The organism is Gimesia fumaroli (genome assembly GCF_007754425.1).
In the GTDB taxonomy this organism is placed as follows: domain Bacteria; phylum Planctomycetota; class Planctomycetia; order Planctomycetales; family Planctomycetaceae; genus Gimesia; species Gimesia fumaroli.
The window spans coordinates 6631877-6862562 of sequence record NZ_CP037452.1 but is presented as its reverse complement, the minus strand read 5'-3'; the positions used below and the strand labels follow the sequence as shown (position 1 = coordinate 6862562).

Annotated in this window: 145 protein-coding genes and 1 tRNA gene (2 of these 146 cut by a window edge); 64 read left to right on the top strand and 82 right to left on the bottom strand. The window is 50.2% G+C overall.

Annotated features, from left to right (window positions below):
- Nucleotides 1-1316 carry the 5' portion of a DUF1501 domain-containing protein gene (locus tag Enr17x_RS25885; RefSeq protein WP_145312785.1) on the bottom strand. The gene continues 169 nt to the left of window position 1, outside the view, so the window shows 1316 of its 1485 coding nt (coding positions 1-1316); it begins with the start codon at nucleotides 1314-1316; the stop codon falls past the left edge of the window.
- A gap of 7 nt (nucleotides 1317-1323) precedes the next feature.
- Nucleotides 1324-4050, bottom strand: a complete 2727-nt coding sequence (locus Enr17x_RS25880) for a PSD1 and planctomycete cytochrome C domain-containing protein (RefSeq protein WP_198000810.1) — start codon at nucleotides 4048-4050, stop codon at nucleotides 1324-1326.
- Between the two features lie 410 nt (nucleotides 4051-4460).
- Here Enr17x_RS25880 and Enr17x_RS25875 point away from each other — a divergent pair, with 410 nt between their 5' ends.
- The 3 genes from Enr17x_RS25875 to Enr17x_RS25865 all read left to right on the top strand — a co-directional run bounded on the left by Enr17x_RS25875 (nucleotide 4461) and on the right by Enr17x_RS25865 (nucleotide 8471).
- Complete coding sequence (locus Enr17x_RS25875; RefSeq protein WP_145312781.1) at nucleotides 4461-5618, top strand: hypothetical protein; 1158 nt, start codon at nucleotides 4461-4463, stop codon at nucleotides 5616-5618.
- A gap of 179 nt (nucleotides 5619-5797) precedes the next feature.
- Nucleotides 5798-6997 (top strand): Ig-like domain-containing protein, encoded by a 1200-nt coding sequence (locus Enr17x_RS25870; protein WP_145312779.1) that lies wholly within the window; start codon nucleotides 5798-5800, stop codon nucleotides 6995-6997.
- A gap of 28 nt (nucleotides 6998-7025) precedes the next feature.
- Nucleotides 7026-8471 carry a sulfatase gene (locus Enr17x_RS25865; protein ID WP_145312777.1) on the top strand — a complete coding sequence of 482 codons (1446 nt, stop codon included), beginning with the start codon at nucleotides 7026-7028 and terminating at the stop codon, nucleotides 8469-8471.
- Here the strand turns inward: Enr17x_RS25865 and Enr17x_RS25860 are convergent.
- The 4 genes from Enr17x_RS25860 to mntR all read right to left on the bottom strand — a co-directional run bounded on the left by Enr17x_RS25860 (nucleotide 8468) and on the right by mntR (nucleotide 13179).
- A complete protein-coding gene (locus Enr17x_RS25860; RefSeq protein ID WP_145312775.1) occupies nucleotides 8468-9877 on the bottom strand; it encodes a DUF1501 domain-containing protein in 1410 nt (469 codons plus the stop codon). The two genes, Enr17x_RS25865 and Enr17x_RS25860, sit on opposite strands and share 4 nt — an antisense overlap.
- A 232-nt stretch (nucleotides 9878-10109) precedes the next feature.
- Nucleotides 10110-11069 carry an amidohydrolase family protein gene (locus Enr17x_RS25855; protein WP_145312773.1) on the bottom strand — a complete coding sequence of 320 codons (960 nt, stop codon included), beginning with the start codon at nucleotides 11067-11069 and terminating at the stop codon, nucleotides 10110-10112.
- A 98-nt stretch (nucleotides 11070-11167) separates the two neighbouring features.
- Nucleotides 11168-12643 (bottom strand): sulfatase, encoded by a 1476-nt coding sequence (locus Enr17x_RS25850; RefSeq protein WP_145312771.1) that lies wholly within the window; start codon nucleotides 12641-12643, stop codon nucleotides 11168-11170.
- 119 nt (nucleotides 12644-12762) lie between these two features.
- Nucleotides 12763-13179, bottom strand: coding sequence for a manganese-binding transcriptional regulator MntR (gene mntR / locus Enr17x_RS25845; RefSeq protein ID WP_145312769.1), 417 nt, complete (start codon nucleotides 13177-13179; stop codon nucleotides 12763-12765).
- Nucleotides 13180-13468: 289 nt separating this feature from the next.
- On the opposite strand from mntR, the gene Enr17x_RS25840 reads away from it, so the two are divergent.
- A complete protein-coding gene (locus Enr17x_RS25840; RefSeq protein ID WP_145312767.1) occupies nucleotides 13469-15403 on the top strand; it encodes a carboxypeptidase-like regulatory domain-containing protein in 1935 nt (644 codons plus the stop codon).
- 117 nt (nucleotides 15404-15520) lie between these two features.
- Here the strand turns inward: Enr17x_RS25840 and Enr17x_RS25835 are convergent, their stop codons facing one another.
- The 5 genes from Enr17x_RS25835 to Enr17x_RS25815 all read right to left on the bottom strand — a co-directional run bounded on the left by Enr17x_RS25835 (nucleotide 15521) and on the right by Enr17x_RS25815 (nucleotide 21536).
- Nucleotides 15521-16213, bottom strand: coding sequence for an ABC transporter ATP-binding protein (locus Enr17x_RS25835; RefSeq protein WP_145312765.1), 693 nt, complete (start codon nucleotides 16211-16213; stop codon nucleotides 15521-15523).
- A 4-nt stretch (nucleotides 16214-16217) separates the two neighbouring features.
- Nucleotides 16218-17438 carry an ABC transporter permease gene (locus Enr17x_RS25830; protein WP_145312763.1) on the bottom strand — a complete coding sequence of 407 codons (1221 nt, stop codon included), beginning with the start codon at nucleotides 17436-17438 and terminating at the stop codon, nucleotides 16218-16220.
- Between the two features lie 44 nt (nucleotides 17439-17482).
- Complete coding sequence (locus tag Enr17x_RS25825) at nucleotides 17483-18277, bottom strand: hypothetical protein (RefSeq protein WP_145312761.1); 795 nt, start codon at nucleotides 18275-18277, stop codon at nucleotides 17483-17485.
- Between the two features lie 268 nt (nucleotides 18278-18545).
- Nucleotides 18546-19241, bottom strand: coding sequence for a hypothetical protein (locus tag Enr17x_RS25820; RefSeq protein ID WP_145312759.1), 696 nt, complete (start codon nucleotides 19239-19241; stop codon nucleotides 18546-18548).
- Nucleotides 19242-19268: 27 nt separating this feature from the next.
- Complete coding sequence (locus tag Enr17x_RS25815) at nucleotides 19269-21536, bottom strand: RNA polymerase sigma factor (protein ID WP_145312757.1); 2268 nt, start codon at nucleotides 21534-21536, stop codon at nucleotides 19269-19271.
- A 281-nt stretch (nucleotides 21537-21817) separates the two neighbouring features.
- On the opposite strand from Enr17x_RS25815, the gene Enr17x_RS25810 reads away from it, so the two are divergent.
- Nucleotides 21818-22603, top strand: a complete 786-nt coding sequence (locus Enr17x_RS25810; RefSeq protein WP_145312755.1) for an SdiA-regulated domain-containing protein — start codon at nucleotides 21818-21820, stop codon at nucleotides 22601-22603.
- Between the two features lie 88 nt (nucleotides 22604-22691).
- The gene (locus tag Enr17x_RS25805; RefSeq protein WP_145312753.1) at nucleotides 22692-23369 is read left to right on the top strand and encodes an HAD family hydrolase; all 678 of its coding nucleotides are present in this window, start codon (nucleotides 22692-22694) and stop codon (nucleotides 23367-23369) included.
- 191 nt (nucleotides 23370-23560) lie between these two features.
- Here Enr17x_RS25805 and Enr17x_RS25800 read toward each other — a convergent pair whose 3' ends face one another.
- Nucleotides 23561-24676, bottom strand: coding sequence for an alpha/beta hydrolase family protein (locus tag Enr17x_RS25800; RefSeq protein ID WP_145312751.1), 1116 nt, complete (start codon nucleotides 24674-24676; stop codon nucleotides 23561-23563).
- Nucleotides 24677-24921: 245 nt separating this feature from the next.
- Between Enr17x_RS25800 and Enr17x_RS25795 the strand changes: the two genes are divergently transcribed.
- Complete coding sequence (locus Enr17x_RS25795; RefSeq protein ID WP_145312749.1) at nucleotides 24922-25728, top strand: hypothetical protein; 807 nt, start codon at nucleotides 24922-24924, stop codon at nucleotides 25726-25728.
- A gap of 61 nt (nucleotides 25729-25789) precedes the next feature.
- Here the strand turns inward: Enr17x_RS25795 and Enr17x_RS25790 are convergent, their stop codons facing one another.
- The 4 genes from Enr17x_RS25790 to Enr17x_RS25775 are packed head-to-tail and all read right to left on the bottom strand — an operon-like array spanning nucleotide 25790 to nucleotide 32014.
- Nucleotides 25790-27052, bottom strand: coding sequence for a DUF1501 domain-containing protein (locus tag Enr17x_RS25790; RefSeq protein WP_145312747.1), 1263 nt, complete (start codon nucleotides 27050-27052; stop codon nucleotides 25790-25792).
- A 9-nt stretch (nucleotides 27053-27061) separates the two neighbouring features.
- Nucleotides 27062-28453 carry a DUF1800 domain-containing protein gene (locus Enr17x_RS25785; protein ID WP_145312745.1) on the bottom strand — a complete coding sequence of 464 codons (1392 nt, stop codon included), beginning with the start codon at nucleotides 28451-28453 and terminating at the stop codon, nucleotides 27062-27064.
- Nucleotides 28454-28506: 53 nt separating this feature from the next.
- The gene (locus Enr17x_RS25780) at nucleotides 28507-31608 is read right to left on the bottom strand and encodes a M56 family metallopeptidase (RefSeq protein ID WP_145312743.1); all 3102 of its coding nucleotides are present in this window, start codon (nucleotides 31606-31608) and stop codon (nucleotides 28507-28509) included.
- A 10-nt stretch (nucleotides 31609-31618) separates the two neighbouring features.
- Complete coding sequence (locus tag Enr17x_RS25775; RefSeq protein ID WP_145314189.1) at nucleotides 31619-32014, bottom strand: BlaI/MecI/CopY family transcriptional regulator; 396 nt, start codon at nucleotides 32012-32014, stop codon at nucleotides 31619-31621.
- A gap of 368 nt (nucleotides 32015-32382) precedes the next feature.
- Between Enr17x_RS25775 and Enr17x_RS25770 the strand changes: the two genes are divergently transcribed.
- On the top strand, nucleotides 32383-33465 hold the full coding sequence (locus tag Enr17x_RS25770) for a DUF1559 domain-containing protein (RefSeq protein WP_145312741.1): 1083 nt from the start codon (nucleotides 32383-32385) through the stop codon (nucleotides 33463-33465).
- A 1-nt stretch (nucleotide 33466) separates the two neighbouring features.
- Complete coding sequence (locus Enr17x_RS25765) at nucleotides 33467-33772, top strand: hypothetical protein (RefSeq protein ID WP_145312739.1); 306 nt, start codon at nucleotides 33467-33469, stop codon at nucleotides 33770-33772.
- A 201-nt stretch (nucleotides 33773-33973) separates the two neighbouring features.
- Here the strand turns inward: Enr17x_RS25765 and Enr17x_RS29775 are convergent, their stop codons facing one another.
- The 4 genes from Enr17x_RS29775 to Enr17x_RS25750 form a co-directional block, all read right to left on the bottom strand.
- Entirely contained in the window at nucleotides 33974-34144 is a 171-nt protein-coding gene (locus Enr17x_RS29775; RefSeq protein ID WP_198000809.1) for a hypothetical protein, read from the bottom strand.
- Nucleotides 34145-34604: 460 nt separating this feature from the next.
- The gene (locus tag Enr17x_RS25760; protein WP_145312737.1) at nucleotides 34605-36191 is read right to left on the bottom strand and encodes a sulfatase family protein; all 1587 of its coding nucleotides are present in this window, start codon (nucleotides 36189-36191) and stop codon (nucleotides 34605-34607) included.
- 194 nt (nucleotides 36192-36385) lie between these two features.
- On the bottom strand, nucleotides 36386-38662 hold the full coding sequence (locus Enr17x_RS25755; protein WP_145312735.1) for a M56 family metallopeptidase: 2277 nt from the start codon (nucleotides 38660-38662) through the stop codon (nucleotides 36386-36388).
- Nucleotides 38663-38664: 2 nt separating this feature from the next.
- Nucleotides 38665-39036 (bottom strand): BlaI/MecI/CopY family transcriptional regulator, encoded by a 372-nt coding sequence (locus Enr17x_RS25750; RefSeq protein ID WP_145312733.1) that lies wholly within the window; start codon nucleotides 39034-39036, stop codon nucleotides 38665-38667.
- A 591-nt stretch (nucleotides 39037-39627) separates the two neighbouring features.
- On the opposite strand from Enr17x_RS25750, the gene Enr17x_RS25745 reads away from it, so the two are divergent.
- The 3 genes from Enr17x_RS25745 (at nucleotide 39628) to Enr17x_RS25735 (ending at nucleotide 43043) form a co-directional block, all read left to right on the top strand.
- Nucleotides 39628-41355, top strand: coding sequence for a SulP family inorganic anion transporter (locus Enr17x_RS25745; protein WP_145312731.1), 1728 nt, complete (start codon nucleotides 39628-39630; stop codon nucleotides 41353-41355).
- 235 nt (nucleotides 41356-41590) lie between these two features.
- Nucleotides 41591-42586: a DUF1559 domain-containing protein gene (locus Enr17x_RS25740; RefSeq protein WP_145312729.1), complete on the top strand. Its 996-nt coding sequence runs from the start codon at nucleotides 41591-41593 to the stop codon at nucleotides 42584-42586.
- Nucleotides 42587-42653: 67 nt separating this feature from the next.
- Nucleotides 42654-43043 carry a hypothetical protein gene (locus Enr17x_RS25735; RefSeq protein WP_145312727.1) on the top strand — a complete coding sequence of 130 codons (390 nt, stop codon included), beginning with the start codon at nucleotides 42654-42656 and terminating at the stop codon, nucleotides 43041-43043.
- Between the two features lie 32 nt (nucleotides 43044-43075).
- Here Enr17x_RS25735 and Enr17x_RS25730 read toward each other — a convergent pair whose 3' ends face one another.
- Nucleotides 43076-43525 (bottom strand): YaiI/YqxD family protein, encoded by a 450-nt coding sequence (locus tag Enr17x_RS25730; RefSeq protein ID WP_145312725.1) that lies wholly within the window; start codon nucleotides 43523-43525, stop codon nucleotides 43076-43078.
- Nucleotides 43526-43960: 435 nt separating this feature from the next.
- On the opposite strand from Enr17x_RS25730, the gene Enr17x_RS25725 reads away from it, so the two are divergent.
- Entirely contained in the window at nucleotides 43961-44359 is a 399-nt protein-coding gene (locus Enr17x_RS25725; RefSeq protein WP_145312723.1) for a BlaI/MecI/CopY family transcriptional regulator, read from the top strand.
- A complete protein-coding gene (locus Enr17x_RS25720; RefSeq protein WP_145312721.1) occupies nucleotides 44356-48612 on the top strand; it encodes a M56 family metallopeptidase in 4257 nt (1418 codons plus the stop codon). The genes Enr17x_RS25725 and Enr17x_RS25720 overlap by 4 nt, the downstream gene beginning before the upstream one ends.
- Nucleotides 48613-48624: 12 nt before the next feature.
- Here Enr17x_RS25720 and Enr17x_RS25715 read toward each other — a convergent pair whose 3' ends face one another.
- The 4 genes from Enr17x_RS25715 to Enr17x_RS25700 form a co-directional block, all read right to left on the bottom strand.
- Complete coding sequence (locus Enr17x_RS25715) at nucleotides 48625-50262, bottom strand: arylsulfatase (RefSeq protein WP_145314187.1); 1638 nt, start codon at nucleotides 50260-50262, stop codon at nucleotides 48625-48627.
- A 74-nt stretch (nucleotides 50263-50336) separates the two neighbouring features.
- A complete protein-coding gene (locus Enr17x_RS25710) occupies nucleotides 50337-51788 on the bottom strand; it encodes a sulfatase-like hydrolase/transferase (protein ID WP_145312719.1) in 1452 nt (483 codons plus the stop codon).
- Nucleotides 51789-52045: 257 nt separating this feature from the next.
- On the bottom strand, nucleotides 52046-52582 hold the full coding sequence (locus tag Enr17x_RS25705) for a hypothetical protein (protein WP_145312717.1): 537 nt from the start codon (nucleotides 52580-52582) through the stop codon (nucleotides 52046-52048).
- A 404-nt stretch (nucleotides 52583-52986) separates the two neighbouring features.
- On the bottom strand, nucleotides 52987-53805 hold the full coding sequence (locus Enr17x_RS25700; RefSeq protein ID WP_145312715.1) for a phosphatidylinositol-specific phospholipase C/glycerophosphodiester phosphodiesterase family protein: 819 nt from the start codon (nucleotides 53803-53805) through the stop codon (nucleotides 52987-52989).
- Nucleotides 53806-54661: 856 nt separating this feature from the next.
- Between Enr17x_RS25700 and Enr17x_RS25690 the strand changes: the two genes are divergently transcribed.
- From Enr17x_RS25690 to Enr17x_RS30305, 16 genes are all read left to right on the top strand, one after another.
- Nucleotides 54662-61492 (top strand): RHS repeat domain-containing protein, encoded by a 6831-nt coding sequence (locus Enr17x_RS25690; protein WP_198000808.1) that lies wholly within the window; start codon nucleotides 54662-54664, stop codon nucleotides 61490-61492.
- A gap of 8 nt (nucleotides 61493-61500) precedes the next feature.
- Nucleotides 61501-61920: a hypothetical protein gene (locus Enr17x_RS25685; RefSeq protein WP_145312710.1), complete on the top strand. Its 420-nt coding sequence runs from the start codon at nucleotides 61501-61503 to the stop codon at nucleotides 61918-61920.
- A 1200-nt stretch (nucleotides 61921-63120) separates the two neighbouring features.
- Complete coding sequence (locus tag Enr17x_RS25680; protein ID WP_145312708.1) at nucleotides 63121-63504, top strand: hypothetical protein; 384 nt, start codon at nucleotides 63121-63123, stop codon at nucleotides 63502-63504.
- 153 nt (nucleotides 63505-63657) lie between these two features.
- Nucleotides 63658-64881, top strand: a complete 1224-nt coding sequence (locus Enr17x_RS25675) for an IS4 family transposase (protein ID WP_145312353.1) — start codon at nucleotides 63658-63660, stop codon at nucleotides 64879-64881.
- A gap of 303 nt (nucleotides 64882-65184) precedes the next feature.
- Entirely contained in the window at nucleotides 65185-66204 is a 1020-nt protein-coding gene (locus Enr17x_RS25670) for a glycosyltransferase family 9 protein (protein WP_145312706.1), read from the top strand.
- Between the two features lie 88 nt (nucleotides 66205-66292).
- Nucleotides 66293-66478 carry a hypothetical protein gene (locus Enr17x_RS25665; protein ID WP_145312704.1) on the top strand — a complete coding sequence of 62 codons (186 nt, stop codon included), beginning with the start codon at nucleotides 66293-66295 and terminating at the stop codon, nucleotides 66476-66478.
- Between the two features lie 135 nt (nucleotides 66479-66613).
- Nucleotides 66614-68188: a glycosyltransferase family 9 protein gene (locus Enr17x_RS25660; RefSeq protein ID WP_145312702.1), complete on the top strand. Its 1575-nt coding sequence runs from the start codon at nucleotides 66614-66616 to the stop codon at nucleotides 68186-68188.
- 114 nt (nucleotides 68189-68302) lie between these two features.
- Nucleotides 68303-68962, top strand: coding sequence for a sulfotransferase family protein (locus Enr17x_RS25655; RefSeq protein WP_145312700.1), 660 nt, complete (start codon nucleotides 68303-68305; stop codon nucleotides 68960-68962).
- A gap of 136 nt (nucleotides 68963-69098) precedes the next feature.
- Nucleotides 69099-69842 carry a hypothetical protein gene (locus Enr17x_RS29770; RefSeq protein WP_198000807.1) on the top strand — a complete coding sequence of 248 codons (744 nt, stop codon included), beginning with the start codon at nucleotides 69099-69101 and terminating at the stop codon, nucleotides 69840-69842.
- Nucleotides 69832-70260: an iron-sulfur cluster assembly scaffold protein gene (locus Enr17x_RS25650; protein ID WP_198000806.1), complete on the top strand. Its 429-nt coding sequence runs from the start codon at nucleotides 69832-69834 to the stop codon at nucleotides 70258-70260. Before Enr17x_RS29770 ends, Enr17x_RS25650 begins: the two co-directional genes overlap by 11 nt.
- Nucleotides 70257-72398, top strand: coding sequence for a glycosyltransferase family 2 protein (locus Enr17x_RS25645; protein WP_198000805.1), 2142 nt, complete (start codon nucleotides 70257-70259; stop codon nucleotides 72396-72398). Before Enr17x_RS25650 ends, Enr17x_RS25645 begins: the two co-directional genes overlap by 4 nt.
- A complete protein-coding gene (locus tag Enr17x_RS25640) occupies nucleotides 72373-73590 on the top strand; it encodes a glycosyltransferase family 29 protein (RefSeq protein WP_145312696.1) in 1218 nt (405 codons plus the stop codon). Before Enr17x_RS25645 ends, Enr17x_RS25640 begins: the two co-directional genes overlap by 26 nt.
- Nucleotides 73590-74054 carry a heparin lyase I family protein gene (locus Enr17x_RS25635; RefSeq protein ID WP_145312694.1) on the top strand — a complete coding sequence of 155 codons (465 nt, stop codon included), beginning with the start codon at nucleotides 73590-73592 and terminating at the stop codon, nucleotides 74052-74054. Before Enr17x_RS25640 ends, Enr17x_RS25635 begins: the two co-directional genes overlap by 1 nt.
- A gap of 107 nt (nucleotides 74055-74161) precedes the next feature.
- Entirely contained in the window at nucleotides 74162-75052 is an 891-nt protein-coding gene (locus tag Enr17x_RS25630) for a radical SAM protein (RefSeq protein ID WP_145312692.1), read from the top strand.
- Between the two features lie 151 nt (nucleotides 75053-75203).
- Nucleotides 75204-76004 (top strand): helix-turn-helix domain-containing protein, encoded by an 801-nt coding sequence (locus Enr17x_RS25625; protein ID WP_145312690.1) that lies wholly within the window; start codon nucleotides 75204-75206, stop codon nucleotides 76002-76004.
- A 9-nt stretch (nucleotides 76005-76013) separates the two neighbouring features.
- Nucleotides 76014-76289, top strand: coding sequence for an integrase core domain-containing protein (locus tag Enr17x_RS30305; RefSeq protein WP_198000803.1), 276 nt, complete (start codon nucleotides 76014-76016; stop codon nucleotides 76287-76289).
- Between the two features lie 273 nt (nucleotides 76290-76562).
- Here Enr17x_RS30305 and Enr17x_RS25615 read toward each other — a convergent pair.
- From Enr17x_RS25615 to Enr17x_RS25590, 6 genes are all read right to left on the bottom strand, one after another.
- A tRNA-Arg gene (locus Enr17x_RS25615) sits at nucleotides 76563-76636 on the bottom strand.
- 309 nt (nucleotides 76637-76945) lie between these two features.
- On the bottom strand, nucleotides 76946-77341 hold the full coding sequence (locus tag Enr17x_RS25610; RefSeq protein WP_198000802.1) for a hypothetical protein: 396 nt from the start codon (nucleotides 77339-77341) through the stop codon (nucleotides 76946-76948).
- A 489-nt stretch (nucleotides 77342-77830) separates the two neighbouring features.
- Entirely contained in the window at nucleotides 77831-78097 is a 267-nt protein-coding gene (locus Enr17x_RS25605) for a hypothetical protein (RefSeq protein WP_145312686.1), read from the bottom strand.
- 320 nt (nucleotides 78098-78417) lie between these two features.
- On the bottom strand, nucleotides 78418-79350 hold the full coding sequence (locus tag Enr17x_RS25600) for a fumarylacetoacetate hydrolase family protein (protein ID WP_145312684.1): 933 nt from the start codon (nucleotides 79348-79350) through the stop codon (nucleotides 78418-78420).
- A gap of 152 nt (nucleotides 79351-79502) precedes the next feature.
- Nucleotides 79503-81722 (bottom strand): ABC transporter permease, encoded by a 2220-nt coding sequence (locus tag Enr17x_RS25595; RefSeq protein ID WP_145312682.1) that lies wholly within the window; start codon nucleotides 81720-81722, stop codon nucleotides 79503-79505.
- A complete protein-coding gene (locus Enr17x_RS25590) occupies nucleotides 81719-82852 on the bottom strand; it encodes an HlyD family secretion protein (RefSeq protein ID WP_145312680.1) in 1134 nt (377 codons plus the stop codon). Before Enr17x_RS25590 ends, Enr17x_RS25595 begins: the two co-directional genes overlap by 4 nt.
- Nucleotides 82853-83458: 606 nt before the next feature.
- Here Enr17x_RS25590 and Enr17x_RS30300 point away from each other — a divergent pair.
- Nucleotides 83459-84010 carry a type II secretion system protein gene (locus tag Enr17x_RS30300; RefSeq protein ID WP_198000801.1) on the top strand — a complete coding sequence of 184 codons (552 nt, stop codon included), beginning with the start codon at nucleotides 83459-83461 and terminating at the stop codon, nucleotides 84008-84010.
- Between the two features lie 499 nt (nucleotides 84011-84509).
- Nucleotides 84510-85346 carry an OmpA family protein gene (locus Enr17x_RS25580; protein ID WP_145312676.1) on the top strand — a complete coding sequence of 279 codons (837 nt, stop codon included), beginning with the start codon at nucleotides 84510-84512 and terminating at the stop codon, nucleotides 85344-85346.
- 88 nt (nucleotides 85347-85434) lie between these two features.
- Here the strand turns inward: Enr17x_RS25580 and Enr17x_RS25575 are convergent, their stop codons facing one another.
- The 3 genes from Enr17x_RS25575 to Enr17x_RS25565 are packed head-to-tail and all read right to left on the bottom strand — an operon-like array spanning nucleotide 85435 to nucleotide 89131.
- Nucleotides 85435-87012 (bottom strand): hypothetical protein, encoded by a 1578-nt coding sequence (locus Enr17x_RS25575; RefSeq protein ID WP_145312674.1) that lies wholly within the window; start codon nucleotides 87010-87012, stop codon nucleotides 85435-85437.
- 58 nt (nucleotides 87013-87070) lie between these two features.
- On the bottom strand, nucleotides 87071-87703 hold the full coding sequence (locus Enr17x_RS25570) for a MarC family protein (RefSeq protein ID WP_145314182.1): 633 nt from the start codon (nucleotides 87701-87703) through the stop codon (nucleotides 87071-87073).
- 24 nt (nucleotides 87704-87727) lie between these two features.
- Nucleotides 87728-89131, bottom strand: coding sequence for a sulfatase (locus tag Enr17x_RS25565; protein WP_145312672.1), 1404 nt, complete (start codon nucleotides 89129-89131; stop codon nucleotides 87728-87730).
- 115 nt (nucleotides 89132-89246) lie between these two features.
- On the opposite strand from Enr17x_RS25565, the gene Enr17x_RS25560 reads away from it, so the two are divergent.
- Both Enr17x_RS25560 and Enr17x_RS25555 read left to right on the top strand, forming a co-directional pair.
- Nucleotides 89247-90710, top strand: a complete 1464-nt coding sequence (locus Enr17x_RS25560; protein ID WP_145312670.1) for a neutral/alkaline non-lysosomal ceramidase N-terminal domain-containing protein — start codon at nucleotides 89247-89249, stop codon at nucleotides 90708-90710.
- Nucleotides 90711-90740: 30 nt separating this feature from the next.
- Nucleotides 90741-91724, top strand: coding sequence for a Gfo/Idh/MocA family protein (locus Enr17x_RS25555; protein WP_145312668.1), 984 nt, complete (start codon nucleotides 90741-90743; stop codon nucleotides 91722-91724).
- 24 nt (nucleotides 91725-91748) lie between these two features.
- Here Enr17x_RS25555 and Enr17x_RS25550 read toward each other — a convergent pair whose 3' ends face one another.
- Complete coding sequence (locus Enr17x_RS25550; RefSeq protein WP_198000799.1) at nucleotides 91749-92990, bottom strand: lactate racemase domain-containing protein; 1242 nt, start codon at nucleotides 92988-92990, stop codon at nucleotides 91749-91751.
- Nucleotides 92991-93111: 121 nt separating this feature from the next.
- Here Enr17x_RS25550 and Enr17x_RS25545 point away from each other — a divergent pair, with 121 nt between their 5' ends.
- The 5 genes from Enr17x_RS25545 to Enr17x_RS25525 all read left to right on the top strand — a co-directional run bounded on the left by Enr17x_RS25545 (nucleotide 93112) and on the right by Enr17x_RS25525 (nucleotide 98400).
- Nucleotides 93112-93849 (top strand): RNA polymerase sigma factor, encoded by a 738-nt coding sequence (locus Enr17x_RS25545; RefSeq protein ID WP_232100858.1) that lies wholly within the window; start codon nucleotides 93112-93114, stop codon nucleotides 93847-93849.
- Nucleotides 93850-93982: 133 nt separating this feature from the next.
- Nucleotides 93983-94537 carry a PspA/IM30 family protein gene (locus Enr17x_RS25540; RefSeq protein WP_145312664.1) on the top strand — a complete coding sequence of 185 codons (555 nt, stop codon included), beginning with the start codon at nucleotides 93983-93985 and terminating at the stop codon, nucleotides 94535-94537.
- A gap of 460 nt (nucleotides 94538-94997) precedes the next feature.
- Nucleotides 94998-96497, top strand: coding sequence for a helix-turn-helix domain-containing protein (locus tag Enr17x_RS25535; protein WP_145312662.1), 1500 nt, complete (start codon nucleotides 94998-95000; stop codon nucleotides 96495-96497).
- A 226-nt stretch (nucleotides 96498-96723) separates the two neighbouring features.
- Nucleotides 96724-97785 (top strand): BPSS1187 family protein, encoded by a 1062-nt coding sequence (locus tag Enr17x_RS25530; protein ID WP_145312660.1) that lies wholly within the window; start codon nucleotides 96724-96726, stop codon nucleotides 97783-97785.
- Between the two features lie 6 nt (nucleotides 97786-97791).
- On the top strand, nucleotides 97792-98400 hold the full coding sequence (locus Enr17x_RS25525; protein WP_145312658.1) for an HAD family hydrolase: 609 nt from the start codon (nucleotides 97792-97794) through the stop codon (nucleotides 98398-98400).
- A 47-nt stretch (nucleotides 98401-98447) separates the two neighbouring features.
- Here the strand turns inward: Enr17x_RS25525 and Enr17x_RS25520 are convergent, their stop codons facing one another.
- Complete coding sequence (locus Enr17x_RS25520; protein WP_198000798.1) at nucleotides 98448-99260, bottom strand: class I SAM-dependent methyltransferase; 813 nt, start codon at nucleotides 99258-99260, stop codon at nucleotides 98448-98450.
- Nucleotides 99261-99704: 444 nt separating this feature from the next.
- Between Enr17x_RS25520 and Enr17x_RS25515 the strand changes: the two genes are divergently transcribed.
- The 4 genes from Enr17x_RS25515 (at nucleotide 99705) to Enr17x_RS29765 (ending at nucleotide 102958) form a co-directional block, all read left to right on the top strand.
- Entirely contained in the window at nucleotides 99705-100232 is a 528-nt protein-coding gene (locus Enr17x_RS25515; protein WP_145312654.1) for a sigma-70 family RNA polymerase sigma factor, read from the top strand.
- Nucleotides 100232-101599 carry a FecR domain-containing protein gene (locus tag Enr17x_RS25510; protein WP_145312651.1) on the top strand — a complete coding sequence of 456 codons (1368 nt, stop codon included), beginning with the start codon at nucleotides 100232-100234 and terminating at the stop codon, nucleotides 101597-101599. Before Enr17x_RS25515 ends, Enr17x_RS25510 begins: the two co-directional genes overlap by 1 nt.
- Before the next feature lie 124 nt (nucleotides 101600-101723).
- Entirely contained in the window at nucleotides 101724-102761 is a 1038-nt protein-coding gene (locus tag Enr17x_RS25505; RefSeq protein ID WP_145312649.1) for a DUF1559 domain-containing protein, read from the top strand.
- A gap of 35 nt (nucleotides 102762-102796) precedes the next feature.
- On the top strand, nucleotides 102797-102958 hold the full coding sequence (locus Enr17x_RS29765; protein WP_198000797.1) for a hypothetical protein: 162 nt from the start codon (nucleotides 102797-102799) through the stop codon (nucleotides 102956-102958).
- 73 nt (nucleotides 102959-103031) lie between these two features.
- Here the strand turns inward: Enr17x_RS29765 and Enr17x_RS25500 are convergent, their stop codons facing one another.
- Together Enr17x_RS25500 and Enr17x_RS25495 are read right to left on the bottom strand one after the other, a co-directional pair.
- Nucleotides 103032-103979, bottom strand: coding sequence for a DUF1559 domain-containing protein (locus tag Enr17x_RS25500; RefSeq protein WP_145312647.1), 948 nt, complete (start codon nucleotides 103977-103979; stop codon nucleotides 103032-103034).
- A 515-nt stretch (nucleotides 103980-104494) separates the two neighbouring features.
- Nucleotides 104495-105862: a hypothetical protein gene (locus tag Enr17x_RS25495; RefSeq protein WP_145312645.1), complete on the bottom strand. Its 1368-nt coding sequence runs from the start codon at nucleotides 105860-105862 to the stop codon at nucleotides 104495-104497.
- 390 nt (nucleotides 105863-106252) lie between these two features.
- Between Enr17x_RS25495 and Enr17x_RS25490 the strand changes: the two genes are divergently transcribed.
- From Enr17x_RS25490 to Enr17x_RS25470, 5 genes are all read left to right on the top strand, one after another.
- Entirely contained in the window at nucleotides 106253-107074 is an 822-nt protein-coding gene (locus Enr17x_RS25490; RefSeq protein WP_145312644.1) for a sugar phosphate isomerase/epimerase family protein, read from the top strand.
- A gap of 555 nt (nucleotides 107075-107629) precedes the next feature.
- Nucleotides 107630-107890: a hypothetical protein gene (locus Enr17x_RS25485; RefSeq protein ID WP_198001205.1), complete on the top strand. Its 261-nt coding sequence runs from the start codon at nucleotides 107630-107632 to the stop codon at nucleotides 107888-107890.
- A 250-nt stretch (nucleotides 107891-108140) separates the two neighbouring features.
- The gene (locus Enr17x_RS25480; protein ID WP_145312642.1) at nucleotides 108141-110042 is read left to right on the top strand and encodes a DUF3857 domain-containing protein; all 1902 of its coding nucleotides are present in this window, start codon (nucleotides 108141-108143) and stop codon (nucleotides 110040-110042) included.
- 214 nt (nucleotides 110043-110256) lie between these two features.
- Nucleotides 110257-111609 carry a GTPase HflX gene (gene hflX / locus Enr17x_RS25475; RefSeq protein ID WP_145312641.1) on the top strand — a complete coding sequence of 451 codons (1353 nt, stop codon included), beginning with the start codon at nucleotides 110257-110259 and terminating at the stop codon, nucleotides 111607-111609.
- A gap of 226 nt (nucleotides 111610-111835) precedes the next feature.
- The gene (locus Enr17x_RS25470) at nucleotides 111836-114022 is read left to right on the top strand and encodes a tetratricopeptide repeat protein (protein ID WP_145312640.1); all 2187 of its coding nucleotides are present in this window, start codon (nucleotides 111836-111838) and stop codon (nucleotides 114020-114022) included.
- 47 nt (nucleotides 114023-114069) lie between these two features.
- Here Enr17x_RS25470 and Enr17x_RS25465 read toward each other — a convergent pair whose 3' ends face one another.
- Nucleotides 114070-115056 (bottom strand): ParB/RepB/Spo0J family partition protein, encoded by a 987-nt coding sequence (locus tag Enr17x_RS25465; RefSeq protein WP_145312639.1) that lies wholly within the window; start codon nucleotides 115054-115056, stop codon nucleotides 114070-114072.
- Nucleotides 115057-115464: 408 nt separating this feature from the next.
- The gene (locus Enr17x_RS25460) at nucleotides 115465-117294 is read right to left on the bottom strand and encodes a glycosyltransferase family 39 protein (protein WP_145312637.1); all 1830 of its coding nucleotides are present in this window, start codon (nucleotides 117292-117294) and stop codon (nucleotides 115465-115467) included.
- Nucleotides 117295-117582: 288 nt separating this feature from the next.
- Between Enr17x_RS25460 and Enr17x_RS25455 the strand changes: the two genes are divergently transcribed.
- Nucleotides 117583-117891 carry a hypothetical protein gene (locus Enr17x_RS25455; RefSeq protein WP_145312635.1) on the top strand — a complete coding sequence of 103 codons (309 nt, stop codon included), beginning with the start codon at nucleotides 117583-117585 and terminating at the stop codon, nucleotides 117889-117891.
- A 134-nt stretch (nucleotides 117892-118025) separates the two neighbouring features.
- Here the strand turns inward: Enr17x_RS25455 and Enr17x_RS25450 are convergent, their stop codons facing one another.
- The 22 genes from Enr17x_RS25450 to Enr17x_RS25345 all read right to left on the bottom strand — a co-directional run bounded on the left by Enr17x_RS25450 (nucleotide 118026) and on the right by Enr17x_RS25345 (nucleotide 149160).
- Entirely contained in the window at nucleotides 118026-118850 is an 825-nt protein-coding gene (locus Enr17x_RS25450; protein ID WP_145312632.1) for a hypothetical protein, read from the bottom strand.
- Between the two features lie 56 nt (nucleotides 118851-118906).
- Nucleotides 118907-119512, bottom strand: coding sequence for an ATP-dependent Clp endopeptidase proteolytic subunit ClpP (gene clpP, locus Enr17x_RS25445; protein WP_145312631.1), 606 nt, complete (start codon nucleotides 119510-119512; stop codon nucleotides 118907-118909).
- Between the two features lie 74 nt (nucleotides 119513-119586).
- On the bottom strand, nucleotides 119587-120222 hold the full coding sequence (locus Enr17x_RS25440; RefSeq protein WP_145312629.1) for a ClpP family protease: 636 nt from the start codon (nucleotides 120220-120222) through the stop codon (nucleotides 119587-119589).
- A gap of 438 nt (nucleotides 120223-120660) precedes the next feature.
- Nucleotides 120661-121722: a DUF1559 family PulG-like putative transporter gene (locus Enr17x_RS25435; protein ID WP_145312627.1), complete on the bottom strand. Its 1062-nt coding sequence runs from the start codon at nucleotides 121720-121722 to the stop codon at nucleotides 120661-120663.
- A gap of 111 nt (nucleotides 121723-121833) precedes the next feature.
- Nucleotides 121834-122922, bottom strand: coding sequence for a DUF1559 family PulG-like putative transporter (locus Enr17x_RS25430; RefSeq protein WP_145312625.1), 1089 nt, complete (start codon nucleotides 122920-122922; stop codon nucleotides 121834-121836).
- A 294-nt stretch (nucleotides 122923-123216) separates the two neighbouring features.
- Nucleotides 123217-127899, bottom strand: coding sequence for a hypothetical protein (locus Enr17x_RS25425; protein WP_145312623.1), 4683 nt, complete (start codon nucleotides 127897-127899; stop codon nucleotides 123217-123219).
- An 80-nt stretch (nucleotides 127900-127979) separates the two neighbouring features.
- Nucleotides 127980-129455: a PulJ/GspJ family protein gene (locus Enr17x_RS25420; RefSeq protein WP_145312620.1), complete on the bottom strand. Its 1476-nt coding sequence runs from the start codon at nucleotides 129453-129455 to the stop codon at nucleotides 127980-127982.
- Nucleotides 129456-129513: 58 nt separating this feature from the next.
- On the bottom strand, nucleotides 129514-130896 hold the full coding sequence (locus Enr17x_RS25415) for a type IV pilus modification PilV family protein (protein WP_145312618.1): 1383 nt from the start codon (nucleotides 130894-130896) through the stop codon (nucleotides 129514-129516).
- Nucleotides 130893-132242 carry a pilus assembly FimT family protein gene (locus Enr17x_RS25410; protein WP_198000795.1) on the bottom strand — a complete coding sequence of 450 codons (1350 nt, stop codon included), beginning with the start codon at nucleotides 132240-132242 and terminating at the stop codon, nucleotides 130893-130895. Before Enr17x_RS25410 ends, Enr17x_RS25415 begins: the two co-directional genes overlap by 4 nt.
- A 38-nt stretch (nucleotides 132243-132280) precedes the next feature.
- Complete coding sequence (locus Enr17x_RS25405) at nucleotides 132281-133336, bottom strand: type II secretion system protein (protein ID WP_145312614.1); 1056 nt, start codon at nucleotides 133334-133336, stop codon at nucleotides 132281-132283.
- A 37-nt stretch (nucleotides 133337-133373) separates the two neighbouring features.
- Complete coding sequence (locus Enr17x_RS25400) at nucleotides 133374-134249, bottom strand: prepilin-type N-terminal cleavage/methylation domain-containing protein (protein ID WP_145312612.1); 876 nt, start codon at nucleotides 134247-134249, stop codon at nucleotides 133374-133376.
- Between the two features lie 239 nt (nucleotides 134250-134488).
- On the bottom strand, nucleotides 134489-135754 hold the full coding sequence (locus tag Enr17x_RS25395) for a type II secretion system F family protein (protein ID WP_145312610.1): 1266 nt from the start codon (nucleotides 135752-135754) through the stop codon (nucleotides 134489-134491).
- Between the two features lie 67 nt (nucleotides 135755-135821).
- A complete protein-coding gene (locus tag Enr17x_RS25390) occupies nucleotides 135822-137528 on the bottom strand; it encodes a GspE/PulE family protein (protein ID WP_145312608.1) in 1707 nt (568 codons plus the stop codon).
- Between the two features lie 176 nt (nucleotides 137529-137704).
- Nucleotides 137705-138823, bottom strand: a complete 1119-nt coding sequence (locus tag Enr17x_RS25385; protein WP_145312606.1) for a type IV pilus twitching motility protein PilT — start codon at nucleotides 138821-138823, stop codon at nucleotides 137705-137707.
- Nucleotides 138824-139242: 419 nt separating this feature from the next.
- Nucleotides 139243-140946 (bottom strand): GspE/PulE family protein, encoded by a 1704-nt coding sequence (locus Enr17x_RS25380; RefSeq protein WP_145312604.1) that lies wholly within the window; start codon nucleotides 140944-140946, stop codon nucleotides 139243-139245.
- 402 nt (nucleotides 140947-141348) lie between these two features.
- A complete protein-coding gene (locus Enr17x_RS25375) occupies nucleotides 141349-142524 on the bottom strand; it encodes an aminotransferase class V-fold PLP-dependent enzyme (protein WP_145312603.1) in 1176 nt (391 codons plus the stop codon).
- Between the two features lie 36 nt (nucleotides 142525-142560).
- A complete protein-coding gene (gene moaA, locus Enr17x_RS25370) occupies nucleotides 142561-143562 on the bottom strand; it encodes a GTP 3',8-cyclase MoaA (protein WP_145312601.1) in 1002 nt (333 codons plus the stop codon).
- Between the two features lie 94 nt (nucleotides 143563-143656).
- Nucleotides 143657-144091, bottom strand: coding sequence for a molybdenum cofactor biosynthesis protein MoaE (locus Enr17x_RS25365; protein WP_145314176.1), 435 nt, complete (start codon nucleotides 144089-144091; stop codon nucleotides 143657-143659).
- A gap of 39 nt (nucleotides 144092-144130) precedes the next feature.
- Complete coding sequence (locus tag Enr17x_RS25360; protein WP_145312599.1) at nucleotides 144131-144385, bottom strand: MoaD/ThiS family protein; 255 nt, start codon at nucleotides 144383-144385, stop codon at nucleotides 144131-144133.
- The gene (locus Enr17x_RS25355; RefSeq protein ID WP_145312597.1) at nucleotides 144382-147363 is read right to left on the bottom strand and encodes an anaerobic glycerol-3-phosphate dehydrogenase subunit C; all 2982 of its coding nucleotides are present in this window, start codon (nucleotides 147361-147363) and stop codon (nucleotides 144382-144384) included. Before Enr17x_RS25355 ends, Enr17x_RS25360 begins: the two co-directional genes overlap by 4 nt.
- A 223-nt stretch (nucleotides 147364-147586) precedes the next feature.
- Entirely contained in the window at nucleotides 147587-148630 is a 1044-nt protein-coding gene (locus Enr17x_RS25350) for an alpha/beta hydrolase family protein (RefSeq protein WP_145312595.1), read from the bottom strand.
- Nucleotides 148631-148668: 38 nt separating this feature from the next.
- Nucleotides 148669-149160, bottom strand: a complete 492-nt coding sequence (locus Enr17x_RS25345; RefSeq protein WP_198000794.1) for a hypothetical protein — start codon at nucleotides 149158-149160, stop codon at nucleotides 148669-148671.
- Nucleotides 149161-149279: 119 nt separating this feature from the next.
- Here Enr17x_RS25345 and mazG point away from each other — a divergent pair, with 119 nt between their 5' ends.
- Nucleotides 149280-150218, top strand: coding sequence for a nucleoside triphosphate pyrophosphohydrolase (mazG, locus tag Enr17x_RS25340; protein ID WP_145312593.1), 939 nt, complete (start codon nucleotides 149280-149282; stop codon nucleotides 150216-150218).
- Between the two features lie 15 nt (nucleotides 150219-150233).
- Here the strand turns inward: mazG and Enr17x_RS25335 are convergent, their stop codons facing one another.
- The 4 genes from Enr17x_RS25335 to Enr17x_RS25320 form a co-directional block, all read right to left on the bottom strand.
- Nucleotides 150234-151190 (bottom strand): ornithine cyclodeaminase family protein, encoded by a 957-nt coding sequence (locus Enr17x_RS25335; protein WP_145312591.1) that lies wholly within the window; start codon nucleotides 151188-151190, stop codon nucleotides 150234-150236.
- 115 nt (nucleotides 151191-151305) lie between these two features.
- Nucleotides 151306-152262 carry a GNAT family N-acetyltransferase gene (locus tag Enr17x_RS25330; RefSeq protein WP_145312589.1) on the bottom strand — a complete coding sequence of 319 codons (957 nt, stop codon included), beginning with the start codon at nucleotides 152260-152262 and terminating at the stop codon, nucleotides 151306-151308.
- A 99-nt stretch (nucleotides 152263-152361) separates the two neighbouring features.
- Nucleotides 152362-153315, bottom strand: a complete 954-nt coding sequence (locus Enr17x_RS25325; protein ID WP_145312587.1) for a transketolase family protein — start codon at nucleotides 153313-153315, stop codon at nucleotides 152362-152364.
- Between the two features lie 115 nt (nucleotides 153316-153430).
- Nucleotides 153431-154273, bottom strand: coding sequence for a transketolase (locus Enr17x_RS25320; protein WP_198000793.1), 843 nt, complete (start codon nucleotides 154271-154273; stop codon nucleotides 153431-153433).
- Between the two features lie 464 nt (nucleotides 154274-154737).
- On the opposite strand from Enr17x_RS25320, the gene Enr17x_RS25315 reads away from it, so the two are divergent.
- Nucleotides 154738-155157 carry a hypothetical protein gene (locus Enr17x_RS25315; RefSeq protein ID WP_145312585.1) on the top strand — a complete coding sequence of 140 codons (420 nt, stop codon included), beginning with the start codon at nucleotides 154738-154740 and terminating at the stop codon, nucleotides 155155-155157.
- Nucleotides 155158-155175: 18 nt separating this feature from the next.
- Here Enr17x_RS25315 and Enr17x_RS25310 read toward each other — a convergent pair whose 3' ends face one another.
- On the bottom strand, nucleotides 155176-156771 hold the full coding sequence (locus Enr17x_RS25310; RefSeq protein ID WP_145312583.1) for a sulfatase family protein: 1596 nt from the start codon (nucleotides 156769-156771) through the stop codon (nucleotides 155176-155178).
- Nucleotides 156772-156935: 164 nt separating this feature from the next.
- Nucleotides 156936-157643 carry an LON peptidase substrate-binding domain-containing protein gene (locus tag Enr17x_RS25305; protein WP_145312581.1) on the bottom strand — a complete coding sequence of 236 codons (708 nt, stop codon included), beginning with the start codon at nucleotides 157641-157643 and terminating at the stop codon, nucleotides 156936-156938.
- A gap of 135 nt (nucleotides 157644-157778) precedes the next feature.
- Here Enr17x_RS25305 and nth point away from each other — a divergent pair, with 135 nt between their 5' ends.
- Nucleotides 157779-158480: an endonuclease III gene (nth, locus tag Enr17x_RS25300; protein ID WP_232100856.1), complete on the top strand. Its 702-nt coding sequence runs from the start codon at nucleotides 157779-157781 to the stop codon at nucleotides 158478-158480.
- A 141-nt stretch (nucleotides 158481-158621) separates the two neighbouring features.
- Nucleotides 158622-159203 carry a dCTP deaminase gene (dcd, locus tag Enr17x_RS25295; RefSeq protein WP_145312579.1) on the top strand — a complete coding sequence of 194 codons (582 nt, stop codon included), beginning with the start codon at nucleotides 158622-158624 and terminating at the stop codon, nucleotides 159201-159203.
- 99 nt (nucleotides 159204-159302) lie between these two features.
- Here the strand turns inward: dcd and Enr17x_RS25290 are convergent, their stop codons facing one another.
- From Enr17x_RS25290 to Enr17x_RS25280, 3 genes are all read right to left on the bottom strand, one after another.
- A complete protein-coding gene (locus Enr17x_RS25290; protein WP_145312577.1) occupies nucleotides 159303-160325 on the bottom strand; it encodes a 2-oxoacid:ferredoxin oxidoreductase subunit beta in 1023 nt (340 codons plus the stop codon).
- Between the two features lie 77 nt (nucleotides 160326-160402).
- The gene (locus Enr17x_RS25285; RefSeq protein WP_145312575.1) at nucleotides 160403-162271 is read right to left on the bottom strand and encodes a 2-oxoacid:acceptor oxidoreductase subunit alpha; all 1869 of its coding nucleotides are present in this window, start codon (nucleotides 162269-162271) and stop codon (nucleotides 160403-160405) included.
- A gap of 733 nt (nucleotides 162272-163004) precedes the next feature.
- Nucleotides 163005-164087, bottom strand: coding sequence for a class I SAM-dependent methyltransferase (locus tag Enr17x_RS25280; protein WP_145312573.1), 1083 nt, complete (start codon nucleotides 164085-164087; stop codon nucleotides 163005-163007).
- 328 nt (nucleotides 164088-164415) lie between these two features.
- Here Enr17x_RS25280 and Enr17x_RS25275 point away from each other — a divergent pair, with 328 nt between their 5' ends.
- From Enr17x_RS25275 to Enr17x_RS25265, 3 genes are all read left to right on the top strand, one after another.
- Nucleotides 164416-167724, top strand: coding sequence for a DUF4838 domain-containing protein (locus Enr17x_RS25275; RefSeq protein ID WP_198000791.1), 3309 nt, complete (start codon nucleotides 164416-164418; stop codon nucleotides 167722-167724).
- A 1067-nt stretch (nucleotides 167725-168791) separates the two neighbouring features.
- The gene (locus Enr17x_RS25270) at nucleotides 168792-169148 is read left to right on the top strand and encodes a BlaI/MecI/CopY family transcriptional regulator (protein WP_145312568.1); all 357 of its coding nucleotides are present in this window, start codon (nucleotides 168792-168794) and stop codon (nucleotides 169146-169148) included.
- Nucleotides 169149-169211: 63 nt separating this feature from the next.
- Nucleotides 169212-173432 (top strand): M56 family metallopeptidase, encoded by a 4221-nt coding sequence (locus Enr17x_RS25265; RefSeq protein WP_145312567.1) that lies wholly within the window; start codon nucleotides 169212-169214, stop codon nucleotides 173430-173432.
- Nucleotides 173433-173441: 9 nt separating this feature from the next.
- Here Enr17x_RS25265 and Enr17x_RS25260 read toward each other — a convergent pair whose 3' ends face one another.
- The 5 genes from Enr17x_RS25260 to Enr17x_RS25240 form a co-directional block, all read right to left on the bottom strand.
- A complete protein-coding gene (locus tag Enr17x_RS25260) occupies nucleotides 173442-174713 on the bottom strand; it encodes a sialidase family protein (protein WP_145312565.1) in 1272 nt (423 codons plus the stop codon).
- Nucleotides 174714-174737: 24 nt separating this feature from the next.
- Nucleotides 174738-175496 carry an HNH endonuclease gene (locus tag Enr17x_RS25255; protein ID WP_145312563.1) on the bottom strand — a complete coding sequence of 253 codons (759 nt, stop codon included), beginning with the start codon at nucleotides 175494-175496 and terminating at the stop codon, nucleotides 174738-174740.
- A 128-nt stretch (nucleotides 175497-175624) separates the two neighbouring features.
- On the bottom strand, nucleotides 175625-180055 hold the full coding sequence (locus tag Enr17x_RS25250; RefSeq protein WP_145312561.1) for a PVC-type heme-binding CxxCH protein: 4431 nt from the start codon (nucleotides 180053-180055) through the stop codon (nucleotides 175625-175627).
- A gap of 422 nt (nucleotides 180056-180477) precedes the next feature.
- A complete protein-coding gene (locus tag Enr17x_RS25245) occupies nucleotides 180478-183717 on the bottom strand; it encodes an efflux RND transporter permease subunit (RefSeq protein ID WP_232100855.1) in 3240 nt (1079 codons plus the stop codon).
- A complete protein-coding gene (locus Enr17x_RS25240) occupies nucleotides 183714-185159 on the bottom strand; it encodes an efflux RND transporter periplasmic adaptor subunit (protein ID WP_145314168.1) in 1446 nt (481 codons plus the stop codon). Before Enr17x_RS25240 ends, Enr17x_RS25245 begins: the two co-directional genes overlap by 4 nt.
- 376 nt (nucleotides 185160-185535) lie before the next feature.
- Here Enr17x_RS25240 and Enr17x_RS25235 point away from each other — a divergent pair, with 376 nt between their 5' ends.
- Nucleotides 185536-186906 (top strand): Gfo/Idh/MocA family protein, encoded by a 1371-nt coding sequence (locus Enr17x_RS25235; protein ID WP_145312559.1) that lies wholly within the window; start codon nucleotides 185536-185538, stop codon nucleotides 186904-186906.
- A gap of 950 nt (nucleotides 186907-187856) precedes the next feature.
- Here Enr17x_RS25235 and Enr17x_RS25230 read toward each other — a convergent pair.
- Nucleotides 187857-188522 (bottom strand): response regulator transcription factor, encoded by a 666-nt coding sequence (locus Enr17x_RS25230; protein ID WP_145312557.1) that lies wholly within the window; start codon nucleotides 188520-188522, stop codon nucleotides 187857-187859.
- An 81-nt stretch (nucleotides 188523-188603) separates the two neighbouring features.
- On the opposite strand from Enr17x_RS25230, the gene Enr17x_RS29760 reads away from it, so the two are divergent.
- The 7 genes from Enr17x_RS29760 to Enr17x_RS25200 all read left to right on the top strand — a co-directional run bounded on the left by Enr17x_RS29760 (nucleotide 188604) and on the right by Enr17x_RS25200 (nucleotide 194384).
- Nucleotides 188604-188753: a hypothetical protein gene (locus Enr17x_RS29760; protein WP_198000790.1), complete on the top strand. Its 150-nt coding sequence runs from the start codon at nucleotides 188604-188606 to the stop codon at nucleotides 188751-188753.
- 483 nt (nucleotides 188754-189236) lie between these two features.
- Nucleotides 189237-190136 (top strand): DUF7691 family protein, encoded by a 900-nt coding sequence (locus Enr17x_RS25225; RefSeq protein WP_145312555.1) that lies wholly within the window; start codon nucleotides 189237-189239, stop codon nucleotides 190134-190136.
- Nucleotides 190137-190528: 392 nt separating this feature from the next.
- Nucleotides 190529-190726, top strand: a complete 198-nt coding sequence (locus tag Enr17x_RS25220) for a cold-shock protein (protein ID WP_145312553.1) — start codon at nucleotides 190529-190531, stop codon at nucleotides 190724-190726.
- A 184-nt stretch (nucleotides 190727-190910) separates the two neighbouring features.
- Entirely contained in the window at nucleotides 190911-191606 is a 696-nt protein-coding gene (locus tag Enr17x_RS25215; RefSeq protein WP_145312551.1) for a polyamine aminopropyltransferase, read from the top strand.
- A gap of 92 nt (nucleotides 191607-191698) precedes the next feature.
- Complete coding sequence (locus Enr17x_RS25210; RefSeq protein ID WP_145312549.1) at nucleotides 191699-192343, top strand: class I SAM-dependent methyltransferase; 645 nt, start codon at nucleotides 191699-191701, stop codon at nucleotides 192341-192343.
- A 381-nt stretch (nucleotides 192344-192724) separates the two neighbouring features.
- Nucleotides 192725-193546 carry a class I SAM-dependent methyltransferase gene (locus tag Enr17x_RS25205; RefSeq protein WP_145312547.1) on the top strand — a complete coding sequence of 274 codons (822 nt, stop codon included), beginning with the start codon at nucleotides 192725-192727 and terminating at the stop codon, nucleotides 193544-193546.
- A gap of 445 nt (nucleotides 193547-193991) precedes the next feature.
- Nucleotides 193992-194384, top strand: a complete 393-nt coding sequence (locus tag Enr17x_RS25200; protein ID WP_145312545.1) for a VOC family protein — start codon at nucleotides 193992-193994, stop codon at nucleotides 194382-194384.
- Nucleotides 194385-194570: 186 nt separating this feature from the next.
- Here Enr17x_RS25200 and Enr17x_RS25195 read toward each other — a convergent pair whose 3' ends face one another.
- The 5 genes from Enr17x_RS25195 to Enr17x_RS25175 form a co-directional block, all read right to left on the bottom strand.
- Nucleotides 194571-195578: a TlpA family protein disulfide reductase gene (locus tag Enr17x_RS25195; protein WP_145312543.1), complete on the bottom strand. Its 1008-nt coding sequence runs from the start codon at nucleotides 195576-195578 to the stop codon at nucleotides 194571-194573.
- 117 nt (nucleotides 195579-195695) lie between these two features.
- Nucleotides 195696-196106 (bottom strand): hypothetical protein, encoded by a 411-nt coding sequence (locus tag Enr17x_RS25190; RefSeq protein ID WP_145312541.1) that lies wholly within the window; start codon nucleotides 196104-196106, stop codon nucleotides 195696-195698.
- Between the two features lie 297 nt (nucleotides 196107-196403).
- Complete coding sequence (locus Enr17x_RS25185; RefSeq protein ID WP_232100853.1) at nucleotides 196404-197882, bottom strand: IS4 family transposase; 1479 nt, start codon at nucleotides 197880-197882, stop codon at nucleotides 196404-196406.
- Between the two features lie 266 nt (nucleotides 197883-198148).
- Complete coding sequence (locus Enr17x_RS25180) at nucleotides 198149-198667, bottom strand: DUF7639 domain-containing protein (protein WP_145312539.1); 519 nt, start codon at nucleotides 198665-198667, stop codon at nucleotides 198149-198151.
- 93 nt (nucleotides 198668-198760) lie between these two features.
- Nucleotides 198761-230686: the 3' portion of a Calx-beta domain-containing protein gene (locus tag Enr17x_RS25175; RefSeq protein WP_145312537.1), read on the bottom strand. The gene runs 1536 nt beyond the window's last position; 31926 of the gene's 33462 nt are visible here — the last part of the coding sequence; the start codon falls outside the window, past its right edge; its stop codon occupies nucleotides 198761-198763.

The window sequence follows — 230686 nt, the reverse complement described above, 5'->3', positions numbered from 1 at the left end:
TCATCGGTGTTGCCGTAAACGAGGCCCCGTTTGACGCCGCCGCCTGCCATCCAGGCCGAGAATCCATACGGGCCATGATCGCGCCCCGCGACGTTCATCTTGGCTGCGGACGTGATCTGTGCGGTCGGCAGCCGACCGAATTCGCCGCCCCAGAGAACGAGTGTGTTATCCAGCAAGCCGCGCTGACGAAGATCTTTCAGCAGACCTGCGATCGGAAGATCGGTCTGACCGCAGGCGGTGCGGAGTGATTTATTGATGTTGGAATGATTGTCCCAGATCTGGCCGCGGGTGTAGAGCTGCACGAAGCGCACGCCGTTCTCGACCAGTCGGCGGGCCAACAGACAACGGCGGCCGAAGCTGTCAGTCTCTTTTTCATCAATGCCGTACATCGCCAGCGTTTCCGGTGTCTCCTGCGAGATATCGAGCGTCTCGGTGGCTTCGAGTTGCATGTTGGCGGCCATCTCGTAGTTTTGGATACGGGCTTCAAGTTCCATTTGGCCGGGTCGCTGTTTCTGATGCAGGCGGTCGAGCTGTTTGAGCAAGTCCTGTTTGGTGCGGGCGACCTGATCGACGCTTGCATAATCGGGGGCCAGGTTCAACAGCGGCGAGCCGGTCGCCTTCATGCGGGTTCCCTGATACAAGGGCGAAAGATAGCCGGACATCCAGTTATCCACGTTGTTCGTCGGCAGGCGGTTACTGGGGTCGGCCAGTACAACATATGCGGGCAGGTTCTGATTTTCATTGCCCAGTCCATAAGTAATCCAGGAACCGAACACCGGATGACCGGGGAACGTCTGACCGGACTGCATTTTATAAATGGCGGGCTCGTGATTAGGGTGCACATTATACATCGAACGGACGATGGTCATCTCGTCGACTTCCTGCGCGAGGTGCGGCAGTGCATCGGAAACCCAGGCCCCCGCTTTTCCATGCTGCTTGAATTCAAACGGACTCTGCATCAACTTGCCGGTGCGATCTTTTTCGAAAACCGCATTGCCGGTGAGTTCGCGGGGCGCTGTTTTTCCGTGAAACTTTTTCAGAGCCGGCTTGGGATCAAACAGATCGACCTGACTGGGACCACCCTGCATACAGAGATGAATCACCGATGTTGCACGCGGCGCGAAGTGCGGGCGTTTGGGCGCCAGGTTTTCGGGAATGGGCGCCGGGTGAAACGGTTGCTTTTCGGCGGCTCGTAAACTTTGCTGACCAATGAGCGACGTTAACGCCACGCCATACAGTCCGTCGGTCATGCGGTCGAAAAAACTACGACGCGAGATTTCAGACATCAGCGAATTGTGTGATGGTAAAACAGGCATGGTTGTTTCAATCGATGTAAAGAAATTCGGCGGAGTTCAATAAAACGTGGCAATATTCGGTGAGGCCGTCGGGGGCGGCTTTATCTTTCTGCTCGCCCTTCTCAGCAGGCTGCTCCAGCAGTTTGAGCGAGCTTAATGCCAGCTCCGTCTCGCCAGGGGAAGGGCTGCGTTGAAAAGTCAGCTGATAGGCGGTTTCAATCTGTTTTTCCGGATTGTTACCCGCCTGTTCCCGCACCTGTTTGGCAAACAGGTCGGCGAGGTCATGCACCAGTTTGTTATTCACCAGCAATAACGGTTGTGAGACAACGGTCGAATTTTGACGCACCGTGCAGTTCGGGTTCATCTGCGGCAGATCGAAGACTTCCAGGAACGTGGGCATTTCCTTGCGACGATGACGGACATACACGCTCCGTCGCCATCCCTGTTCGGTTCGCTTCGATGTAACGAGGCCATCAGGTCGGACTTCCACAGCGGCAGGTGTTCCGAATCGGGTTTCATCGAGCTGACCGGCGGTGAAGATCAACGAGTCGCGGAGTTCTTCTGCTTCCAGCCGACGCAGGGGCATTCGAGAGAGAAGCCGGTTTTCGGGATCCGACTTCTCGTGTTCCGGCGTGATCGCCGACGACTGCCGATAGGCTTGCGACGTCATGATCAGGCGGTGCAGCTTTTTAAAGTGCCAGCCCTGCTTCACAAAATCGACAGACAGCCAATCGAGCAGTTCCGGATGACTGGGCGGCGTTCCCAGCGCACCGAAGTTATCCAGGCTTTTGACAATGCCGGTGCCGAAATGTTTCTTCCAGATCCGATTGACGATCACGCGCGAGGTCAGTGGATGATCGGGCTGTGTCAGCCAGCGGGCAAAAGCCAGGCGGCGGCCCGTTTTTTCGGTTGTCTGTTTGATCGGTTCGACATGGTATGGTGAAATGCCGTCGGCAATCGCAGACGGCGGCCCCGGTTCAACGAGCCGCGTCGGCTGGTTTTCATCGCCCCGGCGATAGATGTAGGTCGGTGAAGGACGGCCGCGATCCCATAAGGCGCGGATCATCTCGGGAGTTTTTAACTTGCCTTTTAATGCTTTCAGTTGCTTGTCGAGTTTTTTCTTTTCTGCCTTCTCCAGTTTTTTGGCTTTGAGTTTCGATTCAACGTCGGCAATCTCTTTTTCGATTGGCGCGTTAAACTTGTCGATGGCCCGTTGTTCTTCTTCGGGAATGATCGTCAACAAGCGACTGCGGGCCCGCTTCCACTGATTGCTAAACGGTTGCGGCGTCATCCAGTCGTATTCGTCGTAGGCCCCTTTGAAGATGGCCATCACACGGTAATAATCGCGTTGCGGAATCGGATCGTATTTGTGACTGTGACAACGGGCACAGTTCATGGTTAAGCCGAACACACTGCGGAAGAGGACATCGATTTCGTCTGAGATAACTTCCATCCGATCGGAAACACGGTTCACCGGATTGGCCGAAGTCCCATCCGGGGCCATGCGAAGGAAGCCAGTCGCAACCAGTTTTTCGATCACTTCCGGTGTGGCACTGTTCGGAGCCGCATAATCGACGAGTTCATCGCCCGCCAGTTGTTCGGTCAGAAACTCATCGTAAGGTTTATCCTCGTCGAACGAGCGGATCACATAATCACGATAACGATAAGCGTATTTGCGGATCAGGTCCGCACTGCGTTTGCCTTCGGAGTCGGCATAGCCGGCCAGATCCAGCCAGAACCGACCCCACTTCTCGGCGTAACGGGGAGATTCGAGGAGTCGGTCAATCAATGTTTCATAGGCGTGGTCACTCTTATCGTCGAGAAACGCACTGACTTCTTCCGGTGTCGGGGGCAGTCCTGTTAACGCGAACGTGGCGCGGCGGATGAGCGTGCGTTTGTCTGCTTCGGGAGAATAGGAAAGATTCTGTGCTTCCAGTTTTCGGAGCAGAAAGGCATCGATCGGATTTTTGACTAACTCCGCATGCTGCACCGTGGGAGGCGTCACCTGTTGCGGCGGTTGGAAAGACCAGAACTGACGGTCTTCTTTGGAAACCAGCGGGTCCTGGGCCAGGTTGATTTCCGCGGATTCGTTGACTTCGTTGAGCCCCTCTGCAATCCAGCTTTTGAGAGTGGTCAGCTCTTCGGCTGTCATCGGTTCAATGCCGGCACGGCTGATTTCCGCTTTGGGAGGACAGGTTTTTTCGACAATGTATTTGATCAGCAGACTTTTGTCCGGTTTACCCTTAATGACGGCTGTTCCGGCTTCGCCCCCTTTGAGCATCTTGGCTTTCGAACGTATGTCAAGGCCCCCTTCCTGGTATTCGGGGCCGTGACACATGGCACAGCGACGATACAGAATCGGCAGCACATCATGTTGTGAAAGGGCAGCCGTAGTTGTCGGTTGTGGTTTCTCTTTGAAGTGTAAACCGGATTGAATCCACTGATGAATGGTTTTCAGTTCCTGTTTTGATAACGGCGGCGAACCTTCGGGAGGCATCGCACCATCGTGCAGGTATTCATACAGCAGACTTTCGTCCGGCTTGCCTGCGACCAGTCCTGCGCCCGACTCGCCCCCTTTCAGGAGACCTGCGGGAGAACTCAAATCGAACTCGGCTTTGCGATTTTTCTCGCTGTGACATTTCACACAGTGCTTTTGAAAAATTGGCAGGACTTCGTCTTCATAGATGATATGAGCAGAAGATTTCGCGGTTGCCTCGGCTGAGAACACGAGTGATGGTACATTGAGAAAGACCATCAGACAGTTCAGCAGCAAGCAAAATAATATACGCCGGGAAACGACCATTACTGAATGTTTCTCGTCATTTGAGGATGGAACAGGCGGGAATGGTAACCGGTCTGGATTACCAAGGGACTCTTGCTGGTATCGACTCCAAACAGGGGATGGTGTTCCTGTTTTCGGAAGAAAGCTTATTATAACCGAAAACGCATCAGTAAAGTCAAGCGCGTTGGGAGATCTTACCAGAATTGCAGCGTTTTGGTTGTCGCCCCTGTTTTGCCTTGTTTGCACAATATGCAGAATCGGCACAAAGGGATGATAAATTCACAATCTTGTTGACTCTCAAATTTGAGGAAATTAGGATTGAGTTCAGTTGGAGGGGAGCGGATTCCCGCTGTTTCAATTTTCATTTTTCAGGAACCAGTTTGATGATCAGATCGCAAATCATGAAAGCAGGCGTCGGTATCGTGACGCTCTTGCTGTTGCTCACCGGAGGCCAGACGATACAGGCTGGTGTGACCAAAGATGCGGCGAGTAAGTATCTCGATAACGTGCAAAAAGGAAATCCCGGTTTTAAATCGGTGGGCAAGATTACCTTTGGACCCGGCGGATTGCTGGTGGTGGCGGACCCTGCGAAAGCGACAATTACAGTCATTGATACTCACGATGTTGGACCTCTGAAGAAGCTGGAAAAAAAGATCCCGAAAATTGATGTTGCGGCTGCCGCCAGTATGGGTGTCGAACCCGAGCAGCTGGTGATCGCCGACATGGCCGTCAATTCAGAGAGCGGCAACGTGTATCTTTCGGTACGTCGCAAGACCGACGGACAGCCGGCGATTCTGGTGATTGATGCGCAAGGCAAAGTGAAGAACTTTGATCTCAACGAAGTCGATTATATTCAGGTCGCTTTGCCCGGTGGTAAAGATTCGAAGATCCGCAACATCACCGGTGTGGCACTTGCCAGTGATCGTCTGCTGGCGGCAGCACAATCGAACGAAGAGTTCGCCAACAAAATTTATTCCATTCCCCTGCCGTTGACACATGGTACGTCGGCTGATATCTACAGTGCCGAAACCTACCATGTGGCGCATCGCAAATGGGAAACGAGAGCGCCGATTCAATCCTTCGTGCCCTATTCCAATAAAGGCAAGAACTATATTGTCGGTGCATTTTCCTGCACGCCGATTGCCAAGTTCCCGCTGGATGAACTGCAGTCAGGCAGCAAAGTCAAAGGAACGAGCGTGGTCGAACTCGGTTCGGGCAATCGTCCGCTGGACATGCTGACCTATGAAAGTGACGGCAAGGAATGGCTGCTGACCAACACGTTCCGCTTCCACTGGGAAAAGAGCATGTACGGCCCGAGTAAGTGGTGGGGCGTGCGTGTGAATATGGACTACCTTGATGCGGAAGACGTCAACGAGGAAGCGGCCCGCCGCAATGTGAAGAAAAATGCGGGGCCGGACGGCATTGAAATTGTCGAGCAGCTTTCTGGTGCAGTCCACATTGACAAACTGCAGAAGAAAGAAATCATGGTCCTGCGTGATAACGAAGGGCACCTCGATCTGGAAATCACCGAACTGCCGTAAGTGATTTTTTCGCGTAAATTCCAGGCTCTTTTCTGTTCTGTCCAAGGAGCAGGAAAGAGCCTGTTTTGATAGTACTTTTTGAAAAGTGAGCGGCACGGCGCTAGCCGCCGGTAATGGGGAAACAAACCGATCGTTCGTACCGGTGGCTAGCGCCATTCCGCTTACAGGTAGTGAAACTCATGGCAAATCTGCACGCGTTTCTTGTGTCGAGACCGCTCTCATATGCGTTGCTGTTCCTGTTTGGAATGGTCATCTTGATAGAACAAACTCAGGCTGCCGGTGCACCGGATAATAAACTGTTTCAACTCTCCATTGAAGCAAATGAAAACGATCCGCGGCATTGTCTGTTCGTGGTGACCGCTGCGGAGGAACGACTCTGGACAACACTCAAAAATGCAGACGAGGAACAGTTCCAGCGGGTACTTTCACTGAAACGGGATTCACAATCCGCTGCGAAGCTGCCGGCGATGCTGGGGCGTTATCAAATCAAAGACCGACGTCTGGAATTCAGACCCGCGTTTCCCCTGGTGCGGGGCGGTCGTTATCAGATCACCTTTGATCCTGCTGCCTTGAAAGTGACAACGAATGACAAGCTGCAACGCTTAACAAAAACGGTTGCCATTCCCCTACCCGATTCCAAGCCGCCGCGTGTCACCGCCGTCTATCCTTCGAGCAAACGTCTGCCCGCGAATCATCTGAAATTCTATATTCAGTTTTCGGAACCGATGCAACAGGGAGAGATTTTCGAATATTTTTCGCTGTATAACAAAACGCAAAAAAAGTTTGTACCCCGCCCGTTTCGACATACGGAACTCTGGTCGCCCGATGGTAAGCGATTAACACTCTGGTTTCATCCCGGTCGGCAGAAAGTGGGTGTGAATCTAAATGTGGAGTTGGGCGCAATTTTGAACGAGGGGCAGGAATACGAATTGCGGATCAGCCCGAAATGGGCCGCGCTGTCGGGACATCCGCTGGGGACAGAGGTGAAAAAAACATTTACCGCGGTCGCCATGGATGAGCGTCAGCCAGATTTCTACAAATGGAAGTTGAATCAACCCACGATCGGAACGCGTGAGCCATTGGTTTATGAATTCGATGAGTCCCTCGATTACGCGCTACTCTTGAGCCAGTTGGCCGTAGCTGATTTCAACGGAAAGCCGGTTCCGGGAAAAATCGAAGTAGCGGAGAACGAAACCATCTGGCGCTTCATCCCCGATTTACCGTGGCAGGCAGGCCGTTATCAACTGGCGGTAGGCACGGTGATTGAAGATCTGGCGGGCAACAGCATTGTGCGGCCTTTTGCCATCGATCTTTCCCAACAACAGAAGCCATCGAAGTCGGTCGGCGAATTCGTGACACTTCCCTTTTCCATCAAATAAGAACTCTCTTTATCTAAAAGGTTCACAGATGTTGCGCTCTGTATTCGTATTATTTTTTCTCTGCTTGTGCTTACCTGCGAATTACGCTGCCGAAAAAACCAACATCGTGTTTATTCTGGCGGATGACCTCGGCTGGAAAGATCTGGCCTGTTATGGAGGCACTCTGGCCGAGACGCCGCACCTGGATCAGCTGGCGTCGGAAGGGATGAAATTTACCAACGCCTATTCCCCGGCCCCGATCTGCTCGGCTTCGCGGGCAGCGATTCTGACGGGAAAAACTCCCGCGCGACTGCATTTTGAATTTGTGACAAAACCCACTGGCGTTGATCCGCCGTTTCGCCAGTTGCAGCCGCCCGCATATACGCGGGATCTGCCTTTAAAAGAAGTGACTCTGGGCGAGATGCTGCAGCAGGCAGACTATGCGACCGGCTTTTTCGGTAAATGGCATGTCAGCGAACATTTTAAAGGTTATCTGGGGTGGAGCCCGACGCACGGCCCTAAACAACAGGGTTTTCAGACGGCCGTCGAAACATTCGGCAGCCATCCCTATGCGAAGAAGTTTGACTGGAAACCCGGTGATTTCAAACCAGACACATTTCCGCCGGACGCGGTGACCGACAGTGCGATTGCCTTTCTGAAACAAAAACGTGAGGAACCGTTTTTTCTGTATCTGTCTTACTTCCACGTGCATACGCCCGTTCGTTCGCCCACGGACTGGTTGGTTGAAAAATACAGAGACAAAGCAGCCGCTGGTCCGGGCGATGCGAAACGCCGCACACATTACGGCGCGTTCATTGAAACGCTGGATCATTACGTCGGTCAGGTTTTAGCGGCGCTGGACGAACGCGGCTTGCGCGATTCCACATTGATTGTTTTCACCTCTGATAACGGCGGCCATCCCGAATACGCAGACAACGGTCCTTTGCGCGGGAGCAAATGGAACTTATATGAAGCAGGCATTCGAGTGCCATTCGTGGTGCGTTGGCCGAAGCACGTTCAGGCTGGAAGCATCTGTACGAAACCGGTGAGTGGCATCGATCTGTTTCCCACGTTTTGCGAAGTGGCAGGCGGAAACTGTTCCCAGCTGAATCTGGACGGCAAAAGCCTGGTACCTTTGTGCGAAGGGAAATCAGCAAACTGGCCCACCCGCGCCCTGACCTGGCATTTCCCCTATTATCATCCCGAAAAGGGCTACAAAAAAGCGAAAGAGACCATCGGCGTGAATGACTTCGCGGTCAGCAAGACACGACCAGTGTCGGCGATTCGCGTGGGGGACTCGAAGCTGCTGCAGTTTTACGAGTCGAGAAAACGAGAGCTCTACGATTTGCGCAGTGATCCGGGGGAACAGCACGACTTGAGCAACAGCCAACCTGATCGCACGGCGCATCTGGGCGCACAACTGAAACAAATGCTGCAGGATATGGACGCGCGGTATCCAACGGACCCATTTACGGATCAGCCCAAAACGAATTAACCGAGTTCCGCAATCGGACCGGAAGGGCCTTCGACCAGTGGTGTGGGACGTCCGCCCGGTTTGATCCAGTGGCCGTAGGGATCAATGCCCAGTTTCTTGAACACGGTCGCACCAAGGTCTCCGGGGCCGAGCCGACGTTCGGCAATTTCACCGCCGCGCCGATCAGTGGCACCGATCACCTGACCGCCGGGTACGCCAGCACCTGCAGCCAGCATGGACATGACCGGAGTCCAGTGACCACGGCCGTTGGTTTTGGTAATCACGGGGCCACGACCGAATTCGCCGAGGACCAGGACCAATGTTGAATCGAGCAGACCCCGTTCTTCAAGATCGCTGATCAGGGTGGTGATGCCGTGATCAAGGACAGGCAGCATCGGTTTGAGCCCTTTGACTATGCCGCCCCATTTCACTTCATCGCCGTGATGATCCCAATGGCCCCAGGCATCGCTCATCGTAATGAAGGTCACGCCGGCTTCCACCAAGCGACGAGCCAGCAATGATTTTTGCCCGAACGAATGGCTGCCATATTTTTCGCGGACCTTTTCCGGTTCCTGCTTCACGTCGAAGGCGGTGGCGACATTGCCGGAAAGGACCATGTCGTAGGCTTCCTGCACATAACGATCCTGCAGGGAGAGTTCGGGCGAGAGCTCAGTATGTTTTCGCAGTTGATCGAATTGACGGCGTAGTGCGTCGCGGTCTGTCAGACGGGAGGAAGTCACTCCAGCGGGCATGCCAAACTTGCCTGCGGCTTTCACGCCGTCGAGTGGTTCGTAGCGATGGCCCAGATGACCGGCGCCATAAATATCTGCGCCCATGCTGTCAGCCAGTGCGACAAAGCCGGGCATACCAGGAACATTCGGTCCACGAAATTTGGCAGCGACCGAACCCATTGAGGGATAACCGCCGCCGTCTCGGTTGTCGTTGGTGCGGCGTGATTTGGGGTTGGCAGCCTGGAAGGTGGTTGGCGTATGATTGCTGGCGGTGGCATCCATCGAACGAATGATGGCGAACTTGTCCATCATCGCGGCCTGCTTCGGCATGTGTTCGCAGATATCGATACCGTTCACGGAGGTCGAAATCGGATTAAACGGGCCACGAATTTCTTTCGGTGCCTGTGGTTTCAAGTCCCACATATCCAGTTGGCTCGGTCCGCCTGAGAGCCAGATCATGATGACCGACTTCGCTTGAACTTTTTGATTGATTTGTGCCTGCGGTGCGGCCGTCGCCTGTTGCTTGAGTAATTCCGGCAACGTCAATCCTGCCATACCGGCCATGCCCATCTGCAGGAACCAGCGACGGCTGCCGCTGCGAATCAGATCGGAACCGGGGGCGAAGGCAGAGAAGGAACTTCCACTCTGGTGATGTCTTCCATGTGGATTATTGGGGAACGTTTTTGGTTGGGACATCCGAATTCTCCCATATCTCAAATCGAGGAATCGATTGTTAATTAGGATTAGATAGAAAGCAGTGATGCAAATAAAAAATCACGTCTCTCTCATTCCTGTGTGGTGAGCAGCTCAGGCAGGAACCTTCATATGCATCAGCATACACAAATATAATCGGATAGAACAACGTGAACCTGCCCTTAATTATTAAGAAAATTCACAAATCTGTCCATATGACCATTTCTCAGTCCGGTTATGCCGTCAATTTGAGGAGTTTAATGGCGTTTTCACGGTAAATCTTTGAGAGAACCGCATCAGGGAGTTCGAGTTTTTCGAAGAGTTCAAACTGGGGAACTGCCTGTCCGGGAGCAAGATAATCGGTGCCAAACAGAATACGATCCTGACGTCGAATCAGAAATTCGGTGCCGAATGCGAGGTCGCGGGAGATCGAATTGGCGCCGGAACCTGCGGAAAGATCGCCGTAGATGTTGGGGTAGCGGCTCATCAGATCGTCAATCGCGCCGCCCGGTTTGACTTTGGATTTGGGATAGCCGCCCAGTTCTTTGGGCGTGAGTCCACCGGAGATCGAAGCCCACCAGCCGGGGCCGTGGCCGATGAAATTTAGTTCGGGGAATGTCTTCAAGGCATTCTCTAATCGCTTGAGACCGGGCACATCTTTGCCGCGAATGTTATCGATATGAAACAGCAGCGGGATGCTAACTTCCTGGCAGGCTTCGTAAACGCGCATCATCAGCGGGTCGTCGAAATTGAGACCGACCTTGTGTTCGCCGAAACCTTTCGCCCCCTGATCGACCCAGGCCTGAATCATGCTGACAAGTGCTTTGACTGAGCCGGCGTGCGTGGTGCGTGGATCAACGGAGCAGAAGGGAATCAAACGGTCGGGATGCTGCTTCGCCGCCGCTAATACGGATTCGGTTGTCTGCAGATATTTAGTGGACTCGGGTGAAGTCAGTGGCAAGACGACCGATTTCTCGATCTGATGTTCGTCCATCCAACTGATTAATGCTTCGGGGGACAGATTCTTTTTCGGGTCAGTATACGTGCCGATGTGCGTGTGGACATCGATGATCCCGGTGCCCGCTTTGATGTTTGGTTTGGCGGCGTTGAGGCTACGGGCAGACCATTGACCGGCGGCACAACCAAGGCCGGCGAGGAGCATTGATTTCGAAAATTCGCGTCGTGATAGATTCATGATGCATTCCTGAGGAGAGCAGTTTGAAGGAAGGTTCACTTCTGGCGCACCTTCCATTCAAAACAACTGTTCCAGGAATTACAAGGCCGGTTTCCGATTTAGCGGGGAACGCGGCGGCGGTTTTCGAATTTGACCTGCTTGACCCCTTTGGGTTTCTGATTCGCCTGTTCAATGCGTTTGTGCAGATGATGGGCTAACCGTTTGCGGAGCTGTGCGGTTGCCGGATCATTGCCCAGATTCTTCATTTCTACCGTGTCAGTTTCATGATCATAGAGTTCAACCCCCTGCTCTCCTTTGTCGCCCCATTCTGTATAACGGTAGCGCGGCGTGCGTATGCTATAGCCGTTCGCATACTGTGTTAACGCGGATTCGCGGGACGCGGTGGCAGCGTCTTTCAGCGTGGGAACCTGACTGACGCCGGAAGTTGAAGCGGGGGCTTTCAACGCACAGAGCTCAGCCAATGTAGGATAAAAGTCGACCATTTCTGCAGGCGAGAGCGCCGTCTGCCCTTTGGCGGTGACACCGGGACCGGCGATAATCATCGGCACGCGGGCCGCGTTTTCAAAGAGCGTTGTCTTCTGCCAGTGACCGTGCTCGCCCATGTGATAGCCGTGATCAGAGGTGAAAACGATGATCGTATTGTCGTCGAGCCCAGTCTGTTTGAGCGTTTCCAGGATCTTTCCCAGTTGGGCATCGGCGAAGGTGATCGAAGCGTAATACGCCTGGATGGCCTGCCGAGACAGATTATCGGGAAGTTTGATCTGATTCTTTTTGCGGGTGACTGATTGACGGGCCGGCTTGGGAATCGTCTCCAGATAACCTTCCGGAATTTGGGGCACTTTGATCTGGTCGGTAGGATACATCTCGAAATAATTTTTGGGCGCCACATAGGGAGTGTGCGGTCGATAGAGGCCGACGGCGAGGAAGAACGGTTGTTTCTTCCTGGCGAATTGTTTGAGTTGTTCAACAGCAATGTCAGCGGCGATGCCGTCGGTCTGTTCTTCATCGGTTCCATCGGCGGCCAGCCAACTGAGTGTGCCGCCAAAGCTGCCGGGAGTCAGGCTGAAAATTTTGTCTTCATCATCGACATCACGACCGCGGGGATTGAAGGTTTGATTCCAGGAATAGGGATCATCGTGTCCGCCGGTGCCGATGTGTTTGGGTACATTGTAGTGATAAATTTTTCCAACGCGGGTCGCGAAGTAGCCGTTGTTACGAAACATCTGCGACATCGTCTGCACGTTGGGCACATGCTCGCGAATATAAATGGCGTTGCGATGCACGAGCGTCTGGTCGGGGTACATGCCGGTCATGAAGGAAGCCCGGCTCGGCCCACAGAGCGGAAACTGACAGTAAGCGTGTTCAAAGCGAACCCCCTGCTTTGCCAGTTGGTCAATATTAGGAGACTTGACCTGGGGGTGCCCGTAGCAGCCGAGATCGCAGTTTAAATCATCGCAGATCAGAAACAGGACGTTGGTTTTCGCTTCGGCGGCGGAAGCCATGGGCGATGCGCATAAAACGAGCAGTAACAAACAAAATACACGCGTGATAGATCGACCGAGGCTGTGGATCATGAATTCGCTCCGATGAGATTAAGAGACACTCGAATAAGGATGAGACCTATCGTAACAGAGCAATTCACCGATTTCAGCTAAGAATTCGAGGTTCTCAATGAAGTTTTTCAAGAAGCAGTCTAGCGGTGTGCTTTCGAGATGAAGGCTTCCATTACCTTCAGTGTTTCGGGGCTGACGTGATGTTCGATGCCTTCGGTATCAGTGGCAGCGATTTCTTCGCTAACGCCCAGAGCCACCAGAAAGCTGAGGACAATCTCATGGCGGTGACGCGAATGTTTTGCCAGTTTGGCCCCTTTACTGGTTAATTCAACGGGGCTATAAGGCTCGGTTGTCGCATAGCCGTCGCGCTGCAAACGGGCGACCGTGCGATTTACGGTGACATGACTGACGGCAAAATACTCCGCCAGATCTTTGACCCGGCAGACGTCTTGCTCTTCGATAATCTCGGCAATAGCTTCGACATAGTCTTCGGCAATTTCCGTCGCATGATCCACACGCGTGCGTTCATGCTGATTCTTCGGTTTTTTCTTAGCCATCCTGCAGCGCCTTCAGTCTCGATAAGTATTCGCGGGCTAATATCTTACCGAGGTTTCAGACGATTTGACAGTGAACGAAGAACGAAAAAGCGGTGGATACAAATTCAAAGGAGCGGGTCGGCGCCAGCCGCTCACGGTTGGTAGTAGATAATATCATTCTCGCAGAAACAAAAATCCTTCGAACATCTGAAACTCCTTGACTCTACGACAGATCGTAGGTATTACAACATAGATGGTGTAGTTGCTTTTTTAACAGCTTCGAATCATCAAATAGACGGGAACTAACGACATGACCTCGCTCGATCCTTCTCCACTTATCGCTACCCAACGCGAAGTCACCGTCACGGAAGTTCGAGAGATTCTGGAAGCGGATCGAAAACGGGAGCAGCGCGTGGCCGGACTGCTGGATGAACACCGCAGTCGAGTAACGCGTCTGAGTCAACCGGCTCTATTACGCATCGTTGCCGTGTCGATTGGTCTCGTTCTCACGACTGCCTTGGGCACAGTCTCACTGGCGGATACTGAGCTTGTAGGATCAGCTCAGCCAAATGCAACGACGCAGAAATCAGAACAGAATCAACCCAGAAAAACTGACGTATCTGCTAAGCAGGCTGACGGAAATGACAACACAGACGCAACTGCCGTTCCCTTGGATCAACATTTTGTCTATACCGGTCGGGTTGTCAACTCGCAGGGACAACCGGTCGCTGGTACTACCATCAATGTTGTTAATACGAGCAATGAACGTGCAAGCGTGGACTCTGATGGGATTGTTTCGTCTCACAAGTCACTCAATCAAGTTCGCACAAATGCAGATGGCACGTTTCGTGTCGAATTTGATGACTGGTGGACTCGATATCATCGCGAACGCAAGCAACGTCAGCCACAACGCCTTTCCGGTTCCAGCCCTGGTACCATCCTCGTGGTCACAGCACCAGGGCATGCGCCGGAATGGATCTCAACCGTTGATGATCCGCATGACAAACCACTGCAAATTAGACTCAGGAAAAACACGCCAGCGATTCGTGGTCAACTGGTCAATCAGGCTGGCGTGGGAATTGCGGGTCTCAGCGTATCGCTGGTATCACTCTGGTCTGCAGAAGACGGCGCCGTTGATCGCTGGCTGCAGGAGTTGCCCGACCTTCGCAAGCAGGGGCAGTTACCCTCTTACGAAAACAAGATTCTGCAAGACAGCCATCGATCCAGGCAGGGACAGTTTCCCCAAAAAACACACGTCACCGCCAACACTCCCGGCTTCCCCTCGACATTCAAAACAGATCGTGAAGGTCGCTTTGAGATTCCAGACATCGGAAAGGACCGCCTCGCCATTCTGAAAATTGAAGGCCCGGGCGTCACCACGCAGTTGATTGCGGTAGTGACAAGAAAGATGGAACCGGTTCAGGCAAGACCAATCGAAGTTCGCGGCCCCGTTGATGCCACTTACTATGGTGCCGATTTCAGGATGGTAATGGAACCGGATCTGGTCGTCGAAGGTGTTGTTTGTGACCGGGACACCGGTGCACCAATTGCGGCACGCCTCACGGTATTCCGGGTTGTATCCCGTGTTAAGCGACCCGGGTTTCAAATCAATCGTCTTCGCAATCTCGACCTCGACAGTATGACCGATGCCAATGGCAAATACCGTATTGAGGGCCTGCCCCGCAACAGTGAGTTAACTTTGAACGTGATGCCGGAGGGAGATCAGCCCTACTTTAGAACAGAATTTCGCCTTGCAGAGCCTGACGGAGGGCGGGAGCTGATAACACTCGATGTGAAACTTCGTCGCGGAGTGTTGTTTCGCGGCACGCTTACAGAAAAGCAGACGGGAAAACCCATTCCGAATGCCCGGTTTGACTATTTCCCGTTGCGCACAAATCCAAACGCCAGTCAATACCTGCGCTATCAAGGCAACACTTCTTCCAGTGTGCGTCCCATGCGTCAGCGCTTCAAGTCTGCTGAAGATGGATCATTTTCACTGATCGGAATTCCCGGAAAGGGAATTATCGCTGTGCAAATCAACAATCCCGTTTACCCGAGAGGAGCCGGGCTGGAACAATTAAAAGACCTGATCAACAAAAAACGCGGGACATTAAATACATTCGATCATTGTTCCATTACCAGTTATCAACTACTGAAACTGGTCACTGTTCCATCAGGGGCAAGTGAAATGAAAGTGGATTTACAGGCTGACCTGGGAACGGTGAAAGTACCAGCGAAGAAGTAGCACAACTCTGGTGACAGTAAAATGAGCGGGCAATCGCATTCTATGTACAAATAAAAACCTCGGGTTCTCTCAGCAGCTGAGAGAACCCGAGGTTCGTTTAAAACACGCAAATCTGGCTTACGCGGATTTCAGTAAGCTTTCTTCACCGTCGGCATGTATTGTGCCTTCGGTTAACGTCAGGGTTCGTTTGGCGCATTTGGCGGCGGATAAATCGTGGGTCACCATCACGATCGTTCGTCCTTCTGAATTGAATTGCGCCAGAAACTCCATGACCTGATCTTTGGTCGCCGGGTCGAGATTCCCCGTAGGTTCATCGGCCAGAATCATCGACGGATCGTTGGCCAGCATGCGTGCCAGTGCGACGCGCTGTTGCTGACCGACACTCAATTCGGCCGGTTTATGCTGCAGGCGATCTTGCAGCCCGACTTTGTGGAGCAGTTCTTCTGCCTTTTGCTGTTGATACGTCTGATCTTTTTTGGCGAGCAGCATCGGGACTTGCACATTTTCTATCGCCGTTAGATAGGGAATCAGATTGAATGTCTGAAACACAAACCCGATTTTATCTTGACGCAATGCGGCCCGTTTCTCGATCGGCAAATCGTAGACCGATTCACCATCGAGCAGAATGCGCCCTTCTGAAGGAGCCGACATGGCGCCCAGAATGGAGAGCAGCGTTGTTTTTCCACTTCCGCTGGGGCCGATGATGGCGACATAATCACCACTCGGTATTTCCAGGTTCGTGGAATTCAAAGCGACGACTTCGTCCTGCTTTTTGCGATAAATTTTTCTAACGGATTCTAACTGTAACATCGAATCAGACCTCCTTAAAGCAAATACAGGGATCGAGTTTCGCCGCCTGACGTGCCGGAAAATAACTGGCAAGCAGCGTCACCAGGACTGCAGTCCCTGCCGCCACCAGAGCCAGGCTGGGAATGGGCAGGACCGAGACATCGGCAAACGCAGGACCGAGGAACACGGCCAGCAGACTGCCCACGATAAAACCAGTCAAGCCGCCAGCCAGGCCGAGCAATACGGCTTTCGCCAGGAACAGACGCGTGACGAAACGGGGAGTCGCGCCCAATGCCATCAGCGTGCCGATTTCCCGGCGACGCTCGATCACATTCGCAAAGCTGGCACTCGCCATACTTGCTCCGCCGACTGCAATCAGAATTGCCAGAAACAGATACGACAGGTTGGTCATCATGCGATTGATCGAAACCTGTGTCTCAACCACATTCGCGATGGTGACGACCTTCGTACCCGGCAGCAGTGACTGCAGGTCCCCCACCAGTCCGTTAGCGACGTCTTCACAGCAGCCCATCACTTCGATGATGTTCACGACCTGTCCTGATTTAGAGAGTCGTTGGACTGTATGCAGATGTGCAAACACGCGGCTGTCATCGACAGTGCCGGTGGAAGGGAGTACGGTCAGCACGCTGAACTTGTCTCCCAGCAGTTCCAGCGAGTCGCCGGCTTTGAAATTATTGATGGCAGCGAAATCGGAACCGAGAATGACTTCGGACTGATTCAAATGCTGCAGAGCCCGCCGTTCGGCCAGTGCTTCGGGCGCGTCCTGATTTTCGTCAACAACATTGATCTTGGCTTTGCAGCCTTCATGTTTTTTGAAGAGCATACCGCCCCCCGACCAGGCCTTCATCTTCTGAATTTCCGACTGAGGCAAAATCCCGGTCAGAATTACATTCCGGCCATTCAGTTCCGTCGGCGTGCAAAGCTTGGGCGTAATCGCTTCAACGCCGGTCAGCCCCGCGAGTGCGAGTTCGGCGACATGTTCTTCCGGGATCGTTTCCTGGTGCATGTCGGCGGCGTAGTAGTCTTGCAGCGTGACTCCTTTCGGCAGAATGAGCACGTTCGCGCCGAGCTTATCCAGCTTGCCGGCGACTTCTTTTTCCGAAAAAATGGTCACGTTGCGGATGGCCACCAAAGCGGTCACACTCAACACGATCGCCAGCAGGCTGGCAATCATCGCGGTCGGACGCTCACGCAGTTCCTTCCATATGATTGATCTCATGGTCATGAGAGAATCCTCCTTGTATGATGTGCAATGTGATTGATGGCGGGTTATTCTTTACAGTGTTTACAGCCTTCAACGCCACAACCTTTGCCGGCCTTCTGCAACTCGGCGATCAATTGCTGGTGCGTCACATTGCCATTGAACATGCCGACCATCACTCCGGGAGGGGCCATGAAAACGACGGTCGTGTTTTTGTTCTGCTGTGGCACTTCCAGTTCCTGTAGAAACCCAGACTCATTCGACTCGGCTGCAGAGACGGAAACGACTTCGACGATATCCTTATAACAGGGAATCGCTTTGAAATTCTGTACTCCCTGAGGCATTGCCGATTTACTATCCGGGTTCACGCACAGCAGAACCATCTTGCGGCTCTGTAATGTCAGCATGCAACGTGCTTTGGCGGGCGAGACAAACGACTGCTGAATGTAGTCGGCGTTGATTTTTTTCACGAACGAACCGGTGACGGCCCCGTTCGGTGCAATTGCCAGCGTCAACGGCATCGGAGCACGGGAGACGCCGTACTCTTCGACGAGTTTCGCTTCAGCGGGATCATTAGTGTTGACGGCTGCGAAGGTGGTCGTCTCTTTTTTGTTCGCCAGGTTCTGTTGCAGACTGCTCCACATCGCCTTGGTCGCCTCATCCTGATCCTTCCAGAACATGATGAACGTGTATTTGTTCTGTTTTGCTGCAGCGGCCCGCGAGGATTGAACTTTGGTCAGCGAGGCGACGCGTTGGACTTCCTGTGCCGAGCCGATGGTTGTGCTTGTAACAACAATGGCACAGACGATTAAAAACGCGAAAACATTTCGTTGCGACGAATCTGTTTTTAAAAATAGTAACATGAAACAAGACTCCTTCATTTTTGTATGACTGATTTGTATTTATTTCAATTCGAGGTTCTGAGAACCGGCCATGTATGAGCACTGTTTACCTGAGTCGCAACAGCGTTAAAGTCAGGCTATCCCCCCATCGTTCGTGTTTGTTCGCTACGAAGTTCGTGGGACCTGTCTCTTAGTGCAATCTACATACCAACAGAGAAAACAGAAGAGAACGGGCATGCTGTTATGAGCCGATCAGGCAACGGGTAAACGTGCTCATCAAAAGAAAAATCTAAATGCGCAGCGGTACTGTTACAGGCAGACGGGAAGACTCCACGTCACTGTTTTTCGAGGCGGTGGTGAATGCCGAAAGACAGCAGGGATCAACGACGACGTTCAAAGGGACCGTGACGCCACGCAGATGAACGGCTGGCGTTGTCTGGGCAAACACGATCTCGGAAAGATGACAGAAACAGGGGCAATCATGATGTTCGTCATGAGTTTGTGTCAGATCATTTTCACAAGTCGGCTGTGAATGAGCACAGTGTGCGCAACAGGCAGGTGCGGAGACCGTCGCTTCCGATTCACCGTGTGCAGCATGCTCCCTGTCGGCGAATCCATGACCCCAGCAGACGGGGCACGGTTGCAGCAACAGGGCGATCAATAACAGGCGAATCAGCTTCATCTGAATCTCAAACTCAATTCGTGACGACGTGTGCTTTCGTTTTTTTTCCGTGAATCCTTCACCGGAAACTGTGATCAAAGTGACCACAAAACGAATCGGAGTGTATTTGCTTTTTATCGTCCCGCTGACTTCAACACCTTTACAGCAACTTGCTGTTTGAAGGGGGCAATTCCCCTTCGTACTGAAACAAATCGTTTGGATTTTGACCGACTCGCAACCGGCCAAGGCGCCCAGATTACCCAAGCTCAAAGCCAGGGGAGGCCATAAAGAAATCGTGGTCTCATTTCCGTCGGAGACAGCCATTCATGAGGGAAACGGTAAGCGTTCTGCTCAGGGAGATTGCTGAATCTGTTTCAGCAGCGAGGGAATGGGTACCTGATCGGTGGCACTGGGGGCCCGCAGTCCTTTGCGTCCGTAGACGAAGATCACCAAACGCCCCTTACACATGCCTCGATTTTCCCATGCACTGTTGAGTCGGCGTGCTTCTTCCACATTGCCGCAACAGAATGCATAAACAGCGCAGAAGCTGTCGAGGTCGCCCAGGACGAATGGATTCATATAGATTCGCATGAGAGTCGCGTCGACAAATTTTAGTTCTGGAACATCAGTTAATCCAAGCTGGATCACAATTTTCGCAGGCAATATTTCCTTAGGCATGGGCATCGGGAAGCCGTTGTCATACCGCATGAAGTACCAGCCGTCAGGCATTCGTGCGTCGGGCAGCGTGATGATGGCTGACTCGGCTGCGTATTTTCGGATGCGCGCCAGTTCCGAAGGACTCGGATTGAACACCGGCTTCTGATGGGGAAGGATTTCCGGTATGTCGACTGCTGTGTGGGCTTTCTGTTTGGTTTCCGTTGCCCAGATTGCGTTTGCCGTCAGACCTGCCCCCAGTGCGACTGCCAGACTACTGACCGCCAGGAGCGGCAGCCAGGCGGATCGTGGTAATACGAGCCGTACTTTGATAACTCGTCGCAGCAACAGGAGACTGAAGATGAATCCCATGCCGGCTGTCATCACAAGTTGCGAGGGCAGGCCTTTCGGCGGCACTGGTGGTTTGAAGGCAGCCGGCACCTTGACTCTGACACGCGTGCCGTCCTGCGTGTAACGATAAACAACTGGCTCACTCTGTACCGGTCGCTCGGGTAAAATCACTGACTGCAGCATGGCCAATGACAAAAATGCGACAACCCCCGACACCAGACCGCCAATCAAGATGAGGTGATAGCGCCGCGCGACCGGCTTGAAGTCGACACTATCCTCGCTGGAAACAACGTTACTGAATGAAACATCACGATTGTTCCGTTTTCGCCAGCGTTCAATGAGATCCCAGACAACCAGACCGGAGCTGGCGACGAACCAGGACCAGAACAGAACTGCTCCCTTCGAGAAACTGAATGGTTCTTCGCGCGGCACACTCGACAGCCAGCTTACGGCAATGACGATGAAAAAAGAGGCCCCGAGCAGAATCTCCCATAAGGCCCACGGAGGCCACTGTTCGGTCAACTGATCCGCGGCAGTCAGCGATTGGTTGCGCAGCGTCCAGATGCGCCAGGCAAGCCGCACCGCAAGCGTCAGAAACAGTGTGGCCATCAATCCAAATGCCACAACAAAACCGGGTCTTGTCGAGAATTTTGCGGGATCCTTTAAAGCCACAAGACCGAACGTAATCCCGACATAAGTCAACACAAACAGTCGCTGTTTCCAGTTGGCTGGAGGAATCGTCCAGGTCCAGCGTCGGAAGGGATACATTGGATGAGCGGCGTAATCGCGGCCGAAGGCCTGCGCTCGAAAGAGTTCACGGAGCCAGGCCGGCGGTCGCATTAACAGGGCGATCCCGATAACCACAAACAATAGCAGAACCCAGCCTTTCAGAAACAGAAACAACCATACGTTACCGGCAATCGCTCCGAGTGTGACAGCAAACGGAAGCAGCCCCCCTGGCGTGGACTTGGCAACCGTCACGCCCACCCCGCCAATTCCAATTTTCGCCAGGGATGCAGTGAGCGAAGCCGACGCAGCCTGGGCAGAATTTTCTCCGAAGAACGACGTCACAGCCGCGATGGTCGTCATCACACCAAAGCTCCGGAGTCGGTTACGAACCTGTTCTATACCACGTTGCAGCCGACGCGACATTGTCGCCTGAGTCACCCCCAGTTGTTCTGCCACCTGTTGCTGTGTCTTGCCTTGCAGATAGTGCAGGACAATGGGCAATCGCAGATCGTCGCCTAACCCATTCAAGGCCCGGTCTATGAGTGGCTGCATTTCGCTCCACTCGGACGATTCCGTCATGATGACCGAAGAATTTGCTGCGACTTGTTCCCGGTGTGTTCTCCGCTTGCGCGACCGAACAATGTTTAACGATCGACTTGTCGCCGATGCGTGCAGCCATCCGGCAATGTTCTCTCGCACCATGTACGCTTTGCGGGCGAGTTCCAGAAAACACTCCTGACACAGATCTTCCGCCGTGTGCTTGTCGCCCGTCACGCGCAGACCGATACGGTAGACCATTCCCGCATACCGGTCTATCAGTTCCCGGAATGCGGCTGGATCGCCGTCTTGACAGTATCGATGCAGCAAAATTTCGTCTGTCGTCATTTCGTGTTTCCTCAGGTAGTGCGTCTGTATTAAACCTCTCTTAACAGATGACACCACCGACTACGAAAATATGCGGTAAGATTGTTACAATGACAGAAAAAGAGACGAATTGCCACCTAAATGCCTCGAAGAGCGGCACTCCCAAAATGCACAGAATGACGGTATAATGTGTTGAACAGGGAGTCATTTTTCTGTTCCTACCAGAGCGAGCTGTTTTTATTTCGTCTGACAGCAATGCGAGTGCCTGTTTAACACTTCGCAATCACAGAAAGGTTTTCTGGATGACAAATACGCTGGCACTGGAATTTGAATCTGCGTTTTCTATCAGGCAGGAAGCCGAGGGGCTGTCTGAGCCGTCGGGGTTGGCGCTGGCGCCCGATGGTCGCCTCTGGACGGTTTGCGATGAGAGCCGCAAACTCTTTTGCATCGACAGACGGGGGCAGGTTGTATCGACACTGGATATCGACAATGCAGGACTGGAAGGCATCACCTTCGATGCGGAAGGACGCGTCTGGGTAGTCGATGAAGATGCCACCCGGATCATTGTTTATGCCCCGCAGACCGGAGAGAAAATTGCCGCGCGGAAACTGAAAAAACTGGCAGGGTATTGCGCCGTCGCCGCCGATTTTAAAGGGCACAAAAACAAAGGCCTCGAGGGGATGACCTTTGACCCGCTACGCTCTGAAATATTGCTGTTGAAGCAGGCGAGTCCGGGTTTACTGATTGCAATCACATCCCAGATGGACCGGATCACCGCCATTGATCGCCTGGACGAACGAAGTGGATTTACCGCAGAGAACGTGAAATCAAAAAAGCTCCATTTTTCAGGCATGTGCTATGATGCGGCCCGCGATCTGTTCTGGATCGTGAGTGACAAAGCAGAGCGTATTTTCACCTTTGATCGCCGCCGTGGAACGGTGGTTCAGAGCCTCGCATTGAAGAATACACAAACGGGCGACACCATTCATGATGCGGAAGGAATCGCCGTCGATGTGGAGGCGCAACGGCTCTTTGTGGTCAGCGATACCAGGGCCGAACTGTATGTGTTTCGAGTTGTGTCGATGTGATTGTCGGAATACAGGTTTTCTGTCATACTCAAACTATCTTTAAGTAACGACACCTTTCGTTCTCACGGCATCAGATCAGAACAAAGGCTTGCAACTGAATGATAATTCAGAAAACAAAACAATGGTGAAACTCGAATGTAAGACTCTTATTCTGGACTTAGATGGAACAATTAGTGACCCTAGTTTAGGGATCATAAATTGTATTAATCATGCATTGGAGACACACGGATTGCCTACCGTATCTGGCGATTTAATCAAACAGGAGATTGGTCCTCCATTAGATAAAACGTTCATCAATTTGTCGCCAGGGGCGACACCATCCGAAGTGAGCAAGCTTATCACTACCTTTCGAGAACGATATTCCGATATTGGATATTCTGAAAACATTTTATACGCTGGCATTCCTGCTGTAATTGACCAACTGAGTAATGCCCATGTCACTCTTGGTGTTTGTACCGGAAAGCGTAAAGATTTTGCCGAAAGAATATTATCTCTATTTGGGTTACTGGAATATTTTGCCTTTGTTGATGGAGGTGATATTGGTGTAACCAAGAGTTCCCAATTAGCAGGCCTACTGAAATCAAAAGCCATCGATAAACAGGCAGTGATGGTAGGTGACAGATCGATTGATATTACGTCAGCGCAAGAAAATGGACTTCGATCCATTGGCGTTTTATGGGGGTTTGGAGATTACGAGGAGTTATCCCAAGCCTCACCGGCTTGTATTCTGGAAAAAGTGGATGAACTTCCTGGAGTCGTGACCTAGAGCGCATCACATTTTACCATAGCGTGTCTCAATCTAATAGACTCGGTCCAAATGGTCTTGGAGACGCTACAGTAAAACTGGATACAGTCTCGCAATCGCAATTTTCATCTGGCACAGCATTCACCGTCACTTCTTAGAACATTGGTCATATGAAATTGACTATAAACCGACGGTCCCGTATGACTCTCTTCTCACAGATGTTTTTCTACAAATACCCAGGCGGCCGCGTCGTTGAATTCGTGTCCCCCTTCGAAGACAACGTGCTCGAAGCGATCCTTGAGATTGAGTTTTTCATAAAACGCCGCAGCACGCGGCGCCAGTTGTTTGCCGGTTTCTCTGTGCGACGCGTTATCGCGTGAGCCGGCCTGAATCTGATGCGCCCGCGGGCAGATCAAGGCGACGATGTCGGCGTCGTTGAACAGTGTGATCCGATCCTGAAACCGGAAATCGCTGGGAACCGAAAGCTCGTCTTTCGCGTAGCGGCCTTCCTGCACGCCGAAGTAACAACTGGAAACAGAGACCTTAATCCGAGGATCAACGGCGGGCGTGACTTGCGCATAGTAGCCGCCGTAAGAGAGCCCTACCATTCCGATTCGATTGGCGTCGACGTCGGGGCGTTGAATCAGTTCATCTATCGCATATGTGATCTTAGCGATTTCGACGGCTGTGATGCTGGTGCCGATGAGTCGCATCCGGTCGTCAATCTGCCGGCGGATATCTTTCGGAAATTCATCAGCCCGAAACAGGTGTTGTGGTGCATAAACTAGAAAGCCCCGTTTCACCGCACCGCGGACCATGTCATTGTAGTTGGCCCCGCCGTTGAACAAGGCGACTTCCGGAGAGCCGCCGCCCCCATGCATGGAAATAATCAAAGGTGTTTTTCCTTTGGCCGATTTGGGCACGATGAAAATCCCTTCGGAATGGACGCCAGGCAGTATCGGGAACATCGCCCGGTAATACACGCCGATTGAGTCTTCGCCGATCTTTGTGTAAGTCGCCGGTTTGTCCGGTTGCTTTCCAGGTGGCGGATAGCCGATGCTTGCACAGAACGCGGCTCGCAAAGGCTCTGCCGATTTTGCGAACGCGGCCGGGGAAGAATAATCGGGTTGAAACAACTTCTGAAACCGGCTGCGATCAGCGGCCATCAGTTTGATATAGTCATCCAACTCCCGCGCCTGTTCGTTGCGCAGCGGATTTGAATCGGCCACCTTTTGATTGAAGTACTCCGGTTTCGCAGAAGCCGATTGTGCCTCTGCGAATGTGGGAATCACGATCCAGATCAACGCGAATATAGAAGCCGCCCTCATGCCTCTCTCCTTTTGCTGTCGTTCAAAGATTGAAAATCAAACTTCGATTCTAACCGAGAGAATTGGCGGCGCCTATCGGGGGATAAATTGAATCTGATTTGTCAGGTAGGGGCACACAGGTACCACTCCTACTTGAAGTAGCCGAATGACATGTGGAGGCTACCCGGTTGTAGCTCATATTGACAGTTTTGAGGGGTAGTGATATCCTTGGTCATCCGATCAGATAACAGAAGGGACTCCTCGTTATGCTGCCTGTTGAAAAACATTCAACTCGTTATCGTCTCAGTGTAATTCTCGCTGCAGTCTCCAATCTATTCACGGTTTTTCTACCCGGCATGTCAATGGCCGAACAACCTCTGAGTGCCGTCAAACCGTTTCAAAGTCGAACGTTAACGGTTCACGTTCTTGACTCGGACAATCAACCGATTGCAGGAGCCCGGATCTTTCAGAATCACTGTTTCTTTCCCGCAGGTTCCGAGCGAGCAAAACTCGAAAATCATACCTTCACGACGGATGTGCGGGGAATTGCCGTTCTTACAGTGAAGGGAAAAAACGAAGACTTACGACTGTGGATCTCAAAAGAGAAATTCTGTCCTCTATATGCGATGTGGATCCGAGAATATCAATCGGATGGAGATCAAATTCCCGCCGAATTTACGTTTCGGCTGGAGCGTGGCACCCGCGTTGGCGGGATTGTACATGACGAACTGGGAAAGCCGATTGCCGGGGTGAAGGTCGCTGTGGAGAACCTGACGGCGGCGATCCCCGTTCCCGATCCACCCCAGCCTGGACGCCGTCCCGTTCCCAGCCCATGGTTGGCCGAAAACGATGAGGTGACAACGGATTCACAAGGTCGCTGGATTCTCGAAAATGTTCCCGCCGATGGGAGTCTGGTGTTTGATTCGCTCTTGGGAGAGCTCTCACCTGGCATTCCGAAAATTGCCCTTAAACTAAGCCTCAGGATTACGTTGAAGATCGCTACCCGGGGCAACTGCAGCGCGTGCAGAAGATCACTCTGGAGTCTTTGCGGAATCAAAGCGCAACGATTGTGATGAAAACGCGTATTCCAACTCAGAAGAACTAAATCGTTACTAAGCACTCGTGTTGCGTGGATCACGTTGTCTTCAGAAAATCGAGTTTGTCGAACTGCTGACCCAGGACGGGTTGGCTGGGGATATTCAGCCAGTCTTCGAGAATCGTAGCATAGACACTGCGGAAGTCGACGCCGAAGACGGGGTCGTCGTCGACCAGATTTTCCAGATCGGGGTCGGGGCCGTGAACTCCCGGTTTGAGATGGCTGCCGGCCAGGAAGACCGGTCCGGCGGTGCCGTGATCGGTGCCTGCGCTGCCGTTTTCTTCTACGCGTCGACCGAATTCCGAGAAGACCAGAACCAGCACGGGCCGATTCGGCACGTGTTTGTTGACATCGGTGATGAAGGCGCGGAGCGCGCGTCCCAATACCCCTAACACATTCCGGTGAGAATTGAGCTGCTGTGAATGCGTATCGAAGCCCGTGTGTTCGGTGTAATACACGGGCGTGGAAAAACCGGCGCGGATCAGTTGGGCGATCAGCTGGAGTCGTTCTGCCAGCGCGTTCTCGGGATACTTGACCGTGGTGGACTGATCGGGATTGATTTTGCGGATCTGCTCGGCCGTCGTATGTACGGCGAGTGAACTTTGCAGGGCGGCTTGCAGGAGCGGGTTCGACGTGGAGCCCGCCCCGTTTTTCCAGGCGGCGATCTGGGCCTGCTGTGTTTTTTGATCGAACAGACCGGTGTTCTGTTTGAGTTGTGCGAGACTTTGAATCGAGGGCACCTGCACGCGGCTGCCGAGCAGCGCCTTGGGCATTTCGCCGGCACCAATATTTAATGCCTGCGGCGATTCTGTTTGTTGCGCGGTTGTAGAACGTTGATCGATGGCGCGGGCCAGCCAGCCGCCTCGGGTGTAGGCACTTTTTTTGTAATTCAATTTCTTGTCGACGGGAGCCGCATGCCAGATCGCCATCGATTCAAAATGCGATCGGTTGGGGTTCGGATACCCGACACTCTGAATGAGGGCGGCCTGATCTTCATCAATCAAAGATTTCAATTGCTTTAATGACGGATGCAGACCAAGGCGGTCATTCAGTCGATGCAGTTTGGCATCCGCCAGTTGCAGCTTGGGGCGCAGCTTGCGGTAGGTTTCGTTTGTGAAGGGGACGACGGTATTCAACCCGTCATTGCCGCCCGTCAGTTGCAGGACAACCAGCACACGGTCTGACGTCGGTTCCTGCCCCGCGGCGGCCCAGGCGGTTTGCTTCAGGAAGGTCGGAACTGAGGCGCTGGTGGCGAGCAGTGTGGAACCCAGTCCCAGAAATTCGCGACGGTTCAAGCTCATGATGATCTCCTATGCTAACTGGTATTCCGGCGTTTGTAACAACACCTGCAGGGCGGCGGTGAATTGCTGCTGGTCTCCGTCTGCCAGGCGTTGGGCGAGTGCCGCCGATTCGGGGTTCAGATTGTTTTGCAGGAGCAACTTGGAAAATGATTCCACTGCCTGCGTCGGTTTCAGCGAATATTCTTTGAGCCAGTGTGCGGGATCGTAAGCCTTTAAACCTGAACTCTGACTGCCGTTTAATAGTTCTGTGGTCCAGTTGATTCTGGTTAGCGTGCAGTTCGTCGTGAGCCAGGCCGTGCCACCATCCCAGCCTTTGACACTGGGTGGGTTGAACAGAGCTTGTCCCTGCTTGTCACAGTTGAGAGCCGCCAGTGGTAACAGGTTGGGGGTCCGTTTGGGTTCCAGTTGGCGAATGGTGCCGACACAGAATTCGACCGGCGACTTGACGCGCTGCCAATAGGCGGCGGGTGAGAAGAAGTGTTGTGAACGCAGGATGATGCCGACCACATGTTCGATGGAATAATTGCTGGCCCGCAGCTGAATGGCCAGCGGTTCGATGAGAGTGTCGTCGGGAATGATACTCTCACTGACGAACCAGCGATAAAGACGGCGGCAGAGGTATCTGGCCGCCTGAGGCTGTTGAAGAATGATGCGAAAGATTTCTTCGCGTCGCCAGGGGCCCGTCTCTCCCAGAAATGTTTTCTGACCGGTATCGACCAACGTTTCATCGTAAAAAAATTCGTTGGTCTCATGAAGCAGGGTATCGCGACCCGGTTTCCAGCCGGTCAGTCCGCGGGCTGCTTCGCGAATGTCGGTCTCACTGTAATTTCCTTCCCCAAGTGTAAAGAGTTCGAGCAGTTCCCGTGCGAAGTTTTCATTGGGATGCTCTTTGTGATTAGCGCCTCCATCGAGCCACTTCAGCATTGCCGGGTCGGCTTCGATGGCTTGCAGCAGTTTTCCGAATTTCCCGCGGGCATGTTTGCGAAAGAGCTCGTTCTGATCCAACATCAGCTTCAGGTTATAGACGCCTGACATCGAGGTCGCGAAGTGGTTGTGCCAGAACAAAGTCAGTTTTTCTCCCAGCGGGTCACTGCCGAAAGTCATCCGAAACATCCACCAGGACTGCAGGGGAGATAAACTTTCCGCCGACATAAAACCGGAACCGGAAGACTCAATAATGTTTTTGAGCGCGTCGGACACTCGTTGGAATTTCTGGGACGCGGGCGGCGGATGCAGTAAGCGATCGATACTCTTCGCGGGCCCTGCTTTGAGATCGCGGTGCAGTTCACTCCAGTTCGCGGCAAAACCGGCGCGGCGTTGCAGATGGGCCACTTTTTCCAGGTTCCACGGATCGGCAGATGTCGGCACATAGGGTGCCCAGGGATCGGAGTCTGATTTCATCAATCTACCTCTTGAATCGGGAACGTCACAAATTTCATTTCTATTTTCGTTACTTACTGCAGCTCCAGCACGACTTTGCCGACATCGGTGGTTTTGCCGGGACGAACGGTGAATTCGTAGCCGCTGGCCCAACGTCCTTTTTTGATTAACTGTAACTGGTAATTGGCACCAGGAATCAGGTCGTTAACTGTCACACGTCCTTCGGCGTCTGTTTTAGGAATTCGTATGGGTCGCAGGAAGTTCTGCCAATGAATTTGCTCAAGCCAAAGCGGCTGATCAGGCTCAATGAAGTGAGTCGCGAGGGCTCCAGGTGCGACAATGACCATCAACATCGGTTCATGATTCTTTAAGGGCTTGCCGGTGTTATCTTCAAATTGAAACGTGGCGGCGCCGCATTGTTCCAGCTGAATGGGGGCGTCGTCCGGAGGAAATTCGGTGATAATTTTTCCACAGTGATGTTCTAAATCAAGTAAGAGGAGGGGCATGGACTTTTTCGGATGAAAACCGGGGAGTTCAAATCGCCCGTCTTGAAACAACATTGCGGGTAAGCCTGCATTGACTCTATGTTTGAAGGGGAGATAAGAACGGGCAAATGCATTTCCACTTGCCGGCTGGCCATCAGGGCAAACCACGCTTCGGCGGAGCGTGATGCCACGTTCTAATTCGATCTCCAGCGGTTTCGGCTGCGCGTCTGGTTTGAGATTCAGGCGGACAGCCGCGTCGTAGTATTCACGCTCCAGTCCTGGTTTGCCGTAGTATTTGTCTCCCAGGCTGATCTCCTGATGAACGTAATCGAGCGTCGGCGCTGTGACGATCAGGTAACCGGGACCGGGCCAGACCGGCATTTGAAATCGCCCGTCTGCATCGGTGGCATACTTCATGTCAGCACCGGTAAAACGGCTCCGTGAAGACTCATCAAACAGAGGATTCTTGTATTCCTGCGATTCAAAAGCGAGTGCCACTCTCGGGACCGGCTGGCCCGTCCCTTTTTCAATGACTCTGCCCGAAAGCATGATGCCCGACTTCATTTTGATCGTGATGTCTGCATTTGTGAGTCTGTTATTAGGCCATTTCCATTCGAGTGCCTGGAACAGATAAGCCGATTCAGAAGGAGGGTACACATGCAGGATTGTTTCTCCGGGAGGAAACAGTGTGTTTATGCCGATTCCCCGCGATATTCGAAAGCTGCCGTCGGCTTTGGTACGCGTTGTTCGATAAGGTCGTTCAAGGATCATGACCTCTGCTCCCGCGATCGGTAAACCGGAATTCTCATCGACGACTTTTCCGTTGAGAAATTGTGCCGGTTTGAGGGCGACGTTGATCGGCTTATCAGAAATTTCCACATCTAATGCGTGCGCACCCACCTGGTTGTCGTCAATCAAGAGTCTGAGCCTTGTTATCGAAGCTGGCAGCAGGGTTTCGACGTAGCCTTCCTCATCGCTCTTGGAAAAGCGAGGCCACGCAGCGACCAGCGAGTCCGGCTTGGGATGGCGAATATTGATATAAGAATCTTTGCCGAGCGACATGCCACTCAGGTAGGGTTCGATGCCGACAATCGGATTTCCAACCGTATCAATTAATTGCACGCGTACTTTTTTGGCAGCGGAAAGTTTGAGTTCGAAATGATGCCGCGGCAGATGGGGATCAATGGTTTCTTTCGCCAGCAGACCGCCTGCGGCGCTGGCGATGATCTGCATATCTTTGCGCGGACGGGAAATATCGTGTGGCAGCACGATCTGAAACCAGCCAGTCTCATTGGTTTTTGTCTGATGGGATTCGAAATCATCAACGCCCGGAATTCTGCGATACCAGTTGGTGCCACGATTGTCAGTGAATAGATCAATGTGGGCACCCGGCAGCGGGTCTCCATCCGGCGAAAGGACCCTGCCGGTGATCCGCATCAGTTGATACTCTTCCGATCCGGTTTTGGGAGTTACCGATGCTGGTTCCTTTTCTGCTGCCGTCAATAAGGACTCCACCTGCAGTGTGGGATGCACGATTCCCAATGTGATCACCAACAGCAGTGCCAACAGCAAACAGCCCAATGTGCGGACGATGCCAGCCTGTGCGCGACTGCGGCTGGTATCAAGCACCGCCAGCAGTCTGCCTTCGAGTTGCGACTTGCGGGCCATGCACAGCGCCGCCGTCGTGAAACGTGTAAGATTTGAAAGCTGATGGGCAATCTCCAGCAGGTGCGAAGCATAGACCGACGGTTCCTGACCGGCGAGTAAGACGCAGTCGTCACAGGCGTGTTCGCGTTCGAGACGCATCTGTCGCGCGGCCCACCAGACGAGCGGATGAAACCAGAACATTGCACAGCCGAGGCGGGCAATCATCTGCAGGGGCACATCGAAACGTTTGATATGCGCGAGTTCGTGCAGTAGAACCACCTGCCGCCGTTCTTCGTCCCAGTTGGCGGCATCTTCGGGTAGAACGACGCACGGCTGCCGCAGGCCAAACGTGATCGGCATCTGCTGTGGTCCGCCAGATAAAAGCGTGACCGGCCTTTGTAAACCGAGCCGGTTCCTCAATTCCGTCATCATTCGTTGCCAATCAGGGCTATCCAGAAGCTGACCCTGTTTTCGTAGTCGTCTGTTTCCCCAGAGTCCCGTTAAAAGTGGAAGCAGCATCAGCAGGAAACCGCCCAGCCAGATGAGTGCCAACGTGTGCTTTGACCAGTCGAATGTCGCTGGTTGACTGTTCGTCGGAAGGGGAACGGAGGTTGAAGCAACTGCATGATGCGGTTCCTGTTCGATGTCAGCGGGAACCGGTTGAGTCTGAAGTGTGGGTTCGGTTTGATCTGCGGCGCGTGTGATTTTTGGCGTCATCGCCAGAGCTGGCGGCTCGTTCTCAACACCAGAAGGAACCGAAGTCGTAACAGGGATTGCCTCGGGAACAGCGTCTTCGCTTCTTTCCGCTTGCCAGGAACGGGGGATGACCTGCCAGTTCCAGCCCGGCGCGAACAGCGTCACCGGTGGCAGGATCAGCAGCGCCAGGAATAACAGCGTCCAGACACGATGCCGGAGTGCGGCGGATGAACGGCTCAAAAGGAAGACCAATCCCGCGGCGAGCACCACTAACAGCGTAGATTTGACGGCGAGATCGAGGGCAAACCAGTTTTCCAGGTCAGGCAGTGACAGTAGATCGTTTAACATGATTCACCTGTTATTTCTGTTTGTTTTCGCGGCGGGCTTCTTCGATCAGATTCGCCAGACGTTCGTATTCCTCCGGAGACATCTTGTCCCCCGACATATCGAGTAGCGCAGCGACGGCGTCGCCGGTCGAACTGCTGAAAAACGTTTTCAGTAAATGCTGCAGCGCCGATTTACGGGCCTTCGCCGGGGCTTCGGTCGGGCGGTAAATGTATTTCACCCCTTCGCGGCGAAATTTGAGATGCCCCTTCTCCTGCAGCACCCGCATCATGGTGCGAACAGTGGTGTAACTGGGCGCGTCGGTCAATTTTTCATGGACCTCGGCGACGGACGCTTCGCCCAGTTCATGCACGGCATCCATAATCTGCCGCTCCCGGGCTCCCAGATTCAAATATGCTGGTTTCGCCATCATTCATCCTGCTGAAATTCTGGAACCATTACGAAAAGAAAAAATCAGAAATGAAGTGTTATTCTATTAACATGTGTTATTAGAATAACACAATATCTGTTTGTCAAGATAATTTTTATTTTTTGTCAGGACAACGTTGGCGGCGGGACCGTATTTGAATGAAGAATGCTTTCTCTGGTTCCATTCTCAGATTAAATCCGAATCGTATATCGCCAGGCGGGCGGGCACATAGGCACCGCCCCTACTTTACTTTTTTTTCTGTTTTATGATTGACACGAATGTAGCAATGGCTACAATATGTGGGAAATGTAGCATAGGCTACAAATTATTCGCTCGGCTCCTATTCCTGTTTTTTGAAAGTGATCAGGATGTTGATACTTAAAAATAACAAGTCACGTAAAGGCTTTACGTTGATCGAACTGCTGGTGGTGATTGCGATTATTGCGACGTTGATTGCGCTATTACTGCCGGCGGTGCAGCAGGCGCGGGAGGCGGCGAGGCGGAGTCAGTGTAAGAACAATCTGAAGCAGATTGGGATTGCGTTGCACAATTATCATGAAACTCATTCCGCGTTCCCCGCGGGTTACTTTTCGTATGGCACCAGCGATGGTTCGGGGCCAGCGTGGGCCAACATTGATCCGCAGACCTGGGATGCGGCGCCCGGCTGGACGTGGGCGGCGATGCTGTTGCCTTATCTGGATCAGGCCCCCCTGTATAACGCGCTTGATATAAATCGGCCCTGCTGGGATCTGGCGAATGCGAGTGCGGCCCAAACGAAACTTTCGGTCTTTTTGTGTCCGACCACATCGGGCGGGGATGAGCCGTTTGTGGTGCAGGATTCTGCAGGTAGTCCTTTGGTGATGGCAGGGAGTCAGGTGCTGTTTGGTCGATCGCATTACGTCGCCAGTCATGGTCAGGAATCGTGCTGGGGGGAATGTGGGGCGAGTACGACGGGTGTGATCTTCACCGATATCTATAACAAAACCACTACCACAGTAACGATTAACGGAGATGCCTCCAAGGTCGCCGACGGGCCCTTCTTTCGGAACTCGCGGACCAAAATGCGGGATGTGACCGATGGCTTATCGAACACAATCTTTCTGGGCGAACACTCTTCGAAACTGAGCGATAAAACATGGGTCGGCGTGGTGCCGGGCGCATATACTCATCCCCGGTTTTCCACGCCGGAAAATGGTCCCGATGCGGGGGCGACGCTGGCGCTGATTCATGCAGGGCCATCGGGGGGCGAGCTGGACATTACCGGCTTTCCGATCATTCATTCGGTCAACTTTCCCACGTTCCATGTCGGGCAAATGTATTCGGAACATATTGGCGGCGGGCATGTCTGTCTGGGTGATGGTTCGGTGCGATTTGTTTCTGAGAATATCGATCTCATTTTATGGGCCGAGCTGTCGAGTATCAGCGAAGGCGAAGTGATTGGGGAGTTTTAAGATGGGACATCGATGGTTGAAATGGCACGTTGTTCTCGTCTTGTTGCTGCTTTCTGGTTGTGGGTATCCGGAAGTGTCGCCCAAGACGTATGAGATTTCCAAAGCCCTGTATTCGGTTTGTAATCAGAAGAATGAAGAACGGTTAGTAGCCGTTGAGAAATTGATTCAGAGTTCGCTGGAACAGAACGAGATCAACGACAGCGAGGCTCAGTGGTTAAACGAAATTATCACGCAGGCGCAGGAAGGGAAGTGGGAAGCGGCGATGCAGGAGAGCCGCCGGATGATGGAAGATCAGGCCGGGCGGTGACGTAAAACGTGACCGATGTGTGCTGTTGTAGGGGTAGACCCATGTGTCTACCCTCATGGTTTGCGTTTTTTGTGGTACGGCGAACGAATGTTTTCCCGGTTCCAATTGAACGTGAATAATGATCGTTCTTCGCCCGGCGGGCTGACACATGGATCAGCCCCTACTTCTTACACCCGATCGAAAAATCCTGGGGTTATTTATTCACGCCTGGTGCGGTGTGTTCATCTGCGGTGTTGCCGGTGGTTTGTGGTAGGATTTGGTTTGTGTGGGTTTGTGTGGGTTTGTTTTCCGGCACGGGGAGGGAGCTTTTCTCAGCACACTGTTGGGCAAGCCGACATTGGCACGCCCGTGTGTGGGATCTTGAGTTTCCATCTCATCATTTTTTTCTGGAATCAAATCATGTTTGTGAAAAGGATTTTCGTGAAGGGCGTGTGTGAGTCAAGGGGCGTTCGCATATTTTCTCCGGGAGCGTCATGTGATAGTCTGGGATCGTTCTATGAAGCTCTGGGATTGCGGAGTGAAGGTCTTCGATGTCGTTTGATAAACGGGGTGCATGGGAGCAGTGGATTGGAAAATGTCGCTGAAACAAGCGGGTTTTGTGGTGCTGGTTTTCTCAGTGGTTCTTCATATCGACTGAATCTGTAGTGCTCACTCACGCGCGCGACTTTATCTCCGCATGATCATGCCGAGGGACGCGATGCGGTCAAGGGCAATTTCTTCAGGGGCAGATTAAGTGTTGAAAAGAAAACATTGGTTTTGTTTGAATGATTAATGGCCGCGCACTGTTGGGCAAGCCAACAGTGGCACATGCAGGTGATATGGGGAATGTTTTTTAATCTAATTCGGGGCGGTATTTTTTGCGCCATGCGAGCGGTTTGACGCTGATGTCGGAATCGTCTTTGTAGGTTTTGCGTAGTTCTATTAACTGCGGTTTCAGTTGGGCGATGACGTCGGCGTATTTGGGATTGTTGTACTGGTTGGTTAGTTCTTCGGGGTCTTTTTCGAGATCGTAGAATTCCCATTCATCGAACTGGTAGAAGCGAATCAGTTTAAAGCGCTGAGTGCGGATGCCGAAGTGTTTGGCGACCATGTGGACGCTGGGGAATTCGAAATAGTGGTAATACAACGCCTGCCGCCAGTCGGTGTTTTCACCTTTAAGCAGCGGGACCAGCGAGCGGCCCTGCATATCGTCGGGGATGTCGGCACCGGCGATATCGAGGAAGGTTTCGGCGTAGTCGAGGTTCTGGACCATGTCGGTATTCACGGTGCCGGGCTTGGTGACGCCGGGCCATTTGACGATCAACGGCATCTTGAATGATTCTTCATACATCCAGCGTTTGTCGTACCAGCCATGATCGCCGAGATAGAATCCCTGGTCGGAGGAATAAACGACGATGGTGTTTTTATCGAGACCCGTTTCTTTGAGGTAGGCCAGCATGCGACCGATGTTTTCGTCGACCCCTTTGACACAACGCAGGTAGTTTTTCATGTACCGCTGGTACTTCCAGCGGACGAGATCTTTGCCGGTGAGGCCAGCTTTTTTGAGTGCTTCGTTTTTAGGATCGAAGGCAGCGTTCCAGGCTTTGAGTTGTTCCGGTGTCATCTTTTTCAGATTACGGAAGCCGGATTTATCCATCGATTTGCCGACGTTCGGATCCCAGCCGTTGATGGGCGGTCCGAAGACATCGTAGACGAGATTCATATAGCCGTCGATGGACATCTCGGCGTGCCGGGCAGGACTGGCGTTGTCTTCCCACTGGTCAAACAGCGTTTTCGGTTCGGGGATGGTGATGTCATCGTAGAGATTTAAATGGCGGATCGGTGGCATCCAGGTACGGTGCGGTGCTTTGTGTTGACACATCAGCATGAACGGCTTGCCGGAGTCGGCGTTTTCTTTCAACCAGTCGAGGGCCATATCGGTGACGATGTCGGTGCAGTAGCCTTCGACCTGTTCGCGGCCTTGAGGAGTTTTGAACGCGGGGTTGTAGTAGTCGCCTTGACCGGGAAGGACCTTCCAGTGATCGAAGCCTTGCGGATCGGATGAGAGATGCCATTTGCCGATCATTGCGGTTTTGTAACCTGCTTTTTGCAGGAGTTTGGGAAAGGTCTGCTGGTCGCCGTTAAAGCGGTCGCGGTTGGTCATGAAGCCATTGATGTGGCTGTGCTTGCCGGTTAGAATCACGGCGCGGCTGGGGCCACAGATGGAGTTTGTGCAGAAGCTGTTTTTGAACAGCATACCTTCGGCGGCGAGTTTGTCGATGTTGGGAGTCGGGTTAACTTTCTCCAGAAAACCTTTGTAAGCACCGATGGCATGCGGGGCATGGTCGTCAGTGAAGAGGAATAAAATATTGGGCCGCTCAGCGGCGAATGTCTGTGTAGAGACAAAGAGACAGCAGAGAACGAGGAACGCACGAAACATGGAAATCACCTTTATGTATGATGAAAAATATCATGGGAGATGATTTCAGAATAACGAGTGCCGGGACCGGATGCCAGTAAACTTGGGGCAGGTTTTCTCAAAGCAGCCGCGCATTGATTTTATTATTGAGGTTAAGAAAGTGGAACAGGCTGTAGAGCAGTTTCTATTTTCACGACGACTCTACAGCCGTTCTGTCATTCATCAAAAGGAACTTCCGGCGAAGACTCCTGCTTGGGTTCATCGAGAATCTGCACTCTCAGGATAACGTATTGAAACTGCTTCTGTTGAAATGTGGGGGGGATGCAGATGAGCAGACATTGCTGATCTTTCAACTGGGACGCGACAGAAATTCGCTGCCGGTGGACACGGGGAATTTGAATGACGGCATCTTTTCCGGCGACCGGGGTGGTAAATAAATTGACATCCACAATCTGGCTCAGTTCAAATAACCCTTTGAGATTTACTTCGTCTCCAGAAGCGGAGACGACAGTTCTCAGCGTGAGATTCCGGCCTTCGTCGATGGCTTTAATCCGGGGTTGCAGCTGCTCCCCTTCCTGTTTCTTCAGGCCGATGACAAAAGGACGGCTGACGAGATCGGAGATGGTGGCACGCTGGCCGTTAAAGAGAGTGACCTTGGGGGCAAACATGATGTTGCTGCGCGAATCACTCTGAGCGGCTTGAATAAATTGTGCTTCCTGGGCTGGGGTTAATGTGGTGACTCGGACCGGGAAATATTCTTCGATTATGGCACTCGATTTTACCACTGGCTCCCGGGAATTAGAGAGGGTTTCAAAGTCTGACTCTAAGGGGGGCGCGACATCTGCTTCCAGTGCATCCCAGGTGATGTGCGACTTCGCGAGGACGTCGGTAGAGAGTTCTGCAAAACGGACTTCGATGGAAATCTGTTTTGGGCCACTCTGTTCCCAGGCGCGGAGTTGCTGGTGCAGTTCTCCGTGGAGCGAATTGGGGGCGTGGACGACAAGTCGGTTTTGCTGATCATATTTTGCAGAGGCCTGCTTGAGTGGTTTCCCAAAATACGTATATGTTCGGTTGTGTATTCCCAGAAGAAAATCGACGTGAATCAACAGGTATTTTTGGGCCTCTGCTTCGGAAATGCCGTGATGATCTGAAATTTTTCGAACGACGTTTTCGACTTGAATTGTTCTTAGTTGGAGCGGTTCGGAATCTGTTGTGTTAAAGACCTCCGGTAGGTCGAGGTTGGCATACAGGTTCAGACGGCGATCGTGTTCCGCCGGGTTTTGTGGTTGGGGAGGAGGATCTTTTACGTCTGCCAGTCCTGTGGCAGCGAAGAGGGCGATGACGAGAATGACGGCTGTGGTGTGCAGGGGGTGCACTTTCACCGTTGCGGTGCGGAGTGCTTTCAGTCGGTTGGCGAGAGACCGCTTGCGAAACGGGAACTTCAGAAACCCTAACAGGGAGACCGGCAATGAGACGCGCCAGTGGGCGCCGGGATCGCGCTGGGCGAGGATGAGCAGGAGCTCGCTGAACTCGCGGGACGGATTGCATTCAGCGCTGTCGGGAGATTGCTGTTCCCGCCAGCGGAGGACCATGGCATCGCGGGATTGTTCGCGGAGTGACTGGTAACGGGTGCTCGCCAGCCAGTAGAGGGGATTCCACCAGTGCAGCAGACGCAGGCCGAACAGACACCAGTTGACCCACAAGTCCCGCTGCTTAAGATGCGCCAACTCGTGGAGCATGATCAGCGTCAGTTGCTGGTCGGAGAGTTCTGTGAGATCGGTGGGGAGCAGTAGCCGGGGGGTGCGGGCTCCCATGACGGAGGGTTGAGCGATATCGTCGCAGAGAATCAAAGGGACAGAACGGCGGAATGACACTTTTTCACAACAGGTGTTCCAGAGTTGGAGCAATCGCTGATTCGTACAAGCCGGCAGTTGCTGGATTTTTTGAGTAAAGCGGCCATGAGAAATCAAGGTTTGAATCAGAAGAAACAAAGCGCCTGCAAACCACAGTGGTGGCAGGATACGGAAAAACCATTCGAGAAACGTGACGAAATACTCAAAAAACGTTTTGGTGAAACTGACTTCAGGCGGGCGCGGTTCATGGAACTGAAATTGATTCATCTGAGTTGTGTTAGCGAGAGCCGGAGTTGCATCTGGGACGGGCCAGGGTTCCGGCAGTGGTTGCAACGCATATGCTTCGTACCCATCACGGGGCGACTCATCAGCCGTTGCTTCTTCGATGAATCCGAAAACCAGATTGGTCAGGCTGAAGGAACTTTCGGGAGCGGCGCCGTAGGGGATGGCGAGTCTGATGAGAACGAGCGCCCAGAGCAGTCCCATCTGTCCCGCGGTCAGCCATTTCCGTGCGAAAAGGTTGACGAGCAGCACGAGTCCCGCCAACAGACCTGCGGTGATAGTGGGTATGATCAACAGTTCCAGGATTTTATCGGTGAGTTCAACGTAGACATTCGCAGTCAGCAGGAATCCATTCATGATCAACGTTCCTTGTCATCGAGAATGCGGCGGAGTTCTGCAATTTCCTCTGCAGAGAGTTTGGTGGTTTGCATGAAGTGTGCGAGTAAGGGTGCGGGCTCGCTGTCGAAAACGCGTTCTAAAAACGCGCGGCTGGCCTGTTTCACACAGGCGGAACGTTTGACGCGAGAGCGATAGACATACCGGTTGCCCTGCTCTTCAAACGTGAGCACCTCTTTTTTGACGAGGCGATGCAGCATGGTTTTGATGGTGGGAGTGGCCCAGTCGGTCTGGTCGGACAGACGGGCAACAATTTCCTGTGACGTGAGTGGCTGGCCGTCCCAGACGATATTCATGACCTGCCATTCGGCGTCGGATATGGAAATCTGTTTCATTTTGAAGGCTCCTCTGTGAGTGTTTACAAGTGTAATTAACTACAAATGTAAACGGTGTCAAGAGGAACCGGTCTGAAAACGAGTGTATAGTTGGTCCGATTCTAGATTGATTGCCATTTCGATAGACCTGGTGGATCTGTGTATTTACTGAGTTGAGCTCTGAAATGCCGCATGATTCGTGTGAATATCGCGTGAAAGTGGCATAAAATCAGAAGATCTTCGAGAATCGTGCTTGTTATGGCTGTGGAGATCGACTAAAAGTGGTGCATGGATATTGAACTGAGGGCCGTTACGCACCTCAATTCAATCAGTTGATCCCTTCAACGTCCCACCTGGTTTCCTGCAACGCGCTCCCTGAGATGGTCCTGCGTATCGTCGAAAGGTTCTGTTTGAATCAAAACAGTTAACAGATTGTGTTGCTAACCCTTGTTGTTCCAACTTTGTCTGGAAGACAAGTCTGCTTTTGCACTCGAGCGGTTTGTTCAATGTGCGCCCCTTTTCCAGCGTTAGCATGGAGAGTCTGCAGGCGAATGCGTTCGCCGTTCAGGCTGACTGTGCAGACAGATTTTGAGAACGTGTATTGGAGTTTTGATGTTAGAGTATTTTTCGAAGCATACTGCTTCCGTCAAGGATGATGTGTTATCGGGTTTGACCGTTGCACTGGCACTGGTGCCGGAAGCGGTCGCATTTGCATTTGTTGCCGGAGTTCCTCCAACGGTCGGTCTCTATTCCGCATTCTTTATCGGATTTGTAAGTGCCCTTGCCGGCGGTCGCCCGGGGATGATTTCCGGAGCCACCGGTGCGATGGCCGTGGTGATTGTTTCACTGGTTGCCATGCATGGGATTCAATATTTGTTCCCGGCTGTCATTCTGTGTGGCTTGCTGCAAATTACCGTGGGTGTATTGCGGCTGGGGAAATTGATTCGCCTGGTGCCGCATTCGGTGATGCTGGGATTCGTGAATGGTCTGGCGATTGTGATTGGCCTGGCGCAAATTGGCAGCTTTAAGACACTGGGAATCGATGGAACGATGACGTTCCTGCCCGGTGCTTCGATGTCGATTATGGTGGCACTGGTCGCGCTGACGATGGCTGTGATTGTATTGCTGCCTAAACTGACGAAAGCGGTTCCGAGTTCACTGGCGGCGATTATCATGGTGTCTGTGATTGCCGTGAGCATCAATAAATTTGCTCCCGAGAACTGGACTCCCGCCGGTCAGACTAACGTGGTGCAGACGGTTGACGACCTGATGATGAATAACCTGAGAGCCAACGCCGTCAAGGATGCCGCTGTTGCAGCAGAATCACCAGATAGTGCCAGAAGTCAGGCTGAAGAGAATCAAGCCGTTGACGTTTCTGTTTTGAGTGAAGCACAAATCGCATCCGCCGTCGCTTCGGTGAAAGCGACGGAAGAGCCGCTGCCGATGCTATTCTTCCTGGACTCGCGTTATGTCCTTGCCCCGTTCACGTGGGAAACACTGATGATCATTCTGCCGTTCGCATTGATTCTAGCGGGTGTCGGGTTGATTGAATCACTGATGACGCTGACGCTGATTGATGAAATCACGGAGACGCGGGGCAGCGGAAATCGCGAGTGTATCGGCCAGGGGGCTGCAAACATTGTCTGTGGTCTGTTTGGCGGTATGGGGGGGTGCGCGATGATCGGACAGTCACTGATCAACGTGAATTCCGGGGGGCGCGGGCGTCTTTCCGGGGTTGTCGGAGCCGTCGGATTAATGACACTGGTGGTTTTGTTGAAGCCGGTGATCTCAATGGTGCCGATGGCGGCGCTGGTAGGGGTGATGTTCATGGTCGTGATCGGCACGTTTGAATGGAGCACGCTGCATACCTGGAACAAGGTTCCCAAAAGCGATGTGCTGGTGATGGTGCTGGTCGCCGGTTACACGGTGCTGTTCCATAATCTGGCTGTTGCGGTTTTACTGGGAATCATCGTGCAGGCGTTGATATTTGCCTGGCATCATGCAACGCATATGATGGCCGACATTCACTTCGAGGAAGATAAAAAAGTCTATCAGTTACACGGACCATTGTTCTTTGCTTCAGTGAGCAGTTTTCGCGAACTGCTCGATCCGGTGAATGATCCGCCGATTGTGGCCATCGATTTTTACTTTTCGCGGGTTTACGATCAGTCGGCGATCGAAGCCATTAATAAAATTGCCGAACGTTATCGTCAGGAAGGCAAGTGCCTGCACCTGCGGAACTTAAATGCTGACTGCAAACGCATGATTGAGCGCGCCGGCGATCTTGCCGAAGTTGATATTTCCGAAGACCGGCACTATCACATCACTAAGATGATTTGAGTGTTGAGATAGCCAATCGAATCGAAAGCCCGAATGTATTTGCATTCGGGCTTTTTTATTACAGATACATTGGTTTCATAGTCACTGGTTGACTAGTGTGAACGTTTATGCAAAGATAGAGGAGAGCCTGGCATCTGCATGCTCTATCAGATAGTTTTCTCCCCCAAATTTCCTCGCTGATCCTACCGTATAACGAATCATCCTTTTTAACTTTCTTTCTGAACGGAATGTGCTCATGTTTAGAAACCAAAGTCGACTAAAGAACCGAACTGGCTTTACACTGATTGAACTTCTGGTTGTGATCGCCATCATCGCGATCCTGATTGCTCTCTTGTTGCCGGCTGTGCAACAGGCACGCGAAGCAGCGCGGCGGAGCAGTTGTAAGAATAATATGAAACAACTCGGCCTGGCTATTCATAGTTATGCGGAAACACATAGTGCGATCGCTCCCGGCGGAACCTGCTCGCGGGACTATGGTTATGCATCGTGGGGGCCTTGCAGTTATTCGAGTGGCTGGAGCGCGACGGCGTTGATGCTGCCCTACTTTGATCAGGCGAATCTTTACAATCAACTTGAATTTGAAAATCCGCCTAAGGACTTCTGGTCGACTTCCGGGGGGACTGCGAATCGTGCGGTTACGAATGTGAGGCTGGCGCCTCTGCAGTGCCCTTCTGATTTAGAGATCTCCAATAATAAACGACAGACATCCTATCTGCCGGTTTCTGGTTCGCATCAGGTTGCCAATCCGGGGAGTCCTGCCAATGGTTTGAAAGGCGGGTTGTTCTGGACAGAGAAACTCAAATTTAAAGACGTGACTGATGGGCTGTCGAATACGCTGGCGTATGGTGAGATGAGTCATCAGGATAAATACTGGAATCAGGGTGGTTCAGCCGTAGGCAGTGACTGCCTGGCAGACTCTTCCAATAACGGCTCGAACCCGCTGACGTATCGAGGAAAAGACTGGTCGACGAAAGAAGGCCGGAACTACATTGTTATGGGACGTCCGCCCAATCACCCGGCTGCTGACTGCCAGCGTGATGGGAATTGCCCCCACTGTCCCGGTACGGTAAACGGTCCCGCTTATGCATTGCCGATGCGGAGTATGCATACGGGGGGCTCGCATGGTTTACTGGCCGATGGCTCGGTTCGATTTCTAAGTGATAATCTGGATCGATCAATCTGCCGTGCACTGGGCACACGCGCGGGGGGTGAAGTGCTGGGAGAATACTGATTCTCACAGGCAATTCTATTCACTGGCTTCGTTTCCGTTGCACTTCTTTTCCAGGATCTTATTCATCATGACCATGTTTCGATTACGCTTTGTTTTCACTCTGCTGCTATCTGTTTTGGTTCTGGTGGTTGGACTTTCCGCGTGTTCGCAGGAGCCTGACATAGAACTCCCTGATGGAACCAGAGTTTCAGGTACCCTGACTAACGGCGATATTTTGAATGTGGTGTATTGGCCGAAACAAGAGGATGCGGAACCACATGTATTCCCGGTCCGGGATGACCATGTCAGCTTTACTTATCTCTCAGCGGTGCCACCAGGTGATTACACGGTTTACGCCTATATCAGTGGTGCTCGCGCAGAAGTCGCTGATGTGACGGTTGGAGAGGAACCTGTCGTCCTGGATATTCCGGAAAGTCTGGAATGGCAAGAAGCCCGCGATCAGATTTCTGGTATGTAAAGCGAGCAGCGTGTATCGCGTTTTCGCGCATTTTATTTTTTCGATGCGGTCAGCCAGCGGTCGAGTTGATTGGCGAAGGCCTGACGATCTTTAGCATTGAAGTTACTGGGACCGCCCGTGATCACCCCTTCGCCGCGCAGATCATCCATTAAGTCTCGCGAAGCCAGTATGGCGCCGATATTCGCATCGGTATAAAGTGTGCCTCGCGGATTCAGAGCCTGAGCATTTTTTGCGACGACATCAGCAGCGAGTGGAATATCGGCGGTAATCACCAGATCGCCGGGTTGAACCAATTCGACGATGCGTTGATCGGCGACATTTAATCCGGGGGGAACGAGCAGGCTGTCGATCAACTTGGAGCGCGGTATTCGCAGGGGCTGGTTCGCGACAAGCGTCATTCTGGTGTTGGTGCGTTCTGCAGCGCGAAATAACAACTCTTTAATTTCGCCCGGACAGGCATCCGCGTCTACCCAGATTTTCATTTTCTATTCTTCCTTGATGTTCACAAAGTTCGACGGAAGCCAATTTACTGCGTTTCGTATTTCCTTATACAAAGGTTTTATGAATGATGCAAAACCACCATTCGTTACCTGTTTGGTATCGGAGTCAGAAAAATAGATGAGCGGATATCTCTGTTTTTCTCAGGCCTTATCGTCAATACGTGGTCAGGATGCAAAGTTCCGATGGAAATGCACTTTTTCAGGGGTTTATTATAAATATTCACTCCTGATCTGCAAAACGCTTTTTAATGGAAATCGTGGGCTCCCGATGGGGTCTGACGGCAGTCTCTCCGTCTGAATCATCTAATTTTATAGAAGATGGTGTTGACGGGACGTGCTTTTGCGGTAAGATCGTCTAATTAATTAGATATAGAATGTTTGTTTCATTCAAATTCGTCAAGGAACAGGAATACGTCGATGGCGCGCCCCGGCTCAGAACACCCGACAAAACTGGAATTGGAGATCCTGAAGATTTTATGGGAGGAATCTCCGCTCCCCGTTCGTGAGGTGCGTGCGAAACTCGAAACGGACGCTGATCGGCCGCTGGCACATAGTTCGGTGATTACGACTTTGAATATCATGTACGACAAAGGTCTGTTACGGCGGAAGAAGGATGGCAAGTCGTTCCTGTTCTCTCCCAAAGTAAAGAAGGAGAATGTGGCGGGAAATTTCATGGGAGATTTATTATCGCGTTTATTCGATGGTTCCCCTTCCGCCATGATGCTCAATTTGCTGGAAACAACCGACATCAATTCCAGCGAACTTGCTGAACTTCGAAAGCTGATTGCACGCAAAGAAAAGGGGCAGTCGAAATGATCGGTCAGACTTTGATAGATCCCGCATTCAGTGCCCGGCTTTGTTTGACTCTATTGCATTCGGTCTGGCAATTTGCGGTGATTCTGACAGCCGTCTGGTGCCTGGAACAGTTCCGGATTAACCATCGTGTCGAGCGGCGTTATGCGATCAATGTCGCTGCACTACTGGTGGGACTATTGGCGGTACCGTTGACTTATTCGATGACGGGAGCGTCGCGCAGTTTCGATATCGTTGCTCAGAAATCGAGACCAATTTCGTCGCAACCGGAGGTCTTGTCGGATTCAGAACGCCCCAGACATCAAGCCGCATCCCCGGCATTGGTCGATGTTCCAATAAGAGAAACACCGCTGACTTATTCCTCTGAAATAAAGTCAAGCGACCGTGAGTCTGAGGTTCCGGTCGCCAGAACGGAATGGATTCAGATCAGTCCCTGGGTCATTGTCCTGTATTTTCTGGTAGCGGGCTTGATGTTTTGCAGGCTGTTCCGATCGATGTTGTATATTAACCGTCTCTGTCTCTCTGCGGAGAAACTCGAAACCGGCTCGGCTGTCGACTCCCTGCGAAAGCTCACCAAACGCTGGCCTCTGAAGAATATGCCAGAATTGTCATTGAGCGAGCACGTTCTCGTTCCTGCAGTCGTGGGGCTGATACGCCCCACAATACTTTTGCCGACATCCATCATCAGCGGATTAACGCCTCAACAGCTGGAATTGATTCTGGCACATGAACTGGCACATATCTATCGGTATGACATGTGGGTCAATCTGTTACAGCGTCTGTCAGAAGCGTTATTGTTTTTTAATCCGTCTCTCTGGTTCTTAAGCCGTCGGATCAGCCGGCTTCGTGAATATTGCTGTGATGAACTGACTTGTCTGGATGAGTGCCAGCCCCAATTCGAACGAAAAGTTCATTACGCGACCGCTTTATTGAGAGTCGTTGAACTGTCCGAATATGATCAGGAGCGGCAACGGGAACTGATGGCATTGGCCGTGGATGGGCCTGCCCCTTCTGAGATCCGTCGACGTGTGGCGCGATTGTTCGGCGAACCACTCCGAGAGCCACTTCGGGTGCGTCGCAGCATGTTTTGTGCGTTGATCGCACTGCTGCTGATCGGCGGTCCTGCCATCTGGTCAACGTACGCCGAGAAAACGGCGGCGCCAGAATTGGTGCAGCAGGAAGCAGAAGTAAAAACGGGAGCAGATTCAACCCAGCCCTATTCTCTGAGTGGCAATGTCGAAGTCCTTTCGATCGGGACTTATGCAGAAACGCCGCAGCGCTGGTGGGATACTGAAGGTACTGCACTGTCACCGCGTCCGTATCGGGTGCATGGTGTATCTATCCCCGTGAATGAAAATCAAATTGGTCGGCAACTCGTATTTCGTGTGAAAAACCTGCCTCAAAATGCGAAGCTCAGCTGGACCGTTTCTAACAAAGAACCAGCTGGCAGTGCATTTGTCGCTTTAAAGGGAGAAGAAAGATCCAAAGGGTATTATGCCCAGGTCTTTGCCGCGAATCAGGACCTGAAGTCAGTTGATTTGCGTGTGGGTCTTGCCAATGGCAAGTGGGAAACCAAAATCAAAATGGACGCGGATAATAGCTTTGGGGATATAGGGCTCACCGAATCCGCTTTACGACAGAATCAGCCGATCGTGTATCACGCACAGATGTCGGGGCCCTTTACCCAGCAGGGTGATATTGTTGTGGTTGCTATGCATGATATCCAGGACCGCGAAATTCGAATCGTCGCTATCGACAAGCAAGGTGAAATTCATCGCTCCGGCATGAGATCAAATACGAGCTTCACTCAGGGAGCCTACTCTATCTACAAGGCACGTTTCGGTGACCTGAAACTTGAACAACTGGATCGCTTCGAATTTCAGAGCAGACCGTTTGAGTATCTCGAAATCAAGAACCTGCCGTTGAATCCACAAGCAAAACAGAAGACGGCAGAAAATAACACCGCGGCAGCTAACTCTCCTTCGCCTGCTGAGAGTGCTATGGTATCAGGGCGGATCGTTCTTGAGGATGGATCACCGGCAACCACAAAAGGTTATCTGTACTACAAAAGAAAAGGCAGCGTAGGAACTATCAATCAGTATGTGGACCGCTTCTCAACGAAATTTCTCCCAGGGAAGACCTGGTTGAGATATATCGCCGAAGGTTATGCTCCCGTGCTCGTCGGGCCTTTGGAATTAAAATCGGGGGAACAGCGTGATGATGTCACGATTGTCCTCAAACCGGGGTTCTCACATTTATTGCGCGTACAAAATGAGAAACAGGAACCGATCGCAGGAGCCACGGTTTCTGCAGGTCCTGAATGGTTTGGGCACGCAAGTGGTGGAGGTCAGAAACAGACGACCAATGCAAATGGGGCGTCATTGCTGGAGCATCTGGCTGATCAGAACTATACAATTTATGTGTCAGCACCGGGGTATGAACCGTTACAGGCCAGGGCTCAGGATTTACGTTCACAAAAAGAGACGACATTGACGCTGACTCCCACTCCGAAAACCACAGGTGTGGTCGTAGATACCGCAGGCAAACCATTGGTGGGCGCCAATCTGTTTCTCAGAGATAAAATTGATCAGGGAGGAGGTTCCTTCAGTTATTCTGAATCGATCAAAACAGCGAGAGGACGTTACTGGGGAAAACTGATCACAACCACTGATGCGCAAGGCCGTTTTGAACTGGCAGAGCTTTCAAAAAATGCAGACTATCTATTTGTAATCGAAGCAAAAAACGGAGCCCGCGTGATTGTTAAGGATTTTCAGCCTGGTCAAACCAAGCGGATTGTCATTCCGAAACGCCACGATCTCATCGTCAAAATCAAAGGCGACTTGAGTCAACTGACACAGATCAAAGGAAAAGCCTATGTCGCTCTGCGACAGACGGCTGTTCTGCTTTTGAATCCAGGCACGCGTAATCAGATTCGCTATACTGGATCAATTGGCGCGGATGTTCAAATTGAACCGACTGATGAGGGGGGCATTGCCAAATTTCTAGGACTGGCGATGGACCTCAATGCAGGTAACGAAAAACAGCGGGTGAGCGTTTCTTTGAATTATCCCTCTGGTCCTGTGAAGACTGTGGACATTGATTCCACTCAAGAGACGCGTGTGGAGTTCGATTTGTCACAACTGCCAGAGAGTGAAGGTAACAAGGGAGAAGCCACAACTCCCAAAGTTGAGGAGAACAAAAGAAAACCCGCTGCTCAGATCAAAAAGAAAATCAATGCAGACACATCTATTCCAGTAAAGAAGCCTCCTGCTGCCAAGTTGTCTTTTGTCATCGCAAAACATGTCATTCTACTGGAAGGTAAGGAGATCATCACTTGGGATGAAATCGACGATTTATTCAAAACGCTACCTGACACATCCCTCATCAGACCTGCGTTTTATTTTACTCGTGGGACTATGTTATCCGATGGGTATCAAGCAGCAAAAGCAAAAATGTGGGAACTGACGCGCAAGTATAAGTTTGCGGGACACAGTGAAGGGAGCCTGTGGCCGCGGACCGACTTTCGTTATGACCAGATCAAAACGGCCGCCGATTTAAAACCCGATCCTCAAAACAAAATGATCGGCACAATCGTCGATCAAAAGGGGACGCCCATCGAAGATGCTGAGGTAGCTTTAATCTTACCCGTCGATTCCTCCATCTCCTATCAGGCCTATCACGTCGTCCTGGTACTGGGACGAATTCGCAATCGGCTCGAACACGTCATGACACTGTCTGACTCCAAGGGGCAATTTGATCTTTATCCAGCCAATGAGGAAAAGTTCTATTTACTCGCATTGCACCCCGATGCTGGTTTTTCGCTTGTCCGCAACGATCAGATTCCCGCAGATCGAAAAATTAAACTACTTCCCTGGGCTGGCCTGAAAACCGAACTGGGGAAAGTTCCCAACGAAATACAGACAGTAAATCTGACCAATCGAATTGATGCGAACCTGGGCTGGCCTGAGATTGTGTTCAACCAGTATTGGGACGACTTGCCTCAAGAGGTGAAAGAAATGGGTTTTGTCTATAACCAGATTCCTCCCCTCTATCGGGCCACCATCAGTCGCAGTTTCAAACAACCAGATGGCGGCGGCATTTCGCTACCCGGTGCGTCCGTCAACATGATGCCCGGCGAAAAACGAGAGCTTGGCTTAGGCCCCCTGTCCGAACAACAGAGTCTGCAGCTGGAATTGATGCGTGAATCATCCCGCGAGCGGCGTCGCAAGTTTGAAGAAAAAACGAAGGTTAAGTAGTAGCGACTTAATCTAAGGTCTTTTTTTCTTTCCATCATTCCAAGTGACACCAACGTGCCGCGCCCAGGTCTCCCATTCGGCTGCCATCGCTTGCACGCGCTCGGGATATTTCTCTGCGAGGTCGTTCAACTCACAGCAATCATCAGCCAGATTATAGAGTTCCCACTTGATTTCCGTTGGCATTCGTTTTGACCAGACGATTTTCCAGTCCCCTTTCCGTAACGCATGCGCGGCCTGATGATCAAATCCGATTGTTCGCTCTGGAAGTTGTTCGCCGCGCATGGCGGGCAGCAGGCTCATTCCTTCAAGGGGCGTTATCGTGGTTCCCTTTTGTTGCTTTGGATAGGTTGCTCCCGCGACCTCGATCAGTGTGGGCAGCAGATCCATGACGTGTGCTGGATCACGAACCCAGCGGTTTGACTTATCGATTCCTTGAGGCCAATGCGCGATGAAGGGACTGCTGATGCCCCCTTCGTGCGTGAAATGTTTGTAAAGCCGGAACGGGGTGTTTCCCAGATTGGCCCAGCCGCTGCCATAAGACTGATGGGTTCCCGGCCCCCCGGTCTTTCTTAGCTCGACGCCCGTTCTCAGGGTAGTGATCCCTTTTCGGGAGCGACCATCAAAGCCGAACGGCCCCCATTCATAACAGGCGCCGTTATCACTGAGGAAGAGAATTAAAGTATTCTCAAAGTCCTCTGTTTTTTTCAAGTGATCAATGATCTGACCGACTCCTGTATCAACACCCTCCACCATCGCAGCAAACACAGCCATGCGTCGTGCCAGGTCTTGCTGGCGTGCTTCATCCAATGAATTCCAGGCAGGATTCTGCTGGCCGGAAAACCCGTTGGCGATATCGTCACGATCAACGGGTACGATGGAACGGGGAGTCAGTTTCCAATGTTTACCGTCGATCAAGCCGAGTTGCTGCATGCGGTCATATCGTTCCGCACGGAGCTCGTCCCAGCCACGCCGATAGGTTGCTTCGTATTTGTCAGCACGTTCAGCGGGTGCCTGCACAGGAAAGTGAGGCGAAGAATGACCGAGAAACAGAAACCAGGGCTTGTCGCTCTTCTGCCCTTGCCGAATGAACTCCAACGCGTACTGGTTGAAGACATCGGTGGCATAATATTGATTAGCGGGCGGGTCGATTTCTTTTTTCCGTCCCTGAGGCAAACGAATGTAATAGTCCGCATCATATTGATCGTGCGAATGGCCTTTCGTGTATCCATAGAATTCATCGAAGCCCCGTTTTATTGGCCCGGTTTCCGGATGCATGTGCCACTTGCCGACGTAGTAGCAGCCATAGCCGGCAGGTTTCAAGACTTCCGCCATGGTGGCACAGCGATTGTTTAAGCGTCCCAGATATCCCGGCCCACGTTTTTTGTTGGGCCGTGGTGTCGTGAAATCACCAATGCCTGCCTGCGAAGGATAGAGGCCCGTCATCAGCGAAGCCCGCGTGGGGCAACAGCGTGCCGAGTTGTAGAGCTGCGTAAAGCGGACGCCGCCAGCCGCCAGCGAGTCGATGTGAGGCGTCTGGATCTCACCGCCATAACAGCCTAAATCCGAATAACCCAGGTCATCCGCCAGAATCAGAATGATATTAGGTCGCTCTGCGGCAGCAGCGGGAGCGGACTGCCCTGCGACGAACATCACACAGAGTAGAAAGACTGAAGAATAAATCATGGTTGTGGTGCGCATCACGTTCATGTTTCTTTCAAAAATAGTTACTTTGTCTGTTTCTGTTCAGCGTTTTTGTGTGTCAGCTTGAAGTTCGGATTGCCGGCGTCAGCGGGCATTGTGGCATTCCACGCGAGGATTTCCTTGATCAGCCGCCTGGTCAGCTCTGGATTTTGACCTGCGAGATTTATCGCTTCGCCGGGATCGGTTTGCAAGTCGTAAAGCTGAGGACGCTTGCCATCGTAGTCACACAGCAGTTTCCATTTTCCCTCTCTCACTGCCAGGTCGGGTAGATTTTTCAAATGGCGAAATTCTTTCCGATCCGGCGGACGCCTGAAAAATAGCGGCGCTGATCGGGACTGGTGAGATTTGCCGATCAGTGTTTTCGCGAGATCTTCCCCATCAAAGTGCACTGCTTTGGGGGCAGACACACCGGCCAGATCCAGCAGTGAGGGCACCAGATCGATGGCGGCGAAGACAGAGGTTTTGTTAATCGTGCCGCGTTGAGGCGGGGCGATGAAACCGGGCCCCCAGACAATCAGGGGCGAACGGATACCCCCTTCAAACAGAGTTGCCTTCAATCCCCGGAAGGGACCCGCCGATCCTGCATTTTTTTCAGGTCCATTATCCGAGCAGACGAGAATCAGCGTATTGTTACGTAATAAATCATCTTTCCGAATGCGATCAAAGAGCCGCGACAGTTGCTGGTCCATCTCTTCCAGAACGGACAGATAGAGCCCCCGCTGAGAGTCTGCCCAGTTCCCGACGGAAGGAAACAGAGGCGTATGCACGTCATCGGGCCAGACATTAATATAGAACGGCCGCTGATTCATTTGAGACTGATCAATGAACGCGACTGCTTTGTCGGCGAAACCACCGGTGATCATGGAACGCAGCATCCACTCGACCGGTTCGCCCAGACGGGTGGCGTCCTGCCAGATGCGTCCCTTCTTCACCCCTCCCGTTTTGAGAGGCACTTCGGTCAAAGGCAGCAGCTTCGCTCCCATGCCCTCGAAGTTCGTCAGTGAAACATCAAAGCCGTACGTGGTAATGGCGGGCGCATCGTTCACGTCCCGTTGTCCGCCCATGTGCCATTTCCCGCAATGCGCAGTCGCATAGCCGGCCTGTTTCAGAAATCGGGCCAGCATCGGTGCCGTTGGATCGAGCCAGTTTGCGATTCCCCGAGTTTGATTTTTTTTGCGGCTGGCCAGATAAGAACTGATCCTGTGACGATGCGGATACTGCCCCGTTGAGATCGCCACGCGGGAGGGAGAGCAGATCGGTGAATTGACATAAAACTGTTCGAAGCGGATGCCTTCTTTGGCAAGACTGTCAATGTGGGGAGTGCTGGCTTTTGTATTGCCAAAACAGGAAAAGTCGCCCCAGCCCATGTCATCGATAAACACGAGTACGATATTGGGATGTTCGGTAGCCGACAGTGGCTGTGCCAGAAAGATCAGGAAGAGAAAGAAAAGATGCTTCACTGGTATGACTCTCATGAAATGATTGATCAAGCTTCAATAGAGGTGAAACCATCCAGTTTAGCAAAGGAATGACGGACTACAATGAGAAATTCCATCTACACAATGAGATATATTGTCATCTCCAGCATATGCGATACGATTTGGTATTGGAAACCGCGCAGCAAAAAAGACAGATCAGCAAAAAGGATGACTGATCTGTCTTAAGCACACCTTCATGACTGATCAACACGCGTTGATCAGGGTCTTTCGTTTAACAACTCCTTCAATTAAAGTTATTTGAATCCGTTACGGAACCCTGTGCCCCAGTGGCCATAGTGGATCCCACCAAACTCATGGTGATGGTGTCTGTGATGGACGTACGATCGGTTGTATGAGTTGCTTTGATACGTTGGATAGCAATAACAATTGTTTGAAGCCGTGTTAGACTGAGACGTTTCGTTGCTTGCTTTCTGATCGGTTTGCGAACTGATGTACTGCACCAGATCGTCATACTTTTCCGGATCAAAGGCTTGCCAGGTCCCATTCTCGTCGACCAGCCACTGCCCCTGTTGGGTTAAAAAAAACCAACGTGCGTTGTGGTATCGATACCGTGCCCGAGTTGCATTATCAAGATTCAGATGCGCAGTTCCCTCACGTACAATCGGATCGATTTGAGTTTTGGACGGTGCCGGCAAAATGGTAGCGGTGATCTTGGCTCCCGAATTGAGTTGCACATCAGGAGTGTCAGCTTGCGCTTGTGCTGTCAGCAGCAGGGGACAGAGCCCCAGCGCTGCTGTTACCGTTAATGCTTTTAAAGTGAGCGCTTTCATTTGGATTTCTCCCTTTTATTTAAGGTATGAAAGGTATTTCCTGTTCGCGTTAATAGAGAGATTGGCAAACGCCATACCAGTTCCCCAATAGAAGTAGATCTCCTGAGATCTGAAATAGGAAAATTCCCGATGATAGCTTTACTGTCTAGAGGCGTTTCCCAGATGTATGTCCGAGCGAATGCTCAGCGGAAAGGAGTATCTTGAATATGGTTGCGTCACTTTCAGCACATTCAGTTCACTCCGGGAACTCTTTAAAATTTAATTCCCGAGCTGAATTTATACATCACAGAAAACACGAAAACACGAAAACACTGAGGCGAATTGAACTGCAAAAGTTTGCCCGGATCTGCAAAATATTGCTCGATCAGCAGAATCGTGCGAATGACTACAGCGTATCGAGATTACTAATGTTCATTCGTTGGTTGTGACAAGAAGGCATTCAGCTTTTCAAGTTGGTCTGTATTGATGTGGTCTACATCTGCAGCAACCAGTTCCTGCCACATTTCTTCAGACTCCGGCGTCGCCCAGAATCGAACGCGACGTCCCGCCGCATGCGCCTGCTTGACAATTTTATTCAGTCTGGCCCGCTCAGCCTTGGGCATTTGACCCTTTCCTCGGTATTGAAAATGTGATGTCCAGCGGTCGCTGATCAGTGGCATCAGGTGGGATGGTTTATCAGAGTCCAAGTCACTCAGGCGGCCATCGATTCCAACGTATCGTGGATTGTCTGCTTCGATCATTTTAACAGGTCGATCCCCCGAGATCACAACCTGCACCGGACCCCGTATTATTTTCCCGTCTTTAAAAGTGCAGAGTAGCGTTTTGTATTTCTGAAGTTGTTCTCGCAGTACTGGATAAACTTCTTCGCCGTTTGTTTTGATGTCGACCAGCAAGGTGAACGGCGGGGATTTCTCATCTGTTTTCAGAGGATGGTTCTGGAAGTATTCTTTTAACGGATTGAGATACAGCTTTTGGAGTGTGCGTTCTCGGGATAACTCGGAACGACTATGACCAACGAGCAGTTCTCCATCGACCAGAAAAATATCTGCTTCCACGGACCAGAAGCCGTTGTCCAGAGCATCCAACAGAGGTCGACTATGGTAGTAGTCATTATGAGCATGAGCACGAAATTGCGGTGCCTTCGCCTGATGCTCTGCCAGACCAATCGACTCGTAACAGGCAAGCGCCAGCAGAAAAACCGAGAACAATTTTGAGTAGAACATTCACCAGACCCTTGAACAGGCAAATTGACCTGACCTGGTTTGCCAGGCACGTTAAATCTGCCGTCAGGCTAGCGACCTTCAAACGGAGTATCCAGTCAGCGCCCTTAGATTCATCAATTCTTAACCCAGCTCAGCGGTCTTGAGAGAGGACCATTGAATTCAGAGGCTGGTTTCCAGAGACTCCAGGTAAGTTTCACATCAAGGAGCTCCGATGACTCATATTTATCGTGGGGGGGAATGAAAAAGGCCTTCGTCGGGAGGACGAAGGCCTTTGGGTTGTAAGTAGTTTTCTCAGCGTGAGATATGAAGTACACCCCGCAGGGTTCGAACCTGCAACCTTCGGTTTCGTAATCGCCCAAGGGTAAAATCAGGCTTTGATGACGCTTCACGAAATCCCTATTTTTGTAGGGTTTCAGCTTTCACCATTTTTTGTCGATGCTTTGATTTTGATGCGTTTTTTCGCATTTGTGGGGGGACTGAGATTGGTCATTTTTGATCCCGCTTAGACACAGCGCCTCTGTCTCTTAGAAATGAAGTCTATTTTATCCACTGCTTCAACACCTGGCTGAGAACTCGACGCGAAAACAAGTCTCGATGTTTCATTCTGCCAGTACACAGTGATCATTCAGGCAGACACTCGAGTAAATTAATTCAAACCTGGCCTTGCTCCAAGTTGAACAATTGAATAAATTCCCAAAAGTATACTGTGTTGCGTCACAGTAGGATACATTAGACCACTTTTTGAAGTTTTTATTTTCATAGGGATACAAACAAAGGCCTGAGTTTATCCACATGTAAGTAGACATATAAAAAAATAAAACATACATAAACCACCGTTTAAGATTCAGGGAAGAATATGAGTGGAACACCAAAAAACACGCAATGGCAGAAACACGTTTCCAAAGATGTTCAGGTATCAATCAGCGGAGCCACTGGCGATTTGATACCGTTCAATCATGAATTTGAGCTGAAACTTCTCCATTGCCGATCCAAAAGTTGCACCTGGGAGCAGGAGTTTCCGGCCACTCAAGGATTATCGAAAGCTGTCTTTGTGGTCACGCAAAACAAAGATGGCCTTTTCGAGGTCTGGTTCAGTTTTGAAGGCGTCCTGCAAGGACCTGAATGGACCGCACTGGGAATTCAGGGGCTTTACAATTCGATCCATCTGCATCTGAATTCTGATTTTCCAGCCGACTCTTCAATTGTGGAAGGTTGGCCGGAAACGATTCAGATCACATTTTCGCCGGCACCACAAACTGGCGCATATTATATTCCCCCCCAACTGAATTCCCGGCAGATTGCCATGATGGCTGGCATGGATGACTCCGGTTCTGATTCCGAGAGCTCCACTTCAGATTCGTCTTATCCTGGAAATTCTTCCCACACCTCAGGATCAGAATCTTCGAATTCGGATTCCTCATCGTCTCAACCATCCATCCCTTCAACCCCTTCCCAGTCCTCAGCAGGATCGGAGACTTCATCTGATTCACCCTCTTCCTCGGAATCATCTTCCTCGGAATCATCTGCCTCTGGTGGCAGCGGGGGGAGCGGCGGAAGTGGAGGTAGTGGTGGCAGTGGTGGCAGCGGGGGCGGAGGAAGCTCCAGCAGCAGCGAACCTGAATATCCGGAACCAAAAACAGAAGTCGGCGGCTGTGGCGACGTTTCAAACGATCCCATTCGATATGTCGACGGACAGATTCAGTTGCAGGCAGTGGATGTTTCCAGTAACGGCTTTGGTCAATACTGGGCACATGAAAGAAGCTACTCCAACCAGTTGATACGAAACACCAATCTGGGAAATGGATATTGCTGGTGCATGCCCTATCTCCCTCAGATTATTGCAGTCACAGTCAGCAGGTATGCCCTGGTCGGCAATATGAATAATGTGATTTATTTTGAGAAGGATCTGGAAACAGAAGAGTTTTCTACACTCAATGGGAATCTCGAAAAACTGTCCTACGATAACCAGAATGATGTCTTTTACCTGCTCGCCCCCGATGGCACTTACAGTAAATTCCACGGACTCGGCGATACAGAGACCTATGGAAAATTGATGTATTCTCTCAGTCCCGGCGGAATTGAAACGGCAGTCACCAGAACTCAAAACAGTTTTCGCGTCGAGCGATCCATCGCCATTGGCAACAATACCTACACGCAACACTTTTCCTACATCCTTTACGCTTCAGAAAATGGTGGCATCCATCAGGGACTCATTAAAGCCTGCCATCTGGGACTTGAAGATGAATCAGAAAATATCACGACCATTTCCAAAGCAGAATACACCTACTATGACGCATCCTCGGATGATGGCTCTCTGAATGATCTGAAAACAGTAACCATCAGCGAGTGGGACACAGATAGCGAAACCTGGATTGACCAGGGAACGTCCTGCTACCGGTATTATAAATATGGCGACTCCGATGGCTTTGAGCATGGTCTCAAGTATGTCATCCTGCCGGGCTCTTATGCGCAAATGCAAAGTGACAGCATCGATCCGCTGACGGCTCCCAACACAACCATCGCTCAATACGCAGACAACTATTTCGAGTATGACTCTTTGCAGAGAGTGGGCCTGGAACGAAACAAGGGCGGTGCGCTTACCTTCACGTTCAATTTCAGTGAAAACCCTGCATTCAGTTCCTCTTCCAGCGGAGGCTCTTCCACCTTTAATCCTAACGCCTGGACTAAAAAAACAGTTCAGACTCTCCCCGATTCCAGCCAGAACATCCTGTATTTCAATGATGTGGGACAGACCATGCTGCAGGTCCAAAAATCGGGAGACGATGAGTGGTGCTGGTTTAAGCAATATGACTGGGACGGGCGGGTTATTCTGGAGGCAGAACCATCGGCGATTTCAGGCTATGACGAACAGTACCCAGATCTGCTCAACTATTCCGGAGGCAGCTATCAGTACTTATATGACAGCTCAGGCTTGATCCATCTCTATAATTACTATTCCACCACCGGTTCCGGTGCAGCGGAAGGATATCCCTCGTTTACGAAAATCCAACATGGTCAAAATGGGACGCCCATTAATCTCAGCAAAATGGAATACATCTCGCATTCTGCGAACGGCAATACCATCTATCTGCCATACAAGGAAATATCCTACCCGGATGAATCCAATCAGTCGACGACGATTACGACTAGTTTCGCCTATACATTCCATACCGGAACCCTGCAGGTCAAACAGAAGACAATTACGCTGCCGGTCATTTCCACCTCCCAGAACGGATCCGGGTCCGCCAATACCAGAGTCGAAGTTTATGACAGTGAAGGCAACCTGTCCTGGATCAAAGATGAACGCGGCTTCATTACCAGGATGTATTACGATGTCACAACCGGAGGCGTAGTTCAACTGATTGAAGACGTCGATACGTCTCTGCAATACGGGGTGCCCACCGGCTGGGCCACTCCTTCCGGCGGAGGAAAGAACCTCGTCACCGATTTCGAGTTAGACATCCAGGGGCGCACGACTCAGACTCTAGAGCCCACGCACACCATTGACATCAATGGCCAGGCAACCGCCATTCGCAGTGCCACCTGGAATATTTACAAACCGGGCTCCGCCGAAGACCAGGTCTGGCAGGCCAGAGGATATCAGTCGGGGCCTTCCAACAACTACCAGTACACCCTGATCAACCCGGTATCAATTACCATCACCGATAAATACAGTAATTTACTGGAGAGGATTCAGGCCACACGCAGTTCGACCAGCGGGAAACTGCTCCCCACCGATTCGTTCCCGCAGTCCTCTTACGTCAGCTGGATAACGCGACAATACACGGGTTGCTGTCTGCTGGAATCGGAGCGGGTCTATCATACGATTCCCACATCGGGTACCGGCTCCTCGGGAACGAACTATGATCAGTCCAGCTATGGTTATGACAACATGCAACGTCAGAATCGCACTACTTCTCCGGGCGGAACGATCTCCTTTACCGTCTTTGATGTCAGAAATAATCCCTATCAGGTTTATGTGGGCACTGATGATACCGGCGCCACACAAGAGGATCCGACCGGAGGTGGAGCGACCGGCAACAACATGGTGCTGGTCTCACAGGGCCAATACGACAATGGTACTGACGGGGGAGACAACAACCTGACCAGCCAGACTCTGTACGTCGATTCGTCGAATACACGCGTCACTGCATTTGTTTACGACTGGCGTGATCGTCTGGTTGATACCGATGGTGAGATTGGCTACTTCCAGAGACAGTACTTTGATAATCTGGATCGAGTCATCAAGGTGGAGCAATATATCTCAAATGCTTCGGGCAATTTAACCGGGCGCTCTGAAACGAAATATGATGATCTGGGACGCGTCTATCAGACAATCCAGTACGCAGTTGATCCCACAACGGGAACCGTAGGTAACAGTCTCGTCGATAACACCTGGTACGATCCCACGGGGAATGTTTGGAAGCAGCTTCCTGCCGGCTCGGATCTGTTCACGAAAATGGAATACGACAGTCTCGGACGTCTGATCGCCAGTTACACAGGTTACGACCTGGATGAAACCAGCTATGCTGATGCAGGAACGGTCACGGGCGATACAATCCTGGAACAGACGGAAACAGTCTACGATGCTTCAGGCAACGTCATCGAGAGCCTGACACGCATGCGTTACCACGATGCCCCTGCCAGCCAGACAGGAGCCTTGCAGGACCCGAGCACTGCTCCCAAAGCACGGGTCACCTACCAGGCAAGTTATCCCGATGCCATCGGGCGTGTCATTGCAACTGCGGACTATGGCACGAACGGCGGAACATCCTTATCACGCTCCAGCACAATTCCAACGCGCAGTGATACGGTTCTGGTCTCAACAACGGCCTTTAATTCCGCGGGACGCGTCTATCAGTCGATTGACCCTGCCGCCATGGAAACACGTCAGGAATATGATGCCGCTGGTCGGGCTGTCAAAGTCATCGAAAATTATCAGGCCGCGGCGTCCTCCAGCTCCAGCAGCTCTGCGGGATCCAATCCTTCGGATGATTCAAACCGCACAACTCTGACCACCTATACGCCCGACGGTTCCGTAGCCACGTTGACCGCTGAAAACTCGGAAACCGGAAATCAGGTTACCACTTACACCTATGGAACGACATTAAGTGATTCGGAAATCGCCAGCAGTACGCTGCTGCGAACAGAAATCTATCCGGATTCTGTGGACGGAAGTGATGTGGTCACCCACGCTTACAACAGACAGGGCCAACCCATCAAACGAACCGATCAACTGGGAACCGTTCACGAAATCGATTATGACGAACTGGGAAGAACAACCCAGGACCGTATCACAACACTGGGGACAGCCGTGGATGGAACCGTCCGGCGGATTGACCTTAGCTACGATGCGCGCGGGCTCAACTCGAAAATCAGCAGCTACGATAATGCCACTGTCGGTCAGGGAAGTCTCGTCAACGAGGTTCAGTTTGCCTATAATGATTTCAGGCAGGCCATTACCAGTTATCAGTCGCATGCGGGAGGGGTCAATGTGAGCTCCACCCCCAAAGTTCAGTACGGCTTTGCCAACGGCAGTGACAATACCGTTCGTCCGACCAGCCTGACCTATCCTGATGGTCGCGTGCTGTCTTACAGCTACAGTTCCTCGGAAAGTATCGACGATGCCGCCAGCCGCCTTGCAGCGATTGTAGACGATGATCTCAGCGCTACCCATCTGGCCGAGTATGCCTACCTCGGCACGCTCAGCCCGGTCATCGTCGATGAGACCGAACCGGATGTCGAATACACGCTGGTCGGCACAGCGGGAGGTAATGATCCGGATACTGGTGATATTTATCGCGGTCTGGATCGTTTCGGTCGGATTAAAGATTCTCTCTGGTATGACTACGGCGCTTCCGCCGACATAGCGAACATTCAGTACGGCTACGATCGTGCTTCCAACCGAACCTGGCGGTACAATCCCCTGGATACAACCAACAGCTTCGATGAATTCTATACCTATGATGGTCTGCAGCGTTTAAAAGAAACCGAACGCGGTGAACTGAATGGAACAATGACTGGCATCAGTACGCTCAAATTTGCCCAGTCCTGGTCACTCGACGAAACCGGAAACTGGAAAGGCTTCCAGCAGGACGATACAGGTAACGGAACCTGGAATCTGGAACAGACTCGCACGAATAACGCAGTCAATGAAATCACTAACATCACCGAGTCGGCTGGTGCCAGTTGGATCACTCCCGCGTACAACAAAGCGGGCAATATGACGACCATCCCGCAACCCTCTGATCCGACAGTCAGCTTCAGCGCGACGTATGATGCCTGGAATCGCCTGGTAAAAATCACGGACAGTAGCAACACCGTGGCGGAATATGCCTATGATGGTCGCAATTTTCGAATCATCCATAAATCGTATGTGAGCGGATCACTGGATGAAACCCGACACATCTATTACACCGATTCCTGGCAAACCCTCGAAGAACGCATCGACAGCGAAACCAGCCCCGAGCAGCAGTTGATCTGGGGAATGCGTTATATCGATGACCTGATACTATGCGACCGCGACACCACTGCTAATGGTACGCTGGATGAGCGACTCTATGCACTACAGGACGGTAACTGGAATGTCACGGCGATTTGTGATGAGAACGGTGATGTCCAGGAACGCTATGCGTACGACAGTTACGGAACGCCCATATTTTTAACACCCAGTTTTGGTTCTCGCAGCAGCTCCAGTTTTGGCTGGGAAATTCTTTACGGAGGTTATCTCTGGGAAACAGCGACCGAACTATTTTATGTTCGTAATCGTGTGTATCACTCGATTTTGGGATCTTGGGCACAACGTGATCCAATTGGATATTCAGATTCTATGAATTTGTTTGAATATGAATCTGGGAAACCTCTTGTATACCTTGATCCCTTTGGTACACAAAGTTTTATGCCCAACTGGAATCCTTATCAAAAAGTCGCCGAAGACTTAGCGAAGAATTATCAACAAGATGCAAGCATCAAAATTGCTCCAAATCCTATGACTGAAGTTAGACTTGCTCCTCCAAATGGTTTAATGAGAAAGGCGATAGCACTGCCTCATCCAGAGATGATTTTAGAAGGTGTTAAAAATTACACGGATAAATACGGTTCTGTGATGCAACAAAGAAATTTTGAAGCTTTCGAAAAGTGGATGGCAGGTCCTCAAGCAGACCCCAAAAATTACGATGAAAATGGGAAATATTTCGGACCTAAATATGGAATAGTTCCTCCGGTGGGATTCGGGTTTAAGGGGCTTGGTTTTAAAAGGTGTTTACGCAGAGGATCGTTGCAATCGGAATATAAGAGCTATCGTGCCCAAGGCTTTACTGCTGCACAGGCTCGATATCTAACACAACCATACACTGGAAAAGGACATCACTGGCTACCCCAGCGGATTGGCTATACAAAGTGGAATCTTCCAAGTTGGATGATGGAAAGTAAGTTTAATATAATGGGGAAGGGGATGACGAGAGGGCAGTTCTATCGAAGACATGCCCTAGCTGATCCACATTTCCATGGTACGGGATTTCCTAAATCTATTGGTGGCTCATGGAGGGCGAGTGACTTAGGAATAAAAACTGCTCCGCGACCGTTACGATGGTGGTATGCTACTCCAAACGCTTCTAAATATGCTATCGGAGGAGCAGCAGCAGGTGGCGCGGGAGGAGCTTGGATTTACTCAGAATATGAGGATTAATTAGAACTATGGAAGATCAAGCCACTGATTGTGTGACTTTTTGTGCAAATTTCCCAGATGATTCAGAATGGAATAAAGAAGGAGATTTAATTACACCAGGTGGAAGGGCGATTGCATCAGTCTTAGTAGAGTGTTTAATTAAACAAGGCTTAAACGTAGAACCAGAAAAGCAGCATAGTTACTATGCTTGGCTAATAACAGTAAGATCTGAAAAAATCAGGATGGAATTATATTTATATGATTTGCAGCCGTGGGTTCTGATCTGTGAAATAAAACGTAAGTGGTTTAGGAAAAATGCGCTTGAGGATTTACACCAACAAGTGATAACAAAACTAAGGGAGGTCTTACATACTGACAAACGTTTTTCTAAGGTAAGATGGGCGACAAAAGAAGAGCTTGCCGCAGAAGGAATACTGAAGGAGTACTAGTTCGAACAGAAAGGGGAAGCAAAGCACATAAGTGCCCAAGATGACTTGCGTTGAAGTCTCTAACATAACAACCAAGGCCCTTTGGGACAAAGCCAAAAATGGATATACCCACGTTTGGAAAAGGACCTATTCAAAAAGGTGAATGGAAGGATGAGAAATCAAAATAACCAGGACAATTTTGAAGAGATAATAATTTACCACACGGAGTGATGCCCAATATCTAATAATCTATCAATGTCATCTTTGGGAACGAATTATAAAACGATTAGGAGGACTTAAATACTTTAGCATTCTGTCAATCACCACTGCGATTTTACTCACAGTAGTATTTCTGAGTCTACGGATCATGGAAGCGAGTCAAAGTCCTTGCGCACTATATGAATAGATTAGGTTTGAAGTTCCCCAGAAAGTATAAGGGTCCCTTGTAATAACCCATTTAGCCGATTTATCAAACGAACTCCTGAATACGCTCCGTATATGATCGGTTCGGGAGAATTGACTACCATTCAAAGAAATTTTAATACAGATTTTTGAATAAATTTTATAACTGCCTATTTTATATCGAATTTTATAAAACTAGGAATGAATTATGAATAAACGCTCTTTTTAAATAGGTTATCTAAAAGATCTTTTTAAAGAAAGATCATGGAAAAATTCTATACAGCTAACCGAAAGTGAAAGCCGGCTTCTACATTTTTTTTTAAAAGACGAGGATCCACGACTAAATAAATTTTGGTTACAGTGGCAATATGCGAAAAGATATAAGAGAGAATTCACGACACCAAATAAAGATCAATATGAGCTAAGATGGATGAACTCTAGGGGATGCTTATCACACAATTGTTTTAAACCTCGTGTTGAAAGCAAACAACTTATATTCACGGATCCATTAACTGAAAAAGAACTTGCTTTTAAATTAATGATACAGCCTTATGGTTGGTGCGGTCCACTTATAGGCCATACTCTTGACGGATCACCTTTTCCTCTAAAATGGGAATTTAACGGATTAAATTCCCATAACCAAAGCAGCAATATTCTTGATCTTCCAAAGTTAGCAGATCAGGATGAGGGGATAAAAAGGTTAGAGAATTGATTACACCCCTTTCAAATTAATGTGTCCTTCCGGTGAGCGTGCATGGAGCTTGATATCGATCCTGAAAACAGTGAGCTTGATATCGATCCTGAAATAAGGTGTAAGAAATGAAAATATGGGAATTGTTCAGACGCAAGCCAACAAACTATAACGAAATATTTGGTGATATAAGTGGTAATTCTGCCAAATCATTTTATGAATCTTGTTTTAAAAACAACAATTACAAAACGATAAAGGTGAGTCTTCCAGAGGAGATTCGACTTTCAACGAGTTACGATTTCAGCAATTTAGAGTATTTTGAATTCCCCAATCGTCCTATCAAGCAACCTGACCATTGGATCTTAGGCAATCATGTGGAATTAGATACCCCTACGATTATTGTAGATAAAGAAAAGAAAATCATGTTAGAAGATGTGTACTTAGATGGAACACACGATAGGACTTATATAGCAGAGAATTTCATAACATTTTTAGAATATATCGAAGGTTAAAAGAGGTCAGGACCAATCCTGTTCGGCACAGTTTATGCTACCTTTTAAAAATCACTGCGAACAGGGAGTTTTCGTGTAATTCGTGCCGTTCGTGGTTTGTAAATTGGTCAATCTGCACACAGGAAGGCGCGTTGACTGTTTGAGACTTCTGTCATGCCACGAACGAAGCGCGCCAAGATTAAAGAACAGGAAATCACCGGCCTGAAGTATTTCCGACAGTTGGGAAGCCTGCTGCAGGAACTGCATGACGTCGGCTGTGAACGTGACCGCGCTGGCAATCGCAGTCTGCACATGGATCAGTATTGCACGATGATCCTGCTCTATCTTTTTAATCCCATTGTGACGTCTCTACGCGGTCTGCAGCAGGCCAGTGAACTCAAAAAGGTCCAGAAAAAACTGAAGTGCCCCCGCGCTTCTCTTGGCTCGCTCTCTGAATCCGTGGCTGTCTTCGATTCGGAACGACTGAAGCCGATCATCGCCACCCTGGGTGACAAGCTGGCGCCAATTGCGAAAGACAGCCGACTGCAGGACATCAAGCATACGATGACCCTGGTTGATGGAACCGTAATTACCGCGTTGCCCCGCATCGCCCAGGCTTCATTTCTCGAAACACAATCCGGTCATTCCAACCTGATGAACTGGACGCTGCATACGCACTTTGAAGTGGACTGCCACGTGCCGACACGAATCGACGTCACTCCCACCGGCGGAGGAGAATTCGACGAACGAGCCGTGCTGGACCGCGCCGTTGAATCGGACCGCACATATGTGATGGATCGCGGTTACGCGAAATTCGAACTCTTTAATCAGATTGTCGAATCTGGCAGCAGCTACGTCTGCCGGATTCGTGACAACAGTGTCTACGACGTTCTATCAGAGCAGGAACTGACAGACGCAGACAGGGCCGCTCACGTCATGAGTGATGAGATCATTCAACTGGGATCAACTCAAGCGAAATCAAAACCCAATCATCAGCTCCGGTTGATTCAGATCGAGATGGAACCACATCAGAAGCGAACTCGCTATGGCGGCAAGAGCACGGGGCCTAACTGCGATGGCGTGTTGCGGATCGCGACCAATCTGCTGGACGTTCCCGCTGAAATCATTGCGCTGATGTATCGTTATCGTTGGACAATTGAAATCTTCTTCCGTTTCTTCAAGCATATGCTGGGCTGTCGTCACCTGTTGAGCAGATCGCAAAACGGCATCGAGATTCAGACTTACTGCGCGATCATCGCCTGCATGCTGATCAGTCTGTGGACGGGTCGCAAACCGTCGTTACGCACCTATGAAATGATCTGCTGGTATTTCACCGGCATGTGTGACGAGGAAGAACTGCTGGCGCACATCTCCCGGTTGCAAAAACAGAACGACTGAAACACGGGCCGTCGGTACGTCTCGTCTGCCTTACTTCACGCTGCGCCGATTTATCTGAGAGCGAGTGCTCGCATTGCCACTCCGCAGATTTTACAATCACTCAAGGCCCTGATCCAAAAATCAAACGCCGTGAGCAACTGCCGGGCCGAACAGGATTGGGTCAGGACTCTTTTATAATAGACCTGCCCAATTATTACTCTGTCAAGACTTGAAATCAATTTTTAACACTCTGACTTCTATCTGTAACTTAATTTTTTTTCTATCCAAATTATTTCTAAACCAGCCAAAGGATTGGCCAGCCCAATGGAACCACGGAAGATCATTCTAAGCAACTCACTCAGCCCTGGCGACATCGTCATGCTGACCGCGACGGTTCGAGACCTTCATCGGGCCTATCCCGGTCGCTATCTGACCGATGTCCGCACGACCGCAATGCAAATCTGGGAGAATAATCCCTACATCACTCCTCTTGATCCCCAAGAGCCGGGAGTCACGACGATTAAAATGCACTATCCTCTGGTGCATCAGTCAAATACCAGTTCATTCCATTTCATTCATGGGTTTACCCAGTACCTGGAGAAACAGCTGCAACTGAAAATTCCGGTCACCAGATTCCAGGGAGACATTCATCTGGCAGATCAGGAAAAACGCTGGATGTCTCAAGTGGCAGAGACCGGCTTTCGGGGGAACTTCTGGATTATGATGGCCGGCGGAAAGTATGACTTCACCGCCAAGTGGTGGAACCCCGCGTTTTATCAGCAGGTTGTCGATCACTTCCGGGGCCGGATTCAATTCGTGCAGTGCGGCGAAGCGAAACATTTTCACCCGCCCTTAAAGGGAGTGATCAACCTGATTGGGAAGACAGACACTCGCCAGTTCATCAGACTCATGTATCACGCGGATGGCGTGGTCTGCCCGGTCACGTTTGCCATGCATTTGGCCGCCGCGGTGGAAACGAAACGGGGTAAACCAAAAAACCGGGCCGCCGTCGTTCTGGCGGGAGGCAGAGAACCCGCTCAATGGGAGGCCTATCCTCATCACCAGTTTATGAATACGAACGGTGCCCTGCGGTGTTGTGATCAGGGAGGCTGCTGGAAATCACGCTGCCAACCGGTGGGCGATAATGATCCCAAAGACCAGGATCTTTGTCTGTATCCGGTTCAGGTGGATGAAAACCTGCAGATCCCCCAATGTATGAACATGATCACACCACAGGACGTCATTCGGCGGATCGAAATGTATTACGAAGGTGGTGCCCTTCAATATAATCAACCGGAATCGATAGCACATTCTGTTGCCGACCTCGAAGCACAAGCCGCGTAAGAAGAACTATGTAAACGTCCCCAATCATCAAGATCAGGCTGACGGAACGGAATCCCTGACACACTTGAGTTTTATAAGGCAGAAAAGCATGGAAGTTTTTCAAACCGCATTATCAGTCAATAGCCAGTTGGTATTACAACCTCGCCACGACCAGCCTGCTTTTCAGCAAACCATTACCAGCCTTATAAAGGCAAGTTGGCAACAGTTACAGCTGTTTGCCAATCCCGACATTGTGATGCTGGCAGACGATTCTGATTTGATCCATTCGGAGTGACCAATGTGGTTACTTTATGTGATTTCATTGTTTTCAGATAACATCAAAGGTTCCAGTCCGGAATCATTTATGAAGATCTTGACCTTATTTTAAATATCGCTTCCACAAGTTAAATCCAGGCAAAGCTTGAATGAGATGAATAAAGATATTTTGCAAACACCAAGAAGGCGGGACGCCCATGCGAATCCTGATCCAAATGAATCCAGACCAGTGAAGTTTTTTCATGGTTTGGGAGATAGTGTTTATTTTGCTCACTCACTTCCGCTCTATGCGAAACGTGGTCATAAACTCAAAATCCGTTGCCGACCTGACAAACACATTTTGTATAAGCCAACCGGTTTAGAGATTATCACAACCAATCAGAATCATGTTCAACGCCATCCATGGAAACACCCACCGCGAATAGATCAATTGCACCCTTGGTCAAATAATAAAGCGGGAATGAATCTCAGCCGTCAACCAATGCCTGAAATTGGGGAGCCCGACGAGTTATGGGATGAATATTGTGCCATACAATTAAACATCGAACCTTTTCTTTCTGACAAATCACGGGCAGAAGTCCGTTTACTCATAGAAGAACTACCCAGACCACTCATTTTGCTGCATACGATGGGGAATTCGCTTCCCAGGCGAAAAAACATTTCACCAGAAATTACAGTTGAGTTGTATCAACAGCTTTTAGATCGTACGTCTGGGACTATCATCCTTCTGGATTGGGATAACCGTGTCCCACGTACCAGTAATAAGCGTGTCCGACATCTGACTGATGACTTACGTTGTTTAAATACTGAGGAACTTTTGACACTTATGACTATGTCAGATCTATTAATCGGAATTGATAGCGGTCCATTACATTTGACGCGTTATACAAACACTCCAGCAATCGGAATATGGACGCATCATTTTCCTTCACACTTCACACTACCGAGAGAACGCACTCTTCATACTGTCATTCGGGCATTAGCTGGTAAGAACAAAACCAGGCAGCTCCGAACGCCTTTTAATATCGTCGAACAGACAACTGGTTCCGAACACGAACCTGGCATACTGGCCGATCTATCTGTGCGGATGCTTGAAAAACCTCGTTATTTAACAAAAAGCCTGATTGGAGCCGATGTTCAACTTCAGAAAATTGTAGAAGAACATGACCAGAGAGTGTTTGGCCATCAAGATAACCATCAGGGTTTTGATTTGCTGTTCGAGGAAATCGTAAAGCATTTTGAAGCCCCTGTGATTGTAGAGACTGGCATGATCAAGCCCAAAGAGAATTGGGAAGGGGCTACATTTTCCACTTATTTATTCGGCGCATTCTGCTCTAAATATGGAGGGCGGGTTGAATCCGTCACCCTGAGTGAATGGAGTTGTAAATTCGCAAATTTGTGGAGGGAGCTTTTAAAAAAATCCGTTTGCGTCCACCATGAGCATGCGTGTTCATTCTTAGATTCACTGGATGACAGAAGTATTGATGTCTTGTACCAGGGCAGCATTGATTCTGACCGTTCTCCCTGTGCTCAAGATTATATGGAGGAACTAAAGTCAGCTTATCCTAAACTTCATGATCATTCCCTGATCGCATATGCCGACACTCCCTGCCGAAAAGACACATCTCGCAGGCGAGGTAAACTTGCAATACCGTGGTTGCGCGAACGGGGGTGGGAGGTGCTTCACGAAGGGCATCTGGTAATTCTTTGCAAAGCAAAGACTATCTGAGAGCATTCAATGACAATTGTGTACTCACGCTTTTTAGCTGCACTCTGTCATTCAGGAAGATATAAATCAAACAATTGCTGAATTGAAATAAACGTTTTTTCAAGGGTTCGATAAATGAGTATGATTCCAAACCATCAACGAATGGTCATTGTGTTAGGCATGGCACGGTCAGGAACTACAATTTTTACATATATTCTTGCTAAGCACCCCGAGTTTGGACTTTTCCGGGCAGGGTCTGAGGCATGGGTTCTGGAGAATGCCTGTATCCCAGATAAAAACATTAATCGCCTGCAGGAAGTCTCAGAGTTATACCCTGCTAGAAAATACGTTCTACTGAAACGCCCCTGGCAAGAGAAACATGCTCAATGGTTTAAAGAAGTCATGCCAAACGCACGGTACATTATTATGTTGCGTGAGCGTGATGGAATCATGAAGAGCTGGAATGGTTCAGGAAACTGGGCTATTCGAGGTCATGACGGTTATCAAAGTGATCCTGAAGCATACTATGGCGAATACCGGGATTATGCTTTGTCATTCCCCGATATTCTTGGTCATGAATCTTGTCAAATCATAAAGTATGAAGAACTTTTGAATTCTCCTTCTGAGGTATTCAAACGGCTTTCAGCGTGGCTCGAAGTCAAAAACAGCTTTGATGTATCACTGTATAAGCAAAACGGTCATTGGGATAAAAAGCGATCTCAGGAATTCCCGAAAGGAATTGTTGAGATTAGTCGTTTTGGTCAGGAAGAATATGAAGCACGTAAGGCCTGCTAAAGTAGTGATCTGATTTGATTCATGTTTTTCAAGGGAGGCAGAAAATCATTGAATCAAATAATCCCTCCAGGCATGGCCCTCACGCCCAGAACCCAACTATACGGACTCTTGTTTCAATTTCAAAAGGCAGAAAAGCATGGACGCTTTTTCAAACCGCAATATCAACCAGTGGTCTATCGGCATCACAACAGCCCCTCGCACGCAGCCAACGCTGCAGCAGACCATTGCCAGTCTCAGAGCGGCCGGCTGGCAACAGTTGCAGCTGTTTGCAGAACCGGGAGTTGAGGTGCCAGAAGGTGATCCTGATTTGATCACGACACAGCGTCCGGTGCAGTTAGGCGCTTTCCCCAACTGGTATCTGTCGTTAACAGAAATGATGTTGCGCGATCCGAAATCCGAAGCGTATCTGATTTGCCAGGATGATGTACTGTTCGCCCGGAACACACGCGATTATCTGGAATGTCATTTGTGGCCGGCTGCCGAAATTGGCGTCGTTTCGATCTATTGCCCCAGTCATTATCAGCAAAATCAGGACCCCGGTTTCGTGCGCGAAGACCGCGGCTGGCATAGCTGGGGGGCATTAGCCTATGTCTTCTCTAATCCCTCCGCCCGTCTGCTTCTCAGCGATGTCGCAGTCTTGAGTCACCGGGGATTTGGACCCGCAGAGGGTTTGAGACAGATCGACGCTGTCGTGGGCCTCTGGTGCGAAAGGCAGCATCTGCCTTACTTTGTGCACTCTCCCAGTCTGGCGCAGCATGTCGGCAAAACTTCCACCCTCTATCCCCAGGCTTCCGCACTGGGACATCGTCAGGCTTCGCATGTCATGCATACGATTCCCCCAGAATCATTATCAGAAAGAGGAGCTCCTGTTGAAGGCTAAACAAACTATGGAGACACCGGAATCAGACTTGGATGATGAAGATTTTCTGCGGGCGCATTATGAGTCTCAACACCACAGGGGACGACTGGAATCACCTACGGTCAGCTTTTCGCTGTTGAATCGCACCTGTGGTGATTGCGTAATACTTGATCTGCAACTTGAAGACAGCCAGATCACTCAGGCTAAATTTGAAGCCCAGGGGTGCGTGATCAGTCAGGCTGCTGCCTCCATATTGTGTGAACTGATTACGGGGATGGAAATTGCTTCTCTGAAGGAGTTTGATGCCCCTGCAATGCTGCAGGCGATTCGTATTCCTTTATCGCCGCGGAGAAAACGATGCGGACTGCTGGCCTGGGAAGCCTTACAGAGCATGCTGACCGAGTTGAATCATCAGGTGAAAGGAGACAAAGACGAATGATCGCAGAATGCCTTGCTGTAGAAATTTTACTACCAGATACTCCGCGTGCCGGACAAACGGAAGACATATCGGATCGATGTGCCGACCTTGAGTTGTCTACAGCGATCGTGGAAGTGCTCGAATCCATAGCCTGTCTTTCCAGAGGAGAAACCGGGGCTGAATCAACGGGCAGCCACCAGTCTCGAACGGTTTATTCCGAGCTTTGTAAATGGCTTCCCCGGGAACAGATTCAAAAGAGTCAGTGTCAGCTCCGGCTGAATCTCAAAGGAAATCTGCTAACGAGGCACGAACGTCTCGCAGAATTACTGGAACTGACCGGGTGTCAGCTTGAGATTTACCTGCAGAACACGCTGCCAGACTTTCAGGCCAAATACAGGCAGATCCAGAAACTCATCGAACGCTGGCAGCGAAGCTATGACCTGGATGTCAGTGTGCAGGTGTTGGGAAATACAGCGATGAGTGACGATTCCAAGAGCCTCTTTCGTATTGGTCGCCCAGTCGATCTTTCCGAAACCGGAACACTGTATTTCCAGTACCGTGATGGCTCAATTCAAAAAGCGGACCAGACTCGTTCATCCCAGCCGGTAAAGCGGATTCATCGCAGTCCACAGGTGGTCTCTGCTGACTATGACATCGACATATTTGTCCCCTATTTTCGAAACCTGCAGCTGGTGCCGCAGACCATCGATTCGATTCTCTGGCAAGCTGGCGTGAAACCTTTCATCCACCTGGTCAATGACTGCTCGCGAGAGGATGACCGCCCCCTGTTTGAACGTTACAGACATCTCGATAACGTAGCCTGGTACAAGACCAAGCGAAACTGCGGGCCCTACGCAATCGCGAATAGTCTGTTTTATCACATGAAAACAGCGTTCATTGGTATTGCTGACAGTGACGACATCTACCTGCCGTGGCATTTTGCAACTGCTATCAGTGATATCAAAGAGCACCATGCGCAGGCATGGGGCAGTATTATGTCGCAGTTCCTGAACCCCCTGGAGTCACATTTGCCTCGCAATGTCGCGTTACCTAAGAATCATCCGATCGCCGATTCCGGTAAAAATGTCGGTCTACCTTACCCTCGACTTGTGAATGGCACAATGGTTGTACGCCGGGATACATTCGAGGCGCTGAATGGATTTAATGGGAACTGGCACTGTGCTGCAGACACTGAGTTTTCTCAGCGGGTACAGTTTCCCAGTGATGCAAACGCGGAATTCGAGAAAACGGTCCACTTCTCAGGTGAGACAACAGCTCTCCGCCGTGTCTGTAGCAACAGCCTTTCAAACTCGGATGGGCGATTTGGTCTCAAATCTCCGGAGCGTGATGCAATCAAAGCAGAGAGTATCCGCCGATACGAACTATGGAAAACTCAGGAGAAGATCGAGCCGCGACAATACGGCACACTCGACTCCCAGGAGGACGTACTCGACTCGGATTATCGAATCAGCACGGCGCGGGATTCCAAGGTCTATGCCTGCCTGACCAGCATCCCCCGGAGAGTCTATGCCCTGGAAAAGACCATCGCTTCGCTGGTCGACCAGGTGGACGGCATCAAAGTACATCTGAATGACTACCAGTTTCTTCCCCCGTTTTTGAAAAACCCGAAAATAGAAGTGGTCCACGGTGACAATAGTCTGATGAGCTGCACCAAATTCCTCTGGGCCGATCGCCTTGACGGGTACATTCTGACGTGTGACGATGATCTGATCTATCCTCCTGACTACGTCGAGCGGATGCGTTCCGCGATCGACAAATATAAGTGCATCGCCTGTGCCCACGGCAGTAAGCTCAAGCCCGGCATTATTGACAGCTATTACAAAGATCGAACAGTCTACGATGCCCGACTGAAAGTACGCGAAACCACCTTCATTGACGTGCCTGGTACCGGCGTCATGGGGTGGCACACGGATGATGTTAAGCTGTCAATGACTGATTTCGATTTGCCGGGGATGGAGGACATCGCCGCCTATCGGGCGATTTATCAGCATTCCTACATGGCAGTTGTGGTGGCGCATCCCGATGGCTGGTTCAAATCGTCCACACACAAAAACGACGGCGGACTTTACAGCGAATCAGTCCGCAACGACTCGAAAGAAACAGAGGTGATCAATGCCAATAAAAACCACAGAGTCTGACATCTCGGTAATCATACCGGCAAAGGGCAACAGCACCCGCATCCCGAAAAAGAACCTGCAGGAATGGCGAGGAAAGCCGCTATTGCTGTGGTCGATCGAGTATGCACTGTCCGAGGGGTTTATCCCGTATGTCACGACAGAAGATGCTGAGATCAAAGCCTATGCGCAGCGATGTGGTGCCAGGGTGATTGACGAACCGGAGCATATGACAGACCTCAAGTATCAACTGTTGGCGGAATGGCTGAGTGATAAACTGCAAACAGATCTGATCTTTCTCCCCTGTACTTCTCCCTTGCGCAGGCCGGGTCAGGTGCATGAAGCGGTCGAAAAACTAAAATCGCATGACAGCGTATTTGTCGCTGCCAGGTTGCCGTCTGAATTTGTTTGTAATCAACGCGGTAAGATTATCAATCGTGCCATGGCCGTAGATGGCATGCCGCCGTACAGCCAGGAGTTGGTCGATGATCCACACTACCTTAGAACCGGATCGTTGATGGGGGTGAAGTATCCCGTCGTGCAGGGCAATACAGATCTTCTGCACGGTGATGTAAGTCTGATCGAAGCTCCCTGGAATGACACTGTTGACATTGATTACCCGGAGGATTTAGAGCGTCCGAACGTTGTCGTGGTGGGCAATGCTTCGAATTTAAAGGACCGCAAGATTGGTTGGCTGATCGACGATCACGATGTTGTGGTCCGTACGAACCACTATCTGACAGAGGGATTCGAGGCGTCGGTTGGCAGCAAAACAACTCACTGGTCGATCGTCTGCATTCAGGCGGTTGTCGATCACTTTGAAAACGCAGGGCCGAGAGACTGCTCATCATTAGTAGAGGTCTGGCCGCGGCATTGCGGTGACGACTCGCTTTACGCTACTGTGTGCAGCCACCTGCAGAATGCTAAGACAGTGTTTCAGATCGGAGGTTGCCGTGCCCTGGAAAAATTCGAACGTTTCAGAGAGGACCGCAGACGCACCACCTGTATGACCACCGGAGTCCACACGATCGCCAATGCGATCGACCGCTGGGGCGGACCGATTCACATAGCCGGTTTCGGTTCAGCTGAAAAGTTTGTCAATGGCTACTATTACGACGAAAGTAGAACATTCAGCAGTTACCATGACTACGAACTCGAGCGGCAAATGTTGAATGAGTGGGAGTCGGACGGCTACATTAAAAGGATCGATCAGTAATGCTATCAAATCCCATCCTGTTCGGCATCACTGGAAACATTCGAATTGAGGACGGACAAGCGGTTGCCGAATATAGTTCGAATGGCCGGTCAGAGGCCAGGTTTGAACAGACCAAACGCGACCGAACACACGTGGCATATTCATTCAGAATGGAGCGACCGGCGCCGGGTAAGTTCCTCTGCGTATTGCAGTTCCACGACTGGTGGCAAGTGCCGCAATTCGACAAGCCGACGTCATTCATGGCGACGCATCCACCCATTTTGTTTTACGTCAAGAACGACGAACTGTGGTTGCAGACAAATGTGCTAACGGGCCGAATCTCTCACAATTTTGAAAAACAGTGGCTTGAAATCACAGAGACGGATCGGCAGCACCACTTAATCCAGCCATTCGAAGATGGTACCTGGACTGATCTAGACGTTGAAATCGAATGGTCTAAAGAAAGGATACATACGCTGCAATGATGTAATGGTCAGGATGTGCACGATCTTCAATGACAACCCTGCTCATATTAAATTCGGGCTTTACGGCCCGATCGCTCCTGGCACGACTAATACAGTAAGGAAATTCGATGTTAGCTATTCCTAATCTAGAGATCCACGCTACCTATGCCTGCAACCTGCATTGTAAGAGTTGTTCGCATTTCTCTGATATGAAAGTCGGCAAAAATGTTTCGCTGTCGGATATCACCTCACAGATGATGCAGTGGAGCGGTCGGATGACTCCGAAGTTCTTTTCCATTCTGGGCGGCGAGCCAACATTGAATAAAGAACTCTGCGGGATTGTTCGCGAGTGCCGCAAGCAGTGGCCATTGACCCAGTTGAGATTAATTACCAACGGATTTTTCCTACAGAAGCATCCCGACCTGCCAAAAATTTTGCAGCAGACTCAGTGCGATCTAGCCGTCTCGGTGCACCACGACGGTCCCGAGTACACCGAAAAGCTGAAACCGGTACGGGAACTGCTCGACCAGTGGCAACAGCAGTACAAGTTTAAGCTCACAATGCGGGCGTCTGCGAAGACCTGGCGTACTACGTTTGAGGGGTTTGGAGGCGACATGGTTCCCTATGATGATGGCGATCCAGAAAAAAGCTATAAAATTTGCGTTGCGAAGCAGTGCCCCCAGATCTACGAGGGGAAAATCTGGAAGTGTCCGCAACTGGCCTACATCCACCTCGTTAACGAGAAGTATGGATTGAGCGACGTCTGGAATAAGTTCTTAGCCTACCGCCCACTGTACCCAACCTGCTCCGACGAAGAGATGCAGCAGTTCTTTGCGACCAAGGCCGAGTCCGCGTGTGCGATGTGCCCGGCACATCACCGACACTTTGAGGTTCCGAATCCCTTGCAACCGTCAGCTGGAAAGCCACAGGGGCACTGCGATACAGATAAAGAAACGAGAAAGAAGACGGATGTCTCAATGGCACCAAGCATCAATAACCAGAAAATGCCTCGTGTATAACGCTCCATACCTGCCTGTTTCTTTTGTATTCCATAAAACGGTTTTTCGTCCACGGACAGGACATCGTAACGGGTATCTTCCTTACGTTATTACAAAGAGCCAGACCGATCATTGGATTTTCAGAATCTGTTTTTACACCTATGAGCTTTCTATGAAATTCATCCTTCAACCTTGGCAACTGTTCGTCATCATAATCGCGGGTTGGGTTAACAAGCAGCAACAGGATGTGATTGAATACCTGAGAACTGAGAGTCAGGTTCTCAAAGAGAAACACGGTAAAAAACGCATTTTACTAAATGACGATCAGCGCCGAAGACTTGCCGTTAAAGGAAAGGTCTTAGGCCGAAAGCGACTTGCGGAAGTGGGGACCTTGTTTACACCTGATACCATTCTTCGTTGGCATAAAAAGCTGGTAACCATGAAATGGGATTGTTCTAATCGAGGCAAGAGAAAATCAGGTAGACCCAGATTATCTGATGAGATTAAGCAACTCGTGATTCGAATCGCAAAAGAAAATACTGCCTGGGGATATGACCGGATCGCTGACGCTGTCGTAAATGTGGGCTACAAAATCTCTGACGAATCAGTACGTAATATTCTCAAAAAGGAGGGTATCGAACCAGTACCTGATCGGAAACGCCAGAAAACATGGAGTACATTCCTTAAGACCCACTTGGAGGTATTAGCAGCAATCGACTTCACCACAGTGGAAGTCTGGACGAAAGGTGGTCTTGTGACCTTCTATCTGTTGTTTGTAATGGAACTGAAGACTCGGAGAGTGCAATTTGCCGGTTGTACGATGAATCCACACGAGATATGGATCAAACAGATTGCCAGAAATCTGACAGATGAGGATGAAGGATTCCTGCGTGAGAAGCAAAAATTAATCATGGATCGAGATACGACATTTTCTGAGTCATTTCAAATGATCTTAAACCAGTCAGATATTTAGACGATTGTCTTGCCACCACGGTCTCCTAATCTGAATGCTTTCATTGAGCGTTTCTTTCGCTCGCTCAAATCAGAGTGCCTCGACAGAATGATATTCTTTGGTGAGAACTCATTAAGAAATGCAGTGAAGGAGTACTTGATTCATTATCACAAAGAGCGGAATCACCAGGGATTTGATCATCAGATCATTGAACCAGGAGAGGAAGTTGGCCAAAGCGATGGTGAGATTGAGTGCCGCGAACGACTTGGCGGGATGATGAACTATTTCTATCGCAAAGCGGCGTAGTGATTCTGATCATCTCATTCAGTTTCTTCTGCAATCGCGGTATGCACACTCTATAGAAATCCAACTCGAAAGTCTCCTATCTTACCAGCGTAGGATGAGAGTCAGTCAAGAATGGATGGTATCAACCGATTAGAAAGCCAGATTATTAAAGAGTTTAACGCGCGGCTGAATAAATTGACCCTACGGGGATAAGTGGGGGGAATGCCAAAGGCCTTCGTCGGGGTGACGAAGGCCTTTGGGTTGTAAGTGGTTTTCTCAGCGTGAGATATGAAGTACACCCCGCAGGGTTCGAACCTGCAACCTTCGGTTTCGTAAACCGATGCTCTATCCAATTGAGCTAGGGGTGCCTATCCCCGATGGGGAAAGGGTATTCTAGCGAGGCGGTTCTCCCTTTTAAAGCCTTTCGCAAGCAGGATTTGAATCTTTTTCTTAGCTCCAGGCCAGATTTGGGGCCTCAAACCGGGGTTCGAATCGCCTGAAAGCTGGTTCTGGCTGGTTTGTTTCCCCTTTTTTCGCAGTTCATGGGGAGTCTCTGATTCTTTAAGACACCTGTGTTGCTGCTCTGGTTCCCCGCAGCATATTAAAAAAGGCTCTGTTCACGAAGAACAGAGCCTGAACACTTTCAAACCGTTTTTAAATCGGAGTCGAAGCCAAATTTAGTGATGGCCGTGGTGACCATGACCGCGATGTCCGCCATGATGGCCGTGACCGCGGTGACCACTTCTATAGCCGCCTCGATAGCCGCTACGGTATCCACCGTATCCGCGTCCGCCACTATAAATGCCGATCCCGAATGAGGGGCTACTATAATAGAAGCCACCAGATCCATATGAGGGATAGGAATTATAATAGCCGCCGTAACTCGGATAGGAATAACCATAGCCGCCATATCCGTAGCCTGAATAACAGCCACCTGCTTCGGCCTGTTGAGTTGGCATTAACAACAGGGTACTCCCCATTACCAGTCCCATACAGAGAACCAGTTTTAATGCCTTCGATTTCTTGTTCGGTTTTGACTGAGCCTGGTTAACCGCATCTGTTTTGCTTTGCATCGTTTCTCTCCTTGGAAAAATGAATCAAACTGAGTGCTGTCGAATTTATGAAAAGCGTCCTCGCTTAGTGTCAGACACTCGATTGCAGTACGGTTGAGATTCCATCACTCATCACCAACTTATCCGTCTGCCGTAATAAGAAGAAACGCGATAAGTGTGCCAGAACGGTTTCATACAACAATCATTTGCTTAACTCATTAAATTATAAAAGCTTAAGACACGAAGCTTTTTTAGAGCTGTTTAGCGAGGGTTGAAAACCGTCCCGAAAACGCATCAACCGACATCAAACTGAGGACAGGAAAATCGAGACGTCAGGCAGGAATTGCCGAAGGATGAGAAATAAAAAAACAAGCCTCTCAATCAAATGATCGGGCCGAACCAAATGAATGAGAGACTTGAGAAAACGTGCCTGATTGATCCTGGGGAACAGGAACCGGCCCGACAAGATCAGCTAAAACCTGATCAAGGCGGAGTTATTAAAAACATGGATTACCATCCATAATAGAAACCGAAACCGGGCGTATAAAATCCGGCCCCATTCCCGCGGTAATAGTGGTTGTTATACCTGTTGGAATATCGGTTATAGTGATTTCTGTAGCGGCGGCCCGCATTACGGTAATTCCGTCTAGCCTGACGGTAGTTCCGTTCAAAATGTCGTTGATAACTTCGATAACGCGGTCTAGCCTCACTGGTATTCATTGCGCCTACAAGTAACACACTACACGCCAGCGTGGCGATCGTCAGTGCACGTTTCATGGTCTTGTCTCCTTGATAAGAACCGTGTTGTCTGCCCGCATCCCCAATTGAATGAAGGCAACAACCCATATTTTTTCGTTTGTCTTATCTCAGGATAAATGCAACAGATGTGCCATTTGCGCAGTATTTGAGGCGAATCGGCATAAACCATGTCTCCATTTAGGTTTAAAAAACGATATTCTCTCAAGTTTTCAATATCAGCGCGCAGAACCTGTTGTAGAAATGTGAAACGTGTGGTCGAAACGAGAACAATCAAGCCGTTCTGCTGCCAGCAACTCTCATGATACATGTTGGTTCGTGCCGTGATGTAGAAACGACATTCAGACGACCGGATTTTTCAAGACGCCGATCTGTTCAATCTCAGCGTGCAGTTCATCGCCGTTTTTGAGGAACTTATTCTTCGAAGCGCCGACACCACTGGGGGTGCCGGTGGAAATAATGTCACCTGGTTCGAGTTGCACAAAGCTGGAAATGAATTCGATGATGGCGGCGACGGGGAAAATCATTTCTGCCGTCGAGGAATCCTGTTCTACGTTTCCATTGACTGACAGTTTCATTTTAAGCGTCTGAGGATCTTCGATTTCGCTGGCAGGAGTGATGCACGGTCCCATCGGACAAAACGTATCATGCCATTTTCCGTGCAGCCAGTCAAAGAAGCCGTCTTTCTCGCGCTGGGTGCGTTCCGGGTTCGGTCGGAATATTCGGTCAGAGATGTCATTGATGACGGTATAACCGGCGACGTAGTCGAGTGCCTCTGCTTCTGAGACGTCTTTACAGGCTTTGCCGATGACAATGCCCAGTTCCAGTTCCCAGTCAATATGATCGGGGGAGACTGCGGGAATTTTGACTGGCTGTCCGGGATGCGTCAGCGTTGTGGTGGGCGGTTTCATAAAGACATAGGGAAATGTTTTTTGTCGTTCCTCAGCTTTGCCGCCCCCTTCTTCGATATGTTTGGAATAGTTGCCGGCCAGCAGCAGGAGTTTGGACGGATTGGGAACGGGCACCAGCAATTCGACATCTTCAATTGGAATGGAGATTGGAAACAGTTCTTCATCCATGGACTGTTTCAGCTGTTGTTCGATGGTCAATACCGTTTCGTGTTGCGCGCCTCCGGGGAGAAATGGAAGGAGGCCAGCCTGTTCTTCTACGACGATTCCTGCCATTTCTGCAGCAGCACTCAATGGGATGATTGAGTCTTCCGAGTAGAACCCACAAGAAATCTTATTTTTAAACTGGTATCGACATAATCTCATAATTTGCAGGCTCCTGTAGGGGGAGATCGAAGTGGAGTGAACGGTTTGCGGGATGGTCGTGCTGGTTACGAGACCGGAGAAATCAATCTCCGGGCGTTGATTTCAATATTATCTTACCGTTTTTATTACGGCTAACCAATTCTCAGGTCTCCTTATGATAGCTGCTTTTGGAATCTCTTTAAACTGATGCCAATAATAGCGATGCAACACAGGGTGAGTCCTGCGATATGCGGCAGTAAATCGGTGATATCTGCACCGCGCAAAACAATCCCCCTCAGAATTTCCAGGAAATAAGTAACGGGAATAATGAACGTGAAGAGATAAATGGGAAGCGGCATCTGAGAACGCGGAAACATGAAGCCCGATAATAAAACGGAAGGCAGCATAATTAGAAACGCGAACTGAACCGCCTGCAATTGCGTGCGGGAAACGGTGGAGACCAGCATTCCCAATCCCAGGCCGCAAACCAGAAATAAGAGAGACAGAACTAATAATTCCCAGAGAGATCCATGAATGGGAACGCCAAAAAAGAAGACCATGACGGTTAACACGATCAACGTTTCGACAAAACCAATCAATGCATATGGAACCAGTTTCCCCAGCATCAAGCCGGATTTACTGACCGGAGTCACGAACAGTTGCTCCAGCGTTCCCAGTTCCCGTTCTCTGACGATTGCGAATGATGTCAGAAACAGTGTGACTAGCTGTAAAATAATCCCCACCAGACCGGGGACAAAAAAGTGCGAACTTTCCAGGTCCGGGTTGTACAACAGACGCGGCCTGACTTCGAGCGGTAGCGCCGCGGCGCCTTGGGCATCGCGGGCAGGAACCCGGGGCAGAGTCTCGGCAAACTGTTTCGCCATTTGGGTCGAGAGATTCAGCCCCAAGAGATTGGAAGCGTTCAACGCGGTTGTTGCGACCTGCGAATCGCTGCCGTCAATCAGTACCTGAACCGAGACCTGCTCTCCTCGTAGCAGGCGATCCGAATAGTCGGGGGGAATAATGACTCCGACCTTTGCTTTGCCCGACTGGAGTGCGTAATGGAAAGCATCCTCATCAAAGACGCGTTCGATAATCTGAAACGTGCGCGTATTGGCAAAGGTGTCTCTTAATTCGCGCGCACTGGAGCGTCCATCCAGGTCATAGATGACCGTCGGAATATTTTCGATTTGCGTATCAATGGCAAAACCAAAAATGATCGTCTGTAACACCGGAACAGCAAACACGAACAGAAGCGTTGCCGGTTCACGACGGACGTGCGAAAATTCTTTGACCAGAATCGCCCAGAAGCCCGCCATGAGACTTGCGCGCGTGGGAGCCGGCTTTTTCCTGATGAGCTGGTCTTCCGACACGATTTCCGATTCTGGCGACTTGGGGCTCGTCGGTTTCGGACAGACTTCTACTGGTGTCTGTGTCGACCGATCTATATCACTATGATTCAGCCCCTCTGCTCGGCTTAACGTGACAAAGACATCTTCCAGTGAGGGGGTGATCGGCCTGATCTGGGCTGTTTCCCGTTCTTCTTCAATTTGCTGGAGCAGGTCCGTTTCTGATAAACGCTGGTCTGCCAGCACATGAATGGTTTGACCGAAGAGCGTCGCGTCCTGCACGCCGTCCAATTCGCGAAAGGTGGCCAGTTTGGTGGCGGGGTCAACCGTTTCAATTTCAAAGCGGGCGGTCCCCTCTGGGGTAACACTGGGCAAATGCTTTAATTCATCCGGTTTTCCACAGACGATCAACCGTGAATCATAAATGTACCCGACATCACTACAGCGTTCGGCTTCGTCCATATAGTGTGTGGTGACGAACAGTGTGACGCCCTGCCCGGCCAGGTCAAACAGCAGGTCCCATAAATCCCGCCGTGCGACCGGATCGATGCCCGCTGTTGGTTCATCCAGAAAAAGAACCTGTGGTTCATGGATCAGGGCACAGCCCAAAGCCAGACGTTGTTTCCAGCCGCCGGACAAACTGCCGGCCAGTTGATCCAGCCGATCGCCCAGTGAGGTTAGTTCGATAATCTCCTGAAATCGCTGTTCCAGTTTCTCGGGACTGAGCCCATAGATACGACCATAAAATTCGATGTTTTCCCGTACGCTCAAATCGGAATACAGACTGAAACTCTGCGACATATAACCAATCTGGCGTTTGATTTGTTCTGCATCATGTGCGACGTCAAAGCCTAAGACGTGCGCCGATCCTCCCGTGGGCTGCAGAACCCCGCACAGCATGCGGATGATCGTTGATTTTCCGCTCCCGTTCGGGCCGAGTAAGCCGAAGATAGCACCCCGTTCAACTTCGAAGCTTACCTGGTCGACGGCGCGGAGTGAGCCAAAATTGCGTGTGAGTCGATTGAGTTGGATCACAGAGCTCATGGTCTGGTGTCCTTTTTGTCTAACCAGACATCTGCGGACATCCCTGGCCTGAGCAACTTGTCCTGACCTTCAATTCTGACTTTGATGCGAAATACCTGTTTTGAACGTTCTTCAGGAGTCTGTACGTTGCGTGGCACAAACTCGGCCTGACGTGAGACAAAAGTGACGCGTCCTTTGAAGACTTTGTCAGGGTAACTGTCAATGGTCACATCCACTTCCTGGTCGATATGAATATCCAAATGATTCTCGGGCACGTAGCAGCGCACCCATAAGTGATTCCAGTCGAGAATGGAAATGACAGGAACATTGCTGCCAACCAGGTCTCCCGGTTGTAAGGTAACCGCTTCGATTGTTCCATCCAGCGGAGAAAAGACTTTCAATTCCTGGATCTGATCATCGATGACTTGTAACGACGCTTCCGCTTTGTTCACAGCTGCTTTCGCTTGTGCGATGTCTTCGCGGCGATTTCCATTTTTCAATAATTGCCAGTCTTCTTCAGCCTGCTTTAACTTAGCGCGGGCTTCTTCAATCTCTTCTATTCGCGTTCCTTCTTTTAATAAATCAAGGGCCTTCTGTCGGACCTCTTTTCTGGCGGCGGTTGCCTGCAATTCGGTGTTCGCTGTATCCAGCTCATCTTTCGAGGCCGATTTTTTGGCAAACAGTGTCTCGATCCTCGTCTGTTTTGCTTTTGCCAGCCGGTACTCTGCATCCGCCAGTTGCAATTCTGCGACGGCAGAATCGATTTCCTGTTGTCGGGGGCCGTTCACTAATAAGGTTAACCGTGCTTTGAGTTGATCCACCTGGGCCTGAGCTTTGGCAATTTCTTCGGTTCGAAAGCCGGCCACCAGCTTTTCGTAATTAGCTTTCGCTTCGGCTAATCCGGCGACTGCTTCGGCACGTCGCTCCAGTAAGTCATACGGTTCCAGTTCAAACAGCAATTCACCTTTGGAAACCGATTGGCCTTCTTCGATCAGAACCTGTTTGACTCGCCCCCCCACGCGTGAACCGGGACGAATGTCATCTGCTTCCAGAAAGCCTGAGACCTTCAGAGGCACATATCGATTTTGACTTAGGATTAATGCGGCGATCAGCACCGCTGCTAAGACGATCAGTCCCAGAATTCTTTTCAAGTGAGTCTCCTCTTTGCTGTCAATCCAACTACTGATCCCGGTTCATCCCCAGATGAGTGGTGGGGATGTTATTGATTTATCTCAAGAGCGTTTATTTTACAGGAAACAGAAACAATACAGTAGTAAGCCCCCCTCTTTAGTGGCTCTAGTTTGTGCACGAAATTCTTTTCTTACCCTCCGGTCCTGTTTGAAATGGTTATGCCAGTGAAGTCCGGGTCAAGCTTACACTGGTTCATAATCTACAGTTGAGACTTCAGTAAATCAGAGTGCTCAAGAATCAGGCAACTTCAAACTATGACGGTGTTTCTTTGATGAATCAAAAAATAAATCCCGGTTAAACACTGAGTAAAACGATGGTCTTATCTCATTATACATTAAGCACATAGGGATATATTTCTGTTTGTCCAAGATGATGCATTTCTGCTTTGGCACATGATTCGCTTTGAGTCTAAATCACGATAATCATCAAACAGCAACATTCTCTTAAACATGTGCCCTTATAACTCCGGGCGTTCAAAGTATGTGCTCGAAACTGTTTGATGAGCATATTGTCAATCTGTTTTATAAGGAGAGATGGTGAGTGACTTCCCATCTAAGAAGAGAGGAATGAAAAGAGGCTTTACCCTAATCGAATTAATGGTGGCTATTGCATCAATAGCCGTTCTCATTGCTTTGTTGTTACCCGAGATTCAGAAGGCACAGGACGCCTCCTTGAAACACAAACAGCAAGAAGGTCCTTATTGGGTCTATCGTGAATATGAGTATGCTGGCGGCCCCGTCATTTCCGAAATTTCAGGTACCTATAAGCATTCACTCCAGGAAATTCTGGATATGTATGCGATCAATTTAAAAAAGCAACAGAAAGAAAACGCCATGGCGTTGCAGGCTGAAGAAGATTCTTACACAGAATCTGAAATGACCTCAGCGCCCGTTGATGCCCTCAAGCCGGGTGACGCTATCTGTCAGACTTGCTTTGTTGACGAAGAAGCGCCCCCCGAATTATCAACAGCAGAAAAGATCCGTAAGACAAAACGGGCTCTGAAAAACTTTAAATTGGATCTGTCTCAAAACAAGGCTTCTCTGGTTGCCCGAAGAAATGTGGCAGAAGCGATTAAGCTACTCGAACAGGATTTGAAACGGCTCCAGGCGAAGCTTTAATTTACGGAACTGTTTTCGGTTGTTGCATTTGAATCTAACTCTCCAACAAAACAGGTGGCGTTTGACTCGTTGTCATGCCTCACCTGTTTTTGTTTTTTACCCCCTGTGCTTGTCGCGAGATTCTCCTGTATCTCCCCTGTTTTGTAGATATTTCAAACTCTTAAAATCCGTCTTTTTTTGATCATGTTGCTCTTGGCACAATAAACCAGACGCGATATAAATCCGCTTCTGTTGGCTTTTGAATGAGTAAACCTCTCTCACTTCACACTACGAATTTAATTGCCCGGCAGGATATGCAATCGCATATCACATCTCAAAACCTACCAACCCATTAAAATTGATTTTTTATTCCATTCATCTTTCCTTGAATCAGCCTGGCTTTTCAAGATTGTGTGAATCTTCATGCTATGTCTCTACATAACCTGTGGTGCCATTCTCATGAAAGCTTGCGCAACTGGAATCGTGATTCTATTCAGAGTGAGATAAAGGAGCACCGAAGATGCCCATCATCGTACGGGTATGCCTGCTTAGCGCAGTGTGTTTATTTACTATGACTCAGACGGCCTGTAAGCGTGGCCCCAATGCGCAACTGCGTCAGAGCATGTACCGTTCACAACAGCTTTATGATCAAAACATGGAACTGGCAATGCAACGTGACCAGTTTCAGCAGTCTGCGAACGCACTGCAGCATGAGCGCGATCAACTGGCAATGCGCAGCCAGTCGCTGGAATCCAATTTGAACATCGCTAACAAGCGGCTGGACAATTTGAACTCCGAACGTTCTGAAATGCAGCAGCGTTATGTGAGCCTGATGAAAAAAGCAAAAGGCCAGCCGAGCCCCCTTGATGGCGAAGGCACTCGCCGCTTCCAGGAACTGGCAGACAAATATCCCGATTTCGAATTCGACCCGAATACGGGGGTCAGTAAGTTTCATTCAGACCTTCTGTTTGATTCCGGTAGTGACGTCCTGAAGCCTGCAGCGAAAGAAATTCTGAATCAGTTTGCTGCAATCATGAATGACGGCAATGCATCACGCCTGAATGTCCTGGTTGTGGGGCATACAGATGACAAACCGATCTCGAAAGCAAATACGCAACGGCGTCATCCTACAAACTGGCATTTATCCACGAACCGGGCAAACTCGGTGGTGCTTTCACTTTCCAAGTTTGGTGTGAAACAGGACCGGATGGGTTCTGCCGGATACAGTATGTTTCAGCCGGTGGTACCTAATCAGAATGATTCCGCACGGCAGAAAAATCGCCGCGTTGAAATCTTCGTACTTGCACCAGATGCCGTCGTAGCAGGTTGGGATCCGAACCCCACAATACTCCACTAGAGCGCATCACATTTTACTATAGCGTGTCTCGATCTAAGATACTCGGTCCAAATGGTCTTGGTGACGCTACAGTAAAACTGGACACAGTCTAGTCGGTATTCGGGTTCTCAAAGCGTAAGTGACTTCCCGGTAACGGCTCATCATGCGTCTGAATGGTGAGCCAGCCGGCTGAAGTAATTAACGTGGCGGTCAGTATGATCGAAAACAGTTTAGTCATGGGGCTCAGTGACCAACGTCGATCAGAACAACTGAGCCCTTGATCGGGCAGCCGTTGATCGCTTTCTTTCAGCCGCACTACCAACAGGGTGCAGAGTGCCCCGGTGATCCAGAACGAAATCTGTACCAGAAACACAGATCTTTCTGCCAGGCGAGGCAATGCTTTACTGAAATCGCCCGCGAGTGACATCCAGAGAACTAACAGGAACAGCCATTGTGCACGGCCCAGGTTCGAATCGGGAACCAATGCCAGTTTCTGACGTCTGGCTTCCCAGATTGCTGCCATGATTGCCAGTGAAAACAGCAGTCCCACGACCAGAAACCAGAAGCCGCCGGGCAGGTTCCAGAATTCTTCGGGAATCCATTTTTCTTTCTGCCATTGAATGACATTTTTGTGGAGATTCTTCCACGGCAGAATCACCAGCAGAAAAATCAGTCCAATAAAATTCATGCCGCGTGTATTGGTATCTTCTTCAGGAGCCGCGAGTATTCGTGAATCGGTTTCGTTAGAATCCATGCCGCTTAATTGCTGTTCCTGACCTGATGGCTGGGTAATCAGGCTTTGCACGCCCCACCCGATGCCGGCCCCCATGACTAGACCGAAAAACTGTTCCATCCATTTCCAGTAATCCAGACCTTGCAGCATCGGCCAGCTTCCCAGAATGGACCACTGACCGCGACCGAGCATATTGATAAAGTCGCCCAGCAGAAATCCGATCCCGCCAAACAGAAAGCCATAAGCGGACAAACGCAGTGCGGCATTGTTCTGTTCTCGTTTCAAATAGAAAACGAGTGCAACATACAGGCCGACGCATCCTGCCCAGTTATCACCGCGCGGGGGCGTCATTCTTAAACCCAGAACAGGCGTCAGAATGAAAAAACCGGCTAACCAGCCGAGTGAAAGTAACAGCAGAAACCGGCAGGGACGGTGAAAATCAGGCCGGGCACGATACAGCATCAGAAACAACAGTACGGCAGAAACTGCGGCAACCCAGTCTACATCGTAGGAGTTCCACAGTTCATGCAAATATTCTGATAGTCCACTCAAATCCATCGCCAGCCAGAAGATCCAAAGAAAGCCGAGTGGAAAAGAAAACTGTTCCAGCTCCGCGCGTTTCAGTGTGAGTGATAACGCAAGAATACCGGCCCCGATACCGCCCCAGAGGGCGCCAATTAAAAACAGGCTGGCATATCCATAGGTGACATCAATCAACTCGGAACCAGCAGTATATCCAATGACACGGCCGTAGCTCATCTGGCCGCCGAACGCCCAGCCGATCGCACCAAGAAATGCCATGATGGTGGCCCGATTCCACCAGTCGGGACGACGGGATGTAAGACAGACGGCTAACGCGACCAGGGCACCGGGAACCATCGCACCAGCCTCGTGGCCATAATTACCACGGAACCCCCAGCCAACAGACATGGCCAAGGCGGGCAGCAGGATCATACTCAACTGATGCGAATTTCGAATGAGCGCCCCCTTGTTTCAGATCCCGCTTTCAGATTCAACCAGGTATTTGAATATCGAAGTACGTTTTAATTCCACTCAAAACACTATCGACGGCTACGGAAGCCAGAATTAAGCCTCCGATCCGACTGACCACACTGGCACCGGAATCGCCGATGACTTTTTGAATCGGCCCTGCCAATAACAGGAATCCCAGGGTAATCAACAAGACGATTAACATGGTCAGTGTAGAAATCAGTTGCTGGCTGAGTTCAAAACGATGGTTGTCTGTAATTAAGACGACCGCCATCATCGCCCCCGGTGAGGCGATCGACGGAATCGCCAAAGGGAAGATGGCCTTGCTTTGATGCGCATTCACTTTGTGTGATTCTTCAATTTCTGCTTCCGGCTTGCTTTCACCAAAAATCATCGTCAGCGCAAACAGAAACAACACCATCCCGCCGGCGATCTGAAAGGCGGCCAGCGGGATCTCTAATGCGTCCAGTAATAACTGGCCTCCGAGAATAAATACAATCAAAACAATTGCCGCCGTCAGAATGGCGCGGAACGCAATCTGACGCTGCACTGCCGCACTCGTTCCGGAAGTGACGGCGATAAATACCGGGATGGATCCAATCGGATCGATGACGGCCCAGAGGTATATAAAATCCTTAAGAATATCTTCCCACATCATGCTCTGTCTCGACTTCCATTTCTATTTTTCGTTGGATTCATTCCTCGAACGATATTGAGGGTTAGGTTCCGAAGGGATTGCTGCGTGAACCTGCTTCTGCCAGTCATGCAGCGCCGTCGCTAATTGTTTTGCTTTCTCAGGATGGCTGTCTGCCAGATTCATCGTTTCGCTGATATCGAGTCGCGTATTATAGAGTTCCCGATGTCCGTCTTCAAAGAACTCCAGCAACTTCCAGTCGCCTTGTCGGATCACCGAAACTGGTGTGGTCCGAAAACGTTGTTGCATGCCTTTGTATTTTTGCAGATAAGCGGGAAAGTGCCAGAACAACGAACGGGGTTTCAATTGACTTTGTGGATCTTTCAGTAGGGGAACCAGGCTAGTGCCGTCCAATACATAGTCCTTCGGATGGGGTGTTCCCGTCATTTCCAACAGAGTGGGATAAAGATCCACGTTGATGACTGGTTCCTCACTGGCGCTATTCGCTTTGGTTACCCTTGGCCACTTCACGACCAGGGGAACGCGAATGCCTCCTTCATACAACATGCCTTTGGAACCGCGTAACGGTTGCATGTTGGTTGCTGGTCCGTAGCCACCGTTATCAGAGGTGAAAATGATGATAGTGTTCTGCTCCAGCTGTTGCGCTTTCAACGTTTCCAAAACGCGACCGATACTTTCATCCATGCTTTTGATCATCGCGGCATACGTTGCATGCTGATGCAGTTTTCCTGGCGGCTTGGATTGGAAATATTCGACGTCCGCCTGTTTGGCCTGCAGCGGCGTATGCACGGCGTAATGTGTCAGATACAGAAAGAAGGGAGTCTTTGCTTTGGCTTTGATGAATTCACAGGCTTCATCGGTCAGGCGATCGGTGAGATACTCGCCTTGCTTTCCGTCAGCGAGTTGCGGGTTTTTATAAGGACTGAAGTAACCGCCGCGAGGGCTGCCCGTCCGGTTGCCGGCGATATTGACTTGAAAGCCTTGCGAGAGCGGCGTCTGTCCCAGATGCCATTTCCCGACACTGGCACAACGATAGCCGGCCTGGGAAAGTGTGTCAGCAATCGTGATGATTTTATCGTCCAGTACCGTTTTGTTTTTGGCAGGGACCAGCTTTCGATAACGGTCATTGCCGCGTGCAGGATCTCCGACTGTATAGACGCCATGCCGGGGTGTGTACTGGCCTGACATCAGGCAGGCACGACTGGGCGCACAATTGGGTGCTGCTGAGTACGCGGATGAAAACCGCATCGATTCTTGTGCCAGACGATCAATGTGCGGCGTCTCAAAGAAATCACTGCCCATATAGCCGACATCTCTCCAGCCCAGATCATCGATAAAGAACAGCACGACATTCGGTCTGTCGGTCGAGGCGACAGCCGGAGTCAGATTCCAACAGAACAGTAAGGCGAGAACCAGGAAACGGCGCATCTTGTTCCCTTCCACAGAGAAAATGAGTGGTTTTTCTTCAGACGATTGTTTACGATGAAACGTAGCGTTTATTCTAGACTCCTACCTGCCCCCTGTCATTCCAGTGAGTTAATTGATGTTCAGAATCGTGCATATTCTCTCTATCGTACTTTTTTCCGTTTCCGTTTCGAGTACTATCTTTGCGGCGGAGACCGGTGAATTCAAAGTCGGTCTGGCTTCCGTGGAAATCACGCCGCCCGTCGGCTATCCGCTGAGCGGCTATTATCACGAACGAAAAAATACGGGCGCACTTGACCCGCTACACGCCAAGGCGATGGTTTTTTCACAAGATGAGACCCGACTGGCTGTCATCGCCTGCGACATACTGGGCATCTCGGCAGATCTGGCAGGACTGGTTCGCGACCGGATTGAAGCTCAAACCGGAATTCCCGGCGAACAGGTTCTCATCTGCGGCACGCACACGCATACTGGCCCCGATTATGCCAGAGATCTCTGCCGCTTTATTCTTTCGCAGCAGGGTAAAACACCAGAGACGAAACCGACCTCTTATCCGGCAGCGCTGGTGGAAGCGATTGCCCAGTCGGCCGTAGATGCGAGTCTAAATCTGCAGCCACTCCAGTTGTCAACCGGTTCCGGTGAAGAAACAAACGTGGCCTTTAATCGCCGGTTCGTCATGAAAGACGGAACCATCAGCACCTGGGCCAACTTTCGAAACAAGAACGTCGTGCGTTCTGCAGGGCCCATTGATCCGGAGCTGGACATTCTGATGTTTCGTTCTCCAGAAGGAAAACCGGTGGGTGCTTTGAGTGTCTATGCCCTGCACTTGGATACGACGGGCGGAGACAAATGCAGTGCCGACTTTCCCGCCTATCTGGAACGTATGTTGAAATCGGAACTGAATCCCAAATTCCTTTCCGCCTTCGGTGCGGGAACCTGCGGCGATATCAACCATGTCAATCCGCGCGTGAAGGAACGTAATCGTCCCGATTTTATCGGCAGCCAGTTAGGCAAAACGTTTCTGACGGCGATGAAAGACTTGCAGCCAGTCAAACCGGATCTGGCCTTTGGACGGTCTGTGCTGCAGATTCCGATGCAGTCATATTCCAGTGAAGATTTAGCAGAAGCGCGGACCACAATTAAACGCATTGAAAATAACGAGAAGATTCCGACGCTGGAAAAAGTCAAAGCGTTTAAAATCATTTATCTGGATCTGCTGCAACAGGGTTCAATAGAATCGTTGTTTACCGATCCTCAACGAAAACCTTCCGTGAGTCTTGCCGGAGCGGGGAAAACGATTCCGATTGAAATCCAGGTCTTCCAGATTGGTGAAGACACGGCCATCGTCGGATTGCCGGGCGAGGTCTTTGTTGACCTGGGATTGACGATCAAACGTCTTTCTCCGTATCGCCAGACGATGGTCATCGAACTCTCCAACAGTAATGATCCGGTTTATATACCGACCCGACTCTCTTATCAAGGAGGCGGCTACGAGCCGATGAATTCGGTCATTCAGCCGGGAGGGGGCGAAGAAATGGTGGCAGAAACCATCCGCTTACTCCGTGAAGTGAAATCCAAATAGTCGGGGACACTCCCTCAAAGGAATCGTATCGTGAAGAAAATCAAAGTCGGGCAGATTGGCGTCGGTCATCCGCATGCGGGCGGAAAAATGCAGGCCTTTCGCAAGTCGGATGAATACGAAGTTGTGGGGGTGGTCGAACCTGATCCGAATTTACGTAAGTACGCAGAATCGACGGGCATTTATCAGGGGCTCCCTTTTCTGACGCAGGAACAACTGCTGAATATCGACGGCCTGCAGGCCGTCGCGGTAGAAACACTGGTGCCCGATCTATTGACCACAGCCGAAACCTGCATCGCCGCAGGCAAGCACATTCACCTGGATAAACCAGCGGGACTCTCGTTGCCGCACTTCAAACGGATTCTGGATCAGGCCGCACAAAAACATCTGCTACTGCAGATGGGATACATGTATCGCTACAACCCGGGAATGGTGCTGCTGCGCGACCTGCTGAAAAAAGGCTGGCTCGGCGAGCCGTTTGAGGTGCATACCGTGATCAGTAAAAAAATGGACGCCGCCAGCCGCACGAAACTGGAACCTCAGCCGGGAGGCATGATGTTTGAACTGGGTTGCCATGTGATTGATCTGGTGGTCCAGATTCTCGGCAGGCCGGAACAAGTTACCGCATTCTCACAGCATGCATCCGAGATTGACGACACGTTACAGGATAACATGCTGGCGATCTTCAGCTATCCCAAAGCACTGGCGACAGTTAAATCCAGTTGCAATGAAGTCAACGGCTTTGATCGCAGACACATTGTCGTGTGTGGCTCAGAAGGCACTTTTCATCTGCAACCATTCGGCAGGCCGGCTGCCAGTTTAACCCTGTCCAACGCGAAAGGAAAATTCCGCAAAGGACAGCAGGACATCAAATTTGACGGCTACACGCGCTACACTGACGACGTGGCCGATATGGCGCGGATCATCCGCCGCGAAAAGGATATCGACTTTTCGTACGATCACGACTATCACGTACAGGAAACGGTCCTCAAAGCAGCAGGCTTACCCGTAACCTAAAACAGGGCGTTCGCTGACTTCACACTAATCCTGTTTGAGTTGCCCGTAGGCATGTTGTGCCGAGGCGATGAAGGAAACCGTTTCGTCTGTCTGCAGCAGGCGTTGGACTTCGGCTTCATCTTCGAGCGGAATAATAAACAGGTCTTCGACATCGTCGCTGCTGGCTTTGCTCAGCAGGCAGATCAGAGCCCAGTCCCCGGTGAGCGCCATCTGGGTGGCTGCCACGAGATCGCCGGGCTGTTTATCGCGCAGTGGCTTGATCGCATCCAGGGGTTCATGGCAGCTGGAAAGAATCTGCATGCCTTCGCCGAATTCGGCTTCGATTTGCGTCAGCAGGACAACGCGACCATCCTGCGTGACGAGGTTACGAGCTGTTTCCAGAACTCGGCCTAACTGATTCCATTGGTGCCCTGCCGGGCCATTTTCAACGGCAAGTACGACCATTTCCGATTTGTATTCCGGTTCCAATTTCCAAGACTGATCCAGAAGCTCTTTTGCTTTTCGGAAGGAGGCTTCCAGACTGCCAAAACAGATTTCGGAAATCTGTAACCCACCCGCGGGGATGACCTGCAGGCTATATTGCAAGCCCAGCATCCAGCCCACTTCATCAATGAGCTGACGCAGAGGACGGCTCTCTTTGGGAGTGAGTTCCCGGTGTGATTGCCCTCGGCTTTTGACGATGGCTTCCTGTGAAGAAAAGCCGGGATAGATGGAACTGCCTCCCCCGGCATAGCCAATCAGCGGATCGAAGCTCACCAGTTCAATCGGCAGGATGAAGTCGGCTTCGAGTAAATGTTTCGAGAGATAAATCCGCTCGCCTCCGGCTGAGGTCCCCAGGTAGCCGAGGGACTCCTGACTCTTTGGATCGTGAATGACCCACTGTGCCTGCTCCTGGAGTTCTTTAGTGATGGCGACTTTTAATTTCTGATGCAGTTCCGGATCGCCGGATTGTGTCTGCAGAATGGTGACGTCGCCGGCTTCAATGCCACAGTCAGAGAGAAACTCCCAGACGGCATTGATGATTTCGCTGACAGCGGGAACCTGGAAATCAACGGCGATGGTGAGTTTATCTCCCGGGACGACAGCTAAATCCAACGGGGGAAGTTCCAGAGGGTTTTTCAGCACCTGCTCTGTTGACTGTAATACGTCTGCTAACGCCTCTGGTGCCTGATGATACCAGATCAGCCGCTCCGGATCGATTTCACAACGAAATTCTCCGGTAAAGCCGTAGTTCAATTCGATTTTGACAGTTTCCGTAGTCGACACAACAATATCCTGCGGTACTCAATAGCTGCTCACAATAGTCCATGACGGGTAGAAGTTTTGCTGATTTTGCTACTGATTTGAGTGAAAAGTAATTCAACACCGAAATGTTAGCGGTTTAGACGTGAATTCTACAGGATATCTGATCACAATATTAGAATATCATTCTAGAAAGCAGCGATGTGCCGGTTTCTATTTACAGGCAGAAGCGACGATTCCGGTCAGCTTGTCTGCCAGTATTGAAGGCCAGCGCGTTCTCTCCGGAAAGGGCACCATGAACGAAGACGATCAATTGATGATTCGCATTCAAAGTGGTGAGCTGCGCGCCTTTGATGAGATGGTAGAAAAATATCAGGGTCCTTTGATCGGCTTTTTTTTCCGGAATACGCGTGATTCCCAGCTGTCCGAAGACCTTTCACAGGAAACTCTGCTGCGGGTTTACAATCAATCCTGGGACTATCTGCCTCAAGGGCGATTTCGTGGCTGGATGTACCGTGTGGCGCGAAATCTGTTGATCGACAATATCCGCCGTCGATCACACGATGCACTGATCAAGGCCTATACCGGTAAAAAAGCGGATGAAGACGATTCGTTGAATCGGTTGGCCAGTGAAGTCGTATCGCCGGAAGAGAAAGCCAATATCAAAGAACTGGCATTGATTGTGGACGAGCTGCTGGGAACAATTCCGGAAGATCAGCGTTTAACCTTTACCCTGCACCATTATTCCGAATTGACACTGAACGAAGTCGCGGAGGTCATGGAGACCAATCTGGCGACTGCGAAAAGTCGTTTAAGGCTGGCCCGAGAGAAATTACGAGAAAAATTGAAGTTACTGGGAGTGACGGGCTCACAGCAGAATTAGTCAAGATACTTTAATTATTGAGATCTCAAGAAATAAATGAACCCGACATTCGCGAATTGCGTTGACTCAACCCAGGGCCTTCGAATTCGCGTTCTTTTCATGAACCATTTACTACAGTACGGAGAAGAGGGGAATGAGCTATTTCAGTCGGCTCACTGACATTGTTACCTGTAATCTGACTCATTTACTTGATAATGCCGCTGATCCCGTCAAAGAGATCGAGCAGATTATTGCCGAGATGAATGAAGGCCTCGCAGGCGCCAATCGAAGTGTCAAAACAGCTAAGGCGAATGAACAGGCAATCCAGAAAGAACTGCAAGAGCATCAGGAGCAGGTCTTTCATTGGAAAGAGGCCGCGAAGAATTCGCTCGCCATGGGGGATGAAACCGAAGCACGCAATTCGCTGGTTCGCAAACAGGAAATCGAAGACTTGATGGCGGGACTTGAACAGCAACATCAGGCTGCGGTTGCGACTTGCGAACATTTGACGACCACCTTGCATGCCTTGCAGGCACGATTGGCAGAAGCAAAGCGCAAGCAGCTGGAATTAACGGAAAAAGCAGGACTGACAGAAACTTCCGCACAAGCCACCCCGGAAACTTCTGACGAAGCCCCTTCACTGACTTCTTCCCGCTCTGAAGAGATCGAATCCGAATTAGCCGCATTGAAGCGTGAACTGGGCCAATAAATGTCCGGTTCATCACGGTCTGAAGTCGTACCAAGTGGCAAGCTTGCCCCTCGTTGAGCAAGTGCATGAGGCGGATTCGCTATAACCTGTTTAATCGATCTGTCTTAGGTAATTGGAACCTGTCAAAAGTGGACATATGGTTCGGCTAGGAATTGTTGTGGAAGAACGATCGATTCGTCAAGAAGGTACTTGCAACAGACCGGTTCTAATTTAGAATAAAAATAGATAAATAAAGGGGTTCGGAAAACTTCTTGATCATAAATTCTGGTTCTTGCCAGGATTCATTAAGAAGTGGTTGATGTCGCTGACATTATTAAAAGAACCCGTAAGTTCTTCGCAAAGGCGTTCGTCTACTCAATTTCAGGGTTGATACCACTGAAATTTCGCAGTCCAGCGTCCGATGACGATAAACACATCCTCAATTCTTAATTTACATCATTGATGTCGGAGTCGTGCCACAATGGCCAAAAAATATCTGAACCTCGAAGAAGCAGCAGCAGAGCTGGGAATGGAAAAAGACGAATTAAACCGCTTGAGAGAAGCAGGTGATATTCGCGGGTTTGCAGATCGGGGTGCATGGAAATTTCGCATGGAAGACATCGAGGAATTAGGTCGTTCTCGTCAGGCTGATTCCGATCCTGCCATTCCTCTGTTTTCTGAAGACGATGATGACGACGACTTGTTCGGTTCTGCGATCCTCGAAGGGGATGAACTGGATGAAGGAAATGGAAGTGTCATTGATGAAGATGAAGTCGGCGAGCAGGCCACTGTGATTCGGGGTAGTGTCCATGATGACGATGATGAACCCGTGGAACTGAGTAGTTCCGACAGTGACGTGCGTCTGGTCGTTGATGATGGTGATGACCTGACTCTGGACAGCGAACCAGAGTTGGTAGCCGTCGGAGAAGATTCCGACAGCGATGTGCGTCTAACAGACGATTCCAGCATTGACATGGGCAGTGACAGCGATGTGAAACTGGTCGATGCTGATTCAGAACCTGAATTTGATATGCTTGATCTGGATTCCGGCAGTGACAGTGATGTGAAACTGGTAGCCGATGATTCCAATATCGCAGGCAGCGAAAGTGATGTGGCTTTAATCGCTGATGAAGACTTTGATCTCGGTAGTGACAGCGATGTCGCTCTGGTTTCTGATGAAGCAAACGACTCTTCCATTCTGGCAGAAGACAGCGGCATCTCTCTGGCATCGGACAGTGGAATCTCACTCGCCGGCCCGTTGGACAGTGGTATTTCACTGGAAGGAGCTGACGAAAGTGGCATCTCTCTGGTGGATGATGACGAAAGCGGGATTTCTCTGGAGGACGACACGGGCAGTGATATTTCCATCACCGCCGACAGTGGAATTTCTCTGGAGCCGTTTGATGTAGAAGACGTCGATAAGACCGCTCCCATGATGTCTACAGATAAAGATGCGACTCTGGAAATTCCGTCTTTAGACGATGATGAAGACAGCAGTTTTGACCTGTCCGATTCGAGCGCCGATACGAGCGTATTAATGCTGGGCGACGACGATGATATGGAAGGCTCATCGGGTTCAGTCATTCTGGATTCCGACGACGAAGACAGCGAGTCTGCCATGTTCGAGGATGACGATGATTTCGCCAGCGACGATGCCATCTCGGATGTCTTTGATGAAGACGACGATGACTTCGACGATATTTACGATGCAGACGACGATGACTTCGATGACTCGTTCCAGAGTGGCGAAAGCCATGCCGAATTTGTTGCACCAGCGGCCTTTGGTGGTCGTGGTGCGGCAGCGATGACAGCACCGGAACCAGAGTGGGGCGCTGGCACCTTTGCTGCACTGGGGATTTCCACTTTGCTGATGGTGATTTGCTCGATCATGATGTACGACCTGATCCGTACCATGTGGCATTATGACGATCCCTCCAGCGTCAGCTCCATGTTTCTGGATACCTTCGGCGGTTTGTTCTAGAGCCTCAAGATCAACATCAAGAAATTTCAAACGCGATACACTCCTATAAAAGTGTGTCGCGTTTTTTTGCGCGTTGTCCCATTTCATATGCGGGACTGTGTTCTTTTTTCAAGTTCTCACCAGATGAAGGGATGGGAGTAAGGATTCATGTGGCCTGCGTCTATATAATAGAATTCTTGAAACGTGTTATCTTCCTGTTCTCTGCTTTTAATTCTGGTGAAAGATCATGCATTTGAAATCGCTCTGTTTCCTCGTGTTATTGACTCTGGTTTTTGTCAGCCCGCTTCAGGCTGAAGGAAAACGGCCGCTCCGTTATTCGGATCCCAAGCCACAGGAATACAAGTTGACGGCCCGTGCCAGTGAAATTGATCCGAGAACAAAAGAGCATCCAGAGATTGACTTTGTTTTTGAAGCGAAAGGGAAAGTCCAGGATCTGGAACACGCGGTCGTGGATACCCGCGTCAAGCCGCGAGGCAAACTGGTGATCTGGTTGATGGGATATAACAGCCGGCTCTTCGATCGGCTCTCCAGTTACGGCCTGCATGCCATTCAAGTGCATTACGCCAACCGCTGGTTCTCTAAAATATGTCGGGAACAGCCTGTGGGAGAAACGTGCCGGGGTAACGTGCGTCTGGAAGCAGCAACCGGAGAAAATTTCAGTAATCAGGTGGAGATTTCCAAACCGGATGGCATGAAAGAACGCGCGTTGCAGTTTGTGAAATGGCTGGCGAAAAACAATCCACAAGGCAAATGGGATTATTATCTGACGCCGGATGGGAAAGACCTTCGCTGGGAAGATGTGATTATGGCGGGCAGTTCTCACGGCTCGACGACCGCAGCCCGCTTTGCCAAACATCAAAAGGTCGGCCGTGTGGTTATGTTTTGTGGTCCACGGGATCAACTACAGAACTGGCAGTCGCTCCCTTCCGCGACACCTGAAAATCGCTACTTCGGTTTTTCGCATGTTTTAGATGGCGGCTGGACCGCAGATCATTACTGCCGTTCGTGGGAACTGATTGGGCTGCATGAATTTGGTCCGATCGTCAATGTCGATAAAGCAAAGCCCCCTTATGGAAATACACGGCGGTTGATCACGGACTTTGATGTGAAACAGAATACCCGCCGCGCCCATTCCTCCGTCGTTCCCGGCGGTAATGCCGGCAAAGATGCCAAGGGCAACTACATTCACGAAGATGTCTGGAAGTATCTCTTCACGCACCCGATCGAAAAAACAGGCAAACCCGTCCCCCTGGATCCGGGGTGTAATAAGAATCAACGGGATAGTTAACAGGCTATGATTCAATCGGTCATTTTTGATTTGTATGGAACACTCATTCATTTGGAGCGGGATACCAAACCATTTCTTCATTTGGCCCAAAGAAACAGGGGGATCAATACTCGCAAGGCCATTAGGCTGGCTATGACCACTGACTGTTTTACGCTGGATCAATTCACAGAGATGATAAGCCTGGACCAGCAGGAAGATTTGACCACGCTGTTAAAACAACTGCAGGAAGATTTGGAATCAGCTGTTTTGTTTTCAGATACGATCTCGACACTGGAGGCTTTGAAGATACGCAATATTCAGACGGCTGTCATTTCTAATCTTGCCACGCCTTATAAATACCCCTTCTTCAAACATCATCTGGGACAGTTTTTTGACGTGATTGTTTTTTCCTGCGACTGTGGTTTGATTAAACCAGATCCCGAGATCTATCAGATCACACTAAACATGCTAAAAGCTTTGCCACAACAAACGTTGATGGTCGGGGACAGTCTGAAATCAGATGTAGAAGGTCCGGCCCGATTAGGAATTCAGGGCTATCAACTGGTTCGCTCCAGAAAAACGAATTTGGCTCCAACAGAAATTTCTTCTTTGGATGCAATTTTGGAAAAGGTATGAAGAAGTTTCCTCTTTGTTTCATTTCGTTTTAAATGGAAGTAAAGCTCTCAAGCGAAGGGTAATCGTCCCCAGACTTGTACGACGCGGGGGACTCCTGTCAGGGTTCGTTCGTCGTCGGCGTAGTCGTTAAGCTCTCTGACAATCTGAGTGATTTCTTCAGTCGTCGCAAGCTCATCTGCCAGGACAGCGTCAGCGATGTTTTCCATCGTCAGGCCATTGAGCCGCTTCACGTCGCCGGTCAGTCCGGTTGGTTGAACGACCGAGACCTGGATTGCTTCCAGGCCGCATTCTTTCATCAGCAGTGGCAGGCGTTGTCCCATATTCGGGTCGCCTCCTCTGTTTCGCACCACTGCGCAGAAGAGGTTATAAAATCTTTGGAAGGCCGGCGATTCCGGCCAGGCAAACGAACCACTGATGTCGATATCTTCCAGAGCGAGAATGCCGCCGGGACGCAGTTGGCGTAAGAACGATTTAACCGCACCGACCGGGTCACTGAGGTGGGTTAGCAGAAATCGCGAATAGACAACGTCAAATTCAGGAGCCCCCAGTGCTTCACAAAGGTCTGACAAACGAAACTCGATATTGTTGATGGATGCTTCCCGGGATTCCTCGCGGGCGATCTCGAGTTTCGTGGCATCGATATCCGTTCCCACCGCTTTGCCCGCTGGTGCGACGCGGCTGGCAAGCTCTCGGGTGACATCACCGCCGCCACAACCGACGTCCAGGCATGTCTGTCCGTCCGTCAGTTCCAGACGATTGAGCAGCGTTCCCGTACTTTCATGCATTACGCGAGCCAAAATTCGCAATCGCTCCCGGCCTTCGATCCCGCCTCGAATCACATACTGTTTCGAATTGCCCATCAATGTCTCCTGAGAATTTATAATCCGTCTGTTTCCGTTTATTTGACCAGGTATTCGAAATACGAACATATTGGGAATAACGTATTAAACAGTCGAATATCACAGCTTGTTAAGAACATCGCTGTTCCATAATAGAGATTCCGGAAAATCCCTTTAATAAAACCGATTTCTGCTGCAGTTGCACCGGAATTGCTCTCTCTGCCTTGTTTCTCAGTACGAACCTGCACGAACAGTGGTGTTTCTCTCTAATCCATTACGACGATTACCGTCGAGCATGAAAAGAAAATTCGCGTTAAAACGCTTTTGATAAATCAAAAACGAGAAAAATATGGAAAAAGTAGATTTTCCCTGTAGCGTCACCCCCCCTCACTGGAATGAAGTAAGAAGGGCTCACCGATTCATCAAAGATTAACCAGATGCAGATTAGAAATTGAAAATGATCCGATGAACGAAGTCGTTGTTAACAACGTGTTTTTTCAGCAACTGTTGCAGCACCAGGGGCCACTTCATGCGTATGTCCTTTCTCTGATTGGAAATACGACGGATGCACGTGATTTGCTGCAGGATATCAACCAATGTCTGCTGGAAAAGCGAGATAGTTTTACTCCCGGTACCAATTTCCTTGCCTGGTCACGTAAGGTCGCATTTTACAAAATTCAATCGTACTGGCGTGATAAAAAGCGAAGCCGGCTGTTGTTCGATGATGAGTTGCTCGACAGCATGTCTGAAACAATTGAGAGCATGCCCGATCTTTTCAATGATCAGATCGAAGCCTTGCGTTCCTGTATTACGTTACTGCCTGATGACAAACAGACCATGATGAAGCAGCGATATGGCCAATTCATGCCCCTCAAAAATATAGCCAGCTATTGGGGAAAGTCAGAAAAAGCGATTGGTGTGATGTTGTTGAGGATCAGGCTGCGACTTCAGGATTGCATCCAAAAAACAATCGCAGCAAGGTCTCGCATCTGATGATCAGAGAACTTTCAGCTCAATGGGAAGACCCGCTCCCGAAACTGGTGGCGCTCTATTTTGACAACCAGTTGGATGAAGCAAAGCTCAGTCTGCTTCAGGATCGTTTGAAATCAGATCCGGAAGCCAGAATTTTCTTTGCCCAGTTTTCGGTGTTACAAGCGCAGTTAGAATGGGTTTATACAGACAGTCCTGACTCACAGGAACCGACACATCTGGCAGCATCGATCCAGGTTTCCAACCGAAACTGGAGTCAGATTCTTTATGCCCTCACTTGTGTCTGTCTCGTATTGGGGGGGCTGTTGTTTGTACATCTGACATCACCCGTTGCGCACGTCATTCCTTTGCAGGACAGTCATTGGAAATCCGGTCCCATCACTCAGGAAGAGCCTTTATTGTCTGGTTCGTATCGGCATCTGCTCCGGGGCGAAATCGAAATCCGCTTTGGGTCAGGCTCCATCGTTCATGTGAAAGCGCCCGCTCTGTTTACTACCAGCGGATCGAACGAGATTTCTCTTGAAGAGGGAATGTTAGTTGCCGACATCCCCGAAGCGGGACACGGTTTTACGGTGGAGACCCATGCCGGCCGAATCATTGATCTGGGCACCTCGTTTTCAGTCAATGTTGGTGCAGAGCAAAATACCGACGTGAAAGTCTATCGTGGGAAGGTGCAGGTCGGCAGCGGCACGACCGATGGATCAACGCATGAAATTCGGGCAAATGAAGCAGTAAGGATTGATTCGGTCACCAGAAAAATACAAACACAAAACTATTCCAGCAGCGATTTTATTCCCCTGATCTCACGAGATTATCCAGTTCTCAGCTTTTCGGAATCGGTCGTCTTTCAGGAACACCTGCCAGCTGCGATTGCCCGGGGCACGTTTCAGGTACTGGAACGAGATGAAACCGTATTTCTGTTTCCGGAAAAACGCGATGTGCAACTGGATTCTGATCTCAAGGTCTCGATCTCTCAACCCGGCAGCTATTGGTCTTACGACCAGATCGAAAAAGAATCGGACCTCATTTCGCGTGGCATGAAAGTGGATTGCTACCGTGTGTACTATGATCCCGCCAGTAACCAGGACGACATGATGCCGGTCGCCGGCGAAATCGTTTTCAAGCAACCCGTACTAGGCATTATCACGACGAATCAAATGTTGGAAGCATCGGATGAGTATCTGAATCCAATGTTTCATCAATTTCCAGGCCAGAAGATTAAGCATCAGGAAATCGAAACCAGGCTCTCCAAGGACGGAACCAGACAGGATGTCATTGTACTTTCACCAGATCGAAAAAAACTGTCTTTTCAGTTGTTCACGGGGACGACTTATGTTGACGAATTTCGAGTGCTGGTAGCGTCCCCTTGAATATTTTTATCAGAAAGCGTTCTCCAAATCATTGAACTTTCGGAATGGTACACCTTGTTCTCAAGCTGATACCTGAATCGAACTCAAGCAACGTCATTATTCATAAGAATAGAAGGAGAGAATCATGCAACAGTCACCACCAGGAAACCGGATTCGTGGTTTCACGCTCATTGAGTTACTCGTTGTGATTGCCATTATCGCGATCTTAATTGCCTTGCTGCTGCCCGCCGTCCAGCAGGCGCGCGAAGCGGCCCGTCGCTCACAATGTAAGAATAATTTGAAACAGTTTGGTCTGGCAATGCATAATTATTCAGAGACCTATCGCATGTTGCCTTGCCTGAAAGGAGGCGCGGGGGGCGATGTCACGGGAGCCGGCCTGGTAGATACCGGGACCGGCAATCGCAGCTGGATGAGTGGGATTGTTTTCCTGTTGCCTTTCCTTGACCAGGCAAATCTCTGGAACGAAATTTCTTCTCTGCCCAGTCAGGGCGGCCGCCCCAATAGTGCGGCTACGTTTCCACAACCGCATCTGGACATCATGCTCTGCCCTTCTTCCCCCGTTCCTCCACGTGCAGAAGGGGGACTGGCGCCACGCAGCTACTGCCTGAGTGTGGGAGACACCATTAACGATAACATTTCCTCGAAGAATCCACGTGGACCTTTTGGTTGGTTGTCCGATACTCGCATGCGCGACTTTGTGGACGGAACCAGTAATACGATTCTGATGGCAGAACGGGAACTGGGAGGAACCGGTTCCTATCTGGGGCGTGTCGCAGCTAATATCTCCAACCTGGATACAAACCCGTCTGCCTGTCTGGCAACGGTAACAGGGAATTCCTACAACGTCACGATGGACAGCCACCGTATGGGGCAACGCTGGGCCATTGGCTACCCGTTCTACTCTGGTATCACAACTGTTCTGGCCCCCAACAGTCCATCCTGTTCTTCCAGTGGCCATCAGGGATGGGGCATCTACTCTGCCAGCAGTCTGCATACAGGCGGTTGTCACGTATTGATGGGGGATGGTGCGGTCCGGTTCGTTAGCGAAAATATCGATACCGGCAATACGAGCGCCGCTCAGGCTACGACTGGCAAGAGCCCTTATGGTGTCTGGGGGGCATTGGGCAGCATGATGGGGGGTGAAACCATCGGCGAATTTTAGTGAATGATTTTTAGCTCTGAGACAAAGGAACTACTATGAAAAAAACATTTTTGATGCTGATTTGTCTTTGTGGAATCACAGGTTTGGCGACTGGTTGCGGAGACGATTCTGGTCCAAAGGATATGCCGAAAGAGACGACTCCAGAACCAGATGATACGACCTTACTGGATTCCAGTTTCTCAAAAGACTATTGTTGAAGCAGGAACCTGCCAATCGAAAACGTCTGTCTTAATTAAGAAGACAGACGTTTTCATTTGCGCTGTACACAGACTAGATCTCGCTGACGACTTCATCTCGATCGAAGGTGCACATATCGATCAGAGTGTCGGAGTCAATGTTTTCGCTGATAAATCCGGCGTGCCCATCTGCGTATAGAAAGTGACAACCGCCCACATGCATACTGGAATAGGCTCTGTTATGCGGGCCATTAATTAAAAAGTTGGTTGAAGGTGTCGCAGAGTTATTTGCTGTATTCCGAATCTCACCACAGGTCGAAAAGGTATCGACATTATTACTGCCGTTGCTGAATCCACCAATCCAGATTCCACCCACTTTGCTGCCTTTTGTATGCCGCTCCCCTACCATCAATGTCGTGCTGGTACCGTCGCTGATATCTTTGATTAATACGCTCTTATTCCAAGTGCCCAAAATTCCTTGTCTCATGCGGGCGGTTGTTCCTCCACCAAAATCGGACAGACGGCGGGAGCCACGCAGTCCCAGGTAATTCGATTTACCAACCCCCTCTGTTTTCGTGGAAGAAGTATTGGGATCGACAACCTTCCAGCTGTCCTTATTAATTAATTTACCTGCATCAGAGGGACAGACAAAAGCGGGCAGTCCGGTTTTGGCAGCCGGCTCATTGAGATTACTGGCAGAGCCGCCTCCTGTCATCCATGCCTGATTGACATTGATTTTATTGTAAAGCGGCCCCTGATCCAGGTAAGGCAGGATCATCGTGCCCCAGCCTAACAGATTGTTCCAGTCGGGTTTAGAACCTAAACGGATAATACCGGAAGGAAAAGTACGATGGGAACCATGGTAATTATGCAGAGCCAGTCCAATCTGTTTCAGATTATTCTTACACTGGGAACGTCGTGCTGCCTCTCGTGCCTGTTGCACCGCCGGCAGTAATAATGCAATCAGAATGGCAATGATCGCAATGACCACAAGTAGCTCGATCAGGGTAAAACCTGATCTTCGAAAAGAATTTCGTTTCATCTTGGCTCTCCTTTGTTCGTGCATGGTTTGTTAGCGGTATTTGTGATCCCATTCACAGCCCGCAGAATCAAAGTGTCCTCAATGTAAACGGGCCTCTTCAGAAAACAATAACTCTTTTGACGATTTCAAGTGTTTACTGTTAATCAAGTAACTTAAAAAAAATGCCGTTTCTCAACTGGAAAACACACTTTTTATCGTGGCTGTCTGGAGGGAAACACAGCCCCAGAGCGGTTACCGGTTTTACACGAAGTCCTATTTCACGCGTCGACAAGGAGTTAACAGCAGACAGAATATGAATCACGCTCAGAAGCCTTGTATAAGACAGAGAGGGAGCGGGGATCAGGAAGGAAAAGGAGAGTATTCCTCAATCAGGGATAGGCCTCCTGCAGTCAGACTGTTTCAGGAGAGGAAGACGAGACGCTCACCAAATACAAAAAGGGCGGCTGATCTAAGATCAACCGCCCTTCTGCAGTTTCAATTTTCAGTTGCTGAAAACTCTTCTGGCTTCGCTTTGACTAGTTGCTGACACAAGTCTTAGGAGCAGGAGCAGTGCATGTCTTTGGCGCGGGGCAGCAGACAGTCACTGGTACTTTCCGACAAACTTGTCTCGGCACACATCGTGTTTTAGTAACACATACCGTTCGTGGTACACATTTTCTTTTAGTTACATACCGTGTGCAGCAAACCTGCTGACAGGTGGTGTAAGGAACTTTACGAGTACAGGTTTTTTGCTCATAGCTGCAGGTGGTGTAAGGAACCTTGCGGGTCCGACATTCTGAAACCATGGTGCAAGTGGTGTAAGGAACCTGTTTTGTTACGCATTCTTCTTTCCAGCAGCAAGTAGTGTAAGGAACCTTGCGGGTGCGGCACTCACGTACCATCTTGCAGGTGGTGTAAGGAACCTTCTTGGTTCGTGTTTCACATTCGTAACGAACGCAAGTGTAAGGGACTCGCTTGGTAATGGTGCAGGGAACTCGCTCACATACTGTGTAAGGAACCCGTTCTTGGACGCACTCACGTTTGTAGGTTGTGCAGCAGACTTTTCGGGTGACCGTCTTGGGGCACCAGATCCGTCGGCAGATCGTTGTGCCGGGGCACTGTACTTTGACTGTTTTGCAGCAACCGGGTTTGTAGATCGGGCAGCATGAGCTGCAATCGTATTCCCAGGTTCCAGGCTCACAGACACATTTTTCCACAACCGGACCGGGGCAATGTTCGGTTGTTGTTTTCCATTCGCCACAGCAGACTTCAACGTCGTGCCAGGTGTGAACGGGCTTGCAAACAGTCCGACATACATCTCGGTAACAGGTTTTGTAATTCGTTTTATAAATGGTGCAGCAAACATCACGATAGTGGGTTTCACAAATCGGACGTCTTACGTTGTAGCAAACATCTCGGTAGCAGGTGTTGTAAACCGGCTTGCAGACTGTGTAGCAGACGTCGCGATAGCAGGTATTGTACACAGGCCGTCGGCGTTTGCAGGTTACAGTGCGGTAGCAGGTTTTGTAAACGGGACGGCAGACTTTGTAGCAGACGTCGCGATAACAGGTGTTGTAAACAGGCTTGCAAACCGTATAGCATTCATCACGGTAGCAGGTCTTGTAAACGTTCTTGGTGTATTGCACGGGAACTTTTTCGCAGATCGTGTCATACACTGTTTTTTGACAGGTATAGTTCTGCTTTTCCCATACGGTTTCTACGACAGTTTTGTAGCAGGTACTCGAGCATTCTTTGGCAGCACAGTAATCGCCACAAGAAGTACATGCTTCTGTGGGGCAACAATTATAACTACCTGCTCCCAGGTATCCTGCCTGGGCTTGCTCCCCAAAGCAGGCCATTATCAGAGCGGCCGCCAGAAGGGGAATCCAGGTTGCGTTTTTCATTGGTCTATTCCTCTACATGATAATTTCAGCAAACAAAATTGAAATCTGGAAACAGTTAGAATCTACTTCGTCACTAAACTTGCCCCTGCTTAACCGATAGCCCCAGTTCTCCACACCTATTCACTCATCCTGTTTCGGTTTGACACCACAAGCCGTTTGATCGATATAATCGGTACCTGCTCAGTGACCGTTGTTGGTACAGCACATGTGCGCGGGCTGTGATTCCTGTTTATCAGATTCCCTGGGAATGCTTTAAACCCAGTACCAGTAATCCGCAAAAAGCTGCTGGAAGAATAGCGGCTAAGACTCGATGAATGGTTGATTGCCTGTTATTCTCAAAAGCTGGACCCCCTTTTGTATTTTTTTCTATCGTTAAAGTGAGATACTTACATGAAGTTTGCCATTTGTCAGGAATTGTTTGTTGACTGGGACTGGGAAAAACAATGTAACCTGATCGCAGAGATTGGCTATAAAGGGATTGAACTGGCCCCGTTTGCATTTGCAGATCGGCCTGCAGCAATTTCCGCGGACCAGCGTGCTTCTCTGAAGCAAACTGCAGAAAGCCACGGGCTGGAAATCTTTGGCCTGCACTGGCTTCTGGCAAAAACCGAGGGTCTGCATTTGACCACTTCCGACGCAGCCGTCCGGCAGAAAACGGCCGATTATCTGGTCGAGTTGGGAGATCTGTGTGCGGATCTGGGCGGTGATTTAATGGTGTTTGGCTCGCCATTTCAGCGGAATATTGAAGAAGGCATGTCTCGGTCGCAGGCGTATGAAAACGCAGCTGAAGTATTCCGAAACGCTCTGCCTGCGATTGCCGAACGAGGGGTTCGGATCTGCATGGAACCATTAACCACCAAAGAGACTGATTTTGTAAACACCTGTGCGGAAGCAATGGAGTTGATCGACATGGTGGGAGCCGATAATTTTGTATTACACCAGGATGTGAAAGCGATGCTGGGAGCAGAAACAGAATCCATCCCGGAACTCATTCATAAGTATGCCGCAGAGACGGGACACTTCCATGTGAATGATCTCAACCTCCTGGGACCAGGAATGGGTGATACTGATTACCATCCCATCTTCAAAGCGCTGAAGGAAAGTGGTTACCAGGGATGGATCTCAGTCGAAGTTTTTGACTACGAACCGGGCGCAGAACATATCGCGCGCGAAAGTTTTCGTTACATGAAAGAGGTCTGGGAAAGCGTCTAAAACCCTCTAATCAAGCGATGAAGCAAAAAAAAATTCGAAAACGTCAAAAAAAATCTTGCCCCATTTTCGCGTCATTTTAAAAACGAACCGACTCTGTTTTTAAACGCGATACTCAAAGACAAATTGAATCAACTAAAATACAAGAGGTCGTTTTAATGCTACAATAGTAGCGTTAAATTGACCTCTTGTTTTTTTGTCGTTTCGTTTGTCAGAGTAAACTCATTTTGTTTTCTGCGCACTTTTGCTTTTAAGCGCAAAGTACGCGAAGCTTTACAGCAAGCCCAAAACTCGCAAATAATGAATAAATGGCTTGCAGAATTTTGGGAAATATTTACGATGATGGCCAATAAATAGATGTAAGTCCTTATTGCGTAATGAGTGTCAATTAAAAAAATCATTTGATTGAAAAATCATTCATTTTCAACGAGGGCGAACATCGGGGTTTGTCAAGGTTGACAAGCTCAATTCTTATTCGTTGTGGCAGACCTTTGCCGACTTATAGCCCGGAGCCAGCGGCAAGGCAGCCCTCGTTTAACTCTCAAAGGAGGATTTGCGGTGGCAAAGAAAAAGGCAAAGAAAAAAGCAGCACCAAAGAAAAAAGCAGCTCCAAAGAAAAAAGCTGCTAAGAAAAAGGCAGCTCCAAAGAAAAAAGCAGTGAAAAAGAAAGCTGCTAAAAAGAAAGCTGCTCCAAAGAAGAAAGCTGCTAAGAAAAAAGCCGCCCCAAAGAAAAAGGCAGCAAAGAAAAAAGCAGTGAAGAAAAAAGCAGCACCAAAGAAAAAAGCTGCTAAGAAAAAAGCCGCTAAGAAGAAGAAATAATTTCTCTCTTTAGCTGCTGAAAATCAACAAGCCATAACGAGTAAGAAGCGATCGTGATTTCGATCGCTTCTTCTATTTCTACCTCTCTCAAATTCGAATTCTCGCATTCCAAGTGCCTGTATGATCTGACTTTACAACATATACATTAGGGCACATTCCTGAGGCTTGTACTGGAACTCTGGTTTGAATCCACGCTACAATACGATTCAGCCTACCTGTTGACTTTCAATAGATTGAAAGAGTTCCTGCATTGAATCAAACCAGCAAAGACGGAACCGTAAAACCAAAACGGAAGCTTTGGCGAACCCGCTTTAAGATGGCGCGAAAGACCTCTTCTTTTGCGCCACGGATATCATCAGACAAAGTTTGTATTCCCGATATCTCAGACGACGAATTACAACACTGGGGAGAATTTATTCTGCTCTCTGATGCGACGGCAGTTCTGCATCGCGATGGAACGATTACCAGACGTGCGCATAATGTGACCAAACTTTATGCGAACGAATCGCTGGCGCAGTGGGATGAAGTCTATCGCTTTTATGATCGAAATACATCGCTGCATAAAATTCAGACCGCGAAAGTATATCAGCCTGATGGCAGTGTGAAGAAAGCGAAGAAAGTGATCCAACCCTACGGGCAGATTGCTCTCAACTTTTATCCGCTCCGCCCCGGCGTGACTGTCGAACTTGAGGAACAGCAGGACTTCTTTGTTCCCGATCGCATCGCGGCCTGCATGTGGGGACAGGAATATATTCAGTTCGCAATCCCCTGCCGTCGACTGCGGTATACCGTCGCGGTTGCCGAACCGTTTGCATTGGAATACCAATTACATCGTTCAGATAAAGAGCCGCGCACATGGAAACAGGGAAGCTACCAAGTCTACCAGTGGGATCTGCACGACATCCCCGGTTATGAAACCGATGATGGCACACCTCACCCGCGCGACGTACTTCCCTGGATTGATATCACCACACTTTCCTCCTGGAGCCCGATCACAAAATTCTACATGAAAGACCTGGAGCCTCCTGTCAGGACACCTCCCCAGATTCAAAAACTGGCAGAGGAACTCACCAGTGAAGATCAAACCACAGAGGATAAAATCTATTCCATTTATAAATACAGTTCTGAAGATGTACGTTACGGCAGGCACCCCAACGAATTGAACCTGGAGAAAACTCGTGAAATGGGATCGATGCTGGAGGACATGCGCGGCGACTGTAAAGACAAATCTTCGCTGATGGTTTCCATGCTCAGGCATCTCAAAATCGAAGCGGCGATTGCGATTTTGTTGACGCGGATGAATGGCACGGTTTCGTTTCTGCCGGGAGCGCGCTTTGATCATGCGATTGTCTGTGTGACCTTAGAACAGGGAGAGCGGCTCTGGTTGGATCCCGCCGGGGGCCCCGTTACGTTTAAAGATCTTCCCTACAACGATCAGGGGACCCAGGCGCTACTCCTGGATTCTGAAGGAGGCGAGCTGACAACGATTCCTGAAGAGGGCCCCCAGGGTCAGCAAATCAGTCGCTCTTGTGAAGGTCTGTTATCGGAGGACTGCAGTTATCAATTCAAGGCGGAAGTGACAACATCCGGTGATGCGGCAATGGAGTTCCGTTTGAAATATATGTATCGCAATCAAGAGTCGACGGTGATGATGCTGGAAAAAGAACTCGCCTCACACTTGACCGGCGCCCGGATTGAATCGCCGCGGTTTCTCAATCTAAAGGACATTGCGCGCGATGTCAGCTACTGTTATCAGACGACTCTGGATCAATGGTCGCGACAGATTGATGAGATCATTTTATTTCGCATTCCCTGGATTGGCTCGATGCATACTGTGGGCATCGTCAATGTTCAAAAAAGAACTTCTGCGTTACAGACTCCCAATCCTATTCGCTTCTCCGACACTCACAAAATAAAAATCCCCGCCGGCTATCAGGGGTATGGGTTGCCTTACGAGCACAAGCTTGAGTGCGCCTGGGGCCGCTATCAGGCGACGGTCTTTGTAGAGAATTCGCAGCTAATCTGTCAGCGCGAAGTCGATCATCTCGGGGGCATCGTCTTCGAAGATCAGTACCCGGAATTTAAAAAATACTGGGAAGCCTGTACTCGCGCAGACGCATTGGATGTTGTTTTAATGAAAACGCCCTCTTAAACATTTGTATCTTCTCCCTGCTTCTCAAGTCTGAGCAGATCACCGTTTCGACAAAACAAGGTGTAACCTGAACTTACCACCACGAATTGGTGTCTGGAGAGATAAATAGCCTATTCTCCCCTGGAGAACCTGTTAAAATGGAGAGTAGGAGCAGGGACAGAAAGCTGGTCCCCTTTTTATTCTCCCCCTATTAAATAGATAAGGTTGAACCTCCTTGGCGGATCCAAAACGAGAAGAACTACAAGTCAAAGCAAAACGAGCCATTCTGGTCTCTGTGATTTCCCCTTCCAACCACATAGAAAAAGATCAGGCACTCGATGAGTTAAAAGGACTCGTCGAGACGGCTGGCGTCAAAGTTGTCGGCACTCTCGTCCAGAATCGAGAGAATCCTCACCCGGCCACCTGCCTTGGGAAAGGCAAGCTCGAAGAACTCAAGCAGATGGTGAAGCACGTCGATGCTGAGCTCATCGTTTTTGATAATAATCTTTCTCCTTCGCAGGGGAGGAATATTGAAGAAGAGACCGGGACCGTCATTGTGGATCGCAGTGAACTGATTCTGGATATCTTTGCCACCCACGCCAAAACCTACGAAGCCAAGTTGCAGGTCGAGTTGGCTCAGCTACTTTACTTCCGACCTCGGTTGAAGCGTCTGTGGACTCACTTGGAACGCATCGAAGGGGGCGTCGGCGCGGGCCGTGGTCCTGGTGAAAAGCAGCTGGAAACCGACCGTCGACTGTTAGATAAACGGGTCGCCGAACTGAAGCGAAAACTATCGGAAGTGGAACGCCGCCGCGAGCGGACGGTGTCTCATCGATTTCAGCATCTGACCGTCTCGCTTGTGGGATACACAAACGCGGGTAAGAGCACACTGATGAATGCGCTCACGGGCGCGGACGTCTATATCGCTGACAAATTATTCGCCACGCTGGATACTCGCACCCGACGTTGGGAGCTTCCGCATTGGGGAGAAATCTTGCTCAGCGATACAGTTGGTTTTGTTCGCGACCTGCCACACCATCTAGTCGCTTCATTTAAATCGACTCTGGAAGAAGCGAGACAGGCAGACCTGTTATTGCACGTGGTCGACTCCAGTAATCCGGAAGTGGAACACCATATCAAAACGGTCAATAAAGTTCTGGATGAAATCGGGATCGATTACAAAAATGCGATTCTGGTATTCAACAAAACAGACAAAGTTGAAGACAGATCGAAGCTCGATGTGTTACGTCTGAAATATGAAAACGCGATCAGTGTGAGTGCGGTTTCAGGCGAGGGACTGGACCGTCTGTCTCAAGCGGTGATTGACCGTCTGGCTTCCGGATATGTGATCATTGAAGTCGAAACGCCCGTTGGAAATGGAAAGTTGCTGTCGCAGCTGGAAGATCATTCGTTGATTTTGTCCCGCGAATATTCGAACGATGACTCTCGTGTCACTGTCGAGACGCGTATTGCGCGACGGTTCTTGCCTCTCCTGAAATTGAGTGATGAGACTGAGTTGAAAGTGAAAGGCGAAGAGCAGCCGGTGCCTGAAGGTGTTGTACCGGAAGAAACCACCCATGAAGTCTGATCCTGTTTCCTGGTCTGGTTGCTTTCACACTTCTCGAAAATTGTGTATGACAGAAGTAACGAAATACACATTCTCCAGATTGAGTAGAGTGAGCTGTACTTTCGCCGAGTGATCTCCGCGATCGGAAGGAAATTCGATTACGGAGACTTGCCTGCGATCCGCGAAACGAGACCTTCGAATTCAACCAGACAGACCTCCAGAGATAGACAGACAAAGCATTAGCGCGATGAAGAAACGATGGATTTACGGCGTCATCATATTCCTGAGTATCACATCGATTGGCTTAGCCATTGACTGGTGGTCTGGTCTTCCCGAGGGTGAGCAGGCAACCTACGTCGGTCGTCAAACCTGTTTTGAATGCCATCAGAAAGAAGCCGCACTCTGGAAAAAATCCGATCACGATCTGGCGATGAACCCGGCCACTCCCGAATTTGTGCTGGGTGATTTCAACGATACCGAACTGGAACACTTCGGCATCACGTCTACCATGACCCGTCAAGACGACAAATATTTTGTCACCACACAGGGGCCGGACGGCAAGCGAGACCGGTTTGAAGTCAAGTACGTGATCGGCGTCCATCCACTACAGCAATATCTGGCGGATCTGGGACGCGGCAAAATTCAGGTCTTACCGGTTACCTGGGACACGGAACAGAAACGCTGGTACTACGCCAGCCCCGACGAACCGTTTGGCCCAGATGATCCGTTACACTGGAGCGGTTCTGCTCAGAACTGGAATCACATGTGTGCCGAATGCCACACCACGAACTGGTCCAAAAATTATGACGTTGCTTCTGACACACACAACTTTTCGTTTTCCGAAATGCGGGTCAGTTGTGAAGCCTGTCACGGTCCTGGTTCGATTCACGTGAAGCTGGCCAACTCCCGTTCCCTGTTCTGGGATCGTCACTATGGATATGGACTGGCCAAACTCAAAGGAAAAGATGCGACCGCGCAACTTGAGAGTTGTGCTCCCTGTCATTCGCATCGCAGGCACGTCGCCCCCGGACATACTCCCCTCGATCGGTTTCACGATCACTATGCACTCTCGCTGCTCGAAGACCATCTGTATCATCCGGATGGGCAGATCAACGAAGAGGTGTATGTCTTCGGATCGTTCACGCAAAGTAAGATGTATCGCAAAGGGGTCCGCTGCACTGACTGCCACGACCCCCATTCCCTGAAACTCAAATTTCCCGGCAACAAACTTTGTACTCAATGTCACCTCGAAGCCAAGTATGACGTGCCCAGTCACCACCACCATAAGGTGGGCAGCACGGGGGCGTCTTGCGTCGAGTGTCATATGCCTTCCAAGACCTACATGGTGGTCGACCCAAGGCGGGATCACAGCTTACGGATTCCGCGTCCCGATCTGACCGTTAAGCTGGGGACTCCCAATGCCTGTAATCAATGTCACACCAAAGCTGATGAAACTCCTGAATGGGCGGCGAAGGCCGTCGATAAATGGTACGGCACCAAGCGGCGCGATGATCCCCACTACGGTGAAATCCTGGCAGCGGGCCGTGCAGGGAAACCGGAAGCCGAACGTGCTCTCATCAAACTGACACGGGAAAAAGAAGTCGGGCCGGTTGTTCGTGCCACCGCGGTTTCGTTATTGGCCACCCGCTACAATAATCCCGAGAGCCGAAAGGTTGTCGAGCGATCTTTGAAGTCAAAAGAAGAACTCGTTCGTCTGGCCGCCCTGCGTGGGTTTGAAGGCTGGAGTCCCAGTTCCCGGGAGGAAGCTAACGATATCGGCAAGCTCTTGGCCAAGGGACTGACCGATTCCTCGCGGGGTGTCAGAACCGAGGTCGCGCGCATTCTTTCGTCGCTCCCGATTCTGCCGGACACCAAACAGAACCAGCGGAACCTGAAAAACGCGCTGGAAGAATACAAGGCAGGTTTAATGGCGGACGGTGACCAGACTGGCTCCCACATGAGTCTGGGAATTCTCTATGCGAATCAGGGGGATCTCAAAAAAGCAGAACAGGAATTCCGGACCGCAATCAAGCTCGCCCCCGCGGTCGCTGGTCCGCGATCGAACCTGGCACAGCTTCTCGAACAGCAGGGACGGACGGAAGAAGCCAGAGAGCTGCGGAGCAAAGAAGCTGAGCTCCTGGCCCGTGATGCCAAACTGCTTCCCGAGAATGCGCTGCTGCAATATCGTCTGGGACTGCTCTACTATCTGCTGGGGCGGGAAGACGAAGCGGTGACGACACTCAAGAAAGCCTGTGAACTGGAACCGCAGTCTGCCGACTTCCGCTTGATGCTCACACTGCTCTACGAGAAACAGCAGGGCTGGAAACAGGCTTTGGAGTCGGTCGATCTGCTGCTGCAGTTGCAGCCAGGCAATCCGACGTTCCGGCAGATCAAATTGAATCTGGAGCAAAAAGCAAACCCGAAAAGCAAGTGATGCATTTCGGGTTCGCCGCTGATTTCTTTTTGGGTTCGGTATTCGCCTCAGGCAGACTTCCGTAGCACTCCGGTGATCCGCTCAAAGGTTTCATTCGAATCAAAGGGGATCAGAATCTGTCCCGAGTGATCGGTCTTGAGTTTGATCTCGACTTGGGCTCCCAGGATCTCGCGGAGCTGTTGCTGCAGGTCCACCAGATGGTTGGTCATCTGCGGCGTCTCTGTGGTCTTCTTCGTACTCTCAAAGGGAACGGTGTCTGCTTCCCCTTTCAGAATCTTACGGACTTCCGCTTCAGTCTTGCGAACGGAGAGTGACTCCGACTGGATCTGCTCGCACATTGAGATCTGACGTTGCTCGTCCAGACTCAACAGGGTGCGTGCGTGACCGGCAGAAATTTTTTCCGCATGCAGGGCCTGCTTGACCGGTTCGGCCAGATCGAGCAGACGGATCATATTATTGACGGTCGAACGGTCGAGGCTGAGCCGTTGGGCCAGTTGCTCAATCGTACTGTCAAACTGACTCAGGTAGTTCTTGAAAGCCTGCGCCTTTTCCAGAACATTCAGGTCTTTACGTTTGAGATTCTCCTCGATCGCGACTTCACAAACCTGACGTTCTTCCAGATTCAGCACGCGGCAGGGAACGGTTTTCAAACCAGCTTCACGGGCCGCCTTCAACCGCCGCTCTCCGGCGATCAACTGGTAGGCTCCGTCAAAAGGACGTACCAGCAACGGTTGCAGAACGCCATGCTGGCGAATACTGCCTTCCAGTTCCTTCAGCGAATCCGCTTCGAAATCCTGACGAGGCTGGTAGGGATTTCGTTCGATCAGGTCGACGTCGATCTGATCCTGTTCCGCTGGCACGAATGCTTCGGTCGCTTCGCCGGTCGCACCCGCTTCCTGATTATCTGAATCCGACTCCTCACCACCCCGGCCTAGTAGTGCATTCAGACCGCGCCCTAATCGACGGCGAGGTGCACCTGGGGTTTCTGATTGTTCAGCGGGGTTGTCGGTTGGGTTTTGATTTTGATCTTCCATAACGTTTTTTTCTCACAATGAAACTGCCTGACAAAATAGAGTATGACACGAGGCGCGGGGATTCTATTTCGATTCGTCATTTGAGGCAAGAGGATTTTATGGAGCGCGTCGAACGGACGCGAAGTGGGTAGCGTGCGACAGGGGTGCGCTGCCACTGTTCTCTCACCAGCTACAGGCAAGAGACAGAATCGGGCCGGCAATCGCGTCGCCTGAATTAACTTCAATGGGTGTTTCACGTGGAACACCTACCTTGCCAAGACTGCTTTGTGCGGTACAGCCTCACTGGTTCGCTGTCGGTTTTCTTTCTCAGATCAGATTGATTCAATCACACCAATGGGTTGGCTGGCAATCGTGTTTCCTGAATTGACTTCAATGGGTGTTTCACGTGGAACACCCACCTTGCCAAGCCTACTTTGCACGGTACAGCCTCACCGGTTCGCTTTCGTTTTTCTGTTCCAGGTGAGACTGATTCAATCTGACCAAGAGGCTGGGGGGATACTCATACGATTTGACCAGTTGGAGTCGATCGCGGACCGGTGCAAATTTCTTTTGGAATTCCGTATCAGTGGTGGCATGTGGTCCGGCGACCAGATAGACGGGCACATTTGCAGGACGGGAATCCAGAAAGCGAAAGTCAGCTACAGGGCCGGTCAGCTGGTGACCTTGTGCCTTGAGATTAAAAAATAGTCCAGGCTCGGCGTAGATGTAGAGAATAGAATCTGAGGCCGAAGAACCCATCTCCGACTTGAGATCGGCGAGCATGTTCCGGGCAACGATAGCCAGACCATCACGCGGTTTCCAGGCCGCCACCGTCCAGGGCTTGAGGCTCACGACCAGAACCAGGGCAAGTACAACAACCGCGACACCGGGAAGAACAGATGCGGGATTCTTTTCAAGCGCCACTTTCTGTGTGGCGGATGAAAACAGAGTCCCAGCGCAGCGCTGCTCCAGCCAGCCTGCGAAAGCGGCGGTTCCCAACCAGGCGGAAATCGTCCAGGGAATCGTTAGTCTGGGATAGGGATAGTAGAGCGGCGTCGCCAGCAGCAATCCACAAAACCAGGCCGCCAGCAACCAGGCTGCCAGAGACTGATCCCTGGCGGGAGTTGACGCTTCAGCTTGGGACTCCCCTTCCTCCGTCTGAACCAGTTGGAATGAGCCGTTGGCAAAGAGCAGCTGCAGAAAAATCCCGGCAACAGCCAGTAAGCCAAGGACCGGACTGAGTCCGATCAGAGCGGCTCCGAATAGCGGCAGGGCAGCCAGCACTCCTCCCAGAATGGCATTCCACGTGAAACCTGTTTTTCCTGATATTGGCTTCACTGTGTCAGCTGTCAGATTTCTCGATGTGAACCAGCGGACGAACAACAGGCAGAGCACCAGACTCACCAGACCGACTCCGATAAAACCTGGCGTTCCTTCCAGCAGACGATGGTTCTGTAACTGTCTCGAGAAGGAATCAAACCAGCCGGAGAATCCAACCACATACCGACTGTGATTCGCCGCGACTACCGAGTAGCCGCCCCACTTTTGAAGTCCGATCAGAACCGGTAACCAGATCAGAAATGCGATGGCTGCGATCACGGCCCAGCGGAGAAGAAAGTTTACCTTATGGCTCAGCTGTCGATGGTAGATCAGAAGCCAGGGGATCAGACCGGAGAGTCCGACGGCCAACGGAAGCCAGCCATTGTATTTGATCGCCCACCCTGCTCCGATGGTGACTCCCGACAGAACGGGCCACTTCCATTCGAGCGACACATAGCTCTTCCAGATCAGATAGACTCCCAACAGGAGACAGAAGCCGAGTCCTACATCGGTCAGCGCAGCCCGGCTATAGATCAGATGCAGATCGCTCAAGCTGGCCAGGGTCGCAGCCACCAGTCCTGCTGCAGAACCAAACCAGTTTCGCGCCACCCACCAGATGAGAGGCACCGTCAACATTCCCAGCAGCAGGGAAGGCAGGAATGTACCCCAGGAACCACTGCCCAGAAAAATCATCGACCATTCAATCAGAAACGGAAATAGCGGCGGGGCGTAATAATAGCGTCCCGGATACTCGGCCCCCTGCTCTGTTCCGAACCATAAATTTGAAGCATAGACTCCTTCGTCAAAATGCTCGATCGCATCACCGGAGAGAAACAGACATCGCAGCAGGCATCCGATCAGAATGATGGCGACTATGGCTTTGAACTCGTGGCGTGGAAACAGTGAATTCTTTCTGGCTGTCGGATTGATAGGAGGCACATCCCGCTTTCATCAAATCAGGTTTTCGTGAGGACAATCGAAGTTTACAAATTCTACAGGAACCGGAGGCTGATGCCTATGATTTCGTCTAAATGATCAACTATCATATATCATAGAGGCAGTAATTATTTCAGCTCCGGTGCTGAAATGGGCCGTTTGGAATTTGTCTCGCGCGACTATAATTCCAATAGTGATGTTATAGAATTTCTGTCAGGATGACAGTGTTGTCTGAATAATATCCTCAAACTTCAACTGGACATTTTGAGAGAGAAAAGAGAGATTTCGAGGATGAGTACCCCTGCAAGCCTATATGATGAAGCAGTCAAAATCTACGAGAGTGGCGACGTTGAAAAAGCTGTAGAGAAACTGAACGAAGCACTGGCACTCGATGACAACTATGTGCTGGCACATTCTGCTTCAGCTGTCTACAACCAGAAGCTGGGGCGATTTGACGAAGCCATTGCTCATGCAACCAAAGTGACCGAATTGGAACCGGATGACAAATTTTCCTTCCTGCAGCTCTCGGTGATCTGCCAGCGATGCGGCCGGATTGCCGAAGCAGAAGATGCCTTGGCGAAATCCAACTCCATGAATTAGCCTGACTCAAGTCAGAAGAACCACATGAAAAGAGCGCATACGCTCATTTCAAAATCCGATCCGATCAATAAAAAAGCTCTCCCCCGGTTTTCCAGGTGAGAGCTTTTTTGAAATTCGAATTCGTGTGAACGAGACTATTCTTTGATCACGCGGAACGGAGAATCATTTTCCTCTTCCTGCGGGGCGGCTTCTGCAGGAAGGGGCTGAAACGGGTTTTCATTTTCTTCGATGGTCATTTCCGGCGCCGCTTCAAATGAGATCCGAGCAGGTTCGACGGGCGTCAGTCGTTCCCGCGAAGCCTGAACCACTTTCGGTCTTTGAGGCTGATCAATCTGACTGATTTTCAGCGGAGACTGAGTGTTGAAGACCCGGCCGTCTTGTGATTTCATTCGAACGACCAACGTCAGATCCTCACTGGAGGGCTGTCTTTGCCAGGGGAGTTCGAAGCGAAAACCGGAACCGGCAAAGCCGGAGTACCAGTGAGAGCGGACTTCTTCGCTGTCAAAGTTCCAGATCCCGACGCGGCGATTGGCGCCGGTCTGGCTCAGGTCAACCAACTCCAGTTCCATGTCGGCTGGCAGCTTGACAGTTTCGCCATCCGCATCATGGGGCGTGATCACGGTTGTCCAAAGCTCGTCGCCTTGTTTGTTATCCAGGTCGACGCCACCCGTCAGCAGGCTGTTGACTTTGACGCCAGTCACCTGATACAGGGCTTTGGTTTGTTCTGGGAGCAAGGTTCCGTTAGATGCTTTCGCAATCTGCTTTTGCATTGCCTCTGTCTGATGACGGGCTGTCTCCAGCGCCTGATGTGATTCTTTCAAATCGCGCTGCAAAGCAAAAATGCTGTCTTCCTGCTGACGCAGTCGGGCTTCCAGCAAATCGGAATTTCCCCGACCTCCACACCCGCAAAGAGTGAGAACCAACAATAACGACATCCATGTCGAAAGAGTTTGCTTCATCGGAAATCAATCATAGCAGAAGAGTCCTCTTCTGCCCTCCTGTTTTCAAATTACGATTATTCTTTGGTTCCGGGGGCTTCGAAGTGATCCAAAACGTTATCGATCAATCCGTAGGCTTTGGCTTCATCGGAGTCCATGAAGTTGTCGCGGTCGGTATCCTGTTCAATCTTTTCCAGTGTCTGACCGGTATGATGCAGCAGGATCTCGTTCAACCGACGTTTCATTTTGAGCACTTCTTTGGCATGAATTTCCAAGTCGGTCGCCGTTCCCTGCATACCCGCTAAAGGCTGGTGGATCATGATACGACTGTTGGGCAGCGCGTTACGTTTCCCCGGTGCGCCAGCGGTCAACAACAGGGCGCCCATACTGGCAGCCTGCCCGATACAATACGTGGCGACATCACATGAGATGAACTGCATCGTATCGTAAATCGCCATTCCTGCGGTGACGGAACCACCGGGCGAATTAATGTAAAAATGGATGTCTGCTTCCGGGTCATCAAACTGTAGAAACAAAAGTTGTGCGACCAGACTTTGTGCCACCTGGTCATTCACCTGCGATCCCATCATCACGATGCGATCCTGCAGCAGACGACTATAAATATCCATGGCGCGTTCATCGCGGCCATTCTTTTCGATCACATAGGGAGTAAGGACCGTCATATAAAACTCACTTCAATTGATGATAAATTTGATGGTTGAAAATCATTCGACAGCATCTCTGCCGACTCTGTTTTTTACTTCTCTTCTTTTTTATTTTTGTCTTCTTTGTCTCGGACCAGTACTTCGTCCACCAGACCGTATTCCACTGATTGTCCCGAAGTCAGGAAGCGGTCGCGGGATGTGTCCAACGCGATTTGATCGATCGACTGCCCGGTGTGGTCTGCCAGGATTTTATTCAATACTTCGCGTGTATCCAGGATGTCTTTGGCCTGAATCTCGATATCCGAAACCTGACCGCCGACTTCGCCGTAAGGCTGGTGAATCATCATTTTGGCATGAGGCAGAATATAGCGTTTTCCTTTTTCTCCGCCGGCGACCAGAATCGCACCGCCACTCGCAGCCAGGCCGACGCAGTAGGTCGCGACATCGCACTCAATGAACTGCATCGTGTCGTAGATGGCCATCGTCGATGTCACGGAACCGCCGGGCGAATTGACGTAGAGATGAATGTCCTGATGGCGATTTTCAGACTGCAGATAGAGCAGTTTCATCACGATGAGATTCGCACTGGCATCATTAATCACGCTGTCCAGGAAGATGATCCGGTTGTCCAGCAGGAGATCACCAATCCCCATCTGACGCTGCTGGGAATAACTTCTGGCACGCTGGTTCGCCTGAGTTGGCATCTGCCCTGATAAGGGGTCGAACATGATAGTATCCTGAGATGTAATGGTTATATTTAGTGACTCATCACGAGGTGAAGTCGATTTCATTCTTACTGCTTTTGAACCACGACTATGGCTGTCATGCGACTGACAGTCAAGCTGTAGCTCACTCATTTTCTGGTGCCTGAAAGGCGGGAAGAGACCCACTGCCCCGAACTCCCTGCCCGGACGCAAAGCGACTCTCCCATAGATTTGCTAATTTTATAACGTTCCTTATCCGATTTACCGGTGATTCGTCAAGAGACGTTATACAGAGTCAGGTCTCCTCTCTCTCCGGGAACGGTTTTCTTTGTACTACAAAAGTAAGCTTAGGATCTCTCTACCGCAGCAAAAAGTGTACAAGAAAACATATCTTATTCGAAGCCACAAAAAAACACCAGAGACCTTTCGCTCTCTGGTGTCCGTTCGTTGGGACGGTTTTCATTAGAAGGAAGATCCATCAACAGCGGCCTGACCATAGCGCTGACCAGCGGGCGTCAACAGGCGGGAATAAACGCTGGGATCCATCTGGGGAGTCAAAGATTTTCCACTGCCATCGCAGAAGATCACATTCGCCGCACCACCGATGTGATTGGAACTGGGCCGCCAGGCTCGTCCCTTGGCGGCGGTCAGGTTTGAGCCAATGGATGAGTCTGTCCCGGAAATGGGATTTTTGAGTTGAAATCCGGAAGGGAGACGCAGTGAGGTAGATCCCTTGGAATAGACACCTTGCATATCGACGCCGAAGCCCAGATTGCCGGTATCCTGATCAGACCATGCACCGGCCTGTAAGTTTTCCGATAACATCAGCGTGTGAGTCAATCCGTCAGCTTCCGAAATGAAGTCCAGCGTCATTCTTGATTCATAAGGACGCCAGAAGACACCCGAAGCGAATTTGACCGGAATGTCAGCGGTTGTTGAACGGTCTCCATCCAGGCCACCATCAAGGCTGGCAGGATGATGACCGATGTCTCCTGGCGCATTATAATTAGATGTGACGTAGCCCACATTCGCGGCGAAAGAGAGTGCCCCCGGATCGAGGTTGAACTGATCATCGGGGCAAATAAATACGGGAAACCGGATTTCATTCAAATCTTTGAGTGCTTGAATTTGCGCCGGCGTAGCACCCTCCTGAGCAGCGAGACTGGCGGTCGCATCCCATTTTTGACGGAACTCGACCGCATCCAGGAATGGCACAATTTTCGTGCACCAGGAGAGATCATCCCTGTGTGCATTGGCATTGGTTCCATCACGGGCTGTGACGAGGTTCGGATCAACCAGCAGTGGGAGCTCGGAGTTGGCACCCGACGAAAAGTTGACAACGGCCAGGCCAACGTTTCGCATGTTATAGAGACAGTACACTTTTCTTGACGGACTTCTGGTAGAATTAATGGCTGGCAGAGTCAGTGCCACTAATAGGCCGATGATAGTGATCACGACCAGCAGTTCGAGCAGCGAAAACCCGTTTCGATTATGTAGCGTGCGTGGGGTACGTTGTTGATGCATCTCATTCTCCCTCATGGTAAGAGCGCAAAAAAACACCAGGACCCTTAGGCCCTGGTGTCAGTCAGTTTGAACCGTTTTGAGAAAAGGACTCAAAACTGTATCGCGATCAGCTTAGAAGGATGTTCCATCTACAACGTTCTGGCCATATCGCAGACCGGCGGGTGTCAACAGACGAGCGTAGATGCCGCCATCCATCTGTGGAATTAACGATTTTCCGCTACCATCGCAGAAGATCACATTCACAGCACCACTGGGATGGTTCGAGCTGGGACGCCAAGCTTGTCCTTTTCCTGCAGTCAGGTTGGAACCAATGCGAGAATCATTGCCAGACACACTATTTAGCAGGTTAAATGTAGGAGTGGCAGATCCTAATCTCAGAGAACCGGTTGCCATGGGCAATCCCTGCATATCAATACCAAAGCCCAGGCTTCCTGTATCCTGGTCAAACCATTCACCTGCTTGAAGATTTTCGGTCAACATCAGGGTCTGGGTCATTCCATCAGCGGCGGAGATAAAGTCAAGTGACATGCGGGAACTAGAAGGACGCCAGAAAACACCTGTTCCGAATTTAATCGGTGCGGTCGTTGCAGAAGCATCAGTTCCATCCAGTGCATAGTCTCCTTCAGGATGGTGCCCTTGTGAACCAACCGCTGCAGCAGGGTTGTATCCAACTCCAGTTGTATTATAGAGAGCAGTCACATAGCCGATGTTGACGACGTAAGACAGAGCTCCTACATCTGTGTTGAACTGATCGTCGGGGCAGGTGAAGACTGGAAAACGGTTGTTATTTAATTGAGCCAGTGCGGCAGCGGCACCTGCGACTGGAGTTGCGGAAGCAGCACCACTGGCTGTTTGATCCCACCTTTGGCGGAAACCGACCTGATCCAGAAATGGTAAAATAGTCGTACACCAGGAAAGGTTGTCTAAACCGGCATTTGGATTTGTCCCGTCATTTTCAATATTCGGATCGACCAGCAGTGGCAACTGTGAGTTGGCACCGGATGAGAAGTTGACGACGGCCAGTCCGACGTTTCTCATGTTGTTCAGACAGGCCAGTTTTCGTGCAGAGGCACGAGCACTTTGGATCGCCGGCAGAGTCAGCGAAACCAGGATGCCGATGATGGTGATCACCACCAGCAGTTCGATCAGCGTAAAGCCTTTACGCCGTTGCAGCTTTTGTTTGATTCTTAAAGTTTTCATTGTCCTTCTCCTCACTTAAAATGCGGTTCAAACAGATTATATATTACTTGTTGTCAAGTATCAAAAACAAACTCAAAAACGGTTTCATTCATCAGGAAACCAGAGGAATCCCGCTAAAATCGCGTCTATAGTCATAGACGTTTCAAACATCCATGTCCCACACTCTCCGCTGCACGGCCCGCAACCAGAGTTAAAAACTAAGGCAACATGGCTTTCCCCTTTCTCCTGTAACTGATGTAATGATAATGTTCCATTTCCCGGTTATGCCGACTAGGTCACATGTGGTCAGTTGTTTTAGTCTTCCTGGATTGACTGAATCAGATGTCGAAACCGGACCAGTCGTTTCCAGTTGTCGAATTTTTTCGTCGTTGGGTCATATGCTTCTTCAATCCGGGTCCGGTCCACAACGAAGAAGCCACGGTAATCTGGAATATGGACAGACTTGCTATGTGCCCGATCGCCGATTTGGACAAGCCCGTCATGGGTTGTCAGACCTGCTCCCGAAGCCTCAAAGTAGGCCACCGACATGAATACCACAAACGTATTGCTACGGGTGGTCGTGTTGCCAAGGATTTTTGACAAAATGCGATTACGCGTATGGAAGTCAGCAGTTCCGTTCTCATGCTCTACTCTGGTTGCCACTTCAAATAAATGTCGAGGATCGTCAGGATGTCCGCTTATGTCATCAGGCAGAGAACGGAACAGGGTATTCTCTCTCAAATCGCGAACACCTGTAGTGGCTACATTCCGAGATGCTAAGAAGTCGAAGCTGCGAAACGGTCGGGAACCAGGTGTTCCCGGCAGATAATGCATTGCCGTACTATCATAGCCGTCACGGGAGAGGATAAACTGTGCCCACCAATCCCGATTGCTATCTCCCTGGTCAGTGAGACGGTACAGGTCTCTGGGATTCTGCACATCAGCGTCGTAGTTTGCAGCATTAAGAACATTATTCGTCGTTCCCATATCATCAATCAAAGCGGCGAGCACAGAGGGGTGTCGCACTGTGTTGAGATTGATTTTTCCGGGTACCCGGATGTCTTTCATCGGATTAGCCAGTTGGCGATGAATCCGAGTCGGGACTTCTACATATTCGAATAAACGATACCAGTAATTATCGTCGGCATCCGGACCTGTGTTATTGGGCCCATCAGGATTCAAAAATTTCTGAATTCCTGCCACTTGGACGTCAGTGCCAGTCTGTTGACCGCCGCTGTCAGCCAGGGCATAGGTTATCAACCTTTCTCTCGTTTTGACTGGATCATCTTGCGAATCCAATTGATTGGTATTTACGTTAGGATCTTTGTTGGTAGCTGTACTTTCCTGAGTGGGCCCCACAACCGGTATGGAGAGCAACTCAACGGGGGATGCAAAGTCACGGTCGAAATGGGGTTGCCATAATGAAAAGTTCGATGTTGTTCGTGAATTCTGCTGACCAATGGTGTTCCGAATATTCCCAGCAGTATTATTGACTAATTCTCCGCCATTTTTGCGCAACGGCTGTGACCGTTCCTTACTTCGCATTAAATCACTGTCAATTTTTCCTGTTGCGGCCATTGCGGTATCGACATCGAGATCGAATGTGCCTTTATCTACAGCAATCTCATCAACCAGAACCCACGGATTATCATCATCGGGAACGGGGACTCCGCCGGTTGCAACATAAGTATCACGGCCTAAATGTGCTTTGCGGAACAGTTTTACTTTGATTGCTGAGGCAGTGCTCAAATCAGTTTCTGCTTGCGACAGGAAACTACCCGGGCCACTGGCGCTGGCAGTCAGGCCGGAATTTAAAACCGAAACGAGTGTATTCGTGGTTGCGATATCTTTGACCATATCAATTTTATCAGAAGCCGCGATGGTTCCTGCGGGGATAATGCGCTCCCCGGCATCACTGAAATCGCCGTTTCCGTCCAGGTCAACTCGAAATTCGCTATAAGGGTCTCCACTTGCCCCTTCAAATGTATCGGCTGCGTTTGAGCTTAGTAGTGTGAAGAGTCCGCCTGCAGTAACACTTCTTAATTTGGGGACAGCATAGCTTACCATTACATTATTGACTTCCAGCCCCAGCATCCACTTGCCGTTATTACCGAATGAGACCGGGTAAGGGCTGTTATTCCGTAATTCAATTGCACTGAAAAAGCGTTCTTTGTCAGAACCATCGACTTTGTCGTCCGGGAATTGTGTCACCGTCAGATCACTCATCTGATCTTCTGATTGCACGAGCAGAAATTCGCTGAGTGTGAGCTGTTGTGCTTCCACACCCCAGACAACTCTCCGCTCTGAAGCATTCTCGGATGTATAAGGGTTATCATCTAAGTCCCATGTTCTTCCGTCACCATCAAGGTCATTGCTTAAATCTATATCGTACTCGAAACGGGTCATGACATCGTCGGGGTCTAACGCATCAACCAAATTGACCGCAAATTGTGCGATTTGTAATTGTGAATCACCTGTTTTAAACGAAGCTGGTGATGTCGTAAAATCTAAATCCAGGGATGCAAGAAGCGTATATATATCGCGGGCCAACTGCTGCCGATCCTTGCGTGCCCAGAACTCTTGTTGAGCAGGTGTCGTTGGGGGATAGACAGTGGTTGCAGAAATTACGTTTGCTGGCAGGGAATCCAGAACTCCATTGCCGTTTAAATCTTCTCCCGCATCTAATGAACCATTGTCGTTTCGGTCTTCACCCGGATGTGGGGTTAACGGCCGATAAGAAAATACTTTCCCGGTACCGGTATTTTCAAAAACCAACAACTGATTCAAGTTCAGCTTCCGTTGCTGAGGATTCTTTAGAATCATATCAACAACTTCCTGAGGTTCATTGGGAATACTAAGATCCAAGGGCAAATTAACTCCAATAGATGCAATTAATTCAGTTCGATATACTCCACTCTCGATCCAGGCACGTCGGGGAAATACGGCCCCTCCATTAGAAGGCTGTGAAAACTGTTTGCGATCCCAGCTCATGGTTGTAAAACGTTTACGGCGGTCAATATTTGTCCCTCCGGTCGTTCCGAAGTTCAGCGGCATTAATTCGCTTAACCGGGAGGTCACACCGGATTTTACGATATCATTATTGGAAAGTTGCAGGTGGGCCAATTCTTCCGGGCCAAACGGTTCATCATAAGGACGCTGAACTTTTTCCATATCGACGACAATTTCATCCGAATCATCGAGCAGGTAGTTTTCGTTAGCGACAGTAGCGAAATTATTAAACAGGGCGGCTGGCCAACGGACCGAAGCCGGATAGCTGGATAAAGGAGGTCCTGCAATTTCATAATTGACATAGTAAGGCCACGTAGCCGGACCCCCGGTTGGGGCTTGTAGATTCGTGCGGCGGTAATTGGCGCCGGCTGCCCAGGAACGGCCAGCACCGTTGTGAGCGAGCGGGTGTTTGAATGCAATCGCGCCAGCGCGTGCGCCTTGCAGCGAACCACTCTGGTTGCTGCCTTCGTAACGGTTGGCATTGTCGTCCACGCCACTCTGCCCCGGTTGGGGAAACTGGCCGGTCACCAGATTATCGGAAGAGGCGTCCCGCAGCGCTGCATACAGGTAGTTCGGTTCCCCCCAGCGACCCGGAAGCAGGTCGCGAATATCAGACTTGGTGCCTTCAGCAATTGTCGCGGGGACCGTAAAATCGGGACGCCCAAAATTCAGGAAGAAGTATTCCATGTTAGAGAGTTCCGGCCAGGTCGACGGCTGCGCGCCGAAAAACATGAAATGCTGATCGAATTCTGTTGTAACGGAACCGGGAATGCGTGCTGTCATCGCCCATTGAGGATTGATCTCGCCGGGAGAGGAAAGTCCCTGATGGGAGCGGGAGAGAAAGATAAACTGGTTTGATCCGCTACCTGTTGTATTATTTCCGAAAGTGCCCGCCGGTGCAAAATTCAGATCAATGCTGCCCGGTTGTCGCATATTGCCGGCGGTATTCAGATTGATCAGGCCGTCGGTATCATACACGGTGAAGGAAAACATCGGGATGATATAATCGCCCGGGTTCTGAGGGTCTTCAATCGGCGGAAAATCGAGATCGAGCCAGACACCCTCAGGAATCGTATCGCCGTCATTGTCGACGTCGAGTGAATAGTCCGTTTCCGAATTCCCCATACTATTGGCAGTCCAGATCCCTAAAGCACCAGGATTCGTATAACCGGAATTATCAAAGACTGTGGTGCTAAATCGGGGGGTACCGGAGTCGACGCCTGTTTCACGATGCACAAAAGTATGATCGTTGTGTGGTCGAAAAACGCGTGTTGCTACAGATGAATTCCCATAAGGGTCAGAGATGATTCCACCACCATTGGTTCTCATGTGCTGAGGTCGATGAAAAGAAGGAATAATCACCCTCTTCACATCGGTCAGATCTGTGGGCCAGTTAAGTCCGGGAACATAACCTTTGTAGGCCAAGAATATGGAGTTGATATCAGGTGAAGTATAATCAACATCCATGTCGGGGAGATTACTAAGAGCGGTATTTGCAGCTGTTTCTCCTGCTCGCGCCGCCGGAGAAAGGTTGACTCCAACCTGATTTCGGCTTGTAGCTGTCCCCTCTCCTACCCCATCGAAGTTTGTGTCGATGTCAGGGCCACCACCGTTTAAAACTACGTTGAGCCCTGGACCGTTGAACGGAGCTGCATCGTTGCCCAGCATATTGTAGATCAGCGAGTGCGGAGGGCGGTCACCGCCCCAGAGAGCGCTGTTCTTGCGATAGGGGTCCGGTCCTTTGATCAACTGTTCGAGGCCCCAGTCAAACAGAACGTCTGCCTGCAGGCCGGGGTCGGCTTCGTTGATGGCGGCGTCGGCAAAGTTCTCCGCACTGGTCTGCTCCTGTGCGGAGAAGGTGTAGAATACCACAGCCATCAAAGCCAGGACGGCCAAGAGTGCAATCACGACCAGCAGTGTCGACCCGCGTCGAGGCGAGGAGACCTGGTTTGAGTAGCTTCCAGTCTGTTTCATTGTGATGGATTTCATTTCCACACCTCCCGATGTGTCTGATGACCGTGACCCGGACCGGCACTGGGAAAACGTTGTTTATGTTTTAAAAGTAAGTCTTAATCCGTCAGCAGATTGCTTAACGGATGAATGATTGTCATTTGTCGTAACTGTTCCGATGTGACATCGATATAACGAATTGTAATCTGAATTGCTTTTAAGGCCCTTGGGTTCCCGGAGCCATCGACTGGCTTGAAAGGAGGTACGTCCTGACCTGTAGCGTGATTGCCATCCCCGTCGGCATTGTCGAGGTCATATTCGATATGCCAGGTATCATAGATGTTGGTGGAAAACGCATTGACAGGGTTGTTGTTCTGATAAGCGGGAGTGGCACTGCTCGCGTAATCGACGGCAATCGAACTACCGATATCAGTAAACTGACCTAACCCTTCATCAAACAGTTTAATATCAAAGGCCACCACATTGGAAAGCACGAGGTCTTCCGAACGACGAGAACCGGCGGCGGAGGCATACTGGCTGACTACATTGGTATTGCGGTTCAAAGTCAGACTTGAACTGGGGTTCATTGGATTCGCACTACCGCTGACGTTAGAGGGTGCCTGTGGGTACTGGAAATCGGGATGTGATGTTTCCTGATGCGTAAACCGACCGATATATTGAGCATATCCATCAACATCATCGACATACTCGCGTGGTAAGCCAGTGGCATGGTTAAAACCAAAGCGGAAACGGGTACGTCCCAGCGAAAAATTTTGTGATTCAAGTGTTGTATTATCCAACGATTTGACATCATGAAAGTTGGCATAGGCGGTTGGCGTTCCAGAACGATAGACGGAAAAATCAAAGTCATCCCAGAAATTACCGGATGTGTATGTACCGGCGCTATATAAACTGTTGGCTGGATCGAAGAACTCCTGTCCGCCTGCTGTCTGAGGTTGCGAGGAGTTGGTGGTTTCCAGATCGAGTGGTTTGCGAATCAATAGTGTGCGTCGATACAAATTTCCGCCCCGCATGAAATAACAGATTTCAGCATAAGGCGAGATCGAGGTCCCATCGGCAACGATCTTGGCATCATCTGTTTCTGGTTGATTGGGATGAGCCAGAATGTCTCCCCCCAACACGGATGCTTTCCCGTAATAGGGGGTTGTATCCAGAAGTTTAGACGTAATATTGGCGTCGGCAGTGAACTGAATCAGGTCATCTGTGTCGTTGTCCGGATCGTTTTCTGAAATCATCAGATAGCCTTTACGATCCGTAAAATCACTGAGTCTGAATGCCGTTGGTTTTTCGGCAGGGGAAAAAGGGATTACATTTTGAAAGGTTCGCTTATTCAGGTCGGACTGAATCAGTGTCGTCAGCATCCGGGCTCGTTGATCGTTTTCCGAAAGGCCACGCTGAACCGTAATCGAGCTGGTTGCAATCTGGAAGATCTCAGTGAACATCACCATCATCAGCAGAACCAGCGCAACAGACACCAGCATCTCAACGAGCGTGAATCCGCCCTGAGCTTTCGCCAGGTAAGGCCTGCGTTTCCGCAGGGCAGTGAGCTTTCTGTTATCTGTTGAGTGTTTCATACTGTATTCTCAATTTCAAATTGATCATTGATTCCGCTGCCTGGTTTGACGGATCTGTCTATGGTGTGGGGTCCAGTTTATTTCCTAAGGCGTAAACCTGAACCACATCGGAACGGACGATGACGCCATCCGCATTCGACGTCCCTCCACTTGAATTCCGAAGATCCTGTGCGATGGGCTGATCCAGTGTGACAGTTGCAAACGTCTTGCTGCTATCCTCAACGAACTTTCGTATGCGATACCAGCGCGCGTTCTTGGCATCAAAGATATAGCCTCCCCTCTTGAGTGCAGGCCTGAGATTATCGGCAGACAAATTGAGGGGCGCCCCTGTGATTTTGTTATTGTAATTAAGTACGAATTCACTATTCGGTTCATCATCCGAACCGGTCCAACCCAATTCGCCCGGATCATCTTTGGTTCCATCCTGGTTGTCATCGACGTCATGAACCCCAGGGGAACCGTCATCACCGGGATTATATTTCACAAAATTGTTGACGCTGTGTACAACTTCACTAAGCGGGGAAAAATCCCGTTTGAAAAAGACAACCACATCAACGGCGGCCACCCGGGTAGGCTGATGCCGCACAGAGAGCAAAAAGGAATAACGCTGTTCCTGAATTTCGAAACGGACTTTCGAGACAATGCCTGTGCCCACCGAATCGACATACCGTAAGTTATCAGGCAGGTCCACAAAGCCCTGCACGATTCCACTTGAAAGATCAGCCGGAGGAATGGCGCCTGTCAGTAGACGCACCTGTGATTCTTTACCGTCAGTGTCGAAGATCACGAGACGTGACAAGATACCACGAGGGTGACCAGAAGCTGCATTCTGGCTGATTTCGGTCAGTAGCTCGGTTGAGAGTTCATTAATAGGACTCCCTGGATCAAATGTGACCGAATCGAGAGTATTGCTGGTAGGCGTTCCTTCGAACTGGAGTTGCCAGCTATCCTGCTGTGAGAAGAATTTCGTTGCTAATTCTGGTTGGTCCGGACGAGGTGTCGAAGGCGGCATCGAAGTTGGTTCATTGGTAAAACCGGCAGCGTGTCGCTTAACACCAAACGCGCCCCCCTGGCCATCATTACCAAACCGTCCCTGGTAGGTGTTATTGTCTGCGAGAAAGTATCCGATTGGATCAATGACATACTTTCGGCTAGAATATCGGTGTTCGTTGCGATTCCCGTTATCGTCCGGATCATGCAGCAAACGATCCGGGAACGCATCGAGCATTGCTTCGGCGTTATAGCGTAAGATTGTCGCGTTCGTCAGCTGGGTGGCCTGCGCACTCCGTTTCACGGAGAGCGGGAAGAGCGTTGCCAGCGGAATGACTCCCAGCCCCATAATCATCACGGACATCAGGACTTCCATCAGGGTGACACCGCGACGGTTGCTGGTAGCGATATGGGCGCCGTGTTTACCGATTCTTCGATCAAGTGATCTCATTTGGCTGCCTCCCCGGTTTCCGCATAATAAAAGACATCTGGTGGAGTATTCGCTATGTCATCAAAGGCCATCGGGTATGCATTGATACTCCCAGTGCGTGTAAATATCGTCAACAGTGAAGGACTTGAATTTAAAAGGACTTCCCATTCGACCGAACCATCGGTCGTAAATATTGCCCCCGTTTCACGAGGGCCGTTAGCGGCTGTACTTGTAAATACTGAGGCACTGGGACCGCTGGTGCCTCCTTTCGTACAAATATAAGACCTGTCGTAAGGCATGTATTCATATGAGCCCCGTGGGGGAAGCTGTACCACAGCTCCTTCGGCATAGACCGTATCTCTCTGCCAGGAAGCTTGGATGTTTTCGAGCGTATCGATTAAAAAATGAATTTTACCACTGCTGGCTTCGCTACCCAGAACTGAACCTCGAGGTGAAAACATCAGGTCAAGCTGGCTGGAATAGATGCGGAAATCGTCCGTCCCCGGCCATAAGAGTTCAGCGACATCATCAGCGCCGCCACTGGAATTGTCGTCGATGCCTGCTTTTCCGGGCTGCATATCATCGCCCAGGTTAACGTGATTCAAGTTAACTGGGGGGCGCCAACTGGGGGGCAGAAGCGAACGATCCAGATCGATGCCCGCATTGTTGGGCAACAGTGTGGGTTCTTCACCTGAGAGTACCACCGGAGGTAGTTCCAGCAGATAAGTGGAAGGACCACTTCCGGGAGTGAAAGCGATAACTTCATCCGGCTCTGAAGTACCAGCGTCACGATAGGCTGTGGTCAACCGCAGCACTTCATCGTTATTGGGATCATAGGCCCCCGGTGGTGTACTGGGCTTGGAAATGGGGGAATTAGGCAAATCAATGGTATACCAGGAGCCACTATCATCTCCGGGAATTTTGATGCGCGTTCCATTTTTGATTTGTCCACGTTCATACAAAAATCTCCAGTCAGTTCCTCCCCCGCGCACATTCATGATGGTGTCAGGAACCCCGTCTAATGGAGTAATTCTATCAATGCGTTCCAGGCGAATGACTCCCTGAGTCCAGTCGGGACTGGGAGCGATATAGACCATACTGGTAACTGCGGTTGGGTTATTCGGATCAAGAATAAAACGGACGCCCCGGGGTTCTTTGGCGTAGATGGCCCGATCGCGGGCGCCTGCGAGATAGGATTGTACCTGACGTGAGGCGCTACGGGTTAAATCGGTGGAAATGGCAAAGTTGATCGAAGTGACCGTCATCACGACGAGGATCGCCAGGATCGAAATCACGACCAGAAGTTCCACAAGCGTAAAGCCGGACCGAGTACGGACACCGGATGACCCCGTGCAACGTGTTGGCAACAAATTGTCCTTATGAAAGGTGTGCATTAAGATTACCTTCATCCGGCTCGTTGATTGTGATTTGTGATATTGTCAAATACCCCTTCCACAACGGGGACGGCGACAGGTTGTGCCTGCACGCCATTATTCACTGTGTCGTAGGGTTCATACAGTCCCAGGATGCCATCTTCACCAGCGGAAACAATCAGGGGCAGCCAGTAAGTATTCATCACCCCGTATTCACAGGGAAAGACAGTGAGTGGGTCAGAGTCATAGTAATAAGCAGCAGTGTGATTAAATAAGTTGCCCACCAGACCGCTTGAGCGATCGTCCGCGTTCGCCAGCCGCCGCAATGGATCATCTGCGTCAATCGCAAGAGGGTCCTGTTCAACTAAACCACCAGCTGGTTGTGGTGGAAGACCACTGAAAAAGGGACTAGCCACATCGCGACGGATTCCACCTCCTGCTCCGTAAGGTCGAAACAGACGTGTCGGCCAACGATAAAAACGGAGCGGTCTTCCCCAGCCATCAACGAATTCATTGAGTCCGTCGTCATCAGTGTCTCTCACTTCAGATGCGGTAAAGGCGTCTTCGCCAACGGGGGCAATGCCGAGTCCGTCATATTGTGTCAGTATAAAATAAAGATACTCGGAGCTGATGCTGGCGCCGCCGTCAGAGCCTGTCAGGCCAGCGGCTGGACCCATCGCAGAATTGATTTCACGATTGTCTACCAGAATCTGCGGGAAGTTTTCCCGAAAGAGGTCCTTCTTAACTAAGATTTCCACGATTGGATCTGTCAGGGAGTAAAACTTTTTATTACCCAATTCTGAGACCAATTCTGCGCGTTTGCGACTTAACCGGGGGGCGATGGTCTTCTGAGATCGCTTGGATTGCATGAATTTCTGAAAGGACTGAATCCGCTGATTCAGCAGACCATTCACTTTGGTAATATTTGCCATCGTAGCTTTTTCGCGGGCTTTATTTCCGATATTACGCACCACGATCGTCGAGGTTGCAATCAAAAACAGCAGAATGCCAACCACCATCAACAGCTCGACGATTGTGAAACCGCCTCGCATGGTTTGAGAAGTTTGATTTGTTTGTAAACGACGCATAAGAAACCTGACTACTGAAAAACAAGGCCCGACTGAATTACTTAAGTGCTCCACTGGTAAAATTAGTGATGTTATCTGCTTCTACTGTGCGGCCAGCAGGAAAGTTCTTATCCGAGGAATAATTTCCCCCGGTTCCATACTGAGAGTCGGCACCTGGTGAAATAATCTGGTATGACTTGAGTTTAAAAGCAGGCCCAAGCGGATCGCCTGGTGTGCCCTGGTGATAGACATTCGTAACATTCACGCTTAATGCAGGAATGGATGGTAATTCAGTCGTACGATAACCACGTCCACCGTAACTGCTGATATACAAGTAGGGTAACTGCTGACTGGGGAATGTGTCCTTGTATTCAGCAGCCTCGTCTCCATCGATATCTGTGAAACGTGATGTGTCAAATTCAAAGTACGGTCCCTGACGATTGGTCCCACCGGAAGCGATTGAAAATGGATCGGCGGGGTTTTTTGAAAACCCGTTGGGAGCTACGCCGGTGGAATCCCAGACGCCACCCAGGAAAAACACCAGACACTCACCGGTGCTGAGCTCGAATGAATCGGTTTCATCACCGTCATTATTGATGTCTCGGTCGAGACCGAATTGAAACTGCGGCCACATTTTTCGAATCAACGCTTTGCTGTGCTGATCCCAGGTGGCAGTGCCTGCTTCATGCAAGATAATATAACTGGGGGGATCCATGCCGAAGTCTGCTTTGAACGAGGTGAGCGCTGATTCCAGGCTGGAAATTTCTGCTCGTACCTGGGATTGTTGTGCTCGGAGGCGGACGGCGCCGATGGCGGGGATCAGGAGGCCTAAGAGAATCAGGATGATCACAATTGCAATCATGAGTTCGATTAAGGTGAACGCATGCCTGTTTTGTTGTGACGTCGTTTGGGGTTGGAACGACCGACGTTTCATTGTTTACTCCTAACTCTTTTCAGAACAACAGTTTGATGGCGAAAACTCTGGTTGATTTGTGAGAGACGAAAATCAGTCGAGAGTTTCCTAATCCATAATTAAGGGCAAGTTTTGTGCCTTAAAAACAACAAAACACGTAAGGTATTTACTCAAAACAATTTATCGCTATTATGCTTTACGCAAATCAGAGTAATTTGTTGGAAAAAACTGTATTATTATGCAACACCTTCTCCAAAATACTACGAAAGGTCGTTGAGTAGTTTGATCAAAGGCATGAAGAGGGCAATCACGATGAAACCCACAATCAGACCAAGCACGATCACCATCAACGGTTCCAGCAAACTCACCAACGCATCCACGAGCACCGCAACTTCTTCGTCGTACACGTCGGCGACTTTATAGAGCATGTTATCGAGGGCACCGGTCTCTTCACCAACGTCCACCATGTTGACCACGATATCATCGACAATCCGTGCCTCGCGGAGTGGAACGGCCATCGTTTCCCCTTCGCGAATGGCGGCGTAAATTGTGTCGAATGCTTTCTGGAAAACCATGTTCCCCGCAGTATCGCGGGCGATGATGATGGCTTCCAGAATCGGCACCCCGGAGGAGATTAATGTCCCCAACGTTCGACAGGTTCGTGCCGTCACCGACTTACTGATGATCTTGCCTAATAACGGTATGCGCAGGGCAATCCAGTCGACGATGAACGCCCCCTTCTTATTCTTCTTGACAATTTTGATAAAGATCCAGAGTGCCAGGGGTATCGCCGGGAAGAGATAGAAGTAGGAGACGACGATATCACTCATGGACATCAGCAGCAGGGTGATCCCAGGCAGTTCGGTACCGAAATCGAGAAAGATCTTTTTGAACTTCGGAATGATCCAGTACATAATGAAACCGACGATCAAACTGGCAACGGTGATCACCGCGACCGGATAGATCATGGCCCCCTGCACTTTCTTTTTCAAACTCTGTGCACGCTCTTTGAATTCTGCCAGACGTTGCAGAATGATTTCGAGAGCACCGCCGGCCTCCCCTGCTTTCACCATGTTGACGTACAGGTTATCAAAGCACTTGGGCTGCTTGGCCATTGCTTCGGAGAGCGTGTTTCCGGATTCAATATCTTCAATCACGCCATCCAGCGAGGCTTTAAGCGGGCCGGGCTTGGCTTGGGCTTCCAGAATCCGCAGGCTTCTTAAGATCGGCAAGCCGGCGTCCTGCAGGGTGGAAAGCTGACGTGTGAAAGTGGTCAGTTGTTTGGAGCGAACGCCGCCGATGGAGAAGCCCCCTTTTTTGGCACCGCCACCTTTCTTGCCACCGCCGCCCCCTTTTTTGCCGGCTCCCTTCTTCTGTTTTTTTCCTCGACCTTTTTCGGCGATTTTCGTGACGAAAAAGCCCTTCTCCTTAATGAGTGTCTGGGCCTCTTCTTCAGAAGGAGCTTCGATGGTATCTTTTACCTCAAGTCCTGTATTATCCATTGCCTCATATTGATAAACCGGCATGGCGTTACTCCGTCAAAAGTCTTCTAAAAAAATGGTTTGTATTTTGCATCGGCCCTCGGGGCAGACATTACTCGATATCTTCCATCACAGTCTCGCGAACCACTTCGTCGATGGTTGTGACGCCGTCAAAAATCAGTTTCAGCCCGGCTTCGCGCAGAGTGGTCATTCCCTGGCTGCGGGCCATATTTCGAATATCATCAACGGATGCATCTTCCGTGATCAGGTCACGGATTTCATCGGTCACGTCCATCAATTCATACAGGCCGGTCCGGCCTTTGTAGCCTGAGTTATTACAGGTTGCACAGCCTTTTCCGTAGTAGAAACTGTATTGCCGTGCCTGTTCGATGGGCAGCTGCAGTTCGAGCAGCAGTTCATCACTGGGTTCAAATTCGGTGCGACATTCTTTGCAAATGGTACGCACCAGACGTTGTGCCTGGATTGCTTCCACGGTTGCGGTAATCAAGAACTTCGGGATATCCATATCGCGCAAACGTGTGATTGCCGAAGGCGCGTCGTTGGTATGGAGCGTGCTGAATACCAGGTGGCCGGTCAGCGCACTTTGAACGGCGATTTCGGCGGTTTCGAAGTCTCGAATTTCCCCGATCAGAATCTGGTCTGGGTCGTGTCGTAAGATGGCTCGCAAAACCGAAGCAAAGGTCACTTGAATGTCGGGGTTCACGGGAACCTGGATCAGACCATCGATGTCGTATTCGATCGGATCTTCGGTGGTAATGATTTTCTCTTCAATGACATTCAGCTCATTTAACGCGGAATAGAGGGTGGTGGTTTTACCACTTCCCGTAGGTCCGGTCACGAGTACGATGCCGTTAGGGCGATGGATCATTTCCCGGAAACGGGAGAGCGTGGTTGGGTCCATGCCGATTTTGTTGAGGTCCAACTGCACCACGGTTCGGTCCAGCACCCGCATAACGACGGCTTCACCAAACAGGGTTGGCAGCACACTCACACGCAAGTCGACCGGGTTGCCGCCGACGTTCAATTCAATACGACCGTCCTGAGGCAAGCGTCGTTCCGCGATGTCCAGGTCTGCCATAATTTTGACACGCGATACGATGGCGTTGGCCAGGTGGCGTGGAGGAGGTACCATTTCGTAGAGCACGCCGTCGGCACGCACACGGATTTTGAATTCATCTTCGAAGGGTTCGAGGTGGATGTCGCTCGCCTGGTCTTTAATGGCCAGCAACATCACCATATTCAGCAATTTTCGAATCGGGGCTGCATCGGCCACTTCTTCTGAGGATGAGAGGTCGTAAACATTCTTGCCTTTCTCTTCACCCAGTTCATCTTCTATGGCGCCGATCACATCTTCGATGCTGTCCTGATGCTCGGAGTAGTGCCGTGCGATTGCTTCTTCAACATCTTTCAGGTTCGAAACCGCGCCCCGGACGTCGTACCCCAGAAAGTTTCTGAGGTCATCCAGTGCCGCCACGTTTTGCGGATCGGCCATCGCGACGGTCAGCACGTCATCTTTTAAAGAGACTGGCATGATTTTGTAAATCGATGCCATGGTTTCAGGTACGAGTTCCAGAACTTTCGGCGGAATGTTAGTTTCATCCAGTTCAACAACGGGCATGCCCCATTGTTCGGCCAGGGCTTGTGTGACCTGTTCTTCGGTGACCAGTCCCATGCGAATGGCAACCTGACCGATGACTTCACCGGGACTCTGTTTCTGTTCTTCCAGAATGTCCCACAACTGATCTTCCGAGATATAACCCAGATCGACCATGATTTGACCAAGGCGTCTTGCTGCCATGTATGCCTACCTTTGACTAACTCTAAATTTCATTCTGAGATGAACTAACTGGCTTCCGTTCCCTGAATTCCGGCTCCCTGATTTCAAGCACATATGCCGAAACAGACACAACTTCTGTTTCCGTTTTCCTGAGTTTTAAATGGCTTTCATCCAACCCTCAAAGTGTCTCATGTGGACTAGTCTTCGTAATCTTCATCATCCTCGTCCTCATCATCTTCGAGCAATCCTTTCTTTGCCATCGCGATCTTGGCTTTCAATTCGCCCGGATTGTTCGAACGCATCACAACATCTTTTTCTTCACACAGACCATCGCGCCAGAGGTTAAACAAGGCGTCGTCCAGCAATTGCATGCCATACTTTCGCCCGGTCTGAATACTGGAGTTAATACGATAGGTTTTGGCTTCACGAATCAGGTTCGCAATCGCCGGCGTGACGACCAGCATTTCATAAGCGGCAACCAGCCCTTTTGGTTTTTTGGGCATCAATGCCTGGCTGAGAATGCCGATAATGGATGACGACAGCTGAGTTCGAATCTGGTCCTGCTGGCTGGTGGGGAACACGTCGATAATTCGGTCTACCGTTCCCTGAGCCCCTGTTGTATGCAGTGTTCCAAAAACGATGTGCCCGGTTTCCGCTGCGGTAATGGCGGCAGAAATTGTTTCCAGGTCTCGCATTTCCCCCACCAGAATCACATCGGGATCCTGTCGCAGGGCACGTCTCAGTGCTTCCGGGAATGTAGGAACGTCGACGCCAATTTCGCGCTGGTTAATCGTCGATTTTTTATGCTCGTGGTAATATTCAATCGGATCTTCCATCGTGATGATGTGGTGATCCATCGTATCATTCATATGATTGATCATACTGGCCAGACTGGTGGTCTTTCCACTACCTGTCGGGCCTGTGACCAGGAACAAGCCTCGGGGGCGTTCCAGCAAATCCGCAATGACGGTTGGCAGTCCCAGTTGTTCAAAGGTCAAAAACTCGTTTGGAATTCGCCGTAACACCATGCCGATGTGGCCGCGTTGTTTGAATACGGACACACGGAAGCGTGCTTTATCGCCAAAGGCAAATCCGAAGTCGGTTCCCCCTACTTCCTGCAATTCCTGCTGGTTTCGTTCCGGCGTAATACTTTTCATTAACGCCACGGTGTCATCGGGGCCCAGGCTCTTTGTTTCGAGGCGGACCATATGCCCACCGACTCGAACAACGGGCGGCTGCCCTGTGGTGATGTGTAAGTCGCTCACTTTTTCTTTAACGACCGTCTCCAGTAATTTGTCAATCTGAACTGTTGCCATCCAAAGTACTTTCTGAAAACTCTTTGATTGAAAAGTGAGCGATCACCGCTAATAAATCACTGGTACCGAAGCCAGTCACGAAGGCGTTGATCGTTGTTTGATTTGAGTAGTCTCTCTTTCAGAACGATCATCTGCTTGTGAATCAATTTCGTGAATAACTCGAGTGAATCAGGGACAAGGTGAAACGCGAATCAATTAAACGATATTAGATAAGAATATTAAGAAATGTATTAATGAAACTGGCCGCAAATTCGCGACAGCTAACTAATTATCCGGTATACCATTCCAAAACTCAACAAAAGCCCTGAAATAGATCAAACTCATTCGTTGCTTGCATTAGGCGCTGAAAATTGAGATTCAAGTAATCTATGCTCTCTGCGACTCAAATTGAGTACGTGTTTGTGTCTTTCGTTCTTGTCTTACTGGCCCTCTAAACCTTTCGCTAATTTTAAGGCTTCCGAGAGGGTTGTAATCCCCTCGAGTGCTTTGTCGGCTGCGTCTTCTGCCAGTGATTTCATACCGAACAAACGAGCCTGTCTTCGAATATTTTGGGCGGCTTCACTTCGGAAAGTCATTTCACGTATAGCCGAATTCATCATCATCAGCTCAAACACCGCTTTACGCCCTTTGTATCCGGTGTGTGAACATGTGTTGCATCCCTTGCCTCGGTGATGAATTGCGTTTTCCAGTTGACTCGGTGTGAATCCCAGGTACTCCAGCTCACCCGGATCAGGGACATACGTTTCGACACATTTACCACAAACAACCCGCACGAGACGCTGTGCCATGACGGCCATTACGCTGGATGCGACGAGGAACGGTTGTACTCCCATGTCGATCAGTCGTGTAATAGAACCGGGCGCATCGTTCGTATGCAGGGTACTGAATACCAAGTGTCCTGTCAAAGATGCTTGGATTGCCATCTCGGCAGTTTCTTTATCGCGAATTTCTCCCACGAGAATCACATTGGGTGCCTGCCGCAACATCGCACGAATAATTCGGGAGAAATCGAGGCCGATGTTGTGCTTCACTTCGACCTGATTGATGCCGGGCAGATAGTATTCAACCGGGTCTTCCGCGGTGATAATTTTTCGATCCGGGCGGTTCAGCTCTCCCAAGGCACTGTACAAAGTTGTCGTCTTTCCACTTCCCGTCGGTCCGGTCACCAGGAAAATCCCGTTAGGTCTGCGGATGATGGTCTGGAAACGGCGGTAGTTTTCTTCGGAGAATCCGAGGTTTCGGATCCCCACTTTGATGTTATCACGGTCGAGAATACGCATGACGACCGCCTGACCATGGTTGGTGGGAAGAATACTCACACGCAAGTCGAAGTCTTTCCCTCCAAACGAGGTCTTGATTCGACCGTCCTGAGGGCGGCGTTTTTCGGCGATATCCATCGAAGCCATAATTTTGAAACGTGAGACCAGCGCCATCAATAAACGCCGAGGCGGACTGTCGCGTTCAATTAAAACGCCGTCAATTCGATAACGGATTCGAATACGGTCTTCGAACGGTTCTACGTGGATATCACTGGCCCGCATATTCACGGCTTCGCTGATGATCAGATTCGCCAGCTTGATCACCGGGGCGCTCTCATCTTCTTCGGCAACGGTATTGGTTGTTGCCAATTCTGTTGCGGTAATGTCGATTTGAGTTTCGGTAAACTCTTTGAGCATCGTATCTACGGACTCAGTTTCACTTTGCCCATAATGCCGGTTGATCGCTGCCTGAATGGATTCAATGGGGGCCATCACCACATCAATGTCGCGATTGATAATAAACCGCAGCTTATCCAAAACCTCATATTTCATAGGGTCATGCAGGGCGATTTGCAGGGAATCTCCTTTCATTCCCACGGGAATCACGGTATTTTCCCGAGCCATCGATTCGGGAACCAGTTCAATGACAGATTGGGGGATCTCAAGAGAGTCAAGTTCGACGAAATCATATCCATACATGGAGGCCTGAGCCTGAGCGATGACTTCCGCGCTGACATACCCCAGTTTGACGAGTGCTTCGCCAGGAGAAATTCCCATGGAACTGGCCAGACTCGAGGCTTCATCGATCTGAGCGGGGCCCAGAAACCCATCATCTACTAACTGTTGCATCCAATCGTCGGCCATTCAATTTCTCCACGGAATAGAATCAGTTTTCTCCAGCAAGTATCCTTTTTTCCCATATCAAAGGCAGGGATTCAATACTCCGGTTCCAACTGGTTTATGAAAAATATATGAACTGAAGGCTGGTTTCCGCCTGTCAGTCAGCGCATCCTGCTTGTGAAAATATTCATTATCCCCGTCTCAACTCAGTTGACTGTTCTCTGGTATTTCAATGATCCGTTGGGAATAAGGACTTAAGAAATGTTGCGCAAGAATTGCCTATTTTCAATTTTGAGGTAGATCTGGCAGAGTGTCAAGGATGTAAATCGCTATACAAAAAATACTTGTGATAGTTTTCTGTTCCTGACTTGCCCATCAACGATTTTATCGGGTAGGACCTGTTGTCATTTGAAATCAGGGTCTGTTTCAAAAACGAAACGAATCCGCCAATTCATGCATGGCGGAAATAGTGGTTTCAATTTGTGCCATAGTTGTAAAAGGTCCGGGGCTGAGCCGTAATGTTCCCCCGGCATCCCGTGATTGAATTGCGCGATGAATGCGTGGAGCACAATGTAAGCCCGCTCTGGTTTGAATGCCAAAGTTTTCGTCCAGTATTGACGCAAGTACCTGGGGTTCCACCATTTGATTCACCAGACTGATCACGCCAACACGCCCTTCCTGTTGGGAAGGGCCGGGCAGTTCAAAGCCGGACAGTCCTTGCAAGCCTTCGATCAGATGTGCCGTTAACTGCTGCTCGTGCTGGCGGAGTTGTGCGATGCCCTGGTCCCGTACATATTCCAGTGATGCACGCAAACCGACCAGGCCGGGGGCATTATGATTTCCTGATTCAAACTTGTCCGGCAGCGTCTCGGGCTGTGTCTCTTCCTCACTGCGGGTTCCGGTCCCCCCTTGTCTGAAGCTGGCTACCTGATCTGCCAGTTCCGCGCGAAGATAAATCAATCCTGTGCCTAAAGGACCGAGTAATCCTTTGTGGCCGGGACAGGCCAGAAAATCAACGGGCATCTGCGACACATTGATTGGTAGATGACCGGCGGTCTGTGCTGCGTCGACGAGAAATAACACGCCTGCGTTTCGCGCGATCTCGCCGACTTCGTTCACCGGTTGAATACTGCCTGTGACATTGGACGCATGATTGAGAATGATCAACCGCGTCTTCTCTCGAATCGCATCACGAAATGCGGCGGGATCTACGACTCCCGATTCGTTAGCGGGGATATACGTTGTTTCCAGTCCCCAGCGTTCCTTGAGTGTCTGCAGCGGTCTGAGAACGGAATTATGTTCCACGTCTGAGGTCACCACATGATCGCCGGGTTTCAACACGCCATGAATGATTGTATTCAGGCTATCCGTTCCGTTAAAGGTAAAGGCAATTTCTTCCGGTCGGCCTGCTCCCAGGAGTGTGGCTGCCAGATTGCGGCACTGATCAATGGATGATTGCAACTCGATGGACTTGCGATAGGCACCACGGCCGATGGGCGCGCCCACGTGCCGATTGTAATGATCGATGGCAGTATAGACGGACTCTGGTTTCGGAAAACTGGTGGCTGCGTTATCCAGATAAATCAAAGGCTGCTCATTCATTTCGTTCAACGTTACCAGACTCGGAGAGTATCAGACTCAGCCGCCAATTGAGTACATCGGGCGATCCGGCTGAATGAAACGCGCGGTATTGATTTCGTGGCCCTCTTTTTTGGCAGCGATGCTGTTGCGCACCGCTTCCAAAATCTGTTCATCGGGGGCATTGGTATGGAAGAGTTCGCGAATATTTGTCTCATCCAGACTGAATAAGCAGTTGCGTAGTTTGCCGTCGGCGGTCAAGCGAAACCGGTTGCAACTCATGCAGAAGGGGGCACTGATTGAGGAAATGAAGCCAATCCGACCGATGCCATCTTCGAAGACAAAATTGGTCGCCGGCGCATTCTTGTCATGCTGTTCCTCTGGTACGAGAGGCATTATCCCCTGCGAGATGATTTCCTGAATCTCGTGGGCGAACAATACTTTTTCGCGTTCCCACTGATTATCTGCATCGAGGGGCATGAATTCGATGAATCGAATTTCGGCACCCGTTTCGCGTGCCAGTCGCCCGAAGGGAATGATTTCCTCTTCGGTCAGGTTTCGAATGGAAACCGCGTTGATTTTCACCGGATCAAAGCCGGCGGCGTGGGCTGATTTAATTCCTTCCCTCACTTTTTCATAATCATCGCGGCGAGTGATCTCTTTAAATTTCTCTGCGTTCAATGCATCCAGGCTGATATTAATGCGTCGCAGGCCGGCATCGTACAGTTGTTGTGCGTATTGCGGCAGTAGAATGCCGTTGGTGGTGATGCCGATATCCTTGATCCCGGGAATTGCGGCCAGCATTTTTACCAGTTCGGGAACATCTTTCCTGACGAGTGGCTCGCCGCCGGTCAACCGGATTTTGTTGACGCCCAGAGGGACGACCAGACGGACAAAGCGGACGATCTCTTCGAACGACATGATTTTGCTGCGATGCACAAACTGCACGTCTTCGGAAGGCATGCAATAGAAGCAGCGAATATTACACCGATCGGTGACGCTGATTCTCAGGTTATTATGCACGCGTCCGAATGAATCGATTAGTTGATTCTGGTTTTCCATTAATGCCTCTCAGTAAACGCTGTCTTGACGTCTTTTCGCCTGAACGACTCTCACTTGCTTCAATTATAGACAGGGCGCGGGAACAAACCTGTGTTTATTCTGCTTCGATTTCCGGATGTTCCCACTCTGTTGTTCCATCGGACCAGTTTTCTTTTTTCCAGATGGGGACAATTTCTTTTAAACGATCAATCAGAAACCGTCCTGCTTCAAATGCTTCATTTCGGTGCGGCGAACTGACGGCGATGGCCACGCTGATTTCTCCTAGTTCCAGACGCCCGACGCGGTGCTCAATCGCCACAGTCTGAATGGCCCATTGATCGCGCGCTTCCAGCGTCAATTGCTGCATCGTCTGTTGTGCCATTTCAGGATAGGCTTCGTAGTCTAACGCAACCGTCTGGCGACCGGCGGTCATTTCGCGGACCGTTCCCATAAACAGGACCACGGCACCACATTGATTCGAACGCACCCGCTCAGTGAGCGCTGTGTATTCGATGGGCTGATCGGTAATTGCAATATGGTCTGAGTTCATCATTCAAAACGGGCTTGCTGGATTATCTGAAAAGTATGTTTAACCGCCGCTGACCGGGGGGAAACAGGCGATCTCCTGTTGCGTCTGCAGAATCTGGTCTTCTCCTGCATAGGCATTATCAACGGCGATCAATAACTGACTGGTTAAAGGTTGTAACTGTGGAAATTGTTTTGCGATCGCGAGTCGTAACTCTGCGACCGTGGTTTCCTGTTCAACGGAAACCGAGATCAGTTCGCTCTCAGCCAGTTCTTTGGCGCGGGCGAATAATTTGATCTGAATCTGTTGAACGGTCATGAGACTACCAGTTTTTTCTTTTGGGGCTGCAGTGACCGTTCCAGCTCCGGCATGATTCCATAGGAAAGTGCCAGGAGTTTGATTGGGTGAACGGTCGGAATCCGGGTTTCCTGCTCCATTTGCATTTTGCAACTGCTGCACTCCGTCGTCCCCGCACGCACGCGTGTGGATTTCATATGATCGATCAGCTCCCGACCGATCTGTTTCGAGGTTTCAAAGGTTTCCCTGGCGAGTCCGTATGTTCCGGCCATGCCTGAGCAACCTTTTTCAATTGTATTCACCCGCAGCTCAGGAATCAAAGCGAGAAGCTCCTTTAGGGCGGAACGGGACGATAAAGCCTTGATATGGCAAGGTGTATGGTAGTCCAACTCCAGGTCCAGGGGCATAAAATCGGTGCGCAATTTCTTTGATTCATGTCTCTGCCACAGGAATTCTCCTGCTTCTCTGACTTGCGCTGAAACGACTTCGCTGTTTTCCCCCTTAACCAGCATGGGATATTCCTGCTTCAGACAGATGGCGGCAGCCGGTTCAAGGCAGATGATCTGGTGCCCTTCTCTGGCAAATTCGCTGAGAATCTTCAGGTTCTCTTCCGCGACACTCCGCGCCGCGATCAAATCGCCGGCTGAAACCATCGCCATGCCGGACGCCAGTTGATTCGGGGGGACATACACGGGGATCTGATTGTGTTCTAGAATGGCTAGAAGTGCATGTGCTAATTCCGGGTCGTGATAATTGGCGTAATAGTCAACAAAAACGATGACGAGATTCGGATCACTGCCGGGGCGAGGTCGTTTCATGAGTCTTCTGGGGACGGATCGTAAAAAGGAGCGCCGCGAAAACAGGGGCAGTTTTCGATTGCGATGGATGCCCATCATTTTTTCCATGACCCAGCGCGCGGTGGAATTATTGATGGCCCAGTTTGCTGCCATAGAGAGCGTGCTTCCCAATGCTCCAAACGAATGCGCGCGGGATAAAATCCAGTCGGTATGATCCAGCCCGTTGGCAGAAACATACGCGGCTTTGGCTTCAATCGCCATCTGAGGAATGTTGACAGTCGAAGGACAGTCCAGTTGGCATTGTTTGCAGTTGAAGCAGGTGTCGGCCAGTTTTTTGGTTTCTTCGGAGGACAACTCATTGGGATGAATCGCACCGGAGAGCAGGCCGCGAAACAGGTTTGCTTTCGCGCGGGGGCTTGCTTCTTCGTTCGGTTCAATCCGGAATACGGGGCACATCCGCGAACCGGGGTCTTGCCGGCGACAGGAGCCACAGCCATTACAGCGGGCGGCTTCAGTTTGCAGCTCTTGGGGTGTCCAGTTTAATTGCAGGTCGATCAGTTCAGGAAATTGTTCGGGTACCGGTCTGAGGTGCCGAATCGTAACGTGGGGGTCGTCGTTGATAATCTTTCCGGGATTCAACAGATTATGCGGGTCGAAGATATCTTTGACCTGGCGGAACACGCGATACAGATCGCCGTATTGCGAACGAATGAATGCGGTTCGGGCCAGACCGTCTCCATGTTCTCCGCTGATGGTGCCGTTAACGGAAAACACCGTCTGATATAAATCGCGGGCGATGCTCTCCAGAATGGGGGCATTCTGATCCGTCAACGCAGGCAGAAAAGGTCGCAAGTGCATTTGGCCTGATGCTGCGTGCGCATAGAGGGTCGCGGTGACCTGATGCCGTTGAAATACTTTCTGGGCCTTCTGAGAAAATTCATACAAGCATTCCGGAGGGATGGCGATATCTTCCACAAATGGTTGTGGCCGAGATTCACCGGGCAAGCGGCTCAGGGAAGGGACCACTTTTTGTGGCAGCGACCAGAGGAATTCGACTTCTTCCGCCTGATGCGATTCCATTGCTATCACCACGCGGGAATTGATGTTTTTTACGGCCAGGGTGACATTGTGTAATCGTTTCTGTACCTGGGAATCGCTGAAGCCAACCTGCTCAACCAGGATCGCTGCTTCCGCTGCGGGTGAGATCAGAGAGGCAAAGCGAGGATCCGCTTCCCTTGCGAGAGACAACAGGCGACGATCGAGCAAATCACAGGCGGAAGGCTGTTCGTGAATAATTGTCTGGACGGCTTTTATCGCCGAGGCCAGGTCTCCAAACAGCAGTAGCACGACTCCACGATGGGCGGGTAATGGAGAGACGTGCAGGACGGCTGAGGAAAACAGTGCGAGCGTGCCTTCAGAGCCGACGAGCAAGCGTGCCAGATTCAAATGGTGTCGCGACTTGATGCCTTTCAAAAAGTACCCACTGCAATTGGGGATACGAGACTGCTGTTTTTCCTGAATCAATTGCTCGTGATCGGAGAGCAGTTTGGAAAGCTTGCTGAGTACAGTCCGCTTGACCTGATCGTTGTGTGTATCAGAAGATGATTCGCCTAAGAGCGAAGAGACCGGACCTGAGGGCAACGGTTGACTGAGTATCGAAAGACTTTCGTTTCCTGCTTCAAAACAGGTTCCATCTGACATCACGATTTCGATCTGGTTCACATGATCGCGCGTCGAGCCGACACGAATGGCGCGTGAGCCAGCCGCATCAATGGCGAGCATGCTGCCGAGCGTGGTGACTTCCGTATTTGATGGATCCGGAGGAAAGTAGAGGCCGCGAGATTTCAGGTAACGATTGAGCCGGGCATGTACCACTCCGGGTTGAACCCGCACCTGATTGTCTTCCAGCAACTCGAAGTTGGTCAGATACCGCGAACAATCAACAACAATTCCACTGCCGATGGCATCGCCTACCAGGCCGGTGCCCGCGCCGCGGGGAATAAGGGGCACATTCATTTCCGTCGCGTATCGGGCGATCACGATTAAATCGTTCCGTTCGCGGGGATATGCGATGCATAAAGGCGGAACCTGATACAGACTGGCATCGCTGGCATAAATTGACAGCGCCACTGGATCGCATCGCACATCACCTGCAATCAGACTCGAAAGATCTTCTGCGATTCTTTGCTGTTGACGGTCCAAAGTTACTGGCTCTCAAGCTGAAATTCGTGCATGCGATTGTGTGAGGCTTGGGTTCACCGCTATTGTACGCGATTGAAGTGCATGGTTTGAACAGTCAATCCACTGAATCAGACTTCTGAGGCGTAATTCAGGAACTTCTATGAAAGAACCCGTATAATTTGAGCATTCCTTAATCTTACCGAAAACTGCCTGTTCGAAGCGGCTTTACCAGATGGACATCAGACTATGGTTGTCCTGTTGCTGATTTTCCGAAACCGGACGTATCGCGCGTCTGTTTCGACAGCCATTCACAGGCGGGTTCAGGCAAGCCTTCATGCCCCCCTTCAAAGATGGTCACCCGTGCCTTCCCGGAATTGCGTCTTAAATGAATGTCGCGGCCGTAGGTTTCATCGGTGACCTCATCTGTTGACTGTGGTGTTTTCAGTTTGCCGTGATCCCATAATTGTTGCATTTCTGCTTTTGTAACCGGAGTCGTCTGGTTCTTTTCTGCCAGTGCGTTGAAGGCTCGTAACGTGTGTGCAAACGGAACGGATCCGGTTTGTCCGTCGGTCACACCCGCGTTGAGGTCGAGCGGCAGGTCAGTCGCATTTGCAATCCAAAACAGGGGAGACCGATCGCGGTATTCTGCATCGACTTTCGCTGAGACTCCTGGCTTTTCCTGGAGCGATTTAAGAATCATGCGGGCATAGTTCTGGGGTTTGCCGTCTTTCACGTGGAAATGGTACCAGGCTGCCAGATCACTGATGCCGACCCAGGCGGATGCTGCGGAAAAACGATCCGGATGATGCCCGGCCATCAGCATCGTCATGTGTCCGCCGCCCGATGATCCTGCGAGATAGATGCGGCTTTGATCGACGTCATAATGTTTGATGACATAGTCAATCACATCCAGAATATCCTGACGAGCCAATTTTGAACCACAGGCTTCGGGCTGTTGATTCACTCCGCGAAAATTCGGGTGCAGATAAATCCAGCCCCGTTTTTGTGCTTCCTTTAGCCACTTGGCGTTGTTTTGTTTATAGTTTCCACTCCAGGAATGCAGAAAGATAAACAATGGCGTGGGAGTCGTTTTTGCCGTTTGCGGAGCCCAGATCAGGGAAGGCTGCAGACTACCATCGAGCGTGCTTTTGACTTCGATCGGCATCAGCGGAGTCTGTTTTACCTGCGGTGGTTTTGTTTCTTTCACTTTTTCTGCAGCCATCAGATTTTCCCCGTTGGCACAACACAGGCCCAGCACCAAGATGCTCAAAAACCATTTCTTCCACATGAACTCAGACTCCTCAGATTGTTAATGCATCGCGGTGATTATTTTTCTTCTGCTGTTTCCGGTTTCTGATCGGCGTATTCAATTCTGCCCCAGAGGTTCCCGCCTACTTTACCATGCTGCCAGGTTCCCGCATAGCGACCTTCGAAGAACATCACGCGTGAGGTGAACGCACTTCCCAGGCCGGGAATGGTCAAGTTGGTCAAAGAAATCACGGGGGTGTCGCCAGCCCAGAAGACGTTCAAAGGCATGGGCACATTCACGTCGTTTTGGCCATACTTAATGCGGGCGGTAATCAGCCATTGATCGCCTTCCAGTTTTTTGACGGAAGCGATTTCATAGCGCTCTTCGCGAGGCGGTTTGCCATTGGACTTCCCGTCAACGGTGAAGTGACCCACCAGTGTTGCGCCGCTCATCTGCTTTTCAAATTTCTTTTCCAGCATTTCCTGCTTTTTGGCTGCATCATCGCCCTCGGCTGCGACAACTGCTCCCAGAGAGAGGAATAGAGCACAGACCGCCATTGAACTTTTCATTAGAAAACGCATCTTTTATGCCTCTTAAATTGGTTGTGAATTTTCAGAGCGAACCGAATTCGCTACGATACCTTCATCCTACACTATTTCAGTTTACAGGTGAATCATACGGTAGAACAATGACAAATTCCGATCATCCCTCAGAGCCCGCTGACTCACACCTGAATGTCCCGCCGGCACCGGGGACTCCCCCTGATTATAGCGTCTTAACTCCCTCTGTTAAAAAGCTTTGTGATGTAATCGCCCGCCTGCGTTCTCCTGAAGGCTGCCCCTGGGATCGGGAACAGACACTGGAATCCATCAAGCCGTATACCCTGGAAGAGACCTACGAATTGCTGGAAGCCATCGATTCCGGCGATGATCAGCATATTATCGAAGAGCTGGGCGACTTACTGCTGCAGATTGTACTCGATTCTCAAATCGCCGCCGATGAAGGCCGCTTCGATTTAACGCACGTTGTTGATCGTCTGACCCAAAAAATGATTGAACGGCATCCGCATGTGTTTGGCGATGTCAACGCAGAAACTCCCGCCGAGGTGCGCAAGAACTGGGACCAGATCAAGGAGCAGGAAAAGCAAAGACGTTCCATCTTTGATGGACTACCTGCCGCATTGCCTGCTCTGGCCCGTGCATCGCGCGTAGCCGAGAAAGCGGCCAAGGTAGGTTATGATTTTCCGCATCGTGATATGCTGTTTGATAAGTTGCGTGAAGAGATTCAAGAGCTGGCGGACGAAATTTATCCCGGAGGCAAGATCCCCGATACGCGGGCCACGGTGGATGCCGATGTGATTGCGGATACGGAACTCGACGACCCGGAACTGAGATTGCGCGTCGAAGGTGAACTGGGTGACATCCTGTTTGTGGTGGCCAACATTGCCCGTCGCTGGAAGATCAATCCGGAAGAAGCACTGCGGAAAAGTAATCGCAAGTTTCAACAACGGGTGGAGAAGATCGAACGGGAACTGGAGCAGTCGGGACGCTCAATCCAGGAAGCTTCCTTACAGGAAATGGAAGAGATCTATCAATCGGTCAAGCGTCAGGAAAAGCAGAATTCTTAGCAGCGATGGATGCTGCTAAAACGGCAGGTCCGATCCCAAATCCTCTTCGAGTGCGAGTTCATACACCTTGACGGCCATCGCCACATCTTCCACTGCCAGGCCGACTGATTTGAATAAAGTCACCTGATCATCGGTGGCGCGGCCTGTCTGGCGTTCGGCTACGATCTCACTCAGGTTATGCATCAGCCGCCAGTCCGTGATGCCTTCTTCGACCGGCTGGATGAAATCTCCGGCTTCGTTTTTACACTGGTCAATATCATCGCAGACAATCACATCCGCGCGTTTGATGGTGGTACGATCGATTTCGCGTCGCGTACGGTGGTTCGAACCAATCACATTCAGATGGGTTCCTTCATCCAGAACGCGTCCGTCAAAGAGCGGTGCTTTACTGGTAGTCGCACAGATTACAATGTCTTTTTCCGCTGCGGTTTCATCGGGAGAGTGAGAGGCAGAGACTTCGACATCACAAAGTTCGGTCATTTCTGCAGCGAAACGGGTGCACTTTTCATGATCACGCGAATAGACAGAAACAAATTCGATCTTTCGTGTCTGACAGACCGCCTGTAATTGCGTGCGTGCCTGCAGGCCAGCGCCGAACAGTCCGACCACTTTGGAGTCGGGGCGCGCCATGTATTCGGTGGCGACACCACTGGCAGCTCCGGTGCGGAGTTGGCCGAGGAAATCGCCTTCGATCAACGCGCGCATTTCGCCGCTTTCCTGATCGTAGATGGCGACATGGAACTGTGCACCTTCTTTTGTGGTTGTATACGCTTTCCAGCCAACATAGTTCAGATATTCATTGGCGGCTGACATGGTATGCAGCATGATTCCCGGAGCCCGAACGCGCTGCCGGGGAACATTAATGGCGCGACCGGAGGCAAGCTCCTTGAAGACTTTATGTGTGATGAGGATGGATTTCTCCATATCCATCACAGAACGAACATCATCCTCAGTAATATATAAAGCCGCCATAAACGGTTACCTTTTTCCTCAGTGAATCAGGACTGCTGCCAAGTAAAGAATATACAGTTAAAGAACTCCGACTCGAATCGAACATCAAACGATGTTTCGGTCCTCTTTCTACACGCTAACGAGAAACAAGTTGATATACAATACCAGTATCGATCTGATAGTAACCAACGGCTAGTGCAACATGCGAAGCGACCGTGTTAGACTCTTCGACGTGCCATTCGAGTTTTGTAATCAACTCATCCTGCAGGCGGCGGGCGATTTCCAGTAAGAGTGATTGCCCGTAACCTTTGGAACGTTCGTTCTCTTTGACGAAAACATCAGTCAGTCCGATCACCCGTTCTTCCCATTTGGGGATATATAAATCCAGGCCGATGACGGTTGCAGATGCAACAGCGCCTTCACCCGTTTTGGGAACGAGTTCGAAATGCAGTGTTTCCAGTCTTCCCAGCCGCGTCAGCCACCACCAGTTGGGGGCTTGGTAATCATCGGAAATCATCAACTGCATTTTGCGTCTAAGATTGACCAGATGAAATTTGATTGGCGGTTTGGGGCCGAGTAAGTCACGTTGATAAATCCGAATAGATCTGGTGGCATCATAGCCGATCGATTCAAAAAACGGCGCCGCCAGAGGGTCGGATAACAGGAAGCCAGAAGGACGCGTCCCTCCATACAGGCCAACCAGATAGGGGGAGAGCAACCCTGATGGGCCAGCGGTTATATTCATGGCCCCTTTGGACTTGAGATACTCTTCCGCCCGTAAAACAAGTTCCCGACCGATGCCGCGTCGGCGAAAATTGGGGTGAACAATGACAGCGCAGATAATGCCGATTGAATAATCGAGTGCCGATTCCTCTTCGTTGGGGCCAAATCCTGCCAGCACAAAGCCGACGGCTTCACCATCTTCAACCGCAACAATCAACCCGTTGGGATCAAAATAGGGTTGTGAGAAAATCAGAACTTCAAAAGCATCGATACTGAGACATTCCGCGGCTCCTCTTCCCAGTCCTGCAGCATGCCATAATTTCAGCAGCTGCGGTGGATCAGTATTATGAAACGCGCGAAACTCAGTCACAAAGTACTCTCACAAAATGTGAACGGGACTTAGAATCTGTTTTTAACAGCAACAATAAAGAAAGCCCCCTTGTCTTTCAAAGGGGGCTTTCCGTTTTTGTTATTTGACTTTTTTGACAGCATCCACGATGGCAGCAGCCGTCAGTCCGTATTTGTCCAACAACCCTTGAGGATCGCCACTTTCGGCGAAACAATCGCCTACATTGACATAGGCCATGGGTACTGGTGTGGTTTGAGAGACGACCATGGAGACAGCAGAACCCAGTCCGCCGTGAGCCAGATGTTCTTCTGCAACCACAATGGCACCGGTTTCTTTTGCTGCTTTCTGAATGGCATCCGCGTCGATCGGTTTGACGGTGTGCATATCAATTACACGGGCACTGATGCCTTCTTCTGCCAGTTTGGTGGCAGCGTCAATAGCACCAGCAACCATCAGTCCATTGGCAATAATGGTCACGTCGTCGCCTTCGCGTACTGTGTTGGCTTTACCGATTTCGAAGGTGTCTCCTTCGGAATAGATTTCCGCTACATTGGGTCGACCCAGTCTGAGGTAGACAGGTCCTTTATGTTCGATCATTGCGGCAGTTGCGGCTTTGGTTGAAACGGCATCAGCGGTTACGACTACGGCAACACCGGGTAGACTGCAGGCCAGTGAGACGTCTTCAATTCCCATCTGTGAAGGACCATCTTCACCGATGGAAATACCAGCGTGCGTACCAACAAGCTTGACATTCATGCCTGGAAATGCGATCGACATTCTGATCTGATCGTAAGCATTGCACAGCAGGAACGCGGCAAAGCTGGCAACGACAGGGATGTGTCCGGTAGAAGCCAGACCGCCGGCGACGCTGACCATGTTACTTTCAGCAATCCCGACATTGAAACCACGTTCGGGATAGGCTTTCGCAAAGACTTCCGTCCGTGTTGAGTTTCCAACGTCACCATCAACGGTCACAATTTGAGGGTATTTGTCCCCCAGTTCTTTTAATGCATCACCAAACGCATCGCGTGTGGCTTGTCCGACTTTCAATCCACTAATTTCGCCTAAATACATAATGATATGTCTCTTTTGTCTGTGTGTTGGACTTTAGATATTGATTTGACTCGAGCTGCCATCAGGTTTTCTCAGGTTGCGGCGAACTCCGCTCACTGAGAATCAGGAGCAGGTCCTAACTGAGTAACGCAAGTGCTTTTTCTGCCAACTCTGGCGAAAGCGGTTTGCCGTGATAGTTGGTATCTCCCGCTGCTTCGAGTACTGGGAGAATTCCAAATCCTTTTTTGGTCTTCGAAATAATCGCTTTGGGACGATCGGTCACTTTGGCTGCGATTTCCAGCGCTTCCACAACCGATTCCTGGCAGTTGCCGTCGATGGTCTGAGTGTGCCAGCCAAACGCGGCGATTTTTTCTTCAAAGGAACCCAGGTCGAGTACTTCTGAAGTGGCTCCGGTTTGCTGATAGCCATTTTGGTCGATGATGGCAGTCAGGTTGCCCAGCTTGTACTTTTCAGCGGCGCCCAGTGCTTCCCAGACCTGGCCTTCACCCATTTCGCCATCGCCGATTACGACGAAGACATTGGAGCCGTTTTTGTTCAAACGGGCGCCGAGAGCCTGGCCAATTCCCAAAGAAAGTCCCTGTCCCAGAGAGCCGGTAGAGGCTTCAATTCCGGGAAGGCGTTTCATATTTGGGTGACCTTCAAACGGGCTACCCAGCTTACGAAGTGACATCACGTCTTCCGTTGAGAAGTAGCCTGCTTCTGCCATCGCGGCATACAGCACAGGCACGGCGTGGCCTTTGCTCAAGATGAAACGATCGCGGGCATCCCAGGTTGGGTTTTCAGGATCATATTTCATGAATCCACCAAACCAGAGTGCGTTCACCACTTCCACAGCAGACAGGCTGCTACTGGGGTGTCCACTACCGGCTTCGGTCGTCATACGGATGATCAGACGGCGAAGGACTTTCCCTTTTTCCTTCAATTCTTCCATTGATAAGGCATTTGCTTGAGCAGCCACTTTGTTTCCTTCAATTTCTTCTAAACAAACAAATAAATTTGTCACGCTCTACGATAATCCATCAGTAAACTTTTACGTGTTGACTTTAACATGACTGATAGACGGGTGCGACCCGATAGGATCGCAAGGATTCGAGCAGTGACAGCATTCCGGCGCCACCAGGCGCAACTTAAGCGCGTCAATTTCTAAGGGTATGCTAACGAGCAAACCTTCCAGCGACAACCATCCGGGCAATAGAAACCGTTTTGTCTCAGGGGAAAAACGCCCTGCCTCGCTACTTTTTTTACTAAATTCACCGATCTATCAAAAAAGTTTCATACCAGGGAGGCCTGTCTTGCGTTTCTTTCGAAATACACAACTGTTTACAGAAAGAGTCTTTAAAGCCCGTTCTGCTTGAGCAATAATGGGGAATTGTGTTTCAAAATGTACTTAATTATCTTTGACTTTACAGAGGCTGCCCAGTGATGGATGAAAGCCCTTTTACCGATCAGGAATTATTGGCTTATCTGGATGAATCGCTGTCCATTGAGCTGATGTCACAGGTTGAATCTGCTCTGAGACACTCCGATACGCTGCGCGTGCGGCTCGCCAGTCTGTCTCTCCAACGGAATGAAGGCGTGCATTCGGTGGGTGAAATCTGGAGACGCAATCGCCTGAGTTGCCCTTCGCGAAGTCAATTGGGAGGATATTTACTCGAAACGCTGTCTCCCGACTATCTGAAGTTTGTCGAGTTCCATTTGAATCAGACCGGCTGCCGGTATTGTGCGGCGAATCTGGAAGACCTCAAAGCCGGCTTATCGAAAGCCTCAAATGAGACAGAACGCCGGCGACAGAAATATTTTCAGTCGTCAGCCGGTTATCTGTCGGCGAAAGAGGAAGACTGACTGAATCGCTGAATCGCGTTAGTCAAGTGGCCCGGATTCAAAATCGGATTTGTTGACCCACCCCGCTTTCGGGGCATCGCCTTTTTGGTACCGCTGGTAAAAATTGCGCGTGCGGGGATCTGAGTACTGATATTTCTCAAACACAGAACCATTGCCTAGAACGCGCGGGTCTTTTTGCGCGGTCAGCTCGGCGTGCATCTGTTCTTTCAGCGCGTTCTTGATGCTCTGGAATTTCGGAAGTGCCGCCAGATTCTTCATGCATTCCGGGTCGTCTTGAATCGAGTAGAGTTCTTCCGCGGTCCGTTTGCCGAACGCCCATTGCCAGAACTGTTCCTGCTTGCCGTCGCGGCGAAGTTCCAGAATCGTTGTCTTTGTCGGGCTGCCATCACAGTTTAAATATCCCGTTTCCGGATTCCCGGCCGGCCAGCGTCCCGGTTCGTCATTCTTCAGATACAGCATGCCGTCTTTGACAATGCCGCGGATCGGGTAGCCCCAGTCATGCGGTCTACCGATATCGTGGCGTTCCTTGCCGATGAGCACGTGATCGCGTTTTGGATTGACGGTTCCCGATTTGTCTGATTCAAAAATATCGGTCAGACTGCGTCCCGCGGTGGGTTGCATGCCCGTCTGTTCCCAGTTTAATCTGGCGGCTTCAACAAACGTCGGTGCGAAATCGATGAAGCTGACATAATCATCGATCACGCGATCTCCGGTCTTGATGCCCTGCTTCCACATGATCGCCAGCGGCAGATGATTCGAGCGTTCGTACTCCTGCCCCTTCACGCGGGGAAACGGCATGCCGTTGTCGGCGGTGACGACGATGATCGTGTTATCGAGCTGGTTTCGTTCTTCCAGTGATTTGAGCATTCGCACCAGATGTTGATCGAAGTGTTCAATCTCAAACGCATAATCGAGCATGTCGTTGCGAATGACTTCGTTGTCAGGCCAATACGAGGGGACCCGGTCGATGTCAGAGGTTTTTTTGCCTGCTTTCTTGACGCCAGAACCATATTCATAACGGCGATGTGGTTCCAGTCCGCCGTACCAGAAACACCAGGATTGATCCTGCGGGCAGGTTTTCAAAAACTGTTCGAAGTTCGCTGCGTAATCGATGGAGGAAATACCAGTGGCCGGCGGTTTTGCTTTTTGTTGATTGAACGTGGGGCCTGCCAGATCGCGGCGTTTGCCGTTGGCATCCACGGCGCTCCCCGGTGCCCAGCCTTTGGCGGTCTTGCCGACCACATAACCGGCGTCTGCCAGCGCTTCGACATAGGTTTTGAATTCGGGAGGAAAGAAAGCCATGTGGTTCCCGGCTTCTTTCAACTGCCAGGAATTGCGGCCCGTCAGAATGCAAGCCCGTGAAGGAGCGCATTTGGCGTTCGGAGTATAGGCGTTGGTAAACAGCAGCCCTTCCCGTGCGACCCGATCGAAGCCGGGCGTCTTGACCCAAGAACAGCCATAAGCGCCCATGTGGGGAAACGATGCATCGTCGGCGATACAAAACAGAATATTGGGACGACTCGCCTTTGCGGTTGTTGACTCTGCCTGGATGACGTTCTCTGAGAACAGCAAGCCAATGATGGCACACAGGAGAAAAACAGATTGCTTCTTCATTGCAGCGCGTCCTCAGCAAAATCGTCAAAGGCAAACAGCGGGCTGCATCAGGAGTCAGGCAGCCATTCAACAGAGAACCTTATCTTAAGTGACCGGGGATGCTGTCACAAGGAGTTTCGCCGAAACGGAAGTAAGATCTGTCCGACCTGCATCCGGCTTTCTGTTCAGTTCTGGCTGAATTCCAGCGAGAGTGCGCCGGCGAACGGATTGCGCTGTTGTTCGCGAAGCTTTGCTTTGAGAAAGCTCAGCAGGAGATCACTGCGCAAATCGACGTCATGTTCCTGCAGAATTAATTGAGACAGGACCGGCTCCAGCTTGATCGTGCCGGCGAGAATGTCACATAGTTTGCCGAGCGTGATATCACGCTGCAGCATATGATAATAAGTGGGGTCGTTTGCCTGTTCCAGAAAGATGCTGGCGTACTGCTGCAGTAATTCGAACTGGCGATGTTCACGTTGGATGACCGGTTGATCGACATAAAAGTCGGGCTTCAGTTCGAGAATTGCTTTACGATACGGGCGATCTGAGTTTTGTAATGTAACCGATTTTGCGCGGCAGATACCTTGCAGGAGCAGCGAATAATCGCCCGACTCCAGTTGACAGGGCGCCACGATAGAGGCCAGGCAGACCGAGTCGATCTCAGTGGAAGGCTTTCTGTGCGATCGAGGATCGCCGCTTGTGCGTTTCAGGGAAACCGCGACGAAAGCATCTGCCGCTAATGCTTCCGCAATCAATTGACAATCGGCGGTAGCGGTGATTCTCAGTGAGAGCACCGATTCCGGCAGGAGCACACAATTCTCCAGTTCCAACACAGGAACGGTGCCTGAAAATGTTTTGAGTCGTTGCTCTAAAAGCTCGCTAAATGCTGTCATTGTATATTTCTATACTTCATTCATTGAAAAACAAACCGTGGTCCCACATACTGAGACGCACAACGAAACACGGCTGAGTGAGATCAGATATGCCAGCCAGACTAGCACTCCAATTTGGGAATTGTCACGGAAAATATGGCGAAAAAACAAACGCAGGCTGCGAAGACTTCCGGTTATGTCGGATCGCTTGATGACAAAAAGAAACATGCCCGCAAAATCGCGCGCGGTCTTGCTAAATTATTCCCCGAACCGGAGTGTGCGTTGATTCATGATTCGCCGTTCCAACTGCTGGTTGCTACGATTCTGTCGGCGCAGTGCACTGACGAACGTGTGAATGCGACCACGCCGACGCTGTTCAAGAAGTACCCGACCGCCGCCAAGCTGGCTGCCAGTAAACAGGCGGATGTCGAGAAGATTGTCTATCCGCTCGGTTTCTTCCGTGCGAAAGCGACGAATATCCGCAAGATGGCGCAGGCTTTGACGGATGAATATGAAGGCGAAGTCCCTCGCACGCTCAAAGAACTGGTAGCGCTGCCCGGCGTGGGACGCAAGACGGCGAACGTAGTTTTAGGCACGGCTTTTGGAATTCCCAGTGGTGTCGTCGTCGACACGCATGTGAAACGTATCTGTAATATCTTCGGGCTCACGACCAGCAAGAATCCGGAAATCATTGAGCGTGACTTAATCGAAGTCCTGCCCAAAAAAGAATGGATCGCGTTTTCTCACCGTGTGATCTTGCACGGCCGCGCCACCTGTGTGGCTCGAAAGCCGCGCTGCACCGAATGTGCTTTGTTAAAAATCTGCCCGCGGATCGGGTTGAAGCCTCTTAAAGAATAGAGCTTGTCTCTTACGCAATTCAGAGTACTTGGTACTGTTTCTGAAAACATCCGTCTGAACCGTTGAAAGCCACATCTCTGCGGTTTATGTTTCCTGTATGCAGAACCTATTTTCTACTTCTTCGCAGCTAACGAGAACCCCATGATTCTGACCGGGAAAGAGATCAAAGCACGCCTGGGCAAAGATATTGTCATTGAGCCTTATCACGATAAATATCTGAACCCTAATAGCTATAACCTGTGTCTGCATAACGAGTTGATGGTCTACGAAGAAATCGTACTGGACATGGCTCGTCCCAATCGTCTGGGAAAATACGTCATTCCGGAAGAGGGCATGGTGCTTCACCCGGGGCAACTCTATCTGGGGCGAACAATCGAGCGGACGGAAACACACAATCTGGTGCCGCTGCTTGAAGGTCGCTCTTCAATTGGCCGTCTGGGCATTTCTGTACACGCGACCGCTGGCGTAGGCGACATCGGATTCTGTGGCTATTGGACATTGGAAATTACTGTTGCCCAGCCCGTTCGTATTTATGCAGGCATTGCGATCTGTCAGATCATTTACAATGTACCGATTGGGGAAATTGTCGAATATAACAGCGACAAGTACCAGAACAACAAAGGCATTCAGCCCAGTTTGTTGTTCAAAGAACTGGACCCTACCGAGACCCGCCAGATGCGACTGTCCTTCGGCGAAGAAGAAGCCGCGAAAAAAAACGGCTGATCTGCTGAGCCAGTCAGAAAACAAACACGTCAGATACAAAAAAAGACGTCACCGATGAAAACGGTGACGTCTTTTTTTCATGACTCTGATAAGGAACGCTTACACGGTCCAGGTATCGCCGGTATTAAACAGTTCTTCCAGGTCCCCTTCTCCATTGCGTTCGGTCGCCGAGGCGACCTGATCATAGACCGCTTCGTTGTAGGTTGGGTGCTCAACGCAACGGAAGACGCCCATCGGTTCGGGCATTTCCGGATGACGCATACTGGCCAGGAGAAACGCCAGATTCATATCTTCTGACTTTTCATCGTGGAACAACAGGTCGTCTTCGGTGACCCCTTTACCCAGTTCAACGACTTCCGGTTGATCATGGCTGTTGAGACGAATCCCTTTATCCCGTTCTTTGCCGAAGATCAGCGGCTTGCCATGCTCGAGGTAGATCACGTTCTCTTCTTTCTTGCCTTTCTTGGAAGCAAATTCGAAGGCGCCGGAGTTAAACACGTTACAGTCCTGATAGACTTCAACGAATGCAGACCCTTTGTGCTTGGCAGCTCGTTCGAGCACGCTGCAAAGATGCTTGATGTCGACATCCACCGAACGGGCGGCAAACGTGGCACGGGCACCAATGGCGACCGATAGCGGGTTTAATGGACGATCAACCGAGCCGAACGGCGTACTTTTAGTTTTCGTTCCCATTGGGCTGGTGGGCGAGTATTGCCCTTTGGTCAAGCCGTAAATCTGGTTGTTGAACAGAATCACTTTCAAGTCCACGTTACGACGCAGGACGTGCATAAAGTGGTTCCCACCGATAGACAGCGAATCGCCGTCACCGGTAATAACCCAGACCTGAAGCTCAGGATTCGCCAGTTTGACCCCGGTAGCGACTGCAGGAGCGCGACCGTGAATACTGTGCATTCCGTAGGTGTCCATGTAATATGGAAAACGGCTGGAGCAGCCAATTCCCGAAACAAACACGAACTTTTCTTTAGGAATGCCCAGGGTTGGTAGAACTTTTTTCATCTGGGCGAGAATGGAATAATCGCCGCAGCGCGGGCACCAGCGAATTTCCTGATCGCTGGCAAAGTCTTTAGGAGAGAGGACGGGCAATGGGACGTCTACACTCATTTTTTCGATCCTTAAACGCAATAACTCGTTGCTTAAAGTTGCATGTAATTTTAGGGGAGATCTGACTGAACCGGAAACTATTTCTCGTCAATCATCTCTCTGATTTTTTCTTTGACTTCACTGATCAGGAACGGTTTTCCCTGGACCTTATTCAAGCCGACGGCGTCAGCCAGATAAGTGCCACGAATGATCATGCGTAATTGCCCGGTGTTTAATTCGGGAATCAGAACTTTCTTGTACTGTTTAATCAGATCGCCCAGATTTTTGGGGAACGGATTCAGGTAGCGAATGTGGGCGTGGGCTACGGACAAGCCTTCCTGGACGGACTGTTTGACCGCAGTGCGAACTGCACCATAGGTTCCACCCCAGCTGATCACCAGCAGATCACCCGATTCGGGTCCTTCCACAGTCTGTTCCGGAATGAAGTCGGCAATCCCGGCGATTTTCTCTGCCCGGAGTGTGGTCATGAACTGGTGATTCTCGGGCGAGTAATTCACGTTGCCGGTGACGTCTGATTTTTCCAGACCACCGACACGGTGTTCACAGCCGGGCGTGCCAGGCACGACCCAGGGACGGGCCTTCTTTTCATCCCGCAGGTACGGCATGAATGGCTCGTCGCCCTGTTTGTTCTCGTGAGAAACTTTAATCGGCTTCAAGCTGGAGATGTCAGGAATCTTCCATGGCTCTGCTCCGTTCGCGATATAACCATCACTAAGCAGCAGCACAGGTGTCATGAATTCGACGGCGATGCGTAATGCTTCCTGTGCCATCTCGAAACAGTCGGCAGGTGAAGCCGGTGCGACCAGTGGCATGGGACAATCGCCGTTGCGACCAAACATGCACATATAGAGGTCGGACTGTTCTGTTTTTGTGGGCAGTCCAGTACTGGGACCGCCGCGTTGCACGTCGACCACCACCAGCGGCAATTCCATAATCGCAGCCAGGCCCATGCCTTCCCCTTTGAGGGCAATCCCGGGTCCACTGCTGGCAGTAATTGCCAGATCGCCCGCATAAGAGGCACCGACAACACTGGTGATCGCAGCGATTTCATCTTCGGCCTGAAACGTGACGACGTCGAAATTTTTCAGTTTGGAAAGTTCGTGCAGAATATCACTGGCGGGAGTAATCGGATATCCGCCGTAAAATAGTTGTTTGCCGGCCAGTTTCGCAGCCGTCACAAAACCGAATGCCAGCGCTTCGTTTCCGGTGACCTTACGGTAGTTTCCGGGTGGCAGATCAGCGGGGTCAACGCGGTAATGAACGGTGATCGCTTCGGTGGTGATGCCATAGTTATAGCCGGCGTGTAATGCTTTGAGGTTCGCGTCCACCAGTTCCGGTTTCTTGGCGAACTTGGTTTTGACCCACTCTTCGGTGGGGGTCGCATCGCGTTGGTAGAGCCAGTAGACCAGCCCCATCGCGAAAAAGTTTTTGCAGCGTTCGGCTTCACGCGGCGAAAGACCCAGCTCCGCCACCGCATCCCGCGTCAGGCTGGTCATGGGAACTTTCTGTACCTGGTATGCTGCCAGTGATTCTTCATCGTCGAGCGGATTACTTTCGTAACCGGCTTTGGAAAGGTTGCTTTTTTCGAAAGCGTCTTCGTTGACGATCAGAGTGCCGCCCCGTTTGAGATCGGCCACATTGGTTTTCAAGGCAGCCGGGTTCATGGCAACCAGCGTATCGACTTCATCTCCGGGAGTGAAAATATCACTGCTGGAAAAACAGATCTGAAAACCACTCACGCCGCCCAGTGTACCGGCGGGTGCGCGAATTTCTGCAGGGAAGTCGGGCAATGTGCTGACGTCATTACCGAACACAGCCGACACATTCGTGAACTGCGTGCCGGCTAACTGCATCCCATCGCCACTATCTCCACAAAAACGAATTACAACAGCATCCAGCTGCTCGCTGAGTTTGCCATTTGCACCAGGCACGTCTGTGGTCGCCATTCTGATTTTTACTCCCCGGTAGTCGCCTCAATTCAGGCGGTACAGTCTCGGTTGATTGAAAAATAAAATTGTTTGTATTGGTGATCGTTGCGCCCGTTTTCCCGCAGACGGAAACTCAGGTCCCGAAGTCTGGCCCTGTTAACAAATAACGGAAAACCAGACAATCAATCACTGAAAATATGAAACCATGGAAAACGCGAGGTGTTCTCTCAGACATGATACGAGCCTGATTTAACGTGACTCGCAAGGAGGGAAAGACGCAGGAGTATTTCACACTTGGTTTTCACAAATTAATGAATCGTTTCGTCTGGAAGGGCGATTCCCTCTCAAATACCAATGGAGCATCGAGATTCCAGCTTCAGACGTCCGTGTTCTCCACTACTGTTTGTTCACCATTGTTCCGTCAAACGGTAAACTCAACGCAATAGATTTATTCCTTATAATCGGCATTCTTGCATCAAAATCAACACCTGGAAAGGCCTTAAATAGCACATTCTTCAGTGATTCTTGAGATTTTTTCTCTTCAGAGACACCAATATCTCAACTTACTGAGATTATAGGCATCGGCACCACACATCCAATTAAAAGTCTACATGAATATCTCATTTTAATTGTAAACAATTTGTCAGTTCAATCGGTGGCCGCTGATTTCAACGAAATTCCAATAAAACAGGGAGCAGAAACCGATGGATTTCTGCTCCTTGGGAAGACACCGAAAAAGGGGATTCGGTCATCACATTTTTGTCATCACGTAAAAATAATTCATAATGTCGTGAGGCAGTTCCTGTACATCGATATTATTGAAGCCCGCCTCTTCCAGCATCTGGCAGGCGAGTTCTTTGCCCCAGCAGGTTCCCAGCCCCGCACCATCCTGTGCGAGTGAGACGGTCATGCAGTGCATGGTAGAAATCGTATAAAACATCGGCCCCAGGGGATTGTCGATGTTTTCCTCCACATTGCTTGAAGCGGCAATGTCCTGCATCAGAAAGGTGCCTCCCGGCTTCAGGGCCGCGTTAACTTCGCGCAACACCTGATCCGGCTTGGCTTGATCGTGAATCACGTCAAAGGCGGTGATTAAATCGAACGTATTAGCTGCGTTCATTTGCGAAACATCCTGCACCTGGAACGTCACATTCGAGACGCCCCGCTTTACAGCAAATTTTTTGGCCCGTCCGATCGATTCCTCCGAGATGTCAAAGCCGGTAAAGCGACTCTTGGGATACATGGCTGCCATCTCGATCAAAGCCAGACCGCTGCCGCAGCCAATGTCCAGCGCGTCGATGCCCGCTTTCAGTTTGTCTTCCAGTCCGGGTACCAGCGGCAGAATATGTTCGAACAGACCACAGACGACCGAATTATAACTATCCTCCGCCATCACTTCATGGAAGCGGGCGAAGTCGGAATAAGGAACGCCGCCCCCTTCTTCAAAGCAGTTCAGGATTTTGTCTTCGACAGTTCCCAGAACCGAAAACCACTGCATCGTTGTGGCAAAATTATTGGAACCCGCAGCTCGCGTCAAAAGTGCTGCATGTTCGGCGGGTAGAAAATAGGTTTTTAATACCGGGTCGTATTCCACGATTCCGCCAGTGACCATCGCGCCCAGCCATTCGCGAACATAACGTTCGTTTAAACCGGCCTGCTCCGCGATTTGTTCGCTGGTGGCGTGTTCCATCTCACTCATAATGTCAAACAGTCTTGCCCGGTGCCCCAGTGAAAGCATCAGTGAGATGGCGCTGTTATTCACAATTTGCAACAGTTTCTGTCCGAATTCATCGGTCCGCTCTGCATCGATATTCAAATTACAGTTATTACACATCGTAAATCCCTCTCTCCCTAATTAGATCTGACTTGAATCATAAAAAATTTGTTCGTGTTTCATTTACAGAGTGGCCCGCCTCGCAGTGGCCCGCGATGTCGCGTTATATCTACAGAGCGAAAATTGAGACGACATGTTACCTGTTTTCTAAAAAAATACGATGTGAAAACAAAGAAACGCGATAACCATAACCGGGTTCGCTACTTAGGGCCGAATACAATTTGTGGAATTCAGAATTTGGTTCTTGAGATCGTCACCAGAGTTCATCAAAATGAAGGGCATTTTCAATGCTCACCCGAACGCCCTCCCTCAAAAAGTGAGACACACTATGCTCAAACAGGCTTTGCTGGCTGGTTTCCTCTTTTGCATTTGTCTTCACCCTGCACTCTCGTCTGCCACAGAACGCTTTCTGGTGGAACAGGGGCAGCCGCGTGCGGAGATTATCATTTCCAGCAAACCGCCGCGAACGACGAGACTCGCAGCGCAGGAACTGCAGACTTATCTCGAAAAAATTTCCGGCACGAAGTTACAGATCGTCACCGAGCCGACCGGCAGCATGCCCGTTTCGATTTTCGTCGGTCGCAGTGCACACACCGAGCAGCGCGGCATCACGGACACAGAGCTGAAGTTTGGCGCGTATCGGATTGTCTCCGGCGAGAACTGGCTGGCGCTGATCGGTGACGATACCGACTTTGTCCCGATTGAACCCTGGCCACGCAATAACAAAGAAATTGTCAGTGGGAAAGCACAGCAGGCATGGGATGCGATTACCGGGAAACACTGGGGGTATCCGCATTCGCAGATTTATAAGCATTACACTGGTCCCACTCGACTGTTCGGTACGCCGAATGAACAGCAGGTCGACAAAAACGGAAACGTCAATGTCTGGGGCTTTGATGAACGGGGTTCGTTCAATGCTGTCTGCGGTTTTCTGCGCGGCCTGGGAGTCCGCTGGTATCTACCGGGCGAGTTGGGCGAGATTGTGCCAACAATGAAAAGTCTCCCGTTGCCCGCCATCGACGAGACCGTGCATCCAGATTTTCCCTTGAGGACGATTAACTTTCGCTTTGGAACCTACGGTCGTGAAGCGGCGATGTGGGCCATGCATCTGGGAGTGCGACAGCCGTTTGGACGGCAGGCTGCCCACGGCCTGGATCATATGACACATAACGAACAGACGTTGAAAGATCACCCGGAATGGTTTGCCCTGTACGGCGACAAACGCGATACACAACCCGGAAAACGACTGAATCAGCTCTGTTACTCGAACGAGGAATTGTTCCAGGAAACCGTGCGTTACGCGCGGGCGCAGTTTGATCATTTTGATATGGACGCCGTTTCGATCATGCCCCCGGACGGATACACGGCCATCTGTCAATGTGAACAATGCCAGGGGAAAGATACGCCCGAACGAGGCTACCGCGGCGCCTTTTCCGATTATGTCTGGGAGTTCGTGAACCGTGTTGCCAAAGAAGTCGGCAAAACTCATCCCGATAAAAAGATTTCCAACTGCGCCTATGGGACCTATACGCAGCCTCCGCTCAACATCGAAAAGCTGGAGCCGAACGTGCAGGTGATTATCGTCGGTGGACGTCGTCCCACCAATGCCGACCGCGAGGAACTCAGTAAGCTGCGTGCGGACTGGGTCAGGAAAACCGACAACCCGCTGGTCATTTTCGAGAACTACCCCTTCACGGCACGCGGGTTTTATTTGCCCGCTTATATTCCCCGCACGTTGGGCGAAAGCATCAACGAAACCAAAGGCATTTCGCGCGGCGAAGACATCTGGCTGTCGATGGACCTCAGTGAAAACGGCATCGGTTATAACCACTTTCTGATTTATTTCACCGCGCGAATGTACTGGGGTGGCAAGGACCAGGATGCGGTCCAGATGTTTGATGAATACTGTCGCCTGTTCTACGGCCCCGCTGCCGGGGAAATGAAAGCTTTCTTTGATTATTGTGAATCGCACTGGCGCGAAATGGAACACGAGGCCGACAAAGCCAATCGCGCGCTGGAACTGTTTGCCATGGCACAGAACAAAGTCAACACCGACACGGTCTATAGCCAACGGATTCAGTTGGTTGATAATTTTCTCAACGGACTGCGCAACAAGAGCCGGCTGCTTGCCCAGAAACGGGGACCGGTGCCAACCTTGCGTCTGGTGGGGGATTCACGCGGCGAGATTGTCATTGATGGTAAACTGGATGACGCCCTCTGGCAAAAGTGTCCCACCGCATCCACGGGAGGGTTAAGAGAACTTCAGACTGGACGCTTGCCTGTCTATGGAACGGTGGTTAAATCGTTGTGGGTTGGTAATCAGCTTTATTTCGCCATTCGTTGTGAAGAAGCACCGGGAGAGAAGCCGAATATCACTACGACCAAAAAGGAAGACCCAGCCCTCTGGTACGGCGATGCAGTCGAAATTCTGCTGGCAACCGAGTCGCATAACTATTACCAGATCGCCATCAATCCCGCTGGTGCGCTAATCGATCTGGATCGTGGAACAGAGAAAAACAAATGGTACCAATGGGACTCGCAGGCCGAGGTAGCGACCGAAATTGGCGACGGATATTGGACGGTCGAGATTCGGATTCCCGTGGTCGAAGATGAAAATGACCCCCTGCATCAGGTGATTGGACACAAGCCAACGGTCAGCCTGCCCTGGTTCATCAATGTCTGTCGCCAACGGATTCGAGAGAACGGTGCCGAGTTTTCTGCGTTTGCACCAACGGGGGCAACGGGATTCCATAAGCCGCTCAAGTTTGCGCACTTTTTTCGGGGACGCTCTCATCAGTTTGAAGCGGATCCGAGTGTGTCCGATTATCTGATCGCCAGTCGGGAGGCAGAGAAGTTAATACGAAGTCGAAAAACAGACAAGGCGCTGGCCGCGTTTCTTGCGTTATCCAAAGAAAAGAAAATTACGGAACTGCAGAAATCAAAGGCTCTGGAACAGGCGGCCCTGTGTGCGCGGAATCTGAAGGACTACGAACAGGCATCCGAGATCGCCGAAGCGATTCCCCTGGACTCGGTTCGTAAAACCGTGCAGATGGAGAATCTGCTGGCCCAGCGCGAATACGAGGATGTCTTAAAACAGTTCGGAGAGGAGAACTTGGGGCAGTGGCCGTTCTGGCAGAGGGGAGACGCCGCGTTTGCAAGAGGACGGGCTTACTTCAGTTTGAACAACGGTGAACAAGCAGAAGCCGATTTGCGCACTGCTTTGCAGTTCACCTCTGACAGTCGCCGTCGTACGAGTATTCTGCTCACTACCGCGATCAACCGCGAACGGAATCTGAAAGATGACAGCGCCGCGCTGGACGCGTATCGAAAGAACTTTGAAGGCGTGGGACGTGTGGGAGCATCTGAGCAGTTCCAGTCGATCGAAGGGGCAGTGCGCATCCTGACGCGACAGGGAAAATATGAGGCAGCACTGGTGGCTTTAGATCGGGCCAACATTGAAAAGCTCAAAGGAGTCTGGCACGATACGATGCTGTTAGCCAAAGCCAGAACCCTGGCAGCCGCAGGTAAAAAAGCAGACGCCAGCAAATTGTATCAGCAGATTCTGGTTGACGAGTCTGCCGCACAGCGATTCAAAGTCGAAGCCCGTGAGCAGTTGGAACGGTTGCCAGAGAAATAGCGAAGTGTTTTTACCCGTTCTGATCTGTGTCGTGTAGGGGCAGACCCATGTGTCTGCCCGCAGGGTTCGCATTGATCTGCGTTGTCGTGTTCGAATGGTGAAACCAGCCTCAATTGATCGAAAAAGAGTGTTTCGATTTTCGTCAGGCGGGCACACAGGCACCGCCCCTACCTTTCAATAGTCACAGTGAATTAGATTATAAGGCCAGGCAAGGTGATTCGTGTTCTGTGAAGAGAATCTTTTTTTACTACCACGAAAAACACGAAACCTCACGAAAATATCAGGGAATGAGTGTGTGAAATGATTGCATGTTCCTACTGATTTATGTTTGCGTGTGGCACCGTCGGCTTCGTTCACCCAGACAAGGTGACATAAAGAAGTGAGCGGGTCGGCGCTAGCCGCCGGTTGTGATCGATGTGCTTCTGTAATACCGCTACCTAGCGCCATTCCACTCACATTGAGAGGCACAACCAGTGCGCATTGTTCATCTCTCGGCTTCTGTGTCTATTCGATATAACCTTGCTCGGCAGAGGATGCTTTGTGAATTCACAGCTCTCTTCTCTGTTGGTTTATGTGATTTCTCAGTTTCGTCACGATTGAATTTTCTTAATCGGCGTAGTGGGGTCAAGAGGAAGGAGAAATTTTTCATGCGTCAAAACGCGAGGAAACGGGTGCGAATGTGTTTGAATCAGAGTCGAGTGCGGTTGAATGCGGGTCGAAGTGCGTTGATGCGTCGGGTGCAGGTGAGCATGGTTTTGAAAAATCGCTCTGAAACCAGTCACTTTTATAGTGCTCTTTTTGAACCGATGCAGATTAATTCTACTGAATCTGTACTGTTCTCGCGCGCGACGCAGATCGAAGATCATCTAGAACGGTGCGGTCGCGTCAAGGGGACTTTGATCAGCGAGAGACAAAAAGGAAAATCTACTTTTTGTTCTTTCAGGTGGGGCACTTTCAAACAATGTGTGAAAAATACACACATTCGTCTTGCATTATAGGTTGAGGTGTGAAATGATCACAGTTCGATGTAGTCTAACCCTATTGAGTTTTTGATCAGAGGCACTGTGATGGATCAACCTAATCAAAATGAACTGGAGATACTGCGTCTGTTATGGGAAGACGCACCACAGAAACCGGCAGCGATTCAGGCCGCGTTCGGCTGGGACATTGATAATGGCACGTTGCGCAGTGTGCTCGTGGGCATGGTCGAGCGTGGATTACTGACGCGAAAACGCGAAGGGCGAGCGTATGTCTATTCCCCTAAATTACGACGCGAGACTCACTTTCGCCAGATGGTGCGGCGGCTGGCCGAAGTCTTTACCGGCGGTTCCACCGGACAATTGTTGATGGAATTGGCCGAGAAAGAACGGCTCACTCCTGAGGAACTCAGACAGCTGAAGAAAATTGCCAACAGCGAAAAGTAAACGAAAAAAAGAATCACGTTCCTGCCGATCGCCTGGCGTTCTGGCTTTGAAAAGGATACGCAGATGCTGAATTCGAATCCAGCTATCGACATTGTAATCCGACTGAGCATCGTCCTGGCGATTGGCTGGCTGTCACTGCGGGTTTCAGCGAAACAAAATCCGCGCTGGTCGGTGTTGATTACCCGCTGCATGATTATCGCCGGATTTGGGTTCCCCGTGGTTTATGCCTGTCTGCCTGCAACAACGCTCGCTGTCTTACCAGCGCTGTCGGAAGTGGAAGTTTCTCAGCCGATAATGACGATGCCCAAAACTATTGAGACAGTAATACAGGGCACTCCCCCGAATCAACCACTTGAGCAGACATCCGAGAGGATCAGAGAACCAGTCATCGTCGGAACGGAATCAAGCCTGCTGGAGCCTGCCAGACGCGATTCTGAGACGACGGTGATGGTTCCTGAAAACAATGTTGAACCCCCTTCGGTTGCCCCAGGTTCTCCCGTTGGCAGCATCTATGAGAGTCCCCGGAATGAGAGGCAAATCAGTACAATAAAGGGCGGTATAATCCCCGTCGAATCATCTGGCAATAAGTCGGCCGTTTCCCTGTTTGATTGGCTCGGGGTCTGTTGGCTTGCTGGATGTTTCCTGTTGCTGTTGAAAATCGGGTTTCAGATCAGGCAGGCCAAACAGTTGCTGCAAACCTCCCAGGCAGCGTCGGAATTGATTCAATGCGAGTGTGAAATGCTGGCGAGAAATCTGTCCCTGCATTCTGTTCCCCGCGTCTGTGTTTCCACAGCCATCAATGGTCCCTGCACAGCGGGCTTACTGCGGCCCAGTATCTTTCTGCCGGATTCGTGGAGCGAGTCTCTCTCGGATGAGGAACGCCGTGCCGTCTTGATGCATGAACTATCCCATATCGCCGGCTGCGATTCTCTGTGGGATTTACTGTCTCGGATTGTGACCGCACTCTGGTGGTTTCATCCGCTGGTCTGGCGATTGACCTCACAGCATCGCTTGGCGTGTGAGCATATGTCTGATGCATGTGCTGCAGATTCAATTGATGGATTTGATGCCTATCGACAAATGTTGGCGCAGTGGACTTTACGTCGGCAGGGAGCAGAAACGAACTCGACTGTGCTGGCGATGGCAGACCGCTCGTTCATGCTACGAAGACTAAAGTGGCTCGAATCGCCACAGCCATTTGGAACTCTGAGACGGGCTCGTCGTACTGCCGTCCTTCTGATCGCTGTGTTATTCTTCCTCGGCGTGGCTTCAATCAAACTCATTCCCCAGGCCGTTGCACAAAAAACTGAGACTGTTGAACTAGAGCAGAAAACGGAGGACTCGAAACCATCTTCAACAGAACAAGAGAACGCAAAAAAAGAGAACACTGAGAAAAACAGAAAAGAGCAGCCGGGCTTAGTGATCCGCGTCAAAGCCGTTGACGCGAACGGAAAGCCGCTGAAAGATGCATACCCGTTATTGGAAGATTCAAATCTCTTCGGACGAGAATTCAAACGGGACAAAGATCACGTCGGTTATTTTACTTCGCCGGTGCTGAGCCCGGACCGTCGCTGGATGCGGGTCGTTGATGGCAGCGGTGAAGGACCGATTCTGTTTAGTAAGCTGATTGATGTGACGAAGCCGGAACAAGTCACGCAGGATGGGACGATTGTCGCGACCTTGCGTCCCGGCATTCGACTGGAGGGACGCCTCGATGAGAACGTGCCGCGACCGATCAAAAATGGATGCGTTGAACTATACATCAACGAGGGAGAGGGGCATCGAATTGGCGGCTGGACCTGGCAGGATACGGCGTTCGTGAAGAAAGACGGTACCTTTGTATTCGAATCACTGCCCGCAGGCGGGCACGTGCAGATGTTTGCTCTGGTGGAAGGTTTTCAGTCGATCCGGCTTGCAGAAACAACTCTGGCTGAGTATTTAAGGCTGCATGACGCCGGCGATGTCTCGTTACTGGAAGCGTTCAGCAAAGATCCGAATGTTTTCCGACCTCAATTGTTTCCGCTACCGAAAGGACAGGCGAAAACAGAAATTACAGTGCCGTGCACGCGTTCGGCTGCTCTGGATGTGACGGTGTTTCATCCGACGGGTCCCCCGATTTCTGATGCTAAGGTAAAATTTAATCCGCGTGGTCTGTTTCTGGGAGGGAAAGAATTTTTTCCGACCAATGAAGTCCTATCCAAGGCATCTCTTGTCAGACAGCAGGATCCCGTGCAGGCGAAGCGCCTGCACGACTGGGCCAATTCCACTTTTTTAGAGGTGAAGACTGATAGCAAGGGAATCGCCCGTGTGCGCAACCTGCCGACACAGGGGCGACAGAAATTTTATGCCAAGGCCCCAAGGGTCACTATGCCTGCTTATCCTACGATTGATTCGTCGTTTCCCAGTCATTACGCGGTCATTGATCTAACGGCAGAGAAAACGTTACAGCGAACGATCACGATGGAGAATTTGTTGCCGATTGTCTCTCATAAAGTGATCGTGATGGATGACAAGGGGGCGCCTCTACCCATGCTTAAACTGACGGTGAGCGAAATCACATTTAAGAACGCGCCTGACAATTGGCATGTCTGGTCGAAACAACGCTTTGGGACTGTCCCGACAGGAACGACAGATGTCAATGGAAAGGCCAGTCTCCGCCTGCCTCTGAGAGTGAATGATCAAACGGTGACCCGGATGCGAGTGATATTGAAAGGCGACATCAGCCAGGACGTCCCGATTTACAAGCACTTGATGGTTCCCCTCGATTCTGATGAGCGCAGGCATCTGTTGATTGTTTCCAAACCAATAATAAGAGAAATAAAGAATCTGCATGATGTGGAAGTAGAACTGGTTCCCTATGAAACATTCGGCGGGAATTCTCCCAAACAGGTATTGGATGCGTTTAGGAAATCGCCGTCACTGGTTTTGTTCAAACGGTTGTTGGAAACCGTCAACTATGATGCGGCAACGCCGATTCAGATTCAAAGACAGCTGGACTGGGCCGCCCGATCCAGACGGATGCGGGAGGAAGGGACGGACCTGTTTATCCGCTTGAACCAGATGAACTGGGACGTGTATGAGTTGCAAAAATATAAGAAGCTGCCGGACGGGACACAGTACTATAAATATTCGCAGCCGAATTTTTATCGTCAGAATGCGAACGAACGCGAGAAAGAGGAAGATGAGTTTTTCGCTTATCGAACGATTCCGACGGACCGGGGTGAGCGGACCGTGGTTCTCTGCCAGGTTGCGCCTGTCGAGAGACCATTAAAAGCTGCGCAACCTGAAAAACAGACGCCGGGTCAACCAGCGCAACCTCAAGAGCCGGACTGGAAACCGGCTACGCCTGAGCCAAAGAAGGCTCCAGTGGTGGCGTTTGTATTCAATACGTCAGACGGTTCATTGATCCGCAGCTTTGGTGACCCGGTTGAATCTGGCGGGATGGAGATGGAGCCGATTCTGACCTGCATGGGGGGGACGGACGATATTATCCTGTTGACGTCCACTTCAGAAACATTTGGACCATTTAATAAGAAATTGTGCTGTTATCGTATTGGTGCAGAAACCAAGCCGCTGTTGACTGTTTATACAAACAAAAATGTGTTCAGCTGGCACGGGACCTTCAGACCGTCGTCTCCCCTGGCTGAATCAGGCTATGTCGAGTTTGGCCTGGGTGTGCAACAGCTCAAAGGCAAACAATTTGATCGCACACGGGGAGGAATGCTCTCGAACGGGATTGAAGTTCCCCGTAAGATTTATTGGGATGGACGACAAAATCAGTTTATGGGACCTGTGACACAGAGCTATGACGGCGTGCCGCTGTATCAGGTGGTGCCGGAAAAGTCGGCTGAATTTCAGCCGCTGGATATCGCGACAGATGAAATGATGGTGGCAGGGGGACGAGGTTCTTCTCAGAACTGGCATTCTTGGGATGTTTTGATTCCCCACGGTAAAACCGCGCGACTTCGATTCACGCTGGAAGATCAATCAGGAGGCAAACCGGTTGTGCAGGAAATCGCGGAGAAAGAACTTTCTGCGGGGCTTCATAATCTGTCGTTTCAGATCGCCTACCATTCACAGGATGAGGATTTGTCTCAGGTGAAATTTCGCTTTGATGAAAAAACGGTCGAGGAGATCCTCGTCCCTCGTGTTCCCATCGTAACAGATGAACCATCGGTGGCAGGCGCTCCTGTGGTGCGCACTGGTTCGTCTACGATGGTCCTCTTTGATCGACCCACTAAGAAAGCGAATGTCCGATTGGTTTTGAAATTAATCTTGCAGTGAAAAACTTGTTTATTCGGTTGAATCTGTCACGAGTCGATTCGGCTGGTTCCATTTGATGCGACCGAGCAGGACGTTTCCTTTTGCTCCACCGCGAGGCAGCCATTCGCCGACGGTGACGCAGGATTCCTCCGGGCTGAGGTTCGTGACATCGAAGTTGCCCATCAGCGCGACCTTGTTGGGATCGTTCACGCCATCCCCCTGCAGCGGCAGCACCACGCGTTCGGTTTCGCGAATCAGGCACAGTTTCTCTGGATCGACTTGTGCGACCCACAACGGCGAACGCCAGCGGATCACATTTTTGTTCATCGCATCTTTGCGTGTATAAACCAGAAACAGGCCGTCAGAATGGGTGAGCCAGTGCTGTTGTGTGGTCGACATGCCGATTGGTGTGCCATCGTCAAACGCCCACTCCGTTTTTCGATTGTAATTCAAACCATCGGGACTGACCGCGACATAACCATGCAGGTCTTCGGCGCGAATCGTCATGAAGAACTGATCTCCAAAGCGGGTGATCGAAGGTTCGAGCAGACCCCGCCCGACTTCATTTTTCAGGGGCGGTCCCACTTCGATAATTTTCAATTCCGAATCGTCAAACGAACAGCGAACGCCGGCCACCATTCGCGGCTGCTTCCCGGGGCCGAATGTGAATGACATCATGATATTGCCGTTGGGCATTACGATGCGCTGGCCGCAGTTATTGGTATAGATTTCAGCGCCGCGGGGATCATCCCACTTCAGAATCTTCCGTTTCGACCAGGAGCCGTCTTTGTCGCGAGTGACATACACGGGATAACGAGAGAGCTGATCTCCTTTCGCAAACCGGGGACCACGATAAAAGACTACATGACCGAGTGCGAGCACCGACCCGGTTTGCGGATGATATTGAGGCGTGACATCACACACGCCCGCTTTCAATCCCGGATGTTCTTTGACTGCATCACGGCCCAGTGCAGCGATCGGCTTCGGTGGACTCCAGGTTTTGCCTTGATCCGTTGATTCTGTCCAATGGACCTGACCAAAATAATCAGAGCCGCCGATCTCCTGCAGATTCATGAGAAACGTGGGTTGCCCCTTCGCACCGGGAACCATGCACCCCCGCGGATGAAACCAGGTCGCCCCGTAACCATCCCGATTACGAAACAGCGTATTTTTGCTGATCGACTTGATTAACGGTTGAGAAGAAGACTCCGCCTGCACAGTCATAACACCAGAAACCGCAGCCAGGGAAGACAGAGATGTTTGCAGAAAGTTACGACGAGTCAGAGGTGGGATGAATGACATGGCAGGCTTTCTAAAAGTTTGTGGCTAAGCAATAAAGACTTTGTTTCTATGTTTTTCAAGGCATTTCTGATCGGGGCGGAATCGTAAAGGAATCTGGATCTGCTGATTCTCGTACGGCTTGAAGATTCGGTTCATGGCTTCGACGGTGAATGACTCACGTAACTGTCGAGAATAAACAAGACGGTAGTCCTCATCCAGTGTAATCAAACCACGGTCAAAGGCTTTGTCATGAAGTGCGTTCAGGCAGAGTCCGTTATGAGGGTCGGCTCGTTTGGCAGGATCTTCACTCCAGGGAACAATGTGGCTGGCGATGAGGAGTTCTTTCAGATCAATTTTTGTCACACAGCAGCGAAAGTCGTAAGAGGCTAAGACGGTTGACCTGAAGAATTGCTGAGCAAGTCGAACTTTTGTAATGCGTGTGGATTCGGTTTCTCCCGTGAATTGAGGTGATTGTTCAAGAGAAGGCTCAGCCGGTCGAAGTTGAAACTTTGATTCGAGACGCATGCTCTCGACAGCAAGTCCTTCCCAGTCTGAATGGAATTCTTGCCAGATATTTCGATCCGATTTAGAAGCCCCTGAAAGGCCTTTAACGCCTCGTTCCTGGTGGTGTGGATCCAGGGATGCCAAGTTGGAGAGCTTCATGGCAACGCTTGAGGGTGTGCGTTGAATGCGTTCCGCCAGTTGAATGACGTCAGAGTTTCTTTGATGAAACTTCCCGAAAGGCAAGCGGCAATAAAGGCTCATCGCCAGAATCAAATCATCACGAGTCCAATTACGTGCCATGGAATGTTTGCCCAAGGAGAATTGCTAAGATCAAACTTCATTATAATCGAATCGCTAGGCAATGCCAGGACTCGATCGTTGAGACTGGGACGGGCTGAAAAAACAGGTTGAAGTGATTGAATTTGCTTCTAGCGTTCGATGGTTACGGCCATGACGATGGGGGCGGTGTTGTCGGTCCCTTTGATGAGTTCGATGTTGGTGATTTTGTCCTGACGATTTGGTTTGACGCCGAGGTAACGTATTTGCTGGCCTCTCAGCATCCAGGCGAATTCGCTTTCCGGTACGTCGACACGGCGGATGTAGTCGGCGAAGTGGACTCCGTTGAGGAGCCGGTGGTCTTCTGTCTGGCCGTCGGCGTAGTGCAAGCGTACGATCATCGAAACTGACTTCTCTCTGCTGGCGGGGAAGCTCCAGCCGCCCACACCACTCAACAGGTGAATCGTTTTGGCTCTGGAATTACACGGCAGCGAAACGGCTTTTGGCATCTTTGGTGGCAGGGGGCCGAAAGGTCCATTGAGTAAAATCATATTGGGGGTCGACTGGCCATGGGGATCAGTCAGGACGAACGGAATCTCTTTGAATGTTTTGGGCTTCCAGTCGGAGAAGATCATCTGATCGGGTCCGTTTTCGCCGTCGTGAAATAACGGTTTGGTACTGACTGCAGTGGCGTAGCGGTCCAGAGGAATCGGTAGAAAGCGTCCCTTGTTCGTGAGGAATTCTAATAGATCCGCTAGTTGCTGTTCGGTAATCTGTTTTTCAAATCCTTCCGGCATGACCGATTTGCGTGACGCGATCAGTTCATCGATATCTTCGCGGGGGACATCGAATTTTTTTGCCTGGGAATCCACAATTGTGATACTGGTTCGGCTCTCACCTGCCAGCATCCCATTGATTATCTTGCCATCCACCGTCAAAACTTTGTAGAGCCGAAAATTGCCTTCCACATTGCGTGATGGATCGAGAATATGTGTTAACAACTCGGCTTTGGGATGGACGGCCATGCCGGTTAAGTTTGGTCCAATCGAATGCCCCATCTCGCCGTGCTGATGACAGGCCGCACAAACTTTTTTGAAAATGGCGCGGCCAGCTTCAACATCACCGGAGACCTTTGTTACGTGCATCAATGACTGCAGCACTTTCTCGCGATTGGCATCCGGAAGTCCGCCTCCCATTGCGAGAAGTTTCTCTGCTTGGATACGAAGCGTTTCGTCTGGAAACGAACGCAGTGCCTGTTTCTGTTCGAGCGACAAATCGTTCAGATCAAATTGGCGTTTTGCAGCGGCGTTCAACAACGATTTGGTCCAGGCAGGTTTACTGAGGATGATGCTGACCGCCGTCGATTTCATTCTGGGAGTGAGAGACGAGAAAGCTTCGATCACTTGTTCGCCAGCGTACTCTGATTGGCTGAGTCCGATGGCTTCAAAGAATTTGTCAGCAAGGTTGGGCGGTGTCTGCGCATTAATCTGATCAACGATCTTGCTGACGACTTTGTCATCGTCTGCACGAAAGCTGACCAGGTCGCGGGCGGCGACGGCGCGCTGTTCCGGTTCTGCCTCTTCGTCGCTAATTTTGTCGACGAGCGTCTCGATCATCTCTTCCGCGTACTCATTCAACGCAGCTGTGTGACACTGGTTTGCGAGTTGAATTAACTTGACTTTGGATCCCGCATCGACACTCTTGAATGTCGAAACCAAAGCGGAGTCCAGGGATGCCGACCTGGTAATCGTGAACTTCGTTGGCAGTCCCTCCGTCAAGCCATTCAGGATGGCACTGACTACAGCAGGATTAGCGTCTTGCATTCCTGAGATAATGGATTGCAGAGTTTCTACATCAGGTCTGCCGCGGGCAATATGCTCGGCGATGGCACGAGCAATCTGAATATTCGCGTTCGCAGAAGGACGTGCTTTCTGCGAGGTGACCGATTGTAAAAAGGGAATGGCATGCGCCGCGGCGGCTGACGTCAGTCCGTCAATCAAGATTCCATCGGTTTCTTTTGCGGCAAGCTCGGCGACGAGTTTTCCTGCCTGGTCTGAAGCAGGCAGATCGGCAAGTGTCAGAATCGCCTGCAAGCGTACCTGGGTGTCGGGGTCATCAAACAAACGGCGATGCGCCAGTAGTAATTGCAATCCGAGTTTGTCTGTTGGTAAAACGGCAATCGCATTTCGCCGGACTCCTGCTGACGGATGAGTCAGTCCGTTTTCGAGGCAACGAGTCACAAAGCCGGCAGCCTTGAAACGTGTATCAAGTTGAACGTATCCCAGGCCTTTCAAAGTGTGGAGTGCGTGGATGGCTCCCACGTTGAGGCCCGTTTCATCGACACTCTGATCGCCAACCAGCGGCACCAGGGATTGCAGGACATCATCTGCATTCCGTTCGATGAGCAGACGCTGCGCCTGCAGACGCCAGACAAAGGATGGGTGCTTGAGTACATCAACCAGTTCTTTGTTCGATTTATTTGCAAGGCTATCAGCGTCGTGGAGATTGTCGCCTTTTTTTGTGACAGGCACGACGCGATAAATTCGCCCGTGTTTTTTGTCTCTCAAATCACTTTCGTACGCCCTGCCCTTGCCTGTCTTGAAGCCGTGAGGCGTCGGGTTATGTTGGACGATGTAGTTGTACCAGTCGATCACCCAGACGGCGCCGTCCGGGCCGACTTCTGCGAGGACGGGCGCACTCCACTCATCATCACTGGCAAGCAGGTTGATGGGACTGGTCGATTCGTAATTCGCACCATTACGGCGCAGCACATACGTGCCTACGAGGTGACCTGTGGGACCGCAGACAAAGGCGGTCTTGTTCCACCACTGTTGTGGAAATGTGCGGGCCGTGTAAAGTGCATGGCCTGCTGCAGCCGTGTATCCACCGTGGTGATCCACCTGGCGAATTTTTTCTGTGATCGGCTTGAAATGATATGTGTCTGCAATCGAATGCAGGGTCGAAGGCGCCCAGCCGCGAACCCGTTCGTAATATCGATTGGGTATCGGCATGAACATGCTGGGGTTGCGATTCGCAGTGGAACCAAAGATGAGACCTTCTTCACTGATTCCCAGTCCCCAGGTGTTATTATCACTCGAACGAATAAACTCCAGGTCGGTGACTTGTGGCGGATCCGTCTGTGAGAGTTTGAAACGCCAGAATCCCTGTCCGAACGATTGTGTGGCCTGGCCGTTGAATTTGGGGGTGCTTTTGTTGTAGCCCTGCATCGCCCAGATCCAGTTATCCAGACCGTAGCGGAAATTACTGACGCCGCCGTGCGTGTCTCCTAGTGTCCAGTTTGAAATGAGAGTTGTTTTCTGATCGGCAATGTCATCGCCATTGGTGTCTTTTAAATAGATTGTTTCAGTGCCGTTTTGCACGACGGCGCCACCGCGAACGATGACGATGGCGGTGGGAATACTCAAGCCTTCTGCGAATACCGTGAATTTGTCAGCCACATGGTCACCGTCGGTATCCTCACAGATTCGGATACGGTCGCGATCTTTTCCTAACTCATTGGGGTAATCAACGGTCTCGCAAACCCAGAGGCGGCCTCGTTCATCCCATGTCATCGCGATCGGCTTGGAATGAAAGTCTCGCTCGTCTGCATAACGCCGGACCGCCATGCCCTGGGGTGTGACAAAATGCTTGATCGATTCTTCAACAGGCAATGGTTTCTGCATTAAGTTGCGTGGTGCGCTCTGCGTGCCCCATTTTTTACCCGGGGTGTAGTTGGGGATTTTTGGACCGACATCGACGTACTCGAATTTCTTCAGATCATGGCGGAGTTCTGTCATTGGGGGAGCGGTAAAGATGTTGGGATCGCTGAAAGCGGGGACGTTGGTCGGATCATCGCCACACGCCCAGCGAATGCCGCGTTCTACCAGATTTTGGAAGCCGGGATTCTTAAACGTGCGCTGGTCATGTCCCCATGCGGTATAAAAAACACGGCCTTTGCCATGTGTTTTAATCCATGTCCAGGGTTCGCGTATCCTGCCTGCTGCCTGATCGCCCTGGACTCGGTACTCAAGTACGGTTCGATTTTTTTCATTGTGCAGGTGATGAATGTAAGTTTCGTCCCAGCTGGTGAAGCTGTTGTAACCCTGCATAATCGGGTGATTCGGTCGTGCGATCTCTGTGGTGAAGACCTGGCCGCCATGCCGCTGAAACTGAGCGCCCATCAAGGCCACGATCTCTTTGTTATTCCGCCAGCAATAAGTCGCACAATGCAGTGGAATGAAACCGTGCCCCTCCGCAATATAATTGAGCAACGCTTTCGCCTGGGCATCCTCGATGCGATCGATGTTGGCGTACAGGACCAGACCATCGAATTGGGAGAGTGTCTTTGGATCAATGTCCTCCATGCGATCGGTGTACCGTAAGGTAATCCCGCGCTCTAATAGAGCGGGGGCAAGTTCCTCGAAGCGACGTGATGGCTGATGATGCCCGTTGTCGCCGATAAAGAGGAGATCGAGTTCTTTGGCTGAAGCGGTTGACGTTGAAATCGCCAGCAGCAGGAAAGAAACGAGACAGGCAAAGGTGCGAATGGTATTTCGGGTGGTGAATTGTAATGCGAGCGGCATAATTGGTTTCTCTGTCAAGTTCAAAGAAAAGAGTCGATCCTGGTGACAGGAAAAGAGAACAGGCACAACTCGAATGCAGTTGTCCCCCATTTCATCTTAGCATGACGTCAATCAAAGTAGATGGTATTTTGCGCAATTTTTGTTGCGATATTTTACCGGCCGTTCATTGACAGTGTCTGGTCGTGTTTTTTTGATTCGAATTGGTCTTTGCAAAAAACACCGTGATGTGTAGTCAAAAACAGACTGAGGAGCTATCGGGGCTAACGTCGTTCTGCTAATGGCGAACACCTCAGAGTCGACAGCGTGGTGGGACAGGGAACGCCGACTGACAAGTTACCACAAACAAAACCAGCCGCACGGGGTTACCTGCGGTTCAATGATTGCCAAAGCTCCGACGCGCCTCAACTATCAGGCAGTCGGCCTTACTTATCATCGGGTTTCTGGTTTACTGGGGCCTTCGTGGTGCTCGTGACGGCTGTGACTAAGCCTGGATCTTTCTGAGTAGATGCTGCTTCATCTGACACTTTCGCGGCTGGTTTTTTGGCGAAGCGTCGCAGTACGACGTAGAAAACCGGAGTCAGGAATAAGCCAAATAGAGTCACACCCAGCATTCCGCTGAAGACTGCGGTTCCGAGAACACGCCTCATTTCGAAGCCAGCACCGGTGGCGATCAGCAGGGGAATGACTCCCAGAATGAATGAGAATGCCGTCATTAGAATAGGCCGTAATCTCAAACGGCAGGCATCGATGGCCGCTTGGAAACGGTCTTTGCCGGCGTCTTCTTCGGCTTTCGCAAATTCCACAATGAGAATCGCATTTTTACAGGCCAGTCCCACGAGTACGATGAAACCGATCTGGGTCAAGATATTATTGTCCATGCCGCGAAACCAGATTCCGACGATCGCAAACAGCAGGCAGAGAGGAACAATTAAAATAATCGCCAGTGGCAGCAGCCAGCTTTCGTATTGTGCAGACAGTGTGAGAAAAACAAATAACACGGCCAGTGGAAAGAGAAATATAATGGTGTTGCCTGCCTGGCGTTCCTGGAAGGCAATTTCGGTCCAGGCGTAACCAAAGCCTGGCGGAAGATTCTCATCAGCTAGCGCTTCCATGGTGTTTAATGACTGACCGGTACTGAAACCTGGAACTGTGTCACCATTAAGATCAGCAGCAGGAAACAGATTGAAACGGACCAGTCGATCCGGACCGGATGTCCGTTCCAGTTGAACCACTGAGCCGAGGGGCACACTCGTTCCGCGAGCGCTGCGCGTTCGCAAGCGCAGGATATCGTCTGGCTCGTCACGGAATTCCGGTTCTGCCTGGGCTGTAACGCGGTAGGTTCGTCCGAGGAAGTTGAAGTCATTGACATAGACCGACCCGAGATAGACCTCGAGAGCTTCAAACACATTATTAATGGGGATGTCGAGCATCTGGGCTTTGGTACGGTCCACTTTAGCATAAATTTGAGGCACGCTCGTACGGAAGTTTGAGAAAACCTGAACCAGTCCGGGTTGCTGATTGGCTTGTCCCACCATGCGTTGGGTCACCTGGTTCAGCGCAGCAACGCCGGCTCCCCCTTGATCCTGCACATACATTTTGTATCCACCGCCACGTCCGATGCCACGCACCGGTGGAGGAGGAATAATAAAAATCTGTGCTTCATTGATCGAAGCGACTTCGCGACGTAAGTCAGCAACGATCTCATTGACACCGCGGCCCCGTGTGGCGCGTACTTTCGCATCTTCCAGTGGAAGGAAGGTCACAGCGGCGTTTGGGCTGATGGTAAAAGTGGACCCGGACAGTCCTGCAATTCCGACCGAATGTGCGACGCCGTCAATCTTACTGCCAATGGCAGCGACGCGTTGGGTGATGACATCGGTTCGTGCGAGAGAGGCACCGTCAGGCAGCCGAATACTGACGATAATATATCCCTGATCCTGCGCGGGGATGAATCCTGAGGGAACCATTCCGAAGCTGAACCAGGTTGCCACCAGTAGTCCGCCGTAAAGTACGAGTGAAACGCCGGACACTCGTATGATGCGAGAAATCATGCCGGCATAGATGTTGCCGGTGAAATCAAAAAAGCGATTGAAAAGTCGGAAAAACCAGCCGAACAATTTATCGACTACCTTGCCCATGGCGTTTCGTTCCGCGTCTTTCGGTTTGAGCAACAGTGCGCAGAGTGCAGGGCTGAGAGTCAGTGAGACAAAGGTTGAGAATGCAGTCGAAATCGCGATCGTGAGGGCAAACTGCTGATAGAACCGGCCGCTGAGGCTTGGGACAAACATGGTCGGCACAAAAACCGCGATTAATACGAGGGTCGTTGCAATGAGGGCAGAGCCGACTTCGTCCATCGCTTTGTGTGTTGCCTCGCGTGGAGAAAGTCCTTCACCGATCAAACGCTCCACATTTTCGACCACCACGATCGCATCATCGACAACGATACCGATCGCGAGTACGAGTCCGAACAGTGAGAGCGTGTTGAGTGTGACCCCAAAGAGCTGCATGGCGGCGAACGTACCGATCAGCGAAATGGGAATTGCAATCACGGGGATGATTGTGGGGCGCCATCCATGCAGGAACAGAAACACGGTCAAAACCACGAGCCCTGTTGTAATGTAAAGCGTACTGAAGACCTCGGCGATGGATTCTTCTACATAATCGGTCGGGTTATAAGCAATCTCGTAGCCCACACCATCGGGAAAGTCTTTGTTCAACCGGGCCATCGTCTGTTTCACTTCCGCGGCAGCATCAACGGCGTTCGTCCCCGGTCTTTGATATATGAGAATCGCAACGGCAGGCTTTCCATCCAGGTAGCTGATTCGTGAATAGTCCTGAGCACCGAGTTCGATCCGTGCGACATCACTCAATCGTGTGACGCGGCCATCCTCGCCTCGTTTGACGACGATTTGACCGAATTCTTCGACTTCCTCTAACCGTCCCTGTGTCGTGACATTTAGCTGAAATGCACCACTGGAATCTATAGGGGGCTGGCCGATGACCCCGGCTGCGACCTGGACATTCTGCTGGCGAACTTCTTGTACCACGTCGCCTACCGTCAGGCCGACGTGGGTCATTTTCTCGATATCCAGCCAGATCCGCATCGAGTATTCGTTACCGCCGGCGACACGAATGTCACCAACTCCATCCAGTCGCATGAGCGAATCACGAATTCGGAGAAAGGCGAAGTTACTGATATAAAGCTGATCTCGGCTGTTGTCCGGCGAATTCAGATGCACCACCATCAGCATGTCGGGAATCTGTTTGCGGGTGGTCACACCAATCTGACGAACTGCTTCCGGCAGGCGCGCTTCGGCTACCGCAACACGGTTCTGAACCAGCACCTGTGCATCATCCAGGTCGGTGCCTAGTTTGAAGGTTACAGTTAACTGCATGGTACCGTCGCTACTGGATGACGATTCCATGTAGAGCATATTGTCAACGCCGTTCATTTCCTGTTCGATGGGAGTAGCGACCGTGTCTGCGATGACCTGCGGCGTTGCTCCGGGATAACTGGCTCGAACGACAATCGTTGGTGGTGCGACATTCGGATATTGAGATACCGGCAGCATAAAGTAAGCGAGTAGCCCGACTAAGACGACCATGAATGAAAGCACGGACGCAAAGATCGGACGCTCGATGAAGAAATGCGGGAACTTCATTGAACGTCCCCTTGTGCTTGAATCAGAGACGTCACCTTTTCCGGAACAGGATCGGGATCGGGAGAGATCCATTGCTCGGGAGGCAGCGGTTCATAGTCATCAGGCAAACCGTCTTCGACGACTTCAATCACACCTTCCTGGGTTTGAACCTTCATCTCCGGTCGCGCCTGCAGCAAACCTTCGATGATCAGCGTTTCATCTCCTTTTAGCCCTTCACGTACAACGCGGAGACCATCCACAATCGGACCGAGTTTGACGATGCGACGCTGGACGACACTATCAGCGACGAGATAGACATACTGCGCCGATTGATCAGTGCCGACGGCCGAATCAGGAATCAGAACCGCTTTGTAAGAAGCGCTGCCAGGAATCCGAATTCGTGCAAACATTCCCGGAAAAAGTACCTGATCTGTATTCGGAAAGACGCACCTGGCTCGCATACTGGCTGTATCGGCATCAAATCGGTTGTCAACAAAGTCCATGTGTCCCTTGTGGGGAAAGCCGGCTTCATCGACCAGCCCTAGAAAGACGGGGTTCTTGGCCTCGCGAGAGCTGGCGCGTTTTCCCGCTTGTGCCTGTCGGATGTATTTCAGGACATCCTGCTCGTTCGCATCGAAATTACAGTAAATTGGCTTCACCGATGTGATTGTGGTCAGCAGGCTTGAATTGGTCGTACCGCCGTTAATCAGGTTTCCTTCGGTGACATGCTTTCGGCTGATTCGACCGGAAACCGGGGCATAGATTTGCGTGTAGTCTAAATTGAGCTGAGCTGCTTCGATTTCTGCTTTCGCTGCTTCAATGACGGCCATTGCTGTTTCGATCGTAGCTTTCGCCGAACTGATTCCGGCCTGGCTTGCTTCAAAGTCTGCTTTGGCCTGTAGGTAAGCGGCTTCCTGTTGATCGAGCTCATCCTGAGTAGTGACATTCTTTACCTTCAATGAGCGTGCACGTTTTAGTTGTGCCGTTGATAAACCCAACTGTGCTTCTGATTGCTGATGTTGGGCTTTGGCTTCTTCCAACTTCGCATTTGCCAGGACCAGCTGAGATTTGGATTGACTCAAAGTGGCTTGTGCTCCGTTGAGTTCTGCCTGATAGGGGCGCGGATCAATGATAAAAAGCAGATCGCCTTTGTCGACGATCTGTCCTTCGTCAAAGTGGGTTGACTGTAAATATCCACTGACTCGGGCGCGTATCTCAACGAAATCGACGGCTTCAAGTCGACCTGTGTAGGCATCCCATTCGACAATCTGTTTCGTGACCGGTTTCGCAACGGTGACTGTAGGCAAAGCTTGCTGCGCAGGAGCTGTTGGCTGTTGGCTGCAGCCGAAGAGACTGATGCAAAAACAGCACAGGAGCACTGTGCTTCTTAGCTGTCGAGATTTCAGGTGACTTTTCAAAGTAGCTATGCCTCCAGGCGGCAGGTGAACCCTGCTGGGTGTCATCATGTTTCGGAGCACTCAAATTGATTCAGGTGAGCTAAGGGGGAGAGCCGTAAGCCTGACTAATGATCTTTGTGAAAATAGTTTACATGTAGTCTATGTGTGTGAGTTGAACAAGGCAATATCTCAAATCGATATTTAGGAATAAAAAATGAAATGCATAGACATTTCAGGCTCCTTTTCAGAACTTCCGTTTCAGGTCGTAATGGAGAACTGTTCTTTTGTTGCCGATCCTGCGTTGTGCTCAATCAGGGGGTTTGTATAGAATATAAGGTTCTGAACCGCACTGTTTTCATGGCGTATCCAACGTCGGGAGCGGTGTTATCGTACTGTATCTATACACGACTTCTGAATTATTACTCCAAGAGGATCTCGCTCGATGCCTACATCTCGACACATAACGCGCCGCAATTTTCTTCAGGGAGCTGCCTTTGCAGGGGCTGCCAGTATTTTCTGCCCTTCTGCTGATCGTGCTTTCGGTTACCAGTCACCGAACGACCGGCCCGTCTTTGCAACCATTGGCCTGCGGAACCAGGGCTGGGCGATTACTTCAAAGTCATTTAAATTTGCTGATTTCGCGGCACTCGCTGATGTCGATTCGAACGTTCTTGCAGACAACGTCGAAAAAACGAAGAAGAAACAGGGTAAGAAGCCGGACTCCTACAAAGACTATCGAAAAGTCCTCGATCGAAAAGACATCGATGCCGTCATGATTGCGACACCCGATCATTGGCATACCAAGATTGCGGTAGAAGCAATGCTCGCAGGCAAAGACGTCTACTGCGAAAAACCATTGACGCTGACGATTGATGAAGGCAAGTTGATCGAGAAAGTTGTGAAGCAGACAGGCCGGGTCTTCCAGGTCGGTACGATGCAGCGATCGGAATCGGGACAGCGGTTCCTGCAGGCCGTCGCGCTGGTGAATGATGGTCGCATCGGGAAGGTTAAAAAAGTAACCTGCGGCATCAATGGGATGTCGGCTTCCCCGGTCATTCCGAAAGCATCTGTTCCTGAAGGTCTCGACTACGAGTTCTGGCTGGGGCCGGCACCAAAAGTAGATTACCGGGCACTGCCTGAAATGCGGAAGGGGTATGGCGGCGGCGTTCCGCTTTATAGTAATTGTCATTATTCTTTCCGTAACTGGCATGAATACTCCGGCGGGAAACTGACCGACTGGGGCGCACATCATGTCGACATTGCCTGTTGGGCACTTGGCGCCAGTGACACGGGGCCAAGCAAAATTACACCACTGGAATTTTCGTTGCCGGTGGAATACAAGGATGGGAATCCGGTTGTTCAAGATCAGTACAACGCTGCTACCAAATTCAAAATCCAAGTCGATATGCCTGATGATGTCGAAATGATTATCACCAGCGAAGGCGATAACGGCATTCTCTTCGAAGGTACGAAAGGTCGGTTCTTCGTTAACCGTGGCAAGATTGTTGGGGCGCCTGTCGAAGCCCTGAAAGACAATCCGTTGCCGGAAGGTGCCATTGAAAAAGTTTATGGCGGCAAAGTCAGTGCGAATCATACCGCGAACTTCATCGAAGGTATGAATTCCCGCAAGCAGCCGATTTCCGATGTCTGGTCGCATAACCGGATGCTGGAGATCTGTCATCTCTCGAACATCGCCATGCGTCTGGACCGAGGGCTCAAATGGGATCCGGTCAAACGAGAAGTGATCGGCGACGATCAGGCCAACTCGTTCCTCTCACGAGAAAATCGTAAAGGTTACGAAATCAACATGTAATCTGCAGAACAAGTAAGTCCAATGGCTCGCAAATGTCTTTTTAACAGGCGTTTGCGAGCCTTTTTCTTAGGCAAGGGAAACGATTGTTCTCTGCCTATGCTTTAAGGTCCCCGCTTTTTTGGTATTTGCTCTCTTCATCAGAGCAGACCTTCCGTTTACTGCCTGTTGTTCATTCAAAACCGCCTCCCACCTGACAATTTCAGCAACACGAGCTGATCATTTTCGACTTGACCGCAACCCGCATATCAACATGATCATGCGGAGATAACGTCGCGCGCGAGTGAGCACCACTGGTTCAGTGACCATTTTCAAACCACTGAGAAAATCAGCACTATGAAACCCGCTTGTTTCAGCACGATTTTCCAAACCACTGCTCCCCTGCACCTCAGTTATCAAACGCCATCGCAGCGCTTCACGCCGTCTTCTCATGGCTTCGTAAAAACTTCCCAGCCGATCAGGTGTCGTTCGCAGGAGAAATAAGTCTCTCCCTCTAGGCGCCGCCACGCCTTTCACGAAAATGAGAATCTCAAATAATCGCACACAGAACGGAGACAGCATACCCATTTGTTTGGCCATAAAAGAGAGGGTAATCCCGGATACACATCCAGGCCGAGCGCAGCGAGCAGGAAATAGACAAACCAACAAACAATACCAACTCATGAATTTCTTCTCCTGGCGTAGGGGCGGTACCCATCTCTCTGCTCGCCTGGCGAATCACAATTCCGACTCACCACGTAAACGGAACCAGAGCGGCTCACAACAATGTGAGCGGTACAATGCCAACCGTCGTTTCCAACCAGAACGCGAAAACAAACCAACGGCGAAACAATCCTACCAGATATCACCAGACCAGCTTAGATGAACTTTCAACACCTGCTGCTCGCCTGCGAGAGCCAGGCCATGTCTCAGAAAAGAGTCGCTGGCCCCTTTAGTGTGTCCAGCACTGCCACTTAAGGCAGAGTCAAACCTTCACGGATCGAATACCGAGCCAGTTCGACACGATCATGGATTCCCAGTTTGTTCATAATTCGATATTTGTGGCTGTCGATCGATTTCTCCGAGAGGAACATGGAGCGGGCGACTTCTTTCACACTCATCCCATTGGCAAGATGCCTGAGCACTTCAATCTGTCGGGAAGTCAGAGAGGTCAGCATACTTTTTGACTGAATCGAGTACCGATTTTTGTCTTGGTCAAAGACCAGGCGTTCCTGAACCGATTGCGAAAAACAGTATTCTCCGCGAGAGGCCTTTTTAATGGCATGGATCAATGATTCAATCGGCTCGCCTTTGAGTAAGTAACCTTTCGCATTAGCTCTCAAAGCCAGCTCAATAAAGATGTCTGTAAGATAGCCTGTCAGAAAAATCATTTTTGTATTTTTCAGTCGAGAGCTAATCTCTTCGGCAATATCAAATGACGCACTTCCAGGTAATTCTACATCCAAGATAACAACATCGGGTTCTGTCTCCAGAATCAACGCCAGCCCATCGTCGGCATTCGTGGCTGAACCGACAACTTCTATATCAGGGTTTCGCTGAAACCTGGAGACGAGTGAGTCTAACAGAATCTTGTGATCATCGACCAAGACGACTCGAATCAAATCTGTTGAAGTAAGCATACTGACTGGCCCTCGTATAAAATGACTATGAGAATTTCATTCAAATGGTTGAGATGCGTATGGAAAGGGGCCTTGAGAATCATGTCTCAGGCCCCCTGGAAATCAGGCACCGGAAGTCTGACGCAGTTGATGCCCCGTCTCCGTACAGGGCCATTTGGCCCGCTGGCCAGGATGCAGTCTGATATAACTGTAATTGTCAGCAATTTGCAGATTCTTACCGGCGAGACGTAAAGAAAAACAACATAAGGGAGAAAAATTCTCTGAATAGAAAAATAGGGGGATTGGGCGGTTGTCGCGAAGAGGCTAGCAGGGGAAACGCCGTTGTTTGATTACAGTTACGGTTCCAGCCGGGGCGGATCTGGATTGACGACAGCCGCCCAGGTAGCGCCGATGCGAAATTCGTCATACAGGTCGTTGCCTTTTTGTCCCAAATGCAGGCGAACAAGTCCCAGGTAGTCTGGCTTCCATTATGGCAGCAACTCATCCGTTTTGCTGGATTCCGAGAAAACCACCGAAAAAGCGGACTCCATAGGTGTGCGTGGAAGCCATGCGAATTCGCGGATTCAGACACGACCATGATAATTCCGTCTGGACTGGCTTCACCATGCACGATTTAATCAACGTTTTCTCGGTACCATTCCCGCTAGGTTATTTGGTCATTATCTCTTGAACTGTCTTGAGTGTAAGGTACTATACCTGAACAAGTCCATGTAGATGAATAACATGTTAGTAGGCAGCCGTAAGATGGGATATTCCACGTCGCTTTATGCTGTAGACATTGCGGAATTGGTTGCCGCAATCGGTTCGGAAGACTCTGCGCTTCTAGCGAAACTGCGTGCTGCCACCAATGAAGAATCTGATAATGACGAGGTGCAACCGGAGTCTGACATAGCGTCACTGAACCCTGATTCCACTCTTCGCATCGTTCATGAAAGCATCCACCTCGACGATCACCCCATCACTGTTGACGAAGTGACGACAGCGCTGAGCGGGGTGGGGATCATTATTCTCGAAATCGTTATACACATTCCATCACATACCCAGGAAGATGTATTGATGGCGATTCATGAGTGTTTCCCCAACTCAGGTATCGAGAAGATCCTCATTCGTTACGAATGCGAAGATCCAGAACTAGCCAAGTATTCGTCTCCGGGACCGTTCTTGTTTCGTCCGTTACCTGACGAAGAGGAGGAAGATGATGAAATAGAACCCTTGATTGCTTCATTCACTCACGTTTCTCACGATGCAATCTCTGACCTTGTATCTGGCAATCTTGCTCGTACCGACTCGACGCACGGATCAGCACTTGAACTCCTCTGTCATGTGCTGGGCATTCGGCTTGGGGACGGCGGTATGATTGGTGACCTATCGCCACTAGACTTGGGCTTGCCTCTTGAGCACGTTCGTCCCCCAATTCCTATTTTGACTCATGGCGACTTTCCCATGATAAGCCATCTCACCGCACAAGAAACTGCGCAGGAAGCCAAGAGACTTTCCGAGCTTAGTATGGATTTCCCAGATGATCCGGACATTGAAGAAGCCAGATTAATCATCCGGACATGTCTGGATACTGCGACTGCGCAAAGCCGTGGCATCGTGTCGTTCTACCAATAGCCTACTAACAATTGCGTAAACCGAAGCACTAACGCCCAAAAAAACAGCCAAGCCATGTTTGTAGAACTATTAAGCACTTGAACAAGTTCTGGTTCTCCCATCTCGGTCGCTTTTGTAATTCTATCAACTCATACGTTTTCCGAAATGTGCCATAATTCTACCGTTTTGAGGATAGCTAAAATGTCCGCTTCTCGGACTCGTCAGCAGCGTATTTTCCGAACTCTTTGTGCAGACGCTCCGCTGTCATGCAAGAACTCAAAACAAACTCTGTCGCTGCCAGTTGACCTGACAACTTCCTGTCAGTTACGATTCGTCTACGCGGCGAAGTGGTCTCTACAGTGTGATGTCAGGCAGCTCCGCAGAGAAACTCTTTTTGAGGAAAAGGATTTAACATGGCAGAAGGCACGATTAAAAAAGTGATGCAGAATGGTTTTGGATTTATCGACACCGCAAGCGGCAAGGACTTGTTTTTCCACTCGTCGAACCTCGAAGGATTGACATTCGAAGAACTCCAGGAAGGACAACGCGTGTCATACACCGAAGGAAGTGGACCGAAAGGCCCCTGTGCCGAAAACGTCAGGCCCATCTGAAGAATCTGAGCGCATCTTCATTTTTAACTATGGAGAAACAGAGATGGCTGATAAGGGAAGTAAAGAAAAAGGCCCTGCTTACGCCAAAGGAAAAACGCAAACTGAAACCGGAAAAAAAGAATAATTAGCTACGCACCGTTGCCCGCCAGGCGTCCCATTCCTTCGTAACGAAACCCGCTTTTTCATGGAACCTCCTATCTTCGAAATCCTCGCCTGCGAACCCACCGAGCTCGGCATACTGTGTCTGCGGCGTCGCGAGTTGCTGTGTGAGCCAGGCACGATTGTCACTGAGGTTACGCTCGACCATGAATTTCTGATGAGCAGTTACCTGACGGCCTCCGAGAAGGCACTGTCGGAAATCTCGCTGCAGATGCACTCCGGATCCCGCCTGCGCGTTCTGGTCGGAGGCCTCGGCCTGGGTTACACCGCCTGGACAGCGCAGGAATCCGATCAAGTTTCACAATGCGAGGTGATTGAGTTTCTTCCGCAGGTGCTCAGCTGGCTGGAGCAGGGACTGGTCCCACTGTCAGACAAGTTGAACGCAGACAACCGGCTCAAAGTGACTCAGGGTGACATCTATCAGCAACTCGCCAGTCCGCCGGAACAGAAGTATGACCTGATTCTCATCGACGTGGATCATTCACCGGATGAGAGACTGGACAAAGCCAGCGGTAAATTTTACACGGCCGATGGATTGCAGCGTGCGAAGCTTCATCTTGAAGCAGATGGGATTCTCGGCGTCTGGTCGTACGCAGAGAGTTCACGGTTTGTCGATGCGCTGCACGAGGTGTTCCGCGAAGTTCGTATTGAACCCGTGACCGTTTTCAATAATCTGATCAACGTAGAGCAGACAGACTGGCTGTTTTTTGCTCGTGACTAAGTCTGCTGCAGTCGATTCTGAATCGACTGTTCCTTTACATGACGGGGTATGGTGCCTCGCTCGGAACCGAATTTCTTACAGGATTACCTGACGTGCCATTAGTGGAAATTGAACTCTTGAATCACGATTCGTTCTTGCCCGACGAGATCGTTGCCTTTCTTCACGAAGCAGATTTGAGAGTCAGCCAGATTCTCCAGGCTAGTCCACGCCGCGCGCCTGGTTTCGTACCCAGTGATTACAAAACGGTTTACCACGCTCTGCAAGCCATCACCGTCGGGAATCTTGCCCCCGGAAATTCGTTCTGCGAATGGGGAAGTGGTTTCGGCGTGGTAGCCTCGTTAGCCGCGATGCTTGAATTTATGGCCTGTGGCATTGAGATTGAGGAAGAGCTGGTCGATGCATCCCGCAGGTTGGCAGATGACTTTGGACTGCCCGTGGAGTTCGTTCAAGGCAGCTTCATTCCCTCGGGTGCCGAATCCTGTGCCGAGGAAGCCTATGTCGACAACAACGCCACGTATTCCTGGCTCATCACAGATGCGGAAGATGGATACGAAGAACTGCAACTTGACCTCGATGAATTTGATGTCGTTTTTGCCTATCCCTGGCCCGGTGAAGACTATTTGATCTCGAGTTTGTTCGAGAAATATGCCGCCGAGGGGGCACTGTTGCTGACGTACGACTACCCTGAGTCAGTGTACCTTCGACGGAAAGTGAGAGAATGCTCTGGTGGTGATTGAACGGTTACCGAGGTCGGATGGGCTCCCTTCGACTAACGGAGAGGCACATCTCTTTACAGACGGAAGACGGCTCTGGCGCGATTCTGTTCGCAAAACTCGATGAATTCGGTACTGCAAATCAATCCAACGATTCTCGGGACGGCAATCCGACGACGACACCGCTCGAGACTCGACCTACAAGCGTGGGCTGCCGTTGATAGCGATCAACGAGCGAAATCCAGAAACGGTGTAATACGCGGCGAACGGTTAGAAAAACAGGCAACCCGATGGTAAAATTCACTTTGTGACGGACGCATGCACTGGAGTCGGCGGCCGGGCCGGTTTTAAATGGAGAGCCTTCACCGCCGGCCCGGTGATGCTGGACGTTAGTTAGCGAGACAAATGATGGGAAACAATTTTCAGAACGTTCTCAACTTTTATGAGACATATGAAGAACACAGCCGACTGTGCAAGCCAACAGGCCAGCTTGAGTTCGAAAGGACTATAGATATTATTGAACGCTATATTCCTGAATCGTCCTCAACTTTGTTGGATATAGGCGGCGGTACAGGTCCGTATTCGTGTTACCTAGCCAATAAGGGCCATGATGTCCATCTGGTCGACCCTGTACACAAGCATGTTGTCCTTGCCCAGCAGGCATCGGAATCGCAGCCGGAAAATCCAATCCTTACATGCACCGTCGGTGATGCTCGCAAACTTGATTTTGACAATGATTTTGCCGACGCTGTACTCCTGCTGGGGCCGCTTTATCACCTTACGGAACGCCATGAGAGAATATGTGCTCTTCGAGAGTCATTCCGGATATTGAAGGCAGGGGGAGTTGTCTTTGCTGTTGGCATATCCCGTTTTGCATCTGTTCTGAGCGGCATGATATCAGAAACATTCACAGACCCTGATTTCTTTGCAATCGTTCAACAGGATCTCAAAGATGGCCAGCACCGTAATGTACCGGGCAAATCATATTTCACCGATTCGTTTTTCCATTTACCAAGTGAATTGGAAGAGGAAGTATCGGAGGCTGAATTCAGAGTAGAAGCTATGCTTGCTATTGAAGGACCTGCCTGGATTCTGAATAACCTTGAAAACCACCTGTCCGAAAGAGCCAAGAAGCAGAAGTTGATGCAGGTACTTGGCCTAATTGAAAGAGATCCAGCTTTGATGGCTTCGAGTCTTCACTTCATGGCTATTGGGAGAAAAAGTTAATAATTTGCTAATCAGGCGCTGCACTGGAATTTCACTCCACTGCGCTCCGTAAAATCCAGTGATCTTTAACGTTACTCTTGCCCTCGTCCGATATACTCAAACGTTTTCGCAAATACGTTTTTAATCCACCCAAAAAGCGGACTCCATACGTGTGCGTGGAACTCATCCGTTTTGCCAACTCAGGCTTGGTGAGATGATTCCAGTTTGGAGGGGCTTCAACATGCACGTTTTAATCAAGGTTTTCTGAACATGCTGCACAATCAGTTTTATACCTTATCGCTTTTTCACTTTTTCCATATGAGCGCAGTATTAGTATAAATAAAGATGCTCACTGAAATTAAATATTGAAATGCCAATTTTGTCCGGTAGCATATTAGGTGAGTAGTTCCGTGCAATTGAATAACAAGTTCTGTGATTCAAACCTTCAAACCAAGTCTCAATTACAATGCCAATCGAACCCGTTTTCAAGTCCGCCTCACCGTACCAAGATGACGTCTTGTCGTTACCGATCACCGATCTCGATTCGACCTCCAACTGGTACGCCAAACACTTTGGCATGACGGAGATCGAACGACACGACGCCCCTGTACCAACGGTAGTACTCGAAAGGGACGGGACACGTCTCGGATTCGCTATAAACGGTGGTGACCCGTCGCAGGATGGCGCCGCAATACTTGTAACAAACATCCAACAAGTTAAAGACGAAATGGAATCAAACGGCGTCTCGATTGCCAATTGGTGCATCGACAATCGGGACGGTCAAAAACTACAAGTGTTTTTCGTAGTCGCGCCAGACGGTTTGTGCTATTACTTCCATGAACCAATTGATCCGACATGACTCATGGGGTAAGACGAACGTCGCTCGCGGCCCCAAAACATCCCGATGGTGTTTCCTGTCCTCGAACCGGGCTGGCAACACGAAATATTTCACTTACTCATCGGAAGAGGAAACATGCCCATTTAAAATGCGCCAAAATAATTGCGTGTCGTTTGACCGAGGATACGGTCTCGAAAATGAAAGATGCTATTTAAGAACACTCGAACCTTCTATTTTTTCGATGGCTGCTTCTGCCTTTTTACCCGCTTCGGTTTCAGGGTGTTCCAAAACAAGTTTTTTCAGGATGATCATTGCTTTTTTACGGCTTGATATTGAGCGTGAACTGAAAGCACGTTCTGCAAGAGAAAAGCGTTTTTGAGCGGCGAGTTCAACTTGAATTTTTTCATCGGCGTTGAGAGTTCTAAGGTTCTGCCCTACTTCCTCGGGAATTTCGTACCCTTTGAATCGTTGAAGAATGTTGGAATATTTCTTGAATGCATTCCATTTATATTCCATTTCAAGGTCGGAATTGGCACTCTTTAGTTCTTCGTTCAATTGGTTGTTGACATATTCAAGCATCTTTTGTGCAGCATTTTTAACCTCTATCTTTCCACTTGTCTGATTTTTCAGGATCATCTTCGCCGCTGCGGAATAGTTACCGAACTCAACATTGACCCAGGTATTTTTCAAGCTGGCAGGAATCTCTTTCGGGTCAAGATTCCAACTTGCACTTTCTAATGCTTTCCTTGCCACTTCTTCCAGTTGGCTGACATTGCCTGTTGTCAGTTTTCCATCGGCAGTGATAATTCGCAATTGCCAGATGTTATCCAGAGAGATTTCAGGAACGCCACATGCCGTTTCAAACGATCGATCTTCGTCGATCAGAATAGGCAAATTGATGCGAGAGGTTCGCACATAAGATAAAAGTTGATTGCGTGGAGTTCCCGAGTTGACAGCGATAAATAGAATGGGTTCCCCATTCAGTTTTTTTGAGAAATTCATTAGTTCCGGCCACTTTGCCAGACAACGCGGGCAACCCTCTTCAAAGAAATAGAGCATGATTGCTTTTCCTTTGAACATTTCTGTTGAGACAGGGGGGGAGTTGATCCACAGAGAAGGATTGCGAGGAAATACGGGTAGAGGATCAGCACCACTGGCTGCATTACTGGCAATCAAATAGAAGAAAACAATACCAGTAATCAAGAACTTTTGCATGGCAATTATTTCCAGATTATTTCAACCCGAATCATGGCTGATCAACAGTAAAGAACCAGAGTCAATTTAAGGTTCCAGACATATTTTTCTGTCCTTTGTCCAAGTTTGGGAGCACCGTCATTCTTCTATCCAATCTCTTTCGAGTCTGATTCTTTCTAATTTTAATAATTTATTTTCAAAATCAAAATAGAACTCATAGAGAAGACTGTGCTGCAGCAACTTGATTACGACCCAATGCTCGTAAGAGTACTTTTGATATACTTCCCATTCGATGTCCTCTACTGCAAGTGTCCCCAAAAACTTTTCAAGTTCTGTCTCGATAGGAAACACGAAACCGGGAATACTTGACGCTGCAGGGAAATTATAAATATTAATAGAAGTCAACTCGTCATCAATAAACAAAAACTCATTTTTTTTAATAAAAACTGAGAACCCAGTTTTACTATTTTTGGAATGATAATGTTTCTCTGGAGTTACACCTAATTTGGCAATCAAATTTTCATATCTTATCCCCATGAGATTTTTCATGGTCAAACTCTCTAATCCAGAAGATTATTTAAGAGTTCAAGATACTCTTGAAACTCTCCTAGATTTCGTAAACTATCAGCTCTTTTTCTTTTTGCACTAGGAGAGTCTCCCTTGATACCATTAATCTTTTGCTTTATTTGATCAATACCATGGATGACCTGATTCCTCGCTGTTTTCATCACATTAACATCATCTATTAATTTACTTTTTTCATTATCCGCCTTTTTGAGTAATCTCTTATCAATTAAAGGTTCCTGACACGAATGGCACTGCCTGTTGTAGCGTAACAGTTTGCGTTCATACGATCGTCCTCCTTTGTTGATGGTAATGGTATCTTGGTTGCTTCAGCAAAGCCAGCACTTTGGTGCGGCGTTTATTGGCTCTGGGTTCTGTTCGACCAGTGCGATGCCCCACACGTTCGCTGCTGGGGACCTGTTGTCCGAGTGCAACCAACTCATCCGTGAGCTTCGTGACGGCTCCCAACAACCAACTGGCAGCCAGCATCTGTTGCGTGGTGGCAAACGAGAGGGAACGCGGATCACGGTCTGTTGAGAGACTGCTTTGCAGCATTTTGAACCGAATCAGATTGTACGCCAGCAGGCACGACCAGAGTTCGGTGAGCACCATGTCCGGAGACTTCGCACGCAGAATATCCATACCCAGCGAACACTTGATGCTGCGAATATCCAGTTCGATCAGCCAGCGGCTTTGATACATGGCGGCGATCCAGCGCGCCGGGGATGCTTTCCGATCTGTGATGCTGGTGGCAATCGTAAACGTTTTGGCGCGATACCCCGGCTGATTGGTCTGCACATCGACCAGACGCAGAGTGAGCGTCAGCGGTTGTTGCCAGAATTCCTGACGGGTCATCCAGGCAGGACGTTGCAATGGTCGTGACCAGGTCACCAGTCGCTCCCGTTTGCTCAGCCGCCGTGCGTTCTGGGGATGATCGTCACGCAGGTGATGATTCTTCATCAGAATCTGCACGCCCCGCGCACGGCACGCACTCACCAGCCAGTACGTGCAGTAATACGAGTCTGCCACCAGGGTATCTCCCGGTCGGAGTGCATCGCGCATTTGCCAGAACAGGGCCGTTTCGCCACTGCCTTTTCCGCTGTAAGGCCCGCTCACTAGATCCACCAGCAGTCCGGTTGTCATCGAGATCAGAGAAACGCAGCGTAGAACGGGGAACCCGAGCCCCGGTTTCTGAGTCGGGTTCTGTGGATAGGCACGCTGATTCTTGGGAGTATCGGCGGTCGTGATGGTGAAGCCGTCAACCAGCAGAATGCGACCGCCGGTGCTCCGCGATTTCACATCAGCGATGCTGGAAGGACTGAGGCGTGCCGCCGACTGCTCTCTGGTCTGGACACGATTCTGATCACAGGCCGCTTCCGCATCAGCGGCAATTTGTTGGACAATGTCTCGAATGACGATAAACGGGATTTTGAGTCGCGCCCGACAATAAGCACTGGTATTCGTACTGCAAACCCGTCGGCCCAGCGCGGCACACAGGCTGGCAACACGGATCACGGCCGCTTTACAGCTGCGTTGCTCGCCGGAAAAGAAGACCTGAGAAATTAAGGCCCAGAGCGTGATTGCGGGTGTGTAAACGTCATCCTCGTCGGAACCAAAATTGATTTTGTGTTCATCGAAGATCTGCTGCCAGCCCTGGTCATCGATCACATCGGCCAGCGGAAGCGAAGCATTTTGCATCATCGAGCGTTTGAAAAGAGAAAATGATGCTGCATTCAAACGGGAAGCTGATATAAATGGCATAGAACCTTCCTTGGTCAAATGTTTTACCCACACCAACCCAAGGAAGGTCTTGCCAGAACGCAGCATAATGCCAGGAAAGGTTTTGCCAAACACAATTTCCAGCGAACTGGCAAAAAATCAGAAAATTAAAACCGTGACTGCGTCACGCCGAAAGCGTTGCGCAAACACAAACTCAAAAAACAGCGGCAGTGCCATTCGGTCCTGACCCCTTTTTATTGTCTTTTTATTGTCCGTTTATCATAAGGGCGACGTTGGAGGAAAAACGCTTATTTTAATGCGTCACGAATTTCAGAATCCTTGATATCAAAACTTCCCAGCCAACACCGAAGATGTTCTGGTACATTATCGTAAGCTACTCTTAAAGCTTGTTTTTTGTCAGGAGTTGGTTCTTTTTGATAAATGCAGAATGCCTGTTTGCATAATTCCACAGCACCTGGTTTGCCTTGCAGCATACTAAGCTCGTCTTGAATTTCAAGTAGGAAGTCTTCGTTATGATCTTGAAAAAGTGCATTGGAAAATTCGGCCCACATAAGATCAGGGATATTTAATACTCCCTCCTCTGGAGGAGACGCCGTGATTTTTCCCTTCTCAAACAGAGAGGAAAACTCAGAGAAACTCAATCGTTGTTGTTTAAAATAAATCTCTCCATTTTCAAGCAAATAAAAGAAGCAAAGATCAAGTGTGCCGACTCTGAATTCCAATACGCATCGAATTTTGCAGCGGTATAGGTTTCCCTCGATTTCAATGTGGTTTTGGGCTTCGATACTTTTCTCAGTTTCTGACATTTTTTATCCTGGCATGAAAAAAGGGACAGGTCCAATAGACATGAGACTTGCCCTTTTTACTCATTGACCGTGCTTACTGGATGCAAAACAACTTTAGTTAAGCAGGCTCAGGATACTGGTCAAGTCGACCCAGGCATCGCTTCCGCGCGGTACATATAATTCAAATGGAGCCAGCGTCAGAACCCCTTCAAACTTCCCTTCCTTGTTTTCCCCTGCTAACGCAGGTGAAGGGCTGCTTTTCAGGATTTCTTCAGCTAAGTCGAAAGTATCTTCAATTAACTTTCCTTTCAGTTTCTTTCCAAATGCCTTGAAAAATTCCTTACCGAATATTTCGGAATACTTCTTCTTGGGAGCAGCTCCTTTCATCCTGGAATTATGCACAAGCGTGGCAGACAAACCGACTCGATAGACGTGTTCACCATGAATTTCTAAATCGTAAACCGTCTCTTTTTTACGTGGAACAAGCGACACAACCGCTTTTGGTCCGTCGATGGTATCGACTGTCTCGCCTGTGTGTAATTTTCCGGCGGGAATAAACTGCTGGCGATCCATAGACCAGAAATGGTGATTAGCCGTCACCCCTGTTGGTTCGTCTTGACCTTCGATTGTGACGTTAAGCAGGTTATCAGTTGGTTCGATGATGAATTTCCCGGTAACAACACTACCTTCTGCTTTTTGGATTTGAGGACACGCTCCCACATAGGTCACAAGGCCTTTCCCATGAACGTGTAAATCAGTCAGATCAAGAGGAATGTGATTGCCTTTCCAGACATTCAGAGAGTAAATCCATCCCAGGGGCCTGACCAGTTGAATGGTAACGCTCTGGTTCAAATCATTGGTGGTCTGGAGGTGAACTTCACGCCAGAATTTGGGATCCGGATCCTGTAGACGGTCTGGAACCTGTTCTCGAAGCGGGTTCACGCCCAAAGTGCGTTGGCCCAGTTTGATGTCTTTAATGGTTCTGTAGCTGGATGAATTGTGTTTTGCAATCGTACTAACGGGAATCGTGTTTTGGGATAACGCAGCGGGCTTCGAATCAACGTTCTGGGGTGCAGCCATCCACAGCAAACTACCTGACAGCAGGAGTGTTGTGAGTAGACCAAGTAAACCAACGACGCTGATTCCTCCGAAGAGGCGAGATCGAACTCGGTTGCGAACTGACTTGTTTTTTGTTTGTGCAGACTTATGTTTTCGATGCGTGCTTTGCATTTGAACCTGCTTTCTCAACTGATTCTGTGAATTTCTCTGTATTGCTGCTACTCCCCCTCCAACCGGTAGACCCTTGAAGTCTGATTCCTGATGGAGAGGAACATAACCTGACTGAACTGTAGTGGGAACCCTGGCCGTGGGATGCCAAAGTTCGTGCAGGTCATTGGCTGCAAACAAATGATCCAGTTTGGTAAAAGGAAGCTGTTTTTTCTTCTTTTTCTTTTCGGTCAAGCCCACCCCGATCAGTCCGATTGGAACTGAGAGGGCAGCCCAGAAGACGGTGGTAAGGTCCCATTCCTGAGCGGTTTTGGGATCCGAAATGATCCCTGCAAACTGGGGACTCAAGTCTAAGTCAGAGGGCACAAGAATCGGGGTCTCTGCAACAAAACAACCGAGCGGATTCGGGGCTGAACCTGCTTTATTCAGGTTACTCCCGCCAACTTTCAGCTTGGTTGAACTTCTGAGGCCTGAAAAACTAAAGTATAAATCGACCACGGTATCCAGGGAAATCGTGCCCGTATCTTCATATTCAGCCACCGCATCGTTCACTGTGTTGTATGCGTTCACTGCCTTGTAGATAACATAGGCTATTTTCAAGACGCGACCATAGGGGGTTGCCGAGGCAGCCAGGATTGCTGCTTCAACGGCAGCTTCACCTGCTTTCTTGATGAGACTTTGGACTTCTTCGACGGCTTGTTCGCCGTGTTCAGCACCAAGATCAAATGCTTCCTGATTTCCATATTCGGGTGTTGGCCTACCTAAAGATATCGAATCATGCCAAGGATTCAGCCTCTGACTTACCCGATCAAGGAGTCCATCTCGGTAGTCGAGATGGGCGTTCGAATGATACACGTCGTGTCCGATATTGACAAATTCTTCGAACGCGTTTGCATAGTTACGAAGTACGGTTGCAATATTGTCTTGCCATGCGAGGCTGTTCGCCTGGATAAATGCGGTGATTTCGCCGAATTGTTGATGCTGTTGGGCTGCCATCAACGAGGTGTCCAGATCACCCGTTCCTCGCAATGTTAAAGCAATATATAAGAATTCGTTGAGATAGTTTCCCGGATCTTCGAAGGCGATATAGCCGGTTGGAGCATACCCTGCAGCACCCCAGAGACCATGATTTCCTGTCACATCTTCAAAGTTGACCACGACAGGAAGGGTAATATGGTGCCCGTCCTGGGTGATGGTGACTAATGTTTGGACCAGCTCAGCGGAACTGCCGGTAACATAATCGTATGATCCTGAGTAAGTTAATTCTTTTTCCAGTATGACCAGATCTGAAATGGAAGTTGCCGTGATCACTGCTGTGGGAGGTTGCTCGACTCCTCCCAGAAACTCCCAGGTAACCCAGTCATAAGTTCCCCCTCCTGATGCATTAACAGACATGGATTCTAGAAAATCAACAGTGACCGTTCCAGTAAAGTTGGATGATAAAATATTACCGGCGATATCCGTTGTGTAGTTCGCTTGCCCGACAGAATTGTAATTTCCTGCCGCTTCCTGGTGTAAAGTCGCTGAACTCCCGAGGGTTAAACTACCACCAGAGATTGAGGACGTATATGAATAATCATAAACAGTGTGATAGTTAACATCGTGATACTCAAATACGGAAGCGGTCAGAATTTGATTGGTTAAATCCCAGGATTGAATGGACTCTGTGTAATCGCGATCAGAATAAAATCTTGAGTAATTTGTAGAAGTCGTTTCCACCTTTGTGAGATCGAATGTCGGTTGATCTTGATATGTGAATGGAGCAGGACCAGTCGTGGTCGTTGTTCCCTGATCGGTATGAGATAAGATTTCAAAAAAGGTACTATCCGATACGTGTTTGAAGAAAATCTCATCGACTGTGATCACATCAAATTCATCACGATGAAGTTCCCAGTTTTCTGTGTTCTCGGTCACGGAATTGGAATATCTATAGATCGTATCCATGTCACCATCATTCCAGGTTGTCGTTTCATTATACAATGACGTCTGGTGACTTGGATTTGAAACATTCTGGTTTCGTTTCACGGAGGAACCATCTTCATACTTTGTGAACGAATACGTTTTTCCATTCCCGCTCGTCTGCGCTTCGTATACTAAATTTAGCGAAAAAATGCTCACAAATTTGTCGGCGTGCTGTTGATCCTCGATAAAGGTCGTACTGGTATAGTGATCGGTATTGTTCGTAATCTCCGTATTCTGGAAATCTAACGCTTCATCAAGCACGTACGTTCCGGCTGGCGACAATGTATAGGAATTGGATGTCGTTTTTAATTCATAGAATGTTTCGTGGGAATAGATATTCGCGATTACGATCACGATATCCAGCCAGCCGTTATTATTAGAATCCGTGTTCTGCACCTTTTGTTTCGCTGGCGGAGTATACTGGTGAGTTGTTCTATTGGCATCAACTTCGGTACGACTGGATGAGGATTTATCTCCCGACCATACTTTGTCACCGTTCACATCGAACACATAGCTGATATTGGCGTTGGATGAGAGTTCTGAGGTCGCTGTTGAATTTACCGTCGTTGTTTTTGCATAAAAATCTTTAAAATCAATCTCATACTGACCCTTCGAATTTGTGACCGAATTTAAAACCGTTGTCGTAAGTGAGTGAGATTGAGATGTTCCACTTCCGCCGCCCGTGACGGTAATGGAACCGTCAAATGCGATCTCTTTTGTTTTAAATGATTTCGCATCATAGTTGGAGTTCAGAATATGGGTGACGGTGGTATTTTTTGAGTCACCTGTGGCAGTATCGGTGAAACTCTCAATCGATACTTCAGACTGAAATCGGCTGCCGACGAGCCAGCCAGGATTGCCCTCAGACCCTTGATAAATATCTGTTTCGGTCTGGCCTTGTTCATTGGTGTGGCTAAAGGTCCCGAGAGTGCCGGTTTCGAATTCTGTGTTCAAGCTATACTGATTTAGAGATGAGCTTGTTTCTCGAAATCCTGCCGGTACATAGAATACTGTTTTCACAAATGAAACATCAGATTGGACTTCATTTGTTCTTGTTTCTGTCCAGAACGTTGAATCGATTGAATTGGAAGTGGAAGTCGAACTGTTAACGATGTTTCCTGTTGAAACAATTTGTCGAGAACTGTCAACTGACTGGAAATTGCTTCCGGAGCCATTTTTCTCAGCTACGGCTTGAGATGAGAAAGTGACCTGAGTCCCATGTTCCGGGAGTACTGGATTATTGACGACCCCTGATTTTGTGATTTTATCAGAGTTGATATTCAACCAGGTATCGCCACTAGAGTACGTATCGATTTGATAGATGTTTTCTGTTTTTACACCACTTGCAGGGGTGGAGCTGGTATAAGAATAATAACCGTTGGTGATGATATCGAACTTTTCCTTGAAGTTCTGGTCGTAATTTTCTCTGACGACTGTGAGGCCATTTTCAATGGTTGTGGCCTTTGATTTAATATACTCATCTTCAAATGAGTTGCCGCGACCGTTGTAGTCATGATAGTAGTTGGACGAAGAACTGGTTGTTCCGTCAGAATACCTGTCAAATCTACGATATGACGTCGTGTTATAGCCTACGGTATTCGCATAATACCTATGGTAGTACTGTTGGTTTTCCGGTGCGATATCAAAAAATTTGACAACGGAACTTGTCGAATGTTTCGAACCACTGTTGGTGACATCCACTGTTTCCCATTGCCGTTGATCGGGGCCTTGATGATAGGCAGAGATCGTAGTTGTTGTGTCGCCCGCCGTTCCACTCGTACCACGAACGGTTATTGTCAGAGTGCCATTGGCTCCCCGCGAGTCGGTCACGTCCTTTTCGTTATTGGCGATGTAATCGTAATTACGAATTAATGTGGAAGTACCAGAGGTTTCCGTACCTGTGCCGTAAATGTAGAGGTAATTGTCATTCGAGATTAAAGTCCCCGACCTGGTTGATGAGGAATCGTAATAGCGACGGTCATAGAAATTACCTGCTGCTACCGTGGAAATGTATTCTGACATCGTATCGGTTGTGCTGGACCATTGGGAATCGATGTCTGTCCTTTTGCCGATTTCGTTAGCATAGGTACTGCTTCCGGGGGCATACGTCCCGGAAGTCATCGTCCAGGCATGGGTCGTCAATAAGGTGCTTTTATTGGAAATGTAGTCCAATTCAGCGGTTTTTTGAACGTCGAGCGGAACCACTTCAAAATTATCCACCACAACACCCGATCGGAACATGTGGGCTATTTCATCAATCGTCGCATAGCTGGTGGTATCTTCTGTTGTGGACTTTGAATAAGAGCCGGTGGCACCAACATAATTCTCTGCAGCCTCATAGGAATAGGTTTGACCTATGATTAAGTTCTCGGTTGTGGTGGCACTCCCTGTGGTTGTGATGGGGCCGTCAGTTCGATTGATCGTTTTATCGCGTATGATCAAACTGTTTGCGGATGAAGAGCCTTTTCCATCTTCGGAATAGTCCGATGTTACGGGAGTGGCCCCTTCCCCTTCGGTGTAACTTAACTCCAGTGAATATTTTCCTTTTCCACTATCATTGAAGGTATTATGGTTGTAATAACTGTTGATTTCCCCATTGCCCGTGTCTTCAGTAAATTCGATATGTGCGAGTTGGTAACTATCCCAGGTCAGATCAGCCACTTCATTGTAGTCTGTCTCTATGGAAGTCGTGACTGTTTCTCCCAGTGTTTCCGTGGTCGTCACAACAGATGTCGTAATCTTACCCGTTGTATCGTTCGAACCGTGTCCATTTAAGATATGTGTGATCGGACTGCCCTGAGGAGAAACGTAGCCATAGCTGTAGTAAGAGCCATAAGAGAAGCCGGCCGGGTCCTGTAAGCTGATGGTGTATGTGGAAGTCAATGTATGGTCGATCACACCATCGACAATCGTCCCGTCTCCGTTATCGGTCGTTTTATAAATCGTAGCGCCATTGGCGTATGTGGTATTCGAGGATGTTGAATCTGGTGTGGTCGTTGTAGTTACTGCTTCATAATCATACGTTGAAGAACCTCCCCCAAGAGCGGTACTGTCGATCGTTCCGAAAGATGTAATCAGTCCATCAGAGTTTGTTTCCGTAAAGATGATGGTGCCTGTATAGTCATTGTCTCCGGAGTTACTGGTGCTGGTGTTAATGACAGACGTGTGTAAGTAATCAATATCAGAGTTGGTATACGTCGAAGAACCGAGCGTATCCGTATTCCACATCACCATACCGGCGTGGTAATCATTCAACGTTCTTGAAATATGGACATTGGTGAGGCCGGCATCGAAGCTGCCATTATAATCCCAGATGATGTGACCTGACTCATGTCCAATCCCTGAGCTGTTGGCGTTGAACGATGAATTAGCACTTGAGGAATTTAAATGGGAATTACTGTCAAGGTCTATAAAGTAATAGGTCTTATTGTGACCGAACATCGTTCCTGCGAATGTCACGATTCCGGCAGTATCGACGTCGGTCGTACTGGTGATTACCGATTTATAATCTCTGGTTCGATTGACATCGGAGTGTGCGTAAGAAGTAAACGTCGTTCCTGGTTTAGTCACAGAATTTGATGTCGTATAGTCCAGTGAATAGTCATCGACCATTAAGTTTGTCAGGGTATGTGTGACTGTCGACTCGAAAGTGCCATCATCATAGATTGTCTTTTCCCCACTCGACGCATAAATATCGGTTTTGAGCCCTGTCAGCAGTCCGATCTGGTTGACATTCTCTGTTGTGGTAACCCCATCGTCGGTAAAGGATGTTGTGATGTTACTGTTGACCGATTCCAGGATCACAGTAATGATTCTGTGGACATAATCATAGCTGACCGTTGTGAGTGTGACATCGTTTGCATCGGTTTCACTAACGCCGGTATGTTCCATTTCCCATTCTTCACGATAGGCAACACCGACTGTCAGATAGCCGCTTGCGACACAGTGATGTGAGGTGCGAACGCTAATTCCAGCACTGTCATAATCTTGCTCTGCGACAACGGGTGATGCCACATCGGCCGCTTCAAACAAGCTGGTGCTTAAAACTAACTGGCTTGCCACGAAATCACTGCTTGGCTTGATCAACCCATCCTGATTTACCTTTTGGTATCCGTAGACATCCCTGGCAAATTCCTGGTGGCCGGTTCTATTATAGAGGGTTGTCGGATCAGCGGCTGTCCACTGATCATTTACGAAATCGTCGTTGCCGTGTTCGTAGACTTGAAACGCTGCGTTACCGGCGTAGCCATAAGCTTCGATCGTATAGCCGTATGCCCCACTTTGTACGAGATGATATCCGGAACCATCAACGGCGAGGTAATCGGTGGTCACCAGGTAAGTGCTCTCCAGAGTTTCACGCCGGTACCATTCGCCGTCTGCTGTTTCCATACCAATAATGATTACGGTCATGGTGGTCGTCGTTGTCACAGTGGTGACATTCCCGTAAGCATCAGTCGTTGTGACTGTATTTGTCACATCAGGCGGGGAATCATAAAAATTGATGACGCCGATGGATGAAAAGTAAGTGGCGTCGACCACAAGATCACCGCAGTGAATTAAATCCCCATAATACACGCCGGAGTAAGTCGTATCTTGTGTCAGTGCCGTATAAGGCAGTGACAGATCAGCGGTATTGAATGTCGCGTGCGACAGCTCTCCTGCAGTAAATGGCTGTTCTCCCTGTCCACCCGAGTCTTCGCCTCCATCCAGGTCTTCAATGTCTTGTGCTTCATAAGTAAATGTAATGGAAGCCCAGTTACCATACTCATAATTACCCAGCGATTGATTCCACTGTCCTGCACGTACTTGAACCGTGTAGGATCCATCACCCGTGAGATAGGGGGTGACATCGATTAAAAATCCACCATCACCACTGGCATCTGTGAAGGATGTTCCATCTGAAATACCGTCTCCATCGACATCGTATTCGATCGGGAAGCCTGACGGATCTGAATCAACGTCCGTTACAACACCGGTCAGGATGGGGGAACTGGTAATATTATCTCCCTCTATTCCCGTATCGTTTAACAGTGAAAGAGAAGTCACTTCCGGAAGCTCATCAACAATAACGATTTCTTCATAAGTAAAAGTGATTGTTGACCAGTCGCTATATTCAAAGTCGACTTCTTCTGAATTCCAGACGCCTGCGCGGACGGAAATGGTGTGACTGCCGTAGTCGAGTTGATTTGCTGTAAATGAGATCTCAAATGTTCCATCATCGTTTGTCAGGGCTGTTCCTTCGATGACGCCATCTTCGTTGAGATCATATTCGACGAGAACATTACCAAGATACTCTGTTGCATAGACGACTGTTCCACTCAAAGTTGGATCTGTTGTGATGTTATCGCCGGGGGTGTCTGTATCATTTACCAACTCCAGATCGGTAATCTGAGGGCTTGCCAATTCCGGTTTCTGGTAGGTAAATACAAACTCGTGCCAGTCACCAAGTGTGGTTGACGAAGTGTCATCGTCCTGCCCGGCAAATTGTAAAGAGACCGTATACTCACCAGAAGAATTTAAATATTCAGTTAAATCAATAATGACTTCTGCGGTGACAGGGTCGATGACTTCAACAAACCCGTCGGCAGTTCCATCCTGATCGAGATCAAAGTAGACAAAGGTTCCTTCGAATTCCGATAGATCTCCTGTCACGATGGCTGAAATGCGAGGGTCTGATGTAACTTGATCATCCGGATAATCAGTGTCGTTAATCAAATGAATCGATTCGAAGCCGGGTAAGATCTCTACTTCAGGCTCATAAGTATAAGTAATGGATGACCAACCGCTGTAAACATAATCTTCCAGATTAGCATCCCATTCTTTAACGCGAACGGCAACGGTATTTTCACCTTCGGGGATTTGATCCGGCACGAAGGGGATTGTGAAACTACCCGTCCCCGTATCCACAGTGTATACGTACCCATCAGGCAATTGATCTCCATCAATGTCGTATTCGACTGCAAGATGATCGACTGAACCATCAGAATTAGTAACGGTGCCTTGCAGAGTCGTATTCGAGGTGATGTCATCACCATCGGTGCCAGTATCTTCCTGCAATTCGAGTTGGGAAACGACTGGGGGATCATTAAACGGTGCATCGCGGGTCACAGTGACATCAAACCAGTCACTGTAGATATATTTCTGATTGACAGCATCCCAGTCTTTGGTTCGAGCCAGGATCACAACTTCGCCGTAGCCGATTTCTGTCGTATAGTCCGCACTAAATACGCCACTGACAACAGTCGTCGTAGCATCGATACTGAGGTCGCCCCCGAAATCAAATTCGACAGTTGCTTCATCGCCACCATTGGTATTTGCAACTTGCCCCGATAGTCTGACGATATCCGTTGGGATGATTTCGGCAGTGAAATTCGTTACGGGATCTGCATTGGGATCCACTTCTTCTGGTTGAGGTGGAATTTCATATTCATCGACATATTCGAAGGAAAGGCTGTTCCACTCGCCTGTGTTAATCACAACCCCGTTTTCATCTACCTCAACTGCACGAGCATAGAGCTCAATGTCTCCATAAGTCAGATCTGGACCCACATCAAATACAAAAGCATTGTCGGCAGGCACATTGATCGAAATCGTCCTGTCAACGATTTGGTCGTTATCGTAGTCAATCTGAACTCGCACAAACGCCAATTCAAGTGTGGATGAAATTTTTCCGGTAATAATGGGATTCGTTGCAACCTGCTCACCGTTTAAGACGACGTCATGAACTAGTCCAAAATCATTTATTTCAGGTATGACCGGTTCTTTCACCTGGATGGTCAAAGTTCCAGTTGCGGTTCGGCCATGCTCATCTTCGATGGTGTATGTCAGAGTGTCTGTACCCAGAAAATGGTCTGCCGGAGTATAAACGATCGTGCCGGGATCAGATCCTGCTGGTTCGATTTCGATCGTTCCGAATAGAGGATCAGAGACGGAAATCAAACTGATGGTATCTGTGTCCGGATCGGAGTCGTTCGCCAGGACATTTACAGACACGGCTTCAGACTCATATGTTTCGACCACATCATCTTCAGTAACCGGTGCAGCATTGGCAACAATCGTCAGCGTGATTGTTGCTGTTGTGGTATTGCCAAGTACATCCGTTACGGAATAAGTAATCGTGTCTGTACCGGTATAACTTTCATCGGGTGTGTAAGAGAAGGTTCTGGTCAGATCTTCATTTGTCGTGTTCGTCACCGCACCATGCAGGGGCTGGCTGATGATTTCAACCGTAATATGATCGCGATACGCGGCTGTTGCAACAATCGGAATGTCTGTAACCGCATCTTGAGAAATCTCTAATGACTCGTCTGACAGTGTATATGTCGGCAGGCTGATCAACTCAAAGGAGAGTGTCGTCCAGTCCCCGATGGCTCCCGTCGTATTATCAACGAGTCGGACTGCTATGGTAACCTGACCTGCTGACAGGGACGCGGTTGGATCGACGGTAAAGTTTCCATTTTGATCCAGGACCGTGGTGCTGTTGACAATGCCATCATTTTCGAAATCAAGGTCGACCGTGAAGTTGGAAAAATCTTCCGTAGTAGTAACTGAGCCGGTAAAGACAGGGTCTATGGTGATCTGGTCATCGCTGATTCCCGTGTCGCTATCCAGTTCGACTGAATCGATGGTTGCATGAACAACCAAAGGGACGTCGTAAGTGAAGGTGAGCGTCGACCAGACACCATAAACGTATCCAGAATCTTCCGCTGGCAGTCCTAAAACACGCACATTGACTGTATGCTCACCCGCTTCCAGTTGCTCGCCCAGGTCATAACTGAATTGTTGGCCTGTATCATGTACTACAGAGAGATCAACTGTGCCATCATTATCAAGATCAATCTGCAGCAGATACTCAGCGTTGGATCCATCGTCGATGATGAGACCGGTGATTGTTGCATCGGAAGAAATCAAATCGCCGGGGGTATCGGTATCATTCTCAAGCGTCAGACCGGAAATGAAAGGCGTCGCTTCGTTTAGAACGGAATCATAAGTAAATGTGATAGACGACCAGTCACCATAAATATCAGCATTGGTCTGAGAATCCCATTCTCCCGCACGTACCTGAACTGTGACTTCACCATCGGGAATGTAGTCTCCGAGATCAATGCTGAATAATTCATCTGTAGTAAGAGAAAGATCAGAAACACCATCGTTGTCATAGTCTACTTGAATTTCATAGTTGCTATTCGTTTGATCTGGATCAGACATGCTGCCGATCAGGAATGGATAGGAAGTAATTAAATCCCCTTGGATCCCGGTATCAATGGCCAGGTTTAATTCGTCTATTTCAGGCAGTAAATTGTCGGTAATTGTGGCAACGCCTTGACTGTCTGAAAGGGAAACACTTTGTCCTGTCGCCTGGACATTGCTTAGATTGAGAAAGAACTGTTCAGCCGATTCGATATTTAGATCTTCGGTCAATGTAATACTAATCGTTTGCGTTTCGCCGGCATTACCTGTGAAGGTGAGCGTGTTTGAATCTGAGGTATAGTCACTGCCCGCTAATGCTGTATCATCAGCGGTCGACCAGTCCACAGTGACTCCGGAATTCACGCTATTGCTGAGGGTTACAGTAAATACTGCAACACCGGTTGCTTCATTAACGGCAATATCATCGATTGACAGGAACGCATCAATTCCAGTGACGGTTACCGTCACCGTGCCTGTGCTGACGGCGTTGTGTGAGTCGGTTGCCGTATAAGTAAACGTCACATCCCGCGTTTGGCCAGCCCCTAAGTCCTGGAAGTCGTTTCCGGGATCAAAGGCAAACTCTCCACCTCCATTCGAAACGACAGTCCCTTCATTCGGTTCCGAAATAATTTCATAAGTCAATGAACTCGCGTCGTCGTCACTGTCACTATCGGAAGCCGACACATTGAAGGTTACGATGGGGCCATCTTCGGTTGCTTCGATACTCGCATCGTTTGCGATGGGGGCGTCGTTGACTCCCGTAATCGTGATCGTGGCGGTCTGAGCGACAACGCCGCCGTTACCGTCGATCACGTTAAAGGTGTAAGTAATAACTTCCGTTTCACCAAACGCCAGACCGTTATAGGCACTGGGCGTGATATCCAGGCTGTTGCCGTTCTGGGCAATGCCGGAGTCGTCGCCACTGACAAGGACCAGACTCTCGATATTGAGAGTGTCGCTGAGATCGACGTCACTGGCATTGGTCAGCAGATCCAGGTTCGCGGCACCATCGTCTTCAGTGAGTGTCAAGCTTACGGCGGCGCTGACGGTCGGTGCGTCATTCACACCCGTGATGGTAATGGTGGCGGTCTGAGCAACAATGCCGCCGTTACCGTCGATCACGTTAAAGTTGTAGGTGATAACTTCCGTTTCTCCGTCCGCCAGACCGTTATAGGCACTGGGAGTAATATCCAAGTTGTTGCCGTTCTGGGCGATGCCGGAGTCGTCGCCGCTGACGAGGACCAGACCATCGATATTCAGTATATCACTTAGATCGACGTCACTGGCATTGGTCAGCAGATCCAGGTTCGCGGCACCATCATCTTCAGTGAGTGTCAAGCTTACGGCGGCACTGACGGTCGGTGCGTCATTCATACCCGTGATGGTAATGGTGGCGGTCTGAGCAACAACGCCACCGTTGCTGTCGATGACATTGTAGTTGTAAGTGATAACTTCCGTTTCACCAAACGCCAGACCGTTATAGGCACTCGGCGTGATGTCCAGACTGTTGCCGTTCTGAGCGATGCCGGAGTCGTCGCCGCTGACAAGGACCAGACTATCAATATTGAGAGTGTCGCTGAGATCGACATCGCTGGCATTGGTCAGTAGATCCAGGTTTGCCGCACCATCGTCTTCAGTCACCGTGATACTTGCTGCGGCACTCACAGTGGGCGCGTCATTGACGCCCGTGATCGTGATCGTGGCGGTCTGAGCAACAATGCCGCCGTTGCCGTCGACCACGTTAAAGTTGTAAGTGATGACTTCCGTTTCGCCGTCCGCCAGACCGTCGTAGGCACTGGGAGTAATGTCCAGACTGTTGCCGTTCTGGGCAATGCCGGAGTCGTCGCCGCTGACAAGGACGAGATCGCTGATATTGAGAATGTCGCTGAGGTCCACGTCACTGGCATTGGTCAGCAGATCCAGGTTCGCGATGCCATCATCTTCGGTGAGCGTCGAACTCACGGCAGCGCTGACGGTAGGGGCGTCGTTTGTGCCCGTGACGGTCACGGTCACGGTTTCCGTGCTGACTGCACTATGGGAATCAGTCACTCGATACGTAAACGATACATCGCGTGTTTCACCTGCGGACAGATCCTGAAACGCGTTTTCAGGATCGAAGGTGAACGTTCCATTATCATTTGAACTCGCCAATCCTTCGCTGGGTTGACTGATGACTTCATAAATCAGCGAATTGAGATCGTCGTCGCTGTCGACATCCGAAACCAGAATGCCAGTTGTGACCGTTGTCCCATCTTCTGTCGCTGAAATATTGGTGGCACTCACGGTGGGGGCGTCGTTGACTCCGGTGATCGTGATCGTGGCCGTCTGAGCGACAATGCCGCCGTTGCCATCAATCACGTTGTAGTTATAAGAGACCACGGCAGATTCACCGTCAGCCAAACCGGTGTAAGCACTTGGATCAATGCTCAGAGTCGTCCCGTTATTCGTAATGCCCGTATTGTCACCACTGACGAGTATTAAGCCATCGACGCTCAGTATGTCGCTCAAATCGATATCGCTGGCACCCGTTAACAGGTCTAAATCAAAACTGTTATCATCTTCGGTGACAGTTGAAACCACAGCAGCACTTACTGTGGGGGCATCATTTTCACCTGTTATAGTCAGGGTGACTGTTGCTGTATCTGTTTCTCCATCGAGATCGGCAATTGTGTATGTGAAAGTATCCGTGGTACTTTCACCGGTCGCCAAATCTTCAAATGCACTATTGGGGTTATAGTTGAATGTGCCGTCAAAATTGACGGTTAGAAGAGCACCAGAGCTCAAGCTGATCTGGTTGTCAACATTTGCTTCGCTGTCATTGACTTTCGTGATCTGGATGGAGTCGCCGACATCAGGATCACTGTCCGTTCCATTGCCATTATCCGCAAACAGACTTCCATTAACGGAGCTGTCTTCAGTGGTTGAAATACTGTCATCCTGAGCGACGGGAGCACCGTTAATACCGCTGATTGTAATTGTTGCCGTTTGAGCGACGATGCCGCCATTGCCGTCAATCACATTGTAGGAATAAGTGATGACTGCAGATTCACCTTGAGTCAGGTAGGAATAAGCAGCAGGATCGATATCAAGAGTGGTGGTGTTAACAGTAATGCCGGATACATCGCCACTCACCAGAGCCAGACTATCGATACTGAGTGAGTCACTGGCATCCACATCACCGGCACCCGTTAATAAATCAAGCGTGTAGCTGATATCATTTTCGGTGACAGTGGAGCTCACGGTCGCACTCACGGTAGGTGCGTCGTTGACGCCGGTGATGGTGATCGTGGCGGTCTGAGCCACAATGCCGCCGTTGCCGTCAATCACGTTGTAAGTGTAGGTGATGACTTCCGTTTCTCCGACGGCCAGACCGTTATAGGCACTGGGAGTGATGTCCAGGCTGTTACCGTTCTGGGCGATGCCGGACGCGTCGCCACTGACAAGGACCAGACTCTCGATATTGAGAGTGTCGCTCAAATCGACATCAGTGGCATTGGTTAATAAATCCAGGTTCGCCGCGCCATCGTCTTCAGTGAGGGTGGAACTCACAGCGGCGCTGACAGTCGGTGCGTCGTTGACTCCCGTAATGGTAATGGTGGCGGTCTGGGCGACAATACCGCCGTTGCCATCAATCACGTTGTAAGTGTAGGTGATGACTTCCGTTTCTCCGACGGCCAGACTGTTATAGGCATTGGGCGTGATATCCAGGCTGTTGCCGTTCTGAGCGATGCCGGAGGCGTCGCCGCTGACGAGGATGAGATCGCTGATATTGAGGACGTCACTCAAATCGACGTCACTGGCATTGGTCAGCAGATCGAGATTGGCGTTGCCATCGTCTTCAGTGAGTGTCGAGCTTACGGCAGCGCTGACGGTGGGCGCGTCATTGACGCCGGTGATGGTGATCGTGGCCGTCTGAGCCACAATGCCGCCGTTGCCGTCAATCACGTTGTAAGTGTAGGTGATGACTTCCGTTTCTCCGACTGCCAGACCGTTATAGGCACTGGGCGTGATATCCAGGCTGTTGCCGTTCTGAGCGATGCCGGAGGCGTCGCCGCTGACAAGGATGAGATCGCTGATATTGAGGACGTCACTCAAATCGACGTCACTGGCATTGGTCAGCAGATCGAGATTGGCGGCACCATCGTCTTCAGTGAGTGTGGAGCTCACGCCGGCGCTGACGGTAGGCGCGTCGTTGACTCCGGTAATCGTGATCGTGGCGGTCTGGGCGACAATGCCGCCGTTGCCATCAATTACGTTGTAAGTGTAGGTGATGACTTCCGTTTCACCAAACGCCAGACCATTATAGGCACTGGGAGTGATATCCAGACTGTTGCCGTTCTGGGCGATGCCGGACGCATCGCCGCTGACAAGGATGAGATCGCTGATATTGAGGACGTCACTCAAATCGACGTCACTGGCATTGGTCAGCAGATCGAGATTGGCGTTGCCATCGTCTTCAGTGAGTGTCGAGCTTACGGCAGCGCTGACGGTGGGCGCGTCATTGACGCCGGTGATGGTGATGGTGGCGGTCTGAGCAACAATACCGCCGTTGCCATCGACCACGTTGTAAGAGTAGGTGATGACTTCGGTTTCTCCGACTGCCAGACCGTTATAGGCACTGGGAGTAATATCCAGACTGTTGCCGTTCTGTACGATGCCGGAGGCGTCGCCGCTGACGAGCGTCAGGCTATCGACATTCAGAGTATCACTCAAATCGACATCAGTGGCATTGGTTAATAAATCCAGGTTCGCCGCGCCATCGTCTTCAGTGAGGGTGGAAGTCACGGCAGCACTGACCGTGGGGGCGTCGTTGACAGGATTGACGACAACATTGAATGTATGAGTCGTTTCAACACTTAATTCGTCAGTGACTGTGATCGTGATGAGTGCCGAGCCATGTTGATCCGGGTTGGGGGTAAATGTGAGTGTTCCCGTCGTATTTCCAGGAACATAACTTACGGCAGGGTTCGGGATTAAAGTCAGGTTGTTGCTACTGGCTGTTACGGACAGGACTTGTAAACCGCTGGCACTTGCGACAATGCCAGTCAGATTGATTGTCTGTTCGGAAGCATCTTCGTCAATGACAAGGCCATCATCATTGGTGATGAAGGCTGTTGCCTGGCTTTGTGCCAGTGATACGTCACCGGTGGCAACGAGATTACTTAATGTCACCAGGATTGATTCAGTGAGTTCAATATCACTATCATCCGTCAGAGTGACTGTGATGGTCTGTGTTTCGCCGGCGGTACCGGTGAAGTTAAGCGTCCCGAAACCGGGTGAGTAATCAGAGCCGGCGCTTGCCGTGCCATCGACAGTCAGCCAGTTAACAGAGACGCCTCCCTGGACCGCTTCATCCAGGGTGACTGTGAAAGTGGCGGTTCCGTCACCTTCATTGACGATGATATCAGCAATAGAAAGCGTGGCACTGTCATCATCAGTAATCGTGCCTGTTGCGTTTTCTACAAAACTCACTTCTAAAATCTGTAAGCCGGAACTACTGTCGGCCACGTAGGCAATGTTTCCGACCACCTGCACTGCATGAGAAAAGCCTGGTGTATCATAGAAGCCGACTTCAGTAATGCTGGCGGGATCACTGGCATCCAAGACACGCAAGCCACTTCCGTCCGCCACATAGACATAATCTCCGACGACTTGCAGGCTCAGCGAGGAACCAGCTGTATTAAAGTAACCGAGTTCACTGATATTGGCGGGGTCGCTGACATCCAATACGTAAAGACCACCACTGGGATAGTCCGTTACATAAGCCAGATTACCGACTACATCCACGTCAACTTCATAACCGGCTGTGTCAAAGACACCAAGCTGCGAGACATTTGCAGGATCACTCACATCCAGTAATCGCAGGCCGTTGAATCGATCGGCCAGATACGCGATGTCGCCGATTACTTTCACGCCATATCCAAAATAGGACGTATCAGAAAAACCGATTTCGGTAATATTGTTCGGATCACTGACATCCAGAATTCGCAGGCCATTTGACAGATCGGCGACATAAGCGAGATTCCCCACAACCTGCACTTCATTTGCATCACCGGGAGTCACAAACGAATCAAGCTCGGTGATATTAGCCGGATCACTCACATCCAGGATGCGCAGGCCACTGGCACTGTCGGCGACATAAACCAGATTGCCGACCACCTGCAGAGACTCCGCTTCCGTTGTCACAAAGGAACCGAGCTCGACAACATTCGTTGGATCACTGATATCTAACACACGCAGACCCGCGCTCAGATCGGCCACGTAAGCGATGTTTCCGACCACTTGCACATCGCGGGCACTGCTGGTGGTATCAAATGATCCGAGATAGGTCAGACTGGCGATTATCGAACTGAACTCAACATCCCGGCCGACTGCCTGTAGATTGGACAATTCCACAAAGAACTGCTCATCCGCTTCGACTGTCGTATCACCGATCACATCAACGGTAATCGTGGTCGAAGTCTGGCCCGCCAGAATCGTGGCGGTACCACTGATGGATGTGAAGTCAGACCCGTTGGCTGTATCACCCACGATCGTGTAATCAACCGTCATATTGACGTCAGAGGGATTGTCGATCGAAACCGTGAATGTAAACTGGGTGGTGCCAGAATCCCCTTCAGCTTGAGTGACGTCACTGATAGAAAGGATGGCCGCGTCATCACTTGTGATTGTGCCTGTTGCCTGAGAGTCAGCCAGCGTGACATTCAATCCCCCCGCCTGCAGGTTCGACAGGTTGACCAGGAAGTTTTCATCCAGTTCGACTGTGGAATCATCCGTCAGAGTGACGGAAATAGTTTGTGTTTCACCGGCGGTACCGGTGAAGTTGAGTGTCCCGGAACCGGCTGTGTAATCGGAACCCGCAACGGCAGTTCCGTCTGCGGTAGACCAGTCAACGGCGAGACCTCCCTGCACTGCTTCATCCAGCGTGACCGTGAAGGTGGCAGTTCCCGCACTTTCATTCACGGTGATGTCAGCAATGAAGAGACTGGCGCTGTCGTCGTTGGTAATCGTGCCGGTTCCACTACGCGCAAATCCGACATCCAGAATCTGCAAAGTACCTGCATCAGCCACATAGGCAATTCCATCAACAACATGCAGATCAAAGGCAAGACCAGGAGTATTAAAGACGCTCAATTGCGAGATGTTAGCGGGATCACTGATATCCAAAATACGCAAACCGGTAGAACCATCAGCCAGATAGGCAAGGTCACCGTCTATCTGAACTTTCCATGTTTCACCAGCTGTGTCAAAGAATCCGAGTTCACTGATATTGGCCGGATCACTGACATCCAGAACACGCAGACCATTATTGTTGTCAGTCACATACGCTCGCGTTCCTGCGACGGTAACTCCATAGGCATGACCGAGCATGCTGGTATACCCGCCCAGTTCACTGATGTTGGCGGGATCACTGATATCCAAGACCTGAAGGCCACCAGTTCCACTTACGACATAAGCAAGGTCTCCAACGACCTGAAGATCCCAGGCGTCTCCAAGCGTATTAAAGGATCCCAGCTCGGTAATGGTCCCTGGGCTACTGATATCCAGGATACGAAAACCACCATCATAATCAGCCAGATAGGCGCGACTTCCCTCGATCTGTAAACTCCACGCATTCCCGGGCGTATCAAAGAAGCCCAGTTCGGTGATACTGCCTGGACTGCTGACATCCAAGACACGTAAACCACTCTGGCCATCAGCCAGATAGGCAATATCTCCGACAACCTGCACACTACTGGAAAAGCCGGCCGTATCATAAAACCCGAGTTCAATCACATTGCCGGGATCGCTGATATCCAGTACACGCAGGCCCCGATTGTCGTCTGCGACATAAGCGATATTTCCAACAATATGAACTGCCTTAACACTTCCAAGGGTATTGAAAGAGCCGAGTCCAGTAATATTGGCTGGTGCAAAACTATATTGAACATCCCGGCCGCTTGACTGCAGGTTGGACAGATCCACAAAGAACTGTTCATCGGCTTCGACTGTCGTATCACCGATCACCTCAACGGTAATGGTGGTCGAAGTCTGGCCCGCCAGAATGGTGGCAGTACCGCTGATGGGGGTGAAGTCAGCAGCACCGGCAGTATTACCCACGACCGTATAAACAACCGTCATATCGGCGTCGGCAGGATTGTCGATCGAAACCGTGAATGTAAACTGCGTGGTGCCAGAATCTCCTTCGGCTTGAGTCACATCACCAATGTTAAGCGTGGCGCTATCGTCATTGGAAATGGTGCCAGTTGCCTGAGAATCCGCCAGCGTGACATTCAGTCCCCCCGCCTGCAGGTTCGACAAGTTGATGAGGAAGTTTTCATCCAGTTCGACCGTTGAATCATCGGTCAGAGTGACGGTGATGGTCTGTGTTTCGCCGGCGGTACCGGTGAAGTTGAGCGTACCGGAACCAGCAGAATAATCGGAACCCGCAACGGCGGTCCCGTCTGCGGTAGACCAGTCAACGGCGATGCCTCCCTGCACTGCATCATCCAGCGTGACTGTGAAGGTGGCGGTTCCCGCACCTTCATTCACGGTGACATCAGCGATTGAAAGGCTCGCGCTGTCGTCGTTGGTGATTGTGCCGGTGGCTTGAGCAAGTTTTACATTACTAACATCCAGAACTCGGAAACCACCGAACGAGTCAGAAAAGTAAGCAACATTATCGAAGGCTTCAACAGAATAAGCCTTTCCAGCTGCATTAACGAATCCAATTTCAGAGATATTGGCAGGATCACTAATATCTAATACTTGAAGTCCAGTATTATAGTCAACTACAAAGGCAGTATTTCCTACGACGTCGACACTAAGTACGTAGTCAAGTGTGTCAAAGAAACCGAGCTCGGTAATGTTGGCAGGATCACTGATATCCAACACACGCAGCCCCTTGGAATGGGCAGCAACGTAGGCAGTGTTCCCAATGATATCTATGCCTTGAGCTGAACCAGATATGACAAAGAATCCCATTTCTGTGATGTTGGTCGGGTCACTGATATCTAATACGCGGAGGCCTTGGTTCTGGCCGGCAACATAAGCAATATCGCCAATGATCTGTAAATCATTGGCAGGAAATGAGTCAATGAATGCAATTTCGGTAATATTTGCCAGATCACTAATATCTAACACGCGGAGTCCGCCACCATTGTCAGCAACATAGGCAATATCTCCAACCACCTGCATCGTATAGGAAGAACCAGGTGTGTCAAAGAAACCCAGTTCCGTTATATTCTCTGGGGCACTGACATCTAATACTCGGAGGCCACCGCCACCGTCAGCCACATAGGCAATATTTCCAATAACCTGTACGTCTTTCGCAAATCCAGGTGTGTCAAAGAATCCTTGTTCCGTGATATTTTCTGGATCACTGACATCTAATACCCGAAGACCACTGGCACCGGCAGCCACATAGGCAATATTTCCGATGATTTGCACACCGTCATTTCTACTATGTGTGTCAAAGGATCCAAGCTGTGTGATGTTATCAGATGCTACATAAAATTGAACATCGCGTCCATTAGTCTGGAGATTCGACCACTTGACATAAAACTGTTCGTCAAATTCGACCGTGTTATCACCTGTGACATTAATAGTAATTGTCGTCGAAGTCTGTCCTGCCAGAATTGTGGCAGTACCGCTGACAGGAGTGAAGTCTGAGGCATCAGCAGAATCGCTGACCGTAATATAATCAAATGTAATATCCGTATCAGAGGGGTTACTTAAGGAAACAGTGAATGTAAAGGGGGTTGCACTCGAAGTTCCTTCTGCTTGCGTCACATCATCAATCACAATGACTCCGCTGTCATCATTGGTAATCGTGCCTGCTGCACCTTGTATAAAGCTGACATCTAATATTTGTAAGCCATACTCCATACCTGCTAAATAGGCACTCCCTCCGATAACCTGTATTTCATAGGCTGATCCCGGAGACTCAAAAGAGTCACGTTGAATGATATTAGTCGGATCACTGATATCCAAAACAAGAAGACGATTTGAAGAATTAGAACCAAAAGAAGAGTCAACAAGATAAGCAGTATTCCCAATAATCTCCATACTCAACGCAGTGTTTACAGCACCAAAGAAACCGAGTTCAGTGATGTTGGAAGGAGTGCTGATGTCCAAAATATGGAGACCGGTGTTATCAACAAGATAGGCATAATTGCCGACAATCTGTACGTCTCTTGCAAAGCTGCCTGTCTCAAAAATACCAATTTCAGTAATACTGGCAGGATTACTGATGTCTAAAACACGGATGCCACTGTCACCATCAGCCAAATAAGCGAAATTGCCAACTATATCTACATCTAAGGTGTATGAATCATAACCCGGAATGTCAAAAAATCCGAGCTCTGTAACGTTAGTCGGATCACCGATGTCTAAAACACGTAGACCATCTAATTTGTTAGCCACATAAGCAATGTTTCCAACGATCTTTACTCTTGTCGGTGCATTGGACGTATCATAAAAATCCAATTCCAAAATATCCGTTGGATCGCTGATGTCGAATAACCGAAGACCTGTAAAACTTCTGTCACTCACATAAGCAATAGTTCCAACGACCTCGACATGAGACGCATCATAAGGGATGTCAGAGAAACCTAATTCAGAAACATTTGTCGGATCGCTAATGTCCAAAATACGCAGACCTTCCGAACCAGCAGCCACGTAAGCAATATTTCCAACGATTTTGACGTCAAATGCCGTACCAAATGAGTCAAAGATTCCCAGGTCACTTATGTATGCGGGCACATCGTTGAACTGAATATCACGACCGTTACTTTGAAGGTTTGACCACTCTACCAAGAACCGCTCGTCCAGTTCGATTGTGTTATCGCCTGTGACATCGACAGTAATTGTCGTTGATGATTGCCCCGCAGCAATCGTTGCAGTACCGCTCACCGGGGTGAAATCTGTGGCGTCAGCGGAATCACTAACGGTCGTATAATCAAACGTGATATCTGCATCGGAAAGATTGTCGATCGAAACGGTAAATGTAAACAGCGTGGTGCCAGAATCCCCTTCAGCTTGGGTGACATTGCCCATCGAAAGCGTAGCGCTGTCGTTGTTGGAAATAGTACCGGTTGCCTGAGAGTCAGCCAGCGTGACATTCAATCCCCCCGCCTGCAGGTTGGACAGATCCACAAAGAACTGCTCATCCGCTTCGACGATATTGTCCCCTGAGACATCAACGCTAATGGTGGTCGAAGTCTGTCCCGCCAGAATGGTGGCAGTGCCGCTGATCGGGTTAAAGTCAGACGCGTCTGCAGTACCACTGACCGTTGTATAATCGACGGTGATATCGACATCGGCAGGGTTATCGATCGAAATTGTGAAGGTGAACTGCGTGGTGCCGGAATCTCCTTCGGACTGAGTCACATCACCAATGGAAACAACAGCACTGTCATCATTGGAAATCGTACCGGTTGCCTGGTCATCGGCCAGTGTGACGTTTAACCCCCCCGCTTGCAGATTCGTCAGGTTGACCAGGAAATTCGTATCCAGTTCGACGATAGAATCATCAGTCAGAGAGACAGTGATGGTCTGTGTTTCTCCCGCGGTACCGGTGAAATTCAGTGTGCCGGAACCAGCCGTGTAATCGGTGTCTGCCAGTGCGGTTCCATCCAGGGTTGACCAGTCGACGGTCACTCCCCCTTGAACCGCCTGGTCCAGAGTCACAGTAAACGTGGCGGTTCCTGCACCTTCATTGACGGTCAGATCAGCAATGGAAAGGCTCGCACTGTCACTATCTGTCACAGTTGCGCTCGCCTGTGTCTGGCCGAGGATAATTGCCTGCCCTCCAGTGACGAGATTGCTTAGGTTAACCAGCAGCGTTTCATCGGATTCCACAACCGCATCATCAGTCAGGTAAACAGTAATCGTCTGGGTTTCCCCGGCTGCGGTTCCGGCAAAGTTCAAGGTGCCGCTGGTAGCAGTGTAATCGCTGCCCGCGACCGCGGTACCATCAGCGGTCGCAAAGTCCACCGAAAAGGCACTGCCGACCGCCCGGCTGGATGAGACGTTGAACGTTGCCGTGCCTGCAGCTTCATCGATCGTGACATCGGAGATTGCAACTTCACCGGCCTTTTCAATGCGAAAAGCTTCTGCCAGCACATTTCCGTTAGTGGCATTATCGGAAATCGTCACGGTCAAGGTTCCATTTTCAGCCACCTCAAAAAAACCGAGATCCTGCCAGTAGACTCCGTCATCATAGACATTCTGGATCAATGATTGCTGGTTAATGGTAGTGTTAACAGTACCACCCACTGCTCCCGTAATTGTTGTCGGAATATTGGTTGCCCGAAGGCCATAAGGAACCCAGTTGCCCGAGAGGCGATAGGTGCCAGCTGCAAGATTACTGAATGCCCAGGATGAGGTGTTCGCTCCCGTTCCAAATCCGTCGACATACGAATAATCGTTCTGGTAGAAGGTTGGGTTTCCGCCATAGGTATACCAGGAACCGGTCTGGCTGAAGCCGGCATCACCGTTGTCAATAATCTTCACATGATCATCGTTGATAATGATCCCTGTTGCCCAGAGCGTTGACTGATCGGCGCCGTCAAAAATGATGTTGTCTAAATAATCGGCGGCAAGGGGAGTCGCGGTGCCAATATCACTGTAGATGGTGCTTCTGGGAAAAGCGAACTTGAAGGATTCATGGTTTTCGATTTTTGTATCACCATTGGTGGCATACTGGAATGAGGCAGAAGTTGCACCGGCTGCAATGGTTCCCCAGTAGCCAATGTGTGGATTGGAAAAATCTCCATCTGCTTCAGTGGCAGTGTCATCCAATGCACGCCCCCAGATATGAAAATCAACGTCCAGTGGATTGGAAATATTGACCACAAAATTGAATGTCTTCGTTCCACTGTCACCCTCCAGTTCGGCTACGGTTGGATTGAGCAGTGTCACAAAGGTTGTATCATCATTCAAAATCGTGGCCGTAACCTGAGTCGCTTCGAGTGCAACATTGATGATTCCTGACGCTTGAACATTCGATAAATTAACCAGGAAAGTTTCGTCACGTTCGACTGTCGTATCACTATTCAACGTGACTGTGATCGTTTTGGTTTCACCAGCCGTTCCTGTAAAATTGAGCGTGCCACTGTTAGCGGTATAGTCAGAGCCGGCAATCGCAGTACCGTTGGCGGTGGCAAAGTCAACTGAGAACGCAGACCCTGTTGCCATGCTGGAAGTGACAGTGAAAGTCGCAGTCCCCGCATCTTCATCGACGCTGACATCGCTCACTGATAAAACGCTGTCGACTTTTTCAATCCGCATGGCGTCTGCCATCACATAACCGTCGGCATTTTCATTGGCCACGGTAACGGTAATGGTGCCGTTTTCATCAACCGTGAAGAAGCCCAGGTCCTGCCAGTCAACTCCACCATCACTGACATCGCTTGACCGGTATTGCTGGTTGATGATCTGAGTATGCGGGCCGCCTTCAATACCAGAGACGGTAAACTCAGTATTGGTAGCCCGGTTAGTATGAGGAGTCCAGAAACCAGAAATACGATAGGTTCCTTGCGTCAAATTATCAAAGCTCCAACTAGCAGATTCTCCCGGATGTGATCCTGGATCCAAGTGGTAATTATCATCATTATATTGTCCTGGAACGCTACCATAAGTCCAACCAGCACCAATGGTTGAAAAACCGGATTCACCGTCGTCGATGATCCGTGTGTAAGCAGAATTGGAAACATAGAAGCCGCCGGTCGTACCAGCCCCTGAAAGATTAGAAGCGTGTGCTTCCAATGGATTTCCGCTTTGGCCGACCGAACCGTAAGCATTCAGAATAGTCGCTCCCGCGAAGATGTCAGACCGGATGTCACCGTTGTCCAGAATCGAACCGCTCGTCGAATTTACGGTCACAGTTCCCGATGAAATCAAGCTTGTGACGTAAATATGCCCATCGGCGTCTAAATCAATATCACCAGAACTGGTATAGATGTATGCGCTTTCATACAGATAAATATACCCACCATTGTTGCCCACACTATTGTCAGCTGTGATAGTGATGTTTCCGGAAGCCGAATTGATTGATCTGCTGCCCCCCATTAAAAAATCGTCTTCAACCACTGCAATAATATCACCAGACTGGCTATTTACATCTGTGCCATAAATAAAGGAGCCATAATTATTAGCTCCTCCTGTTCCACCATCAGCATTAATCGTGATTGTGGCTGTTCCGGTTGATGAAATCGTACCGTTTGTGGTTAAGACGCCAAAATGGTTTCCCCCGCTCCCGGATCCACCAGTACCGGAAATGATAATGTCTCCCTCAACACTGGAAATCAGATCGTGTTCCAGCACAGAGGCCCAGAGACTGACACCGTAGTTTCTCTCACCTGTGCTTGAAGTTCCGCCCTGTCCAGTAACTAGTATCTGTCCCGAATTACCGGTGACGGAAGTTTCATACAAGAGCACACCATGACTTGTGCCTCCCCCGCCTACTCCACCGGTTCCATCAATTGTGATCGCAGCTGTCCCGGTTGAAGTCACTTGAGAGTCGCGCAGGTTCACACCATGATTTTCGGTCATTGAGCCGCTGCCTCCCAGACCCGTCAGAGAGATTGCACCATCAATCGTACTGATGGACGAATTAGTAACAGCGTAGAGTCCGTAATTTGAAGAATCCCCGATACTTCCGGTGCCATTCAACGTGATCGACGCAGCGTTGACACCAGTTCCAGAGGAAATAATGTCGGCATCGTTCAGCTCAATTCCAGTACCGGCAGAACCTGTACTATTTTCTGAAATACCTGTTACCGAGATATTCCCGTCAATACTGCTGACTATCGAATCGCCACCAATCTTGACGCCGAGACCTAGAGTGTTGCTGCTGCCTGACGTACCGGCAATGGTGACAGTAGCCGCATCTAATCCCACTCCCGTCGAAATTACCTGAACTCCGCTTTCGAGATAAGTGCCAAGATTGGCTCCTCCCGAACCATTTCCCCCTTGGCCCGTCAGAGAGATTGCTCCATCCACACTCGACACAAGCGAATTATTGACCACAAAAAGCCCGAAATTATTTCCTGTTCCGATACCCCCTGTCCCGTCAATTGTGATCGTCGCAGCATCAGTGCCGGTCCCGGAAGATGAAACTTCAGCACCGTTTATTACGACACCAACATACCCTTCGCCGGAACCACCACTGCCTCCCTGTCCTGAGATCGAGATATCACCATCAACGCTGGTTATACTGGTTGCCTCCCCTGCAAGATTCACTCCATAACCCCAATTGGTACTTGTGCCTCCTGTTCCATTGATTGTGATCACCGCGGCACTTGCTCCAATGCCAGACGATGTAATCACCGTATCATTCAGGGTTACACCGATATTTCCAGCGCCACTTCCATTACCTGCAATCCCTGACAAAAGAATATCGCCAGTTCCGGTCGACTGAATCGTGGCGTCATCAGCTTCAATGCCTTTGAAGTCCCCGGCAGTCGCGCCGCCGTCATTGGCCAATAAGGTGATTCCTCCATCGACGGTCGTCAGACTGCTGCCAGTGTTGAGTAAAATATTACGGCTGGCGGTCAGGGAGATAACACCTGAGGTTGAACTGATGCCGCTGTCAACGGTGATGGTCTGTGCGGCGACCGTCAGGTCGCTGGCTCCCATCGCAGTCAAGTTGGTCTGGAAGGTGACATCGTCATCCGTATCGCCGGTGATTGTCAGATCGCCGGCATTCAGGCTATCCAGCCCCGCAATATTAATCACATCAGTACCACTGCCGCTGCTGGTCTTGACCGTAACTGCCCCGGTTCCCACGTAGGCCACTGCAGCTCCCAGCGTCGAATCGATCAGCGACAGGCCGTCGTCTGCGGTACCATCGTCAGAGACCGTGATCGTTTCCGTAGCACCCAGGAAGTCAAATACGCGATTGGTTACATCCAGATTGTCGGCGAGAGAGCCGGTGCTCGTATAATTGATTAACTGACCGTCGATCGAAATAACACCGGCAGTATCACTATTTAAGGTATGTGTCACCGTCGTCAGCGAACCGGCATAGCTGCCAGACTCTAATATGATTGAACCACCGTCGGCTTCGCCATCAAAGTTGATGTTCTCGACGGGGAATGGCAGGCCATTACTCAGATCGACAGTGAAGGTATCGGCGCCCGCATCACCGTTGATATTGAGTTCCACTACTTCAGTCAGCAGATCAGAGAATGCGAGCGAAGCACCATTCCAGACTTCCAGCGTCACACCATCCGCGTTCAACTGCACCAGAAAATCATCTGCAGTGGCGGTGCCGTCGATGGTGACACTGTCCTCATCGATGATCGTCGCCATTCCCTGGGAGTCCGTCAACAGGGCATTGCCACTGGTGACAAGGTTACTCAGATTGACGAAAAATGTTTCATCGGACTCGATAACGTATTCATCAGTGAGAGAGACGGTAATCGTCTGAGTTTCGCCAGCGGTACCGGTGAAGTTCAATGTTCCTGAGCCCGCTGTGTAATCGGAACCGGCGGTTGCCGTGCCATCGGCGGTGGACCAGTCGACACTCAGGCCTCCCTGAACGGCTTCACCCAGTGTGACTGTAAATGAAGCTGTCCCTGCATCCTCATCCACGCTGACATCATTCACCCTGATCGGGCTGCCGACTTTTTCAAGACGGATGGCATCGGCAATGACTAAACCATCAGGCAGTTCGTTGGCCAGGGTAACGGTAATGGCGCCATTGGCGTCGACCGTGTAATAACCCAGATCTTGCCAGTCAAATCCTGCATCAGTGACGTCAGCCGAACGGTTTTGTTGATTTACGATTTGTGAACTCGGACCGCCTTCAATTCCCGAGACAGTAAATTCGGTATTCGTCGCTCGATTAGCACCTGTTCTCCAAAATGCTGAGATGCGGTAGGTTCCGGAAACCAGATCGCTGAATTCCCAACTCGAAGTGAGATCGGGATATGCTCCCGAAGTAACGTACAGTGTGTCTCCCTGATAGTACGGACTGGATGAAGTAAATGTACCCCACTCATCTGATGTCGTAGAATGCCCGGCATCACCATCGTCGATGATTTGTTTATAGACCGAGTTGTTCACATAGAAACCACTGGTAGCACTGCTTCCTGAAAGATTTACGACGTTGGCATACAGAGGATCTCCACTCGTGCCGACCGAACCGTAAGCATTCAGGATCGCTGTTTCTGCAAAGACTTTCGGAATATCAACCGTGTTGGACAGCATCGGGCCGGTTGCGGAATCAACGGTCACCGTTCCCCCTGCCATCAGGCTGCCCACATAGATTTCGCTGTGGGCATCGATGTCAATATTACCCTGAATCGCTCTGAATACCGATCCGCTATTCATGTGGAAGGAACCGGTACTGTTTCCATTTAAATAGTTACTGGTAAACTCGAGGTCGCCAGATTTAGATTCCACCCGGCTATCATGATAAAACAACATTCTCCCATCAGAAATGATCGAGATGTCAGCCACATCACTGCTGATCACCGATTGATTTTGTGTCATAAAGCCATCGATGTACGAAGTCCCGTTCCCGCCAGATCCATGAATGTTGATCTCAGCTGCATCCACGCCGGTTCCGGTTGACATCACCGTCGAGCTGTTAAGGCGTACTCCCTGATTTTGGTAACCGGTGCCGTTGCCACCTCCCTGTCCGAGGAGTGTAATATCGCCATCTATCGAGCTGATCCCAGAGTCAGCTATCACGATGCCACGCTGGAAATCGTTTCCACCGCCCCCTGTACCATCAATGGTAATCGTCCCCGTACCGGTGGACGTAATCTGGGAACTGTTCTTTATATTGACTCCATAGTTTGTCGAGGAACCGGAAGTACCGCCTGCCTGACCATCGATATTGAGATTTGCATTGTCGATGGTGACAGTCGTATTGCCTAAGATCACGCCATCACTTTCAGAGAGTGAACCACTACCCCCTTGTCCGATCAGCGTAATATCACCTTCGTTACTGGAAAGCGTACTGACATTAAACCGAAGTCCGCTGGTCCACTGTGTTCCAGCTCCCCCTGTCCCATTGATGTAAATGATACCTGCATCAACGCTGGTGCTGCTGGATGAAATGGCACTGGAAACCAGGTTGATTCCGTAATTATTGTCATCTGTCCCATCCGCCCCATATCCGGTAATCGAAATGTCACCAGATCCTGTTGTCGCAATCGTTGTGTTATTCGATTTGACCCCGACAAATTGACCAGTCGTATTACCGCCATCATTGGCCAGTAATGTGATCCCCCCGTCAACCGTGGTCAGGCTGCTGCCATCAGCCAGGAAAATATTGCGGCTGGCGGTCAGGGATATTTCACCTGTTGTTGAAGAAACGCCACTGACCACCGTGATGGTCTGCGCGGTGACTGTCAGATCGCTGGTTCCCAGATCCGTGTCGTTCGTTTGGAACCGTACTTCATCATCGGTGTCACCGGTGATAGTGAAGTTTCCAGTATTAAGACTATCCAGGCCTTCTAAGTTGATCGCATCCGTGCCACTACCAGTCGTGGTTGAAATCATGACGGCAGAAGCGGTGCCTGCAAACGTGATCGCAGCGCCCAGTGTGGAATCGATACTGGAGAGTCCATCGTTATTGGTTCCTGAATCGGAGAGTGTAATTGTCTCGGCACCGCCTTGGAAATCAAACGCACGATTGGTGCTCTCCAGATTGTCGGTGACGGATTCCGCTCCCGTGTAATTGATAACCTGACCATCAATGTTCATGCTGCCCGCAGAGTTACTGCTGAGGGTATGCGCGATTGTGGTAAAGGAACCGGCATAGCTGCCAGGATCCAGTACGATCGATCCGCCATCGGCTTCGCCATCAAAGTTGATGTTACCGACGGGGAATGGCAGGCCGTTACTCAGATCAACCGTGAGCGTGTCAACGCCGGCGCCACCGTTGATATTAATTTCCGTGATATTGGCCAGTAAACCTGAATGCATGAGGGTCGTGCCGTTCCAGATTTCCAGCGTCACACCATCCGCGTTCAGTTGCATCTGGAACTCGTCGGTTGCGGAAGTGCCATCGACGGTGACGACCGGTCCATCACTGCCCGCAATCGTAGCCTGTCCCTGATTTACAATGGTGATATCGGCTGTGGGATGCTGTGCATTGCTCAGATTGACGAGCAATGATTCCAGTTGTTCATCTGTAGCATCGTCAGTGATTGCCACAGTAATGGTCTGGGTTTCGCCATCGGTTGTCCCTGTGAAATTCAACGTACCGCTGGTTGCGGTATAGTCAGAGCCGGCGACCGCAGTACCATCTGCGGTTGCATAGTCCACAGTAAATGCACCACCAACAGCTTTGCTGGAAGTAACGGTGAACGTGGCGGTTCCTGCATCTTCACTGACACTCACATCAGAGATGGTAAGTGCGGTGTCATATTTCTCAAGCCGCATCGCTTGCGCATAAATCGTACCATTGACTAAGTTGTCGCTGATAGAGACAGTCAATGTTCCATCCTGGGCGACTTCAAAATAACCCAGGTCTTGCCAGCCTACGCCATCGTCCGTAACGTCAGAATCCAAGGTGATCATGTCAAACGTTCCGTTGGCCGTCCCTCCCACAATTCCTGATACTGAATAGGGCACATTATCCGCACGATCAATACCTTGAAGCCAATGAGTCGATAAGCGATAGGTCCCCGCAGACAAGTCAGAAAAAGCCCAACTTGCTGTATTTGAACCGTTAGCAGCGCTGCCACCATCGAGAATATAATAGGCATCATTTTGATAGTATCCAGACCAGTTATAATGGATCCAGTCTGGACCAGAAATGCTAAAGCCGGCATCACCGTCATCAATGATCTTTACGGTGTCATCGTTCAGAATCGTGCCGTTCCCAGTGCCATCGCCAATCGCGATTCTAGCGGAATTAGTGGCCCCATTATATTTCGGATCGGAGAGTATCACAGTAAAGATTTCGTCGTTTTCCAACACACTGTCATCGGTGATATTCACGGTGACCGTCGCTGAAGTCTGTCCGGCAACAATTGTGACCAGCTGATTGCTGATCGGAGTCAGGTCACCTGCTCCCGCAGAGCCATACGCAGTACTGGCCAGGACGGTCACGTTCTGATCGGTGGCATGGTCGATACTCACGGTAAAGCTGAAGGTACCGTCTTCATTGGCCGTTACATCACTGATGGAAAACAGTTCGCGGTTGTTGATATGAACGTCACTGATTCCCGAGACAGCCGTATGGGCATCCATCTGGGTGGTCAAAGCATTGCCTGAGGTACCAATGGAGCCAGCGGCAGCAAGAGCCGCTGTACCAGCGGTGATATCCATCCAAGTATCATCGTTGTCCAGGATCGAGCCGGACGTCGAATCGATGGTCACAGTTCCCGTCGTCGAAATGCGCGTGATGGAAATATCTCCATCCGCATCGATGTCGATATCTCCACTGTCGGTAAGAAAGGAGGTAGTATTATTCATGGACAGCGTACCAACATTGCTGGCATTGGAATAATTGACATCGACCGTAATATCTCCCGAAGTCGATGTAATCGCGCTATTGGTACTGATGAAGAAGTTACCATCCGAGATCACAGAAATGTCTCCAGCAACACTGCTGGTATTGGCCTGGCCACTCGCATAAATGCCCTGGTTGTAGGAAGCGCCCGCTCCCGCTGTACCGTGAATGCTGATATCGGCAGCATCAGCGCCGGTCCCCGT

Coding starts and splice junctions, on each gene's coding strand:
- Enr17x_RS25400 (WP_145312612.1), bottom strand. CDS start 134,249: ATGAAACGTCGGTCGTTCCAACCCCAAACGACGTCACAACAAAACAGG.
- Enr17x_RS25580 (WP_145312676.1), top strand. CDS start 84,510: ATGCCCATCATCGTACGGGTATGCCTGCTTAGCGCAGTGTGTTTATTT.
- Enr17x_RS25325 (WP_145312587.1), bottom strand. CDS start 153,315: ATGTATTTAGGCGAAATTAGTGGATTGAAAGTCGGACAAGCCACACGC.
- Enr17x_RS25240 (WP_145314168.1), bottom strand. CDS start 185,159: ATGACACCCAGCAGGGTTCACCTGCCGCCTGGAGGCATAGCTACTTTG.
- Enr17x_RS25715 (WP_145314187.1), bottom strand. CDS start 50,262: ATGTTCGTCGCAGGGCAGTCCGCTCCCGCTGCTGCCGCAGAGCGACCT.
- Enr17x_RS25665 (WP_145312704.1), top strand. CDS start 66,293: ATGGAAGTTTTTCAAACCGCATTATCAGTCAATAGCCAGTTGGTATTA.
- Enr17x_RS25815 (WP_145312757.1), bottom strand. CDS start 21,536: ATGACGACAGACGAAATTTTGCTGCATCGATACTGTCAAGACGGCGAT.
- Enr17x_RS25180 (WP_145312539.1), bottom strand. CDS start 198,667: ATGTCAGAAACTGAGAAAAGTATCGAAGCCCAAAACCACATTGAAATC.
- Enr17x_RS25280 (WP_145312573.1), bottom strand. CDS start 164,087: ATGTGTAATAACTGTAATTTGAATATCGATGCAGAGCGGACCGATGAA.
- Enr17x_RS29775 (WP_198000809.1), bottom strand. CDS start 34,144: ATGGAAACTCAAGATCCCACACACGGGCGTGCCAATGTCGGCTTGCCC.
- Enr17x_RS25500 (WP_145312647.1), bottom strand. CDS start 103,979: ATGAAACGAAATTCTTTTCGAAGATCAGGTTTTACCCTGATCGAGCTA.
- Enr17x_RS25260 (WP_145312565.1), bottom strand. CDS start 174,713: ATGTCATTCATCCCACCTCTGACTCGTCGTAACTTTCTGCAAACATCT.
- Enr17x_RS25820 (WP_145312759.1), bottom strand. CDS start 19,241: ATGGCTGTCTCCGACGGAAATGAGACCACGATTTCTTTATGGCCTCCC.
- Enr17x_RS25535 (WP_145312662.1), top strand. CDS start 94,998: ATGGCCAAAAAATATCTGAACCTCGAAGAAGCAGCAGCAGAGCTGGGA.
- Enr17x_RS25630 (WP_145312692.1), top strand. CDS start 74,162: ATGTTAGCTATTCCTAATCTAGAGATCCACGCTACCTATGCCTGCAAC.
- Enr17x_RS25425 (WP_145312623.1), bottom strand. CDS start 127,899: ATGAAATCCATCACAATGAAACAGACTGGAAGCTACTCAAACCAGGTC.
- Enr17x_RS25185 (WP_232100853.1), bottom strand. CDS start 197,882: ATGCCATTTATATCAGCTTCCCGTTTGAATGCAGCATCATTTTCTCTT.
- Enr17x_RS25660 (WP_145312702.1), top strand. CDS start 66,614: ATGAATAAAGATATTTTGCAAACACCAAGAAGGCGGGACGCCCATGCG.
- Enr17x_RS25720 (WP_145312721.1), top strand. CDS start 44,356: ATGATCGGTCAGACTTTGATAGATCCCGCATTCAGTGCCCGGCTTTGT.
- Enr17x_RS25315 (WP_145312585.1), top strand. CDS start 154,738: ATGGATGAAAGCCCTTTTACCGATCAGGAATTATTGGCTTATCTGGAT.
- Enr17x_RS25205 (WP_145312547.1), top strand. CDS start 192,725: ATGATGGGAAACAATTTTCAGAACGTTCTCAACTTTTATGAGACATAT.
- dcd (WP_145312579.1), top strand. CDS start 158,622: ATGATTCTGACCGGGAAAGAGATCAAAGCACGCCTGGGCAAAGATATT.
- Enr17x_RS25385 (WP_145312606.1), bottom strand. CDS start 138,823: ATGGCAACAGTTCAGATTGACAAATTACTGGAGACGGTCGTTAAAGAA.
- Enr17x_RS25635 (WP_145312694.1), top strand. CDS start 73,590: ATGCTATCAAATCCCATCCTGTTCGGCATCACTGGAAACATTCGAATT.
- Enr17x_RS25705 (WP_145312717.1), bottom strand. CDS start 52,582: ATGAAAGCGCTCACTTTAAAAGCATTAACGGTAACAGCAGCGCTGGGG.
- Enr17x_RS25305 (WP_145312581.1), bottom strand. CDS start 157,643: ATGACAGCATTTAGCGAGCTTTTAGAGCAACGACTCAAAACATTTTCA.
- Enr17x_RS25515 (WP_145312654.1), top strand. CDS start 99,705: ATGAACGAAGTCGTTGTTAACAACGTGTTTTTTCAGCAACTGTTGCAG.
- Enr17x_RS25850 (WP_145312771.1), bottom strand. CDS start 12,643: ATGATCCACAGCCTCGGTCGATCTATCACGCGTGTATTTTGTTTGTTA.
- Enr17x_RS25640 (WP_145312696.1), top strand. CDS start 72,373: ATGCCAATAAAAACCACAGAGTCTGACATCTCGGTAATCATACCGGCA.
- Enr17x_RS25540 (WP_145312664.1), top strand. CDS start 93,983: ATGAGCTATTTCAGTCGGCTCACTGACATTGTTACCTGTAATCTGACT.
- Enr17x_RS25245 (WP_232100855.1), bottom strand. CDS start 183,717: ATGAAGTTCCCGCATTTCTTCATCGAGCGTCCGATCTTTGCGTCCGTG.
- Enr17x_RS25730 (WP_145312725.1), bottom strand. CDS start 43,525: ATGAAAATCTGGGTAGACGCGGATGCCTGTCCGGGCGAAATTAAAGAG.
- Enr17x_RS25270 (WP_145312568.1), top strand. CDS start 168,792: ATGGATCAACCTAATCAAAATGAACTGGAGATACTGCGTCTGTTATGG.
- mntR (WP_145312769.1), bottom strand. CDS start 13,179: ATGGCTAAGAAAAAACCGAAGAATCAGCATGAACGCACGCGTGTGGAT.
- Enr17x_RS25835 (WP_145312765.1), bottom strand. CDS start 16,213: ATGTTACAGTTAGAATCCGTTAGAAAAATTTATCGCAAAAAGCAGGAC.
- Enr17x_RS29765 (WP_198000797.1), top strand. CDS start 102,797: ATGAAAAAAACATTTTTGATGCTGATTTGTCTTTGTGGAATCACAGGT.
- Enr17x_RS25710 (WP_145312719.1), bottom strand. CDS start 51,788: ATGAGAGTCATACCAGTGAAGCATCTTTTCTTTCTCTTCCTGATCTTT.
- Enr17x_RS25750 (WP_145312733.1), bottom strand. CDS start 39,036: ATGAAACAGATTTCCATATCCGACGCCGAATGGCAGGTCATGAATATC.
- Enr17x_RS25830 (WP_145312763.1), bottom strand. CDS start 17,438: ATGACCATGAGATCAATCATATGGAAGGAACTGCGTGAGCGTCCGACC.
- Enr17x_RS25390 (WP_145312608.1), bottom strand. CDS start 137,528: ATGGCAGCAAGACGCCTTGGTCAAATCATGGTCGATCTGGGTTATATC.
- Enr17x_RS25685 (WP_145312710.1), top strand. CDS start 61,501: ATGGAAGATCAAGCCACTGATTGTGTGACTTTTTGTGCAAATTTCCCA.
- Enr17x_RS25860 (WP_145312775.1), bottom strand. CDS start 9,877: ATGTCCCAACCAAAAACGTTCCCCAATAATCCACATGGAAGACATCAC.
- Enr17x_RS25275 (WP_198000791.1), top strand. CDS start 164,416: ATGCTCAAACAGGCTTTGCTGGCTGGTTTCCTCTTTTGCATTTGTCTT.
- Enr17x_RS25680 (WP_145312708.1), top strand. CDS start 63,121: ATGAAAATATGGGAATTGTTCAGACGCAAGCCAACAAACTATAACGAA.
- Enr17x_RS25235 (WP_145312559.1), top strand. CDS start 185,536: ATGCCTACATCTCGACACATAACGCGCCGCAATTTTCTTCAGGGAGCT.
- Enr17x_RS25335 (WP_145312591.1), bottom strand. CDS start 151,190: ATGGCGGCTTTATATATTACTGAGGATGATGTTCGTTCTGTGATGGAT.
- Enr17x_RS25790 (WP_145312747.1), bottom strand. CDS start 27,052: ATGAGCTTGAACCGTCGCGAATTTCTGGGACTGGGTTCCACACTGCTC.
- Enr17x_RS25825 (WP_145312761.1), bottom strand. CDS start 18,277: ATGTTACTATTTTTAAAAACAGATTCGTCGCAACGAAATGTTTTCGCG.
- Enr17x_RS25570 (WP_145314182.1), bottom strand. CDS start 87,703: ATGTGGGAAGATATTCTTAAGGATTTTATATACCTCTGGGCCGTCATC.
- Enr17x_RS25350 (WP_145312595.1), bottom strand. CDS start 148,630: ATGTGGAAGAAATGGTTTTTGAGCATCTTGGTGCTGGGCCTGTGTTGT.
- Enr17x_RS25455 (WP_145312635.1), top strand. CDS start 117,583: ATGAGTACCCCTGCAAGCCTATATGATGAAGCAGTCAAAATCTACGAG.
- Enr17x_RS25610 (WP_198000802.1), bottom strand. CDS start 77,341: ATGCAAAGCAAAACAGATGCGGTTAACCAGGCTCAGTCAAAACCGAAC.
- Enr17x_RS29770 (WP_198000807.1), top strand. CDS start 69,099: ATGGACGCTTTTTCAAACCGCAATATCAACCAGTGGTCTATCGGCATC.
- Enr17x_RS30300 (WP_198000801.1), top strand. CDS start 83,459: ATGAAAAGAGGCTTTACCCTAATCGAATTAATGGTGGCTATTGCATCA.
- Enr17x_RS29760 (WP_198000790.1), top strand. CDS start 188,604: ATGTCTCAGGCCCCCTGGAAATCAGGCACCGGAAGTCTGACGCAGTTG.
- Enr17x_RS25310 (WP_145312583.1), bottom strand. CDS start 156,771: ATGAAGAAGCAATCTGTTTTTCTCCTGTGTGCCATCATTGGCTTGCTG.
- Enr17x_RS25575 (WP_145312674.1), bottom strand. CDS start 87,012: ATGATCCTGCTGCCCGCCTTGGCCATGTCTGTTGGCTGGGGGTTCCGT.
- Enr17x_RS25290 (WP_145312577.1), bottom strand. CDS start 160,325: ATGAGTGTAGACGTCCCATTGCCCGTCCTCTCTCCTAAAGACTTTGCC.
- Enr17x_RS25375 (WP_145312603.1), bottom strand. CDS start 142,524: ATGAATGAGCAGCCTTTGATTTATCTGGATAACGCAGCCACCAGTTTT.
- Enr17x_RS25625 (WP_145312690.1), top strand. CDS start 75,204: ATGAAATTCATCCTTCAACCTTGGCAACTGTTCGTCATCATAATCGCG.
- Enr17x_RS25760 (WP_145312737.1), bottom strand. CDS start 36,191: ATGTTTCGTGCGTTCCTCGTTCTCTGCTGTCTCTTTGTCTCTACACAG.
- mazG (WP_145312593.1), top strand. CDS start 149,280: ATGACAAATTCCGATCATCCCTCAGAGCCCGCTGACTCACACCTGAAT.
- Enr17x_RS25780 (WP_145312743.1), bottom strand. CDS start 31,608: ATGTTAAACGATCTACTGTCACTGCCTGACCTGGAAAACTGGTTTGCC.
- Enr17x_RS25565 (WP_145312672.1), bottom strand. CDS start 89,131: ATGCGCCGTTTCCTGGTTCTCGCCTTACTGTTCTGTTGGAATCTGACT.
- Enr17x_RS25755 (WP_145312735.1), bottom strand. CDS start 38,662: ATGAATGGATTCCTGCTGACTGCGAATGTCTACGTTGAACTCACCGAT.
- Enr17x_RS25675 (WP_145312353.1), top strand. CDS start 63,658: ATGCCACGAACGAAGCGCGCCAAGATTAAAGAACAGGAAATCACCGGC.
- clpP (WP_145312631.1), bottom strand. CDS start 119,512: ATGACGGTCCTTACTCCCTATGTGATCGAAAAGAATGGCCGCGATGAA.
- Enr17x_RS25230 (WP_145312557.1), bottom strand. CDS start 188,522: ATGCTTACTTCAACAGATTTGATTCGAGTCGTCTTGGTCGATGATCAC.
- Enr17x_RS25875 (WP_145312781.1), top strand. CDS start 4,461: ATGATCAGATCGCAAATCATGAAAGCAGGCGTCGGTATCGTGACGCTC.
- Enr17x_RS25250 (WP_145312561.1), bottom strand. CDS start 180,055: ATGCCGCTCGCATTACAATTCACCACCCGAAATACCATTCGCACCTTT.
- Enr17x_RS25745 (WP_145312731.1), top strand. CDS start 39,628: ATGTTAGAGTATTTTTCGAAGCATACTGCTTCCGTCAAGGATGATGTG.
- Enr17x_RS25505 (WP_145312649.1), top strand. CDS start 101,724: ATGCAACAGTCACCACCAGGAAACCGGATTCGTGGTTTCACGCTCATT.
- Enr17x_RS25560 (WP_145312670.1), top strand. CDS start 89,247: ATGTTCAGAATCGTGCATATTCTCTCTATCGTACTTTTTTCCGTTTCC.
- Enr17x_RS25740 (WP_145312729.1), top strand. CDS start 41,591: ATGTTTAGAAACCAAAGTCGACTAAAGAACCGAACTGGCTTTACACTG.
- Enr17x_RS25495 (WP_145312645.1), bottom strand. CDS start 105,862: ATGAAAAACGCAACCTGGATTCCCCTTCTGGCGGCCGCTCTGATAATG.
- Enr17x_RS25855 (WP_145312773.1), bottom strand. CDS start 11,069: ATGAATCTATCACGACGCGAATTTTCGAAATCAATGCTCCTCGCCGGC.
- Enr17x_RS25690 (WP_198000808.1), top strand. CDS start 54,662: ATGAGTGGAACACCAAAAAACACGCAATGGCAGAAACACGTTTCCAAA.
- Enr17x_RS25200 (WP_145312545.1), top strand. CDS start 193,992: ATGCCAATCGAACCCGTTTTCAAGTCCGCCTCACCGTACCAAGATGAC.
- Enr17x_RS25360 (WP_145312599.1), bottom strand. CDS start 144,385: ATGACCGTTCAACAGATTCAGATCAAATTATTCGCCCGCGCCAAAGAA.
- Enr17x_RS25785 (WP_145312745.1), bottom strand. CDS start 28,453: ATGAAATCAGACTCCGATCCCTGGGCACCCTATGTGCCGACATCTGCC.
- Enr17x_RS25380 (WP_145312604.1), bottom strand. CDS start 140,946: ATGGCCGACGATTGGATGCAACAGTTAGTAGATGATGGGTTTCTGGGC.
- Enr17x_RS25600 (WP_145312684.1), bottom strand. CDS start 79,350: ATGAGATTATGTCGATACCAGTTTAAAAATAAGATTTCTTGTGGGTTC.
- Enr17x_RS25645 (WP_198000805.1), top strand. CDS start 70,257: ATGATCGCAGAATGCCTTGCTGTAGAAATTTTACTACCAGATACTCCG.
- Enr17x_RS25405 (WP_145312614.1), bottom strand. CDS start 133,336: ATGCGTCGTTTACAAACAAATCAAACTTCTCAAACCATGCGAGGCGGT.
- Enr17x_RS25870 (WP_145312779.1), top strand. CDS start 5,798: ATGGCAAATCTGCACGCGTTTCTTGTGTCGAGACCGCTCTCATATGCG.
- Enr17x_RS25725 (WP_145312723.1), top strand. CDS start 43,961: ATGGCGCGCCCCGGCTCAGAACACCCGACAAAACTGGAATTGGAGATC.
- Enr17x_RS25735 (WP_145312727.1), top strand. CDS start 42,654: ATGACCATGTTTCGATTACGCTTTGTTTTCACTCTGCTGCTATCTGTT.
- Enr17x_RS25465 (WP_145312639.1), bottom strand. CDS start 115,056: ATGGAAGATCAAAATCAAAACCCAACCGACAACCCCGCTGAACAATCA.
- Enr17x_RS25530 (WP_145312660.1), top strand. CDS start 96,724: ATGCATTTGAAATCGCTCTGTTTCCTCGTGTTATTGACTCTGGTTTTT.
- moaA (WP_145312601.1), bottom strand. CDS start 143,562: ATGGAAAACCAGAATCAACTAATCGATTCATTCGGACGCGTGCATAAT.
- Enr17x_RS25595 (WP_145312682.1), bottom strand. CDS start 81,722: ATGAGCTCTGTGATCCAACTCAATCGACTCACACGCAATTTTGGCTCA.
- Enr17x_RS25225 (WP_145312555.1), top strand. CDS start 189,237: ATGAATAACATGTTAGTAGGCAGCCGTAAGATGGGATATTCCACGTCG.
- Enr17x_RS25520 (WP_198000798.1), bottom strand. CDS start 99,260: ATGGGCAATTCGAAACAGTATGTGATTCGAGGCGGGATCGAAGGCCGG.
- Enr17x_RS25605 (WP_145312686.1), bottom strand. CDS start 78,097: ATGAAACGTGCACTGACGATCGCCACGCTGGCGTGTAGTGTGTTACTT.
- Enr17x_RS25765 (WP_145312739.1), top strand. CDS start 33,467: ATGGGACATCGATGGTTGAAATGGCACGTTGTTCTCGTCTTGTTGCTG.
- Enr17x_RS25415 (WP_145312618.1), bottom strand. CDS start 130,896: ATGAGATCACTTGATCGAAGAATCGGTAAACACGGCGCCCATATCGCT.
- Enr17x_RS25470 (WP_145312640.1), top strand. CDS start 111,836: ATGAAGAAACGATGGATTTACGGCGTCATCATATTCCTGAGTATCACA.
- Enr17x_RS25525 (WP_145312658.1), top strand. CDS start 97,792: ATGATTCAATCGGTCATTTTTGATTTGTATGGAACACTCATTCATTTG.
- Enr17x_RS25490 (WP_145312644.1), top strand. CDS start 106,253: ATGAAGTTTGCCATTTGTCAGGAATTGTTTGTTGACTGGGACTGGGAA.
- nth (WP_232100856.1), top strand. CDS start 157,779: ATGGCGAAAAAACAAACGCAGGCTGCGAAGACTTCCGGTTATGTCGGA.
- Enr17x_RS25450 (WP_145312632.1), bottom strand. CDS start 118,850: ATGAAGCAAACTCTTTCGACATGGATGTCGTTATTGTTGGTTCTCACT.
- Enr17x_RS25840 (WP_145312767.1), top strand. CDS start 13,469: ATGACCTCGCTCGATCCTTCTCCACTTATCGCTACCCAACGCGAAGTC.
- Enr17x_RS25365 (WP_145314176.1), bottom strand. CDS start 144,091: ATGAACTCAGACCATATTGCAATTACCGATCAGCCCATCGAATACACA.
- Enr17x_RS25420 (WP_145312620.1), bottom strand. CDS start 129,455: ATGAAACACTCAACAGATAACAGAAAGCTCACTGCCCTGCGGAAACGC.
- Enr17x_RS25345 (WP_198000794.1), bottom strand. CDS start 149,160: ATGAAAAGTTCAATGGCGGTCTGTGCTCTATTCCTCTCTCTGGGAGCA.
- Enr17x_RS25795 (WP_145312749.1), top strand. CDS start 24,922: ATGCTGCCTGTTGAAAAACATTCAACTCGTTATCGTCTCAGTGTAATT.
- Enr17x_RS25215 (WP_145312551.1), top strand. CDS start 190,911: ATGGAACCTCCTATCTTCGAAATCCTCGCCTGCGAACCCACCGAGCTC.
- Enr17x_RS25395 (WP_145312610.1), bottom strand. CDS start 135,754: ATGCCGGTTTATCAATATGAGGCAATGGATAATACAGGACTTGAGGTA.
- Enr17x_RS25865 (WP_145312777.1), top strand. CDS start 7,026: ATGTTGCGCTCTGTATTCGTATTATTTTTTCTCTGCTTGTGCTTACCT.
- Enr17x_RS25655 (WP_145312700.1), top strand. CDS start 68,303: ATGAGTATGATTCCAAACCATCAACGAATGGTCATTGTGTTAGGCATG.
- Enr17x_RS25440 (WP_145312629.1), bottom strand. CDS start 120,222: ATGTTCGACCCCTTATCAGGGCAGATGCCAACTCAGGCGAACCAGCGT.
- Enr17x_RS25510 (WP_145312651.1), top strand. CDS start 100,232: ATGATCAGAGAACTTTCAGCTCAATGGGAAGACCCGCTCCCGAAACTG.
- Enr17x_RS25435 (WP_145312627.1), bottom strand. CDS start 121,722: ATGCATCAACAACGTACCCCACGCACGCTACATAATCGAAACGGGTTT.
- Enr17x_RS25195 (WP_145312543.1), bottom strand. CDS start 195,578: ATGCAAAAGTTCTTGATTACTGGTATTGTTTTCTTCTATTTGATTGCC.
- Enr17x_RS25265 (WP_145312567.1), top strand. CDS start 169,212: ATGCTGAATTCGAATCCAGCTATCGACATTGTAATCCGACTGAGCATC.
- Enr17x_RS25255 (WP_145312563.1), bottom strand. CDS start 175,496: ATGGCACGTAATTGGACTCGTGATGATTTGATTCTGGCGATGAGCCTT.
- Enr17x_RS25800 (WP_145312751.1), bottom strand. CDS start 24,676: ATGAGGGCGGCTTCTATATTCGCGTTGATCTGGATCGTGATTCCCACA.
- Enr17x_RS25285 (WP_145312575.1), bottom strand. CDS start 162,271: ATGGCGACCACAGACGTGCCTGGTGCAAATGGCAAACTCAGCGAGCAG.
- Enr17x_RS25190 (WP_145312541.1), bottom strand. CDS start 196,106: ATGAAAAATCTCATGGGGATAAGATATGAAAATTTGATTGCCAAATTA.
- Enr17x_RS25220 (WP_145312553.1), top strand. CDS start 190,529: ATGGCAGAAGGCACGATTAAAAAAGTGATGCAGAATGGTTTTGGATTT.
- Enr17x_RS25430 (WP_145312625.1), bottom strand. CDS start 122,922: ATGAAAACTTTAAGAATCAAACAAAAGCTGCAACGGCGTAAAGGCTTT.
- Enr17x_RS25700 (WP_145312715.1), bottom strand. CDS start 53,805: ATGTTCTACTCAAAATTGTTCTCGGTTTTTCTGCTGGCGCTTGCCTGT.
- Enr17x_RS25880 (WP_198000810.1), bottom strand. CDS start 4,050: ATGGTCTTTCTCAATGTACCATCACTCGTGTTCTCAGCCGAGGCAACC.
- Enr17x_RS25770 (WP_145312741.1), top strand. CDS start 32,383: ATGTTGATACTTAAAAATAACAAGTCACGTAAAGGCTTTACGTTGATC.
- Enr17x_RS25810 (WP_145312755.1), top strand. CDS start 21,818: ATGACAAATACGCTGGCACTGGAATTTGAATCTGCGTTTTCTATCAGG.
- Enr17x_RS25775 (WP_145314189.1), bottom strand. CDS start 32,014: ATGGCGAAACCAGCATATTTGAATCTGGGAGCCCGGGAGCGGCAGATT.
- Enr17x_RS25670 (WP_145312706.1), top strand. CDS start 65,185: ATGGAACCACGGAAGATCATTCTAAGCAACTCACTCAGCCCTGGCGAC.